The sequence below is a fragment of the Paraburkholderia sp. 40 genome, from assembly GCF_050434105.1.
Taxonomy (GTDB): domain Bacteria; phylum Pseudomonadota; class Gammaproteobacteria; order Burkholderiales; family Burkholderiaceae; genus Paraburkholderia; species Paraburkholderia tuberum.
The window spans coordinates 3,032,924-3,260,248 of sequence record NZ_JBNPVY010000004.1; the positions used below are offsets into that span (position 1 = coordinate 3,032,924).

The window sequence follows — 227,325 nt, forward strand, 5'->3', positions numbered from 1 at the left end:
TTCGAACAATGATGTGATTATGGTGGCCTGGACGTTCGAGGGTAAGCTCAAGGATTGCGTAGGCTGCGACGTTCGGCGTATTCCGGCCGAATCGGCAAACACGGCTAGCGGCGAACCACAGGGCGAGTCGCTCCCCGCCATGGCGGGATTTCCCGGCGACCCGAACGCCGGCAAGAGCCGGCGGACTACCGCGCAGGCGCCTATCCAGAAGCTCTTCTGGAAAGACCTGTCCGTGACAGACCTGGCATCGCCTGGCCCGTACATCTACCAGGTCATTCCGCTCAAAGGGACCTTCGATAACAAGGGCGTTCCCACGCTCATTCCTTACCCGGATGTGCACCCGCTCTTCTCAAATCCCGTGACGCTGACAGCAGACCATGGCCCTGCCGACGACGCTTCATCATTGAAGGCTTACTTCAATCGGGGGATTCTAGCTACCCAGTCGCTCACGCACGAGGTGCCCATCAGCAAACGTACCGGCGCGCCAGATGCGGGTGCGTTGTTAAAGCGGATAGCTGACCCGAAAGACGCATTACGCAAGTCTTTGGCGAGCGACCTCATCACCGCATTGCCGGCCCTGCTTGTTGAAGCAAACGCAGAGGGTGGGAACTGCTACGCGGCGCTCTACGAGTTGCACGACAAGGAGCTGGAGTCCCACCTCATCGGGAACAGGCGCCTGCATCTGATTCTGTCGAACACCTTCGACAGCAAGAGCGGCGACCCGGACCAGGAGAACAAGCCGGCACGGGATGACCTCCACAAATCCGGCGTGGATGTCCTCGACCGCATCCTTCCCGACGGCAGCCACATCGGGCACAACAAGTTCGTGCTCTACGTGAACAGCAAGGGCGAGCCCACCGCGGTACTGACAGGCTCCACCAACTGGACGTCTACCGGCCTTTGCGCCCAGACCAACAACAGCCTGATTGTTCGCTCGCCCACCGTCGCGCAAGCCTATTCAGACTACTGGGACAGACTGAAGCAGGACACGGACGCTGCCAATGGCGACGCTCACGCCCTGCAAGGGAAAACGTTCCGTACCGACAACCAGACACCTGTCGATGTCCAGGTGCCGGGAGCGTCCAACGCTACCGTCTGGTTCTCGCCAAACACCCCGCAAAAGAACAAGCCCAAGAACCCGGAAGCGCCGGTCGACATCGCCGACGTCGAAGGGCTTATCAAGGCCGCGAAGCACGCCGTTCTCTTCCTGTGCTTTGACCCCGGCAGTCCCAGCGTTGTGGACGCAGCGGCCGCCGCCCTGGAAGCGAACCCCAAGCTGTTCATTCGCGGCGCGCTGACCAACGTCGAGCGCGCCGGGAATTTCATTATCGACCTCCACGATAACGGGCGAGAGCCGGATGACCCCGCACAGGTTATCCCTGCAACAGCCATCGATGACACGTTCGGGATGTGGGAAAAGGAACTGCTCAACGCAGGCCACGCGGTCATTCACGACAAGATTGTCGTCATCGACCCGTTTGACCCGGTCAACTGCACGGTGGTGGTGGGCAGCCACAATCTCGGGTACAAGGCGTCCTTCACCAACGATGAGAATCTGCTTGTCATCAGGGGCAACGAAAGCCTTGCCCGCGCGTACACGGTCCATGTGCTCGACGTGTATGACCACTATCGCTGGCGCTACCTTCTGGCGCAATATGGAACCAAGGACAGCTGGCAGGGGCTTCAGCCTGACGACCATTGGCAAAACCGGTATTTCCCTGTGGCTGCAGGAGAGAAGCCCGACGCCGAGCTGACGTTCTGGCTTTCTGCATCTGCATGACGGTAGCGACCGCGCTCCGAGGCCCAAGCGCGGTCAAGCGCATTTGGTTTCCGCGCGGCCGATGTCCATCACCATCGTGCCGACGGCGCCGTCGAGCATCCCCATTCAGCCCGCTCCAGCATTACGGCCACGTCCCCTCACACGCGCCGGAGGCCCTTCAGCCGCTCGAATTCCGCGGGCCGTGTATATGACCGGTAGAGCTCGCTGACGGAGCCAAACGCCAGCGCTGGTTTGAGCGTTGCGCCGGGCAGCGCCTGGGACAACCACTCAAACGCGTTCATGTCGCGGCGTTCTTCCTGCATTGCAGAGGTCAGTGCTGCCAGCGCCTTGTCGGGCGAGTGACTGCCAAGGTCTACAAATAACTTTTCAAAGGGGTGTCTCGTACGACTTGGGGAGCGCGAGATGGTCAACATCCTTCTCCTGCACGGTTGGCTCCCTTTGCTTATACCAGCGCTATGTGACGATATGTGAAATGCGGAAAGCTCGTCTGCGGCTACGATTCGGCTAAGTCGGAATCTCGGGCCATCGGGCACAACGTGCGCTGTGCCGTAAGCACGCCCGTCCCCGAACCCTGCTGGTAAAGGCCGCCCGGTACGTGAATGCAATTTGCCACATCTACTATTGGCTAGTAGGAAACGTTACGCAAGAGCGCAAGACAACGTGCTCCGCATCACTATCCCTAATTGAATCTGGAGGACCGCGTAGAGAACGCATTCGGCGCTCCCGACCTTGTTGTCTACAACGCGAGCGGCCGCTATCGCGCAGCGGTTGAAGCCATCGACCCACAAAAGCTTGAGGATGCCATCAGAGTGATGGCTCTCGGTGGATTTCTTATTCCTCAGGCCGCCGCAGTTCGGATGGTGACTCGCGGCAGCGGCACTATCCTGTTCACCGGAGCTACGGCGAGCGTGAAGGGCCTACCCGCACCCGAGCTGAAGCTGTCGGCCCGAGCAGACGCTCGAACGGCTAAAGCTGCGTCGCCGTTTGCCGATAACTGGTTCAAATGACGCACTAAAGCGAGCCAGTTGCCAGGCCGCAAAGAGCGCATTTTCAGGAAGTGGCATGACGCTTGGTCGCGGCTTCGTGACCGGCGTCCAGACCGCGGAAAGCGGCGGCGCGCCTGAGAAGGAGAACGCTAAAAATCACACGCTCGGGGAAGGCGTCGACGGTAGGCAAACGAACGCGACGCAAAGTAAGACGAAGTAGCAGTCGGCAGTATGAAAACGGTAGTCAATAGCCTAAGTTTTCGGGCCACCTTCGGGTGGCCCCTTGTTTTCTAGCCCCACATCGCGAGAAACGCTTCGCGACCTTAGACCGTTACTGAGCCAGATAGACGTGCACGCCGTCTGGCCGAAGGTGGCTCATCTACGACCCCAGGGTGCAGCATGTTGTCGACACTTTGGTGGAACTGGCCGAACAGGGTAAACTGGATTGAATCTGCAAGTCTGCTAACCGCGAGAGAGCCTCGAATCCATGCAACATCTCCTCTCGTGTCACCGGAAGCAAACGTCTACGACAACGACAAGGTAAGCGTGTTTGCAACTTCGTCGAAGTTCCGCAAGGGGTTGTCGGAAAGAGGAACGCGAACCATGGCGCAATCGGCATTGCTACGGTTCTTTTCTCGAAGCTGTGCACAGGCAGCCAAAGGAGCGCATTGAAGCACCGGCGACTTCTAGTCGTGTGGCCGCGACTCGTGGGAGTTTGCAGGCGGCCGCGTTCGGTGGCAGAGGTAACTCGCGTGCGCTAATCGTTCGTCCTGGTTGCCAAAACTCCGCGCGCTAAGTGAACAGCATTTGAAGCAAGCACACGAGAGCTTGGCAGGAAGGCTGTCAAGTGCGAATAACGAGAGACACGTCGCTCAAGGATAGCGAATTACACAGATTAAAGATTATATGATTACCGGCGCGTTCGACCGCGAGAACACCGTGCCCACACCAGAGTTCTCAGAAGTGGATACCCATTTCCCGTGTGTGAAGGACAAGTAAAACGTGGGTGGAGGACAAGTTGCGCGTGGGTGGAGGACAAGTAAAACGTGGGTGGAGGACAAGTCGCGTCGATGAACTTCGACAGAGCGTTTGCGCCACGTGCACGATGCGGAAGCGGCAGCTGCAGCTTTGTACCTGTTCGCATCAGGCCGTCGTCCGGACATGCCGCGAGTTTCAGCATCCTCATGTACGAGTTGATTGGTCGAACGTCGTGCTCTGAAACACACGAATTGGCGGCGAAGTCCAGTTCAGCCGACGAGCCGACGATAAGCGCTGAGATGCCGGACGAGGCCTTGCTTGTCGCCACGAATCTCGCTCAATCTGGCGAGGTTGAAATGAGCGTCGGCATGCGTTGGGTCAAGTTCAATGCATCGTTGATAGGATGTTTCCGCAGCGTCGTAACGTCTTAGCTCTTCGAGAACGACTGCCCGATTGAAGTGCAGTAACGCGTCATCGGGGAAATGTTGTAACGCCCCGTCAAAAACTGACAACGCCTCGTCGCAGCGGGTTTCTGCCTCGCAGAGCAATACGCCAAGATTGGTATAAGCGTGGTAATGCGGTGATGGCGCGAGCTCCAATACTTTCCGGTAAGCCTGTTCTGCGCCGACAGCATCGGTTCCCGTCAGTTGTTCCGCGAGCGCAAACCACTCCTCCGCTTGCCGTTCGCGACTCGTCTGGTTTCGCGGTGCCGAGTCGAGGAAAGCGACCTCGCCTCTAATAGGTGCGACCTCGAAGTCGAGCAGGTGCTGGCCGGAAGCGGCGTCCCATTGGGCCTGTCCTGACCTGACAGCCACCGTCTCGCCTACCGATGTGATTCGAATTCCAGAAAGCGGAAGCTCGTCAGGAAGTTCGGCTTTCAGCTTGGCAAGCGCCCTCAGAATCTTCCGTGTTGAGACTTTGGCTGATTGCAACTGAAACGCTGTGCGCAGGACCACGACATCCTGGAAAGAGAATCGAAGCTCGTTTCTGCGACCGCGCGCCGGGTGAACGAATCCGGCTTCAATCAGCCCAGACAGCACCCGACGCGAGACCCCCAGCAGCGATTGAAGGCTGCGCAACGAATAATCGTTTGACTGATTCGGTCTGTTCACTTGCGTGCTCGAACCTTTGCCGGTGGCGCCTCCTTGATGTCGGCTTTCGGTGTGGCTCGTTTGACAGGGCGCCTTGGTTTGGCTGCCAACACTTCGACGTCAGCGGCGGTGGTCTTCTTCGTTGCCGTCGTCCTGGCCGGCGCCGTCTTCGCCGGTACGTTCCGTTTCGCCTTGTTGGCGCTGAGACTCGCCCGAAGCGCTTCCATCAGGTCAATTACCTGGCCGCCCGACTCACTCGTGGACTCCTCTGGAGACACAATCTGCTCGCCCGCGATTTTCCGGTCGATGGCCTCGAGAATCCGCTTTTTCTCCTCGTCCTCATAAGCCGACGGGTCGTACGCGTCTTCGGAGACCTGGTCGATGATTTGCAGCGCAAGCTTGAGTTCCGTGGCGGTTACGGGCGCCTGCTCGATATGCAAATCGCTCAATGCACGCACCTCATCTGCGAACAGCAGCTGCTGGAAAACCATACCGTCTTCAGCGGGCCGTATCTGGACGATGCGGGTTTTGCCTTTGTACGACCATTTGGCGAGTGCACACCGTTCGCTTTGGCGCATCGCCTGCTGCAGCAGACTGTAGGGTTTGCCACCCCGTTTGTCCGGCGCAATGAAATACGCCTTGTCGTAGTAGAGCGGGTCGACCGATTTTTCCGGCACGAAGGAGACAATTTCTACAACGTGCGTAGCACCCTCTTCAAGCGCCTTCAACTCGTCTGCAGCGAAGACGACGAACTGTCCCTTCTCAAACTCGTAACCCTTCTTCATGTCGGCGCGAGCCACCACCTCGCCTGTCGCCTCAGAGATGTACTGCTGCTTCACCCGCCCGCCTGCTGGCGTCAGGAGATTGAAGCCAACCCCTGAGGCACTCTCCGTGGCCGAGTACAGTTTGACCGGGATGGAAACCAGGCCGAAGGAAAGCGTCAACGATGCGATTGAGCGCGCTGCCATGAACTTCTCCTCGTAGCCGGCGGGCCGGAGGTCGCGCGGCTTCTGATTACGGCTGCACAAGCCACCGGTCGGAGGTCAGTCGCTATCCTCCCGGCTTTTTTTGCAAGCTTAGCACCGGAAAACCAGTTTCTGGAAAGCCGAAACAAGTGTGGCTACGGGATGCCCCTTCCCATTGAAGAACATTCGGTCAGAGGACAACTCACAACGGATACGACCGGACGGAGCGGATTTGCTCCCCTGGAGGTCCGGTTTTTTTGGAATGCCAATGCATTGACGGTTCTTCCCCGCACGGAGGGTCTGCGCTGATTTGCGCTGTTGGCGCGGCGCTACCATCGCTCGCCTTCTTGCCGCGCAGGCTGATGCCGCTTCAGGAACAGCCGTTGCGGCCTCTCGGAACACAAACCATCAGGAGTTGGAAATGGCTACCCATCCTACCGAGCAACGCGCGGCCGACGACAAATCGGAAAAGGACGTCGATACAGCTGTCGAAGATACGTTCGCTGCGAGCGACCCGCCGTCGACCGGTGGAGCGACAAAAATCGGGCCGGACGAGAATGCTGGAACGCAGACAGACAGCGACGTTCCAGGAACAGAACCGGACGAAGACGTTCCCGACGAGGAGACGCCTCCGGAGCCGTCTCCCGGCGACCAGCCGCCGGACGAAAAGGCACCGTGACGGGTATATATCCGCGTGCGCAACCAGACCCGAGGCTCGCCCGATTTGCGGTGGGCCCATCCGGGCTGGCAGTAAAGGGCATGAGCTGGATGCGTCGCGCCGAAGCAGTGTCCCGTGGGCCGCCGTCGGCGATGTGGATACACCGTGCGGAATCAACGGCCCCGAGCGGCGTTAGCTTCCCCTGACCTACTGGCCCACCCAAATGTCGGTGCGGCGGATGATTCCGCCTCCGGCTGGCTTTGAAATGCAGCGGTGGCGATGCGCGACAATCGTCCTGGTTCGTATGCCTCCGGGTGACTGGAATCTGACACCGAGCCGCACCGGCTAGAATACCGACGGTTTTCGAGCCGCACATCGGTTGAACAGGCCGACGATGAGCGACCGGTCGCCTAGCCTGCATGCTCGCGTCTCTTTGGCATTGTCCCCTCAATACGCTCGCCACACCGAAGTTATTTCTCGTTTGAAGCAACGTCAATTCTGACCTTGAAATTTCGAACGCGGATGTAGTTGAACGACTTACTCCCGGTGCATCTCGACTCCGGCGGCGTCGCACGAGCCGGCACGCGTCGCTGAACTGGCAGCAGGCGCCGCATGCCACCGGACTCGCCGGAAAGCTCTGGCGGCAACCCTGACGGCTGGAACGCGTATGGTCCTAGGGCGCTCCAGCCTCGCCCTCGGCGACAGCGTCGTCACGCTCCCGATAAAACGCCGAATGCACTGACGATAGAGCGCCGCCCTCAGCGCACGGCCGCCGAGTACGAGGAACAACAAAGCGTCTTCGAGGGCGCAGGCCGGCGGTTGTGCAAGGCGGCATGCTTAATGCGCAAAATCGATATGTCCCTGGGTTGCTGCGCTATGGCTCTCATTCTCCTGGTCGACGATGACGGTGAATCACTGTGGATGCTTCAGCTGGTTTTCGAGCGAAGTGGTCACCGCGTGCTGCTCGCGGATAGCGGTGAACCGGCGCTGGCGTTGGCGGGGCGCCATCTGCCTGATTTGATTATCACCGACTGGAACATGCCGGGAATGGACGGCATCGCCCTCTGCGAGCGGCTGAAATTTTACCCTTCACTTGCGCAGATTCCGGTGCTGATGACATCTGGCGAGTTGCCGCCCAAAGATAGGTCCGCGCTGTGGAACATGTTCTTCTGCAAGCCCGTCGACCTGAAAGCCCTTGAGTCTGCCGTCAGCTCGCTCCTGGCCCGGCGTTTGTGCTGTTCCAAAAAGCGCGTCAATGTGCCGGCTCCGGCGCCCGCGCGTTGGGCCCCGATGCCCTCAAGGTATTGGGCGTAACCGGTGAACGAACGGCATTCCGAGAGCGCCTCGCGTCTTCTCTTGAGGGCGCCATGTGCCGAAGTTCGCGTCGGCACCCGCCTGCGGAGGTATGCTGCTTGCTCGTTACGGAGGCACCATTTTCGATGGAGGTGAATCATGGGCTCAATCAACCCGCAAGGTGCTGCCCGAGGCGGAGCGAATATCGTGGGCGGTGGTGTTGGCGACGGACCGGGACCAGACGTCATGGCTGCCGCGACGCTCGACGGGACCAAGGTGATGTCTTCAGACGGCGAACACGTGGGAAAGATTTCAGACATCATGCTTGATGTCCGCAACGGACGCATCGCGTATGCGGTGCTGTCTGAAGGCGGTTTTCTTGGGATGGGGTCTAACCTGCATGCCATCCCATGGAGTGCGCTGACCCTCGATACGGACCAGAAGTGTTTCTTCGTCGACATCACCGCACAGCGCCTCAAGGACGACCCGGGCTTCGACAAGGACCACTGGCCCGCCATGGCAGATGCGAAATGGGGAGAGTCAACGTACAGCTACTACAACCGGCAGCCGTACTGGTCAGCAACACAGGAAATGATGGAAACTGACCCCAATGTCCGGCCGAGCGAGCATTGAACATTATCGGTGAGCTGTCCCGGGCGGAGGGCTTATCTGCCGCTCCATCGCCTATGCCACTATGGCTTGCTTCGGTGGCATAGGCGCATTGCTTTCCTTAACCACCAGACGCGCGCGAATAATCGGCACTTCAATCTGTATCGCGCTCGCCGCGAAGACGGCGAAAGCGCCATGGTGGGCGTACTGCCGGAACTCACCCCTAGTAGGTTTTTTCATTTCACTACTGGAGGCCGGCGAGCCCTTCGCCCCTTTTTTCTGCATCTGCTTTTTCGCGACTTGCTGCCAGAGTGACCCATCGTTTTAGAGCCGGACGCGCCAGACATCGTGTCCGCCGCGCCACTCGCGTTCGGCGTGCCGATTCCGGTGCCGCCCTAGCCGGCACTGCAGGACGGGCACACGGAATATCTCGTCGAGATGCTGAGGGCTCATGCGCTGGATTGCGTTATCGGACGTATATCGCACGAACACGCTAGCGAGCTGCGACAGGAGATTCTTTTCATCCAGCGACTGAAGCCGCCAACGGGCTCCGGACGCTCACGCCCAAACGCGGTGCCCACGCCGCCCATGCGCGACTGTTCCGATGTGAACACCGGGGCCGAAGGCATGAGAGTCAAGCCGTTTTCGGCATTGACAAGGCACGTCCATTAACACTTATTTTTTTGTGGCAGCCGTGACTTGTTCAACGGCCTGTCTGGTCGCCCTGTTTGAGGCGGAAGCTGCTGCGTCAACGTTGTTTCCGGCAATCTCCAGTGTCTGTGCAGCGGCCTTTTTTCCGGCTTCAATCGTTGCGCTCGTCGTCTCGCTGGCGGACCTAACAGCTGATTGCAACGCGTTCATAGCGGGTTCGCTTCCCACCGGTGCATTGCTTGCGACCGTATCGACAAACGCTTGCGTATTCTGCTGTTGCTGCCTGAATTGGGCCTCGGCGCTCGCGGCCAGTTCGGCCTGTGCACTGAACATGATGTTGTACACATGCCGCCAGTAGGACTGTGCTTCTTCCATGGCGGCTTGCGCGCGCTTTGCCTGCAATGCGAACAGCTCCTGCGGGTCTTTGGCTGACAACGCCGTGCTGATGATTGCCTGATTTTCGGAGAGCGTCGATTTAGCCGCCCGCAGGTTCAGCTCAGTCAGCTTTTCGATGCAGCCGAATGCCTTGGTCCATACATCGGACACGGTTTCCAAACTGGCTCTCTGCGAAGCCACCGCCTGTTTGCTGGAAAGACTGCTCATTGCAACCTCCATCTGGGTAACGTGGCGAGTGGTCCGTGAAGCCACTTCAAGGAACCTGAACGACACGCCACAGGGCAGGAATCAGCGGTGCAGCAAGGCTTGGTCCCGGGAACGCGAGCTGAAGTTGACCCGCGAAAACGGACACCTATGCTTTTGATCAGGAGGTGTCGAAAATGGGCAGGCATCGTACCCCATACCCTGTGGAATTCCGGGCTCACATGGTCGAGCTGGTTAAGGCCGGAAGAACGCCTGAGGATCTGGCGCGCGAGTTCGAGCCGACCGAACAGACGATCAACAACTGGGTCGCGCAGGCCGATCGCGATGCGGGTGTGCGTCACGACGGGCTGACCACGGCCGAGCGGCAGGAACTCACACGGTTGCGTCGCGAGAACCGGCAACTGAAGATGGAAAGGGACATTCTCTCGCAGGCCGCGGCCTGGTTCGCGAGGGAGACGGGAGCCGTTCCGCCGAAGGGCGGTACGGATTCATGAGAGCGAACCGGGCCAGGTGGCCCATTGCCACGATGGCACGGCTGCTCAGGGTCTCCGCGAGCGGCTACTACGCATGGCTGGTGCGTGAGCCATCGAAACGCTCGTGTAGCGATGCGCAACTGCTCGAGCGCATCCGCACGCTGCATGCGAATTCACGCGGCACATATGGGGCGCCACGTATCCATGCGCAGCTCGCGTGGGAAGGCGTGCATGTGGGATGCAAGCGGGTCGCACGTCTGATGCACCTGGCCGGCCTGCATGGTGCGAGCCGGCGGCGCTGGCCACACACCACGCGGCAACGCGCGGGGGCTCGGCGCGCTCCGGATCTGGTGCGTCGGCACTTCTGCGCGGAGGCGACAAACATGCTGTGGGTGGCGGACGCCACCTACATCCCGACTGGCGAGGGGTTTCTGTATCTGGCCGTAGTCCTCGACGTGTTCAGTCGCCGAATTGTAGGCTGGGCGATGTCAAGCCATCTGTACACCGAACTGATGCTGCGCGCACTCGATATGGCGTTGCTGCAGCGACGCCACGAGGGCGTAATTCTACATTCGGACCAGGGATGCCAATACACCTCTATTGCATTCGGACGGCGCTGCCGCGAAGCCGGTGTGCAACCGTCGATGGGGACGGCCGGCGACGCGTACGACAACGCGATGTGCGAATCGTTCTTCGGCACGCTTGAAGCGGAGCTACTCTCGCGAGAACTCTTTGCGACTCGTGAACAGGCCCGGCAACGCATCTTCTGGTTCCTGGAGGGCTGGTACAACGTACGCCGCTTACACAGCGGCATTGGCTATCGTTCGCCGCTTGAATTCGAAAACCTCAACGTTAAAAGGCAAACCGTATCGCCTTGCGGGTTGTCCACCGGCGGGCAGCGTCATGGTCGTGAGAGGCGACCCGCCGCCCGCCCGTGGACAACCCGCGACTCAACACTCAACGGAGGTTAGATCGCATCAAATCGCAGGCTGCAAATCCGTCCGTCGAACCGGGTCAACCTCAAGCAACGTCAGTTTGTGCTTTGCGTTGCATACAGCGGCGCGCCATACAAGGCCCCAGTTATGCACGACGATGCACGGCGAGACAGCTTCCCTTACCCACGAACGACACGTACCGACCTAGCATCCAATCTGGCGAAAGACTCAGCGCGGTACGTGATTGAGGTCGACGTGCCTGCGCACAGGAGCGCCCCCTTCTTGCAGGATGCACGTGACGGCTCGCTCGCAGTATTCTGTGCCAATTCGGACAGTGGCTGCATCGCCCAGGCCGACATGCGCGACTATCGGTTTTTCGTCGATGATGAGCGCAATCGGAGCACGCAACGACATTGCCGCCAGGCGCGTTATCGCATCAAACGACGACTCCGTTGGCGTGTCGGGGATGCCGAAGCTGTGCAGTCTACGCAAACGCTCGCACTCGTTCGCGCGAGAATGACCTTCATAAACCGTCACCCTTGTGGGTGATGGGTTCAAAATAACTTAAGGCGCAAAAGATATACCTCGTCGACATGGAGGCGATGCACGGAAAGAGTGTCGGCCTGGCGCTTCTTTTGCGCTACGGAGCATGGAGCATAGTTCGCGATGGAGGCCGACATGGGAAGGGGAACTCGTCGACGGTGTTGCGCCGGAACAGACCGTTTCCAGCCAGGCACGCAACGAGCGGAGATAGCTGCAATGGACGACCGATTTGACCGACGCGAACTGCTGCTTCACCTCGGCGACAGGCTCGAAGTTTTGAGCTGTTTAGCCAGGACAGGTCGGCCGGAGGCGCTGGTGGTGCAGCTCGCGAAGGAGCAGAACTTGTCACAGGATTTCCGCTTCCTCCAGGCGCTTGGGCCGAAGATGACGGTGGCCGAGTTCAGCGCGGGCGTCGCCAGCGCGTTCTTCCTGTGGCCAAAGGAGCTGCTTGATACGGAGCTCAACCGGAAAGCTCTGGCGTCAACCGTTCAGCACGAGCTCTTTGACGGCAACCCTGACGGCTGGAACTCGTATGTCGGTCACCTCCGGAAGAAGGTGAAGTGGTTCGGGGACGGGCTTCCCGGGATGAGGAAGGAGGCGGGGGCCGAACCGTTGCACGATGCCGTGGAGGAAGTGAATCGAGTCGGGGTCGCGTCGTCCCCTGAGCGGGATGTGCCCGGCGAGCGGAAGGGTTGGCCTTGGCCCGAGCCAAAGCCGACGACCTGACCGATGCCGTCGCGACGTTTCTGCCAGACTCAAGGTCACCAGCGCGCCCCGGCTCAGCCTTGGCGACATCATCGTCAACGACGAAGTCTGTCTCGTGAAACGAACCGGCGACAAATTTGACGACTCTTCCGTGGGACGAAGCCGTCGACTGGTCCACGCGTTCACCGAGCCTGCAGGCATGCGCTAGTTGCTTGTCGAGTGAGCCTGTCGCGATGTTAACGCCGCGTGCAGTCCGCTGTTTCCACTACTGGCTGTTTTCTTTTGGGCCGTACCGTGGTCTGTTCACGTCGCTGTTCGCGCCGCTACGGGTACCCATATTCAGACCATTGGCCTTCCCCCGGTTAGAACGTCCGGTCGGAGGGCTGCTCTGCATCGCACCGACGCCACCGCGTGTGACATCCGGCGAACCGTATCCACTGTCGTTCGGGGCTGTCATCGAACCGACCCCCGGTCTTAACGTCCCGCCAGCAGTGCCGCCAGCGTACGCGTATGTGATTGCCGCCAGCGCCATCACGAGAGCCGAAGCGCAAAACGTCCTATCGTTAAGTTTCATGGTTCACCTCCGAAGAGGGGATGTCGTGAAAGCGACTGCCGCTGACGAACGAAGTGCCGCAAGACCCGTGCCTAGGGCCGCTGATTCGTCGCTTTGCAACGGCAGGCAGGCGATAGAACAGACAACGGACGCTCATTCCGTATCCGAAAATGCCGCCCTCACAACGCCCCTTCGCATAGCTGGCGCTCCGCGGCGGCCTGCAGTGCAGCGGGCTGTCGATTTCTTTTGCTTTGCCGTGCCTACAGCAACGCTTGGTGCTCCCGGTACCTTGGCGGCGGAGGCAGAAGTCACCCTCACGAGAGCCGCCGTATGCCAAAGCGGCTTGGGTGGGGACCTCTTTTTTTTCTTGCGTTACCTACGCCTGTTTCCTATCCTCTGAACAATGGAATTAAGGAGCTTCTTGTGTCCCAGATAAGAAAAAAGATTTCCGTGATATTCACTGCTGCTCGCCTGAGTGCACTCGACGACCGTTCGGCAAGCCGGTTTCGAGGTCGGGTCGGGCAGGTCATAGCGCATGAGCCCACGGGAAAGCACGTAAGCGTCGAATTCCCGGTGGATGGTGAGCGGCGGCCTGAACGGCTTGAGCGGGTTCCGCTGGAATACCTTGAGGTCGTTCATGCGCACTCTGGCGCGGCAGCCCCCTCTCCTGCACACTCACCGCACGCTAATGCAGCTCGAATGCAGCACTCGGCAAGGTTTAAGCGAGACACCTGACGCTTTCATTAGGCCTTGGAGCCACCGCGCTTGCACTTTCAGGGGCAGCGGTGGCTCACGTCGAAGTTACCGGTGCTGCCCTCAAAGAAGGATACGGAAACTGTGCACCGGCAGCCCGTGTCGACCGGTGCGAATAATTGAGCCCATCATGCACCTCCATAACAAAACCCAAGCCTTTCGAACTCCGCGAAATCGACCCGCATCACTTCCCGGGAGAAAAACGCCGCAGTGATTTCTGGAATTCTTCTTCGGACTGCACCTTGTCCGCAAGCGCGGCCTTGATACCCTCCTCGGCATCATGCAACAGGACGAGCCGACCGTGCTCGGCTTCGAGAGCGTGGTAGTAATTCAGCTTTCGGGCGTCGACAATCGCGACGTATGCCGAACCAACCTTCGTCAAGATTTTTTCGGCACCTGCGACGACGCCTTCCGTGAGCTCAGTCAGTCACGAAGAGGTGTCGCACATCAATCTGCTCGTCGCTGGCACGAGTGGACCGATAACCTGGCATGCGAAGGCAATGGGGACAAACTACCTGTCCGCCGGAGCAGCTTGTTGGCGAGGTCCTTGACTTGAGGTGAGATTGCGAGACTGTCCGACACGACGAGCATTCGCAGAAACGAGCCAGTCTCAACAACAACAGCTTTCGTACGTTCTTGAGGGTTGTCATCTAAGTTTCTGAAAGTGGGCAGCAAAGGAAGCCCACGAGTCCCGTCGCGCGTGTCAACGCTGCGCTAGCTTCCGTCAACGCTGTGTACCTCAGCAATTCGAGGCCCCGTCGAGGGGGCGCCGCATGACATCCGTGTATGACGCTGCCGCTCTCTGAGCCATCAAGCCTCGCGGCGAAAAAGGCGGCGCACGATGTAGGCAGGTCCTTCATCGTCGAAAGCGTCGGCGAAACTCGGCCTCGCTAATTACGCGCCCAGTCTTGGCATTGCTGAGGCCAGAAACGGCGTCAGCGAGTAGTAGCTCCTTCGCGCGTTGACGACTCAGCTTGCGCTTTTGCATGCGTTGGGTCGTGATGTATTTGACGCGAGCACACACATTCATGGTTTCGGCCCACGCCCATGGAACCAGGACCCAAAAGGAGCGAGGTATGCCGCCGGCACGAGCGCAGTAAGCCACACCCCATTATCCGAACGAGTGAATTCGTGGCCGTCCGCATGCATCTGCGCGGCATCGACCACCAGTACCAATGGCGGACCGTGGCGAGCACCGACCCGCGTTGCCGTATCGGCGTCCGTGCTCAGATGAACTGCGTGCCTAGTTTGAGCCGTCAACCCTTCCACGGCGATATTCGTCCAGTTACTCCAGGCGGTGCCGTGATAGAGAACAGCTGGCGGTTCCTTTGCGGCATATCCAAGGTCCACGCCTATCGAGTGGCCCTGTGCCGCGCGTATCCGCAGGCCATCCGGAGATAGTGCAAAGCGCTGTTTGTCGTTTGTGGCCACGAGCGCCAACATGAGGTCTCGCGTGATTGCTGGCAGTGTCCTTAGTCGCTTCGAGGCACCCGCGTTACGCGCGGTACGCTCGATTGCGCGCATGAGCTCATCGACAGATAGCCGACTTGAACGTAATCCGGCTGACCCTTTGTTTCAGACCAGGCTCTACGACGCGGCTAGCTTCATCGCTGACTCGGAAGACGTGCACGGACGTCGGGTCAATTCGCCGGTCGTCGCCGTCCCGACGTCAGGTGCGCGGGGCATCTGGGTACCGCTGGTTTGAATGCCATGCATGTCGACGGACGCTAGCAGGTCCATCACATCAGCGGCCTTGCGCAAGGGAATCCAGTTGAACTGCACGTTGGTTCGTGTCGTGAAGTGCGCTGAATTTGTTCGCCATATGGCACGGCGACGCGCAACATTGGCGCGTGGCGCTGTACATACCAGCCGTTCTGCAGGCGCAGCGGACGAAAGTCGTCTTCACTCAACCGGCCGCTTTCCCAGCGTTCCAGTTGGTCCCGAAACTGCGCCGCGCGGCTCTTGACAAATGCTTTGTCGAATTCGTTGTACTGATACATGAGTAGGGAGCGTCTCGCGTCGCGGTATTACGCGACGTAATTGAAGGCAAGGGATGTTGGAGGCAACCCTCCGAAAGGCGTCAGTGGCTACGATAGGCACCTCGCCCTCCGCCGAAAAGAAGCAGAAGCCGCCGATGTTTGCGTAGCAGGCAAGTTCGGTTGGCAGCGCCCACTCAATCGCTGCTGACCCCACCGCAGTCGTCGCTGGCTCATCAACAGAAGCTGTAGTATTGCGGCACAGTCTCTCGGCAGACACATCGGGAATCGCGCGAGAAACCGTGCACTGCGAGTTCGGTCACCGAAGAACACGGTAAGGGCAATCAATGAATCGCTACGAGACTATCGCGAAGAATCTGGCAACGCAAATCCAGGAAGGCCTTCTTCCCGCCGGAGCCAAGCTTCCGTCGCTTCGCCACCTAATCGCGCAGTACGGCGTGAGCCAGTCGACGGTATTTCGCGCCTACTCGCTCCTTGAGCAGTGGGGTCTCGTGCGCGCCGAGGAGCGTGCTGGGTATTTCGTCACTCAGGGCGCCACTGTGAACGAGACGGTTCGAGCAGAAGGACTCGCAGCGGAACCAAGGAAGGTAGACATCAGCGATTTGGTGTTCTCCGTGCTCGAATCAGCCCGGCATGCGGACATTGTGCCGTTGGGTTCAGCGTTCCCCGCTCCACAGCTCTTTCCATCTGCACGGCTTCTGAAGTCACTGGTTTCCGGCACCCGGTCGCTCACCCCATGGAACACGGTGGAAGACCTGCCGCCCGGTAACGACCATCTCCGCCAGCAAATCAGTCTTCGGTACGTTGGAACGGGCATGTCCGTGTCGCCAAACGAGATTCTCGTTACAAATGGCGCCCTCGAAGCGTTGAATCTATGTCTGATGGCCGTCACCCGGCCTGGAGACCTTGTAGCCGTGGAGTCCCCGGGTTTTTACGCCGCCCTGCAAGCAATTGAGCGGCTCGACCTTCGAGCTATAGAGATACCTGTCGACCCGGTATCCGGCCTTGACCTCGAAGCGTTACAAGGTGCGCTTGACCAGCACCCCATTCGAGCGTGCTGGTTCATGCCCAACTTCCAGAATCCGACCGGCACGTCCTTGTCGGCCGACAAGAAGCGCGCTCTGGTCGAACTACTGCGTCGACGCGAAGTACCGCTCATCGAAGACGACGTCTACCAGGAGCTTCATTTCAGCCGCGACCGTCCGCTGCCGGCCAAAGCGTTCGATACACAGGGGCTTGTCATGCACTGCAGTTCATTTTCAAAAACACTCGCGCCCGGCTATCGAGTCGGGTGGACGGCGGCTGGCCGATTCGCTGACAAAGTCAGACGGCTGAAGCTGATGACAACACTTTCTGCGTGCATTCCCGCGCAAGCAGGCGTTGCCGACTATCTGCAGCACGGAGGATACGACAGACACTTGCGCTCGCTGCGTTCGTCGCTTCAGTCGCAGCTCGAGCGAATGGAGACGGCACTGCATAAGTGGCTGCCGAGTACCGTTAGGTGGGTGCGTCCGACTGGTGGCTACATGCTGTGGCTACAGCTCCCGCAGTCTGTCAAAGCAATGGAGCTTCACGCGTTGGCGAGCGCGCGCGGTATCAGCATCGCTCCGGGGCCAATTTTCTCACCGACGCACGGCTTCCAAGACTGCATCCGGCTCAATTTCGGCCATCCTTGGGACGAGCGCTTCGAAAACGCGATTCGCGGACTCGCCGAAATCCTCGACGACCCTTCCATTCACGGCTAGTGTCACCAGTGCAGCGTCAACGGCCGGGTCTACGTCGCGAGGCGCTCTGCGGCGTTTTTGCCTTGTCCAATCCGCGTGCATGAGCGCGCTTGCAATCAGAATCCTTGCATCGAACTCGTGACGTCGGCAGTCAAATGTACGGCTCCAAAGATAAGCAAGCCAATCATCAAGGCGAGTGCGATTGCGACAAACGGCAGCAGCACCATGTTGACATTTGCCAAATCCGCCTCATAAGCAGCGCGTTTGCGTACCCCAAAAAAGCCGGCCAACACCATGCAAACCATGCGGAAAAGTTCCACGATTTCTCTCCCAGAAATCCATCTCATGCTTAATAGTCTCGTATAGCTCTCGGAATAAGAAGAAGCAGTTCTCGCCGATTCGAGGTAAGCAGGAACTGAGGGTGCAGTGGAAATGTGAACAGAGTTGGACCTGCGTTGCTGCGGCGACGCTCGCGCCCGCTGCTATCGCGACTGGCACCTATTCCCAGTTTTGGAATTCGCCTGAGGCGCGTGCGACCGCCCACATCCCAGAAGCGGGCCAATCCACCCTTGGAAGATGCGGCATGTTCCCGGGAGTAATAACTCTTCGATGGGCCCCGGAGCGCTGGCTTCTTGGTTCTCAACCATCACACGGAGCAGTTGCAGGTCCTGACGAGATACCGCGCACGCCGTGCGCCGACGCTGGTAATGCCGTGTTACCAATCTCGCGCCGCCGTTTCACATGTGTCCGACATCGCTCCTTACACTCCGAACCGTAGTCACTGACATTGCACTCAATGTGCGAGGAGTAGCGAAGATGAACATCAAGATTCTCAGTGCAGCGCTCGGTCTGGCAGTGCTGGCAGCATCAACAGCCGCATCGGCACATGTCGACGTCGCCATCGGATTGGGCATCCCCGGGGCCGTCTATGCGCCTGCAGAGCCAGTGTACGCACCGCCACCTCCCGTCGTGTATGCTCCCGCACCTGTCGCCGTCGCGTACGGCGGTGGTGGCGACTGGCGAGCCCGTGAATGGCGCGAACGTCGCGAGTGGCGTGAACGTGAATGGCACCGCCAGGAATGGCGTGAGCACGAGTGGCGCGAGCATCGTGATTGGCGCGGGTATTGAAACGACGCCTGAAGGCGCCACATCCGAAAAAACCGACCTCAGAGTACTTTTGAATGAAAACTAGCCCGATAAGAACCGCCTTCATTGCAACGACGCTGGTCTTCGCGACAGCAGGCACGGCAAACGCCGCAGGTTGCATCAAGGGCGCGGTGGTAGGCGGAGTCGCCGGGCATTACGCCGGGCACCACGCTGTCGTTGGTGCAGTCGGTGGCTGCATGGTCGGCAAGCACCTTGCGAAGCAGCACGCTCAAGAGCAGGCTCAACAGCAAGCTGCCCAACATCAAGCAGTACAGGCGCAATAAAACGTCGTCGGCGTGGTGTGCCCGGTGGAACCCAAAAGTCGCTGTTCCACCGGGCACCTGACAACTACATTTAAGTCGTCAACTCGGCGCTAGGCTCGACTGTGGCCACCGGAGCGGGCACGGCCTTCCTGGCAGGCACTTTCTTCACCGCAACCTTCTTTGTCGGAGCGGTCTTTGTCGCTGCGACCTTCTTGGCAGCAGTTTTCTTCGCAGTCGCGCCCTTCTTCGTAACAGCCTTCTTGGCCGCCGGTTTCGCATCGGCCGCTCCGCCGGCTCCATCAATCAAAAACCGTGTCCGGTCTTTGGCACCAGCGAGCCACGCCGGCGCCGGACCTCGCCCACTCCATGTCGTGCCCGACTTGGGGTCACGGTACATCGCCGGTTGCGGACCTTTGGGCTGACCCGTGCCAGCAGTGACACCGACTGACAACGAAGCCTTCTTAACCGCAGTCTTGGCTTTCTTCGCACCTGCTGCACCTGCAGCGGCAACTGCATCAGCGCCGCCTGCAATCAGGAATCTGCTGCGGTCCTTCGCGTTCGCAATCCAACCCGGAGCGCGTCCGTGTCCGGACCATGTAGCCCCTGTCTTCGGGTCCTGACACTTCGCTGCGGACGCCTTCGCGACGACCGCAGATTTGGCGCCAGGCTTCGGTCCACGCTTTTTGCCACCAACATGCGCATCGATGTCGGCAGTCGTCAGGCCGTGCTTTGACATGGCGGCCTCAAATCTGAAGTGCAACACCTGTTTCGTATAAGGTGTTGCGATGCACGAAAGAACTCAGTATCAACAACTTCAGCCTGAAGAGCGCCTGATCATTGCAAGTCTGCATCTGCAGGGTTCGAGTATCCGGGCCATGGCCCGGATACTCGGGCGCTCGCCAGCCACCGTTAGCCGTGAACTGGCGCGAAACAGCTTGCCTGCTGGCTACGCGTCCGTGTCGGCTGAAGCGCTCAGTGCCGCACGCCGCAGCGCGGGTCGCCGCCCCCCAAAGCTTTGCCTGCAAAGCGTCTGCTGGCGCATCGTTCTCACTCTGCTCGAGTGGAAATGGTCACCTCAGCAGATATCGGGCACACTGAAGCGTATGTATCCGACCGACCCGACCCAGCAGGTTTCGCACGAAACCATCTACACGGCTATCTACGCCCAGCCGCGCGGCGAACTGCGCCGTCAGCTCATTGCGTGCTTGCGCCATGGCCACAGCACGCGCATGCCGCGTACACGGGGCACAGACCGGCGCGGACAGATTCCCGACATGGTCAGTATTCATGTGCGGCCGCCCGAAATCGAAGACCGACTGCTGCCTGGGCACTGGGAAGGCGACTTCATCAAGGGTGCCGGCAACCAGTCCTCGGTAGGCGTGCTGGTCGAACGGACCAGCCGTCTGGTGCTGCTTGCCAGGATGGAAGATGCCACCGCCGCTTCAGCGCTGGCCGGCTTCTCCGCCAAACTCAATTCGATTGTCGCGCCATTACGGCAGAGCTTCACCTACGACCAGGGCAAAGAAATGTCGCGGCATCAAGAACTCACCGCCGCAACCGGCGTGAAGGTGTACTTCTGCGACCCGCACAGTCCCTGGCAACGCGGCACTTGCGAAAACACCAACGGGCTGCTGCGCCAGTATCTGCCCAAAGGCACGGACCTTTCGGTCTACAGTCAGGACGAACTTGACGCTATCGCCGACAGTCTGAACAGCCGACCTCGTGCCACTCATGCCTTCCATTCGCCGTTCGAGGTCTTCGCCGCGACCCTTGCTTCAGCAAGTCAACCTCAAGGCTCTAAACATTAAACCCGCTGTTGCGCTTCACTCTTGAAACCGCCCATCAATTCCCGAATCTTCTCGATAACAGCACTCGACTTTTTCGCGGCGAGCGAGTCAGCTTGCGCCTTGAGTTTTTTGATTTTTGCTTTCAAGGATTCCAGGGTGGTCATTCCCGCCTCCGCAGTTGAGATGCCGGCACTATGACATGCCAATGATGAGGTGCGCTACTTCTGGCTCGAGGGCGGAATAGATAGTCGCTACATCACGCAGAGCCCCACGTTTCTCTTATGTCCGCCTTGAGCAGGCGAAAAAAAGGCCCGACGCGTGGTCGAGCCCGTAAAGGATGGAAGCGCCCGGCGGCGGCAGTCATTCCGTAAAACACTGATTCGCCGCTGGGACACCACCATCTGCGTGGAGGGGTGAAAGGTCGCCTGCCAGGCAGAAGTACCTGGTAAAGGGCTCGAAACAAGAACTGCAGCCACAATGAGCACGGCGGTCAGCACGACTGACTCAGCCTTAAGGACAAGTGCGAAGCGCTTCAAAGGGCGGCCCGCCGGTACAGAACGCGAACCGTTCAACGCTCCGAGCAGTTTTGGCATTTCGACGACCCGGTTATGACCTCCAACTGCAGCTGCAATGAGCACGAGTCCGAGCTTCAGTAGAAGCACCTGTCCGACGCTTCGGACAGAAGCTTACCCCAAGCGTTCTGACGCCGGGATGGCTGCAAGATGACTGATTTTTCACACTCGCGAAGACGAACAAAGTGTCATGGTGCCGTCATCTTGTGGCCGTTGACCGATGCTTACGCTGGCTAGAGTCCCAAGAGAAAGTTGGGACCCGTTGACTTATGCGCATACTCATTATTGAAAGACGAGCCTAAGATGGCCGCATACCTCAGGAAGGGATTGGCTGAGGCGAGCTTCACGGTTGATACGGCCGACAACGGGAACAATGGTCTATGCGGCGGGTGAAGCGAACAGACGTACGCATCGACCTGACGGCACAGGAGTTTTCCTTACTGCCGTTACTCACCGAACGGCAGGGCGAAGTGCTGACGCGCACATTCATCACTTCGCAAATCTGGGATATGAATTTCGAAGCGACACAAACGATGTCGATGCCGCCTTCACACGAGCCTTGGAACGCGCGTGATGACGCGGCTGACCGGATGAGCGCCGTGTGGACGCGCGGCGAACCCCGCGTCGGCTGCGGTATGTACCGGTTGCTAGAAATAACGATTGTCGAAGAAGAGTCGCGTTGAGTTCCGTCCAAGAGTATTCAAACGCATTCGAGGACTGCCAGCAACGAATCGGCTTTCCTGCTGCTCGACCGGAGCGCGACGAATTGCCGAGCTCGCCAATAGTGTTGTACCGTCGTAAGCATCCCCGGTTTGGCGGCGGCTGTTACCGACGCTTCTTATCCGGCGACCACAACCGCAACGTCAGCGCGTTACTCACAACGCTGACACTACTGAATGCCATCGCCGCGCCAGCCACTACTGGATTGAGCAGACCCAGCGCCGCCAGCGGTACGCCAACCACGTTATAGATGAACGCCCAGAACAGGTTCTGCTGAATCTTCCGGTAGGTGCGACGTGAGATGTCGATGGCGTCCGCGATGAGTGCCGGGTCACCCCGCATCAACGTAATGCCGGCCGCGTGCATCGCGACGTCGGTCCCTGTCGCCATGGCGATGCCAACGTCGGCCGCTGCAAGCGCGGGCGCATCGTTGATGCCGTCGCCAACCATGCCGACCGTTCCACCGGACGCGCGCAGGTCAGATATGACGCGAGCTTTGTCCTCAGGCAGCACCTCGGCGCGCACGTCCTCAATTCCAAGCTTGTCGGCTACAGCACGTGCCGCACCCTGGTTGTCGCCGGTGAGCAGAACCGTGCGTATTTTCATGGCACGCATGTGGTCGATGGCGGTCGCCGCAGTGTCCTTGACGGTGTCGCCAAATGCGAGCAGCGCCACCACTTTGCGGGCATTGCCCAACTCGACAAGCCACGAAACGGTCCGACCTTCCGCTTGTGCGGAGTGGCCCTGAGCGAGAACTTCCTCGGACACATCGATTTGCGTCTCCTGCAGGAAGCGGGCATTCGCAATCGCGTAGAGGCGGCCACCAACGTTACCCTGAACTCCGCGACCGGCTATGGCTCGCACATCACTCGCGTTCGGAGCGACTATGCCGTCCGCCTGTGCCGCTTGCGTCACCGCGTGTGCCAACGGATGCTCGCTGCCCTGCTGGATGGCCGCCGCGACAGCGAGCGCTTCGTTGCGTGCCACGTCAAAGGTACGAAATTCGACGAGCGTCGGCTTGCCGACGGTCAGCGTTCCGGTCTTGTCGAACGCGACGGTATTGATTCGATGCGCGACCTCCAGGGCTTCGGCATCCTTGATGAGAATCCCATGCCGCGCCGCGACCCCTGTGCCGGCCATGATGGCGGTCGGTGTTGCCAACCCCAATGCGCACGGACAGGCGATGACAAGTACGGCCACCGCATTGAGAATGGCGGTTTCCACGTTACCTGAGTAGAGCATCCAGCCAACGAGCGTCAGGAATGCAATTCCCAAAAATCGTTGGCACAAATACAGCGCTGACCTTGTCGACCAGTCGCTGAATAGGTGCTTTCTCGGCCTGGGCGGACTCGACCAGCCGGATGATTCGGGAGAGGGTCGTCTCGGACCCGACGGCTGACGTCTCGACGACAAGCAGTCCGTCGACGTTGATGGACCCGCCAGTCACTTTATCGCCCGGTTGCATTGCCACCGGCAAGCTCTCACCCGTGATGAGTGACTCGTCCACGACTTGCGCCTTCTACTATCGTCCCGTCCACCGGCACGCGCTCACCCGGGCGGACGACCACTTGCGCGCCGACACGCACGGCCGCAAGAGGCACCTCCTGCTCAGTGCCGTCGATGCGCACACGCGCTTTGTCAGGCCGCAGCGCGTTCAAGGCCCGGATAGCCTTCGTAGTCTGGCGCTTTGCCTTGGCCTCGAGCCATTTCCCGAACAGCACCAGCGTGATGACAACAGCCGACGCTTCGAAATACAGATGGCCCATGTCGCCCGGATGAGCGACGACCTCATAGACGCTCAGACCGTACGCGGCCGACGTACCGAGGGCAACGAGCAAATCCATGTTGCCCGCCTTCGCGAGCACCGCTTTGTAGGCTGATTTGTAGAAACGCAGGCCGAACCCAAATTGCACGACAGTCGCCAGCGCAAACGAAAGCCAGATGGGGAGCATGACGTGCCCGCCCAACCACTGGGCTACCATCGGGACCACAAGCGGTGCGCTAAAAATGGCTGCACCGGCGACCCTGAGCGACGCAAAGTCTCGCTTCGGCGGCTGCTCAACATCAGTTGCCGGAATGGTCGCGTCGTACCCTGCCTTCTGTACGGCGCTCACGAGGACGTCCCGAGACACACTTGCAAGGGCTTTTATCGTGGCCTGCTCGGTGGCCAGGTTCACGCTGGCCGATGACACGCCGACGACCTTGCTCAGTGACTTCTCGACCCGCGCGACGCACGATGCACAGGTCATGCCGTTGATGCTCAGCATGACCTCCTGTTCCGGTACCTCATAGCCGGCCGCTCGAACTGCGTCCGCGACAGCGGAGTGCGCCTGCACAGATTCAGCTTCAATGGACGCTTTCTCGGTCGCAAGATTGACGGAGCTGCGCGTCACACCCGGCACGCGCGCAATCGCTTTTTCCACGCGCGCGACGCACGACGCGCACGTCATGCCCTCAATGGGCAGTTCGAAGGTGGTGGTAGTACCAGCCGCCGCGCGGGTGGCATTCAGAAGTTCGGTAGCCATGGTCTTGTTTGGAGGGCCGCACCGGTGGGTGCGGCCGTCGAGGACTGCGGGACCGGCACTATGCCAGCGAGAGGGTCAGGCGCGAACAGCCGGGCTGTAGCCCGCTTCCTGGATGACCAACAAAAAGTCGTCGGCACCGTGCGCGGATTCGATGCGCACCGTCCTGGTTGCAACGTCGATGTCCACCTTCGCCTGTGCGTCGACATCCTTGACCGCTTTCGTGATAACGCCCGCGCAATGCCCGCAGGTCATGTCTTTGACTTCCAGTTCCATTTTGAAAACTCCGTTTTATTGTGAGCAAAATCAGTATCGACATTCCAACTGTTGGAAGGTCAAGCGTTGCGACTAATGTTTTTGACCGGCCAGTGCTTCCAGAATCGGGCATTCCGGACGTGAGTCGCCTCTGCAGTGCTCCGCCAGATGCCCCAGCGTGTCTCTCATCTCGGTCAGTTCCCGGATACGCAGGTCCAGTTCGACGATATGCTCTTTCGCAAGCCGTTTGACCTCGCTACTGGGCCGGCTCCGGTCTTCCCACAGGCCCAGCAATACCGAAATCTGCTTCATCGGGAAGCCGAGGTGACGGGCTTGCCTGACGAAGCGCAGCACCTCCACGTCCTTGTGCGTGTACACCCGATAGTTCGATTCCGTCCGCGTGGCAGGCTGAATCAGGCCGGCGCCCTCGTAGTGGCGAATCATCTTGGCTGAAACGCCGGACGCCTTCGCTGTTTCACCAATGTTCATCTCGAGCTCCCTCTAAGCAACGGCCCATTGGCCATCCAAGCGTATTCTTGACCTTCCCACAATGGGAAGGTCAAGCAGTGTTTGACCGGGATTTGATGGCGTGGCAATGGCTTCGGCAGTGCGTAGGTGTATGCCGGCGCAGCAATCGGCATCGCGCCGGCGTGCGTCGACATGTGCAGCCCCTGAAAAGGACTGAGGTTGACCCGGTTCGACGGACGGATTTGCAGCCTGCGATTTGATGCGATCTAACCTCCGTTGAGTGTTGAGTCGCGGGTTGTCCACGGGCGGGCGGCGGGTCGCCTCTCACGACCATGACGCTGCCCGCCGGTGGACAACCCGCAAGGCGATACGGTTTGCCTTTTAACGTTGAGGTTTTCGAATTCAAGCGGCGAACGATAGCCAATGCCGCTGTGTAAGCGGCGTACGTTGTACCAGCCCTCCAGGAACCAGAAGATGCGTTGCCGGGCCTGTTCACGAGTCGCAAAGAGTTCTCGCGAGAGTAGCTCCGCTTCAAGCGTGCCGAAGAACGATTCGCACATCGCGTTGTCGTACGCGTCGCCGGCCGTCCCCATCGACGGTTGCACACCGGCTTCGCGGCAGCGCCGTCCGAATGCAATAGAGGTGTATTGGCATCCCTGGTCCGAATGTAGAATTACGCCCTCGTGGCGTCGCTGCAGCAACGCCATATCGAGTGCGCGCAGCATCAGTTCGGTGTACAGATGGCTTGACATCGCCCAGCCTACAATTCGGCGACTGAACACGTCGAGGACTACGGCCAGATACAGAAACCCCTCGCCAGTCGGGATGTAGGTGGCGTCCGCCACCCACAGCATGTTTGTCGCCTCCGCGCAGAAGTGCCGACGCACCAGATCCGGAGCGCGCCGAGCCCCCGCGCGTTGCCGCGTGGTGTGTGGCCAGCGCCGCCGGCTCGCACCATGCAGGCCGGCCAGGTGCATCAGACGTGCGACCCGCTTGCATCCCACATGCACGCCTTCCCACGCGAGCTGCGCATGGATACGTGGCGCCCCATATGTGCCGCGTGAATTCGCATGCAGCGTGCGGATGCGCTCGAGCAGTTGCGCATCGCTACACGAGCGTTTCGATGGCTCACGCACCAGCCATGCGTAGTAGCCGCTCGCGGAGACCCTGAGCAGCCGTGCCATCGTGGCAATGGGCCACCTGGCCCGGTTCGCTCTCATGAATCCGTACCGCCCTTCGGCGGAACGGCTCCCGTCTCCCTCGCGAACCAGGCCGCGGCCTGCGAGAGAATGTCCCTTTCCATCTTCAGTTGCCGGTTCTCGCGACGCAACCGTGTGAGTTCCTGCCGCTCGGCCGTGGTCAGCCCGTCGTGACGCACACCCGCATCGCGATCGGCCTGCGCGACCCAGTTGTTGATCGTCTGTTCGGTCGGCTCGAACTCGCGCGCCAGATCCTCAGGCGTTCTTCCGGCCTTAACCAGCTCGACCATGTGAGCCCGGAATTCCACAGGGTATGGGGTACGATGCCTGCCCATTTTCGACACCTCCTGATCAAAAGCATAGGTGTCCGTTTTCGCGGGTCAACTTCAGACGGCTATTCGAGCCTGCCCTGGGCGAGCGCTAGCGCCGGCACGATGCCCAACGTCACCGCCATCGCCATGCCCATCAATTTGTTGAGAGTGTTTGCTTTCAGGTTCTCAAGAATCCAGATAGTCGATTGGACCGCTGCGGCACGGAGGCCACAGCGTGCGTTGCCCGGGCGTTATTGGTTTTGCAGCTTGGTAACCGTCACGATGTCGTTCACCTCTTCGGCAACGAAATCAATCTGGTCGCCAACCTTGACCTGCGAGAGCATCGCTGGGTCCTTGACGTTGAACACCATCGTCATGGTGTCCATGCCCAGATTCTCTATCGGACCGGCTTTGATGGTCAGTTTTCCTGCCGCAGCATCGACCTTCCTGACTTCTCCAAATGAACATGAGTAGCTCGAGCGGCGACAGCGCGAGTCGGTCAACGCAAACCTTCAAGGCAGCCGGCGAAAAAATGAGGACGGACATGAGCGGCCCGTACACGGGCGATACGGATAAAGACTTTGTGTCGCACATGATTCCCCACCACCAGGGTGCGGTCGCCATGGCAGAAGTCGAGTTGAAGCAAGGGAAGGACCCCGAGATGAAGCGGCTTGCGGCAAACATCGTTAAGGCGCAAGACGAGGAAATTGCCTACATGAAAAAGTGGCAGGCAAAGCACGGCGGCAATTGACAGGGGGACAATGCTGGCGAGCGTACTTTAGAGGGCGCGGGATTTGTATGCAGCGCGATATCACGGCTCCCCGGATGAGCGCCCTCGCGCAGGCGCGCGGCGAATCCAGCGCCGCCTGTGACATCTAAAGGGTGTCAGAAGTAACGTTCGCCGAAGAAGGGTCGCGTTGTCACCTGTCCGCGACTCCCACAGACGCTGTCGAAGACCGTCGGCAAAGAATCAGTCGTGGTCCTCATGATGGTGATGTTCCCATCCACGGTGCCGACCGTGGTCATGCCATCGGCGCTCGTCGCCGTAGTCGCCTTCATAGCGGTATCCGTAGCCATAGACCGGGGCCGGCGCGTAGACCACTGGCGGCGGCGCCTCGTACACGACCGGGGGTGGCGCGACATACACGGGACCAGGAACCCCCAGATAAACACCGATGTCCGCGTGAGCGAAAGCCGCGCTGGACGCACAGGCAGCGGAAATTCCCACCGCGAGAAAAAGGGTAGCGCGCTTCATGGAGTTCTCCAGTCCTGCCCGGTTCTGGCGGATGCCAGACAACGACGAACGACGCAGATTGTAGGAGGGCCAAGCCGCAGCAGGTACGGCCGGATTGTCAATTCTGTAACCGGCAGTAACCGTCAAGGTTCCGCCGGTTTTGGAGGCTGATTACGACGCGCTCAGGGAGTCGCCCGAGACATGAACGCGCTCACCGACCTGGACCGGCGGCTGCGTTGTGTAGTTGAAGTTCCGGTAGCTGCCATCCTTGACCTGCACCTGGTAGCTCGTCTCCTTGCGCACAGCATGCTCAATGCCATTGCCCGCAAAGCCACCGCCCACGGCGCCGGCAATCGTTGCCAGAACGCGACCGCGTCCTCCGCCGACCTGATTTCCCAACAGCCCGCCAGCGACTGCGCCGCCTACGCCTGAGCCTCAAGTTTCCCCGTGCGTGTCGTCAAGGTCAGAGGGCAAACGCTCGCAGACATGGTCGGCCATGTCGCTGATGACGTGCTTCACGTGCTCGTCCGCCGCCTCGTAGAAAATCTGCTTTCCCCGCCGCTCGGCTCGCAGTACCCGAGCAGCTCGCAGAAGGCGCAGGTGATGACTGACCAGCGGCTGTGACAGACCGAGCTTCGTGGCGATGTCGGATACGCTTATCGGCGCGTGAAGACAGGCCGCGATTATTTTCAGGCGGCTCGGGTCACCCATGAGCCGGAACATCTCGGCCAGCTCCACGACCTGGTCCTCGGTCAACTCTGTTTCTCGCATCGTGGCTCCAAGACATTAAATCAACGTATGTTTATATGTGTATATAATATCGCATTTGCAGTTTATCCGAGGCCCAGCCAATGGCTCACGACCACCAGCACAATTCGCACCTTCATGGCCGTGAGCGCGACCACAACGATGCCCACGGCCACGACCACGGCAAACGGCAGTCACATGGCGCCCATGACCACAGTAGCCATAGCCATGCAGGCCACAGTCACTCCGGCTACAACCATCTTCATGGTGTAACCGACCAACGCCGTATTGGATGGGCCTGCATCATTATTGCCGTGTTCATGATGGTCGAGACTGCGGGGGGCCTGCTGTCGGGCTCGCTCGCGCTGCTGGCAGATGCGGGGCACATGGTCAGTGACGCTGCCGCGCTCGGGTTCAGCTGGGCCGCAGTCCACTATGGCCGCCGGCCCGCAACGGCGCAGCTTTCCTATGGATTCAAGCGACTGGAAATCCTCGCAGCCTTCGTCAATGGATGTGCACTATTCGTTATAGCAGGGTGGATTGGCGTTGAAGCCATCCGCCGGTTTGCATCCCCTGTTCCCGTGGTCGGACAAACGATGCTGGTCATTGCCGTCGCTGGGCTGGTTGCTAACATCGCCGCGTTCTATGTTCTCAACGGTGGCAACCGGGAAAATCTGAACATGCGCAGCGCATGGTTTCACGTTCTCGGCGACATGCTCGGCTCGGTGGCTGCCATCGTTGCAGCAGGCGTGATTCTGCTCAGTGGCTGGACGCCAATTGACCCAATCCTGTCGATATTCGTCGCGGTCATTATCCTCAAGAGCGCCTGGGGTGAGGTTGACCCGGTTCGACGGACGGATTTGCAGCCTGCGATTTGATGCGATCTAACCTCCGTTGAGTGTTGAGTCGCGGGTTGTCCACGGGCGGGCGGCGGGTCGCCTCTCACGACCATGACGCTGCCCGCCGGTGGACAACCCGCAAGGCGATACGGTTTGCCTTTTAACGTTGAGGTTTTCGAATTCAAGCGGCGAACGATAGCCAATGCCGCTGTGTAAGCGGCGTACGTTGTACCAGCCCTCCAGGAACCAGAAGATGCGTTGCCGGGCCTGTTCACGAGTCGCAAAGAGTTCTCGCGAGAGTAGCTCCGCTTCAAGCGTGCCGAAGAACGATTCGCACATCGCGTTGTCGTACGCGTCGCCGGCCGTCCCCATCGACGGTTGCACACCGGCTTCGCGGCAGCGCCGTCCGAATGCAATAGAGGTGTATTGGCATCCCTGGTCCGAATGTAGAATTACGCCCTCGTGGCGTCGCTGCAGCAACGCCATATCGAGTGCGCGCAGCATCAGTTCGGTGTACAGATGGCTTGACATCGCCCAGCCTACAATTCGGCGACTGAACACGTCGAGGACTACGGCCAGATACAGAAACCCCTCGCCAGTCGGGATGTAGGTGGCGTCCGCCACCCACAGCATGTTTGTCGCCTCCGCGCAGAAGTGCCGACGCACCAGATCCGGAGCGCGCCGAGCCCCCGCGCGTTGCCGCGTGGTGTGTGGCCAGCGCCGCCGGCTCGCACCATGCAGGCCGGCCAGGTGCATCAGACGTGCGACCCGCTTGCATCCCACATGCACGCCTTCCCACGCGAGCTGCGCATGGATACGTGGCGCCCCATATGTGCCGCGTGAATTCGCATGCAGCGTGCGGATGCGCTCGAGCAGTTGCGCATCGCTACACGAGCGTTTCGATGGCTCACGCACCAGCCATGCGTAGTAGCCGCTCGCGGAGACCCTGAGCAGCCGTGCCATCGTGGCAATGGGCCACCTGGCCCGGTTCGCTCTCATGAATCCGTACCGCCCTTCGGCGGAACGGCTCCCGTCTCCCTCGCGAACCAGGCCGCGGCCTGCGAGAGAATGTCCCTTTCCATCTTCAGTTGCCGGTTCTCGCGACGCAACCGTGTGAGTTCCTGCCGCTCGGCCGTGGTCAGCCCGTCGTGACGCACACCCGCATCGCGATCGGCCTGCGCGACCCAGTTGTTGATCGTCTGTTCGGTCGGCTCGAACTCGCGCGCCAGATCCTCAGGCGTTCTTCCGGCCTTAACCAGCTCGACCATGTGAGCCCGGAATTCCACAGGGTATGGGGTACGATGCCTGCCCATTTTCGACACCTCCTGATCAAAAGCATAGGTGTCCGTTTTCGCGGGTCAACTTCAGGGTATCGTAAAGTCGTCCGCGCACATACTTCTCGAAGGGACTCCCGCTGGTGTTGACGTAGCGGACATCAAAGCCGACCTCGAACGGAACGTAGCGGAAGTGCGCGACGCGCATCACATCCATGCTTGGTCCATCGCTGGTGAACAACATCTTGTAACACTGCACGTGCACCCAACGGACGGTGCAGTCCACCGGGACGTCGTTGCAGCAGTCCGGCGACGTCTCTCGGAGCGTTACAGCATTGAGCATGTGACTGTTCAAGTCGAAGAAGAGGCGTGTATCGACGAGCACCAGCACGGTCCACACAGAAGCGGCGCAACGAAATGCCATTAAGCATGAAAAGGTTCGTCCTCTTCGCATTGACAGCCGTCGTCGAGCTTCTCGGCTGCTACTTGGCTTACCGCTGGCTTCGCGAAGGTCCCAGTGCATGGTGCGTATTTCGGACGAACGTGACCGGCCGTTTCGGGATGGTGACCGGCGATTCCGGCAACGTGACCGACGATTTCGGGAACGTGAGCGGTCGGACCGGAAGACAGGATCGGCGTTGCGCATGACATCAACCACGCGGGCTATGCTCGCCGGCTTTGGCCGGAGAGACCATGCCCGCGCACCGGATGAACATGCGCATGATCAAGGACGTTTTACGACTTAAATTTGACGGCGGCTTCTCGCACGACCGGATCGCCGCGTCGCTGGGCATTTCCAAGGGCGGGGTCACGAAGTACCTCGGACTGGCCGGCGCCGCCGGACTCGACTGGGCCAGCGCCAGCGATATGGACGAAGGCGAGCTCGAGAGGCGGCTGCTCGGCAAACCCACGGGGCCAGCGGCCTACGCGCAGCCCGATTACGGGCGTATCCATCAGGAACTGCGCCGCAAGGGCATGACGCTGACGCTGCTGTGGGAAGAGTACCAGGCTGAGTTCGCGGACCGGCAAACGTACCGCTACACGCAGTTCTGCGAGCATTACAGGACGTTTGCGAAACGCCTGAAGCGCTCGATGCGGCAGATTCATCGTGCCGGCGAGAAGCTGTTCGTCGACTTCGCCGGCCCCACGTTGCCGCTGACCACCGGACGCCGGGCACACATCTTCGTGGCCGCCATGGGCGCCTCGAGCTACACGTTCGCGTGCGCCACGCCGGCAGAAACGATGGAGGACTGGCTCGGCGGCATCGCACGCGCGCTGACGTTCTATGGAGGCGTGCCGCAACTGATCGTGCCGGATAACCCGCGCGCCATGATTGCCGATCCCGACCGCTATGAACCTCGGGCCGGCGACACGGTGCTGGACTTTGCGCGCCACTACGGCACCTCATTCCTGCCGGCTCGCGTTTATCGCCCACAGGACAAACCGAAAGTAGAGGTGGCAGTCCAGGTCGTCGAACGCTGGATCATGGCGCGCCTGCGTCATCACCGCTTCGCTTCGGTCCAGTCGGTCGACGACGCCATCCGTCCGCTGCTGAAGAACCTGAACGAGCGCCCGTTCCAGAAACTGCCGGGCTGTCGCGCCAGCGCGTTCGCACAACTGGACGCGCCGGCACTGTCGCCGTTGCCGGCGCAACCTTGGGAACTCGCACGCTTCAAGACGGTGACTGTTCACATCGACTATCACGTCGAGATCAACAAACACCGCTACAGCGTGCCGCATGCGCTGGTCGGCCTCAAGCTCGATGCGCGCATTACGGCCGGTGCGGTTGAACTGTTGCATCGCGGTCGCCGTGTCGCCAGCCACGCCCGTAACGATCGCGCCGGCGACTACACCACCGTCGTCGAACACATGCCGGCCGCACACCGCGCCCACCTCGAATGGACGCCGCAGCGATTGATTCACTGGGGCCAACAGATCGGCGCGGCAACCGGCGTGCTCGTCACCCGGCTACTGCAGGAGCAGCGTCATCCGGAACACGGTTATCGGGCTTGCCTCGGATTGCTCTCGCTCTCACGTCGCTACGGCCGTGTACGGCTTGAAGCGGCCTGCGCGCTGGCGCTGGAACTGGGCGTACACCGCTACCGCCATGTGCGCGACATCCTGGTCAACAACCGCGACCGCGCTGCGTCGGCCACACCTGCTGACTGGATCAGTCCAAGCCACGCGCATGTACGCGGCCCCGGCTACTACCAATAAAGAGAACCCGCCATGATGATGCAACAGACACTGACACAACTGCGCACCCTGAAGCTCGAAGGCTTCGCTGACGGACTGGAAGAGCAATTGACGCAGCCCGGCGCGGCCAGTCTGAGCTTCGAGGAACGCCTGTCCCTGCTGGTCGACCGGGAAGCCAGCTGGCGCGATGATCGCCGTCGTACCCGACTGCTCAAGCAGGCGCGCCTCAAGTATCCGCAGGCCGCCATTGAAGATCTCGATACTCGCGCCGGCCGGGGCGTGGATCCGCGCACGCTCATGAGCCTGGCGCTCGGTGACTGGGTCGAGGCCGGCTACAGCCTGCTCATCAGCGGGCCCACCGGAGCAGGCAAATCGTGGCTCGCCTGCGCCCTCGCGCAGTACGCCTGCCGGCGGGGGCATTCAGCTCTATACCTGCGTGTCCCGCGACTGAACGAGGAATTGCGAATCCTGCACGGCAACGGCGGCTTCACCAAATGGCTGCTGCAGCTTGCCCGTGTTGACGTCCTTCTACTGGACGATTGGGGCATGGCGCCGCTTGACGCGATGGTTCGAAACGACCTGCTGGAAATGATCGACGATCGCTCGGCCGGCAGAGCGACGATCGTCACCAGCCAGTTACCGATTGAGCACTGGCACGGCTGGATCGGCGACGAGACCATCGCCGATGCGATGCTCGACCGTCTCATGCAGCGTCATCACCGGATCACGCTGACCGGCGAATCGCTCAGAAAAGCCCCCCTCAAACCCAACATCATGGAGCCCGAACTCGACCAGAACTGACAAGGAAACCTACAATCGATATCGCGCAACGCTTATCCCGCCAAATCGGTCACGTTCCCGAAATCGGCGGTCACGTTCGCCGAAATGCGCACATGGTTCCTCTTTCCTGCCGCATTAAGTCTCGCGGCGTTCGCCTGGCTGCTCACGCTTCACCCCTCAGCACCAGGTCGAACCTATGCAGAGGACGGTGGGGGTCTACCTGTCAGTCGCAATGATGGTCGTCGACGACAATCGGGACGCCCTTGAGGCGCTCGGGCTCCTGCTGGAAGTGGAAGGGCATGAAGTTACAACGTCGGACAATGGCTCCGACGCAATCAGGCTGATGTCAGAACGCCGCCCAGACGTCGCACTGGTTGATATCGGGATGCCAGTGATGGACGGATTCGAGGTCGCACACCTAGTCTGGCTGGACCCCAACTTTAACGACGTCGTGCTGGTGGCACTCACCGGCTACGCAGCCGAATCAGATAAGTCGCGAGCGCTTGCCGCCGGTTTCGACTACCACCTGACAAGCCACTTTCGCTGGACAAGCTCGAGTACATACTTTCCGGCCAGTTAGTTAACGGGCTGGGCGATATGGAGTAGCTCTCCGAGCCGGGGCTGCGCCGCCATTTGCATCGGTCGCCGCACGAACTAACGCTCCCCCTCGAAGCACAAGCGCCCTCTAACTCGCGTCCTCAGAATTCCCGTTCACGGACTCGCTATCCGACAACGGTCGCGGTGATTCACGCTGGAGCTTCGCCTCGCGGCGAGACCTGTCGTTGATGACCTGATGACGCCGGTGGTCAGTCATCGTCTTCCAGCCGCGAATTTCCTCGCGAGTACGAAAGCATCCCACGCACAAACCCGATTTGCCATCAATTCGACACACGTCGATACACGGTGAGTTGACTGCCATTTCTCAAGCCGTCGCCCGGGTAGGATTCACCTCGACCGTTACATGCGACAGGTCCTTGAAGCGCTTGAGGGCCGAGTGATAGAAGCTCGGGCTACGTTGCGATTCATTGGTCGCAACCGATACCACGGCACTCATGTGACCAGGACCCACGCGCCATACGTGAAGGTCGAGCACCTTGTCACCGTTGTCCTCAATCACGTGACGCACGTTGTCAGCCATCTTCCGGTCGGGGTTCATGTCGAGCAGAATTCCCCCCGTGTCGCGCACCAGACCGTAGGACCAGTTTGCAATCACCAACGCGCCGGTGACACCCGCGAGCGGGTCCATCCAGAGCCAGCCGAACGCGCGTGCCAGCACGAGGCCGATGATAGCTAGCACCGATACCGCCGCGTCGGCCATCACGTGAATATACGCGGACCGGATGTTGTGGTCCCGCGTCGCGGCCTCATGGACGTCATCGTGACTGTGCTCATGCTCTTCGAATTCGACTTCATGCTCGCCATCCGGCAACCGGACGATGGCCTTGAACGCGTGCGGTTCGGGGATGTCCTCTTTCGATTCCAGGTAGCCACCCCGGTCAGCAAATGCGAAAGGCTGCCGCGTATCATCGGGCCGTATTGTCGTCACAGAGATAGCGGCTGCATCGAGCTTCGAATTTGAAGTCTCAGGCGAGATGCGGAATACCGGAGGCACACCATCTTCAAAGATGGACACAGCGAAAACACCAGACGGCGCGAATATGCGTTGAACCTCGTCTTCGTGCGCATGCTCATCGTGGCCATGACCATGACCATCGCTATGTCCGTGACTGTGACCATGGCTATGTCCGTGATGGTCACCGCTCAGCAACCAGACACTGGCGATGTTGACGAGCAGCCCGACCACCGCGATTGGAATCGCTTCGCCGAAGTGAATGGGCACAGGCGAGAGGAACCGCGAGACGGCTTCGTAGCCAATCAGCAGGGCAATCATCGCCAGCACGATGGCGCTGGTGAACCCTGCCAGGTCACCGAGCTTGCCGGTACCGAAAACAAACCGCGAATCAGTCGCGTGTTTGCGAGCGTATGTGTACGCCAGCGCCGCAATCAGCATCGCGCCCGCGTGCGTCGACATATGCAGGCCGTCGGCGACAAGCGCCAACGACCGGAACATGCTACCGCCGACGATTTCAACAAGCATCATCGCGCTGCACAGCGCAATCACCGCCCACGTCTTGTGCTCGTTGCTCTCGTGACCTGCGCCCAGAAAGATGTGGTCGTGGCCCGCCCCGAAAGCGGTGTTTTCAAATTCGCTCATCTCTGTCTCTACTTGAAGTAGCTGTGGACCACTTCGATTAACTGCTCTGTCGCACTACCGTCGCGGCCATCGCCGGCTTCGTCCGCGTCGACCAGATGGGTGCGGATGTGGTCCTCGAGCACTACCGCCAGCAGACCGTTCATCGCGCCCCTGCAGCTCGTGATTTGCTGAAGGATATCGTTGCATCCGCGCTCTTTCTCAAGCGCACGCTCGATGGCCTCAACCTGTCCCTTGATGCGACGGACTCGGTTCAGAAGTTTCTGTTTTTCGCGAACGGTGTGACTCATGATTGGCCTCCATATACCGTGGGGGAGTATATCTCGGAAGTTAATTCCGTATAGGGTGGAGGGGTATAGTTAGTCAGGTGTGACTATCGGGGCTTACGGGGGCAAGATTTGACCTATGATTTGTGAGAACAAGTATCCGTCGGGCGACGCTCCTCGCGACTTGGACTGGATGGGGGTGGGCGGTGCAAGAGCCGAACGCAGACCACAACACCCTGCTCGCTTCCTTGCGAGTAGTGGCGGCCCAATATGGCGACATCCACGAACGAGCGATGTTCGGATGCCCGGGGGTTTTTTGCAGGTACGGCGATGGCCGCCTGTGTATATGGCGACCTGATAGTACTCAAGCTGCCTGCAGACCGCGTCACTGCGCTACTGCAAACGCCTGGTTGCTCGTACTTCGAGCCATACGACCGGGCACCGATGAGGCAATGGCTGGCATTTGGCGCAGGCAGCCCTGCATTTGATGCCCTCGCGGACCTGTTTAACGAGGCTGTGTCATTCGCGCAGACGCCATCTCTTACCAAGAAACGGCACGTCAAGGCACCAACGAAACGATAGTTCCGTCTATCGTTCGTGGCGCCAGTTCATGAGCTCGCACCGCATATCCGTCGCACCGTTGTATCTTCCTGGTTGTTCACAGATTTTGTCGGCAAGGCTGTGGATATCCTGAGTATGCAATCGCCAACTTGTTGATGCGACGGTGATTTCTGGGGGTGCATCGTTCTTCGTGCAATAACAGTCGCCTCCATCGCGACCGTGGACTAATGGAAGCAGCGGAGCTGCCGCCGCCTGGCCTCACTTTCTATCGCGCGGGCAATAGGCAGTCAAATTTCGAGGTCCGCGCTCTTCCGCTGGCAGATAGTTCCGCTTAACTTCATACGTCAGTTGAATTGATAGTGGAGGTGTTGAAAAGACTCGTCGACATGCAATGGAGGCTGAAACTGGTCACCGCACGGTCCGGACGCTGCCGAGCGTTGGCGAGCTGCGTCCAGTTCACCCACGGCCTCAGCTGTCGGGGAACTGTTGAACACGAGCGCATCTCTGATAGCGTTCAATGCGAACGCCCGTGACCGCCGCCACCGCCCCAGTATTGGCCGCCGCCCATACCACGGCCTGGGTATCCGTGCCCACCCCAGCCGCCATGACCGCCCCAACCGCCCCGATATCCATGGCCCCAATAGCCGTGGTGGCCCCAGTAGCCGTGGTGACCCCCGCCGTAACAGCAGCCGCCCCAATAGCCGAAGCTCAGTGACACCGATGGTCCCCACCACGCGGGCCAGCCGTAGTACGGATACGCGACGGGGTAATACGCAGGCACGACGAAGAGGGGCGCGGCTGGTGCGATATAGGTGTTCGTCGATGCAGTTACATCTGACGCGGCCGCACCGGTCGCGGCTGCGTCGGTCATCGAGAAAGGATATTGCTGCTGCGGCGCTGCCGCCGGCACTTCGCCGTCCGGAACGTAGCCGTAGGGCACGTAGTAGTAGCAACCGGACAAAACTGCGGACAGGACCACCGCCGCAACGACGCCGCCCGCGCGCGCCGTTGCATCCAGCGTTTTCATGACCAGCTCCCGGGTCTGATGCGACGTAACTTTCGCCGCGCCTTTAATACAGTTAGCTTACTTTAGCAAGCAGGATGCCTAGCGTCGCGGGGTTCATGCGCATCTGGTTGCGGCCGCCGGGAGCGGTCGCGAAACGTCGGCCATTCATCAGTAGTCGTCGGCGCGGGGGCTCGGTTCGGAGAGTTACGACTGTAAAACGCTTTCGCCTACAGCGCGGAGTATGGCGCACGACACTTCTTGCCCGGGCCGAAAGCCCCACTGCCGTGCGACAGCATTCGACGGCGGCAAGCCAGGCGATGAAGAGCCTTCAGGCCAGCTCTTTAACCTGTCGCGTCGCCCGCTCCGAAGCAAGGAGACCCTCGAGCATCCGGGCCTCAGCTTTCGCGATGTCGCTGAGGGAGGCTGCGTTGAGTTGCTCACTGAATACAGCAAGAGCGGTGGATAAAGCCAGGTAATCTGCATCGCAGACACGCCACCCGCCGCCTGCGTGCTCTTCGGCGTTGATACGCATGAGCGCGGCTTGTCCCGATTCAATGTCGCCCGCCGCGCTTGCCCGATGAACGAGCCGTCCGAGTTCTTCCGCAATCAGGAGGGTTCGACCAAGCGCTGAAAACAGGTCGCGTGAGCCGTGGCCCCGTCGGAAAGCATCCAGTGCAATGTAGCACCGCAAAAGCATCGCCTGCGTCACAGGCTCAAGCGAAGCCTGGCTGTAAGTCAGCGTCCGCAGTAAAGGTGACATTGCCGGGCGGCTGTGTTTTCGAGAGCGAATTTTGCGGTTCACGTTCAGTTGTCTGGTAGCGCGGTAAACGGCCAATATGTTGAGTTAGATGGACGAAAAGCAAGATGGCTGCACGACCGCTTTTTTTGCCGAGTCTCTCAAGGTACCAAGAGCGCGGCTATGGCGCGCTTCAACCTGAGAGCAACGACTCGAATTCCTTGAGCGATAGCGGCTTCGAAAGTTGGCCATCAAAGCACGACATGTCGAAGCGCTCGCGGACGTCGTCATACGCGGTCATTGAAAAGATGCGCCGGGACGCATATTTCTCGGATGCACGGAGCCGCAGGCACAACTCGTGGCCGTTAATGTCGGGCAGTCCAATGTCCAGAAGAATGAAATCGAAAGCGCCGTCACCGCCGGCCGCAACCAATGCATCAGCACCGGAATACGCCTTCGTCACAGCATGCCCCATCGAGCATGCGACGTCGGCCAGCAGGTCAGTTGTAGCGCTGTAGTCGTCTACCAGAAGAACTTTCATCGGAAAGTACTCCAACATGCAGAACACGCGAGGTCCGTCGCTCCACCTTGCGATGTCATACAGTTCTGTGCCGCGATTAACACCCACGCTGAGTACCATTGCACCGTCCCCGCGCAAGGTGCTTACTCGTCCTGGAAGTCGCTGCACCGTCGCACGTCTCCCTCGTCGCGCGAGACTTAGATTCTATGCGCTCGGGGCATTTTCCAGCAAAAGCCTCGGCCACATAGCCGGTTAACACTACGCTTTCGCCACAACAGTCATGTCGACATGGCGGCTCAGCGCGGGACTTTGGCGTATGTTCTACACGACTGCAATTGTGGCGAGATTACGGAAAGAAAGAAGTAGGTACAAGGCACAAACCGTAAAGCCGACAAACGGTTTGACCCTTGCAGGGCAAAACCGTTCTCTACCGGAGCCTGGGTTTCGGGCCGTCGATGCTTACCCGCGCGACTGGTCCTGATGGTGAACCTGGTGATGGTGAGGCTGATAATGGTGCCGCACAGGGGCATGCCGGTCGTCGCGGTGCATGTCAGCGAACGACACTGCCGGGGCAGCGAAGGTGGTTACGATGAGAACAGCAAGAGCTTTCTTTAAAACGTGTGTCATGGAAATCCTGTTGGCAGTAAAGGAGTGTCAGGTGAGCGATGCAATCCCTGAAGCGCACGCGATGCTCGGATAGTTTAGCGCAGTGACCGTTCAAAATCGAGGGATGAGCTATGGGCAGGTACGAGCCAGCACGCACCGGCCGCCGTGCTTGATTCGCTCGAAGATGAACGCACCCAACGGGAGCGGATGAACGTAATGTTACGCACCATGATTGCGGCGTGTGTTCATGTATCCCATATCAGACGAGAAGCGAATGTGGCGGGAACGCGGCAATGCCTGCCTTAGACCACTGGAACCTTAGTCGACGAAGCGCATCTGGCCGGTTTGAAGTCGGATTTCGTCCTTTTACGAGAAGGCCTTCCGCTTGTTCCTCAAGGAGCTCGCTTCCTTATTCTTTATAGGAAAAGGGGCTCCTTTAATAACTAGAAGACTCTTTTTTGGAAGCTGTAGGTAGGGCGGTTTAAATGTCGGGGCTGGCGGTAGCCGTCTTCAGCGTGCTGAAGTGCCTTGGTCTGCGACAGTCGCAGCGCTCAGTTCAGTGCTGCGACTTCGTCGCCTATCAGACGGCTGCAGGCGGTCTGAATGTCGTACGTCGTACAGACCTTGAGTTCCTCTCTGAGCTGCTGTCCGCGCAGCTCGGCGACTGCGTCGTCCAGCGCCGTGCCACATGCTCATCCTCCCTCGATAGGACTCTGTCCATCGGTAACGGTCGAGCGGCGTTCGGTTAGCCCGTTCGCCGGCTCCATCGCAGCGACTCGCATCCAGCCGGTTACGCCACCAACCTTCATCCCGTCGTGCATCAGGTTGTCCGGCGCACCAGCGTCTATTGCGGTGGCGAAGCGGCCGGAGCAATCGAAGGCGCCGCTGGCAGTACGGTGTAGGACGGGCATGGGAAGCCGGACAGCCCGAACGTTTATACCGTGATTTCGTCCGTCGGCGTCATTTCCGTCTTCATCGTGTCTGCCGCGTTGGCGGGCGGGCAAACGCAGCCACGCTATTTCAAGGATAAAAAGCCGTGTCGAAACGTCAAGCTAAAGCGCGTCGCAGGTGACGTCCGACTGCCAGAGAGCAGGTCGGTACGATGGTTCGGCCATCATTAAGGTCCCACTCGAAGCCACGGTCCGTAGGATTTCACTGGCCGAATGTCCCTAAAGCAGAGTACAGGTCACCGCTTTATTAACTTCTACGCCAAAAATCCCTTGATTTAAGGCCTCAGACGTTGCGCCTTCATGCCTGTCTTGTTACGCTGGCGCCCAACCCGAGGTTTTGTACCTTTGCGTTAGTCGGTGACGATGCAAAGGCAAAGGTCTTGGGCAACCTTTGACTAGAAGCGAGGAACTCATGGCAACTACCACCACGCAGAAAACTGCGGCTCCGGCCACGAAGAAAGCGGCAGCTCCGGCCAGCAAGAAAGCCGCCGCTCCGGCTACGAAGAAAGCGGCAGCTCCGGCCAGCAAGAAAGCTGCTGCACCAGTTGCGAAGAAGTCTGCTGCGGCTGCTCCCCTGAAACCTATCAAGGACTCTTTCACGAAGGCATCGCTGACCATTCACCTGGCCGAGCGCTCAGGCGTCGAACCGAAGGCGGCCAAGGCGTTGATGGCGGCGCTTGAAGAAACGTTGCTCGCATCGATTCACAAGAAGGGCGCGAAAGAGTTCACGCTCCCCGGCCTGCTGAAAGTTGTCGCGCAAGACGTACCTGCCAAGAAAAAGCGCTTCGGCAAGGACCCGTTCACGGGTGAAGACAAATGGTTCGCGGCGAAGCCCGCTTCGGTGCGCCTTAAGGTGCGCCCGCTGAAGAAGCTGAAGGACGCCGCGCTGTAAGCGAAAGTGTTCTGACGTGATAGCGCCCCTCGCGACCAAAATCCGGGGGGCGTTTTTATTTGGCGGCGCACGACATCGGCGTACCAATCGGAAAGCGCGCCGTTTCGTGAGTGAACCGGCTCTGGGGGAGCGCCCGTCATTTGCTTCTCAAGGACGGGGCGCGCGCGTGAATATGCCGCACGACACTTCTCGCCCGGGCCGAAAGCCCCACTGCGCTGCGAAGGCGTTCGACGGCGGCAGGCCTGGCGATGAAAAGCCTTGCGAGCATCCCGTCAACTGGATGCTGGCGGAAGCTGACTGCACCATCTCATCTCCCTTGCCTCAGGCCTCGACGCATTCCTTTTGAGGTTCGCTGGTGACAGGCTCATGTGCGGAGGGCTCGTGACTGTTGTCGCGAGAGCTAAAGCCTGCCAGTGTTATTAGACCGAGCAGCGCGAGCGCACTGCCGAGCCAGAAGTCGGCAGGAATACCGACACGGTCGACAATCGTGCCGCCGACGGACGACCCAACAGCGATGGCAACCTGGATAATGCCGACGAACAAAGCCGAGCCCGCCTCGGGCAAGTCAGGAGTCGCGTCTTGCATCCAGACGCTGAGACAGAGTGGAATAGCGCCGAATGCGATGCCCCATGCCATCACCGCGGCAATCGCGGCCAGAGGGACGCTCTTGAGGAAAGGCAGAATCAGCAAAGCGCACAGCAGGAGAACCGTCACGGTCGCAAGCGAACGCTTGAGTCTGCGCGCCACAATTGCTGACACCGCGAAGTTGGAGACAAAGCCGACGATGCCAAAACCCAGCAGAACCAGGGTGATGGTTGACGCGCTGAAAGCCGCATCCTGCAAAAACGGGGCAATGTACGTGTAAGACGAAAAGTGGGCGCCGAAGACGAGCACAACCATCAGCAGGCTCTTTCTCGGGAAAGGACGCCGCACGACCTCGACAAGGTCGGCGAAGCGCAGCGCAGCCTTTGACGGAAGCGAAGGCAGCAACACAATCTGCAAAATCAGCGCGACTGCTACGAGCACTGCGGTCGCGATGAACGATACACGCCATGACGCCAGCCCCGCGATGAATGTTCCCAGCGGCACGCCGATGACCGTCGCGCAGGTTACACCCGCGAAGATGGCAGCTGTCGCTCGCGGAGCCTCATACGCTTGGACGAGTCGCCCTGCAGCTGCGAGGGCCAGCGTCCAGAAAGCGCCGAGCCCTGCGCCAAGGAGTGCGCGACCAACCAGCATGAGCGAAAACGTGGGAGCAAATGCTGAAAGCAGGTTCGACGCGAGGAGCATTACTGACAGCATTATCAGAATTAGACGACGGTCGACCCGCCCAGCTCCCAACATCATGCCGGGTGCAGAAATGGCTGCCATGATGCCGGGTATTGTCACCATGAGTCCTGCCGTACCCGGCAAAACGCCGAACGTGTGTGCAACCTGTGGCAACAGACCGACCGGCAGAAACTCCGTGGTCACAAATGCGAAGGCACCGATGGTTACCGCACCTACTGCCAGCCATGCTTTCAACGGCGACGGGTCACCGCTATCTGTTGTTGAGATGTCGTCCGAGGGTCTGTTCTGAATTTGCATATTTCAACTTCAAGTCGATGAATGGGTGACTTGCGCCAGCGCAGGATTTAAATTCTCCATTGCGAACTTTTGTCGCATGGCTTTCCCGCTCGAACCAAACTGCCACGGGGCGGATACACGCGGAACGTTGCGCCATGGGAAGGCGCAGCACTTAAAGCTGCTTTCAGCGCGGGTTAGCGGGCCGCCACCATATCATCGACTGTAGAAATATGCAGACAGAGTGCAATTACCGCGCGGCGTAACGCGCTCGAACAATTGCAAGATGGGCAAAGTCGCTTGTGCAAACTTCGCCGACAAATCTTGGCCACCACGACAACCCTTGCTTAGTCCGACGACATGACGCAGGCCGTGACACTCCACCCAAACAGCACCATGTGACGCAGTTTTCGTTTATATTTCAGGCCAGCCGAGACCGCCCGCCGACCCGCAGCAGGAAGAGTTGCCGCCCCCTCGGGCTGGCTACGTCAGTGGTTGTTGCTCTGTGCCGCGCGCAGTCCGGTCGAACCTCCTGCCAGCAATCTCGCAGCTGGGCCTAACAGCATGGAATCAGGGCCGTCGGAGCACGGACAGTGTACGCAAAGCCGACCAGGCGAGCAGGGCAGTGCCTCGTGCGTCCGGATAGCTCCCTGCGGCCGCACCGACGTCGACTTACCTTTTGAAAGGGTGGCGGCCGTTCGATGACCCGCCTCCAACCATCCCGCACGAACAGTCAATGGTTAGGATGGACGCCATTGCCATCATGTCAACGCCACCACGCACAGCAGGTGGCCCACCGCGCGATAACCCACTTCAGAGCTTGCCCTGTTGTGCTTGTCCTGCGTGCAGATATTCCACCTCCGGAGTAGCAGTCCCACGCGACTCGGGCAGTCACTCGGCCACCGCCCCGCAAACACATGCCAACTCGCTCTGGCTTATCCCGATTGCCCAACTTCCGAGGCCCATGTGGCGAAACGACGCACGGGCTTTCGTCCTCATCCCCGAGCGGGCGGACAAATTTGTCCCTTCATGCACGCGCCAGCGAGTTCGATGAACCAACCGCCAATGCTTTCCAGTGCCCGCCCAATGCCGTGTGCCTTGACTGTTTTCAGAAACGCTTCCCGAATTTTCGCAACCGCAGTGCCTGTCACATAGTTTCCTCTCGGCAAAGATAGGCACACACCCCAGTGAACTTGAGCACATTAGCATGTGGCGTGTAGCAAGCGACCCTGCGAACTCAACAGGTCCCGAGCCTCGCAGCCGAAAGGCCGGTTCCGTCTGCATATGCTATACAGCCTTTCCACGAACTTTTGCGTGTGTCACACCGTGAGCCTATCTTTCCTGAAGCACTGGTTGAGTAGTCCGGCTAGCGTGGGCGCTGTTGCGCCCTCTTCGCGATATCTTGCAGACGCGATGGCCGAAGACGTGAGGTCCTTCGACGCAATAGTGGAAGTCGGAGCAGGTACGGGCGCCATTACCGAAGTCCTGGTGCGGAAGCACCCCCAGGCTAGACTTGTTTTATTCGAGCTCGCCGAAGGTTTGGCCGCGAAACTTGCGCAGCGCTACCCTCGGGCGGAAGTTATCGCGGGACCGTTCCACGAAAACGCGAAGGTGCTGCAAGGGCTTCCCGAGCGGACCATCTTTATATCCGCGCTCCCGTTCCGGTCGTTGCCGGCAAGTGTTATTGCCTTGACCGTTGACACGCTTGCCCAATCGTTGCGAGTCGCTCCTGTTCGCAAGCTGGTCCAGTTTACATACCAGCCACGCGCACCTTTTACTCCACCCGCCGGTTTCTTCTGGCGTCGCTGCAGGACCATTTGGCGCAACGCGCCACCAGCCAGTGTGTGGCAGCTCATCCAGGTCTGATTCAAGCCGCCTGTTCGGGCCCAGCCCTCGCTTACCGTCTATGGACGCGAGGGAACCGAATGGAGTGTCGCCAGGGCGACGTTCCGAGCGTTCCGGGTTGTCACGGCCCGCGTTGTAAGTGCTCGGGCACTTCATGTCGTACGACGCATGCTTGCCAGCAACGCGGCACTGGTAGCGCATGGGCTTGATGACCCGTCGGGCCACCTCCTCCACGACAAGGACTCGCGCATAGTGTCCCGGAAAGATACGCGAGTCGAGTGCATTCGGCTCGGTCGGTCGGATGTCATCAAGCTTGCCAAGGTCCACTCGATTTTGTCGGTCGCGATGCGTTTGCTCTCAGTAGCGCCTCTTGTGGCCCTGCTTTGCAGGGACCGCTCGGCATCGGCCAGGCGGATGCATGCTTGTTGAGGTCTGCTCGGTGCATGGCTCGCAAGCGAGATTAGGCCAAACATCATAAATTGGGCGGTGGTCGCGTCATTCGTGGTGACGGCCGTATGGATTCTCATCACGAACAAGCTCGACGACGCTGATGCGGTCCCCACGACGCATCCAATTGGCGTCCTTGGGACCACGGCGCTGGCGTTCTTCGTTGTGGAAATAGGCGACAAGACACGAATCGTTACTAGGCGACACGCGGGGCCACAGGAGATTGCCATGTTCATCTATTCGATACGTTATCGCGATGTCTGCGGCCGCTGGTCGGTTGCCTTCGTACAGGCCGCTTCACAGTCCGACGCTGAGGCGATTGCAACCCGCCGTTATGGCGCTTTCCATTCCGCCAGCCGAGCCGGCTCACAGCAAGCATGACTAAGGCAGCGTAGATGCTGGACTTGAATCAGCTTGGGGGGAGCATCAATGGAAGCTTTGAAGACACAGGGAATTGAACTTCCACGCGTCGGATTTGGCACATTCCGCATGCCGGGTGGTGGCTGCCAGCCGGTAGTCGAGAGTGCGCTCGAGCTTGGATATCGACACATCGACACATCGACACATCGACACTGCCGAGATGTATCAGAACAAGGAAGCCGTAGGCGCCGCGATTGCCGCCTCGGGTCTCGCACGCAAGCAACTACATCTGACGACCAAGGTATGGCACGAGAACCTCGAGTCGGAGTCGCTCCATCGAGCACTGGACGTCAGCCTCGGCAAGCTTGGTGTCGACTACGTTGACCTGTACATGGGTGCATTGGCCGTCGCGTGACATGGACCTCGGCACCGTCATGGATACAATGCAAGGCTTTCTGCAGAACGGCACAGTTCGCTCAATCGGTGTGTGCAATTTCAACGTGACGATGCTGCGAGAAGCCATCGAGGAAATCGGCGCACCCATCGCCTGCCACCAGATTGAATACCACGCGTTTCTAGACCAGCCGAAAATGCTGGGCTACTTGCGCGAGAAAAGCATTCCACTCGTCGCCCATGCCCCACTTGCACAAGGCAGGGCCGCGAGCGACCCTGTACTACAAGGAATCGGGCTCAAGCATGGCGTGACCGCTGCCCAGGTTGCACTCGCGTGGCTTCTGGAACAGGACGGGGTGGCCGATATTCCTAAGGCTCAACGCCGCGAAAGTCAGAAATCCAATCTCGACGCGCTGGCGGTGAAACTCGACGATGATGACCGGCAAACTATTGCGGTGTTGCCGAAGAACCACCGTTTCGTCACTCCGCCGTTCGCGCCGCAGTGGGATACATAAGTGTTGTCTTCCTGTCGCAGAGTCCGTCCGCTTGTCATTGCCGCAGCGCTAGCGCGCAATCGACGTTGATTCATCGACATTTATCACATCGCAACCCCCCTATCTCGGAGCAGTCCATGTATTTGCTAGCCGCCTTCGTAGTCAACCTCGCCCAAGGCACGGCCCTTCATCGCTCCAAGTCGAGCGCACCGAGGGCATCCATTTTTCCGAGAATGGAGTGGGTAACCTGTGCTCCGTAATCGCACGACCGCATTGCCAATATATGAGTGCAGCGGCCGCAATCGCATACCCGGTTATTGCTTCAGTTCGTCCAGGTTATCGTAAAGTTCACCTCCTCGCACCCGACCTCAATGCGCTCGCGTTTGCCGCTCAAACCCGCTCAGATTGTCAACCTCGCACTTAAACCGTACGTTGCCCTGGATTGGATTGAACGGTGTGGACTATGTGGGGAGTCGGCAAGTGTGCGCATCAAATCGAGTAATGAGGCGACGAAATGATGTTCAAACACCTGGCATTTTCACTAGGACTTAGCGCCATTCGCACTTACCCTTTCGGGGGCAGCTATGGCCCGCGTCGATGTCGGACCAGATATCGGGGTTCCCGCGCCTGTGTATGGGCCACCGCCGCCCGCCTTATGATTCTCGAAGCTGGGGGATGTCGATGAAAGCCGGAGAATATGCATCTAGCACGCTTACCTGCATTTGCATCCTGGGAGGCGCGTGGAACGGGCTGGGGATTCATGGATTCGAGGGCGTATACGACGACTACGGCGGACTTCGAGCGTTTGACGACTTCGTCGATGCCTTCAGATGGGTCGTGGACACGTATCCGTATATTTGCTACGACTCTCTCCGCGATATGGTGGTGACTGTCACGGACGATTCTGGTTACGGCAGTGATGACCCCGATTGCGCATTGCTGACGATGCGGATGCCGGACCCCGAGACGCTTCGCGCCTGCTACGACGAGCACAGGGTCCGAATGGAGCGCGCGGCTGATTAGCGCCGCTTTACAGTGTCGCGGCGGTCAATTCTTGTGTCGGACTTCGGAATTGGTACGTTCGGAAGTCGAAGGCGAAGTCGCTTGACGTCCCTGGGCAAGTCCGGTTAGCAACGAAGCAGGCGACGCAACTCCTCGATTTCGGCCCAGCCGAGGCTCCTGTCATAGTTGACCACTACTTTGCTGATAATTGCGAAGGCGAGCTCTCCGCCTGACAACGTGCCCTGATGTCGCCGATGCCAGCTTCGCCCGCATGCCGAAATGCGGCTGACCAGTTCGATGAGCTGCAAGGCGTCGATGCTGGAGCCTTGGTTTGATGCAGGTAGGCCAATCCGATGTCGGCATGCGGGTCAAAATCATTTTGGCGTCGACAGCAAATCTGCTTGTTCCCTCCCCCTGAGGTTACCGCGTCGTTTTTGCCGAAGTGCACCGCTCGGCCGCTTAGCCTCCGGCCAGCGGGCGTCCTGTATTATCGTGAACACCGACGTTGCCCCGAAACAGGTTGTCAGCACAGGAGGGGAGGAGCCAATGGACGTATCTTTTCTCATCGACCCACTGCGCAAGACTGTGACAAGTGTCCCGGATGGCTACGCGCGAGCCGCTGAACTGATAGGCACTGATACGGCGAGCGGCTCGCCGCTATGGTCGGAGGCGACTGACCCGGATGCCTCTGTCGAGGTGATTACTGCGGACGACAGCCTGATAAACGAGCCCCTTTCGCGTGGCTTTTTCGTGGTCACCTTGACCAGGGACGGTGTACCTTATGAACGCCTATTTGCGGGCAAGGCAATTCTGAACGCCTATGGCAACCCGCCGTCGGACATCAAGGACCAAGTGAAGACGCTGAAAGCTGCACGAGAGCGCGTCAGGTTTCTCGGCTCGGAAGATGCCCTCCTTTGGTTCGAGCAGCACGCAGGTGGTGCCCCCTTCAACCTCGACGGGTCCACGGAAAACTGATTCTCAACGCCGAGCATTTTTGAGTCTGTCGGAGACAGCCCTCGCTATACCTGTAGGTCACCAGGACCCTCAGTGAGGAACTCTATGTCGGCTATTCCTCAGCGAGCGCCGAAATTCCGCGTCACACGAAGCTTGGGTATAGGCGCCTGGCTAAACTGTCGCCGCGGTTGCACGCAGCGGCAACGAAAGAATACCGCGCAAGCACCGTGCCACCGTGCAGTTCGCCAGCAAGAGGAATGTAGTGGCCTGGGTTATGGCTCGGCGACGCACTCAACGGCGTGGCGACGCCTCAGCCCCTAGCCGGTTTTCGTCACCCTGGCAGCCGGCCCTTCGGGCCGTCTCCGTTGCCGTCGGCTTCTGATTCTTCCTCATCTATCTGAAACCGCGCTTGTTCCCAATACTCGTCGGCGCGTCCCTCCGGGCTGCCGTCTTTTTCCCAGAGCTGATAGGCCCTTTCACGAATCTTCTCTTCCCGCGAATCGTTATCCATTGCATGGCTCCTGGTAGGTTCCCCACGACCTGCTACTCATCAATTTGCACAGCGACCTGTTCGGTGGCAGAAGGCGAGCAAGAGCGAACGAAAGAACAGACCAACTCAAAGTCGGTGAACATATGAAAGCGTTCCGGACGCTATCCTGCGCTCCCGGCAACCTGCCGCATAACGCTCCCTAACCGGAAGCCTGACCGTGCAGATTGCTGGGTACACGTCCAACAGCACCGCCTCGCATCCGGGTCTCCGCTTTCGCGCCCATCGTCTGCATTGTCGCGCAGCATCCCTGACCTTTTACAGACCGCATATGAAAGTTGACGGCCAGGACGGGAACGCCTCAGACCCGACCAGTGGGAGCCGGCACCGTGCTTATTGCCCCCCATACTCCGCGTTTATGCGGTCGAGTTCGCCCGATTTGCGTGCTTCCAGCAGTTCCTGCTTGACCTGGGCTCGGGTCTTTCCCGTTGGAGCGCCCGCGTCACTCCTCGTGGCGGGCACACCACCCACCGAGTCTGTCGAAGACACGGTGGGATTTGTGGGCTGCGTTGCAGGCGCCATATTTTGCGCGTGGACATATCCGAATGCGAGAACGGCGGTGATAGCTGCCGCGACTTTGAGCGGTTTCATATCCATGTACTCCACAAAGTTCGATTGGTTCGGTTTCTTGAACCGGTCAACAGAGCCGCTATTTCAAACACGGCCTCCCGGGAGTGATACTCCGCGGCCGCGCTCTGACTCAATTGCCGAAAAAACGCCGCATCGAGGCCTCGGCTGACCCACCTACCGCTTAAAACGAGACTCGAGCAACAACGACTCGCGGTCCAATCAAGGTGTGGTCATCCAAATTTCCGCATGTGGGTCAAGCTGGCATCGGCGACCTCAGGCGTGACTAGCTGCCCTCATAGATATCGCAAGACAGGCCCACCGTGCACGGGGCACCGTTTCTGGCTTTGCCGCTGCCGCTGCTTCCGCCGGGCTGGGGTCCGTACCCCAGGTCAGGGGTGCGGTCCATAGTCGTGGCCGGCTGAGCAGTTGTCATGGGCTGCTGGGCAGACGACGGGTCAGTTGTGCCCGACGGTTGCATTTGCTGCGAGTGGGCGGCGCCGGTCGCAGCGAGCAGTGATACCGCACTGATTACAGCTAAAAGTTGCACTTTCATCTCGTCACCTCTTTTTCATCAACGGGTTGCGAATAGCACGACCCCGGAATAACAAGTTCATGCGCAAGTTGCATTAGACCTTCTCTCGCTCCTTGCGGATTCCTGCTTTCGCTCCACCAAATGCGATACAGCGGCGTCGTCTGCGACGCCGTTTAGCCGAGGAAATGCGAAGTTGGCTTGTGGCACCGTTTGTGCCCAAAGCCGGACTTATTCGATGACTACCTGGGTAATGACGCGAGGCTGGTACCGGGCGGGGCAGAAGGATGCGCAATAAGTGCGCTGGCGATAGGACGTTGTAAAGTCAATTGACCAATAAGACCCTTGCTGCGTTTATTGTTATAGAACGCCGAGGTCGTGATTGACAGCGGAATCGACAATCGGCAAATCAGGGGCGACAGTCGCGCCTGGTCGCTCGCACTGCCCTCGGAAACAGCGACACACCTGTCGCCCACGTATCCAGCTACCCGAGGCCCCCTTATATGCGTCAACGCAGCGCAATCCGGCGTCGCGTCATGAGTAAACCTCTCATGAAACACACCGCTTTTCTCGTTGCTGCCGCGTTGTCAGCCGCAGGGTCCGGGTTTTCGCGGCTAGCGATATCCCGTCGTGGACATCGCGATGAATTCGACGGACCACACCACGCCCGTCGTCGCAGTTAAGGCAGTAGGCCTCGTGGGTACGCAGAAGCGTGTTGCGCGCTTTATCGTTTTCGCACCAACCAATGAAGCATTTGCAGCATTACCGCCGGCCACGGTCGACAGTCTCATCAAACCAGAAAACAAGCCGATGCCGACCTGTATCCTTCCCTGTCACGTTATCCCGGGGCGTTACGATTTTTAGAAGCTCGACCAGCCCATTAGGGAAGGTGACGGCAAGGTGGACGTTAAAACCGTTAACGGCGAGACGCTCACCTCCCCGGACGGACCACACAACATCGTGCTATTGGACACTGCGGGTGCACACGGCAGACATCTCGGCCTACGACGTCATCCAGAGTAACGGCGTAGTCGTGATGGTCGACAAGATACCGATGCCGAAGTAGCAAGACCGGCGCGCACGGTCAAATGTTCGAATCCAGCCCGGCTCTGTCATTTTCAGCGCCGAACCACGACTTACCTGCATGCCTGGCGTCCGGATAAGGCAAATGTCTGCCCTGTTCTGGCCCAAGCGGCTGCCTGCGCTTCGCCGCTGCGCAATCAGTCATCCAACGGTCAGCCGTTAGCGGTGCATGAAACTTCGACGCTGCTACAGCACGCGCCGAAATCGCAGGAGAAATGTGATGGAAAAGGTAACGCGGAAAGTCGTGCTGGCGTGCGTCGCTGTCGTCTCACTCTGCGCCTCGAGCGCGACGTTTGCGCAGGGTGGAGGGAATGGGAACGGTGGAAGTGGGGGCGGCGGTGCTCACGGTGCCGCAACAGCAGGGATGACATACCACAGCGAGCCTGTCTCGAGCCCGTGGAACGCGAGACCGGGCAAAATGACAAAGAACACTGGCTCGACCGATACGGGCATGCACAGCATGTCGCCGGACGACGATGTTATGCCGGAAAAAACAGGTCAGTAGTGCCCGCTGCCAGTAAAAGGCTGGCGCGTTTCATACAGTTCTCCTGTCCCGCTCACTGCTGGCGGGTACAGGGCAAGAGCGAGCGGTTGGGACTGTACGAGTGGCTTGCCAAACCAGGTAAAGCTGAAATACACATTCTGGCCGGCAGCCCCCCGCCGGTCATGTAGGCTTTCACGATGAATACGACGCAGTCAGAAAGTCGTCGGCGACCTGGACTCGCTCACCAATCTGCAGGGTCGCTGCCAGTCGCAGTTAGCACTGGCGTCAAGTCGTCTGCGTACCACGCCAATACTTACTCCTGCCGCGGGCACCGAGTCTGCGCGATGCGCCTCATAGGGTGCTGGCAGCAGCTTGCGCTTGGCAAGGTCGCCAGTTGCACCATACAAAACTCAAGCGAAGGAAGCCACGCGCGAACGAGGGGTTCAGCGACTGCGGCTCACAACGAGATGAGTAACGTACGCCATTCCCTTCACGAGTGACGTCTACATCGGCAACGGCGTGATGACAGCAGCAGCGTATGCTACAGGGAGTGTTCAGGAGACGACCATGAGCCTTGCCGGCAAAACCATATTCATGTCTGGTGGCAGTCGCGGCATCGGACTCGCCATTGCACTCAGAGCCGCACGCGACGGCGCGAATGTCGCGATTGCCGCAAAGACCGCCGACCCAGACCCACGTCTCGAGGGTACGATTCACACGGCGGCTGCAGCTGTTGAAGCTGCTGGCGGCAGGGCGCTCCCGCTTGTTGTGGATATTCGCGACGAAGAACGCGTGAAAGCCGCGGTTGCCGAGACCGTTGAGTTGTTCGGTGGCATCGATATCCTCGTGAACAATGCCAGCGCCATTCGACTGACTGGCACGCTAGACACACCCGTCAAACGGTACGACCTGATGCATGGGGTCAATGGCAGAGGCACGTTCGTGTGCGCGCAAGCGTGCCTGCCGCATCTCCTCAATTCGCCGAACCCGCACATCCTCACGCTGTCACCTCCGTTGGTCCACGACGCAAAATGGTTTGGCGACTTTCCGGCATACACCATTGCAAAATACACGATGAGCCTGTTCACATTAGCGCTTGCCGGGGAGTTCAAAGACCGAGGTGTCGCAGTCAATTCGCTGTGGCCTCGAACAGCTATCGCGACCGCGGCTGTGCGAAATGAGATTGGTGGTAAGGACATGATTGCAGCGTGTCGCAAGCCTGAGATAGTTGCCGACGCGGCCCACTATATCCTGACGCGCCAAGCCAGGGAGTGTTCAGGAAACTTCTTCCTCGACGACGAGGTTCTTCTGGCAGCCGGTGTGCGCGACTTTGCACAGTACGACGTGGAGGCTGGGGCTGCATTGCAGGCAGATTTCTTTGTGGAGGCCTTGCCGGGCATGTTGCCGGCGGACAATATGACGAAGCGTCCATCCCGCAATCCCCTCCGCTAAATAGTTAGGATGTGCGGAAACGGACTGACGGCACGGCATACGTAGCTACTCTAGTCCCTGTTGAATTCGGAGGAAACGTGAATCGAACCGAGACAGCGCTGATTGTGGGTGCAGGAAAGGGATTGAGCGCCTCCCTTGCTCGCCTGTTCGCGGCGGAGGGTATGCAGGTTGCGCTCGCCGCCCGCGACACGACCAAGCTCGCCGACCTAGTCGACGAGACGCGTGGAGTGGCCGTGGGCTGCGACGCCAGTCGCCCGGACGAGGTTGCAGCACTCTTTGACCAGGTAGAGCGCGTCTTTGGCGTCCCCGACCTCGTTGTCTACAACGCGAGTGGCCGCTATCGCGCGGCAGTTGAAGCTATCGAGGCAGAGAGACTTGAAGCCGCCGTTAGGGTCACCGCATTCGGCGGCTTTCTCGTCGCGCAAGCCGCAGCCGTGCGCATGCTGGCCCGCGGCCACGGCACCATCCTGCTGACCGGTGCTACGGCAAGTGTGAAAGGGCTGGCCGGTTCGACACCGTTTGCCATGGGAAAATTCGCCCTGCGGGGAATGGCCCAGTGTATGGCGCGAGAGCTTGCCCCAAGGAATATCCACGTTGCGCATTTTGTGATTGACGGCGGCATTGCCAGTAGCTGGGCACAATCAGACGATGGCAGCACGGACGACAAATGGTTGAACCCTGACGCGATAGCGCGGGAATACCTTCACGTTCATCGTCAGCACCGCAGTGCGTGGACGTGGGAGGTGGAACTCCGACCATGGGTGGAGAGGTTTTAGGAAACATCGCTCGCCTCACGACGCTGCGAATTTGGCCGCTATGCCAGCCGTGGTCTCCCTGAAGAGACAGTGAGACACACCTCGCCATTCTTTCAAGGACTTCGCATGGACGCTGACGACGAAGATGAGGCGCTTGAGACTCGGCTGGTGCAGGTGCGTGGCCAGGTGCAGGGCATCGGCTATCGGGAAGCCTGCGTACGCCAGGCCCAGGCGATTGGCGTCACCGGCTGGGTACGCAACCGCATGGACGGTTCGGTGGAGGTGATGCTGCAGGGTTCACCGGAGCAGCTTGCCAACATGTGCATGTGGCTAAGCGAGGGCATGTCCGCAGCGCTTGTGGACGAGCTTGAGGTGACCGAGGTTCAGCCGCCGTTTGCTCGCTTTGACCAGTTTGAACGATTGCCCACGCTGTAAAGGCGAGCAATTCGCCACAGCGGAAGATGTCGGGTTTTCCACCTGCAGGGCTGTCGGGCAGCGCCATCGTTGATACCCAGACGACGTCGGGAACTCTGATGCCAAAGGACCGGGTCGTCGCCGCCACCGACATGGCGGCCAGATGATGACCAGTCTGCCCGGTCAGTTGGCAAAAGACGTCCGTACGCACTATCTGGCGTCTCGCCGAGGGGCGTGAAGTCAACACCCTCTCGCCAAGCTCGTCCAACTCGTACCATTCTTTCCAGCCAGATTCCGCCCTCGTGCTCAGACGACGCCACGCGGCGACCAATCCGTCGCGTTCGGAAAGTGGGCGCGTCCATAAGAGCTTCTCTCCGGGAAGCGACTTAGGCGGTAAGCGCCTCATCTCGGCCGTTCTCTAAGCAGCCATAAATGGAGGTAATTTGGTTCCCACCAAATTTTTTGGCGGGAACCAAAGTGGCCGACATAGTAGATGGCAAGAACGAAGCGCCCGGTAGGCGCCCGAACTTTCCGCGCGAATTCAAGCGACAGCTGGTCGAACAGACCTTCGAACCGGGAGCTTCCGTATCGCTGGTCGCGCGTCGCAACGACATTAACACCAACCTGCTGTTCAGATGGCGTCGCCAATATCTTCAAGGCGTATTCGGAGCACCACATCCGGCGCATGTGCAACAGCAGTCAGAGGTTGACGTTGCACCGTTTCTTCCGGTGAGCGTTGTCGCCGAAACCGAGACATCGATGTCCATGCGCGAGGCTGTGTCGGAGAACGTCTGCGAGATCGAATTTGACCGTGCACGCCTGCGCATCCGCGGCAACGTGTCGCCTGATATGCTGCGGTTACTGGTACGAGAACTGTCCCGATGATCGGGCTGCCGGCGGGCACCCGCATCTGGATTGCGGCTGGCGTCACCGACATGCGTTCCGGATTTCAGGGCCTGGCGGCGAAGGTGCAAACTGCACTGGAGGAGAATCCGTTCGACGGGAACGTCTTCATCTTCCGGGGCAGGCGCGGTGACCTCATCAAAATCCTGTGGGCCACGGAGGACGGGCTATGGCTCCTGGCGAAGCGGCTTGAGCGAGGGCGGTTTGTCTGGCCGCAGGCCGACGGCGGTAAGGTCCATCTGACACAGGCACAACTCTCGATGCTACTCGAGGGCATTGACTGGCGGCAGCCGCGTCGAACCGCGGCGCTATCGGTGTTGTAAACGCTTCGGGGCACGCGTAAACTCCGGCGCATGACCGATGATGCCCGTCTTCCGGATGACGTCGATGCGCTTAAGGCCTTGCTGCTGGAGGCTCGTGCCCAGCTTGCCGAGCGCGATATCGAGATCGAACAGCTCAAGGCCCAGATCGACAAACTCAAACGGGTGCAGTTTGGCCGCAAGTCCGAGCAGCTGGACCGGCAGATCGAGCGGCTCGAAACGGAACTGGATGAGCTGAGCGGTGGGCGCGGTGTCGCGGATGTTCGCCGCGACCGCACATCGGGCACAAGTGTGCCCGCCGGCGCAGCAGCCTCGAAGGAGGCGTTGCCGCCCCATCTGCCGCGTGAAGAGCGCGTGCTCGAACCCGATCCGAGCTGCCCGAACTGCGGCAACACCATGCGGCCACTCGGCGAGGACGTGTCCGAGCAGCTTGCCCGTGTCGCCGCCATGTTCAAGGTGATTCGCACGATCCGCCGCAAGGCGGTCTGCACCTGCTGCAATCACATCTCGCAGCCGCCGATGCCGGGCTTGCCAATTGAGCGCAGCATCGCGCATCCGGGCCTGCTTGCTGACATCCTCGTTTCGAAGTTCGCTGATCATCAACCGCTGTACCGGCAGTCGGCAATTGCCGCGCGTGACGGCGTTAAGCTCGACCCCGCCAGCATGGGGCGCTGGGTCGGCCAGTGCGAGGCTTTGTGCGAGCCGTTGACCGAAGCGCTGCGCGTCTACACGATGGCAACGTTCAAGCTGCACGCGGACGACACGCCGATCCCGGTGCTTGCACCGGGCAACAAAAAGACGCGCACGGGTCGCCTGTGGGTGTACGTTCGCGACGACAGCCGTTCGGGCTCGACGGACCCGGCCGCAGTCTGGTTTGCCTACTCGCCCGACCGAAAGGGGATACATCCGCAGACTCATCTGGCCGGATTCAAGGGCGTCCTGCAGGCCGACGCCTACGGTGGTTTCGACGAGCTGTATGCAGGCGGCAAGATTCGTGAGGCGGCTTGCTGGGATCACGCGAGACGGTACATATACGACGTTCATGTCCGCACGCCGACTGAGTCGACAAGGCACGTACTCGAGCTGATCGGCGAACTCTACGACATTGAGGCTGATATCCGGGGCGAGCCCGCCGCCGAACGATTGCGCGTACGGCAGGAGAGAAGCCTCGCGGTGCTCGCGACCATCAAGGCGTGGATGACGGACAAGATCGCGACCCTGTCGGCAAAATCCGAGTTGGCCAAGGCGATACGCTACTCGCTCAATCAATGGAACGCACTCGTTCTGTACTGCGAAGACGGTCGTATTGAGATCAGCAACGCTCTCGCCGAAAACGCTCTGCGCTGTGTAAGTCTGGGGAGGAAAAACTTCCTGTTTGCAGGCTCCGACAGTGGAGGCGAACGGGCCGCTGCCATGTACGGTCTGATCGGCTCGTGCAAACTGAATGACATCAACCCCCGTGCATATCTGGAATACATCCTGACTCACATCGCGGACCACAAAATCAGTCGCATCGACGAACTGCTGCCCTGGAACATGGTCGGCAAGTTGCCCACGCAATCCACTCCGCCGTCAGCGACAACCTGATCGCCGCAACGTCTCCTGCCGGTATCCGCGAGGTATCGATCAACGCGTTACCGATAGCGTGCCACATGCGCGCGACACATCACGAACGGCCGACGCGAGGCGCTTACCTTAGGCGGATACCCTTCCGTGGCGATTTATCAATTATGTATGTGCGCACTGCACCATTAACACCACTTTCATAGCCTTTGCCGGGCCGGCGGCTGGAAGACTTCGGCACGGTCATTGCAGCTCCTCCGTAAACGTCCTGTGTCGCGTCTCGCCATGTCAACAGTTCTAATTGTCGACGATGAGTCGGATAACCTGTGGGTACTTCAGCTTCTTCTGGAAGAGCGTGGACATCACGTACTCTCTGCAGAAGATGGGGACGTGGCGCTGCGAAAGGCTGCCCGCCAAGTTCCGGAACTGATTGTTACCGACTGGGAGATGCCCGGGATGAGCGGGGTCGAACTGTGCGGACGTCTGAAGCTCTATCCGGCGCTTGCCCAGATTCCCGTGGCGATGGTTTCCGCCCGGGCTCCTCCGGAAGCAGAGGTGAAAATCTGGAACGCCTTTCTGCGCAAACCCATCGACCTGGATAGTTTTGACGCAACTGTAAGTTCGTTCCTGGCTAAACGGCTAAGGGATTTATCGAGACGCTCGTTCCCTTCGGACCGCGCAATGTCCCGATGGCAGCCAATCTGCTCGAAGTGTTGGCCGTAGCAGGTTTGCGGATGGCCTGGATGCGGCGGCGGCACGCAGAGAAAGCGGACAGGCTGCCAGTCTCGGCTCTGTTCCCTTGCAGTTGCACGGAGCAGGTAGCAACCTCTACCAGCTTGGACCGGACCACCTCATTCATGCACGATGGCTCCGCTCGTTGCGCACGGTTACCGCCGCGCTTCGCCGCCTGAAACGCCAGCCCCGGCGGTGTTAGCAGCGTACAGCTGTATGACACGGTCGCCTCTTACCCCGTGCAATACGTTGCATAGCGACATAAATAACCGCCCCGCAGAGTGCCTTCGCGGAGGAACCTCGTCCGTCTGCAGACCAGTTGCGCTGAACCGGGTCTGCTGGCCGACCGAAGACCCGTTTGATGCCTCTGAGCATGGCCATCTTCGGTTATTGGACGGGTGGCACGACTCCCAGCTTTTCAGCAAGCATCCGTTCGTACGCATCGAAGTGCAGGTCGACTTCTTCCTGTGTCACCGACTGAACAAACATGTCCACCTGGACCGGCAGCAAGCACATCACCGCTGCAATCGCAGCTTCCGTTTGCGGCGCACAAATGCGGTCATCGGCAAGCGTCGTCCCGATAGTAATGTCATAGGCATTCTCCTGTCTGAAGACGATTTCGACGATGCGCGCCCTGACGCTCATGTTGTTGTCAACAGCGAGCCGGGTCGCCCCCGCCACTTGCTGCATGACATCTTTTGGAAAGCCTCGTGTTGAGCGCAGCCTCATCCGACGCCTGCCAAAGGTTCTCCAGTCCGTATCGAATTGCTGGCCCGCATGCGTGCCGTGCGCATCGCCGTTAGACTGAGCCTGCAACACGGTCCTTTGACATCCTAGAAATGTCATTTAGCCCGCCCCGTGGGGCGGACTTATTTTCCGGGCAACAGAAATCCAATTCATTGACCGTCGGGATTGCCCGCGAACGTAACACTCCGAACATAACGAAGCGCTGCGACGTTTTAGACTGACACATCGCATATACCCGAGGCACGGCATGGAGTCCAAGCCAATCCATCACAAAGAACACGTCATCGTGCCTCTCGCCTCGATGTCGGTGCCAAGGTATGCGGCAAGCGCGTTTGTCACCAGCCCTACCGGAAAGCGCAGCGCATTCGGCATACTCGCCTATTTTGCCTCGGAGAAGGCCGCGCTCAAATTCGCCATCGCGTACGCCAAGGCTCGTATTGACGGGGAGGCGGTGCCGAAACCGTCGTTCACTCGGAACGAGCGACTCGAGAGACCGGCGAGCGGACCCATATTGCGTGACTATCTATGAATGCGCTAATCGTCACGAGAGGTTGCTATGCGGCGTGCATATGATTATCGGGGCTTCGAGGCGACCATTGAAGTCGGGTCGGTGCCCACCGTTATCGTCGCGGGCTCGGTAGTCGCGTCGGGAGGTCTTGTGGTGAAGGTTGCTGTGCGACACCGGCTGTCCGGACGCGAGTTTCCCCCGGCGCAGCTCTCTGACGAAGGCGAACGGACTTTCGCCACCGAAGCTGAAGGCCTGATGGCGGGGTTTAGTGCCGCCCAACGGCTTATTGATGACGCGCTTGCAGAACGATGATGCTCGAATGCTTCGCCGTGCGTCGCGAGTTTATAGCCATATGCGTAGCTGGTGATGATGTAGGTACGCGCGGAGCGGTTCAGTAGGCCCTTGTTCCGTTTGCGGTGTATATCGCGCCGCGATGGCAGCGCGGTGTGCCACGGCAATCTCGTTGCCTATATCGCAGTCTCCGTGCGCTGAGACGGGGAGGTCCGGGAAAGCATGTAGCCGCTTCCACGCACCGTTTCGATGATGCTTTCATAGCTGACTGGTTTCAGCGCCGAGCGAAGTCGTTTGATATGGACGTCGACCGTGCGCTCCTCAATAAACACATGGTTGCCCCAGACCTGGTCCAGAAGCAGGGTCCGGCTGTGGACGCGCTCCGGGTGCGTGAGAAAAAAATGCAGAAGATTGAACTCCGCCGGGCCAAGACGCACTGGAAGCTGCGCACCATCGTCTTCGACGTAGACACGCAGGGTTGAAGGGTCGAGCGTCAGGCCATTTACCGTCACTGCGTGGTTGGCAAGCTCGGGGGCGCGCCGTCGCAGGACCGCTCCGATACGAGCCATCAGTTCCTTCGGGGAGAATGGCTTGGACATGTAGTCGTCGGCACCAGCCTCCAGACCGTCCAGCAGGTCGCGTTCTTCGGTGCATGCCGTCAGCATGATGACCGGCACCTCCCTCGTACGCGAGTCTGCACGCAGCCTGCGCAGGAAGGACAGGCCAGATGTGCCGGGTAGCATCCAGTCCAGGACGATGAGGTCGGGCAACCGTTCCGATACCAGCGCGTTCGCTCCTTCGACATCCCGTGCTGGCAGCGGATGGTAGCCTGCATACTTTATGTGGACGGTCAATAGTTCGGCAATAGCGGGTTCGTCTTCAACAATCAGAATACTTTGGGACAACATTGTATTTCCTTCTGTAGTGTTCGATGTCCGGAGTTTTGTCCTCAAGTTGCTCGCGGGATACGGAAGAGAAACTCCCTTGGTCCGTAATTCCCACGAGATGCGAATCAGGCGACCTGAGGCTGCCCAGTGCAAAGCCAGTGCACATCGAGATGGAAGATGGCGCCGAGACGCATGCAAGCGTTCAGCGGAGGGACGGCAATTCCGCTTCGCCAATATTGCACGTCGTATTCCCTAACGCCCAGCCACTTTGCCGCGCGTGTCGAACTGATGCCGGCCTGTTTCAATACCCCGTCAAGGCGAGCGGCCAGCCGCCGGTCATTCTCGGCACTGCGCTCGAGATGACCGATACTTTGAGTATGGCGATTCATCTTGTCCAACTTCTCTCAGATGATTGCCCCTCGGACGGCTGTATCGCAGCCGGGCTCGAAGATAATTGCGAGCACAACTATTCCTTCGCCAGCACACCAATGTCAAATAGAAAATAATTGCTCGTATATGCGATGCAACGTTTAAGCTCTTCAAGATGGAACGAATGACATTTTCACGCCCATTTGGCCCGGAGAAATGACAAAGCTTTGAGTTCGAAGCGCGTGAACATGAACGCAAAGCGAGCGCTATAAGGGCTTTCGAATTGTGGGGTCATGCGAATGGCAAAGAGCAGGAAGACGCCATGCGCGAGCTGTACGGCAAGCGTGACGATTACCCCGGACAACAAGCTTATAGTCGCGCCGGTGTCCTTGAAATTTTCGATAGCGAGGAAGAAAGGTCAAAGCGCCCCGCGCTGATGCGCCGGGGTATTCCATTGGGACTGGCAGCGCGAGAAGCATTCTCGTCTGACGCCGGTCATTATCAATTTCTCTGTGGGATACCCGCTCGACCGCCGGCGTCGCCGCAGCAGACAGCAAGCAATGCCTAGGCGGCCAGGAGAGCGCTCGCATCGCTGTTGCAGCGAGCATGTTCGATGACTTGCATGAGTGCTTCGAGGGAGAAGGGCTTTTGCAGACACACATCGAAGAGCCGGGCAAACTCTTCGTTGCTATCGCTGTCACCCGTCATGGAGGCAACAAAGGGCCGGGGGAAGACTGGCCTGTCCAGCAGCGACAGCGCGACGGCACTGCCGTTGATGTCGGGGAGGTTTTCGTCCAGGAAAACGAGTTCGAAAGCGCCGGCATGGAGCAGTTCCAGCGCAGTCTCCCCGTCGTGCGCCATAACGGCGCGGTGACCAATGCAGTCCAGCAGGAAAGCCAGACTGTCCGCGACGAACTCATTATCGTCGACGACGAGCACATTCATTCAATATCCTTATTACGCGAAGTTCGCGGCGCTGCCAAGAATGCTTCTTATGTAATAAATATTATTAAAATGGCGTTGCCTGTACGTTTAGTTTTACAGATTAATTTGTAAGTATATATCCACAGACCCATTCAGCAGGCATTTAAATACCCCCCATACGACGCAAAGGACAAGGTCGACAATGCAACCAGGGACGAATGGAAGCAGCGGAGCCCCAAAAGCCCGGGTCTTCGCTTCAATCGCGCCGGACGTGCCGCCGCCTGGCCTCACTCTCTATCGCGCGGGCGATAGACAGCCCAGCCAGAAAGGCCTTTAGTCAAATTTCGACGGCCGCGCTCTTCCGTTGGCAGATAGTTCTGCTTAACTTCATACGTCGGTTGAATTGATAGTGGAGGTGTTGAAAAGACTCGTCGACATGCAATGGAGGCTGAAACTGGTCACCGCACGGTCCGGACGCTGCCGAGCGTTGGCGAGCTGCGTCCAGTTCACCCACGGCCTCAGCTGTCGGGGAACTGTTGAACACGAGCGCATCTCTGTTAGCGTTCAATGCGCATGCCCGCGACCGCCGCCACCGCCCCAGTAATGGCCGCCGCCGCCCATACCGCGCCCTGGGTATCCGTTGCCACCCCAGCCCCCATGACCGCCCCAACCGCCGCGATATCCGTGGCCCCAATAGCCGTGGTGGCCCCAGTAGCCGTGGTGGCCCCCGCCGTAACAGCATCCGCCCCAATAGCCGAAGCTCAGTGACACCGATGGTTCCCACCACACGGGCCAGCCGTAGTACGGGTACGCGACGGGGTAATACGCAGGCACGACGAAGACGGGCGCGGCTGGTGCGATATAGGTGTTCGTCGATGCAGTTACATCTGACGCGGCCGCACCGGTCGCGGCTGCGTCGGTCATTGAGAAAGGATATTGCTCCTGCGGCGGCGCCGCCGGCACTTCGCCGTACGGAACGTAGCCGTAGGGCACGTAGTAGTAGCAACCGGACAAAGTTGCGGACAGGACCACCACCGCAACGACGCCGCCCGCGCGCGACGTTGCATCCAGCGTTTTCATGCCCAGCTCCGGGGTCTGATGCGACGCAACATGGGACGCGTCTTCAATTAATACGGTTCGTGAGCGTAGGCGCGCAAGCAGGATGCCTATTCGCGAGTGCAAGATTCAGCTTGACCCCAACGGTCGCGAGAACTACGCGGACGCTGCTCTTCGCATCCTTGTAGACGCAACCACCTCCTGTGCCAGGGCTGGCGAGAGGCTGAATGAGAATGTTGCGCCGCCTTAACAACGACTGGGGGCCCAGATTTGCCCACCATGGGCTGCATGAATAGAACTGGAAATCGCAGACCCATCGCCCTGCCGGAAATGCATGTCATAAGGAACGGTTCGAAGGTCGCGGAAGCTTTTCCTCGCAAATACCAGACCCCGAGTCCTTAACCGCGGCGACAACATCGCCTTCAGGGTCAAGGCAGGACTGGACTATGCACGGTTCGACACCGCTCGTTAAATCTCCTAAGCGCAGTTATACGCCCGTATAACCAGGTGACGCTAACGCGTATCGACATATCCTACCGTATAGTAGATTTGCCATTCGGCAAAACCTATTCTTCTCTCATCGAGACAGCGTTGCCGTTATGACAGTGCAAAGCTCGCGGTTCGGCCCGACCACAACATCGCCTTTTGGGGTGGCCCGACCCGTTCGTTTTTTTAACGTCTTCAAGGATTCATCGTGTCAGCTGTTTTGCACAACTGGATATATATCGGCAGTAACGCGTATGCGGAGTACACGTTCGTGCCGTGGCTTGACAGGAACATCTATCGCCGTACCGTCGACCTCTCCGCAATATGCATCCAGTAGCCGCAAGTCAGGGATTATTCGACCTCTAGCCACGTACTGTGAAGCTCTGTTGTGCAGGTCGTTGCTATTTCAACGGCTCCCGGCACTGTCGCACCGCGCGGATGCACGCTACCGAAAGACCCTGGGGAGCCACCAATGGCCGCAAAGCGCAAGTCTGCATTGAGGAGCATCACCTCATCGGGAATTCCGACTCTACGCGAAGGCCTCAAAACACAGCTCGCGCCGATTGCCACCGCACTGACGGAAGAACTCGCGGCGCTGTTGGCAGCCGCTCTCGACGACGGAAGAAAAACAGACGCTCGACCGTCTGTCGCAGGCGCTAAGCGACGCGGTCCCAGAGTCTCTGCTAGGGGCGTTTGAACCGAAAATGCTCGCAGGCGGAAAGTCAGCGTCGGAATGTCGGCCATCGCTTGTCGCGGTAATGCGCGCGAGTCAGGCTGCGCCCACCGGGCAAGCATGCGCACCTGATGAAGACGGAAACACAGACTGTGCTGTTGGCGGCGTCAGCTGCCGCGAGAACGCTCCCGTCCAACGGACTGCTTTCAACGCGTGGGAGCAGCGGAATAGCTGTCGCCGGCAAACAGACGCGGTGAAAGACCACCGCTTCGGGGGCGGGTCATGGGATGGTGTTACTGGTCGATGACGACATGAGCCTGCTTCAGGCGCTTGAAACGTTGATTTGCGGAGAAGGTTACGAAGTAACGACTGCGTTGAACGGAGATGAGGCACTGCAGGCAGCACGCCGAAGGCGCCCTGACATCGTGGTTTCGGATTTCATGATGCCGGTCATGGACGGGCCCACCCTCATAGGTGCGCTCGCGGCCGAGCCGGACTTCGCAACTATTCCTGTCCTTCTAAACTCAGCGGTGGCGACACCACCGGCCCACCTGCAGGTGTCGGCGTTTCTCAGAAAGCCAGTCGCAGCCTCGCGCCTGCTCGAACTGCTTCGACTGCACAGTCACAGTAAGGCCCAATCGCCTTGACTGGTCACTTCGATATGCCGCCAATGGAGAGCCATTCCAGCCTCCATCGAGGAGTACCGCATTTTCGAAGAAAGCGCAGCCACCGGAAACAGTGCTAAAGGGAGGAACACGATGTTGAACGCTGAACCGAATACGGGCTCTGACATGCTGTCAGAGAGTGGCTCCAATCTTACGTCTATTGTCCCCGCGCTGCCTTCAGGCCCTTATCCGTCGGCGCACCGGCCGGGCCAGCTCGCCCAGTCAAAGTCCGCTTGCGGCACTTCGTCGCCGAATGGCATGGACCCCTGGGCATCGACGCTCGCAGCCATCCATCGATTTTCTTCCCCGCCAGCCCCGATGCGAACTACTCCGGACGTGTCCGGCCGCCCCCGCTCCACGGGCGAGCCGTTCCGTCCGCTGCAGACGGGCGGCGGCGACGTGCGCCCCTTCACTGTGACCGTCGTTGAGAAACTGTCCAATTATCTCTTCGTGCTGCGCTGGCATGACGCGACCCTTTGCAACTACGAAGAGCAGGTCTGGTCGGCGTATCTCGCTCGCGCGTCAGGGTGTTGCGCCCTATCCGGCAAGCATATCAATCTGGGCGACTCGGTCTACCGTCCCCGAGTCCGCGGACGAGTCATACCACTTAACAGAGACGCAATGATTCTCGCCAGCGAGCTGGTCAAAGCCCGCACAGGCGCCTGACACGCGCTGGAGTTAATGTATGTTGGACTCGGACTCGCTAAAGCATCCCCAGAACACAGGCGGTCTCAGGGTGCTCTCCACCGCCTGGCCACAGGAGGTTCAATATGAAACTTGAGGCCGCCACGTTCGTGCGACTACGCCGTCTCGCCCCGGTTCTCGACGACATACTCAGCGCAGGCGAGGTCGACCACGCAGACCAGGCCGTAGGCCTTGATTCGCTCGCCCAGCTATGCTCACAGCTCTTCGATGCATACCGCGGCCAACATCCGGGCGAGATTGCGCAAGTGCGACTCGACGCCCTTGAGTCGCTGTAACGCGCCGCTTATGGACTGGCTGGCTGCTTCAGGTGCCTCGCAGCCATAAAAAAACCGGTTCCGTCGGCATATGCTACCCAGTTTTTCTTTCGAATTTTTGCGTGTCCCACACCGTGAGGCCTGTCATGGACGAAAGAAAGCGAGATAGCATAGTTGCTTATCTCCGTCGCCGTATTAAGGCGCCTGGCATCAAGCCGGACGACCTTACGCCTGCAATTGCGAGCGACCCTGGGCCGGACCCGGTACAGCACGCTGACCCTGACGCGGTCAGTCTGCTGCGAGCAGAGTTGGTGAAATTGCTGCCTGCAGTCCCAGGTCGTATCCGTCTGCCACCTACATTGAAAGGCAGAGAGTTACTGCGGCGGTTTGGCTTGTTCACGGTTGCCAGCGGCTGCGGTGATGCCAGCGCTTCCGACGCCTTCGAAGGCTACTGAAATTCATGCCGCCGCTACCGACGGCAGAAATTCAGCCGGAATCGCAGTGGGATGGCCTGCAGTAACGCCGGTTGTTTCTAGTTTCTCCGTCCGACGAAACAACCTGTGTGCCGTCGAGCGTCGCTGCGGCCATCACCTCCGGCCCCGGACCGTCTCCGGTGCCGCTGCCGACAATGTCCGCACCGCCTTTTCCGATGCGGCGCCTTGCGGGTCCAATGTGCCCATGATGTCCTCCATGTGTAATGGTGTAAACGTTCATGCGCAACGGATATGCCCGCGCGGGGCACGGCGCGCAGATTCAGGTTGCGTTCTGTTTTTCAAGATGCGAACCGCGCAGAGCGACGCGTGGCCAGGATGTTGGGCGAACCTCCAGCTGCAACGCGATTCCATGGAGCAAGCAGCGCACGCCCGTAGGTACGCGCCTTGCGGCGTGTTTCACACCTCAGAAGTCCACCGTCAACATAGCTGTCCGCGGTGACGTTGAGGAGATAACGGCAACAAGCCGTTCCTCGACAGGAGATATCTATCTGCTTCCGAGAAGAACGGGCGCGTCGCGAATTACATATCAGAAAATCTCGCCGTACCTGTGGTACTTTTTTTGAGCGTCCACAAATCTCCCGAGATGGCAGCCACTTTTTATTGGCCGTCATGCTCATCAAATCTGGTTATACCTACTGCCGACTATCGCAGTGCTCTGAAGTCCTCAAGGACAGCAGTGTGCAGCAGTAGCCGAACGGAAGGTGCACATGAAGTGTGCTCCATTGGATTTAAGCGAATCTGGCTGGGAGATATTGATGAACGACGCGACAATGTTTGATGGAATTGACGAGCTTTTTCAGTTCGGCACTTTGCTCCCGCTCTGGACTTTCAAGCCGAGGCCAGAGCAGACGTCTGGTTTGCCCGACAGCACTCCGGTGCTGACTTGCGCGCTGACGAACAAGGAGGCTGACTGTCTAGAGACTGAGCATTCTGATTCATATATCACTTTCGAGTGGGTCGGGACTGGTGACTTTATTAGCTTAAACATCTGTCTGTATCTTGGCTACACGCGGGTGTATTGGGTCGTCGATATAAGCGACCCCGAAGTTTATGAGGCAATCGAGTTGTGGAAACGCGCTGGCAAGGTTCCTATTGCGTTTTTCGCCCGCGACGGTGAGGTCCGGCGTCAGCTTTATCACGTTACACGTATGCCGCCATTTAATCCGGAGGTTAGCACGTACTGGTCTGAACCGTGCCATGAACCGACCGCGCGCCGATGGGAGGCGATGACCGTATTGCTCAACGCATGGCTCCGATTGCCCTACATAACCGAAGTTATCGTCGGTACGCCGCTGCGGCACGCTCTCGGGAATGTTCTGCTGACGAAGCGCTGGGAACGGCTCGCAAACGAAGGCATCGTCGCCAATTCAAGGAAAGCGATGCGCGCGGAAATACCGGATTAGTCTCGCGTGTGTCTTACATCATTTGCGTTTCCGACGATAAGCCACAATCTCCCGGTACGGGCATGTCATGATGAGACGCGCAGGCCGCTGCGTTACCTAACGTTCGGTTTGGCGGATAGGTCTCTGAACAATCAGCTCCTCGGCGAAAGGATGTTGCTTACGTTGTAGCTCGGCTCGCGTTCGCGGTCGGAAGCTTCGGCGAAATTCGAACTCGCTACGTACGCACCGGCCTTTCTCGTCTCGGAGACCAGACGTAGTATCAGCGAGTAACAGTTCTTTCGCGCGCTGCAGATTTAGCCCGCACCTTCGCACTCATCGCATCTTGAGAGGTTTGAGATAAGCGCAGACATTCACGATTTTGGCTCGCTTTCGTACGGTCTGAACTGTGAGAGGTAAGCTGCCGGCACAACCTGAGTAAGCCATACGCCGTTATCCGAGCGGGAGAAGGTATTGAACCGCCCCGGGTTTCCCCTCAGGATTACCCATAAGTCGCTCGCGACTGTGCGATTGAAGGGCGATGGCTTGTAAACGGTGACGACCGATGTTAACTTTGATCCGGTTCGTGATCTGTGATGTCGGGCATTGTCGGACACATCTGACCTTGATGATTGGGCAAATGAAGAGTTTGGCGCCGCCGAGCTCGGCGACGCTCGCCTGACCAGACGGCTCGTGACGCTGGCACGCAAGCTTTCGTTGGGCCCACATTGCTCTTTTCCGCAGTCGTTCAATGGTTCGGAGCTGAAGGCGGCATATCGTTTTTTCGACAACCCGCACGTGGATGTCGATGGCGTGCTGGGTGGGCACATCGGTCAAACGCTGTGTCGTATGCAACAGGTGCCAGTCGTCCTTGCTGTTCAGGACACCACCGAGTTCAATTTGTCTCATCTGCGGGCAACCGAAGGTCTGGGATATGGCTCCGATCCACATGTGCGTGGTTTCCTGATACACAGTCTGCTTGCGCTCACGCCAGAGGGGCTGCCACTCGGGGTGATCGGGATGAAGACCTGGATACGCAGGCACGAGGAGTTGGGCAAGAAACATCTGCGTGGGCAACGAACCGTACAACAGAAAGAGAGCGCGAAATGGCTCGAAGGCATCGAGCAACTGGGCGTACTCAAGACGCACTGTCCGTGCACGCATGTCATCGGCGTGAGCGACCGTGAAGGCGATGTCTATGACGTGTTCCTGGCGCAGCGGCCTGCCGGTGTCGACTGGTTGGTGCGCGCGTCGTGGAACCGACGCGTTGCTCACCCCGATCGATATTTGTGGGAAACCGTGCTGGCCTCGCCAGTGCTTGGAGAGGCGCAACTGCAGGTGCCTGCACGCGAAAACCGCCAGGCACGCACCGCACGGCTGGTTGTGCGCTGCATGCCCGTACGCCTTCGTCCGCCGCAAAATCGTCGTCGCGAGAAGCTTCCCGAAATTGAAGTGTTTGCAATTCATGCACAGGAAACGAACTTAGACGAAGGAGCAGAGCCATTGGAATGGCTTCTACTGACTTCGGTGCCTACGCAAACACACGCAGAGGCCCTCGAGCGTCTTGCATGGTATGCGCGCCGATGGACGATTGAATCGTGGCATCGTGTGCTTAAAAGTGGCTGTCGCATTGAAGCCCGCCAATTTGGCAATCTCGATCGATTCGTCCGCGCCACCGCATTGTTCGCCGTCGTAAGCTGGAGGATCCTGTACTCCATGTTGCTTGCCAGGCTTGATGGCAACCTGCCATGCGAAGTATTGCTGCAGCCAATCGAGTGGCGAGCCCTCTACTGTCGTACGCATGGCAGTACCGAAATACCTGATAAACCGCCGTCACTCGCGCAGGTCATCTTGTGGATCGCCAGACTCGGCGGATATCTCGCTCGAAAGCATGATCGTCCACCTGGTCCTACCGTCATCTGGCGTGGATTTCTTGTCCTGCACGAAATCACGATGATGTACCGAATATTCAGGCAAAACGAATAGCACCATCACATTACTTGTGGGTAATCCTGAGGGAAATCCCGGGCCGGTTCATATACCCATCAGCGTGCATCTGCCCGGCATCCACGACCAGTATCAATGGTTGACCGTGGCGAGCACCTACCCGCGTCGCTGTGGCGACGTCCGTGCTTAGATGCACGGCGTGCCTAGTTTGAGCCGTCAACCCTTCCACGGCGATATTCGTCCAGTTACTCCAAGCGGTGCCGTGATAGAGAACAGCTGGCGGTTCCTTTGCGGCATATCCTAGGTCCACGCCTATCGAGTGGCCCTGTGCCGCGCGTATCCGCAGGCCATCCGGTGAGAGCGAAAAGCGCTGTTTGTCGTTTGTGGCCACGACCGCGAGGATGAAGTCTCTGGTCACTGTCGGCAATGTCCTCAGTCGCTTCGATGCATTCGCGTTATGCGCGGTACGTTCTATTGCGCGTATCAGCTCATCGACAGATACCCAATCCTGACGGTCGAGCCGGATGCCAATCATCTCGGGTCCGTGTCGCAAAACCTTTGAGAGAAGCCTGCTTAACACGATATGGTCAGCCGGAACTTGCGTATCAGTATTGGGCACCGTTACCTTGAAGAAGTATCCATCTCAGTGTCTCTTGCGTTGCTTCGCTTGGCACAGCTCCAGCTCTTTTCTGAGCTCATCTATCTGCACTTGCATGCTGGCTGCTCGTTGGAGGAGTTGCCCGACCTTGTACCAATATGCGTATCCCAAATCTCCGCCCTCTAAGCCGAGTTCATGGAATTTTTGTAGTGCAATGTCCAAGTCAATTTTATTTTCCGTAGGCATGTCGCTCTCTGCAGTTAGCGAAGGATAAGGCTCGCGCAAGGAAGACGCTGAGCGCCAGAAAATGTAGCCTTGGTGCACATAGCGCTTCTTTATGCGTAACAACACCAAAGCGAGGACGGCTCCGAGCGCTGGTACATACAGTAGCGGTAGATTTTGGAGGACGACTTCCAGAATCTGTTCCATTACTTCGATAGAAGCTGTGCTCAGCGCTTCGTGAATTGTTTTGCGGCTGTCAACACCGGCTTGACCTTGTTAATCGCGAGAAATTGAAGCGGCGTCGAACCACCAAGCGCCTCTATTGGTGTGGTAAAAAAAATCCACGTGTTCCAATCGGACGTATCACCGAGGCTCCGTAAGACTTTCGCAAAGTCGTTGTTAGGAATCGTGGGGGAGAGAAAAAATCCAGGGATGTACGCCTCTCCTTCGAGCTCAACGCTAAAGACTTTCCCTGAAGCGAGGGATTTGCTCAGTTTCTTCTCTGTGACACCTGCCGCTCCAATGTAGTCTTCCATACGTAGCAACTTTCCATGGTCCACGAGAGCGTGGAGCTCGGCATTTGCCGACTCACTCTGTATCGCATCCTCGTGTGTACGCAAATTCGATTGCCGACGAATGCGCTTGCGTAAATCCTCGCCCTCTTGATGCAACGCGGGAAGGTCTAGGTTGAGTATCGTAGGCACGCCGATGACTCTCCACAGCTGATTCTTAAACATACGCCCGAGCTCCTCAGCGGGGAGCTCGAGAAGTGCGTTCCAGCCTATAGGGTCACATAGGAGGGCAGCGACAACTGCACGATGAATCGCGTGGTCTATCAGTGCCAGCCGTGCTTCTTCAGGCGAAAGAGCTTCTCGTTTTTGACGAGAGGGCCGCGGTACTCCATTGGTTGTGATTGGATTCATGGCGGTAGGTGTTAGTCGGAGACCGGTGTCGTTCTTGTGATGCTAAAAAACGTCGCACTTAGCGCTTTGAAATCTGCGGCTGCAGCTAGTGCTCGCTCCACTTCCTCGCGCATCAGAAGCCTCAGTGGCGTGAGCCCTCCAAGCGACTCTGATGGCGTCGTAAAGAATTTCCATTTGCCCCAACCGGTTGAGTCACCCAAGCGCCGTACGACCTTCGCGAAATCCCTGCGGTCGACTAGATTCGATAAGGCAAAGATTGGGTAATACTGCTTGGACTCGAATTCCATAGTAAACACTCTGCACGACGCAACTTCTTCGCTTAGCTTCTGCATCAGTGATGCCTGCGGCTTTGCAAAAGTCCTCAGCGGGAAGCAGCCTTCCTTGTAGAACAAGGGAGTACCGCTCTATGTTCGCCGCAGAGACATCGGTCAACCCCGGAAGTTCTGAAGCTCGGCGGTTGGTCAGCTGCCCTTGCTTCTCGTCTTCCTCACGAGTCGAGCTTAGGTCCAAGTTCGACAACGTGGCGGTGCCAATGACTTGGATGAGGTGTGCTTTGAACAGGCGGCCAACCTCCGCATTCGACAGGAAAAGACTTGCTTCAGCGCCTGTTGGGTCCGACAGCATCGCCGCAACGGCGGCATTGCGCATGACTTGTCGCACATCGTTGCTCGTATTACTTTCGGACCTCGGCATAGCCATCCCTATGTGTTGCTACTTCATTACCTGTGGGCGCAGGACTGAGGCGACCTCCACGCCCATTTTTGACGACAGGCCACGTCCTTCCGAGATGTGCTTGCTCAGGTACCGGCCGTAGATTTCGAATCTCGCTTACTCACCCGTTCTCGAAGCTCATTACGTTTACCAACCGTGGCCTCTCAACGCGCCTACCGGATGCGACAGGCGAGCACGGTCTCGTCTCCCCGTCGGTAGTTGAATACCAATAACGCACGACGTCCGAATCTTTGGCTTGAACCTCCGTCCACAATCCGCTTACCCGGCAGAGCGTGACGGAAGCGTCATCCTCATTACGACCCAACAGGTGAACCGAAAAGGTTACATCGCCAAGATGCAATACCAGTTCAATCAGCGCCTCAGCACCGTCCACCACCCAACCGTCCGGGCTCGCGCAGTCCGCACCGCCAGAGGAGGCTACGACAAAAAAGTTCAGCGTGAGGTCCGACCATCCAACGCAGCGCCACGGAAGAAGTGGCTGCATGAGCCTCTTCTTAATGGGATGTGGCTCTTCCCAACTGCTGTCAGTAAATAGCATCAGAACGACCAGAGGAAATTCAGATTGGAACTATAACAACGCAAAACGTTGTCTACCAACATATCACGTTGTTACATCAAATGCTAGAAGAAGGGAACATGCGCGTTGACCAACGACACTGAATGTTGAGTAGTGACAGCGACTCCAGACCACACATTGAATAATCGACTCGGGCCTAGGCTCGCTCGAATTCGCATCGAACGGGGATATTCACAGGAGTATCTGGCTCGGCGGCTAGACGTTCACGTGGAGACCATCAGCCGATTCGAACGTGGCACTGCTCTCCCAACTCTGCCCCGTTTGTTTGAGCTAGCTGAAGCGTTGGCCGTGCCTGTGGCGGAACTCTTGCAAGGGGAGTCAACGCGGCCAGTCGATGTGGGGCTAGAATTCGCGGCGCGGCTCGAGCGACTTTCGATTGAAGACCAAACCTTCATGAAAAAGTGGTTCGAGGAAATGTGCGACCACCTTGGCAAATCGCGCCGCCCGCGCAAGAAAGCAGGCTAGAACGCGAGTTGACGGAGTGCAGCGACACGTCAGCTGCGAAATTGCCGAATCGAACCCACCTTCCAAAGCTAATTGTAAGCTTTGTAATTCCGCGAGCCGCGGTAGGATTTGAAAGGTAATTGACACATAAATGCCACAAACCCACCCGACGCTACCCGTTCAAAAAAAGGCCAAAAAACCACCGGCCACATATGTCTTCGACTGGGCCTGGGCCGACGCGTACAAGCGCAACGGCGTGCCCTATTACCCGAAGCTGCTGTGCGCGGTGCCCTTCACGCCGGTACAGGGCAACCGGCTACTGTCGGCGAACGAGCATGCGTTGCGCCATCTCGCGGCCACGTTGATGGCGTTCGCCGAGCAGGCCGAGGTGTCGTCGCTGCACGTGCTGTTTCCGACGCAGAGCGAAGCGAACGCGCTCACCGATATCGGCATGATGCAGCGCGAAGGCGTGCAGTTTCACTGGCTCAACGACGGCTATCGCGACTTCGAAGACTTTCTGTCGACGCTCGAACAGAAGAAGCGCAAGAACATCCGCGCCGAACGGCGCAAGGTGCACGAGGCCGGCATCACGATGCGAAGGATCCGCGGCGCAGACATCGAGGATGCCGATTGGCGCTTCTTCAGCAAGTGCTATCGGCAAACCTATCGCGAGCATTTTTCGAGTCCGTATCTGAATCTCGATTTCTTCAGGATGATCGGCGCGTCGATGCCGGAGAATCTGCTGCTCGTGATCGCCGAATATGAAGGCAAGCCGATCGCGAGCTCGCTCGTCGTCTATCAGCGCGACGAGAAAACCGGCGGCACCTTGTATGGCCGCTACTGGGGCGCGCTCGAACACGTGCCGTGCCTGCACTTCGAAACCGCGTACTATCAGCCGCTCGAATTCTGCATCGAAGAAAAGCTCGGCGCATTCGAAGGCGGCGCGCAGGGCGAACACAAGATGGCGCGCGGCTTTCTGCCGACGGTCACGCGCTCGACGCATTGGCTCGCGCATCCGGCGTTCGCCGATGCGGTCGGCCATTTCCTCGATAACGAAAAAAACAGCATCCACGCGTACGTGGACGAGCTGCGCGAACACAATCCGTTCAAAGGCTAGAAGCGCGGTTATGGCGTGGTTTCTCTATCTGCTCGAATGCTCGGACGGCAGCGTCTATACCGGCATCGCGACCGATGTCGCTGCTCGCTTCGACAAACACCTGAGCGGCACGGGCGCGCGTTATACGCGCTCGCGCAAGCCGGTGCGGGTGCTCGCGTCGTTCGAGCTGGCAGACCGGTCGAGCGCGTCGAGCGCCGAGTATTGGGTCAAGCGGCTCACGGCGGCCGATAAACGGGCGTTGGCGGCCGGGGTGTTCACGCTGCAGTCGGTGTTGCCGGTGGCAGCGGTGAATGACGTCGCGGAAGACGGTGAACGTTCCGACGGCTGAGTCGAGCTATCCCCTCGCCTCCCGCATCCTCTCCGTCAACAGCCGATGCACCCGCGCCAGCTCGCCCACCACATCTGCTTCCAGCGACGTCAACTGCTCGCGAGCGGGTAACTCGAGCCGCACCGGCCGCAACGTGCGGTTCAGCGCGGCCTCGATCGCCGCGCTGATCGCCTCGACCCATTCGTCGAGTTCGCTATGCAGGTCGCGACGGTTCGCGGTGAGGCGCAATTGCGTCGCGGTGCCGGCCATCCGTCGCAGCAGGCTCAGCACCGTCAGCGTGACCGTATCGGCCATCGAGTCCTCGAGCTTTTCGAGCCGCACGCGGCCGATCGCTTCTTCCGCGTTGTTGCTGGTGAGGCCCGCAGCGCGGCGCAATTGCTCGATCTCCTTGCCGCCATGCCGAGGCGCCTCGAGCGACGCGCGCAGATACGCGAGATTCGCGCGCACCGCGTCGCCGAGATAGACGCGCACATCGAGCTTCTCGCGCGTCGGCCATAGAAGGAACGTCGCGAGCAGCGCGAGCACACAGCCGAGCACGTTGTTGCCGAGCCGCGTCAGCGCGAACGCCAACTCGTTGGCGCCCGGCGTCGCGAAGTCGGCGACCAGCACGAAGGTCGGCGTCAGGAACAGCACGAACAGGCTGTAACTGACGGGGCGCAGCGCCATCGTCGCCATCACCAGCGGGAACACCGCAAGCGAGATGCCGAGCGGCGAATGAATCGCATAGCCGATCGCCGCCGCGAGCACACCGCCGACGATACTGCCCGTCGCGCGTTCGATGCTGCGCGGCCAGGTCGCGGCGATCGACGGCTGCAGGATCAGCAGCGTGGCCATCGTGGCCCAATAGCCGAACGGCAGACCGAGCGCGCGAATCACGACGAAGCCCGCCGTCGTCGTCACGCCGACACGCGCCGCATGGCGCAAGCCGACCGACTGCCACGACAGGTTGGCCTTCAGCGTCGACCACGCGCGCGCCGTATAACGCGCGACGCACGCGCTCCACGGCTCGTCGTGCACCTCACGCGGCGCGAAATCGACGAGCTCGAAACCGGATTGCAGCTTCACCGGTTCGAGCAACCCGCTTTCGAGCCGATGCGCGAGACGCCGCAGACGCGCCTGCAGGTCCGCGAGACGTTCCCAGCGCGCATCGCCGGTCGCGCTGCCGATGTCGCTGAGCACTTCGCCGATCGCATTGAGCGAGCGCACCGCGCGTCGCGTGCGGCGCGGATCGTCGGGCACTTTCGCGCCCGCGCCCGACACCGCGATCAGATACGCGAACAGCGCTTCGCCGTCGGTCAGCAAACCGAGCAACGTGTCGTAGACGGCCGCCCCGCCCGCCTTCGATGCGGGCACGTTCGCGAGCGCATCGCGCGAACGTTCGAGCGACGCGCGCGCATCGGCGCGAAAGCGCGCGGCATGCGTGGCCCATTCGCGCCGCGCGGCACGGCCGCCGACAAGCCGCGCGCTATCGAACGCGACATCGGCGAGGCGCAGATACACCGCGCGCAACGACGCGCGGCTCGCGCCGAATGGATGAATGCGCCACACCGTCAAGCTCAGCACGATCGCGAACAGACAGCCGATCAGATAGACGCCGAGAAACGCACCCGCGTGCGCGTCGTGCATCGGCCGATCGACCATCACGACGCAGGCGGTCGCCGCGAGGATCGTCACCTGCGACGTGGCCGCGCCCCAGATGCGGCCGAACGCGCCGAGCGTCGTGAACGCGAGCACCGCGAGCGCGGCCCACGCGGCACCCGACGCGGACGCGAACGCGGTCATGCCGCCGCACAGCGTCGACAGCAGCGCGAAGCTCATCATCGACATGAAACGCGCGCGGTTCGAGCCGGCGGCATCGGCGAGGCAGGTCCAGAACGCGCCGATCGCCGCCCACGCAAACACCGGATCGTGCAGCACGTTGCCGAGCGCGAGCATCGCCGTCGATGCGCACGCCGCCCTCAAGCCCTCCGACAGATTCGCCTCGCTCGCCGCGAACGACACCATCCAGACCGGCCGCTTGCGATAGATCGCGGTGACGACCGAATGCAGCCGGGTCGACCAGCGCGGCGATGTCGAGTGGGGCTTGCTGCGGTTCATCATCCGGACAGTGGGTTTGGTTAAATTTATGGAAACGCGCGGGGTGCCGAAGTGAGTTCGCGCGCGCAAAGGGCGTGCGACGAATGATAAGGGTTTACACCTAAATATAAAAATGCGTTCCGTTCATTGAGGCAATGCGTTCAGCTTATGTGCGCGAGACGAAAATCGTGGCGCTCTTTGCACGGTAGTCGAATGCCGCGCAAATCAGATGAAAAAACCGCGCGGTCCTTGCGGACTCGCGCGGTTTTCGTACTGCATGCAGCAAGCGGATGAACCGCGGCGCGCTTACTTCTTGTAGTTCGCCACGCCTTCGCTGATTTCCTTGTGGGCAGCATCGACGTCGGCCCAGCCTTCGACCTTGACCCACTTGCCCTTCTCGAGCGCCTTGTATTGCTCGAAGAAGTGCTTGATCTGGTCCTTCAGGTAAGCCGGCACGTCGTCGACCGACTTCAGGTTCGCCGTCATCGGGCAGATCTTGTCGTGCGGCACGGCGATCAGCTTCGCGTCGACACCGGACTCATCAGTCATCTGCAGCATGCCGAGCGCGCGGGCACGCACGACCGAGCCTGCCAGCAGCGGGAACGGCGTGATCACCAGCACGTCGACCGGGTCGCCGTCGCCCGACAGCGTCTGCGGAATGAAGCCGTAGTTGGCCGGATAGCGCATGCCGGTGCCGATGAAACGGTCGACGACGAGCAGGCCCAGGTCCTTGTCGGCTTCGTACTTCACCGGGTCGCTTTGCGCCGGGATTTCGATGATGACGTTGAAATCGTGCGGAAGGTCATTGCCTGCGGGAACGTGATTGAAGCTCATGAGCGCTCTCTGAAGGGGATGGAAATCGGAAGGCGGCGAACGGCGCGCGGGCTGCGGATGCGGTGCGAACTGTGTGCGAACCGCGAACGTCGGGCACTGAAACCCTCTCGCCCCGAACGACGGGGCCGCGCACCGGACCGTACGGAATGCGCCATTATAGCCAATCGGCAGTTGGCATCCGCGGTCGGATCGGCGCGATAATCGTCTGGCGAGTCTCGCTTCGCGTCTCTACCGTTTTGTGTCTCCCCTTCGAACCCGCGCCGCCGCACGCCGGCCGCGCGTCATCAAGGAGCATGCATGGAAGAAGCACGGCATTTCATCGGCGGCGAGTGGTGCGCCGCTTCCTGCGGCGAATCGATCGCCGTACTCGATCCCTCGGACGGCCAGCCGTTCACGCGCATCGCGCGCGGCACCGAGGCCGATATCGACACCGCCGTGCGCGCCGCACGCGCAGCGTTCGACGGCGCATGGGGTGCGCTGAGCGCCGCCGAGCGCGGCCGCGTGCTGTACCGGCTGTCGCTGCTGGTGGCAGCGCGCCAGGAAGACCTTGCACGGCTCGAAGCGCGCGACACCGGCAAACCGCTCAAGCAGGCGCGCGCCGACGCCGCCGCCCTGACCCGCTACTTCGAGTTCTACGCCGGCGCGGCCGACAAGCTGCACGGCGAAACCCTGCCCTACCAATCCGGCTACACGGTGCTGACGATCCGCGAGCCGCACGGCGTGACCGGCCACATCGTGCCGTGGAATTACCCGATGCAGATCTTCGGGCGCAGCGTCGGCGCGGCGCTCGCGACCGGCAATGCGTGCGTCGTCAAACCGGCCGAGGACGCGTGCCTTTCCGTGCTGCGGGTCGCAGAGCTCGCCGCCGAGGCCGGCTTGCCGGCCGGTGCGCTGAACATCGTGACCGGCTATGGACACGAAGCGGGCGCCGCGCTCGCGCGTCATCCGGGCATCGATCACATCTCCTTCACGGGCTCGCCCGAAACCGGCAAGCTCGTCACGCAGATGGCCGCCGAAAACCACGTGCCGGTCACGCTCGAACTCGGCGGCAAGTCGCCGCAAATCGTGTTCGCCGACGCCGATCTCGACGCCGCGCTGCCGGTGCTGATCTCCGCGATCGTGCAGAACGCCGGGCAAACCTGCTCGGCGGGCAGTCGCGTGCTGATCGAGCAGGCGATTTACGAGCCGCTGCTCGACAGACTCAGCAGCGCCTTTCAGGCGTTGCGCGTCGGGCCGTCGAATGCCGACCTCGACTGCGGACCGCTGATCAGCGCGAAACAGCAGCAACGTGTGTGGGATTTTCTGTCGGACGCGCAACACGACGGCATCGCGATGGCCGCGCACGGCGAGGTGATTCCCGAAGCGCCTGAAAGCGGCTTCTATCAGGCCCCGACCTTGCTGCGCGACGTGCCCGCGAGCCACCGCCTCGCGCGCGACGAAGTATTCGGTCCGGTGCTCGCCGCGATGTCGTTCCGCGACGAAGCCGAAGCGCTCGCGCTCGCGAACGGCACGCAGTTCGGGCTCGTCGCCGGCATCTGGACACGCGATGGCGCGCGCCAGATGCGCCTCGCCCGACGCGTGCGCTCGGGCCAGGTGTTCATCAACAACTATGGCGCGGGCGGCGGCGTCGAATTGCCGTTCGGCGGCGTCAAGCATTCGGGACATGGCCGCGAGAAAGGCTTCGAGGCGCTGTATGGCTTTACGGTGCTGAAGACGATCGCGATCCGGCACGGCTAGCGCGTGCCGGAGGGCTCGCTCGCGATCGGCGCGAGCAGCACGTTACACGCAACATCGCATCGCTCTATCCATCACAAACAACGGAGACATCATGCGGTTGACAGGTAAAACGGCCATCGTCACGGGCGGCGGTTCGGGTTTCGGCGAAGGCATCGCAAAGACCTTTGCGCGCGAAGGCGCGAACGTCGTGGTCAACGACCTCAACGGGCCGGCCGCCGAACGCGTCGCGAGTGAGATCGCGATTGCGGGCGGCAAGGCGATCGCGGTACCCGGCAACGTCGCGCAACGCGACGACTGGCGCACGCTGCGCGAGGCCGCGCTGGAAGACTTCGGCAGCGTGCAGATCGTCGTCAACAACGCGGGCACCACGCATCGCAACAAGCCGGTACTCGAAGTCACCGAGGCCGAGTTCGACCGCGTCTATGCGGTGAACGTGAAGAGCATCTACTGGAGCGTGCAGGAGTTCGTGCCGTATTTTCGCGAGCAAGGCGGCGGCAGCTTCATCAATATTGCGTCGACGGCGGGCGTGCGGCCGCGGCCCGGGCTCGTCTGGTACAACGGCAGCAAGGGCGCGGTGATCGTCGCTAGCAAGTCGCTCGCCGTTGAGCTGGGGCCGCAGCGGATTCGCGTGAACTGCGTGAATCCGGTGATCGGTGAGACCGCGCTGCTGTCCGAGTTCATGGGGGTCGAGGATACGCCGCAGAACCGGCAGAAGTTCCTGGCAGGGATTCCTCTTGGGCGGTTTTCGACGCCGCAGGATATTGCGAATGCGGCGCTGTATCTGGCTTCGGATGAGGCCGAGTTCATTACCGGCGTGTGCCTCGAAGTGGATGGGGGGCGCTGCGTGTAGCGGTAGGTGATGCGCTGCGCACGCACAGCGTGCGCAGTTAGTGTTTTCCCCCAATATCGATTCGTCCTGCAAAAGACCTGGCGCGGATAGAATCGTTCGGCGGCGGCACTTCAATTCCATAAAAAAGAGGAGACATAGTCATGGCTAGTCCTGCAGATCCGCTCCACCATCCCGGCGCTGGCGCGCCGCCTTCGACGTTCGAAGAGGCGACTTATCGCAAGGTTACCTGGCGGCTCGCGCCGCTATTGATGCTCTGCTACATCGTTGCCTATCTGGACCGTGTGAACGTCGGCTTCGCGAAGTTGGGGATGAGCACGGATCTTGGCTTGAGCGATGCCGTGTATGGCTTCGGCGCGGGGATTTTCTTCATCGGCTATTTCATCTTCGAAGTGCCGAGCAACGTGATCCTGCATAAGGTCGGCGCGCGTGTCTGGATCGCGCGGATCATGATTTCGTGGGGCGTGATATCCATGCTGACGATGTTAGTCACCACGCCGACGATGTTTTATGTGATGCGCTTTCTGCTCGGGCTTGCAGAGGCGGGCTTCTTTCCTGGGATTATTTTGTATCTCACCTACTGGTATCCGGCGCATCGGCGTGGACGGATGACGACCTGGTTTATGACGGCGATTGCGTTGTCGGGGGTGATTGGTGGGCCGGTGTCGGGGTACATCCTGAAGAACTTTAATGGCGTGAACGGGTGGCACGGGTGGCAGTGGCTGTTTCTGCTCGAAGGGGTGCCGTCGGTGCTGGTTGGGATCATCGTGTTCGTGATGCTCGATGATCGGATTTCGAAGGCTAAGTGGCTGACCCGGGAAGAGCAGCAGTTGCTTGAGAGTCAGGTGTCGGCTGAGGAAGCGACCAAGCACGATATGCCGATTCGGCAGGTACTCACTAGCGGGCGGGTGTTGATGTTGAGCCTCACCTACTTCTCGTTTGTGATGGGGCTTTATGGGGTGAGCTTCTGGTTGCCGACGATTATCAAATCTACCGGCGTTACCGATGCGTTTTTGATTGGGTTGCTATCGGCGGTGCCGTTTGCGGCGGCTGTTGCGGCGATGGTGTTTGTGGCGCGGAGTGCGGATCGGTCGAGGGAACGGAGATGGCATATTGCGTTGCCGGCGTTTCTTGGTGCTGTGGGGCTCGTGCTTTCCGTCGTTTGGACGCATAACACCTTGCTTGCTATGACTGGGTTGACGCTGGCTACCATGGGCATCCTCACTACACTGCCGTTGTTTTGGAGTTTGCCTACGGCGATTCTGGCAGGCACCGGCGCCGCTGCCGGGATTGCGATGATTAATTCGATTGGCAACCTTGCCGGTTTCCTTAGTCCTTATGCTGTGGGGTGGTTGAAGGAGGTTACCGCGGCGAACGATTCGGGGATGTATATGTTGGCGGCGTTTATGGTGCTGGGCGGTTTTCTTGCTGTTAGTGTGCCGGCGAGGATGGTTAATAAGTGAGTGGAGTCGCTGCTGCGAGAGTCTGGCGACACTCGTTACTGCCTCTCTCTTCTTCCAGGCGGAAAGCCCCGGCGGCCTCAAATCTGAAGCGCAACACCTGTTTCGTATGAAGTGTTGTGAGCACGAAAGAACTCCGTATCTACAGCTTCAACCCGAAGAGCGCCTGACCATTGCAAGCCTGCATTTGCACGGTTCGAGTGTCCAGGCCATGGCCCGGACACTCGGGCGCTCGCCTGCCACCATAAGCCGTGAGCTAGCGCGCAACAGTTCTATTACACAACCTCGTTCAACATTGCCCCTTGGTCGAACCTTGGCCGATGATGAACTGCATAGCGGCCCGGTACGAATAACCCGCCGCGCCTCGAAACCGTCGCACGGTGTTCCTTTTGCGCAAAGGTGATTTCGATGTAGGGCACTTCTGGCGCAAACGCCGCGCGCCTGAAGTCAGGTCAGCCTTCGGACGCGGGTCCTCATAAATGGACCCGGGCGAAGCCTCCTCAAAAGTCGAAAGGAGCAAAACCATGCTGACCAGAACATCCCCCGCGCTTCGCACCGAACCGAATGTCGCCACGGAAGACGCGCAATACTTCGAATACACCTCGTCCGCCAATCCGATTGGTGCGAAGCTCATCTCGCGTGTGCCGTTCCATAACTTTCCGCCTTCGCTTTATGCAGACGGCGCAACCCGGGTCGTGCCGCTCGACCTGTCTGCCGAGCTGGGTTGCCCGGGTCCCGCGACCAGTCCCGGTCTGAGCGCCAGCTTCCTGCGCATCAATGCGGGCGATGCGTTGACACTCGATCCCAATGCGACCTCGCAGGTCTGCTACGTCATTAGCGGATCGGGTAGCGTGAAGCAGTCGGAAACGAACTTCCCCTTTTCGGTAGGCGATTTCTTCACGTTCCCGGGCGGCCATGCCACGGTGCTGTCCGCTGCTGCGACGACCACGCTGTATTACGTCAATGACGCGCCACTGCTCACCTATCTTGGTACCACCGGGGTACATGCGCGTTTTGCGCCGACACGCTATCCGGCCGCCGAGGCGCAGGCAGCACTGCGCGCAGTCGGGGAACAAGCGAACGCGGGTCGTCGCAACCGCATCAGCGTACTAATGGGCAACACCAACTTTCCGCAGACACGCACGGTCACGCATGTGTTGTGGGCGATGTTCGGCATCGTGCCGCCCAACTCGGTGCAGAAGCCGCACCGGCACCAGTCGATTGCACTCGACTTCATCGCCAGCGGCAAGCCGGGTGTCTATACGCTGGTCGGAACGGAACTGGACAGGGATGGCAATATCGTGAACCCGACCCGCGTCGATTGGAAAACGGGGATGGCATTCGTCACGCCGCCGGGACACTGGCATGCGCATTTCAACGAAACGAACGAAAACGCCTATGTGATTCCGATCCAGGATGCAGGCTTGCAGACTTACCTGCGCACGCTAGACATCCGCTTCGCCCATTAAGGCTGACGCTCCAGTGCGAGTCCGTCGTCCCAGTACGGCGGCTCGCCAAACACCTCGGCATAGAAATCCACGAAGGCGCGCACCTTCGACGAGACGATCTTCTTCGGTGGGTAGACCGCCCAGACCGCGGGTTCGGCTCGTCCGGTGCGTGCTTCCCATTCCGGTAGCACGTGCTGCAAGCGTCCTCCGCGCAGGGCCGTAGAGGCGAGCCATGTCGGCAGGAGCGCCACGCCACAACCGGCCACGGCGAGCGCGAGCACGGCTTCGGAGTCGTCAGCGCGCAAGCGCCCCTGCAACTCCACCAGCACCTGTTCCTGTTCTTGCGACGCCCGCGCGTCCGCGGTGACCAGCGTGAAATACCATTTGTCGTCCGGAACCACGGACACGCGAAGCGCATCGCGCGCGGCCAGATCGCCAGGCACACGCGGTGTGCCGCTACGCGCGAAATACGCCGGGCTGCCACAGACGATACGACGATGCGGTGCCAGGCGCCTCGCCATCAATGACGAATCGGGCAGCACGCCGGTACGGATCGCCACATCAATGCCCGCATCGATCATATTGAGCGTTTCGTCCGTAGAGACGATGTCGAGGTCGATATCAGGATAGCGCGCCATGAAGGCCGGCAGATGCGGCACGATGTGCAGGCGGCCGAATGCCGGTGGCATTGTCACGCGCAGCACGCCTTGTGGCGTGCGATTTAGCGACGACGTCACTTCGCGCGCGTCATCGAGTGCTTGCAACGCTAACAAGGCGTGTTCACGAAACAGCCGGCCGCCTTCTGTCAGGACGAGGCCGCGCGTCGACCGGTTGAATAGGGCGATGCCCAGATCTCTTTCGAGTTCGCTTACGTAGCGGGAGACAGTCGAGGTCTTGACGGACAGTGCATTGGCCGTCTTGCTGAAGCTCTGCAGTTCCGCTGCGCAAACGAAGGCCCGTACTGCGGCGAAGTAGTCCATGGACTGTCTGACGTGGATGGGATTACCTGGCTTTTGCCGAGACCGGTAGTGTACTGCCCCGGCGCGGCCAGCGTGATGAGGAGTCGATCACGTCGTGAAAGCTACCGCGTTTAGATGCAATGTCCGCTTCTTGAGGCAGATCAGTCATACCTTTGCCGGGATTCAACGGCATCGGGAGCACCGTCAAAAAATGTTCATGGTCAAGCGGCCCAGATGGACTATATACAAACGAGGGGCGGCGAATGGCTGTACGTCCAACGAAAACCGCCCTTGACTCAGGTCCACGAGAGCCGCAGTCAAGCCGAACGGAGACGTACGACGCCGAATAGTCGCGACCCGTCTTTTCCCACATAGACCGGTCAGTGGATCGCAGCGTTAGCATCATTGCCGGGGGCGACGCGTTCCCGACCAATCCACCCCTGCCCGATGTTCCCTGTTCGACCTCCTTAACCACCGTGTAGTAAACGCGACAAGGGGTGAAGTAATGAAACAGATCGCGAACTGGGTAACGCTCTTGCAGGTCTGCCTGTAGCCCAATTTATCGAGGACGTAACGTACAGCTACCTGTTCTGCCCACTCGTCCATCCGACGTCACCCGTTCGCTCGTCGCCCATGCAAGGAGTACGCCATGTCATTTATCACGTGCCGTTTAGCGTTTCTATTGCGAACCATCGCGTTCGCGACGGTGTTAGGATTCGCTTCAATCAGCATTGCGCAAGCCGATTCGGAGGTTGATCCGCCAGGAGCGGTTTACGTTCTGTCAAACCAGCCGTCCGGGAACTCGGTTCTTGTCTATTCGCGCGCTGCCAACGGAATACTGAACTACGAGGCCACGTACTCAACTGGCGGTAAAGGAGCAGGCACGGGAGCCGATCCACTAGGCTCGCAGGGTTCCCTAACGTTGGCAGCGGGCTTTCTCTTCGCCGTGAATCCGGGCAGCAATGATGTTTCGCTGTTCGCGGTCGACGGCAGCAAACTGACGCTGCTCGACAGAAAACCATCAGGTGGTCAAATGCCCGTCAGCGTGACAGTCAAGGGGCCCATCGCGTATGTGCTTAATGCCGGAGGCACACCGAACATCAACGGCTTTATCGTCGACGCGTTTGGCAAGCGTCTCGTTCCATTACCAGGCTCACAACGACCACTTGCCGGCGGAAACGCCGCCCAGCCCGCGCAAGTGAAGTTTGCGCCGGAAGGCAACGAACTGCTCGTGACCGAAAAGGGCACACAACTCATTGACACGTATTATGTCGGCTTCACCGGCTACGCCTCGAAGACTCCAACCCCCCATGCGTCAAACGGCGTCACGCCGTTCGGCTTTTCCATCACGACCCGGGGTTATGCGATCGTCTCCGAGGCCGGATCTGGTTCGGTTTCCTCATATGAGGTCGAGGACAGCAAACATCTGACTTCCATCAGTGCAGCAATTCCCTTGGGCCAGAGCGCCCCTTGCTGGCTTGTCACCACGGGCGATGGACGTTATGCCTACACGGCCAATGCCGGTAGCGGCTCGATCAGCAGTCTGCGGATCGCGGCGGACGGTACAGTACGCTTGCTCAATCCGACTGCAGGCACACTCAGCGCTCCCCTTGACATGGCGCTCAGTGGTCACAGCAAATTCCTCTACGTTCGTGAAGGTAACGGCGCTGTAAGTGGCTTTCGCGTGATGCCAGACGGAACACTCGAGCCACTTGGCTCAGTCACCGGCGTACCGCCGGGGGCACAAGGGATCGCGGCGCGCTAGACACATCTCCCCCGCGCGGGGAGATGTGCACGCGGGATCATGCTTTCGTATCCCTGTATCGGCAGCCTTCGCGCAAGAACGTTGCCGGTACCGCTGAGCACCCGCCGTCCACCTTGATCCGATTGAAATCGAGGCTCCCGGTCAAGCAGGTGTTAGGTGAGTCCAAACGGGCGACGGTGAGCGAGTTGTCCACGGCCGGCCGGCGGGTCGCCTGTTATTACCATGACGCTGGCCGGCGGCGGGTAACTCGCCAGGTGGGCGCGCGACGTTTCTTCGACATACGCCGTTTCATGAATGAGCGACGCACGAGACTACAGGGTCAAGGATGTGGGCTGCACATGCCCCTGGAAAACCTTGACGGACCGCCTCAGGGCGTGGACCCTGCTACTGTGAGATTTGTAAGCGGTTGTAGCTAGCCGGGACGCGTTGGCATCACCCGCTCCAACGGGCCAGGGATGCGTCACGCGCCTGCAAGCGATCCGGGTGCGGTGCGCGCCTCCGGTAGAGTCGTGAAAAGGAAAAGTGCTTCGGCTACTGTAGACCGCACGCAAGCAAATCGACTCATAGAGAAAACAATGGCCGGTCACCGCGGCAATTATCGATTGGTCCTGCGCAAACTCCCGCATCAATCCTTTTCCGCCACCCGCCCCGGCTGCACAGCCGGCATCCTGCGATAGATAGTGTTCCGCGAGACCCCGAGCGCACGCGCCGCGGCAGACACGTTTCCGCCATAGCGCGCCAGCGTCATCGCAACCACAGAGGTGGCAACATCCTGCAGCCGAGCACCGTCGGGCAGCGACGCATCGCCAGCAGCAGGGGCATCCGCAGCCGAACCGGCCGAAAGGGCTGAAGAGCTCGAAGCGGCCGACGCAGCAGAGTCCCCCTGTCCAACCTCGCCGTCGCCGCAACCCGCGCCCCCCACATCATCCAAAAAATCATCCGGCAAATGTTCCCACCGGATCTCCCCATCCTCCTCCACCATCGCCGCCGCAGTCCGCAGCAGATTAGCCAGTTGCCGACAGTTACCCGGCCACGCATGTCGCCCGAACACCGCCATCACATCAGCCGCAACGCTGAGCGCCTGCCGCCCCCCGCTTTCGACTGATTCCCACTGCAACATCTTCTGAACGACGACCGCGAGATCGCTCCGCTCACGCAACGCCGGCAACCGAACCGCAAGCCCGTTGATCCGATAGTAAAGATCCTCACGAAACTGGTTCTGCGCAATCATCTCGCGCAAGTTGCGGTGTGTCGCGCAAATAATGGAGACATCGACAGGAACCGCCCGCGTCGCCCCAAGCGGCGTCACAACCCGCTCCTGCAAAACACGCAGCAACCGCACCTGCAACGAATGCGGCATATCCCCGATCTCATCGAGAAACAACGTGCCTCCATTCGCCTGCATCAGTTTGCCGATCGCCCCTTTACGCCGCGCGCCGGTAAACGCACCCTCTTCATACCCGAATAGCTCAGATTCGATCAGCGACTCCGGAATCGAAGCACAGTTAACCGCAACAAACGGCCCATCACCTCGCGGCGAATCGTTATGAATCGCCTGCGCGAGCAACTCCTTGCCGGTACCGGTCTCGCCGGTGATCAGAATCGGAATATCCTTGCCGAGCACCTTGCGAACCTTCGCGATCAGTGCGGACACACGAGCATCGCCAGTATCGAGATCGCCGAGCCGCGACAGTCCCGCAGCCGGTTGACGCGCATTCGCACACACCGGTCGCGGTGCGACTGCACCCTGCACATCGACGACTCCACGCCCCAGCCCAAACGACGCCCGCCTGAACTGCCCGCGCGCGCAAACCACCGCACCGTTGTGCAAATTCAGCATCAGATGCGGCGCGACGCCATGCGTCAAACGATCGATCAATTGCGCATACGAGATCTGAAATAGCGACGACAGCGTATGCGCGCGCAACGCAGCGAGCGACAAGCCCAACTGAAACTGCGCACTTCGATTCGCGGACAGAAAGCGACCATCATCGGTAAACGCAATGATCCCTTCCATCAGCGTGCCGAGAAATTCCGGCCGTCCGTGGAAAGACACTTGCAGGACGTCGCGAAACGCAGTCGAGAACAGATGGTTTTCGATCATCTGCACCGACATTTTCGCGAGCGCCATCGTGTGCTGGTGATAGCTGCGGTGGTCGCCCGTCACGTCGAGCACCCCGATCAGATCGCCGTACGGATCGAGAATCGGCACACTCGAACAGGTCAGGAAGCGGTTCGCCGCCAGATAGTGCTGATCGCCATGAACGACCATCGCACACCCCTCGGCCAGCGAGGTACCGATCGCGTTGGTCCCCTGACGATCCTCGGCCCAGTTCGCGCCAGGCCGCAGCGCCACTTTTTCCGCGCGATGCAGAAAGTCGTCGTCGCCGATCGAATGCAGAATCAACCCTTCGGCGTTGGTCAGCACGATCATGCTTTGCGTGTTGACGATCTGCTCGCGCAGCGTCTCCATGACCGGCATCGCATGCGCGCACAGCACCTGGTTCTGTTCGCGCTTGAGCGCGAGTCCCGTGTCGGACAGGATGTCGTAATCCGGCCGGATCGATGCGCGCAGACCGAACGTCTCGGAGCGTTCGTGGGCTTTCTGGATCGCCGGTGCGGGCCAACCTTTGGAGCGGATAGCCGCCGCCACGCTGAGCGGATGAACGTCGTCGCGCATTGTCTCCTCCTGAATGCGCCCAGGTCGTGCCGGACGCTTTGATGCGTGTCAACAGAATACTCCCTTTGTCAGTCCGCCCGACGCGTGCGGCGACCCCGCGCGGGCCCGCGTCCTTGATCTGCGTCAGCGTCGGCCGAATCTGCGGCGTTTCTGAACACCCGCTGCCCGCGCAACTGTTCCGAAACGGAACACTTCCGCCATACAGCTCATCGCAGTCCCTGAAATAGCCCACTTCGATGCATTGGTACGGTTCGTGCCTGATGTGGTCCCGCGCAGTCACCCGATCACCATCACAAAACGGAGACAAGTGATGAATCCATTTGACCTGAAAGCCCTCGGCATCGACATCGAGTATCCCTATCGCCAGCGTTACGAAAACTACATCGGCGGCAAGTGGGTACCGCCGGTCGGCGGCGATTATTTCGAAAACGTGTCGCCGATCAACGGGCAGCCGTTTTGTCGCGTGCCTCGCTCGAGCGCTGCCGATATCGACCTCGCCATCGACGCCGCGCACGCAGCGCGCCGCAAATGGGCGAAGACGTCGGTGACAGAGCGCGCGAACCTGCTGCTGGGGGTGGCCGAGCGGATGGAGAAGAACCTGAAGCTGCTCGCGGTCGCCGAGACGATCGACAACGGCAAGCCGCTGCGCGAAACGATGGCCGCGGACCTGCCGCTCGCCGTCGATCATTTCCGCTATTTCGCGGGCTGCATCCGCGCGCAGGAAGGCGGCATCTCGGAGATCGACGACAACACGGTCGCTTATCACTTTCACGAGCCGGCTGGGGTGGTCGGTCAGATCATCCCGTGGAATTTTCCGCTGCTGATGGCCGCATGGAAGCTCGCGCCCGCGCTCGCGGCCGGCTGCTGCGTCGTGATGAAGCCGGCCGAGCAGACGCCGGCTTCGATACTCGTGCTGATCGAACTGATCGGCGACCTGTTCCCCGCCGGGGTCATCAACATCGTCAACGGCTTCGGCAAGGAAGCGGGCGAAGCGCTCGCCACCAGCAAGCGCATCGCGAAGATCGCGTTCACCGGCTCGACGCCGGTCGGCAAGCGCATCCTGCACGCAGCCGCGGACAACCTGATCCCGTCGACGGTCGAACTCGGCGGCAAGAGCCCGAACATCTTCTTCGCCGACGTGCTCGATCGCGACGATGCGTTCCTCGACAAGGCGCTCGAAGGTCTCGCGATGTTCGCGCTGAATCAGGGCGAAGTGTGCACGTGCCCATCGCGCGTGCTGGTTCAGGAGTCGATTTACGAGCGCTTCATCGAGAAGGCGATCGCCCGGGTGGAACGCATCAAGGCTGGCCATCCGCTGAACCTCGAAACGATGATCGGTGCGCAGGCATCGCAGCAGCAGCTCGACAAGATCCTGTCGTATATCGACATCGGCCGGGACGAAGGGGCGCGGTGTCTCGTCGGCGGCGAGCGCGCAACGCCTGGCGCCGGCCTCGGCGAGGGTTTCTACGTGAAGCCGACGATGCTGTTCGGCAACAACGATATGCGTGTGTTCCAGGAGGAGATCTTCGGGCCGGTCGCCTCGGTGATGACGTTCAAGGACGAACAGCAAGCGATCGAACTCGCGAACGACACGTACTATGGCCTGGGCGCGGGCGTGTGGACTCGCGACGGTACCCGCGCTTACAAGATGGGACGCGAGATCGAGGCGGGACGCGTGTGGACCAACTGCTATCACCTGTATCCGGCGCATGCGGCCTTCGGTGGCTACAAGCAGTCGGGGATCGGGCGCGAAACACACAAGATGGCGTTGTCGAACTATCAGCAGACGAAGTGTCTGCTGGTCAGCTATCAGGCGGAGGCGCTGGGGTTCTTCTAAGCGAAGGGCGCGTCGTCGATGGACGGCGCGTGCCGAAGAATGCAGCCGTGCGGCGTGGTGGCCGCTCCGGCTGCATCAATCGATGCGAAATCACGAAGTCCCCTCAGACCTCAGTCCGCCTCGACTTCTCCCCCAAAGCCGCATTCCGTCATCAGTCTTTCTAAAACCGGAAGCATCCGCTCGCGAACCCACGAAAGCACTTCAACTAGCGACTCGCCCTTTGCGCCGTTCTCGGCGTCAATTGAATAGGAGTGCGTGTATATCGAGCAGTAATGGTCCGTCGGCGGCGTGGGCTTAACGGACTGTCCGGGTCTGGTCTCGTAGAAAGCCTTGGTGAAAATCGCGGTTTCCTTGCTCTCGTGGATCTTCGCTATCCCCATCCGTCGCCCACAGCGACGATATCTATCGCACTGTTTTCCTTCGTCTCGCCAGTGATCTCCTCGTCGTCTTCAAGGCCTGGTCTTTCGGCGTCGGATACAGCCTGTTTGAGCCTGCCCACCGGCACTTCGCGTCGAACGATGACTGTGCGATCGGCCGCCCTCTCCAGTTGTTCGGCGAGTCTCTTCTCATCCTGGTCACTCTGCAGCCGGCTGACAAACGCCCGCAGGAACGATTCCCGTAAGCCGTGATCTCGAAGAGACCAGGCGCCGCCGCAGTGACGATCGCGGCGAGCGCGCTGTTGGCAGGTTCATCCGGGGCCTCGGCGCATTGGGGGATGCTTCTTCTGGAAGCTGTGAGATCCCGTTCGCCCGACAAATAAACAAATTGCCTATATAGGCTAAAAATTCATCCAATTCCGAATGCTTCTGGTTGCCCCGCTCCCGATACTGTCGTTCGCACATAACAAGGGATGACCGATGAAGAACGGCAACGGCCAGCCGATGATCCGGCTCGCAGACAAGACGACGCACGACGGCACGGTCATCGAGGCCGCGACAGACCTCATGCACATGGGCATCCCGGTTGCACTCGATGGACACGGCGTCGAGTGTCCGAGGTGTGGCGGTGTCTATCCGATCATCGCGACCGGCCAGCGAACCCACAACGGCAGGCGGGTCAGCCATGCCGGCGACAGGACGGCCTGCGGCGCGATCCTGATCGCTTCATGATCGCTTCCCGATTGCCACGAAACACCCTTGCACGCATGGTCGAACCCGCACAGGACCGCACGCTAGGTCTTTCCAGTGACGCACTACCCACGTGGGGCAGTGAGCCTTTGCTGGCTCCGCTCCGCCTGCGCGGCACCGAATCCCTGGGCAAGCTCTATCGATACACGCTCGATGTGGCGACGATCGAAAGTCCGACGCTCGGATTGTGGCAAGCACAGGAACTGGTCGTACCCGATAACCTGATTGGCAAAGTCATCGACATTTCGATCGCGTTCGACGGGAACGGATTGTTCGGTCAACAGGTGTTGGAACCCGGTGACGTGGCACACGTGGGCGCGGGCCGCCGCACGATTTCGGGCCTCGTCACAGGAATGAAACAGACCGGCACCGACGACCGGCGCGCCCATTACCGCTTCGTCCTGCGCCCCTGGTTGTGGCTGGCCACGAAGAACCGCGAAAGCAGGATCTTTCAGGACGCGAGCGTAGTGGACATCACTGACCGGATACTCAAGGAGTGTTATCGCTTTCCGGTGGTGATGGAGTTGGGCGCGACCGGTCTGTGCGAAGGCTACCCAAAGCGGGACCATGTCCGGCAGATGTGGGAATCCGATTTCGAATTCCTCACGCGGATCTGGAGAGAATGGGGAATCTACTATCTGTTCGACGGAATGACGCTGGTACTGTGCGATTCGCCCGGCTCGCACAAACAGCACGACAACGGCTACGACACTATCCGCTATCACGCGCCTGACAGCCGGCACGTCGACGAAGAACACATTCACAGGCTCGAGGTCTCGCGTCAGATCACGACGGGCAAGGTCAGTCTGATCGACTACGACTACACGCGCCCCGGCATGCACTTCGAGGGCGAGTACGAGAGCTTCAGCGAACGGGCCTTCGACAACATCGAGCAATACGGCTGGGGCGACTACTCGCAACCGCTCGCCGGCGCGACGGGATTGTCGGGTAGGCGAAACAACTTCCGCAATGAAGCCGAACACCTCGCGAGCGTGCGCGTCGATGCAATGCGCTGCCACCGCCTGCGTCTGAAGGGCCAAGGGAATCTGCGCGGCCTGACAACCGGGAAAACATTCTGGCTCGACAACCATCCGCAATGCGACATCAACGCCGAGTACCTGGCGGTATCGACCACGCTCGACATTCGCAACGCGCCGCAGAACACACAGCCGTCCGGGAACGACACGAACGACGCGTTGCGCCAGTGCGTGACCAGCTTCGTGCTTCAGCCTGCCAATACATTCTTCAGAAACCGCCCGAAAAAAAAGCCGCGCTGCGCGGCGGAAACGGCGATCGTGGTTGGGCCCGAGCACCAGCCGATCTGGGTCGATGGATACGCGCGCGCCAAGGTGCGTTTCGTGTGGGACCGGCTTGGCCCGAAAAACGGGAGCGCCAGTTGCTGGGTGCGCGTGTCGTCGCCGTGGCAAGGCAATGGCTTCGGCGCGATCTATCCGCCGCGAGTCGGTCAGGAGGTCATGGTCAGCTACCACGAAGAGGACCCGGACAAGCCGTACGTATCGGGCCGGATGATCAATGGCTGGAACCAGCCGCCCTGGAAGCTACCGGATAACCAGGCACTTTCAGGCGTCTTGAGCAGTGAACTCAAAGGTGGCTGCGACGGCCAGACCAATCACGTCGTACTGGATGACACGCCGGGCCAACTCCAGGCACAGCTCGCCAGCGATCACGCACGCTCGCGCCTCGTGCTGGGCTACAACACGCAGGTCGTGCGCGAGGCCGGCCGACAGCAGGCACGCGGTGAAGGCTGGGAACTGGCCACCGACGCATGGGGTGTCGCGCGCGCCAACAGAGGCATGCTGATCACCACGGAGGCGCGTCGCGGCGCGACCGCGCCGGCAAAGGATCTCGGCGAGACCGTGGCGCGCCTCACGCAGGCGCGCGATATCCACGAGAACCTCGCGGGTCTCGCGCGGCAGTATGAGGCACAGGAGCAACAGACCAGTCAAAGCGACGTATCGCGGGCCATCAAGGCGCAGAACGAGGCGATACGCGGCGTCGCGGCGCGTGCGGACCTTCCCTTCCCGCAACTGAGCGCGCCCGACATGGTGCTGGCCAGCGCGGCGGGGGTCGGTCTCACCGCAGCGCAAAGCACGCACGTGGCGAGTGTCGAACACATCGCGCTCACTGCGGGCGGACACGTCAGTATGGCGGCGGCGAAATCGCTGCTGGCGTCGGCAATCAACGGCGTGCGAGTGTTCACGCAGAATCTCGGCATCAGGCTCAAGGCCGCGTCAGGCAAGGTGCGAATCGACGCGCAGAGCGATGATGTCGAGGTCATCGCGCAGCGGGTCGTCAGCATCATCAGTAGAACCGATTCGATCAATCTGATGGCCAGCAAAGAGATCGTGCTCCATGCGGGAAGCACGAAGGTGGTCATCAATTCGGAAGGGTACAGGGTCTATACGGATGGAGAGCATCGGGTCCATGCGCATGGTCATCAAACTGACAGGCCAGCGGCGCGGCCTGTCAATGTGCCCGTAACGCCCGGAAAGCCGGGCAAGCTGGCCGCGCATCACGTTCTGATCGAACACGATACGGGCTTTGCACTGCCGAACCAGCCGTACCGGATCACGCTCGACGATGGTCAGGTGATTCAGGGCGTGACCAATGCGCTTGGAGAAACGAGTCTCGTCACCAGCAATCTTCTTGCATTCGCGACGGTTGAACTGTTCGCCGCGAGTGAACCGGACAAGGTTATTGCGGTGAGCAGAGGCGCGGTGATCAGGGAAGCGAACGAGCCGTTTGCGGGCGCAGTGCCCAACGCCGAGAAGCGCACCGCCAGGGTCGCAGGAAAGGCCGTGGCCTCTCCCAATCAAAGCGCGACGACGGAAGACAAGCCGCCCGAATTCGTTTCATGCGATCCGATGAACTTCGGTCTGCGCTTTCATCACTTCATCAACGGTGCGACCGAGGCCGATGCGCCGGCTGGCATGTCGATGCGCAGGGATGTTGAATATCCGGTGACCAAGGCTTATACGGCTGCGATTAAAACCGCGTTGCAGGGAATCGATTGGGCCGGGGTGACGTGGCCGTTGACTTCCAGTTCGATAGAGACGATTCAAAACGCGGTCACGCCGCAATTGGAAATCGCGCTTAGTGACGGGCCCTTTGGATTGCCACGACGCGATGCCGCCGACTCGGAAAATGGTGGTGCCATGCCGAAGCTTGTGATTGTCGATCCACAGCGGGCAACGCAGTACGCCCTGCGGCAGGATGTCAGCGCCGCATTCATCGGGAAGTACTGGGTAATCGCCGTCAACGAGAGCGAGATCGCGCACATCGTCGAACTCAGGGACCAGCCGGCTTCGCTGGATAACCGTCTTAGGGCATTTGCCGACACGCTGTATCACGAGTCTCGCCACTGTCAGCAGTACTTCTGGATGCTTTCTTTGCTTCAGCACTTTCCGGACGACTACAGAGACCTGCCGAATGTCCAGACGTTGTATTGGTCGACGATGCTGAAAAAAGCCTACACAGCGGCTGGGAACACGTCGCTACCCGACGATCAACGCGTTCACATCGGTCTGCACAGGATGCTTGTATTCCACTACTACTGGCTGATTTCCTACATGCAGGACAAGCGGGGCTGGGAGTACGTCAGGCGAGATCTCTCGAGTGCTGAAAGGAAGGTATGTGAGCTGCTGAACGTCTCTGCTGAAACAGCACAAAAAATGGCGCAATTCGAAACCGGCTATAGGAGCCAACTTCATGAAGAAGATGCCTATGCCTGCGCGGAAGTGGTTCAGGCCTACTGGCGCAATCCTGGTGATCCTCTCGTTCGCAATCCCGGTACATGCACGGCTCAGTACGTCGACGCCCTCAGGATCGTCGGGGCCAGGAGCTGAGATGAGACCGATTGTGACCGACGCCCAGCGCGACATGGCCTTCAGAATATTGACCACGGCAATGGCGCTCCTGCGGGACGACCAGCCCTTCGATCCCGCACATACGATTTTCGGCCGCATTCTCGCGGCGCGGCCTGAGCGCGGCGTGGTAGGTGTTACGGAGTATTCCTTCGAGAATCCGGCGTTCCCACGGACGGAAATCACCGTAGTTGTGGTACCCGATCCGCTCGACCGCTCTGCCGACCGCGCGCAGGTCAAGCAAGTCATGCTGGACTTCACGATCCGTTTCAGCCCACTGTTGACAGACATTAACCGTTCGACGCTGGAAGACCTCCTCCATGTCGATCTCGGCTACTGGATCGACGGCAACGGCGAGCGGCGGCCCGGCAACGATATGGGAACGGCGCCACCGCAGATTCGGCTGCATAGCTATCGCTATCGTGCTTCGAATCTGTCAACGAGCCGGTTTCCGGTGGATGTCGAATTTGCTTTCGGCGACCCCGACCCGAACGATCCGGCGCCGGACGAACCCAAAACGCCGGTCCTGATGGACGTTCTCCTCAATCGTGACTACTCCGCGTTGAGACGGCAACACCGTGAATAGAGCCCGTCTTGAACAGCAGGTGGCAACGCGCCACGGCGCGCGGAAGTGGTTCAGGCCTACTGGCGCAATCCTGGTGATCCTCTCGTTCGCAACCCAGGTACATGCACAGCTCAGTACGCTGACGCCCTCAGGACCGTCGGGGCCAGGAACTGAGATGAGACCGACTGTGACCGACGCCCAGCGCGACATGGCATTCAGGATATTGACCACAGCAATGGCGATCCTGCGGGACGACCAGCCCTTCGATCCCGCGCATACGATATTCGGCCGCATTCTTGCGGCGCGACCTGAGCGCGGCGTGGTAGGTGTTACGAAGTATTCCTTCGAGAATCCGGCATTCCCGCGGACGGACATCATCGTAGTTGTGATCCCCGATCCGCTCGACCCCTCGGCCGACCGCACGAAGGTCAAGCAAGTCGTGCTGAACTTCACGATCCGTTTCAGTCCGCTATTGACAGACATTAGCCGCTCGACGCTGGAAGACCTCCTCCATGTCGATCTCGGCTACTGGGTCGACGGCAACGGCGAGCGGTGGCCCGGCAACGATATGGGAACGACGCCACCGCAGATTCGGCTGCATAGCTATCGCTATCGTGCTTCGAATCTGCCGACGAGCCGATTTCCGGTGGACGTCGAATTTGCTTTCGGCGACCCCGACCCGAACGATCCGGCGCCGGACGAACCCAAAACGCCGGTCCTGATGGACGTTCTCCTCAAGCGTGGCTATTCCGCATTGAAACGACAACACCGTGAATAGAGCCCGCTTGAACAGCAAGTGGCAAAGTGCCGCATGTACAGAGACGACATTCGCATTTTCAGCTTTGCATGGACTCGCTTGCCACCACCCTGTTTCGCCCACTCGCCTTCGCGGCGTACAGTCGCTGGTCCGCGACCGCAATCAACCCCTCGAGGTCAAAGCAGTTATCCGAGACACTCTCCGCCACCCCGATCGATATCGTGAACCATATCTCACGGCCCGGCGCGGTGCGGGTTAATTGCGTCTCCTGAAGGACGCAGGCATTGCGGGCGACGGCCTCGCGCACGCGCTCCGCAATTCGGGCCGCGTCGTCCGCGGTCGTATCGGGCAGCAGCACACAGAACTCCTCGCCACCCAGACGTGCCATCAGATCCCCCGGGCGCACGGCAATCCTGACCACGTTGGCCAGGTGCTTCAGGGCCTCGTCTCCGGCAGCGTGCCCCCAGTTGTCGTTGATCACCTTGAAATGGTCGACATCGATCATCAGCAGCGCGATGCGGCGCTCGTCGTTGCGCCGTGAAAGTGCGTCGAATTCCTCATTCAAACGGCGGCGGTTCGCGAGACCGGTCAGGGGGTCCGCGAGCGACAATTCCCGCAGCCGCCCGTTGAGTGCCATCTGCGTGGAAAGAAGCTGGTCGACGACAAAAAGAGTGGCCCAGAGAAGCAATGCCATCAGTATCCACACCCCGGCAAACAGCGCGCTGCTCAAGCGAACGACCGAGAAGAATACGGTCGCAGCGGATACGTAATCGGTCAATACGAGATCTGCCGTATCCAGCTTTCTGAAGAGCAGGAAGTCCTGTCCCGCACTCAACGTTCCGCTGGGTGTCCGAAACAGCGTGGAAGCAGAGAGCGTGTTCCACTGCGCCGGCAGAGTCTTCAGCCAATTCTCATCATTGACCGAGAAAGTACTTCCGCTCGTTGCAATTGGCATCCCGCTCGGGTCTATCAGAGCGTGAGTTTCATCCGCTGTGGTGTTGTTCCACAGATAGTCCTGAACGATGCGTTGCGGGACCACAAAGAATATGAGGCCGCGAACCACGTCGTTACTCATCACCGGTGTCCCAAACAGCAGGCGAGGTCCTGCCGGGTTCTTGCGCCCGCGAACCGGATCGAACGTGACGTCATAGTCGAGCGGGTTCTGGTTGGCCAGCTGTAACAGGCGCGAGCTGCCGTACATTTGCAACAGCCGGACTACCTCGTCGTCGTCAATGGTTGGGTGAGCGACCACGATACCGGTCGGCGAGACGTATACCGCGCGTTCGAGCCCCGTGCCCATCTGGAATTGCACGGCGAGCAGCCGGCTCATCAATTGGGCGAGCCGCAGGTCCTCGACAAATGCGGGCTCGTCACGGTGCAAACCAGGAGTCACCGCGAGCTGCAGTGTGCCGATACCCCGAATGGGGGCGTCGATATCGCGGACTTGAAGATCCCAGACGCGCTCGTCCTGCGCCCGGAGTACCGCCTGGAGCGAGGCATCCGGTGTTCGATCGAGCTGTGCTGTCCGGTCCGCAAGGAGCCGCTCGGCACTCTCGCGAAGAAACTGCAAGTGCTGCCTGTTATCGCGGACCGCGACATCGAGAACCCTGGCCTGAATCTCGAGCCGATGCGAACGGTTATCGAGCTCCCGGGCACGTACGAGAAAATATTGGTGTACAGCAAGAATCAACGTGACAACGAATACCACGGCGAAACACAGGATCACGGTATGCCGCGGACGTGAACTGGCGCGGTCCCAAACCGTTTTCGCAGGCGTTTTAGAAGCGGACGGCAGGCGCATGCCGGCTCTCCGGTGACCCAGCTCCAAGTCTGAATACTATTCCTTCCCAACCCCCTCGACATAGTTATCAACCGCACTGCTCACCGTCGGATGAAAGCGCGCATCGCCAATCAGATCGGTCAGCTCGAAGCGTCTGAGCTTGTCGCGAACCGGATCCTTCACCTCTGCAAAGTGCAGTGCAATCCCGCGCTCGTCGAGCGTGCGCGTCAGTTCCCGCAGCATGTCGGCGGAGGTGACGTCCACGCTCGTCACCGGTTCGGCCGCCACCACCACACGCCGCACCGGTGCCGGCGATTCGGCGACAGCTTGCAGCAGGCGCTCCTGAAACTGCTCGGCATTCGCAAAGAACAGCGGTGCATCCCAGCGAAACAGCACGAGCCCGGGGATTCGCTGGGCATGCGGATAGCGCTGCAAGTCGTGATAGCCGCGCAAACCTTCGACGCGACCCAACACCGCGTAGTGCGGTCGCCAGCCGTCCCACAGAAATTCGATGACCGCGATCACCACCGCGAAGCAGATGCCGGGAATCGCACCGAACACCGCGACGCCGGCAAAGCATGCCATCGACAGCCAGAACTCCCATTGCTGGATGCGGAAAATCCGCTTCAGGTCCGTGATCTCGAACAGACCGATCGCCGCCGCGATGACGACCGCGGCGAGCGCACTGTTGGGCAGGTAGCGCATCAGATTGGGCGCGGCCATCAGCAGCGCCGCGACCGCCAGCGCGCCGACGACGCCCGTCAGTTGCGTCTTCGCACCCGCCGCCTCGGCGACCGGCGTGCGCGACGAACTGCTGCTGATCGGGAAGCCGTGGAACAGGCCGGCCGCAAGATTGGCCGCGCCGAGCCCGACCATCTCCTGATTGGGGTCGACGCGGCTGCGAAAACGTGCCGCGAAAGTTCGCGACAGCACGCTGGTATCCGCGAACGAGATCAGCGCGACCGCGCAGCCGCCGAGCAGTATCTTGACCAGATCGGCGTCGGTGACCCACGGCAGCGCAAAGGTCGGCAGGCCTTGAGGAATCTTGCCGAGCACTTTCACACCAATGCTATCGAGGTGCAACGCGGTTACGCACAACGTCGCAACGATCACGGCGATCAGGATGCCCGGCAGCTTTTCGAAGCGCTTGAGAAACAGGATCAGCACGAGGCTTCCAGCGCCCACCGCGAAGCTATACCAGTTGGCTTTGCCATCGGCGATGGCCTGCACGAGGCTCAAGATGTCCCGCAATGGCCCGCGCTCTTCGATTGAGATGGCAAACAGTTTGGGCAGTTGACTGATCAGCACGGCGAGCGCAATGCCGTTCATATAGCCGTATCGAATGGGTTTCGACAACAATTCAGTGATGAATCCCAGCCGCAACAAGCCCATCACGATACAGAACAGGCCGGACACGATCGCCATCATGCTGGCCGCCGCAATCGCGCGCGACGGGTCGCCCGCAGCGATTTGCACCACGACCGCCAGAATCGGAGCGGCGAGCGCGGAGTCGGGACCGAGCACGAGAATCCGGCTCGGACCGAACAGCGCATACGCCAACAGCGGAACGATCGTCGCGTAGAGGCCGTACACGCCAGGGACGCCGGACGCCTCCGCGTAAGCGATCCCAACCGGCACCAGCATCGTGGTCAGTACCAGTCCCGCCGTCAGATCGTTCGGCAACCAGCTCAGCCGGTACGTCTTGAGCACCGTCAGTCCCGGTAGCCAGCGCATCCAGCGGCGCGCCCTGCTTACAGCAGTCTGTTCTTTGTGAGGAACTGGCCTGTCCGCTTCCATTTTTGGAATGTTCGTAGTCGAGGACGCCGCACCACGGTTTGTGGGCGATACCGTCATTCGAAGGATAGTCCAGACATTCCGTCGGCGACAGGGATGAGGCCCACCGGCCGCGCATCAGGGCCGCTGGCGCCTCAGCAGCCACGCGACGCCCCCCGCCAGAGCCATCACTGCCGCGCCGTACACCGCATTGCGATGCAGATCGGTGAACATCTGCCAGCAGTACGCACGCGCTTCATCATCGAAGCGACCATGCGAAGTGTAGTGGCCCGGCACCGGCTCGTAGAGATTCGCGGGCGCATCGGCGGGCAACGGTTCATCGGTCAATTGCCCGTCGTAACCCGCACGCGCGAGATAGCGGTCGAGCAGCGTCGGCGCGATCCGGTTCGCGAGGATCGCCTTGACCGTCGACCACCCGATCCACACCTGCCGCCGCCGATGGGTGGCCGCAAAGTAGATCGCCCGTGCCGCCACTTCCGGCTGAAACACCGGCGCCACCGGCCGTGCCCTGCGCCCCGTGCGATTGAGCGCCCAGTCGAATTGCGGCGTATTGACCGCGGGCAGATCGACCATCGTCAGATGGATATCGACTCCGTCGTGCAGCAACTCGGAACGCAACGAATCGGTGAAGCCGCGCACGGCAAACTTCGCGCCGCAATAGATCGACTGCAACGGCACCGACCGGTACCCGAGCGCCGAGCCGACATTGACGATCGTCCCGTGCCCGCGCGCGCGCATCACGGGGAGCGCCGCCAGCATGCCGTTGACCTGCCCCAGATAGGTCACCTGCGTGCCGCGTTCGACATCGCGCGCGCTGAGCGCCGACACCGGCGCAAACGCGGTCGCCATCGCGACGTTGACCCAGACGTCGATGCCGCCCCACTCGCGCTTCACACGCTGCGCCGCGCGCTCGATCGCGTCGGCATCGGCGACATCGGCCGGAATGGCGAGTGCGCGCACGCCATAGGTCGCGGCGATCTCCTCGGCGGCACGAGCGAGCCGTCGCGGCTCGCGCGCGATGAGCCCAACGTCGTAGCCCTGCCGCGCAAATTCGGACGCACTCGCGCGCCCCACGCCGGCACTTGCCCCTGTAATGACGACGACGCCCTTGCGCTCGACGTCGCCGCTGCGGGTCTCGGTTTGCACCGTCACAGCGTCGCTGGCCACTTTGAACACCTCCGAGGTTGCGCATCAAGTGAGGTGGTGAAGCAAAGCGCAGTCCCGACGATTCGAGCTGGGGATCTGCGAATTGCGCGCGAGTCCAGCGCACGCTCGGCCGCCGGGACGCCGGCCGCCGGATCGCCGGCCGCCGGAAAAACAAATGGCCGCAGCACGAGGCTGCGGCCGTCAGGTAGCGGTTTCCGAGGCTTGCGCGCTTCAGCGCATGGCCGAAAACGCCGAACTCACGTCACGTTCATCGCCAACGCACTCTCGCGATAGTGCTGGCTCGCCTTGTCGGTATCGCCCAACTGCTCGTGCAGACGCGCGAGCGCGCGATGCGAGCGGATCTTCAGCGTCTCGTTGTCGGCAAGCTTCAGCGCGCGTTCGAGGAACGACTGCGCCTTGCCCCACAACTGCTGATGCAGGCACAGGCGCCCCAGCGCGAACATCAGGTCCGCGTCTTCCGGCCGGTCCTTCTGCCACGCCTCGGCCTTCTGGATCAGCGGCAACGCGTCGCCGCCGGCCGTGTCCGGATAGCGGCGCAACAGGCGCGCATCCCAGTTCTGCGCGAGCGCCTCCTCGACGATCTTGCGCGCCTCCTGCGGACGGTTCAGCGCGACCAGCAGTTCGGCGGCGGTGTCGGCGAGGCGCGGCGAATGACGCTCGGTCGCCGACAGCGCGTTCCACAGTTCGAGCAGCGCGTCCGCATTGTGGCGACGATCGCGCAGCAGATTTTCCGCCGCCAGTTGACGCAGCCGCACCGCGACCGCCGGATGGATCGCCTCGCGCTTCTCCAGCGTCTTCACGAGCTTCAGCACTTCGCCCCAGTTCTTCAGCTGCTGCTGCGCGCGCAGCATGATTTGCTGCGCGTGAATGCGCCGCGCGCCCTGCGATTGCATCTCGGTCAGCGCATTGAGCGCGCCGTCGGCGTCGCGGCCGTCGGCGCGCATGTCGGCGGTGGCCATCAGGCGCGCGTCCTGCCAGTCGGCTTCGTCGATCTGCGCGAGCCATTCGTCGCGCCGCGCGTACTCATGCATGCGATGCGCGGCGGTCGCCGCGATCAAACCGGCCGCGCCCTTGTTGTCGCCATTCGTGAGCGCGTCCTTGGCGGCCTTTTCCGCGCGCGAGAAACGCCCCGCGTACAGGTTGCCAATCGCATCGCGCAACGCCGCGTGCGCCTTCGCGACACGCGCGCGTGCGCGGTACGCGGCGACGCGCTGCGGCATGCGCCAGATATTGCGGATGATGCGCAACAGCGCATAGACCAGGATGAACAGCACCACCAGCCCGACGACGAACAGGTTCAGCGACATGTCGACGCGGTACGGCGGATAGATCAGCAGCACTTGCCCCGCGTCGAAGCGCCCGCCCACCGCGAGCACGACCGCGACGGCGAACAGCGCCGCGAGCCATAGGAGTCCCCGGATCGCCATGATTAACCCCGGTTCCGGTATTGATTGACGGCCTGCAGGCTCGTATCGAGGTTCGGCAGCTCGACCGCGGCCGATCCGGCGTCCACCTGCTTGACCAGATCGATGACCGTCTGCGTGTCTTTCGACGACGCGTCGAAGTAGCGCGTCAACGCGGATTGCGCCGCCTGCAGGTCGGACTTCAGCGTGGTCTGGTTACGCGACAGCAGCGCGAGACGCGCCGACAGCAGACGCAGCTTCAGGTTCTCGCGCACGAAGTAGCCTTGATCCGGCGTGACCAGCATCGCGTCGGCGTTGTCGATACGGCGCACCTGCACGAGGCTCGTCAGCTGTTCGCCGATGCCGTGCGTGACCTCGTCGATCCACACTTCCCAGCGCGGCTTGCCGGTGGCCGCGGCCACCTTCGCGGTGTCGGCCCACGTGGCCGCGTGCGGCGTGGCACGCGGAATCGGTGCTTCACCCGACAGCGGCAGGCCGTTCACGTGATCGATCGCGTTGTCGAGCTTGATCGCGAGGCCGGTCAGATCGGTGGACGGCGCCGCCTTCAGCTTGTCGATGTCCTGCGCGATCGCCTTGCGCACCGCGATCGCCTGCGGACTGTCCGACGCCGCGAGGCGCGTATCGGCGCTTTGCAACGCGAACAGCGCGAGCTGCGTATTGCCGGTCAGCTGCAACTGCTGGCTCGCCGCCGACAGCATCTGCCCGACTTCGGCGAGCGTCCAGTCGTCGCGATTGCGCGCGAGATCCGCGTATTGCTGTTGCAGCGCCTGCTGCGCGGCCTGCGCATCGGCGAGCTTGCCTTCGAGCTGCGCGACCTGCGAGTCCGATTGATGCACGGTGGCGAGCGCCTGGTCGATCTTGATGCGCAGTTCGTTGGTCTGCGTGTCGTTGGCCTGCTGACGCTGCGCGAGTTCCTGCTCGGTGCGCACCAGCTTGCGGTTCATCGCGAAGCCGCCCACGCCCGCCGCGCACGCGATGACCACGATGACAATCCACAACAGCGGTCCGCTCGTGCTGCGGCGCTTTTGCGCTTCGTACGGCGTGAAGGGTTGGTTCGGCGGCAAGGCGGCGCTTGCGGGCGGCTGAGGTGAGGCGTTCGTGGATGCGTTCGTTTCAGTCATGCGTGGTTGAGCCGGGTTGGACGATACCGGTTGGACGACGGGAGGCACGGCGGCCGCGGCAACGAGGGCTCGGACTATGCGCTCGTCGCCCGCGCCGGACACCGTAATCCTATCAAAACCCAATGCCCGCGCGGTCTGCGCGATGCGGGGATGCGGCGTGACGAGCGGCGCGTGTTTGAGCTGCTCGATCTCGCCGGCGGTCAGATGCTCGTGCGCGAGTTCGTGCAGATTGCGTACGCCTTCGGAGCTGGTCAGAAGCCATGCGTGCGGCGTGCCCGCGAGCAGTTCGTGCACGCGCGCCCATGCGCCGATCGACGGCTCCGGCACGATGCGCCGGTAAGCGGCCACCGCGTCGACTTCGGCGCCGGCTTCGCGCAGGCGCTCGCTCAGCCATTCGCGGCCGCCGTCGCCGCGCACGATCAGCACGCGCTTGCCTTCGAGGCCCGCGGCACCGAGTTGCGCCTCGATTGCGGCAAACAGGCTCTCGGAGTCGAAGCTCGTCGATTCGTCGTCGGCGCCCGCCGCGGGGCTGATCACGCGATGCTCGGGCGCGCTGACGCCGTGGCGCGCGAGCGCTTGCACGCTGCCCGGGCCGACCACGCCGATCGGCAGCGCATGCGGCCAGATATCGTGCTGGCGCGCGAACGCGTGATCGACTGCGTTCGGCGACACGAACACGACGAGCGCGTAGCGTTCGAGCGACGCGAGCGCGGCGCACAACGGCGCGTCGTCGATGACGGGCGCGATGTCGATCAGCGGGAAGTCGAGCGACGCGAGTCCGGCTGCTTCGAGCTGTTCGACGAGTTCGCTCGACTGGCCGGCCGGCCGCGTGATCACGACCGTGAAGGGCGCCTTCTCGGGCGAGACGGCGGCCATCACTCGCTGGCCGCCGCGCCGGGCGCGGCCGCGGGACCGCTCGCCGTACTGAGCGCGCGGACGATGTCGAGGGCGCCCTGCTGCACGAGCGAGTGCGCCACTTCCTCGCCGAGCGCGAGCGCGCGTTCTACGGTGGGCGCCGGCGCCGACGCCTGCGCACTCAGCACGCGCTGGCCGTCCGGCGTCGCGACGATGGCGCGCAGATGCAGCGCGCCATCGCCCCAGGTTGCGTAGGCGGCGAGCGGCACCTCGCAGCTGCCGCCGAGCGCGCGCGATACCATGCGCTCCGCTTCGACGGCCGCCGCCGTGCGCTGATGATGCAGCGGCGCGAGCCATGCGGCGAGGTCCGCGCGATCGGCGCGAATCTCGATGCCGAGCGCGCCCTGGCCCGCCGCGGGCAGACTGTCCTCGGGATCGAGCAGCGCGCGGATGCGATCGGCGAGACCCAGCCGCTTCAGCCCGGCCGCGGCCAGAATGATCGCCGCGTAGTCGCCGCGATCGAGCTTGGCGAGTCGGGTATCGAGATTGCCGCGCAACGGCCGCACGTCGAGATGCGCATAGCGCATGCGCAGCATCGCCTCACGCCGCAGACTCGAGGTGCCGACCACGGCACCGGCCGGCAGCGCGGCGAGCGAGTCGTACTGATTGGACACGAGCGCGTCGCGTGGGTCCTCGCGCTCCATGATGGTGGACAGCGCGAAACCGGCGGGCAACTCCATCGGCACGTCTTTCAGCGAATGCACCGCGAGGTCGGCGCGGCCATCGGCGAGCGCGGCTTCGAGCTCTTTCACGAACAGTCCTTTACCACCCACCTTCGACAGCGTGCGATCGAGAATCTGATCGCCACGCGTCGTCATTCCGAGGATTTTTACGTCACAAGATGGATATAATTTGTGCAGCGCACATCGCACATGCTCGGCTTGCCACATGGCAAGGCGGCTCTCTCGCGACGCAATCACAAGCGTGTGGGGTGGCGTGGAAAACGTCTCGGTGTTCATTAGCTTGCTGCTGGATGTCGGGATGGAATAACAATCAATGTTAGCACGCGCCCTCGTTCGCGCCCTTTGGTTCCAAGGCACGGCGAAGCGCCGTGCGCAAGCGGTATCGACGGAGGAGACGGGCTTCGCGCCATGCGCGAAGGCCCCATTGCGCGTTGTCACGTACGGTCGTTCGCGCACTGCGCGGCGGCACGCGGGATGATGCAATGCGGCGAACATGCTGAGGCAATGCCTGCCGCGTGTTCGGTCCCAGCGCGGGCTGGCAGCCCGTGGCTCCTCTCTCCCTCGTCGGCGTCGCGATTCGGCAGCGCTCGTGTCGTTCCGCGTACGCGGTGCGGCACGCGCAGGCCCCGCTTCTAGTGGGTCGAGCAATCGCCGTGTACAGTCGCCGTTTCAAGTCTCCGTTGCAGTTGCACTAGCAGTCCGTCTTGTAGTCCGTTGCGTAGTCCCTGTTGCACGCAGTTCACGTTGCACTTGCTGGTTGCAGTTCCGCAGTCGCAGTTCATCAATCAACAGACCCTGGCTTCCCCGAGGAAACTCATCGTGACGTCTTCCGGATCGGCGCGCCCCGCCCGCCGCAACACTGCCTCGCTCACCGCTCGCCCGGCCGACGCCGCGGCGCCTGACGCCCTGTCCGACGTTGCCGCGCACGCCATATCGTCGAGCGTCGGTCAACATGGCGACACGCGCGCCGACCAGCGCGCCACGCGCCGCGCCCTCGCCGCTCGCGCCACCAAAGCCCCGAAGGCCGCGCAGACCTCGGTGCCCGTCAAGCAGGACAAGGCGCAAAAGGCGTCGAAAGCCGGCAAGGCCAGCAAGGCTGAACAGGCCGCGACATCGGCCACCGCGCGCAAGCCGGCCAAGGCCAAGGTCGATGGCGACGCAACACCCCCGCGCGCCGCGAAACCGTTGAAACCGAAGGTCGTACCGCCGGCTGAGTCCGCCGCCGCGACCACCGCGAAGAGCGGCGGCCGCACGCGCGAGGACAAGGACCACCCGCTGTTCCAGGACATCCGCTATCTCGGGCGTCTGCTCGGCGACGTGCTGCGCGAGCAGGAAGGCGAGGCGGTGTTCGACATCGTCGAGACGATCCGGCAGACGGCAGTGCGTTTCCGTCGCGAGGACGACAGCGCCGCCGCGCAGACGCTCGACAAGAAACTGCGCACGCTGACGCCCGAGCAGACCGTCAGCGTCGTGCGCGCGTTCAGCTACTTTTCGCATCTCGCGAACATCGCCGAGGACCGTCACCGCAACCGCCGTCACCGAATTCACGCGCTCGCGGGCTCGGCCTCGCAGCCGGGCACGATCGCCCATGCGCTCGAGCGGCTCGCCGCGGCTGGTGCCGCCGCGACACCGGTGCTGCAGCGGTTTTTCGACGACGCGCTGATCATGCCGGTGCTGACCGCGCACCCGACCGAAGTGCAGCGCAAGAGCATTCTCGACGCGCAGCACGACATCGCGCGTCTGCTCGCCGAGCGCGACCAGCCGCTGACGAACCGCGAGCGCGCGCACAACGAAGCGATGCTGCGCGCGCGCGTCACGTCGCTGTGGCAAACGCGCATGCTGCGCGACTCGCGTCTGACGGTGGCCGACGAAATCGAAAACGCGCTGTCGTACTACCGCAGCACCTTCCTCGAAGAACTGCCGGCGCTGTACGCCGACATCGAGGAGGCGCTGAAGGAGCATGGCCTCGAAGCGCGCCTGCCGCCGTTCTTCCAGATGGGCAGCTGGATCGGCGGCGATCGCGACGGCAATCCGAACGTCACCGCCGAAACGCTCGAAAACGCGATCACGCGGCAGGCCGCGGTGATCTTCGAGCACTACCTGGAGCAGGTGCACAAGCTCGGCGCGGAGCTATCGATGTCGAATGTGCTCGTCGGCGCGAGCGATGCGCTGAATGAGCTCGCGGACATCTCGCCCGACCATTCGCCGCATCGCACCGACGAGCCGTATCGTCGCGCGCTGATCGGCATCTACACGCGGCTCGCGGCAAGCGCGCGCGTGCGCCTGGGCGAAGGCAGCGTGCCGCTGCGCAGCGCCGGCCGAGGCGCGGCGCCGGTCCGCGCGATCCCCTACGACGACGCCGCCGACTTCGTGCGCGACCTCCACGTGCTGATGGATTCGCTCGCCGAGCATCACGGCGCGCCGCTCGCCGCGCCGCGTCTCGCGCCGCTCGCGCGCGCGGCCGAAGTGTTCGGCTTCCATCTCGCGAGCATCGATCTGCGGCAAAGCTCCGACATCCACGAAGCGGTGATCGCCGAGCTGCTCAAGCGCGCCGGTGTCGAGGACGATTACGCGGCGTTGCCGGAAGCCGACAAGCTGACCGTGCTGCTCGCCGAGCTCGCGCAGCCGCGCGCGCTGCGGGTGCCCTCCGCCGACTACTCCGAGCTCGTGAAAAGCGAACTCGCGGTGCTCGAGGAAGCGCGCATGACGCGCGAGAAGTTCGGCGCGCGCGCGGTGCGCAACTACATCATTTCGCACACGGAGACCGTTACCGACCTGGTCGAGGTGATGCTGCTGCAGAAGGAAACCGGCCTGTTGCGCGGACGCCTCGGCGACGAGCACGACCCCGCGCGCGCCGGCCTGATGGTGATCCCGCTGTTCGAGACGATCCCCGACCTGCGCAACGCGCCGCACATCATGCGCGATCTGATCGCGCTGCCGGGCATTAGCGCGCTGATCGAACATCAGGGCAACGAGCAGGAAGTGATGCTCGGCTACTCGGACAGCAACAAGGACGGCGGCTTCCTGACGTCGAACTGGGAGCTGTATCGCGCGGAGCTTGCGCTCGTGTCGCTGTTCAACGAACGCGGCTTGACGCTGCGTCTGTTCCATGGGCGCGGCGGCACCGTCGGGCGCGGCGGCGGCCCGACCTACCAGGCGATCCTGTCACAGCCGCCGGGCACCGTCGACGGTCAGATCCGTTTGACCGAGCAGGGCGAAGTGATCGCGAGCAAGTTCGCAAATCCGGAAATCGGCCGGCGCAATCTGGAAACCGTCGTGGCCGCGACGCTCGAAGCGTCGCTGCTGCCGCACGACCACACGTTGGCCGAGCTGCCGGTGTACGAGGAAACGATGCAGCAGCTGTCCGATACGGCGATGGCCGCGTATCGCGCGCTCGTCTACGAAACGCCGGGCTTCAAGGAGTATTTCTTCGAGTCCACACCGATCGCGGAGATCGCCGAGCTGAACATCGGCAGCCGCCCCGCGTCGCGCAAGCTGCAGGATCCGAAGCAACGCAAGATCGAGGATCTGCGCGCGATTCCGTGGGGCTTCTCGTGGGGTCAATGCCGGCTGCTGCTGACCGGCTGGTACGGCTTCGGCAGCGCGGTCGCCGAGCACTTGGACAGCGCGCCGTCCGACGCCGAACGCGCGCGCCGTCTCGCGCTGCTGCAGAAGATGCACAAGAACTGGCCGTTCTTTTCGAATCTGATGTCGAACATGGACATGGTCATCGCGAAGACCGACCTCGCGGTCGCGTCGCGTTATGCCGCGCTCGTGACCGACAAGAAGCTGCGCAAGCATGTGTTCGAGCGCATCGTCGCCGAGTGGGAGCGCACGTCGAAGGTGTTGTCGGAGATCACCGGCAAGAGCGACCGGCTCGCCGAGAATCCGCTGCTCGCGCGCTCGATCAAGAATCGCTTCCCGTACCTCGATCCGCTCAATCACCTGCAGGTCGAACTGCTCAAACGCTATCGCGCGGGCGACACGAATGCGCGCGTGCGGCGCGGCATTCATTTGAGCATCAACGGAATCGCGGCGGGGTTGCGCAATACCGGTTGAGGTTGCCGCATTGGTGGACAAAAAGCCGGGTGTGGCCGACGCAGGTCACACCCGGCTTTTCTCATTGCGCGAATCCAGCCGCTACAATGAAGCCCGCCATGTACCAGTACAAGTTGATCAATTATTCTGGTATCTCCATTACCCCCTCCACGCGCAGCCGATAGCATGACGACGCCGTCTTCCGCCGATCACCCGCCGCCGCTCGACGCCACCCCGGCCCGCGCGCTCGGCGACTTCATCCGCGCCCATCGCGAGCGGCTGTCGCCGCAGGCGGTCGGGCTGCCGCCGGGGCCGCGTCGCCGCACGCCCGGTCTGCGGCGCGAGGAAGTCGCGCAGCTGTGCGGCGTGAGCCCGACCTGGTACACGTGGATCGAGCAGGGCCGGCCAGTGTCCGCTTCCGCCGATGCGCTCGCGCGCATCGCGGTCGCGTTGCAGCTGTCGCGCGCCGAGCGCGCGTATCTGTTCGAGCTGGCCGCGCAACGCGATCCGGCCGAGCCCGACCCGGCCGCCGCCGATGCGCCCGCCACGCTGCTGCAAACCGTGCAGCTCATCGACACACCCGCCTACGTGCTCGACCGGCAGTGGAATGCGCTTGCGTGGAACGAGCGCGCGGCCGATCTGTTCGTCGGCTGGCTCGACGGCGCGCACGACCGCAACCTGCTGCGCTACACGTTCACCGAGCCGGCCGCGCGCGCGTTGATCGTCGATTGGGAAACGCGCGCGCGGCGGCTCGCCGCCGAATTCCGCGCCGACTCGATCCGCCATCTGAACGATGCGCCCACACGTGGGCTGATCGATTCGCTGTCGGCCGCTAGCGACGAGTTCGCACGCTACTGGGCCTCCCAGGACGTCGGCGGGCGCGAAGGTGGCAGGCGCGAGTTCAACCATCCGCGCGACGGGCGCATCGTTTATGACCAGATCACGTTCAAGCCCGCGCATCGCGAGGATCTGAAGCTCGTGGTGCTGGTGCGCGAGTAGGCCCGGGATGGGCGGCAGCGCTTTGGCCGCCCTCACCCGGTGTTAAAATCTTCGTCTTTCTTCGCTGCGGCGGCGCTTCTGCGCGATTCGCGCACTCGCGTTGCCAGCCTCTTCACCGCTCGTTTTTACCGCCCAACACCATGACGTCCCAACTGCACAAAAAAGGCGAAGCCTGGTCGGCTCGCTTCTCGGAGCCGATGTCGGAACTCGTCAAACGCTACACGTCGTCGGTTTTCTTCGACAAGCGTCTGGCGTTCGTCGACATCGAAGGGTCGCTCGCGCACGCGTCGATGCTCGCCGCGCAGAAGATCATTTCCGCCGACGACCTAGCTGCGATCCAGCGCGGCATGGCGCAGATCAAAGGTGAAATCGAGCGCGGCGAGTTCGAATGGCAGCTCGATCTCGAAGACGTGCACCTGAACATCGAAGCGCGCCTGACCGCGCTGATCGGCGACGCCGGCAAGCGCCTGCACACCGGCCGCTCACGCAACGACCAGGTCGCGACCGACATCCGCCTGTGGCTGCGCGGCGAGATCGACCGCATCGGCGAGCTGCTCACCGAACTGCGCGTGGCGCTGCTCGAGATCGCGGAGAAGAACGCCGCGACCATCATGCCCGGCTTCACGCACCTGCAGGTCGCGCAGCCCGTCACGTTCGGCCACCATCTGCTCGCGTACGTCGAAATGTTCTCGCGCGACGCCGAGCGCATGATCGACTGCCGCAGGCGCGTGAACCGTCTGCCGCTCGGCGCGGCCGCGCTCGCCGGCACCAGCTATCCGATCGACCGTCACGCCGTGGCGAAGACGCTCGGCTTCGACGGCATCTGCGCGAACTCGCTCGACGCAGTCTCCGACCGCGACTTCGCGATCGAATTCACGGCCGCCTCCGCACTCGTGATGACGCACGTGTCGCGCTTCTCCGAAGAACTGGTGCTGTGGATGAGCCCGCGCGTCGGCTTCATCGATCTGGCCGACCGTTTCTGCACTGGCTCGTCGATCATGCCGCAGAAGAAGAACCCGGACGTGCCCGAACTCGCGCGCGGCAAGACCGGCCGCGTGAACGGCCATCTGATGGCGCTGCTCACGCTGATGAAGGGCCAGCCGCTCGCGTACAACAAGGACAACCAGGAAGACAAGGAGCCGCTGTTCGACACCGTCGATACGGTCGCCGACACGCTGCGCATCTTCGCCGAAATGGTCGCCGGCATCACGGTCAAGCCGCAGGCGATGCGCGACGCCGCGCTGCAAGGCTTCTCGACCGCGACGGACCTCGCCGACTATCTCGTCAAGCGCGGCCTGCCGTTCCGCGACGCGCACGAAGCAGTCGCGCTCGCGGTGCGCGTGTGCGCCGATCGCGGCTGCGATCTCGCGGACCTGACGCTCGACGAAATGCGCGGCGAACTGCCGAACGTCGCGCATCTGATCGGCGACGACGTGTTCTCGTATCTGACGCTCGAGGGCTCGGTGGCGAGCCGCAATCATCCGGGCGGCACAGCGCCCGAGCAGGTGCTGGCCGCGGTGAAAGCGGCGCGTGCGACGTTGAAGTAATCGACGCCTGGGCAGCGCCGTGAGCCTCAGCTTGCGGCGTGGCTGGTTGAACCGGGATCGAAAAGGCGGACCCGTTTGGCGGGTTCGCCTTTTTTATTGCCGCGTGTGAATGGCGAATCGAAGGCAAAAGAAAGCCCGCCAGAAGCGGGCTGAAAAGACTTCCACCGATGCCTCAGCAAGAGGCCATCAGAGTGTAGGCGGGTTTCGCTCGCCGACCAATGCGCGCACATTTCCGGCGATTACAGCGGAAAGCAAAGCGCCTCAGCGGGGCACGCACGATGACATCCGGCGGGCGAACGCCAATTGAATCCCGGCGGTTTTTGACTACCATTCAATCAGGTTCTCCTCGCGGTTCGTCGACGATGCTCTCTCGCACTTCTCCCCCTCCTGTTTCTCACCGTGTGGCTCTGCGCTCCTTCACGGCCGCTCGCATGCATCGGCTATCGCTCGCCGCGCTCGGTGTTGTCGCCGTGGCCGGCTGCACGATCACACCGCTGACGCCGCACGAAACCGTCAGCACACCGGTGGCCGCGATCAACAGCGCGACGCTCGATCAATATCGCGACGCGGTCGCACGACGGATCGTCGAGCGCAATCCGTCGTATGTGCTCCAGGGCAGGCCTCAGCCGATGCTGCGCTCGCTGGTGGTGGTGTCGTTCACCGTCGATCGTTATGGACACATCGTCGAGTCGTCGGTGTATCGCACGAACGGCGACGACGAAGCCGAAAGCACCGCGCTCGCGACGCTGCGCCGCTCGGCGCCGCTGCCGCTACCGCCCGGCAAGCTGCTGAACGGCCGCGGCCAGCTCGAGCTATTCGAAGACTGGCTGTTCAACGACAACGGCAAATTCCAGCTGCGCGAGCTCGCCTCGCCGCAAGCGGAAACGTACGACTGAGCGCGGTTGGCGCGTGCGCTGACACGCACCGCCCAGCGCATCCGCGCATGGGTCGGCCACGCGCGAGCTACTCGAATCATCGCGCATAACTCATAACCCCCCCCTTGCCGCGCAAACTTACGCCGCCATTGCTGCGCGACGAGCGCGCTCGCTATAATTTTCCGATTCCCCACCGCCGGAGCCTTCCGGCATGGCTCACGCCGTCCGCACACCCGCCGGCGCGGCGCATGAGCCGACTGCAGTGCCGCGCCGCCACCCCGCGTGCGGCGCCCAAACCTATACCTCAACGAGGATGCCGCCGTTGCGCGCCGCCTGTCTGCGAAGCACGGGTCAGCGCGCCGCGGCCTCATACAATTGGAGACCCTGCATGTCCACTTCGCCGATTTCCGCCGCTCAGCCCGCAAGCGGGCAAAACAGTAGCGCGCGGATCATCTTCGCGAGCTTCATCGGCACCGCGATCGAGTTCTACGATTTCTATGTCTACGCGACCGCCGCGGCGCTCGTGATCGGACCGGTATTCTTCCCGCATGGCTCGGCCACCGCGCAGGCGCTGTCGGCGTTCGTCACGTTCGGCATCGCGTTCGTCGCGAGACCGATCGGCTCGTTCCTGTTCGGCCACTTCGGCGACCGCATCGGCCGCAAATCGACTCTGGTTGCGTCGCTGCTCGTGATGGGCCTGTCGACCACGCTGATCGGCTTCGTGCCGGGCTACGACGCGATCGGCAGCCTCGCGCCGATCCTGCTGTGCGCGCTGCGATTCGGCCAGGGTATCGGCCTCGGCGGCGAATGGGGCGGCGCCGCGCTGCTCGCCACCGAAAACGCGCCGGCCGGCAAACGCGGCTGGTTCGGCATGTTCCCGCAGCTCGGGCCCTCGATCGGCTTTCTCGCGTCCAACGGCCTGTTCTTCGCGCTCGCAATGTCGCTCTCCGACGAGCAGTTCCGCAGCTGGGGCTGGCGCGTGCCGTTCATCGTCAGCTCGGTGCTCGTCGCGCTCGGGCTGTACGTGCGGCTGAAGATTGCCGAAACGCCCGCGTTCCAGGTAGCGATCGAGCGCAAGGAGCGCGTGCGCGTGCCGATCGCGACGCTGTTCTCGCAGCACTGGCGGCCGACCGTGCTCGGCGCGCTGGCGATGGTGGTCTGCTACACGCTGTTCTACAATGCGACGACGTTCTCGCTGTCGTACGGCGTCGGTTCGCTGCATATTCCGCGGCAGACGTTCCTCGGCCTGCTATGCATCGCGGTCGTGTTCATGGCAATCGCGACGCCGCTGTCGGCCCGCGCGAGCGATCGCTTCGGGCGCAAGCCGGTGCTGATCGTCGGCATCATCGCGGCGATCCTGTCGGGCTTCACGATGGCGCCGCTGCTCGGCAGCGGCGAGCCGTTGCTCGTGCTGCTGTTTCTCGTGATCCAGCTGTTCCTGATGGGCGTGACCTTCGCGCCGATGGGCGCGCTGCTGCCGGAGCTGTTTCCGACCAACGTGCGCTATACGGGCGCCGGCGTCGCGTACAACCTCGGCGGGATTCTCGGCGCGTCGGTCGCACCGTATATCGCGCAGGTGCTCGCCGCGCACGGCGGCTTGGCGTGGGTCGGCGCGTACGTGTCGGTCGCCGCGGCCGTGAGCCTTGTCGGCGTGCTGTGCATGCGCGAGACGCGTGATGAGAGTTTGATGAAATGATGCAACGCGCATCGGCGGAACAACGCTTTCGTCGATGCGCGTTTGCCGAGGTTCGATCGATGCTGCACCCGCGCAGTTTTTACGCGTCTGCGGCGGCATGCAGCGGGCATTATTTCCTCGCTGTTTTCGCGGCCCGGCCCGGGTAAAACCCCCGCCTTGCGCGTCCTTTTGACTTGCCTATACTCCCTGACATAACCCTATAAGAAACGGGGAGATCCGCATGAACGTCCATCTTCACAATGCCGATATCGTGACGATCATCGCGCTGGCCTTGCTCGGCTCGCTGCTGCTCGCGCTGCGCTTCCGTCCGACGACATGGAAATCCATCGCGGTCGAGGCGCTAGCCGCGAACGCCGCGGCCATTGCCGCGGTGGTCGCGTTCGAAATGCTGGCCGCCTGAGGCTGGTGCTCCGGGCCTGAGCACCCCGCGCGGCTTAGCGGTAGTAGTAGCCGTGATGGTAGTAGCCACCGCCGCCGTAGTAATAGCCCGGCGCCGGCGCGATAACGCAGCCGCCGAGTGCCGATGCGAGCAGCGTGCCGGCCACGAGAGTCAGGATCAAGCGTTTCATGTTGTTCTCCATCGAGTCAGATTGATTCGAGCGCAAACCCCGAATGACCCGATTGGACACGATGCGCGCCGCAGCGAACGTTGCCATTTGTAAGGGTGCATCACCGAGCTGTTACAGGACCGGCGCGCTGGATCGGCGCGTTCGATCGACCCGCCCCGCTGCCGCCGGATCGCGCCACCATGGCGGAAAACACCGCCTATACTCAGTTGAGCGCACTGTCGCGATAGAAACCTTGCTGGCCGCGCCAGCGTCGCCGCAATCGAGCGGTTCAACGCGCGCCGTGCGAGCGCCTCGACGCACCGCGGCGTATCAGCTTGCCGCCTTGGCGTCCGCGCATCGGACGCTTCGGCGTCCAACGAAAAGCGACAGTTTTAACAGACGTGTAATCGATTCCTCTCCGCCCGCTGTTCCCCGACACGGGCGTTCTTTGAGGCGCGACGATGCAGTCCCCGCCAGCAAGGGTGGACTACGCGTCACGCCTCTTTTCTATTGCGCAAACGATTGCGCGAGCGCGCGAACGAACTCAGGCGGCGGCTGATCCGTGCTGCATCGCGAGCACCGGCTCTGCCACGTACACGTAGTCGATCGCTTCGAGCGCCGCGCTGATGGGCGGCACCGAGTGGCCGTCGCCGATCGAGGTCGAGCGATACGGCGCCTCGACGCCGCAATGCGATGGCGAGGTCGCGACGAAGATCATCACGGTGCGCTTCTGCAGCGCATGCGCGAGGTGCACGAAACCCGTATCGGTACCAACCACGAGCGCGCACGCGCCGATCATCTGCGCAACTTCGGTCACACTCAATGGCGGCAGCACGGTTGCGCCTGGCACCTGCGCGGCGATCTGCCTGGCTTCGGCAAGCTCACCGTCCGAACCCCACGGCAGCACCACACGGAAACCGCGCTCGCTCAACTCGCGTCCAAGCGCCGCCCAGTGCGTGAGCGGCCATTTCTTGTCGGCTTTCGAGGTGGCGTGAAAGAGCGCCGCGACAGGCGCGTCTTGCGTCGCGAACGGCTGCGGGACGGTTTCGGGTAGTTGCAGGTCGTAGATGGGCGGCCCTTCCACCTCGTAGCCGAGCGCCTCGCTGGCGCTGATGCGCATGCCGTGCCACGCGCTGCCTTGCGGACGTGGGCCGAAACGCCCGGTGTAGGCGAACGCGGCGCCACGCTCGCCCAGATCCTCGGATTGATAGCCGATGCGCCGCGACGAGCGCGCGAGGAAGGCGATGATCGCGCTCTTGTAGACGCCGTGAATGTCGATGATGTAGTCGTAGCGATACGCGCGCAACTCGGCGATCGATGCCCAGATCGCCTTCAGATCACTCCAGCGACGCGCCTTCTTGAAGCGGCGCAGCGGCGCGCACAGCACGCGATCGACGCCTTGGCTCCAATGCACGACTTGCGCAAATGCTTCATCCGCCGCCCAATCCACCTGAACGCCAGGAAATGCGCGTTTGATGTCGGCGACGACTGGCAACGCCTGCACGATATCGCCTAGTGAAGTGACCTTGACGATAAGGATTCGCTTCATTGAGGGTCTGTTCGTTGTTCGAAGTTGAAACTATTCTAGCTGACGCTTTTACCGATCCCCGCCAAATGGCCGTTGCGCGCGATCCGATTCTCAATACGGCACATTACAGCAAAAGGATATCCGCCTGACGATTCACTTCACTTCATTATTTCGAACATCTTTCACGTATTCTGGTCGGTCCCGCACGCTTTATACTTGGGCCTTTGCACGAATCTAATTCATGTCCCGGCCCTTCCCTTCCCGTTCGCCAACTGTCATGCGTCGCGCGAAACGCCTGTGGCGGCAATACGGCATCTTCTGGCTCGGTGCCATCGCCGTCGGCCTGGTCGCGGTGCTGTATGCGCGCCTGATCGACTGGGGGTATGACGCGTTTCTCGATGTCCGGCAGCGGTATGTGTGGGCGCCGCTCGTGATCACGCCCGCGGTCGCCGCACTCGCGGTCTGGCTCACGCGCAAGTTCTTTCGCGGCTCCGAGGGCAGCGGCATCCCGCAGGTGATCGCAACGCTGCACACGAAACAGCGCGGATACGGCGCGCGGCTGCTGTCGCTGCGAATTCTGCTCGGCAAAATCGGCGTGTCGTTTCTCGCGATTCTCGGCGGCTTTACGATCGGCCGTGAAGGACCGACCGTGCAGGTCGGCGCCGCGCTGATGTTCAATCTGCGCCGGTTCTATCCGCGCTCGAATGCGCAGATCGAACGGCAGCTCGCGTTGGCGGGCGCGGCAGCGGGTTTGTCGGCGGCGTTCAATACACCGCTCGCGGGCGTCGTATTCGCAATCGAGGAATTGACGCGCAGCTTCGAGGCGCGCACGAGTGGCGTGCTGATCACGGCGATCATCATTGCGGGTGTCGTCGCACTGGGCCTGAACGGCAACTACACGTATTTCGGCACGATCCAGATCGGCGCGCATTTTCCCGATCTGCTCGCCGTCGCGGTGGTGCTCACCGCGATCGTCACGGGAATCGCGGGCGGTGTCTTCGGCTGGCTGCTGCTCAATACCGCGCGCTGGATTCCGGAGCCGCTGCGTCAGTTGCACCGCGAGCGGCCGGTCGTGTTCGCCGCGCTGTGCGGCTTCGCGATCGCGGTGGTCGGCGTGATCTCGGGCGGCACGACGTTCGGCAGCGGCTATACGGAAGCGCGCGGCCTGCTCGAGGGACACGAGCAGTTGTCGGTGTTCTATCCGTTCCTGAAGATGATAGCGATGGTCGGCTCATACCTGCCGGGCATTCCGGGTGGCATCTTCGCGCCGTCGCTGTCGATCGGCGCGGGCTTCGGCAATCTGCTGCACATGGTGTTCGATTCGATGCAATTGCCGATGCTGATCGCGCTCGCGATGGTCGGCTATCTGGCCGCGGTCACGCAGTCGCCGATCACTTCGTTCGTGATCGTGATGGAGATGATCGACGGCCACGCGCTCGTGATTTCGCTGATGGCCACCGCGTTGATCGCGAGCCGCGTGTCCCGCCTGTTCGCGCCGCCGCTCTATGAGTCGCTCGCCGAGCGCTACGTGGCGCCGCTGCCGCAGCCCACGCCTGCGCCAGTGCCGGAAGTGCCCGAAGTCGAGGTGCCGGAAGCGGAAGGCGAGGACGGCGAGCCGCGCGCCGACGATGCCGCAGACGACATCACGACGGATACCTCCGACTCGCCGCGTCAGTAGACGACCACGCGCGGCGCATGCACATACGGCGGCCGCGCCGGCACAACGACGCAGCCGGCCAGCATCACCGCCAGGGCGGCGAGCACGAGCAGAATCTTTTTATGCGACGTAACCGGTTAAATGCGCGAGGGCGACGCGAGGCTGACGTTGCGCGGGTAACGGCCCCGCTGGAGTGCAACCGTCCATTTCGACCGGGAAATGGCGAGCGCCGTGGAGATGCGAAGAGACGGCTTCAGACAGAAGCCAGAGGACGAGCCGAACGCCGCACCGCATCACGTCGCTCCGACGCGACGCCATGCGACGTCCTGCACATGATGCGAGATGGACCGCGGTCCATCCGAAGCTCAGGCCTGGGGTATTTCGATCTTGACTTCGAGCACTTCGAGATCGTCCTGACGCTCGAGACTGACGCGAATATCGTCGTCGGAAATCTTCACGTACTTCGAGATCACGGCCACCAGTTCGCGTTGCAACGCAGGCAGATAATCGGCGGGCGCATGGCCGCCGGCGCGCTCGTGCGCGATGATCAACTGCAGGCGTTCCTTCGCTACCGACGCGGACTTCTTTTTCTCGCCCAGCAAAAACGAAAGAATCGACATTACGTGCGCTCCCCTTACTTGGTGCCGAAGAGGCGCTGCAGCAGCCCGGGCTTCTGGTAATCGACAAAGCGAAGCGATTTCTGCTCGCCGAGGAAACGCGACACGACGTCCTTATAGGCTTCGGCCACATCGGTGCCGTCCAGATGCACGGCCGGCAGACCCTGGTTCGACGCGTGCAGCACCGCTTCCGATTCCGGAATCACGCCGATCAGGTCGATGCGCAGAATTTCCTGGATGTCGGTCAGCGACAGCATTTCGCCTTCGCTGACGCGCTTCGGGTTGTAGCGGGTGATCAGCAGGTGCTCCTTGATCGGCTCCTTGCTTTCGATCGCGCGCTTGGTCTTCGACGACAGGATGCCGAGAATGCGATCGGAGTCGCGCACCGACGACACTTCCGGGTTCGTCACGATCAGCGCTTCGTCGGCGAAGTGCATCGCAAGCAGCGCGCCCGACTCGATACCGGCCGGCGAATCGCAGACGATGTATTCGAAGTCCATCGCAATCAGATCGTTGATGACCTTCTCGACACCTTCCATCGTCAGCGCGTCTTTATCGCGCGTTTGCGAGGCCGGCAGGATGAACAGGTTCTCGCATTTCTTGTCTTTGATCAGCGCCTGATTCAGATTCGCTTCGCCCTGGATCACGTTGATCAGGTCGTACACGACGCGGCGCTCGCAGCCCATGATGAGGTCGAGGTTGCGCAGGCCGACGTCGAAGTCGATCACGGCGGTCTTGCTGCCGCGCAACGCGAGGGCCGACGCAAAGCTCGCGCTCGTGGTCGTCTTGCCCACGCCACCCTTGCCCGAAGTCACCACAATGATTTTTGCCATTACCCTTACCTTGTGTTCGTCAAATGCGTCAATTGGTGCGCGGCCCGCCTCGCCGTGAAACGCCGCGTGCCGCAATCGCTCGGGGCAGCGCGCGTTTCGCGGCGCTTTACGTGAGCCGCAGCGGTTCGATCATCAGTTTTTCTTCTTCGAGCCAGATCTGCACCGGCTTGCCGAGCACGTCGGCCGGCAGCGGGTTCTCGGTCGTTCGATAGATGCCCGCAATCGAGATCAGTTCCGGTTCGAGACACGTGCAGAAGATGCGCGCGTCGTGATTGCCCTGCACGCCGGCCAACGCCCGGCCGCGCAGCGGCGCGTAAATGTGGATGTTGCCTTCCGCGATCACCTCGGCGCCGTAGCTGACCAGACCGAGCACGACCAGATCGCCTTTTGCGTAAATACGCTGACCCGAGCGCAACGGCTTGTCGACCACCATCGTTTGCGGCGACGTGGCAAGACGCACCGGCTCGGCGGCGGGCGTGGGTTCGACGGCGGCGGCGGCGGCCGTGCCCGTGGCCGCGCTGGCAGTTGCGGATGCCGAGCTGGCGGACGCGCTCGTGCCCGCGCTTGCCTCGGTGCCTGCCGCCGCGTTTGCCGCGCTCGCCGTGCTGTCCTCATCGGCCTGCTTCGCCGGCGCGCCGCGACGATCGCGCGCTTCGAGCAGCGGCAATCCCGACTCCGTCGCCCACTGTTGCTCCGCATTCGCGACCACGCCGACCGGACGCATGCGCACGCTGTCGAGCAGTTGCGCGATGTCGGCGAGCGGCACGCGTTCGTTGCCGGCGAGACGCCGCACGTCGATCGCGACGACGTCGTTAGCGAAGAATTCAGGGGTCGCCTCAAAGCGTCGCGTCAGCTCGGCACGCATCGCATCGAGGTCGGTCGTTTTGACCACGAACATCAGCGTGTCGACAGAGCCGCTGCGCAGTTCGAAAAAGGGCGATTTCTTGGGCGACATAGCGTTCGGCGAAAAATTTTGCGTATTTTACAGGCGTACACGCGCGCGGCCACTATTTTTCCCGGGAGAATCGGTGCTCGCGGGCGCAACGCGTATCGTCGATGCGATCGACGCGCGACGGTGCGAAAGAAACGCTGGCGGGAAAAAGACCGTGATGAAGGGACGGCGAAGACAAGCGGCGCGCGCGACGCGCCGCTTGGGCGATCACTGCTGTAACACCTGCGAAGTAGTCGGCACGTGCCGCACCAGCAGACTTTCGACCTGCTCGGGTGCGCGCTCGACGCGCCGGTGCTCGCCGGTCGGGCCAAAGCCGAGCGCTTCGTAAAAGCGCATCGCGTTGCGGTTCGCGTCGGCGACCCACGCGTAGATTTCCGTGGCGCCCGCATTCGCGAGCCAGCTGCTCGCGGTATCGACGAGCAGCTCGCCGCCGCGCAGATGGCGCACGGCCGGCGCCACCCACAACTCGCAGACGAACGCGCGGCGCGCCGCGGTGTCGTCGAAATGCGCCTCGATCAGCCCGGCCGGATGACCCTCGGTATAGAGCAGGAATGCACCGACGGACTGCGAAACCGCGTGATTCGCCGCGGTCGCGTCGAAACTGGCGGCATCGGCCGACAACGCGTCCTCGAGCGTCGCGCCGAAGGCGTACGGCGCCTCCCGCAGCGAGGCCGTGCGGAGTTCGCGAAAAACGGCGCCCTGATCAGCAGTGATGCGGCGAACGGTCAATGACGGACTCATGCAGACGAAAACCCCTGGAAACCCTAACGCGTAGCTTTAACCGAACCGGCCGGCGAGTCAAATTTATTATTGACCAGAATATGCGGTCCCGCTCACGGCGCGTCGTAGTCGCCCGTGCCGTCCGGCCACGGCGTCAGCAGTTCATAGCCGTCGTCGGTCACGGCGACCATGTGCTCCCATTGCGCCGACAGCGAGCGGTCCTTCGTGATCACGGTCCAGCCGTCGCGCTGTACCGACGTGCCGGCGCGGCCCGCGTTGATCATCGGCTCGATCGTGAAGACCATGCCCGGCTTCAGGCGCACCCCCTGCCCCGGCTGCCCATAGTGCAGCACCTGCGGGTCCTCGTGATAGACCTTGCCGATGCCGTGCCCGCAGTAGTCGCGCACGACCGAGAAGCCCTCGCGCTGCGCGACCTTCTGGATCGCGTGGCCGACGTCGCCGAGCGTCGCGCCCGGCTTCACCTCGCGGATGCCGGCCACCATCGCCTCGTAGGTCGTGTCGATCAGCGCACGCGCGACCGTGCTCGACTGGCCGACGCAGTACATGCGGCTCGTGTCGCCGAAATAGCCGTCCTTGATGATCGCGACGTCGATGTTGATGATGTCGCCGTCCTTCAGGATCTCGTTGCGATTCGGAATGCCGTGACACACGACATGGTTGACCGACGTGCAGACGGTCTTCGGAAAGCCCAGATAGCCGACGTTGGCCGGAATCGCTTTCTGCGTGTGGACGATGTAGTCGTTGCACAGCGCGTCGAGGTCGTCGGTGGAGACGCCTGCCTTGACGTGCTCGCCGATCATTGCCAGTACATCGGCCGCGAGGCGGCCCGCAATGCGCAGCTTCGCGATATCGTCGGGAGTCTTGTAGGTAATGGCCATGAATTCAGTCGATGTGAGTCGCGGGTCAAGCGCGAGATGACCCGCCGCGCCCGAAAGCCCGGCGCCCGCAACCGCCGGTCGATTGGGCGATTTCGGGCAATTGTACAGAGGATCGCGGATGGACCCCGCGCAAATCGGCTGAAGCGGTGCGCGAGAAGCGGCGGTGGCGCTGTCGCGGCTTGCTGCGGCGCGCGCCCGAATCAGGATGACAGATTTTGCGCGGCCCGTTGCGGGCCTGGGCGCTCGCATCGACTTAAGAGCAACGGAACTCGAAGGATCATCGAGCCGGCAACGCCAATCGTTCAGCTTTCCATACTAAATTCCAGGCCTTCCGTCACGCCGCCCGCTGCGCCCCGCTCTTCGCCAAGTCGTGCGGAGCGCCTTCTCCGATGCATCACCGACGCTCTCGGCGATTTCGATCAGCCGCCGCCGCGGAACGCGCCACGTTCACCGCCGATCTCGACGCCGAGCGCAACCGCGGGGCGCAACGATGGCATCGACAGATCGATCGACGCAATTCGCGGCGGCGACACGGATTGGATCTGCCGCAGCGCACCGGGAAGCAGGTTGCCTCGCTCGGCGAGACGGCCTCGGCGATGGAGCAGCTCACCGCGATCGTGCAGCTCAACGCGAGCATTGCCGAAGAGGCGAGTGACCTCGCGCGCGTCGCGCGTGACGAGCATCGTAGTGAAATCGCGCAGGCGTCGCGTGAACAGAGCGATGGGATTCAGCAGTTGGGCATCGCGATCACGCAAATGGACGAGGTCACGCAACAGAACGCGGCACTCGTCGAGAAAAGCGCGGCGGCGGCCGCGTCGCCCGCGGATCAGGCGCGGGCGCTGAGGGAGGTGATGGAGGGGTTCGGGGTGGATGAGGCGCCCGCACCCCCGCCTCGATACTCCGAAGGGAAGATTGGGCGCCGCCGTCAGGCCCGGCGACACGTCGCTCTTGACACCGGGCGGCATCGACTACGGACGGGCGGAACCGCTTGCGTCGACACTCGCGGCCTAGTTGTCGGGATGGGCCGCCGTGAAGCTTTGGAAAGCACTGTAAGACGGATTCAGCGGTGAACCGTTGAGCATGATGCCGAAAGTCTGGTCGCCGCTGTCGAGCACGTAATACATGACGGACTGGATATTGTGCGTCTTGCGGTTCTGATAGTACTCGCCGAGCTTCGTCGAGATGTAGTTCGAACGATAGGCCTCAGTTTGCTCCGGTCCGGTGTTCCACTCGGTGACGATGAACGGCACGCCATACCGGGCCTTGCAATAGATCGGCAGATCGAAGCCTGGCTGCGCGCCGTCCGTACCGACGTCGAACAGATCGCCATACACCTCGTAGTTGTGCCACGTGGTGATGTCCCAGCGCACCGTCGGGTAACCGCCGCTACCATCCGGCTGCATACCGTCCCACAGCGCGTCCGCCGCGCCGATGTCGTTCACGCAGAAGTTGATGCCGCATTTGGCGTTGGACTGAACCGACTTCACGCCGTCGATCATCCCGCGCATCACGCCGCGCATCACCGGCCAGTTCGCGTTGTTGAAGTCCGACGCCCTCGTGCCCGCATAAGTGAAGTTGAGCACGGTGGCGTTCGTCCGCGTCAGCTCGTTGCCGCATTCGTAGATGGTCACGCCATACGGCTTCAGTGCGTTCGCGACGGCCTGGGCTACCGCGTAACCCTGGCTGTAAGCCGCATTCTCGCCAGCCCACAGGTTGCCGCTGGAGTCGTAGACGCCCCCGCCGATCAGCACGATCAGCGTCATCCCCGCCGACTGGAAAGCCTGCGCGAGTCCGATCACCGCGTTCAACTCGGTCGACGTGTTGTTGCAGCCGACGCGATAGCTCGTGCAACCCATGCCCTTCAGGATCGACACGATCTGTTGGGGCGTGTAGTTGTAGTCGAAGTGGCCGTTCATGCCGTAGAACATGCCGGCGGACTGTGTGATCGCGGTGCGCGGATCGTTACAGGGCAGCCAATGGCCGGCGGTGTCGTTGTTCACGTAGAACTGGCCACCCGTGCCGCAATGCCAGATCTTGCCGCCGTACCACAACACGAGCGAGACGTTGTACGTGTTGCCGACCGTCGCCCCGTTGCGGTAAATGACGCCGTTAGTCAGCGTCCAGATTGCGCCGGACTTGTCGATGATGTACGGAGAAGCGGGCAGCGAGGTGCCGTCGGCCGAAGTGCCGCCGAGGCGCGGGTCGTTGCAGCCCACCCAGCCCGAGCCCGTCCATTCGTAGAACTGACCACCCGTACCTTCGTGATAAATCACGCCGCCGTAAAACAGCACGAGCGAGACGTTGTAGGTGTAGCCTGCCGCCGACCCGTTGCGGTAGACCGAACCTCCGGAAAGGGTCCAGACGTTGCCGGAGTTGTCCGTGATGGACGTGGCGGGCGGCATGGAGATGCTGTTCGGGTCGCTCGTCTTCGCAGTCGGCGTTGTATTGCTCGAGGCACCGGACGCACCCGAAGCTGCCGCAGCACCAGAAGCGCCAGTCGCAGCGGCTGCCTTGCCACTCGCGTCCGATGACCCACTGCCCCCACCACACGCGGCCAAAAGATAACTTGCGCTCAGGGCCGTCAGGCCCCCAATGAATTGACGTCGTTTTATCATCGCGGAGTAATTCCAAATGTCGGGAAAATTCCCGATAAAAAGACCAAAAGGTGGATTCGCTGTGATTCGACGGACAATGAATAAGGATTCGATGCAAATGAATTTGCAGGCCTTAAAGACTATTGTCCCGAAGTGCTTTGAACGCACGTCTGTGTTGTCCGATTGAACCGAGGCGCGCGAAGGTGCTCCTCGCGTTGGTTCAGATTGACAGGGCTGGGTGCGCGTTGGTTCGCAAACGTTTGCGTTGCAAACCTTTTACTGATTGATTGCCGAAGCTTTCATTTTCAGGAAAATTCTTCCTGTAAAAGCTTCTGACGGCGTAAATCGTACCCTGAACGAATGACCGAGCCCAGCCAAAAATCGTATTTATTTGTTAAAAAAGGCAGATCTTGCGAAGATCTGTGGGGTCGGCGAAGATTCGCACTTTCAGAAGTCGATTGGGGGGCGGGTCGCCCGCAAATTTTCTGACTTCGACCCCTTATAGCGTGCACCAGCCACACCCCGAATATGTCCGGTATATGAATTAGCGGACGGTGCAGCACGGATGACTTAAGATATTTGTATGGAAATGAGATGAAAAAGACCACGAGCAAGAAATGGCTCATGTAAAAAATTGAAACAAAGGATTTCGCCAAAATAGAAATGATGCTTGAAGAATTTCGAATTGCCTTGGCAAAGCCATTCGAGAACTCAAAGCAAAAACCCCTTGATCTCGGTGAAATCAAGGGGTTTCAGAATTTGGCGGAAAGGGTGGGATTCGAACCCACGGTACGGGGAAACCGTACGCCTGATTTCGAGTCAGGTACATTCGACCACTCTGCCACCTTTCCGGGTATTCCAACTCGCTACTGCATCGTCGGATCCAAGCGGGCCGTTGCTCGGGAGAAAAAGATTATAGAACAGCTCGAATCAGTTTTCCAAGCCCCCTCGTCGAAAAAACTTCTAAAAAATTTCGCGGGACCTCGATGCCGTTCGCGGCATCCATCGTCAGACACGCGACGACACCGCGCCTGCGCGCGCATCGGCGACGCTCAGGCCGCCGGCACTTGCAGCCGCTCGACGCCGCCGAGGTAAGGCCGCAGTGCCGTGGGCACCGTCACCGAGCCATCGGCGTTCTGGAAGTTCTCGAGCACCGCGACGAGCGTGCGGCCCACCGCGAGACCCGAGCCGTTGAGCGTATGCACGAGCTCCGGCTTGCCCTGCGCGTTGCGGAAGCGTGCCTGCATGCGTCGCGCCTGGAACGACTCGGTATTCGAGCAACTCGAAATCTCACGATAGGTGTTCTGCGCGGGCAGCCACACTTCCAGGTCGTAGGTTTTCGCTGCGGAAAAGCCCATGTCGCCGGTGCACAGCGTGATCACGCGATACGGCAGTTCGAGCTTTTGCAGAATCGCCTCCGCATGGCCGACCATCTGCTCGAGCGCGTCGTACGATGCGTCTGGCGCTACGACCTGCACCATCTCGACCTTGTCGAACTGATGCTGGCGGATCATGCCGCGCGTGTCACGGCCGTACGAGCCCGCTTCCGAGCGGAAGCACGGCGAGTGCGCGGTCAGCCTGATCGGCAGCGCGTCCGCTTCGACGATGCTCTCACGCACCGTGTTCGTCAGCGAAATTTCCGAGGTCGAGATCAGGTACTGCGTGACCGTGTGTTCACCGCCGCCCTTTTCGACGCGGAACATATCGTCCGCGAACTTCGGCAGCTGGCCCGTGCCGTACAGGATGTCGGGATTGACGATGTACGGCGTGTAGATCTCGGTATAGCCGTGCTGCTGCGTGTGCGTGTCGATCATGAACTGCGCGAGCGCGCGATGCAGCCGCGCGATCTGGCCGCGCAGCATCGTGAAGCGCGCGCCCGACAGCTTCGCGCCGGTCTCGAAGTCGAGGCCGAGCGGCGTGCCGACGTCAACGTGATCCTTGACCTCGAAGTCGAACTGACGCGGCGTGCCCCAGCGGCGCACTTCGACGTTGCCGGCTTCGTCGTTGCCGACCGGCACGCTTTCGTGCGCGAGATTCGGCACGTCGAGCAGCAGATCGGACAGACGCTTCTGGATGTGTTCGAGCTTGACCGCCGACGCCTTCATCTCGTCGCCGATGCCGCCGACTTCGGCCATCACCGCCGACGTGTCTTCGCCGCGTCCTTTCATCGCGCCGATCTGCTTCGACAGGCTGTTGCGGCGCGCCTGCAGTTCTTCGGTACGGGTCTGGGTATCGCGGCGTTCCGCTTCGAGCGCGGTGAAGGCCGCGACGTCGAGGGTATAGCCGCGGTCGGCGAGGCGCTTTGCGACGCCGTCGAGGTCTTTGCGCAGCAACTGGATGTCGAGCATGGGATGGGACGGATGTTCGTTGTATGAAACCGCGATTTTAGCGCACCGGCAAAGGTGAAACGCCTCAAGCCTTCTTCGGCTTGTTCTCGGCGCGCCACCGCGCATCGAGCTCGCCAAGGCGCGCGAGCTTCTCGCCGATCTTGCCTTCGAGACCACGCGGTGTCGGCTCGTACCAATGCGGCTCGCGCATGCCGTCGGGCAGATAGGTTTCGCCGGCCGCGTACGCATCGGGTTCGTCGTGCGCGTAGCGGTAGTCGTGGCCGTAGCCGAGTTCCTTCATCAGCTTCGTCGGCGCGTTGCGCAGATGCACCGGCACCGCGCGCGACTGGTCCTTGCCGACGAAGCGCCGCGCCTCGTTGTACGCGTTGTACCCGGCATTCGATTTCGGCGCGACCGCCAGATAGATGATCGCCTGCGCAAGCGCGAGCTCACCTTCGGGCGAACCGAGACGCTCGTAGGTTTCGGCGGCGTCGAGCGTGATGCGCGCGGCGCGCGGGTCCGCGAGGCCGATGTCTTCCCACGCCATGCGCACGATGCGACGCGCGAGATAGCGCGGGTCCGCGCCGCCGTCGAGCATGCGGCAGAACCAGTACAGAGCGCCGTCCGGGTTGCTGCCGCGCACGGATTTATGCAGCGCGCTGATCTGGTCGTAGAAGGCGTCGCCGCCCTTGTCGAAGCGGCGCAGATTCTCCGCGAGCGCGCTGCCCAATAACGCGCCGTCGATTTCGGTGGTCTTCTGCCGGGCGGCCGCGCGCGCGACGATCTCGAGGTTGTTCAGCAGCTTGCGGCCGTCGCCGTCGGCGGATCCGATCAGCGCGGCGCGCGCTTCGTCGGTGAACGTGAGGCCGCCGAGTTCCTTTCGCGCGCGCTCGAGCAGCTCGCGCTGTTCGTCGTCGGTCAGGCTCTTCAGCACGTAGACGGCGGCGCGCGACAGCAACGCGCTATTGACCTCGAACGACGGATTCTCGGTCGTCGCGCCGACGAACACGAACAGGCCCGACTCGACGTGCGGCAAGAACGCGTCTTGCTGGCTCTTGTTGAAGCGATGCACTTCGTCGACGAACACTAGCGTCTGATGGCCGTTCGCGCGATGGATCTGCGCGGTTTCGACCGCCTCGCGGATATCCTTCACACCCGACAGCACCGCCGACAACGCGATGAACTGCGCGTGAAACGCATCGGCCATCAGCCGCGCGAGCGTGGTCTTGCCGACGCCCGGCGGGCCCCACAGGATCATCGAATGGGCCTCGCCCGATTCGAACGCGACCCTGAGCGGCTTGTTCGGACCGAGCAGATGCGACTGGCCGATCACTTCGTCGATATTGCGTGGCCGCAGGCGTTCGGCGAGCGGAACATTGGCACGGGTTTCTTCAAACATGACGTTTTGGGGATAATCTCGGCTTTCCGGGGCACGCACCGCTTCGGAGCAGCGCCTCGCGGGACAGGCGCAAAGCCCGCGCCCGGCCGGAAACACAGGCACGAACGCGGGCAACGTCCTGCATTATGACAGTGACGGCGGCCAGGCGATGGCCGACCCGGGGCGCCGGCAACGCAAAGAATCACAGCACCACCAACAGGAACGAACATCAGATGGCTCAAGATTCCGTCGCCGGCGACGCCGGCTCCACCTACGCGCCGCTCACGCCGGTGCCCGACGCGCGCCGCGCGTTTCGCACCGGCGACGCGTTCGCGCTGTGGTTCTCGCTCGGCATCGGCCTGCTCGTCGCCCAGGCGGGCGCGCTGCTGGTGCCGGGGCTTTCGCTGCCGCATGCGCTCGTCGCGATCGTGCTCGGCAGCGTGATCGGCGTCGTGCTGCTCGCGCTCGCGGGCGTGATCGGCACCGACACCGGGCTCGCGGCGATGTCGTCGCTGCGTCCGACGCTCGGCGTGCGCGGCGCGTCGGTGCCGGCCGTGCTGAACATGGTGCAACTGGTCGGCTGGGGCTCGTTCGAGGTGATCGTGATGCGCGATTCCGCCGATGCGCTCGCGAAACAGGCGTTCGGCCTGTCGATGCCGCTCGTGTGGACCGTGATCTTCGGCGTGCTCGCGACGCTGCTCGCGATCAGCGGCCCGCTGTCGTTCGTGCGGCGCTTTCTGCGCAAGTGGGGGATCTGGCTGCTGCTCGCGGGCGCCGCGTGGCTCACGTGGAACCTGCTCGCGCGCCACAATCTCGCGGACCTGATGCGTCGTCCCGGCACCGGCGAGATGTCGTTCGGCGGCGCGTTCGACCTCGTGGTCGCGATGCCGCTGTCATGGCTGCCGCTGATCGCCGACTACACGCGCTTCGGCCGCCGCGCCGGCGAGACGTTCCGCGGCACGCTATACGGCTATGGCATCGCGAACATCTGGTTCTATGCGCTCGGCGCGGTCTACGGGCTCGCTGCCGGCGGCGGCGATGCATTGCTGACCGGCGCGCTCGCGCAAGCGGGCGGCGGGTTTGCGCTGCTGCTGATTCTGATCGACGAAATCGACAATGCGTTCGCCGACATCCACTCGGCCGCGGTGTCGACCGGCACGTTCTGGACGCGCGCGAGCGTGCCGTTGCTGTCGGCCGCGTTCGGTGCGCTGTGCACGCTGATCGCGCTGCTCGTGCCGATGGCGAAGTACCAGAACTTCCTGCTGCTGATCGGCTCGGTATTCGCGCCGCTGTTCGGCGTCGTGCTGATGGATCACTTCATCGTGCGCAAGCGTCGCGTCGACGCCGCGGTGCTCGCCGATGTGCGCGGCCGCTACGGCTTCTCGGGCGGCTGGCACCTGAGCGCGTTCGTCGCCTGGGCGATCGGCATCGCCTCGTACCAGGTGATCAATCAATGGCTACCGAATGTCGGCGCGACGTTGCCGTCGCTTGCGATCGGCGCGGTGTGCTATTACGCGTTCGTATCGGCGCGCAAGACCGCGTATGCGTGAGCGCGTCACCCTCAGCGCGTTGCATTAGACGCAGCTGTCACAAAATAAAAAAGACCTGCAATCCCAATTCAGGTCTTTTTTTGTGACCGTCGAACGGCCAATCACAGTGCGCGCCGCGGGCTATTTTTTCGCCGCTTTGCGCCGACGCGATTCGGCCTTGCGACACAGATCCGTGAGCAGCCAACGGGCGACGGTCTCCGGCCGATTCGGCGCGTACGAGGCGAATTTGCTCTCGTTCGCGAAATGGACGACGACGGTGCCCGTCATTACGCGATAAGTTCCGGCATGGTTTACGCCGTCCAGTTCCACGCTTAGCGCGTGGGTGGTTTCATATTCCGCAAAGGTCAAAATAAAAGCGATATCTCGAAACGAGACATTATCCCTACGATTTTTCGGAAGTCAAAAAAATATGCAATTCGTTGCATATTGAAATATTACCCGACGGTAATTGTTGCTTTCTCCGCTTGAACCCAAATAACGGGCTACCGGATACGTTAAATAATCTGACTGCCCTACTGCCGTTCAAGCCGAACCGCCGGCGTATCGGCGAAATGCTCAAGCGCGCGATTGCCTTCCCGATGGGCTTCGGCCTCATCGATAAAGGTTTTTTCACTATATGCAACGACTTTGAAACCACTTCCGGCCGAGCGCGGAACGGTTATTCCCCAATGCCACCCGCCCTCCTGCTCGAACACATGGAGGGACGGGGACACGCGTGAATCGTGTGAAGAAGACAATCTCATGACATGCCTCACCTTTCCAGACATCCGAAGCGACAACCACCTTCGATCAGTTTAGGCGTTATTTTGTTGCATTGCAGCAAGAAATTGTTAGAGATTGCGAACCCAATCCTGGAAAATGATCGGACGCGCCAACTCCGGTCCATGAGCAATGCCGGTCTTTTCAGACTCGCACTAAATCATTACGTCTGCCGGTACGACGATTTAATGTTCGTCGCGGCGCCGGGGGGCGCATCCCTAAGCAATCCAGGCGCCGCGCGAAATCAAAAGCCGCGCTCGACAAGCGCGATTTCGCGGGCGTTTGCAAAGGCGCCGCGTGTCGGCGCCTACCGCGCGGTTTATCCGTTGATCACATCCGCGCCCTTCGGCACCGCGAACTTGAATGCATCGGGCGGCAGTTGCGGATTTTTCTGGATGTTCGAGAACGTGAGCAGCGTCACGTTACCGAACACGTCGTGCAATTCCATCGCTTCGAGATTGCCGTCCTTGAAACCGATGCCGACGCGCTCGAACTGCGTGTCCTTCGCCTTCGGCGTCAGTTCGAGCCAGTCGATGCCGGCCTTCACACCCGCGTCGCGCAGCGAGAAGTTCTTGTCCAGATCGTTGCTGCCGAACAGGATCGCCGCCGGGCTTGCGCCGAGCGCGTTGCCGAGCGGGCGCACCGTCACCTGGTTCAGATCCTTGTCGTAGACGTAGAGCTTGTCGCCGTCCGCCTGCAGCAATTGCGAGTAGGGCTTCTCGTATTGCCAGATGAACTTGCCGGGCCGCGCGAACATGAACGTGCCGCTCGACGTGGTCGGCTTGGCCGGGTTCGCGGTGGACAGCGCGCCGCTCGCGCCCTGCGCCTTGCTCGGCGCGCGCACTTCCTGCTGCACGAAGGTGCCGCGCGCCGAATGGACCTGCGCGATGAATGCCTTCAGTTGCTCGGTGCCGCTCGCGAACGCGTGCGAGGCGACGAGCAGCGACGCACCGATCGCGACACTGCCCACGGCGCGCGCGATCTTGCGCATGCCGCGGGACACGCGCTCGCCGAGGCGCCCCGCTCGACGCTGTCGGGCATCCTGCTGCGCGATTGCTTGCATAGGTTTTTCTCCCTTGAATGAATTCGGTGATGGGCTGCGCCGGCTCGATGCACTCGCTGAACACAGAGTGACCGGCCCGGCGTCGAGCCGCAATGGAGCACCGGACGGTGCACGCGGCGTCGCTCGCGATGGCCGCAATGGCTCGTTGCGGCTATTCCGCCTCGCGCGCCGGCGCCAGGATCTCGCGATTGCCGTTCGACGACATCGCCGACACCACGCCCGAATTCTCCATCTGTTCGAGTAGACGCGCCGCCCGGTTGTAGCCGATGCGCAGGTGCCGCTGCACGAGTGAAATCGACGCGCGGCGATTCTTCAGCACGACGTCGACAGCCTGATCGTATAACGGGTCCGACTCGCCTTCGGTGGACGCGGTTCCCGCCGAGCCTTCGTCGCCCTCGCCGCTCGCGCCGCCTTCGAGAATGCCCTCGATATAGTTCGGCTCGCCCTGCTCCTTGAGCTTGTCGACGACGCGATGCACTTCATCATCCGACACGAACGCACCGTGCACGCGCACCGGCAAACCGCTGCCTGGCGGCAGATAGAGCATGTCGCCCATGCCGAGCAGCGACTCGGCGCCCTGCTGGTCGAGAATCGTGCGCGAGTCGATCTTCGACGACACCTGGAACGCCATACGCGTCGGCACGTTGGCCTTGATCAGGCCGGTGATCACGTCGACCGACGGACGCTGCGTGGCGAGAATCAGATGGATGCCGGCCGCGCGCGCCTTCTGCGCGATCCGCGCGATCAGCTCTTCGACCTTCTTGCCGACGACCATCATCAGGTCGGCCAGTTCGTCGATGACGATCACGATGTTCGGCAAACGCATCAGCGGTTCCGGATCGTCCGGCGTCAGGCTGAACGGATTCGGCAGCTTCTCTTCGCGCTTGGCCGCTTCGTCGATCTTGTTGTTGTAGCCGGCGAGGTTACGCACGCCGACCTTGCTCATCAGCTTGTAGCGGCGCTCCATTTCGGCGACCGCCCAGTTCAGCGCGTGGCCCGCCTGGCGCATGTCGGTGACGACCGGACACAGCAGATGCGGGATGCCTTCGTAGACGCTCATTTCAAGCATCTTCGGATCGATCAGGATCATGCGCACCTGCTCGGCGCTCGCCTTGTACAGCAGCGACAGGATCATCGCGTTGATACCCACAGACTTGCCCGAACCAGTCGTGCCGGCGACGAGCAAATGCGGCATCTTCGCGAGATCCGCGCACACGGGCTTGCCGCCGATGTCCTTGCCGAGACCCATTGTGAGCGGCGACGCGGCATCCGCATACACAGCCGAGCCGAGAATTTCGGACAGGCTCACGGTCTGACGGCGCTGGTTCGGCAGTTCCAACGCCATGTAGTTCTTGCCCGGAATCGTTTCGACGACGCGAATCGACACGAGGGACAGCGAGCGCGCGAGATCCTTCGCGAGATTAACGATCTGACTGCCCTTCACGCCCGTGGCCGGCTCGATTTCATAGCGCGTGACGACGGGCCCCGGATACGCGGCGACCACGCTCACGTCGACACCGAAGTCCTTCAGCTTCTTCTCGATCAGGCGCGACGTGAATTCGAGCGTGTCCGCGGAAATGGTTTCCTGCGCGGCTGGCGCGGGGTCGAGCAGCGAGATGGGCGGCAGCGTGGAGTCGCCGGGCAGATCGGTAAAGAGCGGCACCTGGCGTTCCTTCTCGACACGCTCCGACTTCGCCGGCGTGGCGAGCGGCGGCACGATCACTACGGGCTCGTGCTCCTCGATGCGCACGCGGCCCTTCTCGACCTTGCCTTCGCGCTTCACGGCGGCCGCTTCGCCGAGCTTGCGATCGAGCCCGGCCTCGCGGCGCAGCTTCGCGAACGTCACCGCGGAAATGATCGATTCGCCGACCTTCTCCGCGACCGACAGCCACGAAAAACGGAAGTACAGCGACAGCCCGATCCCGAGACCGAGCAGCAGCGCGAGCGTGCCACCGGTGAAGCCGAGCGCATGCGAGATGCCGCGCGCGACAGCCTCGCCGATCACGCCGCCAGGCGCGCGCGGCAACTGCACCTTCAGCGACCACATGCGCAGCGCCTCGAGGCCGTTGCACGACAGCAGCACGAGCATGAACGCGAACGCGTCTGCGAGCCAGCTGACGCCGCGCGGCGCGTCGTCGTCCTGCGGCTCTTCGTTGCGGGTGATGCGCTTGTAGTTCGCGGAGATGTGGCGGCCGAGCAGCACGATCCACCAGTAGGCGGACAGGCCGAACAGCAGCAGCAGGATGTCGGAAGTCCACGCGCCGACGCGGCCCGCCCAGTTCGAGATATGGTCGACCTGCGCGGCATGGGTCCAGCTCGGGTCGTGCCTGCTGTAGCTGACGAGCGACATCAGCAGGAACACGCCGAGGGCCACCTGCAGAATCCAGCGGATTTCGGTGAAGAGGCGCGACATGCGGTGCGGCAATGCCTGCGCGCTCGCGGTATAGGGAGCTTTTGCCATTGATCCTGTTGCCTGGGGTAGCCGGTTCAGGCTGAAACTGCCGCCGGGAACGCGGCCCGAGCCTCGCCGCGCACGGCTTCGGGCCCGATCCCGGCTACCGGAAACTTCGATCCGGGCTATTGTAAACGCTGTGTCCCGCGCGAGGCTGTAAATGACGGTAACTTGGCTGTTTGACCACAGACGGATGCGCGAGGCGCGCTGAATTCGCCGTATCGCGCCGCGGGCTCGCCCCGAGCGCCCACGCCGCCACGCTATCGCGGCGATCAGAAAGCTTGATGGCGCAGCGGCACGCCCCGCCCTTTATAATGCCCGACTGATACCCATCTATAGTTTCAGCTCAAAAACGCACGGCTACGCAGCGGCGAGCCGCGCGCCGTACAAGGATTCGATCATGCCCGCAACTGCAACGAAACACGCCAAGGTTCTGATTCTCGGTTCCGGTCCCGCCGGCTACACGGCGGCGGTTTACGCGGCGCGCGCCAACCTCGCGCCGGTGCTCGTCACCGGCCTCGCGCAAGGCGGCCAGCTGATGACCACGACCGACGTCGAAAACTGGCCCGCCGACGCCACCGGCGTGCAAGGCCCGGAACTGATGGCGCGCTTCCTCGAGCACGCCGAGCGCTTCAATACCGAGATCATCTTCGACCACATCCACACGGCGAAGCTCGATGAAAAGCCGATTCGCCTGATCGGCGATTCGGGCGAGTACACGTGCGATTCGCTGATCATCTCGACGGGCGCATCGGCGCAGTATCTCGGCCTGCCGTCGGAAGAGGCGTTCATGGGCAAGGGCGTGTCGGCCTGCGCGACCTGCGACGGCTTCTTCTACAAGCAGCAGCACGTCGCCGTGATCGGCGGCGGCAATACGGCCGTCGAAGAGGCGCTGTACCTCGCCGGCATCGCGAAGAAGGTGACCGTGATCCATCGCCGCGACAGGTTCCGCGCCGAGCCGATCCTGATCGACCGTCTGCTCGCGAAGGAGAAGGAAGGCGTCGTCGAGATCAAGTGGAACCATGTGCTCGAAGAAGTAACCGGCGACAACTCCGGCGTGACCGGCCTGCGCATCAAGCACTCGCAGACTGGCGAGACCACCGACATCGCGCTGCAGGGCCTGTTCGTCGCGATCGGCCACAAGCCGAACACGGACATCTTCGAAGGCCAGCTCGAGATGAAGAACGGCTACATCATCACGAAGGGCGGCCTGAACGGTTTCGCGACCGCGACCAGCGTGCCGGGCGTGTTCGCCGCGGGCGACGTGCAGGACCACATCTATCGCCAGGCGATCACGAGCGCGGGCACCGGCTGTATGGCCGCGCTCGACGCGCAGCGCTATCTCGAGACCATCAACGAGATGGCCGGCGAGCACGCGATGAGCGCGGAAGCGGACCGCTGATCCGCAGCGCGCTGCCGTATGGCGAGACGAAGTCCCGACAAACGGGCGCGACAGTAAAATGGCGGTGGCGCAGCGCTGCTGTCATTGGCTCACGAAGGCCGCGGCTGAAATGCCGGCGGCCTTTGTCGTTTTTGCCGCCTTGTCAATGTGCGTCGAGCGCGTTGGCAGCACCACCGACCGACCTTTCCGCCTGTATTGCCGACATGCCGAAGAATCAGCCCCATCCGAACGAACCGAAACGCCCGCAAGCCGCCACGCGTCCCGCGCCCGCAACGCCTGCGCCCGCCGTCGCCCCGAAGCTCGATCGCGCATCGGGGCTCGCCGGACTCGGTGCATTGCGTGAAGCGTTGAAGGGCGAAGCCGAGCGGCGCGAGCGCGAACAGGCGGCGACGCGAGCGGCGCGGCGCGAAGCGGCCGCCGACGCCGATCTGTTCCGCCGCGAGATCGGCGAAGTCGCGCCGCTCGCGATTCCGCCGCGCGCGACGCTCACGCGCAATCCCCCGCCGCCGCTGCCGGTGCAGACGCTGCTCGACGAGGAGGCGGTGCTGCACGAAGCGATCTCCGACGAATTCGACCCCGAAGTGCTGCTCGAAACCGACGAAACGCTGTCGTATTGCCGCCCCGGCGTGAGCCGCGACGTAGTGCGCAAGCTTCGGCGCGGCGACTGGATCGTGCAGGCGCAGATCGACCTGCACGGCATGCGGCGCGAAGAGGCACGCGAGGCGCTCGCGGAATTCATCCGCGAATCGGCCAAACGCGGCCTGCGCTGCCTGCGTGTGATTCACGGCAAGGGTCTGGGGTCGATCGGCAAGGAGCCGGTGCTGAAGGGCAAAGTCCGCGCCTGGCTCGTGCAGAAATCCGAAGTGATCGCGTTCTGTCAGGCGCGCCCGCATGACGGCGGCGCCGGCGCGGTGGTCGTGCTGTTGCAGCCGGGGTCGTTGCCGCCGCATGGGGCGAGCGCGAAGGTCTGAGGTCGATTTTTTCGGCCGTCGTTCGTCGTGGGGTAAACGGCCAGCCTGGCCGTCGCGCGGTGGCTCTCGTCGTCACCGCGTACTCGTGCCGTGCAACCGTCAAAGGTGATCGCGATGCCCCTGCAGCTTTATGCCCATCCGTTCTCGTCCTACTGCCAGAAGGCCCTGACCGCGCTGTACGAAAACGGTACGCCGTTCGAGATGCGCGTGCTCGCGCACGACGATCCAAAGGTCATGGCCGAATTGGCCGCGCTGTGGCCGATCAGGCGCTTCCCGGTGCTCGTCGACGGCGGGCGCACGGTGGTCGAGGCGAGCATCATCATCGAATATCTGGGCCTGCATTATCCGGGACCTGTCACGCTGTTGCCGGCCGATCCGCGCGTAGCGCTCGAGGTGCGCACGATGGACCGCTTCTTCGACAACTACATTTCGACTCCACAGCAAAAGGTCGTGTTCGATAGCCTGCGTCCCGAAGCCGAGCGCGACCGGCGTGGCGTCGCCGATGCGCGCGCGCTGCTCGACACTTCGTACGCATGGCTCGACCGTCACATGGCCGAGCGCGAATGGGCCGCCGGCGACAGCTTCAGCCTCGCCGACTGCGGCGCCGCCCCGTTCCTGTTCTACGCCGACTGGACGCACCCGATCGACCCCGCGTTCGCGCACGTGCGCGCGTACCGGCAGCGGCTGCTCGCGCGGCCCTCGTTCGCACGCGCGGTCGACGAGGCGCGGCCCTACCGGCCGCTATTTCCGCTGGGGGCGCCGGAGCGGGATTGAGCCACGAGCGGCGGTGGCAGATGCGCGCGAACGAGGCGCGGCAGACAACCAGTTTTGCTGGCTGTAGACTTCCTGTCGTGTCGCAAACCTGTCCCGCCCTTCTTCTGGCTCACCACTCACAAGGCACACCATGGACCGTTTCGAAGCGATGGAGATCTTCACGCGCGTGGTCGAAGCGAACAGCTTCACCAAGGTTTCGGAATCGCTCGATCTGCCGCGCGCGAAGGTCAGCCGCACGATCCAGGCGCTCGAGGAACACGTCGGCGTGCGGCTCCTGAACCGCTCGACGCGCCAGGTCAGCGTGACCGAAGAGGGCGCATCGTTCTATGAGCGCTGCGTGCGCATTCTCGCCGACGTCGCCGATGCCGAGTCGTCGCTGTCGAGCAAGCGCGAGAATCCGGCCGGGACGATCCGCGTCGACACCTCCGGCACGCTCGCGCGCTCGCTGCTGCTGCCCGCGCTCGACGACTTCTACGCGCAATACCCCGCGATCGACGTGCGCCTCGGTCTCGCGGACCGCAACATCGATCTGATCCAGGACGGTGTCGATTGCGTGATCCGCATGGGCACGCTCGACGAGTCGAGCCTCGTTGCGAAGCGCATCGGGCTTGCGCGCATCGTCACGTGCGCATCGCCCGCGTATCTGCGGAAGTTCGGCACGCCGACCACGTTGGCGGAGCTCGGCGAGCATCGCGCGGTCAACTACGTGTCCGCACGCAGTGGCAGGACCTTCCCGTTCGAATACGAAGTGGACGGCGAAATCGAGCGCGTCGCAATGGATAGCACGCTCGCCGTCAATGACGGCTCGGTGTACATCACGGCGGCTGTGTTGGGCCACGGCATCATCCAGCCGTCGCGCTTCATGGTCGCCGAGCTGATCGAGCAAGGCGCGCTCACGGAGATTCTCGGCAACTACACGAGCCCCGGTACACCGCTGTCGATTCTGTATGCGCATCGCCGCAACCTGAGTTCGCGGCTGCGCGCGTTTATCGACTGGGCCAGCGAGCTCGCGCGCAACAATCCGGACTTGCGTTTGCCCGAGGCGGCGTAACGGCTGTTAAAGAACAAAAGCCCCATGCGCAACTCAACGCATGGGGCTTTTCTGTAGCGACGGATTCAGCGGCTTACGCGACGACTTACGCAATCCGCTCTTCATTCGCCGGATCGAACAACACCGCCTTCGACGTATCGAACAGCAGCGTCGTATTCTTCTCCGGTTGCGGGTTCGACGCCGGGTGCACGCGGCTCACCGCGCGCTTGCCGTTGATCTGCGCGAACACCAGCGTGTCCGGACCAGTCGGCTCGATCACGTCGACCTTCACTTCGACCGGCTGCAGCTTCGAGTCGTCGCCGTGCGCGCCGCGCGCATCCGTGATGCGTTCCGGACGCAGGCCGAGAACCACGTTGTTGCCGACGTGCGAGCGCACCTTCCCCGAATCGAACGGCAGCACCAGCACCTTGCGCGCGACGCCCGTATCGAGTTCGATACCGACGCCCGAGCCCTGCTCGACCAGCTTGCCTTCGATGAAGTTCATCGGCGGTGCGCCGATGAAGCCCGCGACGAACAGGTTCGACGGCGAGTCGTAGATTTCCTGCGGCGCGCCGAACTGCTGAACGATGCCGTCCTTCATCACCGCGATGCGGTCGCCGAGCGTCATCGCTTCGATCTGGTCGTGCGTCACGTAGACGATCGTCGTGCCGAGGCGTTGATGCAGCAGCTTGATTTCCGAGCGCATCTCGATGCGCAGCTTCGCGTCGAGGTTCGACAGCGGCTCGTCGAACAGGAACATCACCGGATCGCGCGCGAGCGCGCGGCCCATCGCGACGCGCTGACGCTGGCCGCCCGACAGCTGACCCGGCTTGCGATCGAGCAGATGCTTGATCTGCAGCGTGTTCGACACACGCTCGACAATCTGCGTCTGCTCCTGCTTCGGCACCTTGCGGATGTTCAGGCCGAACGAGATGTTGTCGCGCACCGTCATCGACGGATACAGCGCGTACGACTGGAACACCATCGCGATGTCGCGATCTTTCGGCGACAGGTTGTTGACCGTCTTGCCGTCGATCTGTATCTCGCCCTTGGTCACGGTTTCGAGACCGGCAATCATGTTGAGCAGCGTCGACTTACCGCAGCCTGAGCCGCCGACCAGAATCAGGAACTGGCCGTCTTCGATGTCGATGTTGACACCCTTCAGAACCGGCACCCCGTTCGGGTAGGTCTTGTACACGTCACGGATGGAAAGGCTTGCCATGCTGTGGATCCTCTAGTCTCTGGTACTGCTTGAAAACGTCTTGTCAGGCGACGACGGCACGCGTTCGGTGAAACGCCGTCGCTCCAGGGTGATTTAGCCCTTCACCGCGCCCGCGGTCAGGCCGCGCACGAAGTAACGTCCGGCGATGATATAGACGAGCAGCGTGGGCAGCGCCGCGATGATCGCGCCGGCCATATCCACGTTGTATTCCTTCACGCCGGTCGAGGTGTTGACGAGGTTGTTCAGCGCCACGGTGATCGGCATCGAATCGACGCCGGAGAACACGATACCGAACAGGAAGTCGTTCCAGATCTGCGTGAATTGCCAGATCAGGCACACCATGAAGATCGGCAGCGACACCGGCAGCAGAATCTTCGTGAAGATCGTGAAGAAACCCGCGCCGTCGATACGCGCGGCCTTCACGAGTTCAGCCGGCACGCTCACGTAGAAGTTGCGGAAGAACATCGTCGTGAACGCGATACCGTAGATCACGTGCACGAGCACGAGGCCGCTCACCGTGTTCGCCAGGCCGAGGATGCCTTCGAGGCGCGCCATCGGCAGCAGGATCGCCTGGAACGGAATGAAGCAGCCGACCAGCAGCATCGTGAAGATCGGATCGGCGCCGCGGAAACGCCAGTGCGTGAGCACATAGCCGTTGAACGCGCCGATGATCGACGAGATCAGCACGGCCGGAATCACCATGCGCACCGAGTTCATGAAGAACGGCTGCATGCCGTCGCAACGCACCCCCGTACAGGCGCCGCTCCACGCCTTGAGCCACGGCGCGAAGGTCCAGCTCGTCGGCGGCGTCAGCAGGTTGCCGGTGCGCAGCTGGTCGATGTCCTTGAACGACGTCGACAGCATCACATACAGCGGGAACAGGAAGTACAGCGCGAACAGAACCAGGGCCGCGTAAATGACGGCACGGCTAATCGTCATCTTAGGCTGCATTGCGGGTGCTCCTCGATTCCAGATACATCAGCGGCACGAGCACGGCCACTACGGTAGCGAGCATCATGATCGACGATGCCGCGCCGACGCCGAGCTGCCCACGGTTGAACGAAAACGTGTACATGAAAATGGCCGGCAGCGACGACGACGTGCCCGGACCGCCGGCGGTCAGCGCGACGACCAGGTCGAACGTCTTGATGGTGATGTGACAAAGGATCAGCAGCACGGAGAAGAACACCGGCCGCATGCTCGGAATCACGATCTTGCGGTAGATGGTCGGCAGGTTCGCGCCGTCCATCTGCGCGGCCTTGAAGATCTCGCTGTCGACGCCGCGCAAACCGGCGAGGAACAGCGCCATCACGAAGCCGGTGGACTGCCAGACCGCCGCGATCACGATACAGAAGATCGCCCTGTCCGGGTCGCCGAGCCAGTTGAACGAGAAGCTCGTCCAGCCCCAGTCGTGAAACACCTTCTCGATGCCGATGCTCGGCGTCAGAATCCATTGCCACGCGGTGCCGGTCACGATGAACGACAGCGCCATCGGATACAGGAACACGGCGCGCAGCGCGCCTTCGTTGCGGATCTGCTGATCGAGCAGGATCGCGAGCAACAGACCCAGACCGATGCAGATACCGATGAACGGGATGCCGAACCAGCCGAGGTTCGCGGCCGAAGTCCAGAACACGTCGTTCTGGAACAGTTCGCGATAGCGGTCGAGACCCGCGAACTCCCAACGAGGCATCAGCCGCGAAGTAGACAGCGACAGATAGCCGGTGATTGCGATAAAGCCATACACGAAGATCAGGCTGATCACGACGCTGGGTGCGAGCACCAGCTTCGGAATATAGCGATCGGCAAGGGCCGCCATGGGCGACGTGCGGCGGGTGACGGTGGCCGTTTTCCCGTTCCCGCTGATGGAAGCAGTCACTACTCGACTCCTGCTGAAACTGTACCCCCGGGCTGCCCGTGCACGCATGGCGCGGAACCGCGACGGCCTGGGTGTGACTCCATGAAACCAGGGTGAGCCGCGTGGCGCCAGACTGCGCTGCGAACGAAAGCAGCTCGAGGTCCGACTCGACACGGCCCGAAGGGCGCGCCCGGTGCTTCGGATGCAAGCCGCCGGGCGCAACGCTTCGTACTTACGCTTACTTGGTCTTCGCTGCCTTCGCGAGAGCCTGAACCGCGGTCTTCGAATCTTCCTGCGAGTTCATGAACTTCGTGACGACGTCGGAGATCGCGCCTGCCGCGGCATCCGGCTGAGCCATGCCGTGAGCGAGCGACGGCACATAACCGCCGGCCTTGATCGCAATCTGCTCATCCGCGTACGACTTCTTCGCGCAGTCGTCGAACTTGTCCATCGGCACGCCGAGACGCACGGGGATCGAGCCCTTGTACAGGCTGAACTGCTCCTGGAACGCCGGCGACATGATCGTCTTCGCGAGCGCGAGCTGGCCCGGCGTCGCGGCCTTCTGGCCCTTCTGCTGGAAGAACACGAACGAGTCGACGTTGAACGTATAAGCCTTGTCGGTGTTCGGCACCACCGCGCAGATGTAGTCCGTGCCCGACTTCTTGCCAGCGTTGGTGAACTCGCCCTTCGCCCAGTCGCCCATGAACTGCATGCCGGCCTTGCCGTTGATGACCATGGCCGTGGCGAGGTTCCAGTCACGGCCCGTACGGCCCGCGTCGAAGTAGCCCTGGATCTTGCGGACCGTGTCGAACACCTGAACCATCTTTTCCGAGGTCAGCGTCTTCTCGTCGAGGTCGACGAGCGCCTTCCTGTAGAAGTCCGCGCCTTCCGACAGCACGACGTCTTCCCACAGCGTCAGGTCTTGCCACGGCTGGCCGCCCATTGCGATCGGCTGAATGCCCGCGGCCTTCATCTTGTCGGCTACCGCGAAGAACTCAGGCCACGTGGTCGGCACCTTGCCGCCTGCCTTGTCCAGCGCTGCCTTGTTGATGTACAGCCAGTTCACGCGATGCACCGAGAACGGCGCGCCGACATAGTGGCCGTCCGCTTGCATGATCTTGTCGATTTGCGGCGGCAGGTTCTTCTTCCAGTCGCCCGCGACCGAGTCGATCGGCACCAGCACACCCTGCGAAGCCCAGTCCTGGATCAGCGGACCCTTGATCTGCGCGGCGCTCGGTGCGTTGCCCGAGATCACCTGCGTCTTCAGTGCCGTCATGGCAGCCGCGCCAGCGCCGCCCGCGACCGCGAAGTCCTTCCACGTGTAACCCTGCTTCGTCATGTCGTCCTTGAGGACGCCGACGGCCTTGGATTCGCCGCCCGAAGTCCACCAGTGCAGCACTTCGACCGACTCCGCGGCCTGCACGGCCGACACGCCACACATCAGACCCGCAGCGCACAGAGCGCCAATGATCGCGCGAAATTTCATTGCTTATCTCCTCCAGACACCTGAACAAAAAAACGAATGGCCCCTGATGTCGCCAGGGTGCTGTGGTTGGTTCAAACAGGCAAAACACTGGGCGATCGGGCACGGTCGGGCGCATGCGCGAGGGCATGTGCCGGCGGACCGATGTCCGGCCGCTGGACGCTCAAGAGGTGAGTGGTTCGGGATGCAACTGACTGTCTCCTCTTTTGATTTTTGCCTGCCCGCATCGCGCTGCAGACTCGAGGTACCTCATACGCCAATTCGACGCCAGCCTGACGTCGGCTGCGGGCAACGACCCCGCAAGCCCGTCGACTCCCCGGCTTTCCGTAAGGTCCGCCGGCACCCTGCTGGCGCGTACCGGAAGGCGTTGTCCCATTGTCCGTTAGCGTGCCGGGGACGTCCGCCGATTCGCAAAAAGCGTGCATTCCGTCTGTACAGCGCACGCTTTTTTCATCGAATTAACGCTACCTCTTGATTTGGATTGTAGTTAAACTACAATTCAGTGTCAAAAAATATTTTATCGCACTACGGTCGCTTTCCGGGGCGCTGCGCGTGCAGTGTCCGATCAGCGCGGCGGCCCTTCAGGACATCGACGGAGACTCATGCATACCGACACAAGCTTCACCTTCGTTCTCTTCGGCGGAACCGGCGATCTGTCGATGCGCAAGATCCTGCCCGCGCTGTTCGAGGCGCACCGCGCGGGCGGCATGCTCGCCGACAGCGGCAAGATCGTCGCGGTCGCGCGGCACGTCGAGGATCGCGGCGAGTATCTGCAGTGGGTCGACGGGCACGTCAAGCCGCATGTGTCGAAGAACGGCCTCGACGAAGCCGCGTGGACGAGCTTCCTCGCGCGCATCGAGTTCGTGAAGATCGATCTCGGCAATCCGGATGACTTCGCGCAACTGCGCGACGCGATCCAGGAGATGCCCGGCATCCGCGTGTTCTATCTGGCGACGGGTCCGTCGCTGTTCGTGCCGATCTGCCATGCGCTCGCCGCGGTGGGCCTGAACCACAACGCTCGCATCGTGCTCGAGAAGCCGCTCGGCTACGACCTGAAGTCGTCGAACGCAATTAATGATGCGGTCGGCGAAATCTTCGCGGAAGAACAGATCTACCGGATCGACCATTACCTCGGCAAGGAGCCGGTGCAGAACCTGCTCGCGCTGCGCTTCGGCAATGCGCTGTTCGAGCCGCTGTGGCGCCGCGAGTGGGTCGAAAGCATCCAGATCACGATCGCCGAGGAACTCGGCGTCGAAGCGCGCGGCGATTTCTACGACAATACCGGCGCGCTGCGCGACATGGTGCAGAACCACCTGTTGCAGTTGCTGTCGATCGTCGCGATGGAGCCGCCCCACTCGATGGATTCCGACTCGGTGCGCGACGAAAAGCTGCGCGTGCTGCGCGCGCTCAAACCGGTCGAGCCGCAGGAAATCGGCAAGGTCGCGGTGCGCGGCCAGTATCATTCGGGCGTGATCCGTGGCAACACGGTCCCGGCCTACGCGACCGAGCACGGCGTGAAGCCCGATAGCTCGACCGAGACGTTCGTCGCGCTGAAGGTCGAGATCGAGAACTGGCGCTGGGCCGGCGTGCCGTTTTTCCTGCGCACGGGCAAGCGGCTCGCCGATCGCGTCGCCGAGATCGTCGTGAATTTCCGTGCGGTGCCGCATTCGGCGCTTGGCGCGTCGGCGCTGCGCGCGGGCGCGAACCGCCTCGTGATCCGTCTGCAGCCGAACGAGACGATTCGTCTGTACTGTCTCGCGAAGCAGCCCGGCGAGGGTATGAACCTCGCGAGCGTATACCTCGATCTCGCGTTCGACCGGTTCTTCCGCGAAGGCCAGATGGAGGCCTATCAGCGGCTGCTGCTCGACGTGATCCACGGGCGCCTCGCGCTGTTCGTGCGGCGCGACGAACAGGAAGCCGCGTGGCGTTGGGTCGAGCCGATCCTGAACGAGTGGAAGGCCTCCACCAAGCCGCCCAAGCCGTACGCGGCGGGCACGTGGGGACCGGCCGCGGCGAGCGCGATGCTCGCCCAGCACGGCACCTGCTGGCTCGAGGAAGAGAATTGAGTTTGATGAATTGATGGACGGCGCCGCGCGCGATGAACACCTCGGCGCGCGGCTCCGGCAACACCACCGACGAACTGAACGGAGTCGCGCCGGTATCGCGTCATGCGTCCGCAGGCCACCCGCCTTGCAAGCATCGTGCGAGAGCAGTCAGGCTGATTCCGCAGACCTAACAAGAAAGCAGCACGGAGGAGAAGTGATCGAGCTTCACGCTTTCGACGACCAGCGCGCCCAATCCGACGCGCTGGCGAAAGCGGTGGGCGACGCGTTGCATGCGTCGCTTGCCGCACAGGCGGCCGGCACCGGCACGTCAACCCCGCTCGCGCGCCCGGCCATGCTGGCCGTGTCCGGCGGCAGCAGCCCGCGTCCGTTCCTGCAAACGTTGTCGACGCAGACGTTCGACTGGCCCCGCATCGCGATCACGCTGGTCGACGACCGCTGGGTGCCGGAGACCGATAGCGCGAGCAACGCGCAGCTCGCGCGCGCCACGTTGCTGCAGAACGCGGCGCAACACGCGACCTTCTGGCCGCTCGTCGACACCACCCAGGATCTGCATTCGCACGTCGCCGCGCTGAACGCGGACGCGCGCTTTGCCACGGCGCCCGACGTCGCGGTGCTGGGCATGGGCGAAGACGGCCACACCGCGTCGATCTTCGCCGACGCGCCCGAATGGGATCACGCGATCAACACGACCGAGCGTTTCGTCGCCGTGCATCCGGGCGCGGCGCCGCACGCGCGCGTGAGCTGGTCGCTGTCCGCGCTGAAGGACGTGAAGCATCTGTTTCTGCTGATCGCAGGGCCGCGCAAGATGGACGTGCTCAACGCCGCGTCCGCCGCGCCACAAAAAAATGCCATCTCGCAGCTGGCAAACGACAAGGGAGTGAGACTCGATGTCTACTGGTGTGCAAACTAAAGCTGTGCCGGGCGCGGTCCAGCACGCCGATGGACCGAGGCTCCTGGCCGACATCGGCGGTACCAATGCGCGTTTCGCGCTCGAGACGGGCCCCGGCGAAATCGGCTCGGTGCAGATCTATCCTTGCGCCGACTACCCGAGCGTCGCCGACGTCATCAAGAAGTATCTGAAGGACACGAAGATCGGCCGCGTCAATCACGCGGCGATCGCGATTGCGAACCCGGTCGACGGCGACCAGGTCAGCATGACCAATCACGACTGGACCTTTTCGATCGAAGCGACGCGCCGCGCGCTCGGCTTCGACACGCTGCTCGTCGTCAACGACTTCACCGCGCTCGCGATGGCGCTGCCCGGCCTCACCGACACGCAGCGCGTGCAGGTGGGCGGCGGCCAGCGCCGGCCGAACAGCGTGATCGGCCTGCTCGGCCCCGGCACCGGCATGGGGGTGTCGGGCCTGATCCCCGCCGACGACCGCTGGATCGCGCTCGGCAGCGAAGGCGGCCACGCCACCTTCGCGCCCGCCGACGAGCGTGAAGATATCGTGCTGCAGTACGCGCGCAAGAAGTGGTCGCACGTGTCGTTCGAACGCGTGGCCGCGGGTCCCGGCATCGAGGTGATCTATCGCGCGCTCGCGGGCCGCGACAAGAAGCGCGTGCCGGCCAGCGTCAATACGGCCGATGTGGTCAAGCGCGCGCTCGAAGGCGAGCCGCTCGCGGCCGAATCGGTCGACGTGTTCTGCGGCATTCTCGGCACCTTCGCCGGCAATATCGCGGTGACGCTCGGCGCGCTCGGCGGCATCTATATCGGCGGCGGCGTCGTGCCACGCCTCGGCGAGTTCTTCGCGCGTTCGTCGTTTCGCCAGCGCTTCGAGGCGAAGGGCCGCTTCGAGGCATATCTGCAGAACGTGCCGACCTATGTGATTACCGCCGAATACCCGGCGTTCCTCGGCGTATCGGCGATTCTGGCGGAGCAGCTGTCGAACCGCGCGGGCGGCAGCTCGTCGGCGGTGTTCGAGCGGATTCGCCAGATGCGCGACGCGCTGACGCCGGCCGAGCGCCGCGTCGCCGATCTCGCGCTGAACCACCCGCGTTCGATCATCAACGATCCGATCGTCGATATCGCGCGCAAGGCCGACGTCAGTCAGCCGACCGTGATCCGCTTCTGCCGCTCGCTCGGCTGCCAGGGGCTGTCGGACTTCAAGCTCAAGCTCGCGACCGGTTTGACCGGCACGATTCCGGTCAGCCACAGCCAGGTGCATCTCGGCGACACCGCGACCGACTTCGGCGCGAAGGTGCTCGACAATACCGTGTCCGCGATTCTGCAATTGCGCGAGCATCTGAACTTCGAGCACGTGGAACGCGCCATCGACCTGCTGAACGGCGCGCGGCGCATCGAGTTCTACGGACTCGGCAATTCGAACATCGTCGCGCAGGACGCGCACTACAAGTTCTTCCGCTTCGGCATTCCGACCATCGCGTACGGTGACCTGTACATGCAGGCGGCCTCGGCCGCGCTGCTCGGCAAGGGCGACGTGATCGTCGCGGTGTCGAAGTCGGGGCGCGCGCCCGAGCTGCTGCGCGTGCTCGACGTCGCGATGCAGGCCGGCGCGCGGGTGATCGCGATCACGTCGAGCAACACACCGCTCGCGAAGCGTGCGACGGTCGCGCTGGAAACCGATCACATCGAGATTCGCGAGTCGCAACTGTCGATGATCTCGCGCATCCTGCACCTCGTGATGATCGACATTCTCGCGGTCGGTGTGGCGATTCGGCGCGCGGTGCCGAGCGACGACGTCGCCGAGACGGTCGAGAAAGCGCGCGAAGGCGCCGACGACGACGCGACGGCCGTGCTCGACTGGCTCAGCCACGGCGCTGCGTCGTCAGCGCGCGACTGAGCCTCCGCTCACGGCTGTCCCGATCCGCTTGCGGTGAACGAACCCGCGGCGTGTGCATCGTCTTCGATGCGCCCGCCGCGGGTTTTCCTGTTTGGGGGCGCGAAAAGCGACCGATAATAGGCGCTCTATCTCCTGGCCGAAGCGCTTTGCCATGATCATCCGCCCGCATCTCCACTGGTTTCACATGCTGCTCGCGTGGCGCGGCTCGGTGCTGCCGCAGCTGCTGCCGCGGCTCCTGCTGATCTTCTTCATCTCGATCATTGCGCTCGCCGCACACGATCATCTGCTGCCCGTCAGCCTGAACCTGAACTCGATCGCGCCGTTCTCGCTGGTCGGCATTGCGCTCGCGGTGTTTCTCGGCTTTCGCAACAACGCGAGCTACGACCGCTGGTGGGAGGCGCGCAAGCTGTGGGGGCAGTTGCTCAATGAGTCGCGCTCGCTGACGCGCCAGGCGCTGACGCTGCCGTCGCGCGAGTTGCCCAAAGAAGAAGCCGCCGCGTTTCTGGCGATACTGAGCGCGCTCCCGCATGCGCTGCGTCATCAGTTGCGCAATACCGAACCGCGCGACGACCTTGCCGCGCGGCTGCCCCGCGCACTGTTTGAACGTGTGATTGGATCGCGCTACAAGCCAGCCGCGCTGTTGCTGTGCCTCGGCGAGTGGGTGCAGCGCGCGGCACGCGCGGGGGCGCTCGATCCGATGGCGGTGCTCGCGTTCGACCGCAATCTGAGCGGGCTGTCGGATGTGATCGGCGGGTGCGAGCGCATCGCGTCGACGCCACTGCCGTTCGCGTATTCGGTGATGATCCACCGCACCGTGTACTTCTTCTGCGCGTCGCTGCCATTCGGACTCGTCAATAGCATCGGTATTTTCACGCCGGTGTTCGCGGTGTTCGTCGCGTACACGTTCATGGCGCACGAAGCGATCGCGTCGCAGCTCGAAGAACCGTTCGGCACCGACGACAATGACCTCGCGCTCAACACGATGTCCGCGATGATCGAGGATGCGATGCGCGATCTGCGCGGCGAGCCGGCGCTCGCGCCGCCGCAGCCGCGCGAAGACCGTTATCAATGGGATTGAATGCGCGGTGGGCCACGCCGGTCGGCGGCCGTCAGTGGTTGCCGGCCGTTTCGGAGAGCCGTTTGATCGTCGCGACGCGCGCGCCGATGATGTCGATACGCCCGTGCTCGTCGACGAGCCGCGTCGACGCCGTCAGATACGCGCTCCACGCGCGTTGCGCGTGCACGAGCGTCGGCCGCGATTGCGCCGGCATCTTCGCTTCGAGCACACGATAGTAGCGGTTCAGATCGAACATCGCGTGTTCGCAACGCGCGTCGGCGTTGCAGGCGCGCGGCCGCCGCGGCGCCGGTCCGTTCGCATCGGCGAGCGCGCTGCGCAGCGCGAGCGCGCGGTCGCGCACCGGCTGCAGCTGCATGTCGGCTTCGGAAAGCACGTACATCGAACCTTGGGTCGTGGCGAAGACCGCGGCAAGCAACTGCTTCTCGGCATCGCGCGACGCGAGCCAGCTCGACTGGCTCCTTTCCCACAGCCTGCGCCGCGCGGGCGGCAGCTTCGCGAGCAACTGCTGGTACGCGTTGTCGACCGCGATCTTCCAGCCGATGCGCGCAGCGTCCATGCACTGCACCTGCCCCATCGTCGTCGACATGTCGGCGCGCGCGAGACATGCGCGCATCGACGCGTCGAGCGGATCGGCGGCGGCCACCTCGGCATGCGCCGCCGGACTCGCGATGCCGCCGAACACCACCGTGCCGGCCGCCAGCGCGAAGGCCAGCACGCCGGCCCCGCGCCGCCAGCGGCCGATCGCTGCGAGGCCCGGCAGAAACGTCACCCGCCCCATCGTCAGATGCGCACGCAATCGACGAAGTATTCGATGCGCCCGTTGACCATTTCGCCGACGAGCCCGTGGATATCCGTATGGAAGCCCGGGAAGCGCTCGTTGAACTCGCGCGCGAAACGCAGATAGTTGACGATGGTCCTGTTGAAACGCTCGCCCGGAATCAGCAGCGGAATGCCCGGCGGATACGGCGTCAACAGGATCGACGTGACACGGCCTTCGAGCTCGTCGATCGGTACCCGATCGATCTCGCGGTGCGCGAGCTTCGCGAACGCGTCGGACGGCTTCATCGCCGGCTCCATGCTCGACAGGTACATCTCGGTCGTCAGACGCGCGATGTCGTTCGCGCGATACACGCTGTGGATCTGCTGGCACAGGTCGCGCAGGCCGACACGCTCGTACATCGGATGATGCTGCACGAACTCGGGCAGCACACGCCACAGCGGCTGGTTGTTGTCGTAGTCGTCCTTGAACTGCTGCAGCTCGGTCACCATCGAGTTCCAGCGGCCCTTCGTGATGCCGATCGTAAACATGATGAAGAACGAGTACAGGCCCGTCTTCTCGACGATGATGCCGTGCTCGGCCAGGTACTTCGTGACGATCGCGGCCGGAATGCCGGTTTCGCCGAAGCCGCCGTCCATGTCGAGACCCGGCGTGACGATCGTCGCCTTGATCGGGTCGAGCATGTTGAAGCCTTCGGCGAGCGGGCCAAAGCCGTGCCACGCGTCGTTGGGACGCAGCATCCAGTCGTCACGCGAGCCGATGCCTTCCTCGGCGAACTGGTCCGGGCCCCACACCTTGAAGAACCAGTCGTCGCCGTATTCGGTGTCGACCTTGGTCATCGCGCGGCGGAAGTCGAGCGCTTCAGCGATCGACTCCTCGACGAGCGCGGTGCCGCCCGGCGCTTCCATCATCGCCGCGGCCACGTCGCACGACGCGATGATCGCGTACTGGGGGCTCGTCGACGTATGCATCAGATACGCCTCGTTGAAGCGATGCCTGTCGAAGCGGCTGTTCTTCGAATCCTGCACGACGATCTGCGACGCCTGCGAGATGCCGGCGAGCAGCTTGTGCGTGGAGTGCGTCGCGTACACCATCGCGCCGATGCGCGGACGGCCCGCGCCGATGGCGTGCATGTCCTGATAGAACTCGTGGAATTCGGCGTGCGGCAGCCACGCTTCGTCGAAGTGCAGCGTGTCGAGCCATTCGCCCAACATCTCCTTGATCATCTCGACGTTGTAGATCACGCCGTCGTAGGTGCTTTGCGTGATCGTCAGAATGCGCGGCTTCAGGTTCGGGTTCTTCGCGAGCGCTTCGCGCGCGAACGGGTTCGCCTCGATCTTCTTGCGGATGTTCTCCGGTTCGAACTCGCTGCGCGGAATCGGGCCGATGATGCCGAAGTTGTTGCGGGTCGGCGTCAGGAACACCGGTATCGCGCCGGTCATCGTGATCGCGTGCAGGATCGACTTGTGGCAGTTGCGGTCGACCAGCACGATGTCTCCCGGCGCCACCGTGCCGTGCCAGACGATCTTGTTCGAGGTGGAGGTGCCGTTGGTCACGAAGAACACGTGGTCGGCGCTGAAGATGCGCGCGGAGTTGCGCTCCGAGGCCGCGACCGGACCGGTATGGTCGAGCAGCTGGCCCAGTTCGTCGACCGCGTTGCAGACGTCGGCGCGCAGCATGTTCTCGCCGAAGAACTGGTGGAACATCTGGCCGAGCGGGCTCTTCAGGAACGCGACGCCGCCCGAGTGACCCGGGCAGTGCCACGAGTACGAACCTTCTTCCGCGTACTGCACCAGTTCCTTGAAGAACGGCGGCGCCAGCGAGTCGAGATACACCTTCGCCTCGCGGATGATATGGCGCGCGACGAACTCCGGCGTGTCCTCGAACATATGGATGAAGCCGTGCAGCTCGCGCAGGATGTCGTTCGGCAGATGGCGCGAAGTGCGCGTTTCGCCGTACAGGAAGATCGGAATATCGGCGTTGCGGCGGCGCACTTCGGTCACGAACGCGCGCAGTGCGACGATCGCGGCGGCAAGCTCGGGCGTCTCGCCTTCGACAACCACGTTATCGACGTATGGCAGCAGCTCGTCGTCGTCGATCGACAGGATGAAGCACGACGCGCGGCTCGACTGCTGCGCGAACGAGGTCAGATCGCCGTAGCTCGTCAACCCGAGCACTTCCGCGCCTTCTTTCTCGATGGCTTCGGCCAAAGCCCGGATGCCGGAACCCGAGATGTTCTCGGAGCGGAAATCTTCGTCGATGATGACGACGGGGAAACGGAACTTCATGGGCGATTCTCCAAAAAGAAAACGACCGCTGCGTTACGTAAAAAGCGCAGCGGTCACCCGAATAACTGGTGGGTCAAGACGCTGCCGACGTCACGTTTTCGGCAATGTGACGCCGTGCTGACCTTGATACTTGCCGCCGCGATCCGCGTACGACGTTTCACAAATCTCGTCGCTTTCGAAAAACAGCACCTGCGCGACGCCTTCGTTCGCGTAAATTTTCGCAGGCAAAGGTGTCGTATTCGAGAATTCGAGCGTGACGTGGCCTTCCCATTCCGGCTCGAACGGCGTCACGTTGACGATGATTCCGCAGCGCGCGTAGGTCGATTTGCCGAGGCACACGGTCAGCACGCTGCGCGGAATACGGAAATACTCGACCGTGCGCGCGAGCGCGAACGAGTTCGGCGGGATGATGCAGACGTCGCCCTTGAAATCGACAAACGACTTCTCGTCGAAGTTCTTCGGATCGACGATCGTCGAGTTGATGTTGGTGAAGATCTTGAATTCGTCGGCGCAGCGGATGTCGTAGCCGTAGCTCGAGGTGCCGTAGCTGACAATCTTCCGGCCGTCTTCGGAGACGCGAACCTGATCGGGCGCAAACGGCTCGATCATCTTGTGCGACTCGGCCATGCGCCGGATCCACTTGTCAGATTTGATGGTCATAGGTGAGAGCTGCTCGACGTGAATATCAGGTGTGACGAAAGATAGATGAAAACGACCGGCGGCGCTTCGGCGCCCAGCCGGCAAAGGCCGCTTATTTTACGCGATCACGGAGACGCTGCCGCAGATGGCGCGAGGCGCGCCCGATGAAGGGGGTCCGCCGACTGGCACGACGCCGTTGCGGGGCGGGCGCGGCGATAGCGCGCTCGCGCTTCACTGCTGGCGAATCACGCCGCAGGCGATCGCCGCGCCCGCGCCATGCTGAGGGTAAGCGTAGGGATCGGTCGCATCGCGGTGGAGCAGTACCGCGCGCTGCAGCACCGAGCGGATGCCGTCGAGCGACACGTCCGGCGCGACGATGAAGCCGGTGGCCACGCCGTTCGCGTCCGCATGGATGTTGCCGAGATCGCCCTCGACGCGCGCGCCGGCCTTGAGCCGTTCGGCCGCCGGCGAAAACACCGGACCGGCGCTGGAGCCGTCGGCGGCGTTGCAGTCGCCGCGCTCGTGCACCTGCAGCGCGTGGTCGCTATTGGGCGGCAAGCCCGTGAGATTGTAGGTGACCTGGACGCCGTCCGAGCGCTCGATAAAGGTCACGAGACCGTGCGCCTGATTGCCCACGGTGGGCAGCAGTTGCGCGTCGGCGCGCTTTTCCTGTGGTCTCAGGAATACGCCACAGCCGCTCAACAGCACACAGCCGGCAGTCAGGACGATGAACGCATGTACCGCGTGCCCGTCGATTCGTTTTCCCATGCGATCCTCTCGTCGGCCTGGCGGCCGCCCCTGCGGCCGCCGAGCCGAACTCGTGAAGTCGACATGATACCGCGAGAGCTCGTGAAAATAGGGATCGAGATCGCCCCTAATCCCTTGCCCGAACGGCCGCTCAGGTGTTCTGCACGACGATGTTCGGAAACTTCGAGCTCATGTCGCGTGCGCGCTCGGCGATATGCACCGCGACCTTGCGCGCGATCGAGCGATAGATCTCCGCAACGCGCCCGTTCGGGTCCGCGACGACCGTCGGACGGCCCGAGTCGGCCTGCTCGCGGATCGTGATGTCGAGCGGCAGGCTGCCGAGCACGTCGACGCCATACTCCTTGCCCATGCGCTCGCCGCCGCCGGCGCCGAAGATGTGCTCCTCGTGCCCGCAATTCGAACAGATGTGCAGGCCCATGTTCTCGACGATGCCGAGAATCGGGATGCCGACCTTTTCGAACATCTTGAGGCCCTTCTTCGCGTCGAGCAGCGCAATGTCCTGCGGCGTCGTGACGATCACGGCGCCCGTAACCGGCACGCGCTGCGCGAGCGTCAGCTGGATGTCGCCGGTGCCCGGCGGCATGTCGACGATCAGATAGTCGAGTTCGTGCCAGTTGGTCTGGCGCAGCAGCTGTTCGAGCGCCGAGGTCGCCATCGGGCCGCGCCACACCATCGGGTTGTCCGCCTCGATCAGGAAACCTATCGAGCTGGCCTGCACGCCGTGGCCGGTCATCGGGTTCATCGATTTGTCGTCGGGCGATTCGGGGCGACCCTCGATGCCGAGCATGGTGGGCAGCGACGGGCCGTAGATGTCGGCGTCGAGAATGCCGACCGCCGCGCCCTCGCTCGCGAGCGCGAGCGCGAGATTCACGGCGGTCGTGCTCTTGCCGACGCCGCCCTTGCCCGAGGCAACCGCGACGATGTTCTTCACGCCGGGCAGCAGTTTCACGCCGCGCTGCACGGTGTGTGCGGCAATCTGTTGCGAAACCTCGACGCGCACGTTCGCGACGCCGGGCACCGCGCGCAACGCGTCGGCGAACCGCTGGCGGATCGCGTCGAACTGGCGTTTCGCCGGGTAGCCGAGCGTCACCTGAAGGTTGACCGCGTCGCCTTCCACAACCACGTTGCGGATGCTCTTCGCGGCCGCGTACGGCGCGCCGGTGTTGGGGTCAGTGACGGCCGCGACGGCGGCGTCGACCAAAGCCCGATCGATACTCATTGATACTCCGTGGGGAAGAGGTGCGGCGCGGCGAGATGGACCGATCGGCCACGCGGCGGAATTTGCAAGAAATTGTTATGCGGCATTGCGAAAATCGAACGTGCCGGGCACCCTTCGGGGCACGCGGGACGCCGTAGGGTCGCATCGCTGTGTGTTTCAGGCACTATTGTAGTGTCTGACGGCAGACGGTGCCCGAAGACCCTTCTTCGCTGTAGGACCGCGCGAAGCAAGGCGCAGGAATCGTTCCCGAACTTTCTGAGTGGTCGCTGCATTGCCGTAATGTTCGCTGCATAGACTGACCGCTACCCGCTGGCTTATTCGCACTCGAAAGGAAACCAAAATGAATGCAAGAATCATGACTCGCGTGGCCGTATTCGCCGTGGCCGGCTCGCTGGTGGCAGGCTGCGCAACCCAACAGGGCACCAACACAGCAGTCGGCACCGGCGTGGGCGCTGGTGCCGGCGCGGCGATCGGCGCGATCTTCGGCGGCGGCAAGGGCGCGGCGATCGGCGCGGCCACCGGCGCCGCGGTGGGCGGCATCACCGGCTACAACTGGGACAACATCCGCAACCGCATGTCGGGCGCGACCAAGGGCACCGGCACGCAGATCACCGAGCAACCTGACGGCTCGCTCAAGCTGAACATCCCGAGTTCGGTCACGTTCGACACCAGCAGCTTCGCGATCAAGCCGTCGTTCGCACCGGTGCTCGACCAGCTCGCGCAGACGCTGCAGCAGAATCCGGAAGTCGTTGCGTCGGTCGTCGGCCATACGGACAGCACCGGCTCGCTGCAATACAACGAGACGCTGTCGGTCAATCGCGCGCAGAGCGTGACCGGCTATCTGGCGCAACGCGGCATCGCGCCGCAGCGCCTGTCGGCCACCGGCATGGGCCCGAACCAGCCGATCGCCGACAACAACACCGAAGCCGGCCGTGCGGCCAACCGTCGCGTCGAGATCTATCTGCGCGCCACGGCCCAGCACGCGACCCAATAAGGGCAAGTCTCAAGGAGAAGGCGCCGCCGGGCCGGCCGACGTTTCAGCCGCATGCGCCCGGCTTGCGGGCGGGACGAGGCGCCGGACCGTTTTGTCGACGGATCGAAAAAAATTTCGAACTCTGCGGAAAATCCGCGGTCTGTCTTTACGGTACGTGGCTGGCGAAGCCATCACGTCACCATTCTCCTCTTGTCGTTGTTGCTCCGGGGTTTATCGACCCCGGTTTTTTTTTGCCCGCGCGGTTTTGCACTTCGCTTCGCCAGGCGTCGTTCCTGGCTGTCCCCCACCGCAGCGCCCGCCCCCATCCCCCTCTGTTCCGCGCGTCCAGCCCGCCGCGCCCGGTCCGCGTGCAGCGTGCGCCCTGCTAAAATCACCGTTTCGTCCCACCGCAGGCACCCCGATCCTTATGTCAGCACCCGCCACCGACCTCCCAGCAGGCGCGCCGTCCGGCCGCCGTCAGATTCTCGTCACGTCGGCCCTTCCTTATGCGAACGGGCAGATTCATATCGGCCATCTGGTCGAATATATCCAGACGGACATCTGGGTCCGGGCGCTGCGAATGCACGGCCACGAGGTCTACTACGTCGGCGCAGACGACACGCACGGCACGCCGGTGATGCTGCGCGCGGAACAGGAAGGTCTGACGCCGAAACAGCTGATCGATCGCGTCTGGCTGGAACACAAGCGCGACTTCGACTGCTTCGGCATTTCGTTCGACAACTACTACTCGACGGACTCCGACGAAAACCGCGTGCTCAGCGAAAACGTCTACCTCGCGCTGAAGGAAGCGGGGCTGATCGACGCGCGCGAGATCGAACAGGCGTACGACCCGGTCAAGGAAATGTTCCTGCCGGACCGCTTCATCAAGGGCGAGTGCCCCAAATGCGGCGCCAAAGACCAATACGGCGACAGCTGCGAAGTCTGCGGCTCGACCTACCAGCCCACCGAGCTCGTCAATCCGTACTCGGTCGTCTCGGGCGCGACGCCGATTCGCAAGACCTCGACGCACTACTTCTTCCGCCTGTCCGATCCGCGCTGCGAGAACTTCCTGCGCGCCTGGGTCGGCGGCCTCGCGCAGCCGGAAGCGACCAACAAGATGCGCGAATGGCTCGGCGACGCTGGCGAAGCCAAGCTCGCCGACTGGGACATCTCGCGCGACGCGCCGTACTTCGGCTTCGAGATTCCGGGCGCGCCCGGTAAGTATTTCTACGTGTGGCTCGACGCGCCGGTCGGCTACTACGCAAGCTTCAAGAACCTCGCCGAAAAGCGCGGCCTCGACTTCGACGCGTGGGTCCGCAAGGGCTCGACGGCCGAGCAGTACCACTTCATCGGCAAGGACATCCTCTATTTCCACACGCTGTTCTGGCCCGCGATGCTCGAGTTCTCGGACCATCGCACGCCGACCAACGTGTTCGCGCACGGCTTTTTGACCGTCGACGGCGCGAAGATGTCGAAGTCGCGCGGCACCTTCATCACCGCGCAAAGCGTGATCGACACCGGCCTGAATCCGGAATGGCTGCGCTACTACTTCGCGGCCAAGCTGAACAGCACGATGGAAGACCTCGACCTGAACCTCGACGACTTCCAGGCGCGCGTGAACAGCGATCTGGTCGGCAAATACGTGAACATCGCGAGCCGCGCGGCCGGCTTCCTGATCAAGCGCTTCGACGGCCGCGTGCAGGACAGCGCGATGCATCATCCGCTGCTCGGCACGCTGCGCGCGGCGCTGCCGCAGATCGCCGCGCACTACGAGGCGCGCGAGTACAGCCGCGCGCTGCGTCAGACCATGGAGCTCGCCGACTCGGTCAACGCCTACGTCGATACCGCGAAGCCCTGGGATCAGGCGAAAGACCCGGCCAATGCGGTCGCGCTGCACGAGACCTGCAGCGTCAGCATCGAGGCGTTCCGTCTGCTGTCGCTGGCCCTGAAGCCGGTGCTGCCGAAGCTCGCCGAAGCGGTCGAGGCTTTCCTCGGCATCGAGCCGCTCGTGTGGGCCGACGCCACCGTGCCGCTCAGCTCGGCGCGCCCGATCAACGCGTACAAGCATCTGATGACGCGCGTCGACCCGAAGCAGATCGAGGCGCTGCTCGCGGCCAATCGCGACTCGCTGCAGGCCACGCCGGAAGCGGCGCCGGCCGACGCGAAGGCGAAGGCGAAGGCCCACGCCAAGGCCGTCGCCGCGAAGGAAGAAGAGGCCGGCATCATCACGATCGACGACTTCGCGAAGGTCGATCTGCGCATCGCGAAGATCGTCGACTGCAAGGCGGTGGAAGGCTCGGACAAGCTGCTGCAACTGACGCTCGACGTCGGCGAAGAGAAGACCCGCAACGTGTTCTCGGGCATCAAGTCCGCGTATCAGCCGGAGCAGCTGATCGGCAAGCTGACCGTGATGGTCGCGAACCTGGCGCCGCGCAAGATGAAGTTCGGCATGTCCGAGGGCATGGTGCTGGCGGCATCGGCGGCGGACGAGAAGGCCGAACCGGGCCTCTACGTGCTCGAGCCGCACAGCGGCGCGAAGCCCGGCATGCGCGTGAAGTAACGCGCGGCGCCTTTGGGCGCCTCGCCCCACCTCGCCGCAGGCAGGTATGACGAAAACGGCACGCTTCCAGGCGTGCCGTTTTTTTATGTTGCCCGCGTCACCACGAGATCCGATCGAAGCGCCGCGTGTACAGCACGTCGGCGCCATAGAACGTGCCGCCATACACGACCAGCGACCAGTATCGCGTCAGATTGATCGTCGCCTTGATCGCATTGCTCGCCGACTGCAACCCCTGCTCGTAGCCGATCACGAGCCGCTCGTTGATCGCCTTCGACACCATCACGACTTGCGGATCGGTCAGGCCCACGTCGCTGCGGCCGATCGAAAACTCGTCGAGCCCGACGGTCTGCGCGATCCGCTGACCCGTTGCGCTGCCCAGCAGCGCGAGCGCGGTCGTCATCGTGCTCTGCTGGCCGAGGTTGTTGCCCTGGTCGGTGCCGTGGCCGAACAGCAGCCACGACAGTTTTTCGTTGTCCGGCACGCTTGGCTCCGACACGAGCCGCGCGACCGGCGCCTGCAGCGTGCCCGTTACCTGTACGCCGGCCTCGACCTGCTGGTTGCGGCGCATCGCGAGAATGTTGATGCCCGGATTCGTGACTGGCCCGTTGAACGTGAAGAAGCCGTTCTCGATAGCGAGCTTGCGGCCGAATGAGGTGTAGGTCGAACCCGGCGTGACGCGCACGTTGCCGACCGCGCGCAGCGGCGTATTCGGCGCGCTCGTCGCGGTGATCGTGCCGGCGAGGCCGAGATCGGCGCCCTTCCCACGGAAGCGGAAGTCGTTGCCGAGGCCGATCTCGATGTTGGCGCGTGGCGCGAACGGGCTCGCCGGCCGCTCGCCGCCTTCGGACGGACGCGGCCGGCCGCCCGAGCGCGTGCCGTCCGGGCGGATGATCACGACGTCGTCGCCGAGGCTCGGCGCGGCCTGCTCGGGCAGATCGAACCGCGCGCTGTCGACCACGAACTTGCCGTCGATCACAGGGCCGCGCTCCACGCCGCCGTTCGAGATGTTCGCACTGCCCGACAGCGACAGATGGCGATCCGGCGACGCGAACACATCGAGCTTGTCCGCGACGATGCTCGCGGTCATGTCGGGCTCCGAGCTGTCGAGACGCACGCGGCCGGTCGCGCGCAGCGTGCCGCTCGCGCCGTGGAACTCGACCTGCTGGAAGTCCACCATGTTCTGCGACAGCGCGATGCGCACGACCCCGTCCTTCAGTTGCACGCCCTGGCTCACGACCGTCGCGGACAGACCGTCGCCGGTCAGCGAGCCGGTCACGTTCGGTTTCGCGACCGTGCCGCCGAGCGCGAGCTTCAGCGCGAGATGGCCGTCGAGCAGATAGCTGGGGCCGAGCAGGCCGCCCGTCGTGCGCAGCGACGGCACGTTCGCGTTCACGTTGCCCGACAGCGCGCTTTGCGGATCGACGCTCAACATGCCGTCGCGCAGCACGAGCGGCGTGTGCGCGTCGGCATCGATCGCGCCGACGCGGCTCGCCTGCGCATGCACGGTCGCGTTGAGCCGGTTGCCGCCGGTGAATTCGGCGCGCGCTCGGATGTCGCCAATGCCCATCGACGCGAGCCCGCGGCCGATCTCGACCGTCACGTCGCCGCTGCGCCGGCGCAGCTCGATGTGGCCGCTCGCCGTCGCGCCGAGCGAGAAGTCCCAGTCGCCGTCGAACACGAGGTCGGTGCGCACGGCGGGCGGCTCGCCGGTGATCTGGTGACGCAGCTCCTGCAAGTGCGCGAGCGACACGTCGGTCAGGCTGCCGGCCGACTGGATGCGGCCGTGATCGAACGCGAATGACTTCAGGGTCAGCACCGAGCCTTCGATCGTCAGGCGCGTTGCGCCGAGCGTAAGGTGCCCCGGCCCGGCGCTGAGCGCGAGCGGCGATTCAAGATTGAGTTCCGGCGTGCCGCGATTCTGCAGTCGCGTGACGGTGCCGTCCCAGCGCGAGCCGTCGCGCGTGTCGGTCAGCTTGCCGTTGGCGGCGAGCGTCAGATCGAGCGGTCGGTCCTGCAGCTTGCCAGTCGCGGCGGCTTCGAGCGTGTGGTTCGCGCGTGTGCCGGACAGGCGGGCGGTCAGCGTGGCGAGGTCGACGCCGCCCGCGTTGACATTGCGCGCGTCGGTCGTGAACGCGAGCGCGCCGTTCGCGCCGTCGCGCAACTCAGCGTGGCCTTCCGCATGGCCGATGCGGTTGCTCGCGAACACGACGCTGTCGGCCTTGTAATTCAGCGTGACGTTCGGATGCGCGAACGAGCCGGTAACGTCGCCGTCCGCGGCGACCTCGCCCGCGAGGCCGAAGCCCAGCCGATCGAGCTGCGGCGCGTCGATGCCGAAGCGCAGCCGGTCGCCGGCCGCGCCGAAGCTGCCTTGCAGATTCACCCGGTTGCCCGCCACCGAAAGATTCGCGTGGCTCGGCAGGATTCGCGAGCCGGCCAGCTGGATCATGCCGCCGCCCGTGAGCGGCAGGTCGTTGTAGACGCTCGGACCGAGCGTGAATTCGGCGCGCGTCGTGAAGACCGGCGCGAGCACACCTGCTGCCGTGACCGTGGCGTTCACGCGCGCCTCGATCCTGCGCGCTGGCGGACCTGCATGCGCGGCTGCGCGTGGCGCAAGGCCCGCGCGATGCGCGGGCGGTTGCGTCCTGCGCTCGAGCACTTCGGTCTGCACCGCGGCCTGCGCGGTGTTCTTCGCGATGGCGGCGGCCTGATCGCCGGACGCCGCGCTCTTCGTGCCGGCGGTGCTGCCCACGAGCGCCGCGGCTTGCGCTTGCCGCTCGCGTTGCGCGCCGCTCGCGGCGGACGCGCCGGATGTCGTGACAGGCGTGCGGGCGGGCATCTGCGAGGTCAGCGACAGCGGATCGAAATCGGTCAGTTGCGCCTTCAGGTTGTAGGTCGAGTTCTCATCGTGCTTCAGCGCGCCCGATAGATCGATGCGGCCACGGCCCGACGTGACGCGCACGTCGTTGAAGCTGATGCGTGCGGGGTCGAACGTAATCTTGCCCTGGGCGCGCAGCGCGGCGGCGGGGTCGGCGAGATCGAGCGTCAGGGTCTGGATGTCGTCGTTCAGGCGGATGCCGATCGGGCCGGACAGCTGCGTCGGCCGCACGGTCGCCTGCAGCGCGTTCAGGTCGAGCCGCGCGACGCTCAGATCGAGCCGGCCGTGCCGGCCGCTCAGCGCGCCGCCGCCGGTGAGCGTCGCGTTGCGCACGAGCCGCACGTTCAGGTTCGAGATGCTCTGCGTGTGGGCGTCGAGGCGCACGTCGGCGTTCGCATCGATCAGCGGCAGCAGTTTCTGGTCGATTGCGCCGGGTTTCGCGTTGACGATCGAGACATGGCCGGCGACGGCGAAACCCGCCGCCGGTTTGGCCGGCGCGTGGTGGTCGCCGAAGATGTGGTGCGGATGGCTACCCGCCGCCGGTTTGGCCGGCGCGTGGTGGTCGCCGAAGATGTGGTGCGGATGGCTCGCGGCCGACAGTTTCGCCGCGCTGGCTGTGCCAGGCGCGCTCGCCGCGCCCTGCTCCACCGGCTGCAGCTCCGCGCGCACCGCCAGATCGGCCAGCGGCGCACCCGGCGCGAAAGCCTGCGGATTCACATGATCGAAGCTCAGCGTCGCGCGCTGCAACGGCACCGCGGCGAACGGCGCCGCTTCGACCCGCGCGTGGCCGGCGAGCTTCATGCCGCTCGCATCGAGCTCGGCGACGAGCTGCTCGAGCGTGCCGCTCAGGTGGCCGGCCACCTGCACCGCTTCATCGTTGACCTTGCCTGCATAACCGACTTCGCCGGTGAGCGGAAACGGCCGCACGCCATCGAGTTTCGCCGCTGCCGTCAGCGCCCCGAACGGCGTATCGAGCCGATCGATCGCGGCCTCGTGATGACGTCCGTCGCTGCGTCCATGAAACGCGAAGCTGGACAGCTCCGTCGTCGACCCGCCCTGGTGCAGCAGCAGCCGCTCGACCTGCACGTCGCGGATCTCCAGCTGCATCGGTAGCTGCAGATCCTGCGGCAAGCTCAGCGGCTCGCTGGTGCTCGCCGACGACGGGCCGACGCGCGCCTCGATCGTGCCGACGTGCAGGTAGTCGATCGTGAACCGCCACGGCTCGCGCGCGAGCGCCCAGCTGCCCGCGACGCGGTCGATCTCGATGTCGGTGCCGCTGCCGTCGAGGCTGCGCCAGCGCACGTCGCGCAGTTGCACGCCGCGCGCGAGCGTGCCGCCGTCGAGCGTGCCGGCGAGCCGGCCGCCGAGCAGCTTCACCGCCGCGTGCCACGCGTACGCGGTGCCGCGCTCGGTCGTCAGCGCCCCGTACAGCAGACCGACCGCGAGTGCGCAGAGCAGTACCAGCATGACCACCGTGCCCGCGACCGACTTCAGCAGCAGCCGGCCCCAGCGCCGCTTCGGCGGCGGCGTGTCGGGCGGCTGCTGCCCATCCGGCGGTCCTGGCGGCGTGGCGCCGGGCGGCTGCGCGGGGGGCGGGTCGGTGACGTCGGTGGTCATGCGTGAATACGGTGGCAAATAAGGTAGTGGGTTGTCGTCAAAACGTCAGAACGCGATGCCGAGCGTGATATACGGCCGCACCCTGTTATCGCGGATCCCGTAAGCGACATCGAGATTGACCGGGCCGACCGGGCTGCGCCAGCGCGCGCCGACGCCGGCGCCCGGATAGAAAACTTTTTCGCCCCAGGTGTCGGTCGCGGTGCCGATGTCGAAGAACACGGCCGCGCCCCAGTTGTGCGAGAACCAGTGCTGGTATTCGGCCGCGCTCGTCACCAGGTACTTGGTCGGCAGGATCGAGCCGGCGACGTTGTTACCGATGCTCTGGAAGCCGTAGCCGCGCACCGAGTTCGAGCCGCCCGCGCGGAACAGCAGCGACGCCGGAATGCCGCTCGAGCTGCCGCTCGTGAATACGCCGCCGAGTTCGGCGCGGATCAGCACGATGTCGTTGACGCCGATCGGGAAATACTGCTGGCCGCGCGCGTAGCCGCGGATGAACGACTGGTCGGCGAGCAGACCTTTCACCGCGAAGCCCGCCTCGACGTGGATCAGGTTGCCGCGGCGCGGGAACAGCGGGTCGTCGGTGTCGCGCCGCGTCCACGACCACCCCGGCACCAGCGCGTGCGCGCGGGTCGGCGGCGCCGCGTTCTGGTCGAGCTGATCGTCATAGAACAGCAGCGAATAGCTGTAGTCGAGGAACTGCGACGTGCGCGAACGCTGCACGCCGCCGCGGATGCTGTAGATGCGCGTGTCGGAGACGTCGGTGGTCGTGTACGACGCGAGCACGCTATTGGTCCACCCGTGCTGGCCCGGCGGCATCGACAGCTGGATCTGCCCGTATTGCTGCGTGTTGTCGGCGCGGCCCTCGACGGTGAACGGCCACGCCGCGCCGAACGTGTTCAGATACGTGTAGCCGCCCTGCACGAGCGGGCCGTTGTCGGTCGAATAGCCGACGCCGCCGCGGAAGCTGTGATACGGAAACTCCGACACCTTCACGTGCACCGGCGTGTCGAGCGGCTTGGCGGGGTCGTTGTCGAGGTCGATCGCGACGCTCGCGAAGTACGGCGTGTTCTGCAGTTGCCGCTGCAGTTCGGCGACAGTGCGCGTGTCGTAGATGTCGCCCGGCGAGATCGGATTGACGTTGTGGACGATGCGCTCCGGATAGCGCTTCGTGCCCTGCACGTCGAGTTGGCCCATCGTGAAGGTCGGCCCGCTGTCGTAGATCACCGACAGCTTCGCCGTGTTCGTGCGCGGATCGATCAGCGCCTCGGAGTGGTAGATCTTCGCGGCAAGGTAGCGGCGCGATTGCAGCTCGCGCAGCGACGCGTTCTTCGCGTCGTCCCAGGCGCCCTGCGAGAACGGCTGGCCCTCCTGCAGCGAGAACGCGAAGCGCGTCGCGTTTTCGCGCGATGGGTCTTCGGTCAGCACCGCGCCGCGAAACGACAGATCGACCGACGTGACTTTGGTCTGCGGGCCCGGCTCCACGCGCACGGTGACCTGCCGCAGGTTGTCGACGGTGCGCACGTCGGTGCTGACGAGCGGCGAGAAATAGCCCTGCGTCGCGGCGAGATCGCGCACCTGCTGTGGCGTCGCGGTGATCAGGAACGAGAACTGGTCGTCGGTGACGTCGGGCCGCTTCGCGAAACGCGAGATATCGAGGTGCTGTTCGAGCAGCCGGCGCAGCGCGCGCGGCTCGGCGACCACCTCGACCTTGTAGCTCGGTGCCTTGCTCGCCGCGTGAGCCTTGCCCAAGGCGAGCAGCAACATCAGGAGGCCGAGGCCGATGGCGAGCGACACACGCAGCCAGCACCCCGCGAGCGCCTCGCGCTCACACGCGCGCCCGCGCGCCTGGCCGGTCTCGCCGCGCAACGCACGCGGCATGTCGATCGTACCTCCCGCCAAACAGGACCTCCGGCCTCAATGAGTGAATTCTCGCGCCCCGGACGCGCATGCGATCGAGGCATGCTATTTGACCACAACGCGACCCCGATCGGCCTCTCTCGTGCCCCTGGCGGAGCTCCGCGCTTCATCTCAAAAATGGGCGGCCCGCGGCGATTTTCGACCGCCCGCGACGCATGCGGTAAAATCGCGGACGACGGCGCCCTCCGCGGCACCGCGCAGCGGCCAGCCCGAGAGCCGCCACCCTACCCACCACGGACGTCGAGCCATGTATCAATCGGACATCACCCAGTTCCTGAACCAGCTCAAGCAACAGAAGCCCAATCTGGAGGCCGAGCAACGCAAAGGCCGCGCACTGCTGTGGGACAAACAGCCGATCGATCTGGAAGAGCGCGCCGAGCAGAAAGCTTCGCGCGTGCAGCAGACGCCTTACTCGTACTACCAGAACTTCTAAGCTCCCCAGTCACGCCGACGATGAGTCACGCTGACGAGGTGCATGGTCCGCTTCACGGCCCGATTCACGGCCCGATACACGGCCCGATACACGGCCCGGTTCACGGCCCAGCGCCGGCACCGTCCGACACCGCGCTTTCCACGCCCGCCACCGATTCGACGCCCGACACGGTCGACGGCGTCGCGTTCGCGCGTCTGTACGGCGAGCCGCTGTTCAAGCTGCCGAACGACCTGTACATCCCTCCGGACGCGCTCGAGGTATTCCTCGAGACCTTCGAGGGGCCGCTCGACCTGCTGCTGTACCTGATCCGCAAGCAGAACTTCAACGTGCTCGACATCCCGATGGCGGATGTCACCGTGCAATATCTCGGCTACGTCGAGCAACTGCGCAAGACCAATCTCGAACTCGCGTCCGAGTATCTGCTGATGGCCGCGATGCTGATCGAAATCAAGTCGCGCATGCTGCTGCCGGTCAAGAAGGCCGACACCGGCGAGGAAGCCGAAGACCCGCGCGCCGAACTGGTGCGCCGCCTGCTCGAATACGAGCAGATGAAGCTCGCCGCGCAACGCATCGACCAGTTGCCGCAGCTTGGGCGCGATTTCCTGCGCGCCGAGGTCTACATCGAGCAGAGTGTCGCCCCGCGCTTCCCGGACGTGAACAGCGACGACCTGCGCGCCGCGTGGGCCGACGTGATCAAGCGCGCGAAGCTGGTCCAGCATCACAAGATTTCGCGCGAGGAGTTGTCGGTGCGCGAGCACATGAGCCTGATCCTGCGGCAGTTGCAGAATGCGCGCTTTATCGAGTTTTCCGATCTGTTCGACACGAGCCGCGGCGTGCCGGTCGTCATCGTGAATTTCATCGCCGTGCTCGAACTGTGCCGTGAATCGCTCGTCGAAATCACCCAGGCGGAGCCGTTCGCGCCGATTTACGTGCGGCTGGCGTATCTACCGGCCTGAGCGCTGAATGACGGCCGCTTGACGGCCGGACCGCGGCCGGACCGTGGAAATCTCGCTACGAACACCGTCGCAGCGAAGCCTGGCGGGCCTCAGCGGGGAGTGCGCGGCAAGCTCGTCGCCCGCCGCTCGGAAGTGCCGCCGCGTTTCGGTGCGTCCGCTGTCCAAATCCACTACAATCCGCGCTCCGAACCCGTCATTTGCCGGTGAGGCGATGACCCGCGCGATTCCGCCAGGTGTCGCGCCAACTGGATCGCGCGCCGCGCGAGCCTATCCCTGTCCGATCATGAAAGTCATCAGCTCGATCCATGAATTGCGCGACCAGTTGCGCGGCCAGAATCGCACGGCCTTCGTGCCGACGATGGGCAACCTGCACGAGGGCCATCTGTCGCTGATGCGCCTCGCGCGCCAGCACGGCGACCCGGTCGTGGCGAGCATCTTCGTCAACCGCCTGCAGTTCGGCCCGAACGAGGATTTCGACAAATATCCGCGCACGCTCGAAGCCGACATCGAGAAGCTGCAAAAGGAAGGTGTCTACGTGCTGTTCGCGCCGACCGAAAGGGACATGTATCCGGAGCCGCAGGAATACCGCGTGCATCCGCCGCACGATCTCGGCGACATCCTCGAGGGCGAATTCCGCCCCGGCTTCTTCCACGGTGTGTGCACGGTCGTGATGAAGCTGATGTCGTGCGTGCAGCCGCGCGTCGCGGTGTTCGGCAAGAAGGATTACCAGCAGCTGATGATCGTGCGCCAGATGTGCCACCAGTTCGCGCTGCCGACCGACATCGTCGCCGCCGAAACCGTGCGCGACACCGACGGCCTCGCGCTCAGCTCGCGCAACCGGTTCCTTTCGGCCGCCGAACGCGCCGAGGCGCCGATGCTGGCCGCCGAACTCAATCGGGTGCGCGACGCGGTGCTCGCGGGCGAGCGCGACTTCGCGAAACTCGAAGAGTCGGCCAAAGCGACGCTCGCGGCGCGCGGCTGGAATCCCGATTACATCGCGATCCGCAAGCGCTCGAACCTGATCGCGCCCGGCGCGCAGGACGCCAGCGCACCGCTCGTGGTGCTGGCCGCCGCGAAGCTCGGCGCGACCCGGCTCATCGACAACCTCGAAATCTGACGCCGCAACCGCCCGCGCGAACACAGTTACACTGCGCAGTCACACAGGATTGGATTGATCATGCAACGCAATATGCTGAAGTCGAAGATTCACCGCGTCGCGGTCACGCACTGCGAGCTCCACTACGAGGGCTCGTGCGCGATCGACGAAGTTCTGCTCGAAGCGGCGAACATCGTCGAAAACGAGCGTATCGACATCTGGAACATCAACAACGGCGAGCGCTTCTCGACGTACGCGATCAAGGGCGAGCGCGGCAGCGGCATGATTTCGCTGAACGGCTCGGCCGCGCGTCGCGCGCAGCTCGGCGATCTGGTCATCATCGCGGCGTTCGCGGTGGTCGACGAGGCGGAGTTGAAGGCGGGCTGGAAGCCGGACCTCGTGTTCGTCGATGAAAACAACAAGATCAAGGGCAGCCGCGACCACGTGCCAACGCAGGCCTGGAGCTGAGCGAAGCTCAGCTTGACGCTTGACTGATGGCGGGCGGCCCCCGCCTCAGCCCTTCTTCCCCGCGCCGTTCGTCCACTCGACGATCGGCTGCCACTGCTCCAGATCCTTCTCTACACGGCTTTTCGCGACGTCCCACAGCGTCAGGCCGTGCGCCGCGAGCTGCACGTAGTTCTGCGTGTCGCGCAGAAAACCGAGCACCGGCAGCTTCAATCCCTCGACGAAGCGATGCAGTTGCTCGGCCGAGCGCGTGCGCGCATCGACGCGCATGCCGACCACGCCGACCTCGATCGCGCCCTTCCTGACCGCCTTTTCTTTCGCCAGCCGCTCGAGAAATTCCTGGGTCGCGAGAATATCGAACAGCGACGGCTGCAACGGCACGATCACCTTGTCGGCGAGATCGAGCGCGATGTTCAGGCGATTGCCGTGCAGGCCGGCCGGCGTGTCGACGACCGCGTGCTCGAGGCCTTTCGGCGGCTTGGCCGGCGTGTCGGGATTGACCTCCCAGGTTTCGATGTTCGGCAGCGTGGCGGGCCGTAATTCGAGCCACGCATGCGCGGAGTGCTGCTTGTCGAGGTCGGCCAGCGCGACCCATTCGCCCGCCGCGGCGAAATAGCCGGCCAGATTGGTCGATAGCGTGCTCTTGCCCACGCCGCCCTTCGGATTCGCCACCACGATCACCGACATGAAATCTCCCGGAAAGAAGGCTGGACGCTGCCAGCCGGTTTGCCGCGCTATTGCTCCGTTCCCGCCGATCCGTTGTGACCGGCGCCGGCGGGCCCCACGATCGCTGCCGTTCGAAGTTCGGTTCCCACGGACGCCCACCGGTACAGCCGTTGATAATATCGACAAATTCAGCGCGGCCGAAGCCCCCACATCGCGAATCGGCCGCTCCAACCCGCCGTTTTTTCGACAAGGACCTGAATCTCATGAGCAAACTACGCCCGGAATACACCGTCGAACGCCTGCTGGAGCGCCAGAAGGGCACGCTGCCGGACCTGCTGGGCCTGCGCGTGCTGACCGTGGACCAGGGCACGCTGGTCGCCGAACTGACCGTGCGCGACGCGCTGCTCGCGCCGAACGGCTTCCTGCACGCGGCCACGGTGATCGGCCTCGCCGACACCGCGTGCGGCTACGCGTGCATCGCGCATCTGCCCGAAAACTCGCGCAACTTCACGACGATCGAGCTGAAGAGCAACTTCCTCGGCACCGCGACGCAGGGCACGATCCGCGCGGTCGCGAAGGGTGTGCACCTTGGGCGCAGCACGCAGGTCTGGGACGCGACGGTCACCGGTCCGGATGGTAAGACCATCGCACTGTTTCGTTGCACACAGATGGTGTTGTACTGAGCGAACCGCGCGAGCAGCAATTGCGTTCGATCCGATGAAGGAGGCCAGCGCAATGCGTCACCCCAGCGCCGCGAACAGCCTGCGCATATCGACGTGCCCGGCCAGCGTATCGGCCAGCCGCTCCAGCGACGCCTCGCGCAAGGCCGGATAGTCGAGCGCTTCGGCATCGCTCAAACCCGCCCATGCGAGCAGCGCCGCGCACGCGGCCGGCGTGTCGAACAGGCCATGCACGTAGGTCGTGAGAATCTGGCCATCGGCGGACATCGCGCCATCGGGACGGCCAAAGTCCGCGCCGCCCTCGTGCGGGCCAGCGTGGTCGAGTCGCAGCGCCGGCGTGTCCAAGGCCGGCCCGCGCGTCTCGCCCATATGAATCTCGTAGCCGGCGACGTCCGGCGTGCCGGGCAGCGCCAGGCGCCCGGTCACATTCTTCAGCGTCTTGTCGCGCGTGAGCACCGTCGCATAGTCGAGCCAGCCGAAGCCCGCGAAGGTGCCGGGTGCGCCCTCGACGCCATGCGGATCGGCGATCTCGCGGCCCAGCATCTGCATGCCGCCGCAGATGCCGATCACGCGGCCGCCGTAGCGCAGATGCCGCGCGAGCACGTCGTCCCAGCCCCGTGCGCGCAGAAACGCGAGGTCGTCCGGCACGTTCTTCGAGCCCGGCAGGATGATCAGATCGGCGGCCGGCGGCGGCGTACCCGCGCGCGCATAGTGAAAATCGACCTGCGGATGCGCGCGCAACGCGTCGAAGTCAGTGTGATTGCTGATGTGCGGCAGCACCGGCACGACCACGCGCAGCAGACGGCGCGAATCAACGCTCGCCGCCGCGCGCAGCTCGGGCGGCAGCATGTCCTCGGCGTCGAGCGTCAGGCCATGCAGATACGGCACGACGCCGAGCACCGGCTTGCCGGTCTTCGCTTCCAGCCAGTCGAGCCCGGGCTTCAGCAGACCGATGTCGCCGCGAAAGCGGTTGATGATGAAGCCGCGCACGCGCGCCTGCTCGCTGTCGGACAGACACGCGAGCGTGCCGGTCAGGTGCGCGAACACGCCACCGCGATCGATGTCGGCGACCAGCACGACCGGGCAGTCGACCGCCTCCGCGAAACCCATGTTCGCGATGTCGCGCTCGCGCAGATTGATCTCGGCCGGACTGCCCGCGCCTTCGACGAAAATCGTGTCGTACGACGCGCGCAGCCGCGCATACGACTCCAGCACCGCCTCGAACGCGACTGGCTTGTAGTCGTGATACCCGCGCGCGTCGAGATTGATGCGCGCCTTGCCGTGGATGATCACCTGCGCGCCGCGATCGCTGGTCGGCTTCAGCAGCACCGGGTTCAGATCGGTGTGCGCGTCGATGCCCGCGGCGAGCGCCTGCAATGCCTGCGCGCGGCCGATCTCGCCGCCGTCGACGGTCACCGCGCTGTTCAACGCCATGTTCTGCGGCTTGAACGGCGCGACCCGCGCACCCGCGCGCCGCGCGAGGCGGCACAGTCCCGCAACCAGCGTGCTCTTGCCCGCGTCGGAAGTGGTGCCCTGGATCATCAGCGTGCCGCGCGGCACGGGCAGGGTGTCGGGAGAAATGGGCATTCGGGTCACGGCGGTGCGGGTGGAAGATGGACAGTGGCGTTGCAATGCAATCGAGCGGCATTATCCCATCGCGCCGGTACAATCATAAGATGACTCCCCGCGACCTCACCTTCGTCCTCGGCGGCGCCCGCTCGGGCAAGAGCGCGCATGCCGAGCGGCTCGCCAGCGACAGCGCCTTCCCCGTCACCTACATCGCCACCGCCCGCGTCACCGACGACGCCGAATTCAACGCGCGCATTGCGCATCATCGCGAGCGGCGGCCCGCGCATTGGGGGCTCGTCGAAGCGGACGACGACCTCGCCGGCGCGCTCGCGCAACACGACGCGCCGGGCCAGTGTCTGCTGATCGACTGCCTGACGCTGTGGCTCGCAAACCTGCTATGTCCCGCCGACGGCGCGGCGGCGCCGCTGTCGCACTACTACGAGCAGGCCGCCGCGTTCGAAGCGGCGCTCGCCGGCGCGCGCGGCAAGATCATCGTCGTCAGCAACGAGATCGGCCTCGGCGTCGTGCCGCTCGGCGAAGCCACGCGTCTTTACGTCGACGAACTCGGGCGCTTGAATCAGCGCATCGCCGCGTTGAGCAGCGCGGCCACGCTGATGGTCGCGGGACTGCCGCTCGCGCTGAAAAGCGCGAGCGGCGTGTGATGCCGCCGCTGACCATGCCGCTGGTCGCGACGCTCGCGGTCGCGGGCGTCGCCGTCGATCGCTGGTTCGGCGAGCCGAGCCGCCGGCATCCGCTGGTCGGCTTCGGCAACTGGGCGGCGCGCATCGAGGCGCGCTTCAATCACGACCGGCGTCTGCGGCTCAGGGGCCTGCTCGCATGGGCGCTCGCGGTTCTGCCGCCGATGTTGATCGCGTGGTGGCTCGTCGCCGTGCTGCCGTTGTTCGCGGCCTGCGCGCTGCATGTCGCGCTGCTGTGGTTCGCGCTCGGCGCGCGCAGCCTGCGCGATCACATCGCGCCGATCGCGCGGGCGCTCGGCCAACGCGATCTGGCCACGGCACGTGAGTTGACCGCACGGATCGTCTCGCGCGACACCGCGCAGTCGGACGAGGCCGCGCTCGCGCGCGCCGCGATCGAATCGGCGCTCGAAAACGGCAACGACGCGATCTTCGGCGCGCTGTTCTGGTTCGCGCTCGCGGGCGGGCCTGGCGCGCTCGGCTTTCGCCTCGCCAATACGCTCGACGCGATGTGGGGTTATCGCACGCCGCGCTATCTGCGCTTCGGCTGGGCCGCCGCGCGCATCGACGACGTGCTGAACTGGATTCCCGCGCGGCTGACTGCCACGAGCTACGCGCTGCTCGGCGACACGCTGACCGCCTGGCGCTGCTGGCGCGAGCAGGCGCCGCGCTGGGACAGCCCGAACGCGGGCCCGGTGATGGCCGCCGGCGCCGGCAGCCTGAACGTGCTGATCGGCGGGCCGGCCGTGTATCACGGCACGCTCGAGCACCGGCCGACGCTGGGCTTCGGGAGTCCCGCCGAGGCGCGTCATGTGGGCGCCGCGTTGATGCTGGTCGAACGCACCGTGATTCTCTGGCTGGCCGTGCTGATCGTGCTGGCATTGTTGAGCGTGCCGTTTCATGGCTGAGCGGAACGACGCGCGTAGCGATGGGATGAGCGCATGACCGACTGGACGCAACCGCGCGAGCACGCCGCAAGCGGCCCGATCGCGCACGGCGGCAACCTGCACGAAGCGGCGGCGCGCTACGGCATTGCGTACGCGCAGTGGCTCGATCTGTCGACGGGCATCAATCCGCACGGCTATCCGGTGCCGCCGCTGCCCGCCGACGCGTGGCGCCGTTTGCCCGACGAAGGCGACGGCTTCGCCGAGCGGGCCGCGCGCTACTACGGCGCGCCCGATGCCGCGCACGTGCTGCCCGTCGCCGGCAGCCAGGCGGCGATTCGCGCGCTGCCCGCGTTGCTGTCGCCCGCGACGGTCGGCATCGCGCCGCTGACCTACGGCGAGTACGCGCCCGCGTTCGCGCGCGCCGGACACGCGGTCGCGCCGCTCGACGTGCATCGCGACACGCTGCCCGCCGCGCTCACGCACGTCGCTATCGTCAACCCAGACAATCCGACCGCCACGCATATCGATGCCGCCAGGCTGCTGTACTGGCACGCGCAGTTGCGCGAACGCGGCGGCACGCTGCTCGTCGACGAAGCGTTCGCCGATGCGCTGCCGGCCGCGCGGGTCGCGTCGCTGGCGGCGCATACGCATCGGGACGGGCTCGTCGTGTTGCGCTCGCCCGGCAAGTTCTTCGGGCTCGCGGGTGTGCGCGCCGGCTTCGTGCTGGGCGCGCCCACATTGCTCGCCGCGTTGCGCGACAGGCTGGGGGCGTGGACCGTCAGCGGTCCCGCGCGTCATGCGGTGAGCGCCGCGTTCGACGATGCCGCGTGGCAAACGCGGATGCGTGAGCGGCTCATCGGCGACAGCGCGCGGCTTGCCGGGCTGTTGCATGCGCACGGTTTCGCGACACGGGGCACGCCGCTTTTCGCATGGACCGACGATGCGCGCGCCGCCGCGTTGCATGAAGCGCTCGCGCGGCGCGGCGTGTGGACGCGTCTTTTTCCGCCATCGCTTCGGGTGCCATCGGCCAGCGTGCGCTTCGGGCTGCCGGGCGACGAAGCCGAATGGACCCGCTTCGAGCAACAGTTGCAACAGGCGGTTGACTCGATCGATACCGCGCGGTCGAGTTAGCGCAGTGACCTTCGCACCCAAGCCGCTCAACGCTTCGTGATCCGCCCTCGTCCGATGATCCGCTTTGCTCGTTCCATCCGCTTTGCCCCGCCCGCGCACCGCTTCATCCATTGGTTCGGCGCCGCAGCGCTCGCGCTGACCGCACTGAGCGCGCACGCCGCGATCACCGTCACCGACGACAGCGGCGCGACCGTCACGCTCGCCGCGCCCGCGCAGCGCGTGATCAGCCTCGCCCCGCACGTGACCGAATTGCTGTACGCCGCGGGCGGCGGCCCGAAGATGGTCGGCGCGGTGTCGTACAGCGACTATCCGCCCGAAGCGAAGCAACTCCCGCGCGTCGGCGACAACAAGGCGCTCGACCTCGAGCGCATCGTCGCGCTGAAACCGGACCTGATCGTCGTGTGGCGGCACGGCAACGCGCAGCGTCAGCTCGAACGCTTGCGCGAGCTACATGTGCCGCTCTTTTTCAGCGAGCCGCGCCGTCTCGACGAGATCGCCGTGTCGCTGACCAAGCTCGGCCGGCTGCTCGGCACATCGGCGAGCGCGGATGCGGCGGCGGCCGCCTATCGCGACGACATCGCCCGTCTGCGCGCGCGGTATGCGAACCGCCCGGCCGTCAGCGTCTTTTATCAGGTATGGGACCGGCCGCTGATGACGCTCAACGGCGAGCACATGATCAGCGACGTGATCACGCTATGCGGCGGCCGCAATGTGTTCGCGGACCTGCAGCCGCTCGTGCCGACCGTGTCGACCGAAGCGGTGCTCGCGGCGAATCCTCAGGCGATCGTCACCGCCGCGCCCGGCGCGACGCGGCCCGACACGATGCTGCCGCAACTCGACACATGGCGCGCATGGCCGGGTCTCGCGGCCGTCGCGAACGACAACCTGTTTGCGATCGACGGCGATCTGATCAATCGCCCCGCGCCGCGCATCGCGCAAGGCGCGCGGCAACTGTGCGAGGACCTCGAACTGGCGCGCTCGCGCAGAAAGCAGCCCGCGCCATGACGGCGCCGCGTGTGGCGAGAAAAAGGGATCAGTTTTCCCGATGACCACGCGGGTCACGCATTCCATCGCACGAGCGACCACTGCAGCGTCTCGTCGTTACGTCGCAACCAGACGATCCCCGTCATATCTAGCGACCACTGCAGGCAATGCGCGAGCGGCACCTCCAGCACCCACGACGCGATCGCGCGCATCACGCCCGCGTGCGTGACCACGTATGCGGGCGACAGCTCGCGCGTCAGCGCGAACGCATCGAACCACGCTCGCACACGCGCGACGAATTGCTCGACGCTCTCGCCGCCATGCGCGCGCGCATGTTCGAAATTGGCGGCCCAGTCGTCGAGCAGCGCGCGATCGATCGTATCCCAGCGCTGCGCTTCCCACTCGCCGAAATCCATTTCCTTCAAGCGCTCGTCGTGGCTGACCACGCAGCCGAAGTCGTTCGCGATCTCGGTCGCTAGCGCGGCGCAGCGCGTAAGCGGACTCGTGATCAGCACACGCGGCGCCGGCACCTGCAAGCTCGCGAGCTTCACCGCCAACGCATTGGACGTGACCTCGGCGCTTTCCGCCAACGCGACATCACTATGGCCGTAACAAACCCCCGCCTCGAGCGCGACAGCGGGATGTCGAATCAGGACGATATCCATGCAAGCCCCACCAGGTAGATGCTCAATTCGAAGATCTGCTGCGCGAAGCCGAGGCAGTCGCCGGTATAGCCGCCGATGCGTCTGACGAAATAACGGCCCATCGCAAAGCGCAGCGCGAACAGCACAGCACACGTGAGCGCGGCGAAACGCCAGTCGGGCATGCCGGGGCCGTTCGGCCACAGGAGCCACGGCAGCCCGAACAGCGCGGCGCACAACAGCGCCGGCCCGCTCAAACGCTGCGCGACCGGCTTGGCTTTGCCGGCCGCGCGCACATAGTCGAGCGTGGCCAGGTAACTGATCGCGCACGCGCGGCTCGCACCATGCGCCGCAAGCATCAGGCTTGCGGCGCGCGGCGGTGGCAACGCCGCGAGCGTTTGCCACTTGATCGCCAGAGCGATCACGAGCGCGATGGCGCCGAAAGCACCGATGCGCGAGTCGTGCATGATGCGCAGCGCATCGTCGCGCGTATAGGCGCCACCGAACGCATCGATGCAATCGGCGAGACCGTCCTCGTGAAATGCGCCCGTGACCACGAGCGACGCGGCCATCGACAGCAGCACCGCGACACTCGCCGGAAACACGCGCAGCGCGGCCAGATAGACGAGCGCGCTGAAGCCGCCGACCAACACGCCGACGAGCGGAAAATAGCGCGCCGCGGCGTTCAGATAATGCGGCTCGAAACCGACCCAGCGCGGCACGGGCACGCGCGTGAAGTAACCGAGCGCCGTGAAGAAATAGCGCAGTTCCGCGAGCGGGTTCATGAACTTGGCGAGTGCAGTTTCACGGTGCTGCGGGCCGAGCTTCGCGTTATCGCGAAGCGCGTGCTCACGCGCTTCACGGTTCGCGATCGGCGACGCCCGCCGAATCGAAGCTGGCCATCTCGTTGACGAAGGCCACCGCCGCGCGCAGCAACGGCACCGCGAGCGCGGCGCCCGTGCCTTCGCCGAGCCGCATGTCGAGCGACAGCAGCGGCTGCGCGCCGAAATGATCGAGCATGCGCCGATGCCCGGCCTCGTTCGACGCATGCGCGAACACGCAGTACTCGCGCACGTCGGGCGAGAACGCATCGGCGACCAGCAGCGCGGACGTCGCGATGAAGCCATCGACGAGGACGGTCATGCGCGCCTCGGCGGCCGCCAGATACGCACCCGCCATCATCGCGATTTCGAAGCCGCCGAAGGTCGCGAGCACGTCGAGCGGCGCGCGTGCATCCGCATGGCGTGCGAGCGCCGCCGCGAGCACGTTGCGCTTCTTCGCGAGTCCGGCATTGTCGAGACCCGTGCCGCGGCCGACGCAGTCGTCGATCGGCACACCGCACAGGCGGCTCATCAGACACGCGGCCGCCGAGGTGTTCGCGATGCCCATCTCGCCGAAGCCGATCACGTTCGTGCCGAGCGCCGCGTGATGACGCACGCGCGCGGCGCCCGCCTGCATCGCGGCGAGCGCTTCGGCGCACGTCATCGCGGCTTCGTGTGCGAAGTTGCGCGTGCCGGGCCCGACCGGAATGTCGACGAGTCGGTCCGTGGACGGCAGCGGCGTCGCGATGCCCGCGTTGACCACTTCGAGTTCGAGACCCGCGACGCGACTGAGCGCGTTGATCGCCGCGCCGCCCGCGATGAAGTTCGCGACCATCTGCGCGGTCACCGCTTGAGGATAGGGGCTCACGCCTTCGGCGGCGATGCCGTGGTCGCCCGCGAAAACGATCATCGCGGGACGCTGCACGGTGGGACGCGTACTACGCTGGATCAGGCCCATCTGGCGCGCGAGCGTTTCGAGCCGGCCGAGGCTGCCGGGCGGTTTGGTGCGCGTATCGATGATCCGCTGCAGTTCGGCGCGTAGCGTCTGATCGAGCGGCGCGACTTCGGGCAAACCGGCTGGGTGTGGGATGCGAGTCATAGGTGTGATCGAAACAAGGGATAGGAATAAATATCAGCCTGACTGTGCGTCATGGCCGGCAGCCGATTCGTGACGCGCGCGCGGCGCGGGTATCAGCGCCTCGTGCTCGCCGTCGCGAATCAGAATCAGCGGATAGCCGAACGCGCGGCTCGTCAACGCGGGCGTCAGCACGTCGCGCACTGGGCCCGCATACGCGCCGCCCGCGCCGTCGAGCAGCAACGCGTGCGTCGCGAAGCGGCGCGCGAGGTTCAGGTCGTGGCACGAGAACAGCACACTACGGCGCGGTTCGCGCGTCCATGCGACGAGCGCGTCGAGACAGTCGACCTGATGATGCAGGTCGAGATGCGACAACGGTTCATCGAGCAGCAACAGCGGCGCGTCCTGGCACAGCACCGCCGCGAGGGCAACGCGCTGACGCTCGCCGCCCGACAGCGACAGCACGTCGCGCGCCGCAAAGTCCGCGAGGCCGAGCCGTTCGAGCGCCGCCCGCGCGGCCGCGCGATCCTCGTCGCGCTCCCAGCCCCTGCCGCCCAGATGCGGGAAGCGGTTCAGCAGCACGATGTCGAGCACGCTTGCGTTGAACGCATCGGCCGCGCTTTGCGGCATCAGCGCGCGGCGCCGTGCGAGCGGCAGCGGCTGCCAGTCGGCCACGCGCACGCCATCGAGTTCGACATGGCCCGCCGCCGGATGCAACAGCCCCGCCAGCGTCGATAGCAAGGTGGTCTTGCCCGCGCCGTTCGGCCCGGCGATGCACCAGATTTCGCCCGCATGGAACGTGTGCGTGAACGCGTCGAGCAAGGTGCGCGCGCCGGCGCGCAACGTCAGGCGCTGCGTGCTCAGCATCGAACAGGTGGGGCTGGGTTTGGCTCGTATCATCGGCGGCGTTTGAGCAGCATCCACAGGAACACCGGCACGCCGACCAGCGACGTGATCACGCCGACCGGCAATTGCGCGGGCGCGATCACGGTCCGCGCGATCAGATCCGCGCCCATCACCGCGACACCGCCGCCGAGCGCGGCCGCCGGCAGCAGCATGCGCTGATCGTTGCCGAACGCGAGCCGCAGCATGTGCGGCACGACGAGACCGACGAAGCCGATCGTGCCCGCGGTCGTCACCGCCGCAGCCGCCGCCAGCGACGCGACCAGGTACACACGCAAACGCAGCGGCATCACGGCGACGCCCAACGCCTGCGCGGCCGCGTCGCCGCGCAGCAACACGTTCAGACGCGGCGCGGCCGGCACGATCGCAAGCAACACGAGCGCGAGCGCCATCAGCGCGGTCCACGGCACCGCGCCGCCATTCAGGTCGCCGGTGAGCCAGAACAGCATGCCGCGCAGACGGCTGTCGGGCGCGAGATTGAGCAGCAGCGTGATCAGCGCGCCCCACCCGGCCGCGATCACCGCGCCGGTCAATAGCAAACGGGGCGACGTGTCCTGCGGCTCGCCGCGCCATAGCTCGCGACGCGCGAGGCCGAGCACCAGCAGGATCGACACGAACGCACCCGCGAACGCGCTCGCATCGACGAGCCACCATGCGCCGCCCGCGATCATCGCAACGAGCGCGAACGTCGCCGCGCCGCCCGACACGCCGAGCACGTATGGCTCGGCCAGCGGATTGCGCAGCAGCACCTGCAGCAGCGCGCCGGCGAGCGCGAGCAACGCGCCGCACGCGAAGCCCGCGAGCGCGCGCGGCAAACGCAACGTACGCACGATTTCGCCGGCGAGATCGTCGCTGCCCGTGCCGCGGAACGTGTGCGTCGGCACGAGCGCCAAAAGCACGCGCGACGGCGCGAGCGGCACGCTGCCGAGCACCAGCGACGCGCCGAGCACCGCGATGGCGGCGAGCGCGAGGCCGAGCCAGATCGCGGCCGCGCGTTTCGCGTTCATCGGGCGCGGCGTCGCCATCGCGGCGCGCAGCGAAGTGGACGCGCGACTCATCCGCGTGCGCTCACGCATGCGGCCAACCCGGCGCGCGCGTCACTGCTGCTGCCAGCCGAGCGTGAGATACGCACCACGTCGCGGCGAGTTATACGAGTAGGCCGTTTCATAATCCTTGTTGAACAGATTGTCGATTTGCGCACTGACGTACCACGCTTTGGTGACGTTGTAGCGCGCCGACAGATTCACGATGCCATAACCGCCGAGGTTGCCCGTGCTATCGGTGCGCGGACCGCTGACGATCCACTCGCCGCCAACCCGCCAGCCACCGATGCTGCGATTCACCGCGAACGACCCGAACCGACGCGCGCGCCGCACGAGGTCGGTACCGTTGTCGAGATCGACCGGGTTCTGCAGCGTCACCGTTGCGCGCACGTCGGTCTTGCCGACATGACCGCTCCACGATCCCTCGAGTCCCTGCACCTTCGCATGGCCGACGTTCTCCGCGAGGTAGATGCCGGGGATCGTCTGCACGTAGTCGATCAGATTCGTATAACGCGTCTGGAAGGCGTTCAACCGCATCACGCCGAGCGCATCGGTCGCGTACTGCAAACCGGCTTCGACCGAATGACTGCGCTCGGGCTGGATCGACGGGTTGCCGCTGATCGGATAGTACAGATCGTCGAAGCTCGGCGCGCGGAACGCATCCGAATAGCTTGCGGTTACCTTCCAGCGCGACGTGATGTCGAATCCGTAGCCGAGATAGTAACTGTTCGCCCCACCGAAATCGGAGTACTGGTCGCGTCGCACGTTGGCCTGAATCTGGTTGCGGCCGAAGCGCGCGCTGTAGCCCGCGAAGACCGAATCGACGTGACGGTCGGGCGCGGCGAACGTGTCGGAGTCGAGCGTCTGGTCGAGATGCTCGTAGCCGAGTTGCAGCTTCTGGTTCGCGGCGAGCGCGAAATCGTTCTGCCACGTGTACTGACGATTGTCGGTATCGAAGCGGCCGTTGTAGATGCCATTGGTGTTCGACACGCTGCGGTCGTCGCCCTCGGCGAGCGTGACGTGGGTGGTCCACCAGTCGGTCAGCTTGCCGTTCGCGAATACCGACACCTGACGCACCTTGCTATAGAGATTGTTCAGATCGGTGGGCTCGCCGTACGCATTGTCGTAGCTGTTGTCGTTGTTCGACTGGAAGTAGCTGACGCCCGCGTCCCACCTGTCGGTGAACATGTGACGCAGCGACGCGCTGATGCTCTCGTTCAGATTGCCGTTTGCGTTCGGATTCGCGTTCGGCGCCTCGAGCGGATTGAGCGACGAAAAGCCGTCGTCCTTCGTGCGTGCGAGCGAAATATTGAAAGTCGTGCGGCCGTCCTGATCGAGCGCGCCGTTCACGCCGGCCGTTTGCGTCTGCGTGCGATAGCTGCCGTAGCCGACCGAAAAATTGAAACGCGGCGGATGATCGCCGCCGTCTTTCGTGAACACCTGCACGACGCCGCCGATCGCGCCCGAGCCATACAACGCCGACACGTTGCCGTTCACCACTTCGACGTGATCGACCTGATCGAGCGGAATCTGCGCGAGCTGAGCTGAGCCGAGACTCACCGAATCGACGCGCACGCCGTCGATCAGCAGCAGCGATTGCGTCGACGATGCGCCGCGCAGAAAGAGGCTCGTGGTCGAACCGGGGCCACCCGTGCGCGAGATTTGCGCGCCTGGCGCGAGTTGCAACAGGCCGGGCAGATCGGTCGCGGTCGTGTCGGCGACGTCCTGCTGATCGAACTGCGTAGTCTGCGGGATCGCATCGCGCAACGCTTGCGGTCCGCGTTGCGCGGTCACGACGATCGGCGACAGCACGTTGCCCGACGCATCGGTGGAAGTGAGATTGGCCGCGTCGGCAACGTTTGCGGCGCTCGCAGCGGTTGCATCCGTCGCGGACGATGAAGACGCGGGCTCGGCGCTTTGCGCATGCACGACGAGCGGCAGGCTCGCGAACGCGAGCAGCGTTGCGCGGGCGATGGGGGACAGCATGGGATGACATTCCTGTGGATAGCGTGCGCGGCCTGCTTCCCCGCGGGCCGACGCGTCACGAGCGCCCCCTTGTTTAGCGTTTTCGCGGGGGGACGTCCCTCTTTTCTGGCCGGTATCCGGGCTACGACACATCGATCCGCCTTCCCACGCGTGACGCGCAGTGGCACACTCGCACGTTGAACTTCCAACCTTGCGACCAGGACCGACCTGCATGAGCACATCACATGCGGTCGCTTACCGTTGCGGGGGCAGCGCAGGTTCGCGCATCCGGTTTTGGCACCGCGCGCGCCCTGCTTCCCGTTTAACTGCGCGCGCCGAAAAGCGCGCGCGGGCACCAGAGTGCGGGAAGTTTAGGAGCGGCCTCGCGGGGCGTCAAGAAAGGTCGACCGGAGCGCAATCGGTTCTGTTGAATGCAGGTTATTGTCGGATGGATTGCCGGTTTTTATCTTATGGTCGACGACGCGACACCCAACGAACGTGCACGAAGCGATGCTGTTACGTCTCGAAACGAGACAATTGTCGGAACCTGTAATATTCCGCGCTAAAATGCGATGTCTTTAGAGGACGCAGCACATGCTCACCGAACTCGAATCACTCTCCCAGAACATCGGCAAGCTGATTGCGATCAGCCAGCGCCACAACGAAGCGCGGCTCGCGCTCGAAGAGCAGCTCGCGCAAACGCGTGCCGAAGTGCAAGCCACGCATGCGGAACTCGCGCAATTGCGCGAAGAGCGCGACGCACTGCAGGCGGAACGCGACGCGCTGTCCGCCAAGATCGACGACGCTCAGGTGCGCCTGAATGCGATTCTCGAAAAATTGCCGCGCGCACGCGCGAGCAGCGAACCGGATAACCAGCTCGATCTGCTCGAGTCCGCCCAGCCCGAACATGAGGAAGCGGAAAGCGACGTGAGCCGACACGGAGAAAGCGCATGACCACCAAGCAGATCGAAGTATCGATTCTCGAAGTACCCTATCGTCTCGCCTGTTCGCCGGAAACCGAAGGCGCGCTGCTCGAGGCGGTCGCGCGCGTCGACGCCGAGATGAAGAAAATCCGCAGCGGCAGCAACGTGCGCGGCACCGATCGCATCGCCGTGATGGCTGCGCTGTCGCTGGCATCGGAACTGCTTAAGCTGCAAAGCAGCGTGCGACACGGAGAAGCATTTCCTGCTGAAGAAATCCGGCGTACAATGCAGCAAATGAACGAACAGCTAGGTACTGTGATCGAGCAGTACAGCTTGCAGTAAGCAGTAGTGGGCCGGTTTCGAATCGGTCACGTGTTCAACGGTTTGGGTTGTAGCATCATCGGTTAGCTTCCCTGCCTGGTTCGCCAAGGTCATACATTCCTTGAACCAATGCCATGTGCACGGTTGCGGAAATTTGTAGCACGGGTGTGCGCGTCACTCAGTCTGATGTACCCGAAGTGTTGCTAACTGCGACCAATTCTGAACCCTCGGTTCAGGATGCCGGCCTAGCGGCTAAGGCGGGGACCTTATCTGGAACGGCATCGGACTTCGGTTCGATGCCGTTTTTCTTTGGTCGTCGTTTTTTCGTTTGAGCGCCTTTTTCAGGGGCTTTTCCGTACGCGCCTGCTGTTGTTGCGCTTCGTTCAATCTCACACGCTCACTCCGATTCATGCGCTACTGGCTGATGAAGTCCGAACCGGACGAAGCAAGCATCGACGACCTCGCCAACGCACCTCATCGCACCTTGCCGTGGACCGGCGTACGCAACTATCAGGCGCGCAACTTCATGCGCGACGTGATGCAGGTCGGCGACGGCGTGCTCTTCTATCATTCGAGCTGTCCGGAGCCCGGCATCGCGGGCATCGCGGAGGTCTCGTCGACCGCGTATCCGGACCCGACCCAGTTCGATAAAAAGAGTCCGTACTACGACGCGAAATCGTCGCCGGAAACGCCGCGCTGGATGCTCGTCGACGTCGTGTTCAGGAAGAAAATCGCGCTGATTCCGCTTGCCGCGCTGCGCGAGCATGCCGAATTGCAGGACATGCGCGTGCTCGCCAAAGGCAACCGCCTGTCGATCACGCCGGTGACCGAAGCCGAATGGCGCTTCATCACTAAACAGCTGGTTTAAGGGCGAACGCGCGACGCGGCACCTGTCATGATCGCATCCAGGTCATCGTTTCCGATGCGGCGGCGAAGCACTAATTGGGGAACCAAGCGTCGGTAAAACGCGCCTAATCGGTCGACGAAAGCGTGAGCTCGAACCGGCCGCTCGACGGCAAGCCGATGCATTCGCCAGCGCATCCGTCAAACCGCGCGCCACCGCCCGGCGCTCGCGTCGAACGTGCACAACCTGTTCAAACAAGGATTCCAGTCATGACGACAAAAACCGCACGGTCCCTCGCACTTGCGCTCGCCTTGGGCGCGCCTGTGGCACTCGCACTGAACCCTGCGCCCGCTCGAGCGCAGACCATGATGCCGCAGCCTTCGGGCGTGCTGTCGCTGAATGCGCAGGCGAGCGCGGAAGTCCCGCAGGACGAAGTCGAAATCACGCTGTTTTACGAGCAGGAAGCGAGCGAGCCGTCGTCGCTGACGTCGACGCTGAACGAACGCGCCGACGCGGCATTGCAGAAAGCGCGCGGCGTCAGCGGCGTGACCGCGCGCTCGGGCGCGTTCTCGATCTTCCCGTCGACGGACCGCGACGGACGCATCTCGACGTGGCGCGGCCGCACGGAAGTCGTGCTCGAATCGCGCGACTTCGCCGCGGCATCGAAGCTCGCCGGACAGATGGCATCGATCATGCAGGTTGGCAACGTGCGTTTCTCGCTGTCGCCGGAAGCGCAGCGCGCGGCCGAACAGCGGCTCAGCGGCGAGGCGATCAAATCGTTTCGCGAGCAGGCCGCGGCGTCCTCGCAGGCGTTCGGCTTTAGCGGCTATTCGATCCGCGAGGTCAACGTGAATCACAGCGGCGTGATGCCGCGTCCGATGATGATGATGAGCGCACGCGCGATGGGCGCCGACGCGAAGAGCGCGCCGCTGTCGCTCGAAGGCGGCACGTCGACGGTGACGGTCAACGTGTCGGGGTCGGTGCAGATGAAGTGACGCGCAAGCGCAAGCCCCAACAGAAAACGCCACGGCATCCATCGATGCCGTGGCGTTTTTTCATGCAACACTCGCTACGCTAGCCGAGCGCCGCTCAGTTCGCGCCAACCGCCTGCGCCGGCTCGCGACGCCCACGGCGATACGCCCACACCATCAGGCCGATGCCCGCGAGAATCATGGGCAGCGACAGCCATTGACCCATCGACAGCCCCATCGCGAGCAGGCCGAGGAAATCGTCCGGCTCGCGCGCGAATTCGACCGTGAAGCGCGCAAGGCCGTAGCCGATCAGGAACATCGCGGAAATCGCGCCGAGCGGCTTCGGTTTGCGCGAGAAAAAGATCAGCACAAAGAACAGCGCCACGCCTTCGAGCGCGATCTCGTACAGCTCCGACGGATGTCGCGGCAGCATGTGATATTGCGCGAACACTTCGTTCAGATGCCATTGCGCGGCCAGTTGCGGATGCGCGGCGAGCCATGTGGCGTCGTCAGGCGCGGCGCCGGGAAACAGCATCGCCCACGGCGCCGACGGATCGGTCACGCGGCCCCACAGCTCGCCGTTGATGAAATTGCCGAGGCGCCCCGCCGCGAGGCCCGTGGGCACCATCGGCGCGACGAAGTCGGTGACTTGCAGCCACGAGCGCTTGCGCTGATAAGCGAACAGCATCATCGCGATCGTCACGCCGAGAAAGCCGCCGTGAAACGACATGCCGCCTTCCCACACCTTGAAGATGTCGAGCGGATGCGCGAAATAAAAGCTCGCCTTGTAGAACAGCACATAGCCGAGCCGGCCGCCGAGGATCGTACCTAGCACGCCGTAGAACAGCATGTCGTCGATATCCTTCGCGGTCCAGCCTTGCGCGGCGACGTACGGCAGCCGCAGCCGCAGCCGGGCAACGACGATCGCCGCGACGAACGCGACGAGGTACATCAAGCCATACCAGCGCACGGCGAGCGGCCCCAGATGGATGGCGACAGGGTCGAAATTGGGGTGAATGAGCATCGTGTAGTTATGGGCAGTTCAGGTTCGAAAGCAGTTTTTACAGGGAATCAGAAGCGGGATCTAGACACGCGACGCGACGCTCGCCGCATGCGCGCGCACGATGTCGATGAAGCCCGCCAGCACCGGGCTGACCTCGTCGGTGCGCCAGACGAGGCCCGTCTCGATCGCGGGCACCGACTCGGACAGCGGCCGGTACACGACGCCCGTGCGCCGCAGGTTACGCAACGATTGCGGCACCAGCGCGACGCCCATGCCGGCCGACACGAGACTCACGATGGTCTGCATCTGGATCGCCTCCTGGCCGATCCGTGGCGCGAGGCCCGCAACGCCGTAGCAATCCATAATGATGTCATAAAAGCCTGGCGCGAGACGCCTTGGGAAGATCACGAGCGGCGCGTCGGCGACATCGCGCAGGCTGACGGGCATGTCGAGCCATTCGGCGGCGGGGTCTTCGGCGGCGCTGCCCTTGCCGTTTGCGTTCACGCTGCCCCGCAAGCCTTGCGCCATCTCCGTCGACATCGCGATCACGAGCGGCTCGCGCGCGATCGGCAGCCACGACAGCTGCGCCGCATGCCGCGACGGCAGCGGCGCGATCACCAGACCCGCGTCGATACGCCCGGCCACCAGTTCCTCGACCTGCACGTCGCTGGTCGCCTCGGTCAGTTCGAGCCGCACGCGCGGATGCCGCGCGCCGAAATCGCGCAGCAGCAGCGGCAGCAGGCCGTAATCCGCAGTCGACACGAACGCGAGCGACAGCACGCCCGCCTCGCCGCGCGCGAGGCTCTGCGCGAGCGGCCTGAGCCCTTCCGCGGCCGCGAGCAGCCGCTGCACCTCCGGCAACAGATCAGCGCCGACCGCCGTCAACTCGACCGAGCGCTTGGTGCGCGCGAACAGCTCGACGCCGAGCGTCTCCTCGAGCGCGCGGATCGCCTGCGACAGCGGCGGCTGCGTCATCGACAGACGCGCGGCCGCGCGCCCGAAGTGCTTTTCCTCGGCGACGGTGACGAAATAGCGCAACTGGCGCAGGTCGGGGATCGTCGGCAGCATGATTAATATATTTTACGACCTGAACAACCGCGAATAATACACACGACGCGTGTCACGCAAAACCGCCGGTTTGCACGGTCTGGCGGAACTACACTGAACGGATGCGCGCGCGGACGCCGCCGCGCGCTTTCATCAGAACAGCCAGACTGGAGCTCCCCATGGCCTACAACCGTCGTTCGAAGAACATCACGCAAGGCATCGCGCGTTCACCGAATCGCTCGATGTACTACGCGCTCGGCTACCAGAAGGAGGATTTCGACAAACCGATGATCGGCGTCGCCAACGGCCACTCGACGATTACGCCGTGCAACGCCGGCCTGCAGCGTCTCGCCGACGCGGCCGTCACCGCGATCAGGCGCGCCGACGCGAACCCGCAGACCTTCGGCACGCCGACGATCTCGGACGGCATGTCGATGGGCACCGAGGGCATGAAGTACTCGCTCGTGTCGCGCGAGGTGATCGCCGATTGCATCGAGACCTGCGTGCAGGGGCAATGGATGGACGGCGTGGTCGTGATCGGCGGCTGCGACAAGAACATGCCGGGCGGCATGATCGGCCTCGCGCGCATGAACGTGCCGGGCATCTACGTGTACGGCGGCACGATCCGGCCGGGCAACTGGAAAGGCACCGATCTGACGATCGTGTCGTCGTTCGAGGCGGTCGGCGAATTCACGGCGGGCCGCATGTCGCAGGAGGATTTCGAGGGCATCGAGAAAAATGCGTGTCCGTCGACCGGTTCGTGCGGCGGCATGTACACGGCCAATACGATGAGCTCGTCGTTCGAGGCGCTCGGCATGTCGCTCATGTATTCGTCGACGATGGCGAATCCCGACCAGGAGAAGGTCGACTCGGCCGCCGAATCGGCGCGTGTGCTCGTCGAAGCCGTCAAGAAGGATCTGAAGCCGCGCGACATCATCACGAAGCAGTCGATCGAAAACGCGGTTGCCTTGATCATGGCGACCGGCGGCTCGACCAACGCGGTGCTGCACTACCTGGCGATCGCGCACGCGGCCGAGATCGAATGGACGATCGAGGACTTCGAGCGCATGCGCAAAAAAGTGCCGGTGATCTGCAACCTGAAGCCGTCGGGCCAGTACGTCGCCACCGATCTGCACAAGGCGGGCGGCATTCCGCAGGTGCTGAAGATCCTGCTCGACGCCGGGCTTCTGCACGGCGATTGCATGACGATCACCGGCAAAACGATCGCCGAGGAGTTGAAGGACGTACCAGCCAAGCCACGCAGCGATCAGCAGGTGATCTTCCCGATCGACAAGGCGCTCTACGCCGAAGGCCATCTCGCGATCCTGAAGGGCAATCTGGCCGAAGACGGCGCGGTCGCCAAGATCACCGGGCTCAAGAACCCGGTCATCACGGGCCCGGCGCGCGTGTTCGACGACGAGCAGAGCGCGCTCGAAGCGATCCTCGCCGACAAGATCGTCGCCGGCGACGTCGTCGTGCTGCGCTATCTTGGCCCGAAGGGCGGCCCCGGCATGCCGGAAATGCTCGCGCCGACTTCGGCGATCATCGGCAAGGGGCTCGGCGAATCGGTCGGGCTCATCACCGACGGCCGCTTCTCGGGCGGCACCTGGGGCATGGTGGTTGGGCACGTCGCGCCGGAGGCGTTCGTCGGCGGCACGATCGCGCTCGTGCAGGAAGGCGATTCGATCACGATCGACGCGCACCAGTTGCTGCTGCAACTGAACATCGACGATGCCGAGCTGCAGCGCCGCCGCGCCGCATGGCAGGCGCCGAAGCCGCGCTACACACGCGGCGTGATGGCCAAGTATTTCGCGCTCGCGCAGCCGGCGAATCGAGGGGCGGTGACGGGGTAATGACCACGGCCGGCGTGGCCCGCCCCGACAGGGATAACCCGCCGCCACGTTACGCGAAAACGCAAGGGGCGCACAAAAATCCGTGCGCCCCTTTGCTCTTATAATGCGTCCACCACGAGCCGGGCATCTGCACTGGCGGAGACCATAATGAAATCGATGTCGTACGCAGCCGTAGCAGCCACTGTTGCGCTCGCCGCCGCATTGAGCGCCGCCAGTCCCGCAGCCCGTGCCGAAGCAGCCGGGCTCGCGCTCGCCCAGCAGAAGAACTGCATGAGCTGCCACTCGGTCACTCGCCCGTTCATGGGGCCGGCGCTGCACGACGTTGCAGCCCGCTATGCGGGACGCAACGACGCCGCCTCCTATCTGAAGCGCAAGATCCTCGATGGCGGCACCGGCGTATGGGGAACCGTGCCGATGCCCGCGAACACGCAACTGACGCCCGATCAGGCGGCCACGCTGGCGGCTTGGGTGCTGACGCTCAAATAACGGCGCTCTCAGATCACCGCGGCGTCAACGCGAGCGCCGCGCGATTTCTTCTTCCACCGCTTCACGTACCCAATCGGTCATCTCGGCTTCGAGCGTCTGCGCGACCTCGCGCGTGATCTGGCTCACGAGCAGACTCGTGTGCTGCTGCACTGCATCGCGGCAGCGCGCCTCGATGATGCCGCGCCCCTCGCCCGTCAGAAAACGCTGGAAGCGTCCGTGCAATCGTGCGGCGAGTGCGTCGGCATCGAGTGTGGGCTGAGCGGGAGCGGCTTCGTGCGCGCCTTCATGGTCGATATCCGGCGGCACTGTCGCGCCGGCTTCGAGCGGTATGAAGGGTTCGGTACGATCGAACACGCCGGGCGACACCTCCACGTCCTCATGCAAGTCGTCATGCCCATGTCGCACATGAATGCCGTGATGCGGCCGTGCGTGTTTTCTCGGGTGCGTGTGATCAGCCACGCGCGGCTGATGAAGCTCGGTCTGCGCGAGAGGCTCATGCTCCGCCGCATGCGGGGCTTCTCGCGTCGGCATCGGCTCCGGCACGAGCACGGGCTCCGGCGAACTCAGTTGCTCGGGCGTGGGCACCGGTTGGGGCGCGAGTACCGGCTCGGGCGCCAGCCTCGGGTCGGCTCGATGCGCGGGCGGTGGCACGAACGCGGGCTCCGTGCGGGAAACGGGCTCGGGCACCGCCGCCGGTCGCGCGGCGGCTGGGGTTGCGGCCTCGGCGCCCGGCTGGGATGCAGGCGCGGCGGCATCGGTCGACGCCTCGCGCGTCTCGCGCGCGCGGCCCGGCACGAGGACCTCGTTCAGGATCGGAATCGAATTGTCGTGGGGATCGGACACGTGCGCTCTCCGTGTTTGAGTCGAAGTCAGGGCAGGCGGTCCGCATGCCGCGTTCCTCGCGGTCATGACGCGAAGCGCAACGAACTAGCCGCCCTGCTTGTAGTTGTTCAAAGCATAGCCGCGATCGCGATAGAAGCGATAGCGCTCGCGGCCCGCAGCGAGTTCCTCGTGTGCGTTACCGACCACTTCGAGCAATCTTTCGAAGCGCGCAAACTGCGCCGGCACCGTTGCGCCCAGATTGAGCAGCACCTGATGATGCGGCACGTCGTCGAGATTCGTGGCCAGCACGACGGGCGTGTCGGCGGCAAGCGGCGTGCCCGCCATGCAGTGCGGCACGAAGTCGAGCGGCGAGAAGGTCCACAGCATTTCGTCGAAGGCGCGCAGGCGCGCGGGCTCGGCCAGCACGACGAGCGGCTGGTCCGCCAGATACGCCTTGCGCACGAGGCGACACGCGTACAGCAGCGAATCGCCGACGTTCGAGTGAAAGTCGATTCTCGTCATCGGCCGCTCCGCCCCGCTTGCCGCGCGCCGTGCGCGCGCTTACCGCACTGCGTCATTGGCCGGCGCGGTCGATCAGGAACTGCGCGAGCAGCGGCACCGGACGGCCCGTCGCGCCCTTCGCGGTGCCGCTCTTCCACGCGGTGCCGGCGATGTCGAGATGCGCCCACGGGTACGAATCCGTGAAACGCGACAGGAAGCACGCGGCCGTCACGCTGCCCGCCGGACGCCCGCCGATATTCGCGACGTCCGCGAAGTTCGACTTCAGCTGGTCCTGGTACTCGTCGTCGAGCGGCAGGCGCCAGGCCGGGTCGGCCGCTTCGCGCGACGCGTCGAGCAGTTCGCCCGCGAGCGCGTCGTCCTTCGAGAACAGGCCGCTGTTGTGATGGCCGAGCGCAATGATGCAGGCGCCCGTCAGCGTCGCGATGTCGATCACCGCGGCCGGCTTGAAGCGCTCCGCGTAGGTGAGCGCGTCGCACAGAATCAGGCGGCCCTCGGCGTCGGTGTTCAGCACCTCGATCGTGAGGCCCTTCATGCTGGTGACGATGTCGCCCGGCTTGGTGGCCGTGCCCGACGGCATGTTCTCGACGGCCGGAATGATGCCGACCACGTTGATCTTCAGGCCCATCTCGGCGACCGCGCGCAGCGTGCCGAGCACCGAGCCCGCGCCGCACATGTCGTACTTCATCTCGTCCATGCTCTCGCCCGGCTTCAGCGAGATGCCGCCCGTGTCGAACGTGACGCCCTTGCCGACCAGCACGACCGGCGCGGCCTTCGCGGCGGCGCCCTGGTACTGCAGCACGATGAACTGCGCCGGCTCGACCGCGCCCGCGGTGACCGACAGGAACGAGCCCATCTTCAGCGCTTCACACTGTTTCTCGCCGAGCACCTCGACCTTCAGCTTCCAGTCTTTCGCGAGCTTCTTCGCGGTGTTCGCCAGATAGGTCGGCGTGCAGACGTTGCTCGGCAGATTGCCGAGCTCGCGCGTCAGGTCCATGCCGTTGGCGAGCGCGGCGCCCTGCCTGGCGGCGAGCTTGGCGGCCTTCTCGTCACCGGTGTTGACGCTGAACACGATGCGCTTCAACGCGCGCGGCGTGTTGTCCGGCTTGCTCTTCATTTGCGTGAAGCGGTAGGTCAGCTCGCGCAGCGCGAGGATCGCGGCGCGCACACACCAGTCGGCCGTGCGTTCGAGCACCGGCAGTTGCGCGAGCGTGAACGTGACCTGCACGATCTTCGTGCCGAGCAGCGCGCGCCATGCGGCGCGGACCGCCTCGCCGTAGGCTTTCTGACTGAAAGCGTCCTGCTTGCCGAGCCCGACGAGCAGCACGCGCGACGCGCCGATGCCCGACACCTCGTGCAGGAACAGCGTGGTACCCGCCTTGCCGTCCATGTCGCCCGCCTTGATGATGCGCGTGAGCAGGCCCTTGGTGGCCGCGTCGATCTCCAGCGCGGCGCCCGACAGCGTTTGCGACTCGAACACACCGATCACGATGCAATCGGATTTCCCGGTCAGGAAACCGTTCGTCGAGCCTTTGGTCCAATCACAGGCTTTTATGCTAAAGTCCATCGCGCTTGTCCTCGGATAAAATCTGGGCTTAGGATGAAAGCCGCAATTATCCGCTATTTTTCCCGCGGCGGCTGCACCGGAGGCGTGACGGGAACGAACCCCCGCGTCGCCGTGAGCGCCCCCTCTCGTCATCAACAATGATCTTTGAACGCTCCCTCCAGCGCGAGCTCGCGTACACGGCTGGCGCCGTGTTCATGGTTCTCCTCACGCTCGTGCTGACGACGATGATGATCCGCATCGTCGGCTTCGCGGCCTCGGGCGAGGTCGACCCGCGCGACGTGCTGGTCCTGATCGGCCTCACCGTGATCGGCTATCTGGCCATCATGCTCGTCGCGACGCTGTTCGTGTCGATCCTGTTCGTGCTCACGCGCTGGTACAAGGACTCCGAGATGGTCGTGTGGCTGTCCTCGGGTGTCAGTCTCACGCAATTCATCAAGCCGATCGGCATTTTCGCCACGCCGATCATCATCCTGATCATGTTCTTCGTGTTCGTCGGCTGGCCGTGGTCGAACCAGCAGAGCAAGCTGATCCGCGCGCGCTTCCAGCAGCGCGACGAAGTCTCGCTGCTCGCGCCGGGGCAGTTCCGCGAATCGCCGACCACGCACCGCGTGTTCTTCATCGAGAAGATGTCGCCCGACCAGGGGCATGTGGAAAACGTGTTCGTGACGAGCACCGAGGGCGGCAAGGTCAACGTCGTGGTGTCGAAGAACGGCCACATCGAGACGCACAAGAACGGCGACCGCTTCGTCGTGCTGGAAAACGGCCGCCGCTACGACGGCGAACCGGGCCACCCCGATTTCCGCATCATGGAGTTCGAGCGCTACGGCGTGAAGATCCAGAGCCAGCCGGTCGTCAATACGCCGACCACCACCGGCTTGCCGACGCTCACGCTGCTGCGCAATCCCACTAAAGAGAACCTCGCCGAATTCGCGTGGCGCGCGGGTCTGCCGTTGATCGCGATCAACCTGGTGCTGCTCGCCATTCCGCTCGCGCACCAGAACCCGCGGCGCAGCCGCACGATCAACCTCGTGATGGCCGTGTTGATCTACCTCACTTATTCGAATCTGCTGAACGTCGTGCAGGCGTGGATCGAGCAGGGCAAGATGTCGTTCGGCGTCGGGCTCGTGATCCTGCACGTGATCGTGCTCGGGATCGTCGCGTTCATCTTCTGGATGCGGGTGCGCAACCGGCCGCTATTTACGCGCGCCATGTTCAGCCGTTCGCAGGGAGCCTGACCGATGCGCATTTATGAAAGGTATTTCGCGCGTCAGATCTATCTCACGTTCGTCTTCATCCTGTTTGCATTTTCAGGTCTGTTCTTCTTCTTCGACCTGATCAACGAACTGAACTCGGTCGGCCACGGCAACTACAAGTTTCAGTACGCGGTGCTGCGCGTCGCGCTGCAAACGCCGTCGCGTTTCTACGAAATCATTCCGGTCGCGGCGCTGATCAGCGCGATCTACGTGTTCGCGCAGATGGCGGCGAACTCCGAATACACGATCTTCCGCGTATCAGGACTCGCGACGAATCAGGCGCTGCGCTCGCTGCTGAAGATCGGCATTCCGCTCGTGATCGTCACCTATCTGATCGGCGAAGTGGTCGGCCCGTATACGGATCAGCTCTCCGAGCGCGTGCGGCTCGAGGCGCTCGGCTCGTCGGTGTCGAGCAACTTCCAGTCGGGCGTGTGGGTCAAGGACACGCTGACCGAGCGCGCCGACGGCGAGCAGGTCACGCGCTTCGTCAACGTCGGCGAGCTGAAGCCCGACGCGACGATCAGCAACGTGCGCATCTACGAATTCGATTCGAAGTTCCGCCTGTCGAACATTCGCATCGCGCAGAGCGGCCGCTATCAGCCGCCGGGCCACTGGCTGCTGACCGGCGTGACCGATACGCAACTGCTCGACGTGGCCCGCGCTCCGGGTACGCCGGCAGATGCGCTCAATCCGGTCTATCGCGCGAATCAGGTCACGCTGCCCGAGTATTCGCTGCGCTCGGAGCTGACGCCGCAGATCCTGTCGGTGCTGCTGGTCTCGCCGGACCGGATGTCGATGTTCAATCTGTTCCGCTATATCCAGCATCTGACCGAAAACCATCAGGACACGCAGCCCTATGAAATCGCGCTGTGGCGCAAGGTGCTGTATCCGTTCGCGGTGTTCGTGATGCTGGTGCTGTCGCTGCCGTTCGCGTATCTTCATACGCGCGCGGGCGTGGTCGGCGTGAAGGTGTTCGGCGGCATCATGCTCGGCATGAGCTTCCAGCTGTTCAACACGCTGTTCTCGCATATCGGCACGCTCAATACGTGGCCCGCGCCGTTGACCGCGGCAACACCTGGGCTCGTCTACCTGGTGCTGGGGCTCGTAGGGTTGAAGTGGGTCGACCGGCACTAACGCCAGTGCGTTGAGGGGCATCGTCAGGAGCTGATGCGATGGCTATGCACGGACTGATTCTGTTTGGCCACGGCGCGCGCGATGCGCGCTGGCGCGAGCCGTTCGAGCGGCTCGCCGACAAGCTGCGCGCCGCGCGCGCGGCGACGGGCGAAGCTCCTGCGGTTACGCTCGCCTTTCTCGAACTGATGGAACCCGACCTGCCGACGGCCGTCGCGCAACTCGTCACGCAAGGCTGCGATGCGATCACCGTGGTGCCGGTGTTCTTCGGGCAAGGCGGTCATGTCCGCACGGATTTGCCCGCGATCGTCGATCATTGCCGCGCCGCCCATCCCGGTGTCGAGATTCGCTGCGCGGTGGCAGTCGGCGAGGATGATTCGGTGCTGGATGCGCTCGCGCAGTATTGCCTGCGGCAGCTCTGATTTTTTCGTTCTGGTTGCTCAGATTCGCCGCTCTCGGGTCGGCCCTGCCGAGGATATTCAGGCCGCGACCAGCATCCCGTTCGACGAGCGCTTCGCCTCGGTCTGCCGCGCCGCGAACGCCTCGCCGATCATCAACAGACTCGGCTGCGACGCATCGACCCAGCGCTGCGCTTCGCCGGCCGCAAGGTCTTCCAGCGTCAACGTCAGCATGCGTTCGCGCGGCGTGCTGCACGCCTCGACGATCGCCACGGGCGTCGTCGCGGGCTTGCCAGCATCGATCAGTTGCTGCGCGATTTCGACGCCGCTGTCGCGCCCCATGTAGAACACCAGCGAATCGGCGTTGACCTGCTCGCGGATCTCATCGGAACCTGGCGCGCGGCTGAACGTCGCGAGCGCGACGCTGCGCGACACGCCGCGCAGCGTCAGCGAACGCTTCAGCGTGGCCGCGCTCGCCAGCGCGGCGGTGATGCCCGGCACGACTTCATACTCGATGCCCGCGGCTTCGAGCGCACGCATCTCTTCGTCGGCGCGGCCGAACAGCATCGGATCGCCGCCCTTCAACCGCACGACCACGTCGTGCTCCAAAGCCGCATCGACAATCTGCTTGTTGATGAACTGTTGGGCCGTCGATAGCTGGCCGCAGCGCTTGCCGACCGCAATGCGCTTCGCGCGCGCGGGCGCGTAGTCGAGCATCGCCGGCTCGACCAGCGCGTCGTGCAGCACGACGTCGGCGGCGCCGAGCAGCCGCGCGCCGCGCACCGTAATCAGGTCCGCGGCACCGGGTCCCGCGCCGATCAGATAAACCTTACCCATTGACATCAACCTGTTCGTTGGAGCGTAACGCGGCGGCGCGTTGCGCCGCCTGTGTGGCCCATCCGTCGCCTGCTAGCCTTGCCGTGCTCAGGCGGAAAACGCGCGGATCATGCCGGCGGCGACCGTGTGGTTCGTCGCCTCGTCGATCAGCACGAACGCACCGGTGCCCTGATGCGAGTCGTACGCGTCGCACACGAGCGGCTTCTGCAAGGTCAGCGCGACACGACCGATATCGTTCATCGCCAGTTCCTTGCGATCGGTCGCCTGCGACAGCGTATGCACGTCGAGCACTTCCTTGATCGCGCCGATCTTCGCGAACACCGTGCTGGTGGTCTGCTTCAGCAGATACTTGCGCTGCGTCGACAGCGGCGCGTCGTCGAACCAGCAGAGGTCCGCTTCGAGCTTCTTCGCCGGCTCCGGCGCCGCTTCGCGCAGCACGAAGGTGTCGCCGCGCGACACGTCGACGTCTTCCGCGAGACGGATCGTCACCGTCTGACCGGCGAACGCACGGTCCACCTGCGCGGTGCCGCCGACCACCGGCGCGATGATCTCCGCCACGGTCGCTTCGCGATTGGCCGGCAGCACGACGATCGTGTCGCCGAGCTTCACTTCGCCCGATTCGACCCGGCCCATGTAGCCGCGGAAATCGTCGGCCCGGCTGCCGTCCTGGCGCGCGACCCACTGCACTGGAAAGCGCAGCGCCTCGCCGTTCTCGGTTTCGACCGGCAGCGCTTCGAGCACGTCGAGTAGCGGCTCGCCCGCGTACCACGGCATGCGCTCGCTCGCCGTGACGATGTTGTCGCCCTTCAGCGCCGACACCGGCACGAAGCGCACGTCCTGCAGACCGAGGTGACGCGCGAGTTCGACGTAGGCGTCGCGGATCTCGTTGAAGCGCGCTTCGCTGTAGTCGACGAGGTCCATCTTGTTGATCGCGACGATCACGTGCTGCAGACCGAGCAGCTTGACGATCGCGCTATGACGCTTGGTTTGCGGCAGCAGTTGCGCGACACCGTTTTCGAACGTCACGCGCGTCGCGTCGACGAGAATGATCGCCGCATGCGCGGTCGACGCGCCCGTCACCATGTTGCGCGTGTACTGCTCATGGCCCGGCGTATCGGCGATGATGAACTTACGCTTGGCGGTGGCGAAGTAGCGGTAGGCGACGTCGATCGTGATGCCCTGCTCGCGCTCGGCTTCGAGGCCGTCGGTCAACAGCGACAGATCGATTTCATCGCCGACGGTGCGCTTGTTCTTCGCGCGCGACAGCGCCGAGAGCTGGTCGCTCAATACAGCCTTGCTGTCGTACAGCAGGCGGCCGATCAGCGTGCTCTTGCCGTCGTCGACGCTGCCCGCGGTGATGAAACGCAGCACGCCGAGGTCTTCTGGTTGATGAATACTGCTCATGGTTGCATTGCCCTCGTCGTGTGCTTAGAAATAACCCTGCTTCTTGCGCTGCTCCATCGCCGCTTCCGAGACCTGGTCGTCCATCCGCGTCGCGCCGCGTTCCGTGATTTCGGTGACGGCCGTCTCGGCGATGATCTTCTCGATGACGTCCGCGTCGCTTTCGACCGGGCACGTGCAGCTGATGTCGCCGACCGTGCGGAAACGCACGAGCGCCTGTTCGCTCGTCTCACCCTCGCGCATCGGCGTGAGCGGCGTGACCGGCACGAGCAGGCCGTTGCGGCGCACGATCTCGCGCTGGTGCGCGTAGTAGATCGACGGCAGTTCGAGCTGTTCACGCGCGATGTACTGCCACACGTCGAGCTCGGTCCAGTTCGAGATCGGGAACACGCGCATGTGTTCGCCGTTGTGCAGACGCGCGTTGTACAGGCTCCACAGTTCCGGGCGCTGCGCCTTCGGGTCCCACTGGCCGAATTCGTCACGGAACGAGAAGATGCGCTCTTTCGCGCGGGCTTTTTCCTCGTCGCGGCGCGCGCCGCCGATCATCGCGGTGTAACCGTACTGCTCGATGGTTTCGAGCAGCGTCACCGCCTGCGCGGCATTGCGCGAATCCGTTTCGCGACGAAGACGCACGGTGCCGCGCTTGATCGAATCTTCAACATGGCCGACCACGAGTTCCGCGCCGATCTGTTGCGCGCGACGATCGCGGAAGTCGATCACTTCGTCGTAGTTGTGGCCCGTGTCGATATGCACGAGCGGGAACGGTAGCTGCGTTTTGCGGTTCGCACCGAGGCCGAACGCCTTCAGTGCGAGCGCGAGCACCACGACGGAATCCTTGCCGCCCGAAAACAGCAGCGCCGGCTTGCTGCATTCGGCGACCAGTTCGCGCAGGATGTGAATCGACTCGGCTTCGAGCCAATCGAGGTGATCCATCCGGTTGACCGTGTTGGCAAGCGGAGCGTTGACAGTGGAATCGAGCGTGGTGCTCATAGCGGGTCCTTCGTTGGTTCGCCCGGCAAGCGCTTCTCGCACGGGCGAAAGTATTCAGATCGGTTTCGGCGGTAGTGCGCCGCAAGCACGGTACGCGGCGCTCAGGCCGACGCGTTTTCGTTGCGCTCGACCGCAATCGGAGTAATCGCTGTGATATGCAAGCCGCATTCCTTCGTATCGCGCGACTCCCACCACCAGCGCCCCGCCCGGCTGTCTTCGCCGGGGCGGATCGCACGCGTACACGGCTCGCAGCCGATGCTCGGATAACCGCGCGCATGCAGCGGATTGACCGGCACGTCGAACGCACCAAGATAATCCCAGACTTCGGCTTCGGTCCAGTCCGCGAGTGGATTGAACTTGGCGATGTTGCGCGCGCCGTCGTGCTCTTCCTCGTGCAGCTCGGCACGGGTGACCGATTGCTCGCGACGCTGCCCGGTCACCCAGGCGCTGACCTCGGCAAGCGCGCGATTGAGCGGCTCGACCTTGCGGATCTCGCAGCAGCGCTTGCGCAGCTCGACGCTTTCATAGAATGCGTTCAGGCCGTGCCCGTTCACATACTGCTCGACCGCGGCCGCCTGCGGATGAAACTGCTCGATGTCGTAGCCGTAGCGCTCTTTCACGCGGTCGAGCATGCCGAGCGTTTCCGCATGCAGACGCCCCGTGTTCAGCGAAAAGATGCCGATCTTCACGCCGCGCGACAGGATCGCATGCGTTAGCAGCATGTCTTCGGCCGCGAGGCTGCTCGCGAGCTTCACGTTCGCGTGACGCGCGGCGATCGAGTCGAGCAGCGCGTCGAGACGCTCGACCTTCGCTGCGAGCTCCGGACTCAACGATTGGGCGGCGCTCATGCCGGCACCTTGGCGGCGCCACTCTGCGCGGCACGGCGGCGGAACAGCGGCGACGTGTCCACGGCGCCCTGATACTGCACGCTAAAGTCGTCGAACGCTTTCAACGCGTCGTTGATGTCCTTGTCGGCGCGCAGTGCATACGCGTCGAAGCCGCAGCGGAACATGAACGTGATCTGGTCGCGCAGCACGTCGCCGATCGCGCGCAGTTCGCCCTTGTAGCCATAGCGCTCGCGCAGCAGACGGCCGATGCTGTAGCCGCGGCCGTCGCGGAACACCGGGAAGTCCACAGCGATCAGCGCGAGCTTGTCGAAGTCGCTGACGATGTCCGCCGGTTCGTTATCCGGCGCGAGCCACACGCCGATGTCGGCGGCTTGACGCGCGGCAACGAGCGCGTCGCGCTCGGCCTGCCACAGCGCCAGCGGCACGATCACCTTGCCGGCCGGCAGTTCGCTCACCGCGGGCAAAGCGCCGTCTTCCGCGGCACGCACGACGCTCCAGTCGTCGTTGACGATCGCGCGGTTCTTGATGATTGAAGCCATCTGTTCAGTATCCTTTCGCGGTTACGCGTGAGCCGGTTGACGCGCGGCGTACACGCGCTCCTTGAACGGCGCGATGCCGATGCGGGTGTAAGTATCGATGAAACGCTCGCCTTCCTGGCGGTTTTCCACGAACGTATCGATCACCTTCGTCATCACGTCGGGCATTTCCTCGGCCGAGAACGACGGGCCGATCACACGGCCAAGGTGAGCGCCGGTCGCGCCGGTGCCCTGCTCGCCGCCGAGCGTCACCTGGTACCACTCGGAGCCGTCCTTGTCGACGCCCAGAATGCCGATGTTGCCGACGTGATGGTGACCGCACGCGTTGATGCAGCCCGAGATGTTCAGCGACACGTCGCCGAGGTCGTACACATAGTCGAGATCGTTGAAACGTTCCTGGATCGCGAGCGCGATCGGAATCGACTTCGCATTCGCGAGCGAGCAGAAGTCACCGCCCGGGCACGAGATGATGTCGGTCAACAAGCCGATGTTCGGCGTCGCGAAACCCTGCGCCTTGGCCTTTTCCCACAGCGCGAACAGGTCGCGCTTCTTGACGTCGGCGAGGATCAGGTTCTGTTCGTGCGACACGCGGACCTTGCCGAACGAGTATTCGTCGGCCCAGTCGGCGACCGCGTCCATCTGCACGTCCGTCGCGTCGCCCGGCGCAACCGTGGTCGGCTTCAGCGACAGCGTGACCGACGCGTAGCCCGCCACCTTGTGCGGACGCACGTTACGCTCGACCCAGCGCGCGAACGCGCGGTTTTCCAGCAGATGCTTTTCGAACGGCGTATCGGTGTCCGGCAACTTGTCGTAAGCGGGCGGCGCGAAGTATTGCGTCACGCGATCGACTTCGGCCTGCGTGAGCGTCGACGGGCCGTCCTTCAGGTGCTGCCACTCTTCTTCGACCTGCGCGGCGAACTTCTCCGGCGACAGCGCCTTCACCAGAATCTTGATACGCGCCTTGTACATGTTGTCACGGCGGCCGTAGCGGTTGTACACCCGCAACACGGCTTCGCTATAGGTCAGCAGGTGCTGCCACGGCAGATCGCGGCGGATCACCGCGCCGACGATCGGCGTGCGGCCCAGACCACCACCGGCGAGGATGTCGGCCACCAGTTCGCCCTGTTCGTTCTTGCGCAGATACACGCCCATGTCGTGGATCTGCACAGCCGCGCGGTCTTCCTTCGAACCCGACACGGCGATCTTGAACTTGCGCGGCAGCCACGCGAATTCGGGGTGGAACGTCGACCATTGACGCAGGATTTCGGCCCACGGACGCGGATCGACGACTTCGTCGGGCGCGACGCCGGCGAATTGATCGGCGGTGATGTTGCGAATGCAGTTGCCCGAGGTCTGAATGCCGTGCATCTGCACCGAGGCGAGCTTGCGCAGAATCTCCGGCGTTTCTTCGAGCTTGATCCAGTTGTACTGGATGTTCGAACGCGTCGAGAAATGGCCGTAGCCGCGGTCGTGTTCGCGCGCGATCTGCGCGAGCACGCGCATCTGGTCGCTGCGCAAGTTGCCGTACGGAATCGCGATGCGGTGCATGTACGCGTGGCGCTGGTAATACAGACCGTTCTGCAGGCGCAGCGGACGGAATTCCTCTTCGCTCAATTCGCCCGACAAGCGGCGGCGAACCTGATCGGCGTACTGCGCGACCCGTTCATCGACGATGGTCTGGTCGTACTGATCGTATTGGTACATTCAGGGGCCCCAATTTTTTCGAAACTTGCGTGACACGCGACCTCCGGCTCGGCCGCGGCTTGAATACCGACTTTGTCAGCTATCGCAAGCGAGCGTTTAGACCCATCGCTCATTTGCTTATAACAAATACAGATATCCATATTGAAAAAGATGGACAGATCGTAATAAACTCGCCTTATATTTCAAACGACTAAAAAATTCTTTTTATATGCGGCGAGGTTATATATGAACCTGCACCAATTCCGCTTCGTCCGCGAGGCTGTGCGGCAGAACTTCAACCTCACCGAAGCGGCCAAGGCGTTGTTTACGAGCCAGCCGGGCGTCTCGAAAGCGATCATCGAGCTGGAGGACGAACTTGGCGTCGAGATCTTCACGCGCCACGGCAAGCGCGTGCGCTCACTCACCGAGCCGGGCCGCATCATATTGCAATCGGTCGAAAAAATCCTGCAGGAAGTGGAAAGCCTGAAGCGGGTCGGCAAGGACTTCGCGGCGCAGGATCAGGGCAACCTGACGATCGCCGCGACCCACACGCAGGCGCGCTACTCGCTGCCCGCGGCGATCGCGGAGTTCAAGAAGCGCTTTCCGAAGGTTCACCTTTCAATTCTGCAAGGCAGTCCCACCCAGGTCGCCGAAATGGTGCTGCACGACCAGGCCGACCTCGCGATCGCGACCGAGGCGATCTCGAACTACAAGGATCTGGTGTCGCTGCCCTGCTTCCAGTGGCACCACGTCGCGGTGATGCAGCCCGACCATCCGCTGCTCGAGCGCAAGCTGCTGTCGCTCGACGACCTGACCCAGTACCCGCTGATTACGTACGACAACGCGTTCGCCGGCCGCACCAAGATCAACGAAGCGTTCCGCCTGCGCGGGCTGCATCCGGACATCGTGCTCGAGGCGATCGACGCCGACGTGATCAAGACCTACGTCGAGCTGGGCCTCGGCGTCGGCATCATGGCCGACATCGCGTTCAACGCCGAGCGCGACCGCCATTTGCGCGCGATGCCGGTCGGCCATCTGTTCGGCAGCAACGTGACGCGCGTCGCGCTGAAACAGGGCGCGTATCTGCGCAGTTACGTGTACACGCTCGTCGAGCTGCTGTCGCCGAGCCTGAACCGCAAGCTGATCGAGCAGGCGCTGAAGGGCGAACACGAAACCTATGAGCTTTGAACCGCTTCCATACCGCTCTCTCGCTACGGAGACCTTCCGATGAAGTTGCATAACAATAAAGTACGCAACACCCTGCGCGGCCTCGCGGCAGCGGCGCTGCTCGTCGCCTGCGCGGCGCACGCCGACCTGAAAGTCGGCATCGATCTGTCGTACACCGGACCGGCCGCCGTGATCGGCATCACGAGCAAGAACGCGATGCTGATGTGGCCGCAGACGATCGCCGGCCAGAAAGCTGACTACATCTTCCTCGACGACGCGTCCGACCCCGGCAACGCCGTGCGCAACATCCGCAAGCTGATCAACGAGGACCACGTCGACGTGATCGTCGGCCCGAACATCACGCCGGCCGCGATGGCCGCGCTCGATCCGGTCGCCGACAGCCAGACGCCGATGATCACGCTGATCGGCTCGGCCATCGTCGTCGAGCCGCAGGAAGGCAAAAAGATCTGGGCCTACAAGATGGCGCAGACCGATAGCGCGATGGCCGACGTGATGACGCGCTACATGTCGAACCACGACGTGAAGACGGTCGGCTTCATCGGTTTCGCGGATGGCTACGGCGAAAGCTGGCTCAACGAGTTCAGCAAGTTCGCGGCGCTGCGCCATATCAAGCTGGTCGCGACAGAGCGCTACAACCGCACCGACGCGAGCGTGACCGGCCAGATCCTGAAGCTGATGGCCGCGAAGCCCGACGCAATCCTGATCGCCGGCGCGGGCACCCCAACGGTACTGCCGCAGCGCACGCTGATCGAGCGCGGCTACAAGGGCCCGATCTATCAGACGCATGGCATCGCGACGCCGGAGTTCATCAAGCTCGGCGGTAAAGACGTGGAAGGCACGCTGTTCCCGACGCAACCGGTCGTTGTCGCGCGCACGCTGCCGGCCGATCATCCGTCGAAGAAGGCGGCGCTCGCGTTCGTCGACGCGTACGAGGCGAAGTACGGCCCCGGCAGCGTCACGCAGTTCGCGGGCGACGCGGCCGGCGTGTACCCGCGCCTGCAGGACGCCGTCGCGCGCGCGTTGAAGACCGCGCAGCCGGGTACGCCGGCGTTTCGCGTCGCGTTGCGCGACGAGCTCGAACACGCGCATGAACTGGTGGTGCCGAACGGGGTCGTCAATACGAGCCCGAAGGATCACGTCGGTCTCGATCAGCGGGCGAGCGTGATGGGCACCATCAAGAATGGCAAGTTTGTTTACCTGAGCCAGTAATCTGGCATCGGGGCGCCGATCAGGCGCCCCTAACGGCGGCTTCGCGAATGTGGAAGCCGCCGTTCGTGCAGCGAGCAGCCCATCCGCTTCCATCAGCCTTTCGGTAGAACTTCCCTCACGGCACGTCCGCACGATCGGCCACACCGCGCCAGCGAACGCCTACACTGCATGGATCCGCTTCTCCGTTGGCGCATTGCGCGCACGCGACGCATGCTGCGTCACGGTCAACGCGTTGCCCGTCCGGCAGACCTGATCACGCGAACGCTGCCGGAGCACAACATCCGCACGGGAGGCATGATGGCCACCGCTTCGATCGCAGAGAACGCCAGCGCTGGCATCGTCACCGTTGCAAGCACCCATGCGGGCGACGCGACCGCCGAGCGTCTTCGAACCTTGATTCTGGAGCGAGGGCTGACGGTTTTCGCGTGCATCGATTTCAGCGGTGACGCTGGGCGCGAGGGACTGGCGATGCCGTTCAGCCGGCTCCTGATCTTCGGCAATCCCAAAGCCGGTACACCGTTGATGCAACTCGCGCCGACCGCCGCGCTCGATCTTCCTTTGAAGGTGCTCGTCTGGGAGGACGCGGACGGCCGTGCGTGGCTATCGTTCAACTCGACGGCCTATCTTCGTGAGCGGCATGGTCTGCCGGACGACTTGATGAAGCCGGTGAGCGGTGTGGCCGCCCTCGTCGATGCGGCCGCGCGGTAACGCGTCGAACGAAGAAGACCGCCATGTCCATGCACGCTCTGGTCCTCAGCCAATACAACGGCCCGCTCGAATACACGACGCTGCCCCGCCCGGAACCCGCTGCCGGCCAGGTCCTGGTGCGCGTCGCCGCGAGCGGCCTCAATCCGCTCGACATCAAGATTCGCGTGGGCGAGGCCGCGCACGCGCAACACCCGTTGCCGCTCGTCCTCGGTATCGACCTCGCGGGCACGGTGGAGGCGCTCGGCGATGGCGTCGGCGGGTTCGCTGTCGGCGACAACGTGTATGGCATGACCGGCGGCGTCGGCGGCATCCAGGGGTCACTCGCCGAGTACGCTGCGGTCGATGCCGCCCTGCTCGCCCATGCGCCGCGCAATCTGTCGATGCGCGAGGCCGCCGCGTTGCCGCTCGCGTTCATCACGTCGTATGCGGGTATCGTCGATCGCGCGCATCTGCAAGGCGGAACCAAGGTGCTGGTCCAGGGTGGCGCCGGAGGGGTCGGCCACAGCGCCGTGCAACTGGCGCGCGCGCTCGGCGCCGACGTCCATGCAACCGCGAGCGCACACAATGCCGAGCTGGTGCGGCGGCTCGGCGCGACACCGATCGACTACCGCGCGCAGACGGTCGAACAGTATGTGGCGAGTTTGACCGATGGCGAAGGATTCGATCTGGTCGTCGATACGGTAGGGGGGGCCTCGCTCGACGCGTCGTTCGCCGCGGTCCGGCATTTTGGGCACGTGGTCAGTGCGCTTGGCTGGGGGACGCATGCGCTTGCGCCGCTGTCGTTTCGTGAAGCCAGCTATTCTGGGATCTTCATGCTGTATCCGTTGCTGACCGGTCGATATCGCGCGCACCTCGGCGAGATGATGCGCGAAGCGACGCGGCTCGTGGAAAGCGGCGCGCTCGCGCCCGTGGTCGATCAGACACGGTTCGATTTGCGCAGCGCGGACGAGGCCTATCAGCTCGTTGCCAGTGGGACTGGACGTGTGAAGGTGGTGGTCGACGTGGATACCGCGCAACGCTGAGCCGGTCACGAACGACCCATCGAAATCAGCGCCGTCACCCGACTCAGGTATGCTGGGCCCTTTGTAACCGCTTCCGTTCAAGGGGAGACCATGCGGCGCGTTGTATTCAATCAGAAAGGTGGCGTAGGCAAATCGACCATCGTCTGCAACCTGGCGGCCATCAGCGCGAGCGAAGGGCTGCGCACGCTGGTGATCGACCTCGATGCCCAGGCGAATTCGACCCAGTACCTGCTCGGCGCCCAGGCGAGCGAGGTCAACCCCACCGTCGCAGGCTTCTTCGAAACCGCGCTCGGCTTCAGCTTCAGGCCCGTGGAAGCGACCTCGTTTATCCATCCGACGCGCTTCGAGAATCTCGACGTGATGCCCGCCCATCCCGACCTCGACACGCTGCACGGCAAGCTCGAATCGCGCTACAAGATCTACAAGCTGCGCGACGCGCTGAACGAACTCGACATGTACGACGCGATTTACATCGACACGCCGCCCGCGCTGAACTTCTACACGCGCTCGGCGCTGATCGCCGTCGAGCGTTGCCTGATTCCGTTCGACTGCGACGACTTCTCGCGTCGCGCGCTCTACACGCTGCTCGAAAACGTCAAGGAGATCCAGCAGGATCACAACGACGCGCTGCAGGTGGAAGGCATCGTCATCAACCAGTTCCAGCCTCGCGCGAGCCTGCCGCAGAAGCTCGTCGACGAACTCATCGGCGAAGGCTTGCCGGTGCTGGGGTCGCGCTTGTCATCGTCGGTGAAGATCCGTGAGTCGCATCAGCTGGCGACACCCGTCATTCATCTCGATCCGGGACATAAGCTCGCGCAGGAGTATCGGGCGTTGCATCGGGAGTTGAGCGAGCAAGCCGGAGCGTCGCCTCGCTAACCTGTCGCCTGCGCGCGAGCCCGCGCGCCGCGATCTCTTCATACGACAGCGTCCTCGCGTCGACGACGCTGGCATCGGTCGCGGCACGCACCGGTTCGGCGATCACGTCCACCGCCGTCACATGGATGCCGTGGCGCTGAAGCGCGAGCGCGAGCCACCCTTCTCCGCACCCCAGATCGAGGACCGTGGCCGGATTGCAAGCGAGGACCGCATCGAGCACGGCACGATCGGTGACCAGTCGCCGGCTGTCGATCTCACCCGCGCGCACCGCGTTCGTCCACGGCGACGCGTTGCGCTGCCAGCAAGCGATGATCTTGCCGTCGCTGAGCGGGTCGTGGTTCATCGCGTGTTTTCGTGCTTAGTCCCCAACCGCATACCGTCGGCAAAATTGTTAAAGTAACGCTCTCGTCAATCAGCCGCCGCGGTCCCCATCATGCGCACCACCCGAGCCATCCACGCCGTCGAGCGCCTGAAAACGCGCAGCGGCAACCCGCGCTTCGCCGCGATCAGTCTGTCCGGCGGCCTGTTCTATCTGGTCGATAAATCGAGTGGGGTCGACAAGAAAGTGTCCGACCTGCTGACGCTCGACGACTTCGTCAAGTTCGTCGACGCGTACGGCCCGCAGAAGCCGCGCAAGGCCAGCAAGCTCGATATCGCGTTCGAAGCGCAGATCAAGAAAAGCAAGGGCGGTTGACGCTTCGGCAGCTTCGCCGACCTGGCGTTTTGTTGCAACGCTTCATGCCCCTTCCATCTGCACCCACCGCCCATCCGCCGCACTGCTTTTCAGCACCGCGTCGATAAACCGCAAACCGTCGACGCCATCATCGACCGTCGTCAACAGCAGGCTCTCGGCTGGTGGCGCGCGACCATCGTTCAACGCATCGATCTGCAACGCCGCATCCTGGTACAACTGCGCGAACGCTTCCAGATAGCCTTCCGGATGCCCGGCCGGCACGCGGGTCGCATGCGCGGCAACCTGACTATTCACCCGTGCGCGCGTCAATCGTTCGGCAGCGCCGCCCAACGGCGTGAACCACAAGGCGTTCGGCTCCTCCTGATCGAACGCGAGTCCTGCTTTCGTGCCATACACGCGCAAGCGCAGCGCATTTTCCGCGCCGCACGCCACCTGGCTCGCCCACAACATGCCGCGCGCGCCGTTCGCATAACGCAGCATCGCCTGCACGTGATCGTCGACACGACGCCCCGGTACGAACGTGTGCAACTCGGCCGACAGCGCGCGCGGCATCATCCCCGTCACGAAAGCGGCCAGTTGATACGCGTGCGTGCCGATATCGCCGAGGCACCCGGCCGGCCCCGCCAACGCCGGATCGGTGCGCCAGCCCGCCTGCCTGTTCGCGCCGCCTGTTTCGACCGGCTCGGCGAGCCAGTCCTGCGCATACTCGACCTGCACGACGCGAATCTCGCCCAGTTCGCCACGTTCGACCAGCTCGCGCGCATGCCGCACGAGCGGGTAGCCCGAATAGGTATGCGTCAATGCAAACAGCCGCTTTTTTGACTGCGCGAGCTTTGCGAGCGCCTCACCTTCGGCGAGCGAAACCGCGAGCGGCTTGTCGCAGATAACATGGATGCCGGCTTCGAGAAACGCCGTCGCGACCGGCGCGTGCAGATGATTCGGCGTGACGATCGCGACCGCGTCGATGCCGTCCTCGCGCGCGGCCTCGGCGCGCGCCATCTCGCGCCAACCCGCGTAGCTGCGCGCGATGCCCGCTTCGACGGCGCTCGCCCGCGCCCGCTCGGAATCGGACGACAACGCGCCCGCCACCAGTTCGAAACGATCGTCGAGCCGCGCGGCGATCCGGTGCACGGCGCCGATGAACGCGCCCTGCCCGCCGCCGACCATCCCCAGCCTGAGCCTTCTTCGCTGCATTGTTTGCGCTCCCATGTGTTGCGTCGGCTGTCACCGCCCGGCTGTCAGATGCCGAGCACGCCTTTTAACTGCGCGGTACCGACACCGCTTCCCGCGAAGTCATCGAACGCACGCTCGGCCACGCGGATGATGTGCCGGCGAATGAACTCCGCGCCTTCGCGCGCGCCGTCGTGCGGATGCTTCAATGCGCATTCCCATTCGAGCACGGCCCAGCCCGGAAAATCGAACTGCGCCATCTTCGAGAAGATCGCGCCGAAGTCGATCTGCCCATCGCCGAGCGAGCGAAACCGCCCCGCGCGTTCGACCCAGCCGCTGTACCCGCCGTACACGCCCTGCTTGCCGGTCGGACGAAACTCCGCGTCCTTCACATGAAACGCCTTGATGCGCTCGTGGTAGATATCGATGAACGCGAGATAGTCGAGCTGTTGCAGCACGAAGTGGCTCGGGTCGTACAGGATGTTCGCGCGCGGATGCTGATTGACCGCCGCGAGAAAGCGCTCGAACGTCACGCCGTCGTGCAGGTCTTCGCCCGGATGCAGTTCGTAGCAGACATCGACGCCGGCCGCGTCGAACGCATCGAGAATCGGCGTCCAGCGGCGCGCGAGCTCTTCGAACGCGGCTTCGACGAGACCGGCCGGCCGCTGCGGCCACGGGTACAGATACGGCCACGCGAGCGCGCCCGAAAACGACACGTGCGTGCTCAGGCCCAAACGACGCGACGCCTGCGCCGCGAGCTTCATCTGCGCGATCGCCCATTCGGTGCGCGCCGCCGGATTGCCGCGCACCTGCGGCGCGGCGAAGCCGTCGAACAGCGTGTCGTAAGCCGGATGCACGGCGACCAGTTGCCCTTGCAGATGGGTCGATAGTTCGGTGATCGCGACGCCCGCGTTGTCGACGGTCTCGCGCAGTTCGTCGCAATACGCGTCGCTCGCGGCCGCCTTGTCGAGATCGATCAGGCGCGGGTCGCACGGCACCTGGATGCCCTTGAAGCCGAGACCCGCGGCCCAATCCGCGAGATGCGCGAGGTTGTCGAACGGCACGTCGTCGCCCATGAACTGCGCGAGAAAAATCGCCGGCCCTTTGATGGTTTTCATCGTACGGTTCCTCGAACTTTGCGCGCGGGCCGCGCCCGCGCGTGCTAGACGATGCTCGGCGCGCCGCTCAGAACGGCGAGTCGGGGAAATAGAACTGCTGGGCGTTTTCCTTCGTGATCAGCACCGACGGAATGATCGTGGTGGCCGGCAGCTTGTCGCCCTTCAGCCGCGCTTCGGCCGTCAGCTTGATCGCGTCGTAGATGAATTTCGGCGAGTACGACACGTCGGCCTTGATCATCGGCGCGCCGTCCATCACGTTCTTCACCATGCCCTTCGAGCCCGCGCCGCCGAACACGATCTTGATGTCGTTGCGCTTCGCCTGATCGATCGCCTTCAGCACGCCGACCGCCATGTCGTCGTCGGCGGCCCATACGGCGTCGATGTGCTTGAAGCGCGTCAGGTAGTCCTGCATCACCTTGAACGCGTCGTCGCGATTCCAGTTCGCGTACTTGGCGTCGAGAATCTTGATGTCCGGATAGTTTTTCATCACGCCGGTGAAGGCGGTCCAGCGTTCGTTGTCGAGCGTGGTCGGAATACCGCGCAGCGCGACGACGTTGCCCTTGCCATCAAGTGCCTTCGCCAGGTACTCGGCCGGAATCTTGCCGAACGCGGTGTTGTCGCCGGCCACGTAGGCGTCCTGCGCGCTCGTGTTCGTCAGGCCGCGATCGACCACCGTCACGTACACGCCTTTCTTCTTCACCTGCTCGACCGGCTGTGTCAGCGTCGCCGATTCGTACGGGAAGATCACGAGCGCGTTGATCTTGTTGACCGTCACGAGATCCTGCAACTGGTTCGCCTGCTCGGGCGCGTTGGCGGCCGTTTTCACGATCACTTTCAGATCGGGATGCGCCTTCTCGAGATCCGCCTTCGCCTTGTTCGCCCACCAGACGATGCCGCCGGTGAAGCCGTGATCGGCCGTCGGAATCGCGACGCCCAGCGTGACCTTGTCGTCGGCGCGCGCCGCGCCGCTCGTGCCCAATATCCCCAACGCCAGCACGCCGGCGCCGATCGCTCGAATGACTTGCTTCATGGTGTGTGTCTCCAATCATGAGGCGTTCGCTCGCCCCGATTTTTCGGACCTGCCGTTGGTTTACCGCGCCTGCTTTGCTACGCCTGCTTCGCTGCGATTTGTTCAGCGCGCTTTTTTCACTGCGCTCGCGCCGCCTGGAAGTGCGCGGCTAGCGCCGCCCACGCTGCACGAACGCGACGAAAATAATCACGACGCCCTGCACCGCCGCGTTCAGATACACGCTGATGATGCTGGTCAGGTTCAGGATGTTCGCGATCACCGACAGCAGGATCGCGCCGATCACGGTGCCGATCACGCGCCCCTCGCCGCCCTTGAGCGCGGTGCCGCCGACCACCACCGACGCGATCGCTTCGAGCTCCCACAACAGGCCCGTGGTCGGCGTGGCGGAGCCGAGGCGCGGCACGTAGAGCACGGTGGCCACGCCCACGCAAATCCCCAGCAGCACATAAGTGACGATCTTCACCGTATCGACGCGAATCGCCGCATAACGCGCGACCTGTTCGTTCGAACCGATCGCCTGCACGTGCCGGCCGAACGCGGTGCGATTGAGGATCAGCGCGCCGCCGGCCGCGACCACGAGAAACACCCAGATCGGCACCGGCACGCCGAACAGGCTCGCGTAATAGACGGGACCGTAGAGGTCCGATAGCGAATCATTGAGCGTCAGCGCGCCGCCATCGGCGAGCCATGTCAGTACCGCGCGAAAAATCCCGAGCGTGCCCAGGGTGACGATGAACGGCTCGATGCGCCCTTTGGTGATCAACAGCCCATGCGCGCAGCCGAACAGCGCGCCGAGCACGAACGCTGCGACGATGCCGATCGTCACGATCACGAGCGGCGGCAACGCATGACCGGTAGCACCGGCCGCGAGCCCGTTCATCAGCCAGATCATGACGCCCGCGATCAGCGCGGCCATCGAGCCGACCGACAGATCGATGCCGCCCGAGATGATCACGAAGGTCATGCCGACCGCGATGATGCCGATGAACGACGTGCGCGTGAGCACGTTCATCAGGTTGTCGAGCGTCGCAAAGTCGCGATTGAGCAGCGTGCCGACGATGCACAGCACGATCAGCCCGGCGAGCGGCCCGAGCGTGTAGAGCCGCTGCGCGACGCGCAGCGCGCGCCGTGATTGCACGGCTTCAGTGGGTGCCGGTCGCATGCGCGATCAACTCCTCTTCGGTCAGATGCTCGAGCGTCAGCGTCGCTTGCAGATGTCCCGCGCGCATTACGGCGACGCGATGGCACAAGCCGATCAGCTCGACCAGTTCGGATGAAATGACGATCATCGCGCGGCCCTGCGCGGCGAGACGATGAATCAGGAAGTAGATGTCGCGCTTCGCGCCGACGTCGACGCCGCGCGTCGGCTCGTCGAGCACGATTACGTTCGGGTCGGGCTGCAGGAACTTCGCGAGCGCGAGCTTCTGCTGGTTGCCGCCCGACAGCATGCGCGCGCGGCTCGACAGGTCGCCGGTACGAATGCCGAATTCGCCGACGGCCTTCTGCAAGGCCGCGCGCCCCGCTTTGATGTCGAGCAGCGGATGCGCGTAGCGTTCGAGCGTCATCAGCGTGACGTTGTCCTGCAGGCTCAAGTCGACGTGCAGACCCTTGCCCTTACGGTCCTCGCTCAGATACGTGAGACCGTGGCGCATCGCGTCGCGCGGGTTCTTCAGATCGACTGCCCGGCCGGCGATTTCAATCGTGCCGCCCGTGCGTTTGCGCAAGCCGATGATCGCCTCGAACGCCTCGGTGCGGCCCGCGCCGACGAGGCCCGCGAAGCCGAGCACTTCGCCCGCGCGCACCTCGAAGCTTAGATCCTCGACCCAGTCGGGCACCGTCAGGCCGTTCACACGCAACGCGATCGGCGTGTCGGCGGGCACCGTCTGCTTGTCGGGGAACATGTCGGACACGTCGCGCCCGACCATCAGGTTCGCCATCTGCTGACGCGCGAGCCCCGCGGTTTCACCGCGCGCGACGAAGCGGCCATCGCGCATCACGATCACTTCGTCGGTGATGCGCTCCACTTCATCGAGCTTGTGCGAGATGTAGACGATCGTCACGCCATCGGCCTTGAGCTTCAGCATCAGCGCGAAGAGCCGTTCGGTCTCGGCGGGCGTCAGCGTCGCGGTCGGTTCGTCCATGATCAGGAGACGCGCACGGCGCGACAGCGCCTTCGCGATCTCGACCATCTGCTTTTCCGCGACGATCAGCTCGCGCACCTTCGTGTCCGGCGCGCGCTCGAGCCCGACCTGCGCGAGATAGCGCGCGGCGTCGCTGCGCATCGCGGCATCGTCGACTAACCAGCCGCGGCGCTTCTCGTGACCGAGGTACATGTTCTGCGCGATCGTCAGATGCTCGGCGAGGTTGAACTCCTGGTGGATCAGCACGATGCCCTGCGCCTCGGCGTCGCGTGAGCCGGCGAAGCGCTGCGCGTGGCCATCGACCAGCACGCTGCCTGAAGTTGCCGTTTCATAACCGGCGAGGATTTTCATCAGCGTCGACTTGCCCGCGCCGTTCTCGCCGAGCAGACCGTAGATGCGGCCGGGTGCGAGTTCGAAGCTCACGCCGTGCAGCACGCGCACGGGCCCGAAGTCCTTGCGGATGTCGTCGAAACGGATCGCGAGGCTCATGGCTCACGCACTCCCACGGATCACGAGACGATGCGGCAGCAGCACGCCCGGCACGTTGGCCTGCGGATTCGCGAGGCGTTGCAGCAACAGACGCGCGGCGGTCTCGCCGAGCTCGCGCATTGGCTGCGCGATCGTCGTGAGCGGCGGATCGATCTGCGCGGCGAGCGAGATGTCGTCGAAGCCGGCCACGGCGACGTCGTCGGGCACGCGCTTGCCGACGCTGCGCAAGCCGTGGATCACGCCGATCGCGAGCGTGTCCGACACCGCGAAGATCGCGCTCGGCGCATCGCGCTGCCGCATCAACGCAGCCGCGGCCGACGCACCCGCTTCGTAATCGAGGCTGTTCAGATTCATGCGCCAGCGCGGGTCGGGCGCGATGCCCGCGTCGCTCAAGGCGTCGAGGTAGCCCTGCTGACGCTGGCGCGCATACAGATAGTCGACGTCGGAATTGATCAAGCCGATGCGCCGGTGGCCGCGCGTGAGCAGGTGGCGCACCGCGTCGCCGGCCGCGCGGTAGTTGTCGATGCCGACGTACGGCACGCCCATCTGCGGATCGAACTCGCAGCACGCGACCCACGGCAGCGCCTGCGACGCTTCGCCGAGCGCCTGCTGGATCGTCGCCGGATCGAGGCAGATCGCGCCGTCCGCGCGGCGCCGCCGCAGCATGTCGAAGTAGCTGCGCTCACGCCCCGGGTCCGCGCCGGTGTCGCATAGCAGCATGAAATAGCCGTGCCGACGCGCGACGCTGTCGATGCCGCGCACGATCTCCGCGTAAAACGGATTGCCGAAGTCCGGCACCATCGTCAGCAGCAGGCGGCTTTCGGCGGTGCGCAGATTGCGCGCGAGTTCGTTGACGCGGTAGCTGCTCGCGTCGATCGCGGCGAGCACCCTGTCGCGGGTGGCGGGCCGCACGTTCTCGTGGCCGTTCAGCACGCGCGACACCGTCGCGACCGACACGCCCGCCTGCTCGGCCACGCCAGCGATCGACGGCCCGTCGGCCGCGCGCGGCGAGCGCCTCTGCGGCTGAGGTTGCGGTTGACTGCTCGCGCCTGACACCACGGCCGGCGACGATCGGGACGGCGTTCGGGACACACGACCTCGCAGCAAAAATGTAATCGATTACATTTTGTGGCGATGGCGATGCGAATCGCAAGGACGGATCGCTAGGGATTAACACGGGGGCCGCCCGGCCCGGCGCTTGCCCGCGAGCGGCCGGCGCGAGTCCGCCATTTGGTACAATCCCGCAGTTCCCCTGACGCGGCTTGCGATGCGAATATCTTGCTCCGGAGCCGCGGCCGCCGGCAATCCGTCGGGGCCGGGTCAGGACAAAAGTCTGCGGCAGCCGCCGCCCGCTCGCCAAACCAAAACCGCCGAATCCACCATGAACATCGAGCAAGCGCGTTTCAACATGATCGAACAGCAGATCCGCCCCTGGGAAGTGCTCGACCAGGACGTGCTGAATCTGCTGTCGATCGTCAAACGTGAGAATTTCGTCCCCGCCGCTTACCGCGACCTGGCTTTTGCCGACTTCGAAGTGCCGCTGCCGGCCGGCCAGCACATGCTGGCGCCGCGCGTCGAGGCGCGCGTGCTGCAGGAGCTCGCGGTGAAGAAACACGAAAGCGTGCTGGAAATCGGCGCGGGCTCGGGTTACATGGCGGCGCTGCTCGCGCATCGCGCGCAACACGTGTTGACCGTCGACATCGAACCGGAACTGGCCGAGCTCGCGAAGAGCAACCTGATCGCCAACGGCGTGCTGAACGTCGAAGTCGCGACCGGCGACGCCGCGCGCGGCTGGAGCGGCGCGGCACCGTACGACGTGATCTGCGTGTCGGGCGGTCTGCCGGTGCTGCCGCAGGAAATCCTCGAACAGTTGAAGGTCGGCGGCCGTCTCGCGGCGTTCGTCGGCAGCGCGCCGGTGATGAAGGCGCAAATCATCACGCGCATCGACGAGAAGCAATACCGCATCTCCGACGTGTTCGAAACCTATGTCGAGCCGCTCTCCAACGCGGTGCAGCCGGCGCGGTTCAGGTTCTAAGCGGCTCTCTTTCGCTGCGCTTCGCGCTGTATTGTTGATCTGGACGGGCGGCGAGTAAGCCGCCGTCCCACGAACTGGATGTCTCGCTGATGCAAAACCTGACCGCTCCCGCACTCGCCGAATGGCTCGCCGATACCTCGCGCCCCGCACCCGTGCTGCTCGACGTACGCGAGCCGTGGGAACTGCAAACGGCGTCGATCGCCGGCATCGTGTCGATCCCGATGCGCGAGATTCCCGCGCGCAGCGAAGAACTCGATGACGACGCGCAGATCGTCTGCATCTGCCATCACGGTGCGCGCAGCGCGCAGGTCGCAATGTTCCTCGAATCGCGCGGACACACCAACGTGTTCAATCTGCAAGGCGGGATCGACGCGTGGTCGCGTCAGGTCGATCCGTCGGTTCCGACTTACTGAGATTTACCGCGCGGTAGCGCATTGAAGCGGCGCAAGGGCTGATGGTCCTTGCGCCGTTTGTCTTTGGTGCTGCGCACGCTCGCTAGAGCAGCCAAAAATTTTGGGCCGTCGCCCATGTACGGACAACCTGTCGCACGGTGATTATCTGATCGCTGCCGATCCGGGCAGCGACTTCATATAGATCGTCGACATACCTATGTCCTTGTCCGTGTTTGAGATGCACTCCGTGGAGCTGCGCTGTCAGAGGCCCTTGGGTGTTTGTTATGTAATCTGTGACGAGTGGTATTTCAAGGCGTGCCTGAGGAAGGCCGCCGACCTCGAGAGGGCCAAAGCAGATACTGGGGAATTTCTCGGTATCGCCGGACTGAACCATAGCGAGTGGGAACGGGACCAGGATCTGATCAAAAGCATTGGGCGGCGTCTGTCCCTACCGTTTCAAGCTTTCCGAGACCGTGACCCTGACACCGATGGCTGGTGGGTCACCAATGCGCTTCTCGCAGAGGTGCGGCGGGGAGGCCTGCTTGCCGTCAAAGGCCGTCGTGCTGACCTGTTTCCGCAAACCCATAGCACGCCGCTGAGGAATTTTGCGGTGAGGGCAGCCGATCTCCCGAACGACAGACTCATGCGGTCCGGCCCGTACGATCAGGTCACGCGGCAAGTCCGGTTGTTCGCCGCACCCGCCGCCGCGTCTGGTCGCAGCAGCGACGGCAGTCTGCTCGATTTCGCTGTCGCCGTGATCGGTGCGCGAGCCGGCGATGGAGACGCATCGACGCTGCCTGGTGACGCGCAGCCGTTCGAATACCAGTCGGGTATCGCTGATGTTGACTCATTCGACATTGCCAAAACTCCAAACGAGGGCGAGCCGGGAACGTGGTACACGAATCCGGGCAGTGGGCAGATGCGGCTATTCGGAGATGATGGGAAACCTGTTGTAGACCTGGATTTCGACCATTTTCACAATGGCATGAAACCGCACCCACATAACTGGAATGGCAGCGCGCGAGACGGTGGGGGCTTGGTTGTACCCTTCAGTCCTTGGAACCCCTGATTGATGGATGACCCAAGATGAAAATCATTGAACAGTACGTATCATTTCACGACTGGTACCTGCTCGGTATAGCAGCGGACATGGACAAGGAGGTTGTCGAACTTCGTCTGATGTTCGATAACAAGAAAGACCGAGTACGGCTGTTGTTCAGCGGGGCCACCCGATGTTGGGCCAACGACTTTCTGATACAGAACATCGTCTACTCAATCAAGGTGCTAACCGATTTCAGTTCGGATGAGTACCGGAAGGCACTAGCCTCGCTGGACAAAGCTTACTCGTGGGGTAAAGGGAAGCCGTTGAAAAACATTGCGGTTCTTGAGGCCACACTAGGCGCTGAATTACTTATAGAGTTTGATTCCTTGAAGTAGAACCCGAATCATCGGTTTAGGATACTGGCACGATAGCAATGCCCCATCCACTGTATGACCTGCGACAGACTTGATGATGCCAGGATTCACTATTCCCTAAGCCGCCAATGACCTGATAGCGTGCTGGTTTTAGTAACCGTCGTCGGACAGCGCATCGAAATTGACGTGTTCGGCGATGGGCACATGGAAGTGTCTGGTTTTACCGGGCATGAAGATATCGAGGATGGCGCGGAATTGATCGAGTCACTGGATCTCGTTCTCACCAATCAGGCTTGCGCAACAGAACTGGCGTGCTTGCCATCAATTTCAGTCAATGAGTCATTGAGTCAGCCGATATCCGAGGAATGGACTCCCCAGATGGATATGTCGCCTCGCTTTTTGCAGGGGATAACATTCTTCGATGCCGATCCCAAAAGGAACGCAAGCATCGCCCCGACTAGCGACACAGCATTGCCGGCCCACGAGCGAATAGCCCGCTGGCGTTTTCGATCAAGCGGCGTCCCGATCTGGCTCGGGTGTCGATACGAAGGCACTGGCATCGTGCTTACAAGGCAACTATCCGCTTCCTATAAAGAATGCCGGCTTGTCTATGGCCGCGGTGGAATCGTCAAGCAGATTAGCTGCGACTAGCAAGTCCCCTGAAGGCTGACATATCGGATGGGCTGTCGGGGGCGCGTTCTGTCGTGTCGGCTCTCCCTGTTCGGCATCGGCGGTCTTTCAGTCCACCCAAACCCCACGTCATGCACAAAGACGCGGCGTACCGATGCCGCCCATGCACCGCCAATGCCCAGCGCGCGCCAGCGGCGCTTCGCTGGCGGCGAACTGCGCTTCGTCGCGGCGCGACACGCACCCGAACGAGGCGCGGCGCGCGCGACTGCACCACTTTCGCGCCGCGGCATCGATGGCTCGACGCGCCGCCCTCGCGCCGATAGCCGCGCCGCAACGGGCATCGCACGCGCATCGCATCGAATGTGTCACATGGCATGTGCCTTGCAGTAGACGATCGGCTAGTCGTGCGAGCTCAGCCAGGTTGGCTGAAATCGACGCTCATAAACAGTGACCATCAATGGCAAGGGGATAGCACATGAAACGTCGCAGTCTGTTGAAGTTCGGCTCCATGTCCGGCGCGCTCGCGCTCGCCGGCCGCGTGCCGTTCGCGCACGCGCAGTCCGATAGCGGCCCGATCAAGGTGGGCATCCTGCATTCGCTGTCCGGCACGATGGCGATCTCCGAAACGTCGCTGAAAGACACCGCGTTGATGACGATCGCCGACATCAACAAGAACGGCGGCGTGATGGGCCGTCAGATCCAGCCGGTGGTCGTCGACCCGGCGTCGAACTGGCCGCTGTTCGCCGAGAAGGCGCGCCAGCTTCTGACGCAGGACAAGTGCGCGGTCGTGTTCGGCTGCTGGACCTCGGTGTCGCGCAAGTCGGTGCTGCCGGTGTTCGAGGAACTGAACGGCCTGCTGTTCTATCCGGTGCAGTATGAAGGCGAGGAAATGTCGCGCAACGTGTTCTATACGGGCGCCGCGCCGAACCAGCAGGCGATTCCCGCGACCGAATACCTGATGAGCGCCGAAGGCGGCGGCGCGAAGCGCTTCTTCCTGCTCGGCACCGACTATGTGTATCCGCGCACGACCAACAAGATTCTGCGCGCGTTCCTCAAATCGAAAGGCGTGCAGGAAGCCGACATTCAGGAGGTCTATACACCGTTCGGCCACAGCGACTATCAGACCATCGTCGCGAACATCAAGACCTTCTCGCAAGGCGGCAAGACCGCCGTGATCTCGACCGTGAACGGCGACTCGAACGTGCCGTTCTACAAGGAGCTCGGCAACCAGGGGCTGAAGGCGTCGGATGTGCCGGTCGTCGCGTTCTCGGTCGGCGAAGAGGAGCTGCGCGGCATCGATACGAAGCCGCTCGTCGGCAATCTCGCGGCCTGGAACTACTTCATGTCGTTGCGCAATCCGTCCAACGAGAAGTTCAAGAAGCAATGGGCCACGTGGGTCAAGGACAACAACCTGGCGGGCGGCACGAAGCGCGTGACCAACGATCCGATGGAAGCGACCTTCGTCGGCATTCATATGTGGAAGCAGGCGGTCGAGAAAGCAAAGAGCACCGAGGTCGACAAGGTGCGCGTCGCGATGGTCGGCCAGACTTTCGCCGCACCGTCGGGCTTCACGCTGGAGATGGACGGCAACCACCATCTGCACAAGCCGGTGATGATCGGCGAGGTACGCGCGGATGGCCAGTTCAACGTCGTGTGGCGCACCAAGGGACCGATTCGCGCGCAACCGTGGAGCCCGTTCATCGCCGGCAATGCTGGCAAGCCGGATGTGGTCAGCTCGATTCCGGCGTTCCTGCGGCGCTCGCGCGTCGCATGACGTGTCGGCGTGAGCCTCGTCGCGGCTCGCGGCGGCGATGGGGCGCGCTGGTCACCGCGCGTGTATCGCCGCTTCGGTCGCGACGCGCGACCTGCGTGCCGACGCGCGCGCGGCTCGCGCGTGACCCAGACGCCCTGCGCTTCGCGCCGCCGCCGCGCGTTCGCTGCGTCGCGCGGCGTGACCGCGCACGCCAATGCGCGGCAACGTCCCGCTGAAGCGGCGGCGCGACGTCTGACGCGACGCCCTCGCGCGCTCGAGCGGCTCATCGATTCAACCCAGTGCAAAAGGCCATCATGGCGTTTTCATTTCCGACTTCCGTACGACGACGCGGCGCGACGCTCCTGCTGCCGCTCGCGGTCCTTCTCGCCGCCGCGCCCGGCGCTGCATTCGCGCTGACCCAGGCCGACGTCGCGCCGCTCGCGGGCGACGACTTCGAGGCGAAGTCCGCCGCGATCGACAAGCTGATCTCGACGCACGATGCCGCGTCGCTCGCGGTGCTCAAGGCGCTCGCCGACGACAACGCGCTCGCCACCGACGCAGGCGCGGTACTGCTGCAGGACGGCGACGCCACCCGCGATGCCGTCACCGGCCAGCCCGTCGCCACGAGCGACGCGCAACCGGTCACGCTGAACAACCTGCTGCGCTCCAAAGTGGCGGGCGCGCTGTCAGGTCTGCAACTCGCCTCGCCCGATCGGGCGATACGCGCAGCCGCCGTCGATGCGCTGCTGCACAACCCCGATCCGTCGATCAAGCCGCTCGTCGACGCGGCGCGCGCAAAAGAAACCGATCCCGCTCTGAAGAAACGTCTCGACACGCTGTGGGCGATGAGCGCATTGCACGACCCGGATCCGGCCAAGCGCCTCGAAGCGGTGCAACTGGTCGCCGCGCGCCACGACCTCGAAATGAACGAACTGCTGCGCCCGCTGGTCGCGAAGAAAGCCGACGGCACGTTTGCCGAAGCCGACGAACGCGTGCGCGCGGCAGCGCAAAGCGGCATCGATGAGCTCGATGCGATCCAGCGCCGCAGCCAGATCGCGGGCACGCTGTTCGCGGGGCTGTCGCTCGGCAGCGTGCTGCTGCTCGCCGCGCTCGGCCTCGCCATCACGTACGGCCTGATCGGCGTGATCAACATGGCGCACGGCGAATTCCTGATGATCGGCGCGTACGCGACCTACGTCGTGCAGAACCTCGTTCAGCGTTTCGCGCCTAACGCGTTCGACTGGTATCCGCTGCTTGCGATACCGGCCGCGTTCGTCGCGGCGGCGCTGGTCGGTATCGTGCTCGAACGGCTCGTGCTGAAGCACCTGTACGGCCGCCCGCTCGAAACGCTGCTGACCACCTTCGGCGTGAGCCTGATCCTGATTCAGGCCACCCGCATGCTGTTCGGCGCGCAGAACGTCCAGGTCGTCAATCCGTCGTGGATGAGCGGCGGCGTGACCGTGCTGCCGAATCTGATCCTGCCGTACAACCGGCTCGCGATTCTCGCGTTCTCGCTGATCGTCGTCGCGATCGCGTGGGCCGTGCTCACGCGCACGCGGCTGGGTCTGTTCGTGCGTGCGGTCACGCAGAACCGTCGCATGGCCGCGTGCGTCGGCGTGAAGACCGCGCGCGTCGATTCGTATGCGTTCGCGTTCGGCGCGGGCATCGCGGGGCTCGGCGGCTGCGCGCTGTCGCAGATCGGCAATGTCGGGCCGGACCTCGGCCAGAGCTACATCATCGATTCGTTCATGGCGGTCGTGCTCGGCGGCGTCGGCCAGCTCGCGGGCACCGTGCTCGGCGGCTTCGGGCTGGGACTCGTCAGCAAGGCGATCGAACCGTTCTGGGGCGCGGTGCTCGCGAAGATCGCGGTGCTCGTGCTGATCGTGCTGTTCATCCAGAAGCGTCCGCAGGGCATGTTCGCCTTGAAGGGCCGTAGCGCGGAGGCATGAGATGACATCGGCTACTTCATCGGCAGACCCCGCTTCCGCTTCGTCGTCGCGCGCCAGTGCCGCTGGCGCCGACGGCGCGCGCGAGTCCAACACCGGCTTCGCGCTCGGCCTGCCACCGCGGCCCGCGCTGTTGTCGCGTCGCGCGTGGCTCGCGCTGATCGCGCTGATCATCGTGTTCGGCCTCGGCGTGCCGTTCGCCGCGCTGGTGATTCCGGAGACGAGCGCCTTTCATCTGTCCGCGTATGCGATGACGCTGACCGGCAAGTTCATGTGCTATGCGATCGCCGCGCTCGCACTCGATCTGGTGTGGGGCTACTGCGGCATCCTGAGTTTGGGTCACGCTTTGTTCTTCGCGCTCGGCGGCTACGCGATCGGCATGTACCTGATGCGCGCGATCGGCCACGACGGCAAGTACGGCAGCGATCTGCCCGACTTCATGGTGTTTCTCGACTGGCACCAGTTGCCGTGGTACTGGCATGGCACGCAACATCTCGGCTACGCGCTCTTGCTGGTCGTGCTGGTACCCGCCGTGGTCGCGTGGGTGTTCGGCTTCTTCACGTTCCGCTCGCGCGTGAAGGGTGTCTATCTGTCGATCATCACGCAGGCCATGACCTTCGCCGCGATGCTGCTGTTCTATCGCAACGAGACGGGCTTCGGCGGCAATAACGGCTTCACCGACTTCAAGCGCATCGGCGGTTTTCCGATCACGCATCAGGGCACGCGCGCCGCATTGCTGCTCATTACGTTCGCGGTGCTGATCGCCGCGTTCATCGGCGCGCGCGCGATCGTCACGTCGAAGCTCGGCCGCGTGGTGACCGCGGTGCGCGACGGCGAAACGCGGCTGATGTTCCTCGGCTACAGCCCGCTGGCGTACAAGCTGTTCGTGTGGACCGTGTCGGCGGTGCTGTGCGGCATCGCGGGCGCGTTGTACGTGCCGCAGGTCGGCATCATCAATCCGGGCGAGATGTCGCCGGGCAACTCGATCGAAATGGCGATCTGGGTGGCGGTCGGCGGACGCGGCACGCTGATCGGCCCCATCATCGGCGCGTTCGCCGTGAACGGTGCGAAGAGCTTCTTCACGGCGAACTTCCCCGAATACTGGCTGTTCTTTCTCGGCCTGATCTTCGTGCTGGTGCCGCTGCTGCTGCCGAACGGCATCATGGGGCTCGCCGATCTGCTGACGCGTAAAAGGAACCGCTGATGAACGAAAACCCGATGGTTCCCGATCTGGATTTACCCGAAGCACCACCGGAACGCTCGCTGAGCGGCGTCGCGAGCATGGGACACGCGGTCGTGCCCGGCGAGATCGACATATCGCACGGCACGATCCTCTACCTCGAGGACGTAACGGTCAGCTTCGACGGCTTTCGCGCGCTGAACGCGCTGTCGCTCGCGATCGACGCGGGCGAACTGCGCTGCATCATCGGCCCGAACGGCGCTGGCAAGACGACGATGATGGACGTGATCACGGGCAAGACCGCGCCCGATCACGGCAAGGTGTTTCTCGGCCAGTCGATCGATCTCACGCGCATGAACGAACCGGCGATCGCGCGCGCCGGCATCGGCCGCAAGTTCCAGAAGCCGACCGTGTTCGAGCAGCATCCGGTGTGGGAAAACCTCGAACTCGCAATGAAGACCGACAAGGGCTGGTGGGCGTCGCTGCGCGCGCGGCTCGATAGCGACGCGCAGGCCCGCATCGAGGAAACGCTCGCGCTGATCGGGCTGGAAAGCGAAGCGCGAAGGCTCGCCGGCGAGCTATCGCACGGCCAGAAGCAGCGCCTCGAAATCGGCATGCTGCTGATGCAGCAACCGGCGCTGCTGCTGCTCGACGAACCCGCAGCCGGCATGACCGACGACGAAACGATGCAACTCGCCGAATTGCTCAACCACCTGCGTGGCACCTGCTCGATGATGGTCGTCGAGCACGACATGGAGTTTGTCGCGGCGCTCGCGGGCGACACAGGCAAGGTGACGGTGATGGCCGAAGGCCGCGTGCTCGCGCACGGCACGCTCGACGAAGTCAAGCGCGACGAGACGGTGATCGAGTCTTATCTAGGCCGCTGATTGCTGCTGAAAGCGGCACCGCATCGTCAACCCGACAGGACGACTGAACAATGCTCGAAGTAGACCGACTGAACCAATACTACGGCGGCAGCCATATTCTGCGCGACGTGAAGCTCACGGTGCCCGACGCCAAGCTGACGGTGCTGCTCGGGCGCAACGGCGTCGGCAAAACCACGCTGCTGCGCTGCCTGATGGGCGTCGTGCCCGCGAAAAGCGGCGCGATCGCATGGCGCGGCGAACAGTTGATGAAACTGCCGACCCATGCCCGCGTTGCCCAGGGGCTCGCCTACGTACCGCAGGGCCGCGATATCTTTCCGCGCCTCACCGTCGAGGAAAATCTGCTGGTCGGCGCCGCGAGCAGAAAGGCGCCGAAGAAAATCCCCGAGCGCATCTACGAGCTTTTCCCGGTACTGAAGGACATGCGCAACCGGCGCGGCGGCGATCTCTCCGGCGGTCAGCAGCAACAGCTCGCGATCGGCCGCGCGCTGATGAGCGAGCCGCAACTGCTGATCCTCGATGAGCCGACCGAGGGCATCCAGCCGTCGATCATTCAGGACATCGGCCGCACGCTGCGGCAGCTCGTCGAGGACATGGGCATGACGGTGCTGCTGGTCGAGCAGTACTACGACTTCGCCAAAGCGATCGCCGATCGTTACTGGGTGATGAGTCGCGGCGAGATCGTCGCGGGCGGCGAGGGGGCGAACATGGATGCGGATGGGGTAAGAGGGTTGATTGCCGTGTAAGCGAGCTCAAGTTATCCGCCGCGCAACCGTTACACAGGCTAGGCAACGCCGCAACGGTTCGACGAGGTGGACACTATGGACGACAACAAGCAGGTCAGACGCGAGTTTTACAGAAACCCAGCCTCCTATTGCAGGGTGATGAACGTCGTGTCGGCGGTCACTTTTGGTCTATTCGAAGTGGACAGCGGCGGTACGGTCGGCATGCTGTCGGTGCGCTGGGAGAAGCTCGGCAACGAACTCGCGCCCCAGCTGCACGCGTATTACGACAGCTGGCACGTGCTCGCGTCGTTCCCCGACGTTCTCGCGAGAATGGCCGGGACGACCGGGCCGTCGTGTTCGCCGGAAGCTTTCTGTCAGCTGTTGCTCGACTGCGGATTCATGAATCGCGCGGAACGGGGCGTGGACGATCACGCCGAGCCGACACTCGTACGCTAGACGCCGCCGCGATACGGCCTGGGTCGGCGACACAAAATCGATATAGAGGGAGAAAGGCATGTCCGTGACGGTTCACGTCGAATATCAGTATTGCCAACATGGCAAGAAAGCAATCCAGACAGGCAGCGACTCGTTGACCGTCCAGGAAAACACCCCCCGCGCGATCCTTGCGTTGCTGCGACTGTTGCATCCGCAGTGGGAGGGCATCAAGGTGCTGTCGGTGACCGAGGCCTCGCCCGAGGGGGCCGCATCGTAGCCGCTGCCGCGGCTTCCGCGCTTCGACACGCGTGCTATCCTCGTCGCACGCCGATTCCCCCATCCATCCGCATGTCGCTTCACGAAAATCACGCCACGCTCGCCGCCGCGCACACGCCGTGGCGCGCGCGACTCGAACTCGGCTTCGTCGGCGGCGACGCTCGCACGACGCTCGCGCACCGGCTGCACGACGGACCGCTGCGCGTGCAACGGCCGCTCTATCCGGAAGGCCCGGCGATCTGTCACGCGGTGATCGTGCATCCGCCCGGCGGCGTCGCGGGTGGCGATCAGCTCGACATCGACATCACGCTCGCCGCGCACACGCACGCGGTGCTGACGACGCCGGGCGCAACCAAGTGGTACAAGTCGAACGGCCGCGCGGCGCGGCAGCGCATCGCGCTGCGTGTCGGTGAGCACGCGAAGCTCGACTGGCTGCCGCAGAACAACATCGTGTTCGATCACGCGAACGCGCATCTCGATTTTTCGCTGACGCTCGCCGACGGCGCGAGCGCACTCGGCTGGGACGCGACCCAGCTCGGACGCCAGGCGGCCGGCGAACGCTGGTCGGCGGGTAGCTTGCGCGCGGTGTCGCGCATCGTCGGCGCGAATGGCGAGCTGCTGTGGTTCGAACGCGCGAGCCTCACCGCCGACGATCCGCTGCGCGACGCGCCGCAGGGGCTCGCCGGCTTTCCGGCCTACGGCACGCTGTGGGCCGTAGGCGCCGCTTGCGACGACGCGCTCGCCGAATCGCTGAGCGCGCAACTGCCGTTCGACGACACGTTGCGAGCAGCCGCCTCGTGCGTGACGAACGGCGTGCTGCTCGTGCGCGCGGTGTCGCGCTCGATGGAAACGCTGCAGCACGCGCTCACGCGCTGTTGGCTGCAATTGCGGCCGGTCGTGCATGGTGTCGCGGCGGTGCCGTTGCGGATCTGGTCGACCTGAGAGCGCGGCTTCCCGCTTTCGTCTTCATCACGCTCTTTGCGCACCAAGGCGGCGCACGCGCACGCCCCAACCATGTGCGCGAACTGGCGTCGCACGCCGCCCCGCCACGCCACAGGGGGGATGGCACACAGCTTGCGTTGCACTCGCCACTTCGCGGCCGGCCACGATGAAGCCAGCGAGGACCCGACACCGACACCACCACTGCTCACGCCCATGACCCGCACTCTCTCCCGCTCCGCGCGCCGCGCCCTGCTGGCCGCATTGCTCGCCCTGCCCATCGTCGCCGATCTCGCGTTTCATGCGGGCTCCGCGCACGCCGACACGCTCGACGACATCGCCAAGGCCGGCGTGCTGAAGGTCGCCGTGCCCGAGGACTATCCGCCGTTCGGCTCGGTCGGCCTCGACATGAAGCCGCAGGGCTATGACATCGACACGGCCGCGCTGCTCGCCAAAGCGATGAACGTGAAGCTCGAACTCGTGCCGGTCAACAGCGCGAACCGCATTCCGTATCTGCAAACGGGCAAGGTCGACCTCGTGATCTCGTCGCTCGGCAAAACGCCGGAGCGCGAGAAGGTGATCGACTTTTCGAACGCGTACGCGCCGTACTACCAGGGCGTGTTCGGTCCCGCCGACATCAAGGTGAGCGGTCCCGCCGATCTCACCGGCAAGACCGTCGGCGCGACGCGCGGCGCGCTCGAGGAAATCGGTCTCACGCAGATGGCGCCGAACGCGACGATCAAGCGGTTCGAGGACAACAACGCGACGATCGCCGCGTTCCTGTCCGGCCAGGTGCAGCTGATCGCGGCCGGCAACATCGTCGCGGCCGCGATCCTCGCGAAGAATCCGCCGCGCCGTCCGGAGCCGAAGTTCGTGATCAAGAACTCGCCGTGCTTCGTCGGCATGAACAAGAACGAGCCGCGCCTGCAACAGAAGGTCGATGCCGCGATCGCCCAGGCCAAACACGACGGCACGCTCGGTGCGATGTCGAAGAAGTGGTTCGGCGCACCGCTCCCCGCCGATCTGTAATTTTGCAGACGCGGTGGCATGCGCGGTCGCAAACGTAGTTGTAAGCGCGCCGTTAGCCGGACTTGATACCGTGACCGGATGATCGCGCGACGCCAGGCCCCCGTCACCGCGACGCGACCACGACGCCGCCACGACACATCAAACGCCGAGACCCACACCCGATGAAGCTGACACCTCGCGAGAAGGACAAGCTGCTGATCTTCACCGCCGCGCTGCTCGCCGAACGGCGCCGCGCGCGCGGCCTCAAGCTGAACTATCCGGAGGCGGTCGCCTTCATCACCGCCGCGCTGATGGAAGCCGCGCGCGACGGCAAGAGCGTCGCCGAGGTGATGCACTATGGCACCACGCTGCTCACGCGCGCCGACGTGATGGAGGGCGTGCCCGAGATGATCCCCGACATCCAGGTCGAAGCGACGTTTCCCGACGGCACCAAGCTTGTCACCGTCCATCACCCGATTCCCTGAACTCCTCTTCGTCAAGGCAGGCCCCATGATTCCCGGCGAACTCCTCATCGACGACGGCGAGCACGAACTGAACGCGGGCCGCGCGACGGTCACGGTGGTCGTGTCGAATACCGGCGACCGTCCCGTGCAGATCGGCTCGCATTATCATTTCTACGAGGTGAACGACGCGCTGTCGTTCGATCGCGAAGCGGCGCGCGGCTTTCGCCTGAACATCGCGGCGGGCACCGCGGTGCGCTTCGAGCCCGGTCAGGAGCGCACGGTCGAACTCGTCGCGCTGGCCGGCGAGCGCATCGTCTACGGCTTCAACGGCAAGGTGATGGGCAAGCTGTGATGCGCTGCCCGCGCCCTGGCGTTTCGACCGCCCTGCTCCGCCTTGCCTTGCCTGTCGCTCATTTCGGACCCACACCATGACACTACGCATTGGCCGCCGCGCGTACGCGGAGATGTTCGGCCCCACCACCGGCGATCGCGTGCGCCTCGCCGACACCGAACTGCTGATCGAGATCGAGCGCGACTTCACGACCTACGGCGAAGAGGTCAAGTTCGGCGGCGGCAAGGTGATTCGCGACGGCATGGGCCAGTCGCAGCGTGTGCATGCCGAGGTCGTCGATACCGTCGTGACGAACGCGGTGATCCTCGATCACTGGGGCATCGTGAAGGCCGACATCGGCATCAAGGACGGCCGCATCGCGGCGATCGGCAAGGCTGGCAATCCCGACATCCAGCCGAATGTGACGATCGCGATTGGAGCCTCCACCGAAGTGATCGCGGGCGAAGGGCTGATCGTGACCGCGGGCGGCATCGATACGCACATCCACTTCATCAGCCCGCAGCAGATCGAGGAAGCGCTCGCGAGCGGCGTGACGACGATGCTCGGCGGCGGCACCGGCCCCGCGACCGGCACGAATGCGACCACCTGCACGCCGGGGCCGTGGCATCTCGAACGCATGCTGCAAGCGGCCGACGGCTATCCGATGAACCTCGGCTTTCTCGGCAAGGGCAACGTGAGCCAACCGGCCCCGCTGACCGAACAGATCGCCGCGGGCGCGATCGGCCTGAAGCTGCACGAGGACTGGGGCACGACGCCCGCGGCGATCGACAACTGCCTTGGCGTCGCCGACGATACCGACACGCAGGTCGCGATCCACACCGATACGCTAAACGAAGCGGGCTTCGTCGAAGCGACCGTCGCCGCGTTCAAGGGCCGCACGATCCACACGTATCACACCGAAGGCGCGGGCGGCGGCCACGCCCCGGACATCATCAAGGTGTGCGGCGAAGCGAACGTGCTGCCGTCGTCGACGAATCCGACGCGGCCCTACACGGTCAACACGCTCGACGAGCATCTCGACATGCTGATGGTGTGCCATCACCTCGATCCGTCGATTGCCGAAGACATCGCGTTCGCCGAATCGCGGATTCGCCGCGAGACGATCGCCGCCGAGGACATCCTGCACGATCTCGGCGCGCTGTCGATGCTTTCTTCGGATTCGCAGGCGATGGGCCGCGTCGGCGAAGTGATCATCCGCACGTGGCAGACCGCGCACAAGATGAAGGTGCAACGCGGCGCGCTGCCCGAGGACAACGCGCGCCACGACAATTTCCGCGCGAAACGCTATGTCGCGAAGTACACGATCAATCCGGCGATCACGCACGGCATCGCGCATGAAGTTGGTTCGATCGAACCGGGCAAGTGGGCCGACCTCGTGTTCTGGGAGCCGGCGTTCTTTGGCATCAAGCCGTCGCTGATCCTGAAGGGCGGCATGATCGCGATGGCGCAGATGGGCGATCCGAATGCATCGATTCCGACGCCGCAGCCCGTGCACT

207 protein-coding genes, 1 tRNA gene, 1 other RNA gene, 14 pseudogenes and 1 riboswitch (2 of these 224 only partly in view) are annotated in these 227,325 nt (G+C 62.9%); of the genes and pseudogenes, 115 read left to right on the forward strand and 108 right to left on the reverse strand.

The window, feature by feature from the left end:
- On the forward strand, positions 1 to 1,780 hold the 3' portion of the coding sequence (locus OKW28_RS35965) for a phospholipase D-like domain-containing protein (protein WP_429452511.1). The gene continues 23 nt to the left of window position 1, outside the view; 1,780 of the gene's 1,803 nt are visible here — the last part of the coding sequence; the start codon falls outside the window, past its left edge; it ends in the stop codon at positions 1,778 to 1,780.
- A 137-nt stretch (positions 1,781 to 1,917) separates the two neighbouring features.
- Here the strand turns inward: OKW28_RS35965 and OKW28_RS35970 are convergent, their stop codons facing one another.
- A complete protein-coding gene (locus tag OKW28_RS35970) occupies positions 1,918 to 2,193 on the reverse strand; it encodes a hypothetical protein (RefSeq protein ID WP_429452513.1) in 276 nt (91 codons plus the stop codon).
- 270 nt (positions 2,194 to 2,463) lie between these two features.
- Between OKW28_RS35970 and OKW28_RS35975 the strand changes: the two genes are divergently transcribed.
- Both OKW28_RS35975 and OKW28_RS35980 read left to right on the forward strand, forming a co-directional pair.
- Positions 2,464 to 2,787: an SDR family NAD(P)-dependent oxidoreductase gene (locus OKW28_RS35975; protein WP_429452515.1), complete on the forward strand. Its 324-nt coding sequence runs from the start codon at positions 2,464 to 2,466 to the stop codon at positions 2,785 to 2,787.
- A gap of 55 nt (positions 2,788 to 2,842) precedes the next feature.
- A complete protein-coding gene (locus tag OKW28_RS35980) occupies positions 2,843 to 2,986 on the forward strand; it encodes a hypothetical protein (protein WP_429452517.1) in 144 nt (47 codons plus the stop codon).
- A gap of 1,027 nt (positions 2,987 to 4,013) precedes the next feature.
- On the opposite strand, the gene OKW28_RS35985 is transcribed toward OKW28_RS35980, so the two are convergent.
- The gene (locus OKW28_RS35985) at positions 4,014 to 4,856 is read right to left on the reverse strand and encodes a tetratricopeptide repeat protein (protein WP_429452519.1); all 843 of its coding nucleotides are present in this window, start codon (positions 4,854 to 4,856) and stop codon (positions 4,014 to 4,016) included.
- The gene (locus OKW28_RS35990) at positions 4,853 to 5,803 is read right to left on the reverse strand and encodes a Ku protein (protein ID WP_429452521.1); all 951 of its coding nucleotides are present in this window, start codon (positions 5,801 to 5,803) and stop codon (positions 4,853 to 4,855) included. The genes OKW28_RS35985 and OKW28_RS35990 overlap by 4 nt, the downstream gene beginning before the upstream one ends.
- A 418-nt stretch (positions 5,804 to 6,221) precedes the next feature.
- On the opposite strand from OKW28_RS35990, the gene OKW28_RS35995 reads away from it, so the two are divergent.
- The 3 genes from OKW28_RS35995 to OKW28_RS36005 all read left to right on the forward strand — a co-directional run bounded on the left by OKW28_RS35995 (position 6,222) and on the right by OKW28_RS36005 (position 8,384).
- Complete coding sequence (locus tag OKW28_RS35995) at positions 6,222 to 6,479, forward strand: hypothetical protein (protein WP_429452523.1); 258 nt, start codon at positions 6,222 to 6,224, stop codon at positions 6,477 to 6,479.
- 819 nt (positions 6,480 to 7,298) lie between these two features.
- Entirely contained in the window at positions 7,299 to 7,772 is a 474-nt protein-coding gene (locus OKW28_RS36000) for a response regulator (protein WP_429452525.1), read from the forward strand.
- A 138-nt stretch (positions 7,773 to 7,910) separates the two neighbouring features.
- Positions 7,911 to 8,384 (forward strand): PRC-barrel domain-containing protein, encoded by a 474-nt coding sequence (locus OKW28_RS36005; RefSeq protein ID WP_429452527.1) that lies wholly within the window; start codon positions 7,911 to 7,913, stop codon positions 8,382 to 8,384.
- Positions 8,385 to 8,435: 51 nt separating this feature from the next.
- Here OKW28_RS36005 and OKW28_RS36010 read toward each other — a convergent pair whose 3' ends face one another.
- Together OKW28_RS36010 and OKW28_RS36015 are read right to left on the reverse strand one after the other, a co-directional pair.
- Complete coding sequence (locus tag OKW28_RS36010) at positions 8,436 to 8,645, reverse strand: hypothetical protein (protein ID WP_429452529.1); 210 nt, start codon at positions 8,643 to 8,645, stop codon at positions 8,436 to 8,438.
- Positions 8,646 to 9,035: 390 nt separating this feature from the next.
- A complete protein-coding gene (locus OKW28_RS36015) occupies positions 9,036 to 9,614 on the reverse strand; it encodes a phasin family protein (RefSeq protein ID WP_429452531.1) in 579 nt (192 codons plus the stop codon).
- Between the two features lie 173 nt (positions 9,615 to 9,787).
- Between OKW28_RS36015 and OKW28_RS36020 the strand changes: the two are divergent.
- Together OKW28_RS36020 and OKW28_RS36025 are read left to right on the forward strand one after the other, a co-directional pair.
- A pseudogene (locus OKW28_RS36020) lies at positions 9,788 to 10,926 on the forward strand (IS3 family transposase); the annotation flags it as partial.
- An 852-nt stretch (positions 10,927 to 11,778) separates the two neighbouring features.
- A complete protein-coding gene (locus tag OKW28_RS36025; RefSeq protein ID WP_429452533.1) occupies positions 11,779 to 12,288 on the forward strand; it encodes a hypothetical protein in 510 nt (169 codons plus the stop codon).
- A 904-nt stretch (positions 12,289 to 13,192) separates the two neighbouring features.
- Here the strand turns inward: OKW28_RS36025 and OKW28_RS36030 are convergent.
- From OKW28_RS36030 to OKW28_RS36045, 4 genes and pseudogenes are all read right to left on the reverse strand, one after another.
- Entirely contained in the window at positions 13,193 to 13,459 is a 267-nt protein-coding gene (locus OKW28_RS36030) for a hypothetical protein (protein WP_429448844.1), read from the reverse strand.
- A gap of 298 nt (positions 13,460 to 13,757) precedes the next feature.
- A complete protein-coding gene (locus OKW28_RS36035; protein WP_429452535.1) occupies positions 13,758 to 13,955 on the reverse strand; it encodes a hypothetical protein in 198 nt (65 codons plus the stop codon).
- Positions 13,956 to 14,599: 644 nt separating this feature from the next.
- On the reverse strand, positions 14,600 to 15,097 hold the full coding sequence (locus tag OKW28_RS36040) for an RNA 2'-phosphotransferase (RefSeq protein ID WP_429452537.1): 498 nt from the start codon (positions 15,095 to 15,097) through the stop codon (positions 14,600 to 14,602).
- Between the two features lie 168 nt (positions 15,098 to 15,265).
- Positions 15,266 to 15,573 (reverse strand): annotated as a pseudogene (locus tag OKW28_RS36045) (nitrite reductase); the annotation flags it as partial.
- A gap of 323 nt (positions 15,574 to 15,896) precedes the next feature.
- On the opposite strand from OKW28_RS36045, the gene OKW28_RS36050 reads away from it, so the two are divergent.
- The gene (locus OKW28_RS36050; RefSeq protein WP_429452538.1) at positions 15,897 to 17,315 is read left to right on the forward strand and encodes a PLP-dependent aminotransferase family protein; all 1,419 of its coding nucleotides are present in this window, start codon (positions 15,897 to 15,899) and stop codon (positions 17,313 to 17,315) included.
- Between the two features lie 95 nt (positions 17,316 to 17,410).
- Here OKW28_RS36050 and OKW28_RS36055 read toward each other — a convergent pair whose 3' ends face one another.
- A complete protein-coding gene (locus OKW28_RS36055; protein ID WP_429452539.1) occupies positions 17,411 to 17,614 on the reverse strand; it encodes a DUF2970 domain-containing protein in 204 nt (67 codons plus the stop codon).
- A 496-nt stretch (positions 17,615 to 18,110) separates the two neighbouring features.
- On the opposite strand from OKW28_RS36055, the gene OKW28_RS36060 reads away from it, so the two are divergent.
- Together OKW28_RS36060 and OKW28_RS36065 are read left to right on the forward strand one after the other, a co-directional pair.
- Positions 18,111 to 18,422, forward strand: a complete 312-nt coding sequence (locus OKW28_RS36060; RefSeq protein WP_429452541.1) for a hypothetical protein — start codon at positions 18,111 to 18,113, stop codon at positions 18,420 to 18,422.
- 53 nt (positions 18,423 to 18,475) lie between these two features.
- A complete protein-coding gene (locus OKW28_RS36065) occupies positions 18,476 to 18,724 on the forward strand; it encodes a hypothetical protein (RefSeq protein WP_429452542.1) in 249 nt (82 codons plus the stop codon).
- Between the two features lie 70 nt (positions 18,725 to 18,794).
- Here OKW28_RS36065 and OKW28_RS36070 read toward each other — a convergent pair whose 3' ends face one another.
- Positions 18,795 to 19,439 (reverse strand): H-NS family nucleoid-associated regulatory protein, encoded by a 645-nt coding sequence (locus OKW28_RS36070; protein ID WP_429452544.1) that lies wholly within the window; start codon positions 19,437 to 19,439, stop codon positions 18,795 to 18,797.
- 49 nt (positions 19,440 to 19,488) lie between these two features.
- On the opposite strand from OKW28_RS36070, the gene OKW28_RS36075 reads away from it, so the two are divergent.
- On the forward strand, positions 19,489 to 20,511 hold the full coding sequence (locus OKW28_RS36075; RefSeq protein ID WP_429448106.1) for an IS30 family transposase: 1,023 nt from the start codon (positions 19,489 to 19,491) through the stop codon (positions 20,509 to 20,511).
- Here the strand turns inward: OKW28_RS36075 and OKW28_RS36080 are convergent.
- Positions 20,508 to 20,654, reverse strand: coding sequence for a hypothetical protein (locus OKW28_RS36080; protein WP_429452546.1), 147 nt, complete (start codon positions 20,652 to 20,654; stop codon positions 20,508 to 20,510). The genes OKW28_RS36075 and OKW28_RS36080 overlap by 4 nt on opposite strands.
- A gap of 270 nt (positions 20,655 to 20,924) precedes the next feature.
- Positions 20,925 to 21,158: pseudogene (locus OKW28_RS36085) on the reverse strand (CopD family protein); the annotation flags it as partial.
- Positions 21,159 to 21,445: 287 nt separating this feature from the next.
- Here OKW28_RS36085 and OKW28_RS36090 point away from each other — a divergent pair.
- A pseudogene (locus OKW28_RS36090) lies at positions 21,446 to 21,618 on the forward strand (winged helix-turn-helix domain-containing protein); the annotation flags it as partial.
- A gap of 269 nt (positions 21,619 to 21,887) precedes the next feature.
- On the opposite strand, the pseudogene OKW28_RS36095 reads toward OKW28_RS36090, so the two are convergent.
- The 5 genes and pseudogenes from OKW28_RS36095 to OKW28_RS36115 all read right to left on the reverse strand — a co-directional run.
- A pseudogene (locus OKW28_RS36095) lies at positions 21,888 to 24,307 on the reverse strand (heavy metal translocating P-type ATPase).
- Positions 24,308 to 24,382: 75 nt separating this feature from the next.
- The gene (locus OKW28_RS36100; protein ID WP_429452548.1) at positions 24,383 to 24,580 is read right to left on the reverse strand and encodes a heavy-metal-associated domain-containing protein; all 198 of its coding nucleotides are present in this window, start codon (positions 24,578 to 24,580) and stop codon (positions 24,383 to 24,385) included.
- Between the two features lie 72 nt (positions 24,581 to 24,652).
- Positions 24,653 to 25,048 carry a Cu(I)-responsive transcriptional regulator gene (cueR, locus tag OKW28_RS36105; protein ID WP_429452550.1) on the reverse strand — a complete coding sequence of 132 codons (396 nt, stop codon included), beginning with the start codon at positions 25,046 to 25,048 and terminating at the stop codon, positions 24,653 to 24,655.
- 374 nt (positions 25,049 to 25,422) lie between these two features.
- Positions 25,423 to 26,561 (reverse strand): annotated as a pseudogene (locus tag OKW28_RS36110) (IS3 family transposase); the annotation flags it as partial.
- Positions 26,562 to 26,788: 227 nt separating this feature from the next.
- Positions 26,789 to 27,001 (reverse strand): annotated as a pseudogene (locus OKW28_RS36115) (copper-binding protein); the annotation flags it as partial.
- Here OKW28_RS36115 and copM point away from each other — a divergent pair.
- Positions 26,998 to 27,288: pseudogene (gene copM / locus OKW28_RS36120) on the forward strand (CopM family metallochaperone); the annotation flags it as partial. The pseudogenes OKW28_RS36115 and copM sit on opposite strands and share 4 nt — an antisense overlap.
- 219 nt (positions 27,289 to 27,507) lie before the next feature.
- Here copM and OKW28_RS36125 read toward each other — a convergent pair.
- From OKW28_RS36125 to OKW28_RS36135, 3 genes and pseudogenes are all read right to left on the reverse strand, one after another.
- Positions 27,508 to 27,792: a hypothetical protein gene (locus OKW28_RS36125; RefSeq protein WP_429452552.1), complete on the reverse strand. Its 285-nt coding sequence runs from the start codon at positions 27,790 to 27,792 to the stop codon at positions 27,508 to 27,510.
- 150 nt (positions 27,793 to 27,942) lie between these two features.
- Positions 27,943 to 28,197: pseudogene (locus tag OKW28_RS36130) on the reverse strand (glycine zipper 2TM domain-containing protein); the annotation flags it as partial.
- A 9-nt stretch (positions 28,198 to 28,206) separates the two neighbouring features.
- Positions 28,207 to 28,542 (reverse strand): ArsR/SmtB family transcription factor, encoded by a 336-nt coding sequence (locus OKW28_RS36135; protein WP_429452554.1) that lies wholly within the window; start codon positions 28,540 to 28,542, stop codon positions 28,207 to 28,209.
- An 80-nt stretch (positions 28,543 to 28,622) separates the two neighbouring features.
- On the opposite strand from OKW28_RS36135, the gene OKW28_RS36140 reads away from it, so the two are divergent.
- A complete protein-coding gene (locus tag OKW28_RS36140; RefSeq protein WP_429452556.1) occupies positions 28,623 to 29,396 on the forward strand; it encodes a cation diffusion facilitator family transporter in 774 nt (257 codons plus the stop codon).
- A 135-nt stretch (positions 29,397 to 29,531) separates the two neighbouring features.
- On the opposite strand, the pseudogene OKW28_RS36145 reads toward OKW28_RS36140, so the two are convergent.
- Together OKW28_RS36145 and OKW28_RS36150 are read right to left on the reverse strand one after the other, a co-directional pair.
- Positions 29,532 to 30,670: pseudogene (locus OKW28_RS36145) on the reverse strand (IS3 family transposase); the annotation flags it as partial.
- Between the two features lie 16 nt (positions 30,671 to 30,686).
- Entirely contained in the window at positions 30,687 to 31,022 is a 336-nt protein-coding gene (locus tag OKW28_RS36150) for a hypothetical protein (RefSeq protein ID WP_429452558.1), read from the reverse strand.
- Positions 31,023 to 31,060: 38 nt separating this feature from the next.
- Here OKW28_RS36150 and OKW28_RS36155 point away from each other — a divergent pair, with 38 nt between their 5' ends.
- From OKW28_RS36155 to OKW28_RS36170, 4 genes and pseudogenes are all read left to right on the forward strand, one after another.
- The gene (locus OKW28_RS36155; protein WP_429454566.1) at positions 31,061 to 31,279 is read left to right on the forward strand and encodes a hypothetical protein; all 219 of its coding nucleotides are present in this window, start codon (positions 31,061 to 31,063) and stop codon (positions 31,277 to 31,279) included.
- Between the two features lie 45 nt (positions 31,280 to 31,324).
- Entirely contained in the window at positions 31,325 to 32,848 is a 1,524-nt protein-coding gene (istA, locus tag OKW28_RS36160) for an IS21 family transposase (RefSeq protein WP_429446574.1), read from the forward strand.
- Positions 32,849 to 32,860: 12 nt separating this feature from the next.
- The gene (gene istB, locus OKW28_RS36165; RefSeq protein ID WP_429446572.1) at positions 32,861 to 33,628 is read left to right on the forward strand and encodes an IS21-like element helper ATPase IstB; all 768 of its coding nucleotides are present in this window, start codon (positions 32,861 to 32,863) and stop codon (positions 33,626 to 33,628) included.
- Positions 33,629 to 33,721: 93 nt separating this feature from the next.
- A pseudogene (locus tag OKW28_RS36170) lies at positions 33,722 to 34,187 on the forward strand (response regulator); the annotation flags it as partial.
- Between the two features lie 105 nt (positions 34,188 to 34,292).
- Here the strand turns inward: OKW28_RS36170 and OKW28_RS36175 are convergent.
- The 6 genes from OKW28_RS36175 to OKW28_RS36200 all read right to left on the reverse strand — a co-directional run bounded on the left by OKW28_RS36175 (position 34,293) and on the right by OKW28_RS36200 (position 38,929).
- Positions 34,293 to 34,526, reverse strand: coding sequence for a DUF1289 domain-containing protein (locus tag OKW28_RS36175; RefSeq protein ID WP_429452560.1), 234 nt, complete (start codon positions 34,524 to 34,526; stop codon positions 34,293 to 34,295).
- A 3-nt stretch (positions 34,527 to 34,529) separates the two neighbouring features.
- Positions 34,530 to 35,822, reverse strand: coding sequence for a CDF family Co(II)/Ni(II) efflux transporter DmeF (dmeF, locus tag OKW28_RS36180; RefSeq protein ID WP_429452562.1), 1,293 nt, complete (start codon positions 35,820 to 35,822; stop codon positions 34,530 to 34,532).
- Between the two features lie 8 nt (positions 35,823 to 35,830).
- On the reverse strand, positions 35,831 to 36,109 hold the full coding sequence (locus OKW28_RS36185) for a metal/formaldehyde-sensitive transcriptional repressor (protein ID WP_429452564.1): 279 nt from the start codon (positions 36,107 to 36,109) through the stop codon (positions 35,831 to 35,833).
- A gap of 1,051 nt (positions 36,110 to 37,160) precedes the next feature.
- A complete protein-coding gene (locus OKW28_RS36190) occupies positions 37,161 to 37,673 on the reverse strand; it encodes a hypothetical protein (protein ID WP_429452566.1) in 513 nt (170 codons plus the stop codon).
- Positions 37,674 to 37,980: 307 nt separating this feature from the next.
- Positions 37,981 to 38,454: a hypothetical protein gene (locus tag OKW28_RS36195; protein ID WP_429452568.1), complete on the reverse strand. Its 474-nt coding sequence runs from the start codon at positions 38,452 to 38,454 to the stop codon at positions 37,981 to 37,983.
- A 127-nt stretch (positions 38,455 to 38,581) separates the two neighbouring features.
- The gene (locus tag OKW28_RS36200; protein ID WP_429452570.1) at positions 38,582 to 38,929 is read right to left on the reverse strand and encodes a response regulator; all 348 of its coding nucleotides are present in this window, start codon (positions 38,927 to 38,929) and stop codon (positions 38,582 to 38,584) included.
- A 1,947-nt stretch (positions 38,930 to 40,876) separates the two neighbouring features.
- Between OKW28_RS36200 and OKW28_RS36205 the strand changes: the two genes are divergently transcribed.
- Positions 40,877 to 41,356 (forward strand): HU family DNA-binding protein, encoded by a 480-nt coding sequence (locus tag OKW28_RS36205; RefSeq protein ID WP_429452572.1) that lies wholly within the window; start codon positions 40,877 to 40,879, stop codon positions 41,354 to 41,356.
- Positions 41,357 to 41,677: 321 nt separating this feature from the next.
- On the opposite strand, the gene OKW28_RS36210 is transcribed toward OKW28_RS36205, so the two are convergent.
- Together OKW28_RS36210 and OKW28_RS36215 are read right to left on the reverse strand one after the other, a co-directional pair.
- Entirely contained in the window at positions 41,678 to 42,943 is a 1,266-nt protein-coding gene (locus OKW28_RS36210; RefSeq protein ID WP_429452574.1) for an MFS transporter, read from the reverse strand.
- Between the two features lie 1,932 nt (positions 42,944 to 44,875).
- Positions 44,876 to 45,177 (reverse strand): annotated as a pseudogene (locus OKW28_RS36215) (SOS response-associated peptidase family protein); the annotation flags it as partial.
- A gap of 262 nt (positions 45,178 to 45,439) precedes the next feature.
- Here OKW28_RS36215 and OKW28_RS36220 point away from each other — a divergent pair.
- From OKW28_RS36220 to OKW28_RS36235, 4 genes are all read left to right on the forward strand, one after another.
- Positions 45,440 to 45,592 (forward strand): hypothetical protein, encoded by a 153-nt coding sequence (locus OKW28_RS36220; RefSeq protein WP_164862532.1) that lies wholly within the window; start codon positions 45,440 to 45,442, stop codon positions 45,590 to 45,592.
- Positions 45,593 to 45,791: 199 nt separating this feature from the next.
- A complete protein-coding gene (locus OKW28_RS36225; protein ID WP_429452577.1) occupies positions 45,792 to 45,986 on the forward strand; it encodes an aldo/keto reductase in 195 nt (64 codons plus the stop codon).
- A 1-nt stretch (position 45,987) separates the two neighbouring features.
- Complete coding sequence (locus OKW28_RS36230; RefSeq protein ID WP_429452579.1) at positions 45,988 to 46,479, forward strand: aldo/keto reductase; 492 nt, start codon at positions 45,988 to 45,990, stop codon at positions 46,477 to 46,479.
- A 654-nt stretch (positions 46,480 to 47,133) separates the two neighbouring features.
- Positions 47,134 to 47,481 (forward strand): hypothetical protein, encoded by a 348-nt coding sequence (locus tag OKW28_RS36235; protein WP_429448135.1) that lies wholly within the window; start codon positions 47,134 to 47,136, stop codon positions 47,479 to 47,481.
- A gap of 104 nt (positions 47,482 to 47,585) precedes the next feature.
- Here OKW28_RS36235 and OKW28_RS36240 read toward each other — a convergent pair whose 3' ends face one another.
- Positions 47,586 to 47,768: a hypothetical protein gene (locus OKW28_RS36240; protein WP_429452581.1), complete on the reverse strand. Its 183-nt coding sequence runs from the start codon at positions 47,766 to 47,768 to the stop codon at positions 47,586 to 47,588.
- A 238-nt stretch (positions 47,769 to 48,006) separates the two neighbouring features.
- Between OKW28_RS36240 and OKW28_RS36245 the strand changes: the two genes are divergently transcribed.
- Positions 48,007 to 48,435, forward strand: coding sequence for a hypothetical protein (locus OKW28_RS36245; protein WP_429452582.1), 429 nt, complete (start codon positions 48,007 to 48,009; stop codon positions 48,433 to 48,435).
- A 310-nt stretch (positions 48,436 to 48,745) separates the two neighbouring features.
- Here the strand turns inward: OKW28_RS36245 and OKW28_RS36250 are convergent, their stop codons facing one another.
- Positions 48,746 to 48,925 (reverse strand): DUF2934 domain-containing protein, encoded by a 180-nt coding sequence (locus OKW28_RS36250; protein ID WP_429452583.1) that lies wholly within the window; start codon positions 48,923 to 48,925, stop codon positions 48,746 to 48,748.
- A 369-nt stretch (positions 48,926 to 49,294) separates the two neighbouring features.
- Positions 49,295 to 49,552: a DUF4148 domain-containing protein gene (locus OKW28_RS36255; protein WP_429452585.1), complete on the reverse strand. Its 258-nt coding sequence runs from the start codon at positions 49,550 to 49,552 to the stop codon at positions 49,295 to 49,297.
- A 1,138-nt stretch (positions 49,553 to 50,690) separates the two neighbouring features.
- Between OKW28_RS36255 and OKW28_RS36260 the strand changes: the two genes are divergently transcribed.
- Positions 50,691 to 50,924, forward strand: a complete 234-nt coding sequence (locus OKW28_RS36260) for a fasciclin domain-containing protein (protein ID WP_429452587.1) — start codon at positions 50,691 to 50,693, stop codon at positions 50,922 to 50,924.
- Between the two features lie 915 nt (positions 50,925 to 51,839).
- Here the strand turns inward: OKW28_RS36260 and OKW28_RS36265 are convergent.
- On the reverse strand, positions 51,840 to 52,034 hold the full coding sequence (locus tag OKW28_RS36265) for a hypothetical protein (RefSeq protein WP_429452589.1): 195 nt from the start codon (positions 52,032 to 52,034) through the stop codon (positions 51,840 to 51,842).
- A gap of 160 nt (positions 52,035 to 52,194) precedes the next feature.
- On the opposite strand from OKW28_RS36265, the gene OKW28_RS36270 reads away from it, so the two are divergent.
- The 7 genes from OKW28_RS36270 to OKW28_RS36300 all read left to right on the forward strand — a co-directional run bounded on the left by OKW28_RS36270 (position 52,195) and on the right by OKW28_RS36300 (position 57,757).
- Positions 52,195 to 53,079 carry an SDR family oxidoreductase gene (locus tag OKW28_RS36270; RefSeq protein WP_429452591.1) on the forward strand — a complete coding sequence of 295 codons (885 nt, stop codon included), beginning with the start codon at positions 52,195 to 52,197 and terminating at the stop codon, positions 53,077 to 53,079.
- A gap of 77 nt (positions 53,080 to 53,156) precedes the next feature.
- The gene (locus OKW28_RS36275) at positions 53,157 to 53,855 is read left to right on the forward strand and encodes an SDR family NAD(P)-dependent oxidoreductase (RefSeq protein WP_429452593.1); all 699 of its coding nucleotides are present in this window, start codon (positions 53,157 to 53,159) and stop codon (positions 53,853 to 53,855) included.
- 105 nt (positions 53,856 to 53,960) lie between these two features.
- On the forward strand, positions 53,961 to 54,269 hold the full coding sequence (locus OKW28_RS36280; protein ID WP_429452595.1) for an acylphosphatase: 309 nt from the start codon (positions 53,961 to 53,963) through the stop codon (positions 54,267 to 54,269).
- Positions 54,270 to 54,725: 456 nt separating this feature from the next.
- Positions 54,726 to 55,133 (forward strand): IS66-like element accessory protein TnpA, encoded by a 408-nt coding sequence (gene tnpA, locus OKW28_RS36285; protein WP_429444462.1) that lies wholly within the window; start codon positions 54,726 to 54,728, stop codon positions 55,131 to 55,133.
- Positions 55,130 to 55,474: an IS66 family insertion sequence element accessory protein TnpB gene (tnpB, locus tag OKW28_RS36290; RefSeq protein ID WP_429444458.1), complete on the forward strand. Its 345-nt coding sequence runs from the start codon at positions 55,130 to 55,132 to the stop codon at positions 55,472 to 55,474. Before tnpA ends, tnpB begins: the two co-directional genes overlap by 4 nt.
- A gap of 30 nt (positions 55,475 to 55,504) precedes the next feature.
- Complete coding sequence (gene tnpC, locus OKW28_RS36295; protein WP_429444456.1) at positions 55,505 to 57,058, forward strand: IS66 family transposase; 1,554 nt, start codon at positions 55,505 to 55,507, stop codon at positions 57,056 to 57,058.
- 261 nt (positions 57,059 to 57,319) lie between these two features.
- On the forward strand, positions 57,320 to 57,757 hold the full coding sequence (locus OKW28_RS36300; protein ID WP_429452597.1) for a response regulator: 438 nt from the start codon (positions 57,320 to 57,322) through the stop codon (positions 57,755 to 57,757).
- Between the two features lie 396 nt (positions 57,758 to 58,153).
- On the opposite strand, the gene OKW28_RS36305 is transcribed toward OKW28_RS36300, so the two are convergent.
- Complete coding sequence (locus OKW28_RS36305) at positions 58,154 to 58,495, reverse strand: hypothetical protein (RefSeq protein WP_429454568.1); 342 nt, start codon at positions 58,493 to 58,495, stop codon at positions 58,154 to 58,156.
- A 265-nt stretch (positions 58,496 to 58,760) separates the two neighbouring features.
- Between OKW28_RS36305 and OKW28_RS36310 the strand changes: the two genes are divergently transcribed.
- Entirely contained in the window at positions 58,761 to 59,042 is a 282-nt protein-coding gene (locus OKW28_RS36310) for a hypothetical protein (protein WP_429452599.1), read from the forward strand.
- Positions 59,043 to 59,069: 27 nt separating this feature from the next.
- Positions 59,070 to 59,333: a hypothetical protein gene (locus OKW28_RS36315; protein ID WP_429452601.1), complete on the forward strand. Its 264-nt coding sequence runs from the start codon at positions 59,070 to 59,072 to the stop codon at positions 59,331 to 59,333.
- A 155-nt stretch (positions 59,334 to 59,488) separates the two neighbouring features.
- Here the strand turns inward: OKW28_RS36315 and phoB are convergent, their stop codons facing one another.
- Positions 59,489 to 60,217: a phosphate regulon transcriptional regulator PhoB gene (gene phoB / locus OKW28_RS36320; RefSeq protein WP_429454570.1), complete on the reverse strand. Its 729-nt coding sequence runs from the start codon at positions 60,215 to 60,217 to the stop codon at positions 59,489 to 59,491.
- Positions 60,218 to 60,324: 107 nt separating this feature from the next.
- Positions 60,325 to 60,588, reverse strand: a complete 264-nt coding sequence (locus OKW28_RS36325; protein WP_429454572.1) for an XRE family transcriptional regulator — start codon at positions 60,586 to 60,588, stop codon at positions 60,325 to 60,327.
- A 302-nt stretch (positions 60,589 to 60,890) separates the two neighbouring features.
- Between OKW28_RS36325 and OKW28_RS36330 the strand changes: the two genes are divergently transcribed.
- Positions 60,891 to 61,136: a hypothetical protein gene (locus tag OKW28_RS36330; protein ID WP_429452603.1), complete on the forward strand. Its 246-nt coding sequence runs from the start codon at positions 60,891 to 60,893 to the stop codon at positions 61,134 to 61,136.
- Here the strand turns inward: OKW28_RS36330 and OKW28_RS36335 are convergent.
- Positions 61,133 to 61,513 carry a response regulator gene (locus OKW28_RS36335; protein ID WP_429452605.1) on the reverse strand — a complete coding sequence of 127 codons (381 nt, stop codon included), beginning with the start codon at positions 61,511 to 61,513 and terminating at the stop codon, positions 61,133 to 61,135. The two genes, OKW28_RS36330 and OKW28_RS36335, sit on opposite strands and share 4 nt — an antisense overlap.
- Positions 61,514 to 62,056: 543 nt before the next feature.
- Positions 62,057 to 62,572, reverse strand: coding sequence for a hypothetical protein (locus tag OKW28_RS36340; RefSeq protein ID WP_429452607.1), 516 nt, complete (start codon positions 62,570 to 62,572; stop codon positions 62,057 to 62,059).
- A gap of 1,422 nt (positions 62,573 to 63,994) precedes the next feature.
- Between OKW28_RS36340 and OKW28_RS36345 the strand changes: the two genes are divergently transcribed.
- The 3 genes from OKW28_RS36345 (at position 63,995) to OKW28_RS36355 (ending at position 65,352) form a co-directional block, all read left to right on the forward strand.
- Positions 63,995 to 64,354 (forward strand): response regulator, encoded by a 360-nt coding sequence (locus OKW28_RS36345; protein ID WP_429452609.1) that lies wholly within the window; start codon positions 63,995 to 63,997, stop codon positions 64,352 to 64,354.
- 336 nt (positions 64,355 to 64,690) lie between these two features.
- Positions 64,691 to 65,038: a DUF3331 domain-containing protein gene (locus OKW28_RS36350; RefSeq protein WP_429454574.1), complete on the forward strand. Its 348-nt coding sequence runs from the start codon at positions 64,691 to 64,693 to the stop codon at positions 65,036 to 65,038.
- 104 nt (positions 65,039 to 65,142) lie between these two features.
- A complete protein-coding gene (locus tag OKW28_RS36355; protein ID WP_429452611.1) occupies positions 65,143 to 65,352 on the forward strand; it encodes a hypothetical protein in 210 nt (69 codons plus the stop codon).
- Positions 65,353 to 65,868: 516 nt separating this feature from the next.
- Here the strand turns inward: OKW28_RS36355 and OKW28_RS36360 are convergent.
- Positions 65,869 to 66,011: pseudogene (locus tag OKW28_RS36360) on the reverse strand (PRC-barrel domain-containing protein); the annotation flags it as partial.
- 569 nt (positions 66,012 to 66,580) lie between these two features.
- On the opposite strand from OKW28_RS36360, the gene OKW28_RS36365 reads away from it, so the two are divergent.
- Positions 66,581 to 67,228, forward strand: coding sequence for a hypothetical protein (locus OKW28_RS36365; protein ID WP_429452613.1), 648 nt, complete (start codon positions 66,581 to 66,583; stop codon positions 67,226 to 67,228).
- Positions 67,229 to 67,810: 582 nt separating this feature from the next.
- Positions 67,811 to 69,190 (forward strand): IS4 family transposase, encoded by a 1,380-nt coding sequence (locus OKW28_RS36370; protein ID WP_429443705.1) that lies wholly within the window; start codon positions 67,811 to 67,813, stop codon positions 69,188 to 69,190.
- A gap of 10 nt (positions 69,191 to 69,200) precedes the next feature.
- On the opposite strand, the gene OKW28_RS36375 is transcribed toward OKW28_RS36370, so the two are convergent.
- From OKW28_RS36375 to OKW28_RS36390, 4 genes are all read right to left on the reverse strand, one after another.
- Positions 69,201 to 69,770 (reverse strand): RNA 2'-phosphotransferase, encoded by a 570-nt coding sequence (locus tag OKW28_RS36375; protein ID WP_429452614.1) that lies wholly within the window; start codon positions 69,768 to 69,770, stop codon positions 69,201 to 69,203.
- A gap of 24 nt (positions 69,771 to 69,794) precedes the next feature.
- Positions 69,795 to 70,178: a hypothetical protein gene (locus OKW28_RS36380; protein ID WP_429452616.1), complete on the reverse strand. Its 384-nt coding sequence runs from the start codon at positions 70,176 to 70,178 to the stop codon at positions 69,795 to 69,797.
- Between the two features lie 20 nt (positions 70,179 to 70,198).
- On the reverse strand, positions 70,199 to 70,708 hold the full coding sequence (locus tag OKW28_RS36385) for a hypothetical protein (protein ID WP_429452618.1): 510 nt from the start codon (positions 70,706 to 70,708) through the stop codon (positions 70,199 to 70,201).
- A 378-nt stretch (positions 70,709 to 71,086) separates the two neighbouring features.
- Positions 71,087 to 71,542, reverse strand: coding sequence for a hypothetical protein (locus OKW28_RS36390; protein WP_429452619.1), 456 nt, complete (start codon positions 71,540 to 71,542; stop codon positions 71,087 to 71,089).
- Between the two features lie 754 nt (positions 71,543 to 72,296).
- On the opposite strand from OKW28_RS36390, the gene OKW28_RS36395 reads away from it, so the two are divergent.
- The 3 genes from OKW28_RS36395 to OKW28_RS36405 all read left to right on the forward strand — a co-directional run bounded on the left by OKW28_RS36395 (position 72,297) and on the right by OKW28_RS36405 (position 74,092).
- Positions 72,297 to 72,668, forward strand: a complete 372-nt coding sequence (locus OKW28_RS36395) for a helix-turn-helix domain-containing protein (protein WP_429452621.1) — start codon at positions 72,297 to 72,299, stop codon at positions 72,666 to 72,668.
- 130 nt (positions 72,669 to 72,798) lie between these two features.
- Positions 72,799 to 73,764, forward strand: a complete 966-nt coding sequence (locus OKW28_RS36400; protein WP_429452623.1) for a GNAT family N-acetyltransferase — start codon at positions 72,799 to 72,801, stop codon at positions 73,762 to 73,764.
- 10 nt (positions 73,765 to 73,774) lie between these two features.
- Positions 73,775 to 74,092: a GIY-YIG nuclease family protein gene (locus OKW28_RS36405; protein WP_090803545.1), complete on the forward strand. Its 318-nt coding sequence runs from the start codon at positions 73,775 to 73,777 to the stop codon at positions 74,090 to 74,092.
- A gap of 6 nt (positions 74,093 to 74,098) precedes the next feature.
- Here the strand turns inward: OKW28_RS36405 and OKW28_RS36410 are convergent, their stop codons facing one another.
- Positions 74,099 to 76,192 (reverse strand): FUSC family protein, encoded by a 2,094-nt coding sequence (locus OKW28_RS36410; RefSeq protein ID WP_429452625.1) that lies wholly within the window; start codon positions 76,190 to 76,192, stop codon positions 74,099 to 74,101.
- A 282-nt stretch (positions 76,193 to 76,474) separates the two neighbouring features.
- On the reverse strand, positions 76,475 to 77,002 hold the full coding sequence (gene ppa / locus OKW28_RS36415) for an inorganic diphosphatase (protein ID WP_090803541.1): 528 nt from the start codon (positions 77,000 to 77,002) through the stop codon (positions 76,475 to 76,477).
- Between the two features lie 297 nt (positions 77,003 to 77,299).
- On the opposite strand from ppa, the gene OKW28_RS36420 reads away from it, so the two are divergent.
- The 5 genes and pseudogenes from OKW28_RS36420 (at position 77,300) to OKW28_RS36440 (ending at position 82,515) form a co-directional block, all read left to right on the forward strand.
- Positions 77,300 to 78,739 (forward strand): aldehyde dehydrogenase family protein, encoded by a 1,440-nt coding sequence (locus tag OKW28_RS36420; RefSeq protein ID WP_429452627.1) that lies wholly within the window; start codon positions 77,300 to 77,302, stop codon positions 78,737 to 78,739.
- Between the two features lie 91 nt (positions 78,740 to 78,830).
- Complete coding sequence (locus OKW28_RS36425) at positions 78,831 to 79,589, forward strand: SDR family oxidoreductase (RefSeq protein ID WP_429452629.1); 759 nt, start codon at positions 78,831 to 78,833, stop codon at positions 79,587 to 79,589.
- Between the two features lie 140 nt (positions 79,590 to 79,729).
- The gene (locus OKW28_RS36430; protein WP_429452631.1) at positions 79,730 to 81,049 is read left to right on the forward strand and encodes an MFS transporter; all 1,320 of its coding nucleotides are present in this window, start codon (positions 79,730 to 79,732) and stop codon (positions 81,047 to 81,049) included.
- 106 nt (positions 81,050 to 81,155) lie between these two features.
- Positions 81,156 to 81,320, forward strand: a pseudogene (locus OKW28_RS36435) (helix-turn-helix domain-containing protein); the annotation flags it as partial.
- A gap of 250 nt (positions 81,321 to 81,570) precedes the next feature.
- Positions 81,571 to 82,515, forward strand: coding sequence for a cupin domain-containing protein (locus tag OKW28_RS36440; RefSeq protein WP_429452633.1), 945 nt, complete (start codon positions 81,571 to 81,573; stop codon positions 82,513 to 82,515).
- On the opposite strand, the gene OKW28_RS36445 is transcribed toward OKW28_RS36440, so the two are convergent.
- On the reverse strand, positions 82,512 to 83,474 hold the full coding sequence (locus OKW28_RS36445) for a LysR substrate-binding domain-containing protein (protein WP_429452635.1): 963 nt from the start codon (positions 83,472 to 83,474) through the stop codon (positions 82,512 to 82,514). The two genes, OKW28_RS36440 and OKW28_RS36445, sit on opposite strands and share 4 nt — an antisense overlap.
- A 628-nt stretch (positions 83,475 to 84,102) precedes the next feature.
- On the opposite strand from OKW28_RS36445, the gene OKW28_RS36450 reads away from it, so the two are divergent.
- Positions 84,103 to 85,218: a lactonase family protein gene (locus OKW28_RS36450; RefSeq protein WP_429452636.1), complete on the forward strand. Its 1,116-nt coding sequence runs from the start codon at positions 84,103 to 84,105 to the stop codon at positions 85,216 to 85,218.
- A gap of 625 nt (positions 85,219 to 85,843) precedes the next feature.
- On the opposite strand, the gene OKW28_RS36455 is transcribed toward OKW28_RS36450, so the two are convergent.
- Positions 85,844 to 87,898 carry a sigma-54-dependent Fis family transcriptional regulator gene (locus OKW28_RS36455; RefSeq protein WP_429452638.1) on the reverse strand — a complete coding sequence of 685 codons (2,055 nt, stop codon included), beginning with the start codon at positions 87,896 to 87,898 and terminating at the stop codon, positions 85,844 to 85,846.
- Between the two features lie 310 nt (positions 87,899 to 88,208).
- On the opposite strand from OKW28_RS36455, the gene OKW28_RS36460 reads away from it, so the two are divergent.
- The 5 genes from OKW28_RS36460 (at position 88,209) to OKW28_RS36480 (ending at position 96,089) form a co-directional block, all read left to right on the forward strand.
- Positions 88,209 to 89,735, forward strand: a complete 1,527-nt coding sequence (locus OKW28_RS36460) for an aldehyde dehydrogenase family protein (RefSeq protein WP_429452640.1) — start codon at positions 88,209 to 88,211, stop codon at positions 89,733 to 89,735.
- Between the two features lie 857 nt (positions 89,736 to 90,592).
- Complete coding sequence (locus OKW28_RS36465; protein WP_429452642.1) at positions 90,593 to 90,844, forward strand: PAAR domain-containing protein; 252 nt, start codon at positions 90,593 to 90,595, stop codon at positions 90,842 to 90,844.
- A gap of 35 nt (positions 90,845 to 90,879) precedes the next feature.
- Entirely contained in the window at positions 90,880 to 94,728 is a 3,849-nt protein-coding gene (locus tag OKW28_RS36470) for a type VI secretion system Vgr family protein (RefSeq protein ID WP_429452644.1), read from the forward strand.
- A 1-nt stretch (position 94,729) separates the two neighbouring features.
- On the forward strand, positions 94,730 to 95,332 hold the full coding sequence (locus OKW28_RS36475; RefSeq protein WP_429452646.1) for a hypothetical protein: 603 nt from the start codon (positions 94,730 to 94,732) through the stop codon (positions 95,330 to 95,332).
- Positions 95,333 to 95,486: 154 nt separating this feature from the next.
- On the forward strand, positions 95,487 to 96,089 hold the full coding sequence (locus tag OKW28_RS36480; RefSeq protein WP_429452648.1) for a hypothetical protein: 603 nt from the start codon (positions 95,487 to 95,489) through the stop codon (positions 96,087 to 96,089).
- Between the two features lie 58 nt (positions 96,090 to 96,147).
- On the opposite strand, the gene OKW28_RS36485 is transcribed toward OKW28_RS36480, so the two are convergent.
- The 6 genes from OKW28_RS36485 to hemC all read right to left on the reverse strand — a co-directional run bounded on the left by OKW28_RS36485 (position 96,148) and on the right by hemC (position 105,228).
- Positions 96,148 to 97,869: a diguanylate cyclase gene (locus OKW28_RS36485; RefSeq protein ID WP_429452650.1), complete on the reverse strand. Its 1,722-nt coding sequence runs from the start codon at positions 97,867 to 97,869 to the stop codon at positions 96,148 to 96,150.
- A gap of 36 nt (positions 97,870 to 97,905) precedes the next feature.
- Positions 97,906 to 99,645 carry a SulP family inorganic anion transporter gene (locus OKW28_RS36490; RefSeq protein ID WP_429452652.1) on the reverse strand — a complete coding sequence of 580 codons (1,740 nt, stop codon included), beginning with the start codon at positions 99,643 to 99,645 and terminating at the stop codon, positions 97,906 to 97,908.
- 114 nt (positions 99,646 to 99,759) lie between these two features.
- Positions 99,760 to 100,788, reverse strand: a complete 1,029-nt coding sequence (locus tag OKW28_RS36495; protein WP_429454576.1) for an SDR family oxidoreductase — start codon at positions 100,786 to 100,788, stop codon at positions 99,760 to 99,762.
- Between the two features lie 257 nt (positions 100,789 to 101,045).
- A complete protein-coding gene (locus OKW28_RS36500) occupies positions 101,046 to 102,236 on the reverse strand; it encodes a heme biosynthesis protein HemY (protein ID WP_429452653.1) in 1,191 nt (396 codons plus the stop codon).
- Positions 102,237 to 102,238: 2 nt separating this feature from the next.
- Positions 102,239 to 104,230 (reverse strand): fused uroporphyrinogen-III synthase HemD/membrane protein HemX, encoded by a 1,992-nt coding sequence (gene hemDX / locus OKW28_RS36505; RefSeq protein WP_429452655.1) that lies wholly within the window; start codon positions 104,228 to 104,230, stop codon positions 102,239 to 102,241.
- The gene (gene hemC / locus OKW28_RS36510) at positions 104,230 to 105,228 is read right to left on the reverse strand and encodes a hydroxymethylbilane synthase (protein ID WP_429452657.1); all 999 of its coding nucleotides are present in this window, start codon (positions 105,226 to 105,228) and stop codon (positions 104,230 to 104,232) included. The genes hemDX and hemC overlap by 1 nt, the downstream gene beginning before the upstream one ends.
- Positions 105,229 to 105,771: 543 nt before the next feature.
- Here hemC and ppc point away from each other — a divergent pair.
- The 6 genes from ppc to OKW28_RS36540 all read left to right on the forward strand — a co-directional run bounded on the left by ppc (position 105,772) and on the right by OKW28_RS36540 (position 114,507).
- Positions 105,772 to 109,011: a phosphoenolpyruvate carboxylase gene (ppc, locus tag OKW28_RS36515; protein WP_429452659.1), complete on the forward strand. Its 3,240-nt coding sequence runs from the start codon at positions 105,772 to 105,774 to the stop codon at positions 109,009 to 109,011.
- A gap of 165 nt (positions 109,012 to 109,176) precedes the next feature.
- On the forward strand, positions 109,177 to 109,989 hold the full coding sequence (locus tag OKW28_RS36520) for a helix-turn-helix transcriptional regulator (protein WP_429407085.1): 813 nt from the start codon (positions 109,177 to 109,179) through the stop codon (positions 109,987 to 109,989).
- 140 nt (positions 109,990 to 110,129) lie between these two features.
- On the forward strand, positions 110,130 to 111,536 hold the full coding sequence (gene argH, locus OKW28_RS36525) for an argininosuccinate lyase (protein WP_429452662.1): 1,407 nt from the start codon (positions 110,130 to 110,132) through the stop codon (positions 111,534 to 111,536).
- 362 nt (positions 111,537 to 111,898) lie between these two features.
- Positions 111,899 to 112,432, forward strand: a complete 534-nt coding sequence (locus tag OKW28_RS36530; protein ID WP_184021206.1) for a TonB C-terminal domain-containing protein — start codon at positions 111,899 to 111,901, stop codon at positions 112,430 to 112,432.
- Positions 112,433 to 112,799: 367 nt separating this feature from the next.
- Positions 112,800 to 114,107, forward strand: coding sequence for an MFS transporter (locus tag OKW28_RS36535; RefSeq protein ID WP_429452664.1), 1,308 nt, complete (start codon positions 112,800 to 112,802; stop codon positions 114,105 to 114,107).
- A 220-nt stretch (positions 114,108 to 114,327) separates the two neighbouring features.
- Positions 114,328 to 114,507, forward strand: coding sequence for a hypothetical protein (locus tag OKW28_RS36540; RefSeq protein WP_429452665.1), 180 nt, complete (start codon positions 114,328 to 114,330; stop codon positions 114,505 to 114,507).
- Positions 114,508 to 114,541: 34 nt separating this feature from the next.
- Here the strand turns inward: OKW28_RS36540 and OKW28_RS36545 are convergent, their stop codons facing one another.
- Together OKW28_RS36545 and waaC are read right to left on the reverse strand one after the other, a co-directional pair.
- Complete coding sequence (locus OKW28_RS36545) at positions 114,542 to 114,676, reverse strand: hypothetical protein (RefSeq protein WP_260321106.1); 135 nt, start codon at positions 114,674 to 114,676, stop codon at positions 114,542 to 114,544.
- Positions 114,677 to 115,199: 523 nt separating this feature from the next.
- Positions 115,200 to 116,204 (reverse strand): lipopolysaccharide heptosyltransferase I, encoded by a 1,005-nt coding sequence (waaC, locus tag OKW28_RS36550; RefSeq protein WP_429452666.1) that lies wholly within the window; start codon positions 116,202 to 116,204, stop codon positions 115,200 to 115,202.
- A gap of 220 nt (positions 116,205 to 116,424) precedes the next feature.
- Here waaC and OKW28_RS36555 point away from each other — a divergent pair, with 220 nt between their 5' ends.
- Positions 116,425 to 117,861, forward strand: coding sequence for a chloride channel protein (locus tag OKW28_RS36555; protein ID WP_429452668.1), 1,437 nt, complete (start codon positions 116,425 to 116,427; stop codon positions 117,859 to 117,861).
- 344 nt (positions 117,862 to 118,205) lie between these two features.
- On the opposite strand, the gene minE is transcribed toward OKW28_RS36555, so the two are convergent.
- From minE to OKW28_RS36605, 10 genes are all read right to left on the reverse strand, one after another.
- Positions 118,206 to 118,460, reverse strand: a complete 255-nt coding sequence (minE, locus tag OKW28_RS36560; RefSeq protein ID WP_008922443.1) for a cell division topological specificity factor MinE — start codon at positions 118,458 to 118,460, stop codon at positions 118,206 to 118,208.
- 14 nt (positions 118,461 to 118,474) lie between these two features.
- Entirely contained in the window at positions 118,475 to 119,290 is an 816-nt protein-coding gene (minD, locus tag OKW28_RS36565) for a septum site-determining protein MinD (RefSeq protein WP_184065409.1), read from the reverse strand.
- A gap of 106 nt (positions 119,291 to 119,396) precedes the next feature.
- Positions 119,397 to 120,245, reverse strand: coding sequence for a septum site-determining protein MinC (gene minC, locus OKW28_RS36570; RefSeq protein ID WP_184045634.1), 849 nt, complete (start codon positions 120,243 to 120,245; stop codon positions 119,397 to 119,399).
- 204 nt (positions 120,246 to 120,449) lie between these two features.
- Positions 120,450 to 120,983, reverse strand: a complete 534-nt coding sequence (locus OKW28_RS36575; protein WP_090803490.1) for a GNAT family N-acetyltransferase — start codon at positions 120,981 to 120,983, stop codon at positions 120,450 to 120,452.
- Positions 120,984 to 121,075: 92 nt separating this feature from the next.
- Complete coding sequence (gene map / locus OKW28_RS36580) at positions 121,076 to 121,861, reverse strand: type I methionyl aminopeptidase (RefSeq protein ID WP_429452670.1); 786 nt, start codon at positions 121,859 to 121,861, stop codon at positions 121,076 to 121,078.
- A gap of 419 nt (positions 121,862 to 122,280) precedes the next feature.
- Positions 122,281 to 122,826, reverse strand: coding sequence for a hypothetical protein (locus OKW28_RS36585; protein WP_429452671.1), 546 nt, complete (start codon positions 122,824 to 122,826; stop codon positions 122,281 to 122,283).
- A gap of 42 nt (positions 122,827 to 122,868) precedes the next feature.
- Positions 122,869 to 124,476, reverse strand: a complete 1,608-nt coding sequence (locus OKW28_RS36590; RefSeq protein WP_429452673.1) for a hypothetical protein — start codon at positions 124,474 to 124,476, stop codon at positions 122,869 to 122,871.
- A 739-nt stretch (positions 124,477 to 125,215) separates the two neighbouring features.
- Positions 125,216 to 125,306, reverse strand: a tRNA-Ser gene (locus tag OKW28_RS36595).
- Between the two features lie 201 nt (positions 125,307 to 125,507).
- Positions 125,508 to 126,803: a serine--tRNA ligase gene (serS, locus tag OKW28_RS36600; protein ID WP_429452675.1), complete on the reverse strand. Its 1,296-nt coding sequence runs from the start codon at positions 126,801 to 126,803 to the stop codon at positions 125,508 to 125,510.
- Positions 126,804 to 126,867: 64 nt separating this feature from the next.
- Complete coding sequence (locus OKW28_RS36605) at positions 126,868 to 128,181, reverse strand: replication-associated recombination protein A (RefSeq protein WP_184021180.1); 1,314 nt, start codon at positions 128,179 to 128,181, stop codon at positions 126,868 to 126,870.
- A gap of 212 nt (positions 128,182 to 128,393) precedes the next feature.
- Here OKW28_RS36605 and cytX point away from each other — a divergent pair, with 212 nt between their 5' ends.
- Positions 128,394 to 129,710 carry a putative hydroxymethylpyrimidine transporter CytX gene (cytX, locus tag OKW28_RS36610; RefSeq protein ID WP_429452677.1) on the forward strand — a complete coding sequence of 439 codons (1,317 nt, stop codon included), beginning with the start codon at positions 128,394 to 128,396 and terminating at the stop codon, positions 129,708 to 129,710.
- Between the two features lie 120 nt (positions 129,711 to 129,830).
- Here the strand turns inward: cytX and OKW28_RS36615 are convergent, their stop codons facing one another.
- The 4 genes from OKW28_RS36615 to OKW28_RS36630 form a co-directional block, all read right to left on the reverse strand.
- Positions 129,831 to 130,019, reverse strand: a complete 189-nt coding sequence (locus OKW28_RS36615; protein ID WP_429452679.1) for a hypothetical protein — start codon at positions 130,017 to 130,019, stop codon at positions 129,831 to 129,833.
- A 203-nt stretch (positions 130,020 to 130,222) separates the two neighbouring features.
- Complete coding sequence (locus OKW28_RS36620) at positions 130,223 to 130,453, reverse strand: hypothetical protein (protein ID WP_429452681.1); 231 nt, start codon at positions 130,451 to 130,453, stop codon at positions 130,223 to 130,225.
- 335 nt (positions 130,454 to 130,788) lie between these two features.
- The gene (gene lolA, locus OKW28_RS36625) at positions 130,789 to 131,532 is read right to left on the reverse strand and encodes an outer membrane lipoprotein chaperone LolA (protein WP_429452683.1); all 744 of its coding nucleotides are present in this window, start codon (positions 131,530 to 131,532) and stop codon (positions 130,789 to 130,791) included.
- Positions 131,533 to 131,683: 151 nt separating this feature from the next.
- The gene (locus tag OKW28_RS36630) at positions 131,684 to 133,993 is read right to left on the reverse strand and encodes a DNA translocase FtsK (RefSeq protein ID WP_429452685.1); all 2,310 of its coding nucleotides are present in this window, start codon (positions 133,991 to 133,993) and stop codon (positions 131,684 to 131,686) included.
- A 391-nt stretch (positions 133,994 to 134,384) separates the two neighbouring features.
- On the opposite strand from OKW28_RS36630, the gene trxB reads away from it, so the two are divergent.
- The 4 genes from trxB (at position 134,385) to OKW28_RS36650 (ending at position 138,182) form a co-directional block, all read left to right on the forward strand.
- Positions 134,385 to 135,386 carry a thioredoxin-disulfide reductase gene (gene trxB / locus OKW28_RS36635; RefSeq protein ID WP_429452687.1) on the forward strand — a complete coding sequence of 334 codons (1,002 nt, stop codon included), beginning with the start codon at positions 134,385 to 134,387 and terminating at the stop codon, positions 135,384 to 135,386.
- 203 nt (positions 135,387 to 135,589) lie between these two features.
- Complete coding sequence (locus OKW28_RS36640) at positions 135,590 to 136,357, forward strand: Smr/MutS family protein (protein WP_429452689.1); 768 nt, start codon at positions 135,590 to 135,592, stop codon at positions 136,355 to 136,357.
- A gap of 114 nt (positions 136,358 to 136,471) precedes the next feature.
- On the forward strand, positions 136,472 to 137,131 hold the full coding sequence (locus OKW28_RS36645; RefSeq protein WP_184059602.1) for a glutathione S-transferase family protein: 660 nt from the start codon (positions 136,472 to 136,474) through the stop codon (positions 137,129 to 137,131).
- Positions 137,132 to 137,261: 130 nt separating this feature from the next.
- A complete protein-coding gene (locus OKW28_RS36650) occupies positions 137,262 to 138,182 on the forward strand; it encodes a LysR family transcriptional regulator (protein ID WP_429452691.1) in 921 nt (306 codons plus the stop codon).
- A gap of 85 nt (positions 138,183 to 138,267) precedes the next feature.
- On the opposite strand, the gene OKW28_RS36655 is transcribed toward OKW28_RS36650, so the two are convergent.
- The 4 genes from OKW28_RS36655 to OKW28_RS36670 all read right to left on the reverse strand — a co-directional run bounded on the left by OKW28_RS36655 (position 138,268) and on the right by OKW28_RS36670 (position 142,727).
- Positions 138,268 to 139,383 carry an ABC transporter ATP-binding protein gene (locus tag OKW28_RS36655; RefSeq protein ID WP_429452692.1) on the reverse strand — a complete coding sequence of 372 codons (1,116 nt, stop codon included), beginning with the start codon at positions 139,381 to 139,383 and terminating at the stop codon, positions 138,268 to 138,270.
- A 93-nt stretch (positions 139,384 to 139,476) separates the two neighbouring features.
- Positions 139,477 to 140,334, reverse strand: a complete 858-nt coding sequence (locus tag OKW28_RS36660; protein WP_184059608.1) for a carbohydrate ABC transporter permease — start codon at positions 140,332 to 140,334, stop codon at positions 139,477 to 139,479.
- Positions 140,324 to 141,262, reverse strand: coding sequence for a carbohydrate ABC transporter permease (locus tag OKW28_RS36665; protein ID WP_184059610.1), 939 nt, complete (start codon positions 141,260 to 141,262; stop codon positions 140,324 to 140,326). Before OKW28_RS36665 ends, OKW28_RS36660 begins: the two co-directional genes overlap by 11 nt.
- A 217-nt stretch (positions 141,263 to 141,479) precedes the next feature.
- Positions 141,480 to 142,727 (reverse strand): ABC transporter substrate-binding protein, encoded by a 1,248-nt coding sequence (locus OKW28_RS36670; RefSeq protein ID WP_429452694.1) that lies wholly within the window; start codon positions 142,725 to 142,727, stop codon positions 141,480 to 141,482.
- Between the two features lie 599 nt (positions 142,728 to 143,326).
- Between OKW28_RS36670 and zwf the strand changes: the two genes are divergently transcribed.
- The 4 genes from zwf (at position 143,327) to OKW28_RS36690 (ending at position 148,672) form a co-directional block, all read left to right on the forward strand.
- Entirely contained in the window at positions 143,327 to 144,790 is a 1,464-nt protein-coding gene (gene zwf / locus OKW28_RS36675; protein WP_429452696.1) for a glucose-6-phosphate dehydrogenase, read from the forward strand.
- Positions 144,791 to 144,983: 193 nt separating this feature from the next.
- Positions 144,984 to 145,700, forward strand: coding sequence for a 6-phosphogluconolactonase (gene pgl, locus OKW28_RS36680; RefSeq protein ID WP_429452698.1), 717 nt, complete (start codon positions 144,984 to 144,986; stop codon positions 145,698 to 145,700).
- Complete coding sequence (locus OKW28_RS36685; protein ID WP_429452700.1) at positions 145,678 to 147,594, forward strand: bifunctional transcriptional regulator/glucokinase; 1,917 nt, start codon at positions 145,678 to 145,680, stop codon at positions 147,592 to 147,594. The genes pgl and OKW28_RS36685 overlap by 23 nt, the downstream gene beginning before the upstream one ends.
- 151 nt (positions 147,595 to 147,745) lie before the next feature.
- Positions 147,746 to 148,672 (forward strand): bestrophin family protein, encoded by a 927-nt coding sequence (locus OKW28_RS36690; protein ID WP_429452702.1) that lies wholly within the window; start codon positions 147,746 to 147,748, stop codon positions 148,670 to 148,672.
- 31 nt (positions 148,673 to 148,703) lie between these two features.
- On the opposite strand, the gene OKW28_RS36695 is transcribed toward OKW28_RS36690, so the two are convergent.
- The 5 genes from OKW28_RS36695 to apbC form a co-directional block, all read right to left on the reverse strand.
- On the reverse strand, positions 148,704 to 149,468 hold the full coding sequence (locus OKW28_RS36695; protein WP_429452704.1) for a lysozyme inhibitor LprI family protein: 765 nt from the start codon (positions 149,466 to 149,468) through the stop codon (positions 148,704 to 148,706).
- Positions 149,453 to 151,738, reverse strand: coding sequence for an Orn/Lys/Arg decarboxylase N-terminal domain-containing protein (locus OKW28_RS36700; protein ID WP_429452706.1), 2,286 nt, complete (start codon positions 151,736 to 151,738; stop codon positions 149,453 to 149,455). Before OKW28_RS36700 ends, OKW28_RS36695 begins: the two co-directional genes overlap by 16 nt.
- A 90-nt stretch (positions 151,739 to 151,828) precedes the next feature.
- Positions 151,829 to 152,398, reverse strand: coding sequence for a dCTP deaminase (gene dcd / locus OKW28_RS36705; protein WP_008924193.1), 570 nt, complete (start codon positions 152,396 to 152,398; stop codon positions 151,829 to 151,831).
- A gap of 210 nt (positions 152,399 to 152,608) precedes the next feature.
- Positions 152,609 to 153,145: a superoxide dismutase family protein gene (locus OKW28_RS36710; RefSeq protein WP_090803451.1), complete on the reverse strand. Its 537-nt coding sequence runs from the start codon at positions 153,143 to 153,145 to the stop codon at positions 152,609 to 152,611.
- A gap of 130 nt (positions 153,146 to 153,275) precedes the next feature.
- On the reverse strand, positions 153,276 to 154,364 hold the full coding sequence (apbC, locus tag OKW28_RS36715; RefSeq protein ID WP_429452708.1) for an iron-sulfur cluster carrier protein ApbC: 1,089 nt from the start codon (positions 154,362 to 154,364) through the stop codon (positions 153,276 to 153,278).
- Between the two features lie 340 nt (positions 154,365 to 154,704).
- Between apbC and OKW28_RS36720 the strand changes: the two genes are divergently transcribed.
- Together OKW28_RS36720 and metG are read left to right on the forward strand one after the other, a co-directional pair.
- Positions 154,705 to 155,358, forward strand: a complete 654-nt coding sequence (locus tag OKW28_RS36720; RefSeq protein ID WP_429452710.1) for an OmpA family protein — start codon at positions 154,705 to 154,707, stop codon at positions 155,356 to 155,358.
- Positions 155,359 to 155,764: 406 nt separating this feature from the next.
- Complete coding sequence (gene metG, locus OKW28_RS36725) at positions 155,765 to 157,897, forward strand: methionine--tRNA ligase (protein WP_429452712.1); 2,133 nt, start codon at positions 155,765 to 155,767, stop codon at positions 157,895 to 157,897.
- Positions 157,898 to 157,994: 97 nt separating this feature from the next.
- Here the strand turns inward: metG and OKW28_RS36730 are convergent, their stop codons facing one another.
- Entirely contained in the window at positions 157,995 to 162,389 is a 4,395-nt protein-coding gene (locus OKW28_RS36730) for a translocation/assembly module TamB domain-containing protein (RefSeq protein ID WP_429452714.1), read from the reverse strand.
- Between the two features lie 45 nt (positions 162,390 to 162,434).
- A complete protein-coding gene (locus OKW28_RS36735; protein WP_429454578.1) occupies positions 162,435 to 164,267 on the reverse strand; it encodes an autotransporter assembly complex protein TamA in 1,833 nt (610 codons plus the stop codon).
- Positions 164,268 to 164,553: 286 nt separating this feature from the next.
- Here OKW28_RS36735 and OKW28_RS36740 point away from each other — a divergent pair, with 286 nt between their 5' ends.
- From OKW28_RS36740 to panD, 4 genes are all read left to right on the forward strand, one after another.
- A complete protein-coding gene (locus tag OKW28_RS36740) occupies positions 164,554 to 164,739 on the forward strand; it encodes a DUF3460 family protein (protein ID WP_013088716.1) in 186 nt (61 codons plus the stop codon).
- 20 nt (positions 164,740 to 164,759) lie between these two features.
- A complete protein-coding gene (locus OKW28_RS36745; RefSeq protein ID WP_429452716.1) occupies positions 164,760 to 165,695 on the forward strand; it encodes a segregation and condensation protein A in 936 nt (311 codons plus the stop codon).
- Positions 165,696 to 165,978: 283 nt separating this feature from the next.
- Positions 165,979 to 166,812, forward strand: coding sequence for a pantoate--beta-alanine ligase (panC, locus tag OKW28_RS36750; RefSeq protein WP_184022806.1), 834 nt, complete (start codon positions 165,979 to 165,981; stop codon positions 166,810 to 166,812).
- 60 nt (positions 166,813 to 166,872) lie between these two features.
- Positions 166,873 to 167,259, forward strand: coding sequence for an aspartate 1-decarboxylase (gene panD, locus OKW28_RS36755; RefSeq protein WP_429452718.1), 387 nt, complete (start codon positions 166,873 to 166,875; stop codon positions 167,257 to 167,259).
- Between the two features lie 45 nt (positions 167,260 to 167,304).
- Here the strand turns inward: panD and OKW28_RS36760 are convergent, their stop codons facing one another.
- The gene (locus OKW28_RS36760) at positions 167,305 to 167,943 is read right to left on the reverse strand and encodes a ParA family protein (protein WP_184059634.1); all 639 of its coding nucleotides are present in this window, start codon (positions 167,941 to 167,943) and stop codon (positions 167,305 to 167,307) included.
- A gap of 242 nt (positions 167,944 to 168,185) precedes the next feature.
- On the opposite strand from OKW28_RS36760, the gene OKW28_RS36765 reads away from it, so the two are divergent.
- Entirely contained in the window at positions 168,186 to 168,605 is a 420-nt protein-coding gene (locus OKW28_RS36765) for a PaaI family thioesterase (protein ID WP_429452720.1), read from the forward strand.
- A gap of 57 nt (positions 168,606 to 168,662) precedes the next feature.
- Here the strand turns inward: OKW28_RS36765 and OKW28_RS36770 are convergent, their stop codons facing one another.
- The gene (locus tag OKW28_RS36770; protein ID WP_429452721.1) at positions 168,663 to 170,189 is read right to left on the reverse strand and encodes a cobyric acid synthase; all 1,527 of its coding nucleotides are present in this window, start codon (positions 170,187 to 170,189) and stop codon (positions 168,663 to 168,665) included.
- An 89-nt stretch (positions 170,190 to 170,278) separates the two neighbouring features.
- Here OKW28_RS36770 and cobU point away from each other — a divergent pair, with 89 nt between their 5' ends.
- The 4 genes from cobU to OKW28_RS36790 are packed head-to-tail and all read left to right on the forward strand — an operon-like array spanning position 170,279 to position 173,889.
- Positions 170,279 to 170,833, forward strand: a complete 555-nt coding sequence (gene cobU, locus OKW28_RS36775; protein ID WP_429452723.1) for a bifunctional adenosylcobinamide kinase/adenosylcobinamide-phosphate guanylyltransferase — start codon at positions 170,279 to 170,281, stop codon at positions 170,831 to 170,833.
- Positions 170,833 to 171,774 (forward strand): adenosylcobinamide-phosphate synthase CbiB, encoded by a 942-nt coding sequence (gene cbiB / locus OKW28_RS36780; protein ID WP_429452725.1) that lies wholly within the window; start codon positions 170,833 to 170,835, stop codon positions 171,772 to 171,774. The genes cobU and cbiB overlap by 1 nt, the downstream gene beginning before the upstream one ends.
- Before the next feature lie 33 nt (positions 171,775 to 171,807).
- Complete coding sequence (gene cobD / locus OKW28_RS36785; RefSeq protein ID WP_429452727.1) at positions 171,808 to 172,884, forward strand: threonine-phosphate decarboxylase CobD; 1,077 nt, start codon at positions 171,808 to 171,810, stop codon at positions 172,882 to 172,884.
- 54 nt (positions 172,885 to 172,938) lie between these two features.
- Positions 172,939 to 173,889, forward strand: a complete 951-nt coding sequence (locus tag OKW28_RS36790; protein ID WP_429452729.1) for a cobalamin-binding protein — start codon at positions 172,939 to 172,941, stop codon at positions 173,887 to 173,889.
- Positions 173,890 to 173,942: 53 nt separating this feature from the next.
- Here the strand turns inward: OKW28_RS36790 and cobC are convergent, their stop codons facing one another.
- The 6 genes from cobC to OKW28_RS36820 form a co-directional block, all read right to left on the reverse strand.
- Positions 173,943 to 174,533: an alpha-ribazole phosphatase gene (cobC, locus tag OKW28_RS36795; protein WP_429452730.1), complete on the reverse strand. Its 591-nt coding sequence runs from the start codon at positions 174,531 to 174,533 to the stop codon at positions 173,943 to 173,945.
- A complete protein-coding gene (locus OKW28_RS36800) occupies positions 174,518 to 175,294 on the reverse strand; it encodes an adenosylcobinamide-GDP ribazoletransferase (protein WP_429452732.1) in 777 nt (258 codons plus the stop codon). Before OKW28_RS36800 ends, cobC begins: the two co-directional genes overlap by 16 nt.
- Before the next feature lie 73 nt (positions 175,295 to 175,367).
- Entirely contained in the window at positions 175,368 to 176,429 is a 1,062-nt protein-coding gene (gene cobT, locus OKW28_RS36805; RefSeq protein WP_429452734.1) for a nicotinate-nucleotide--dimethylbenzimidazole phosphoribosyltransferase, read from the reverse strand.
- Between the two features lie 33 nt (positions 176,430 to 176,462).
- Entirely contained in the window at positions 176,463 to 177,272 is an 810-nt protein-coding gene (locus tag OKW28_RS36810) for an ABC transporter ATP-binding protein (protein ID WP_429452736.1), read from the reverse strand.
- A 29-nt stretch (positions 177,273 to 177,301) separates the two neighbouring features.
- Entirely contained in the window at positions 177,302 to 178,366 is a 1,065-nt protein-coding gene (locus tag OKW28_RS36815) for a FecCD family ABC transporter permease (RefSeq protein WP_429452738.1), read from the reverse strand.
- Between the two features lie 39 nt (positions 178,367 to 178,405).
- On the reverse strand, positions 178,406 to 180,337 hold the full coding sequence (locus tag OKW28_RS36820; protein WP_429452740.1) for a TonB-dependent receptor domain-containing protein: 1,932 nt from the start codon (positions 180,335 to 180,337) through the stop codon (positions 178,406 to 178,408).
- 90 nt (positions 180,338 to 180,427) lie between these two features.
- Positions 180,428 to 180,691: riboswitch (cobalamin riboswitch) on the reverse strand.
- A 219-nt stretch (positions 180,692 to 180,910) separates the two neighbouring features.
- Between OKW28_RS36820 and OKW28_RS36825 the strand changes: the two genes are divergently transcribed.
- The 5 genes from OKW28_RS36825 to OKW28_RS36845 all read left to right on the forward strand — a co-directional run bounded on the left by OKW28_RS36825 (position 180,911) and on the right by OKW28_RS36845 (position 183,399).
- The gene (locus OKW28_RS36825) at positions 180,911 to 181,270 is read left to right on the forward strand and encodes an ATPase (protein WP_184007785.1); all 360 of its coding nucleotides are present in this window, start codon (positions 180,911 to 180,913) and stop codon (positions 181,268 to 181,270) included.
- Positions 181,267 to 181,581: a cell division protein ZapA gene (locus OKW28_RS36830; protein WP_018419691.1), complete on the forward strand. Its 315-nt coding sequence runs from the start codon at positions 181,267 to 181,269 to the stop codon at positions 181,579 to 181,581. The genes OKW28_RS36825 and OKW28_RS36830 overlap by 4 nt, the downstream gene beginning before the upstream one ends.
- A 65-nt stretch (positions 181,582 to 181,646) precedes the next feature.
- Positions 181,647 to 181,828: non-coding RNA, 6S RNA (gene ssrS, locus OKW28_RS36835), on the forward strand.
- Between the two features lie 141 nt (positions 181,829 to 181,969).
- Positions 181,970 to 182,428: an EVE domain-containing protein gene (locus OKW28_RS36840; RefSeq protein WP_429452742.1), complete on the forward strand. Its 459-nt coding sequence runs from the start codon at positions 181,970 to 181,972 to the stop codon at positions 182,426 to 182,428.
- Between the two features lie 245 nt (positions 182,429 to 182,673).
- Entirely contained in the window at positions 182,674 to 183,399 is a 726-nt protein-coding gene (locus OKW28_RS36845; protein ID WP_184007783.1) for an SIMPL domain-containing protein, read from the forward strand.
- 94 nt (positions 183,400 to 183,493) lie between these two features.
- Here the strand turns inward: OKW28_RS36845 and lgt are convergent, their stop codons facing one another.
- A complete protein-coding gene (gene lgt, locus OKW28_RS36850; protein ID WP_187611785.1) occupies positions 183,494 to 184,399 on the reverse strand; it encodes a prolipoprotein diacylglyceryl transferase in 906 nt (301 codons plus the stop codon).
- Positions 184,400 to 184,459: 60 nt separating this feature from the next.
- Positions 184,460 to 185,446, reverse strand: coding sequence for a LysR family transcriptional regulator (locus OKW28_RS36855; protein ID WP_184065300.1), 987 nt, complete (start codon positions 185,444 to 185,446; stop codon positions 184,460 to 184,462).
- A 158-nt stretch (positions 185,447 to 185,604) separates the two neighbouring features.
- On the opposite strand from OKW28_RS36855, the gene ilvD reads away from it, so the two are divergent.
- A complete protein-coding gene (ilvD, locus tag OKW28_RS36860; protein ID WP_018419686.1) occupies positions 185,605 to 187,278 on the forward strand; it encodes a dihydroxy-acid dehydratase in 1,674 nt (557 codons plus the stop codon).
- 147 nt (positions 187,279 to 187,425) lie between these two features.
- On the forward strand, positions 187,426 to 187,764 hold the full coding sequence (locus OKW28_RS36865) for a c-type cytochrome (RefSeq protein WP_429452745.1): 339 nt from the start codon (positions 187,426 to 187,428) through the stop codon (positions 187,762 to 187,764).
- Between the two features lie 24 nt (positions 187,765 to 187,788).
- Here the strand turns inward: OKW28_RS36865 and OKW28_RS36870 are convergent, their stop codons facing one another.
- The 3 genes from OKW28_RS36870 to OKW28_RS36880 all read right to left on the reverse strand — a co-directional run bounded on the left by OKW28_RS36870 (position 187,789) and on the right by OKW28_RS36880 (position 190,672).
- Complete coding sequence (locus OKW28_RS36870; protein WP_429452747.1) at positions 187,789 to 188,607, reverse strand: DUF2486 family protein; 819 nt, start codon at positions 188,605 to 188,607, stop codon at positions 187,789 to 187,791.
- An 84-nt stretch (positions 188,608 to 188,691) separates the two neighbouring features.
- A complete protein-coding gene (locus tag OKW28_RS36875; protein WP_429452749.1) occupies positions 188,692 to 189,108 on the reverse strand; it encodes a DNA polymerase III subunit chi in 417 nt (138 codons plus the stop codon).
- A 52-nt stretch (positions 189,109 to 189,160) separates the two neighbouring features.
- Entirely contained in the window at positions 189,161 to 190,672 is a 1,512-nt protein-coding gene (locus tag OKW28_RS36880; RefSeq protein ID WP_429452750.1) for a leucyl aminopeptidase, read from the reverse strand.
- 137 nt (positions 190,673 to 190,809) lie between these two features.
- On the opposite strand from OKW28_RS36880, the gene lptF reads away from it, so the two are divergent.
- The 3 genes from lptF to OKW28_RS36895 are packed head-to-tail and all read left to right on the forward strand — an operon-like array spanning position 190,810 to position 193,478.
- Positions 190,810 to 191,907: an LPS export ABC transporter permease LptF gene (gene lptF, locus OKW28_RS36885; protein ID WP_429452752.1), complete on the forward strand. Its 1,098-nt coding sequence runs from the start codon at positions 190,810 to 190,812 to the stop codon at positions 191,905 to 191,907.
- A 3-nt stretch (positions 191,908 to 191,910) separates the two neighbouring features.
- Positions 191,911 to 193,059, forward strand: a complete 1,149-nt coding sequence (gene lptG / locus OKW28_RS36890; protein WP_429452754.1) for an LPS export ABC transporter permease LptG — start codon at positions 191,911 to 191,913, stop codon at positions 193,057 to 193,059.
- A gap of 38 nt (positions 193,060 to 193,097) precedes the next feature.
- Positions 193,098 to 193,478, forward strand: a complete 381-nt coding sequence (locus OKW28_RS36895) for a sirohydrochlorin chelatase (RefSeq protein WP_184007767.1) — start codon at positions 193,098 to 193,100, stop codon at positions 193,476 to 193,478.
- Positions 193,479 to 193,535: 57 nt separating this feature from the next.
- Here the strand turns inward: OKW28_RS36895 and cobA are convergent, their stop codons facing one another.
- From cobA to OKW28_RS36925, 6 genes are all read right to left on the reverse strand, one after another.
- Positions 193,536 to 194,291 carry a uroporphyrinogen-III C-methyltransferase gene (gene cobA / locus OKW28_RS36900; protein WP_090803404.1) on the reverse strand — a complete coding sequence of 252 codons (756 nt, stop codon included), beginning with the start codon at positions 194,289 to 194,291 and terminating at the stop codon, positions 193,536 to 193,538.
- 87 nt (positions 194,292 to 194,378) lie between these two features.
- Positions 194,379 to 195,695, reverse strand: coding sequence for a sulfate adenylyltransferase subunit 1 (locus OKW28_RS36905; RefSeq protein WP_429452756.1), 1,317 nt, complete (start codon positions 195,693 to 195,695; stop codon positions 194,379 to 194,381).
- Between the two features lie 24 nt (positions 195,696 to 195,719).
- Positions 195,720 to 196,682 carry a sulfate adenylyltransferase subunit CysD gene (gene cysD, locus OKW28_RS36910; RefSeq protein ID WP_090803401.1) on the reverse strand — a complete coding sequence of 321 codons (963 nt, stop codon included), beginning with the start codon at positions 196,680 to 196,682 and terminating at the stop codon, positions 195,720 to 195,722.
- A gap of 101 nt (positions 196,683 to 196,783) precedes the next feature.
- Positions 196,784 to 197,530: a phosphoadenylyl-sulfate reductase gene (locus OKW28_RS36915; RefSeq protein ID WP_429452758.1), complete on the reverse strand. Its 747-nt coding sequence runs from the start codon at positions 197,528 to 197,530 to the stop codon at positions 196,784 to 196,786.
- Positions 197,527 to 198,069, reverse strand: coding sequence for a DUF934 domain-containing protein (locus tag OKW28_RS36920; RefSeq protein WP_429452760.1), 543 nt, complete (start codon positions 198,067 to 198,069; stop codon positions 197,527 to 197,529). The genes OKW28_RS36915 and OKW28_RS36920 overlap by 4 nt, the downstream gene beginning before the upstream one ends.
- 21 nt (positions 198,070 to 198,090) lie before the next feature.
- Entirely contained in the window at positions 198,091 to 199,770 is a 1,680-nt protein-coding gene (locus OKW28_RS36925) for a nitrite/sulfite reductase (protein WP_429452762.1), read from the reverse strand.
- A 225-nt stretch (positions 199,771 to 199,995) separates the two neighbouring features.
- Here OKW28_RS36925 and OKW28_RS36930 point away from each other — a divergent pair, with 225 nt between their 5' ends.
- The 5 genes from OKW28_RS36930 to OKW28_RS36950 all read left to right on the forward strand — a co-directional run bounded on the left by OKW28_RS36930 (position 199,996) and on the right by OKW28_RS36950 (position 204,752).
- Positions 199,996 to 200,937, forward strand: coding sequence for a CysB family HTH-type transcriptional regulator (locus OKW28_RS36930; RefSeq protein ID WP_429452764.1), 942 nt, complete (start codon positions 199,996 to 199,998; stop codon positions 200,935 to 200,937).
- A 39-nt stretch (positions 200,938 to 200,976) separates the two neighbouring features.
- On the forward strand, positions 200,977 to 202,146 hold the full coding sequence (locus OKW28_RS36935) for an ABC transporter substrate-binding protein (RefSeq protein WP_429452766.1): 1,170 nt from the start codon (positions 200,977 to 200,979) through the stop codon (positions 202,144 to 202,146).
- Between the two features lie 168 nt (positions 202,147 to 202,314).
- The gene (locus tag OKW28_RS36940; RefSeq protein ID WP_429452768.1) at positions 202,315 to 202,854 is read left to right on the forward strand and encodes a DUF302 domain-containing protein; all 540 of its coding nucleotides are present in this window, start codon (positions 202,315 to 202,317) and stop codon (positions 202,852 to 202,854) included.
- Between the two features lie 23 nt (positions 202,855 to 202,877).
- Positions 202,878 to 203,876 (forward strand): zinc-dependent alcohol dehydrogenase family protein, encoded by a 999-nt coding sequence (locus OKW28_RS36945; RefSeq protein WP_429452771.1) that lies wholly within the window; start codon positions 202,878 to 202,880, stop codon positions 203,874 to 203,876.
- Between the two features lie 90 nt (positions 203,877 to 203,966).
- Entirely contained in the window at positions 203,967 to 204,752 is a 786-nt protein-coding gene (locus OKW28_RS36950) for a ParA family protein (RefSeq protein WP_429452772.1), read from the forward strand.
- Here OKW28_RS36950 and OKW28_RS36955 read toward each other — a convergent pair.
- Positions 204,661 to 205,095 carry a class I SAM-dependent methyltransferase gene (locus OKW28_RS36955; RefSeq protein ID WP_429452773.1) on the reverse strand — a complete coding sequence of 145 codons (435 nt, stop codon included), beginning with the start codon at positions 205,093 to 205,095 and terminating at the stop codon, positions 204,661 to 204,663. The two genes, OKW28_RS36950 and OKW28_RS36955, sit on opposite strands and share 92 nt — an antisense overlap.
- Positions 205,096 to 205,185: 90 nt before the next feature.
- Between OKW28_RS36955 and OKW28_RS36960 the strand changes: the two genes are divergently transcribed.
- Positions 205,186 to 205,446 carry a hypothetical protein gene (locus tag OKW28_RS36960; protein ID WP_429452775.1) on the forward strand — a complete coding sequence of 87 codons (261 nt, stop codon included), beginning with the start codon at positions 205,186 to 205,188 and terminating at the stop codon, positions 205,444 to 205,446.
- Positions 205,447 to 205,488: 42 nt separating this feature from the next.
- Here OKW28_RS36960 and OKW28_RS36965 read toward each other — a convergent pair whose 3' ends face one another.
- From OKW28_RS36965 to OKW28_RS36990, 6 genes are all read right to left on the reverse strand, one after another.
- On the reverse strand, positions 205,489 to 206,640 hold the full coding sequence (locus OKW28_RS36965; protein WP_429452777.1) for a Gfo/Idh/MocA family protein: 1,152 nt from the start codon (positions 206,638 to 206,640) through the stop codon (positions 205,489 to 205,491).
- A 44-nt stretch (positions 206,641 to 206,684) separates the two neighbouring features.
- Positions 206,685 to 207,734, reverse strand: a complete 1,050-nt coding sequence (locus tag OKW28_RS36970) for a sugar phosphate isomerase/epimerase family protein (protein WP_429452779.1) — start codon at positions 207,732 to 207,734, stop codon at positions 206,685 to 206,687.
- Positions 207,735 to 207,801: 67 nt separating this feature from the next.
- Positions 207,802 to 208,764 (reverse strand): substrate-binding domain-containing protein, encoded by a 963-nt coding sequence (locus tag OKW28_RS36975; protein ID WP_018419664.1) that lies wholly within the window; start codon positions 208,762 to 208,764, stop codon positions 207,802 to 207,804.
- Between the two features lie 148 nt (positions 208,765 to 208,912).
- Positions 208,913 to 209,926, reverse strand: coding sequence for an ABC transporter permease (locus tag OKW28_RS36980; RefSeq protein ID WP_429452781.1), 1,014 nt, complete (start codon positions 209,924 to 209,926; stop codon positions 208,913 to 208,915).
- Positions 209,907 to 211,394 carry a sugar ABC transporter ATP-binding protein gene (locus OKW28_RS36985; RefSeq protein WP_429452783.1) on the reverse strand — a complete coding sequence of 496 codons (1,488 nt, stop codon included), beginning with the start codon at positions 211,392 to 211,394 and terminating at the stop codon, positions 209,907 to 209,909. Before OKW28_RS36985 ends, OKW28_RS36980 begins: the two co-directional genes overlap by 20 nt.
- A gap of 3 nt (positions 211,395 to 211,397) precedes the next feature.
- A complete protein-coding gene (locus OKW28_RS36990) occupies positions 211,398 to 212,486 on the reverse strand; it encodes a LacI family DNA-binding transcriptional regulator (protein WP_429452785.1) in 1,089 nt (362 codons plus the stop codon).
- A 289-nt stretch (positions 212,487 to 212,775) separates the two neighbouring features.
- Here OKW28_RS36990 and OKW28_RS36995 point away from each other — a divergent pair, with 289 nt between their 5' ends.
- From OKW28_RS36995 to ureC, 17 genes are all read left to right on the forward strand, one after another.
- Positions 212,776 to 213,429 (forward strand): protein-L-isoaspartate O-methyltransferase family protein, encoded by a 654-nt coding sequence (locus tag OKW28_RS36995; protein ID WP_429452787.1) that lies wholly within the window; start codon positions 212,776 to 212,778, stop codon positions 213,427 to 213,429.
- Between the two features lie 89 nt (positions 213,430 to 213,518).
- The gene (locus OKW28_RS37000) at positions 213,519 to 213,842 is read left to right on the forward strand and encodes a rhodanese-like domain-containing protein (RefSeq protein WP_018419659.1); all 324 of its coding nucleotides are present in this window, start codon (positions 213,519 to 213,521) and stop codon (positions 213,840 to 213,842) included.
- A 196-nt stretch (positions 213,843 to 214,038) separates the two neighbouring features.
- The gene (locus OKW28_RS37005; protein WP_429452789.1) at positions 214,039 to 214,890 is read left to right on the forward strand and encodes a hypothetical protein; all 852 of its coding nucleotides are present in this window, start codon (positions 214,039 to 214,041) and stop codon (positions 214,888 to 214,890) included.
- A gap of 17 nt (positions 214,891 to 214,907) precedes the next feature.
- Positions 214,908 to 215,258, forward strand: coding sequence for a hypothetical protein (locus tag OKW28_RS37010; protein WP_429452791.1), 351 nt, complete (start codon positions 214,908 to 214,910; stop codon positions 215,256 to 215,258).
- Between the two features lie 120 nt (positions 215,259 to 215,378).
- On the forward strand, positions 215,379 to 215,888 hold the full coding sequence (locus OKW28_RS37015; RefSeq protein WP_429452793.1) for an STY0301 family protein: 510 nt from the start codon (positions 215,379 to 215,381) through the stop codon (positions 215,886 to 215,888).
- Between the two features lie 454 nt (positions 215,889 to 216,342).
- Positions 216,343 to 217,641, forward strand: a complete 1,299-nt coding sequence (gene urtA, locus OKW28_RS37020; protein ID WP_429452795.1) for an urea ABC transporter substrate-binding protein — start codon at positions 216,343 to 216,345, stop codon at positions 217,639 to 217,641.
- A 293-nt stretch (positions 217,642 to 217,934) separates the two neighbouring features.
- On the forward strand, positions 217,935 to 219,569 hold the full coding sequence (gene urtB, locus OKW28_RS37025) for an urea ABC transporter permease subunit UrtB (RefSeq protein WP_429452796.1): 1,635 nt from the start codon (positions 217,935 to 217,937) through the stop codon (positions 219,567 to 219,569).
- Position 219,570: 1 nt separating this feature from the next.
- On the forward strand, positions 219,571 to 220,770 hold the full coding sequence (urtC, locus tag OKW28_RS37030) for an urea ABC transporter permease subunit UrtC (protein ID WP_429452798.1): 1,200 nt from the start codon (positions 219,571 to 219,573) through the stop codon (positions 220,768 to 220,770).
- A complete protein-coding gene (gene urtD, locus OKW28_RS37035; protein ID WP_429452800.1) occupies positions 220,770 to 221,633 on the forward strand; it encodes an urea ABC transporter ATP-binding protein UrtD in 864 nt (287 codons plus the stop codon). Before urtC ends, urtD begins: the two co-directional genes overlap by 1 nt.
- Positions 221,634 to 221,683: 50 nt before the next feature.
- The gene (gene urtE / locus OKW28_RS37040; RefSeq protein WP_429452802.1) at positions 221,684 to 222,376 is read left to right on the forward strand and encodes an urea ABC transporter ATP-binding subunit UrtE; all 693 of its coding nucleotides are present in this window, start codon (positions 221,684 to 221,686) and stop codon (positions 222,374 to 222,376) included.
- 75 nt (positions 222,377 to 222,451) lie between these two features.
- Entirely contained in the window at positions 222,452 to 222,811 is a 360-nt protein-coding gene (locus tag OKW28_RS37045) for a hypothetical protein (RefSeq protein WP_429452803.1), read from the forward strand.
- Between the two features lie 58 nt (positions 222,812 to 222,869).
- Positions 222,870 to 223,067: a hypothetical protein gene (locus OKW28_RS37050; protein WP_018419651.1), complete on the forward strand. Its 198-nt coding sequence runs from the start codon at positions 222,870 to 222,872 to the stop codon at positions 223,065 to 223,067.
- 71 nt (positions 223,068 to 223,138) lie between these two features.
- Positions 223,139 to 224,008 (forward strand): urease accessory protein UreD, encoded by an 870-nt coding sequence (locus OKW28_RS37055; protein WP_429452805.1) that lies wholly within the window; start codon positions 223,139 to 223,141, stop codon positions 224,006 to 224,008.
- Between the two features lie 213 nt (positions 224,009 to 224,221).
- Positions 224,222 to 225,034 (forward strand): transporter substrate-binding domain-containing protein, encoded by an 813-nt coding sequence (locus OKW28_RS37060; protein ID WP_429452807.1) that lies wholly within the window; start codon positions 224,222 to 224,224, stop codon positions 225,032 to 225,034.
- 161 nt (positions 225,035 to 225,195) lie between these two features.
- On the forward strand, positions 225,196 to 225,498 hold the full coding sequence (gene ureA / locus OKW28_RS37065) for an urease subunit gamma (RefSeq protein WP_008923043.1): 303 nt from the start codon (positions 225,196 to 225,198) through the stop codon (positions 225,496 to 225,498).
- Between the two features lie 25 nt (positions 225,499 to 225,523).
- The gene (locus OKW28_RS37070; protein WP_018419648.1) at positions 225,524 to 225,829 is read left to right on the forward strand and encodes an urease subunit beta; all 306 of its coding nucleotides are present in this window, start codon (positions 225,524 to 225,526) and stop codon (positions 225,827 to 225,829) included.
- A gap of 76 nt (positions 225,830 to 225,905) precedes the next feature.
- A protein-coding gene (gene ureC, locus OKW28_RS37075; protein ID WP_429452809.1) for an urease subunit alpha crosses the window boundary here: on the forward strand, positions 225,906 to 227,325 show its 5' portion. 287 nt of this gene lie beyond the right edge of the window; the window shows 1,420 of its 1,707 coding nt (coding positions 1-1,420); it begins with the start codon at positions 225,906 to 225,908; its stop codon lies off the right edge, out of view.

Coding starts and splice junctions, on each gene's coding strand:
- OKW28_RS36535 (WP_429452664.1), top strand. CDS start 112,800: ATGTCCACTTCGCCGATTTCCGCCGCTCAGCCCGCAAGCGGGCAAAAC.
- OKW28_RS36875 (WP_429452749.1), bottom strand. CDS start 189,108: ATGACGAGAATCGACTTTCACTCGAACGTCGGCGATTCGCTGCTGTAC.
- OKW28_RS36800 (WP_429452732.1), bottom strand. CDS start 175,294: ATGAACCCGCTCGCGGAACTGCGCTATTTCTTCACGGCGCTCGGTTAC.
- OKW28_RS36100 (WP_429452548.1), bottom strand. CDS start 24,580: ATGGAACTGGAAGTCAAAGACATGACCTGCGGGCATTGCGCGGGCGTT.
- OKW28_RS36175 (WP_429452560.1), bottom strand. CDS start 34,526: ATGGCAGTCAACTCACCGTGTATCGACGTGTGTCGAATTGATGGCAAA.
- OKW28_RS36410 (WP_429452625.1), bottom strand. CDS start 76,192: ATGATGAACCGCAGCAAGCCCCACTCGACATCGCCGCGCTGGTCGACC.
- OKW28_RS37010 (WP_429452791.1), top strand. CDS start 214,908: ATGAAAATCATTGAACAGTACGTATCATTTCACGACTGGTACCTGCTC.
- OKW28_RS36040 (WP_429452537.1), bottom strand. CDS start 15,097: ATGCGCGCAATCGAGCGTACCGCGCGTAACGCGGGTGCCTCGAAGCGA.
- OKW28_RS36810 (WP_429452736.1), bottom strand. CDS start 177,272: ATGCTGAGCACGCAGCGCCTGACGTTGCGCGCCGGCGCGCGCACCTTG.
- OKW28_RS36530 (WP_184021206.1), top strand. CDS start 111,899: ATGCTCTCTCGCACTTCTCCCCCTCCTGTTTCTCACCGTGTGGCTCTG.
- panD (WP_429452718.1), top strand. CDS start 166,873: ATGCAACGCAATATGCTGAAGTCGAAGATTCACCGCGTCGCGGTCACG.
- OKW28_RS37055 (WP_429452805.1), top strand. CDS start 223,139: ATGTCGCTTCACGAAAATCACGCCACGCTCGCCGCCGCGCACACGCCG.
- OKW28_RS36200 (WP_429452570.1), bottom strand. CDS start 38,929: ATGAAAGTTCTTCTGGTAGACGACTACAGCGCTACAACTGACCTGCTG.
- OKW28_RS36520 (WP_429407085.1), top strand. CDS start 109,177: ATGACGACGCCGTCTTCCGCCGATCACCCGCCGCCGCTCGACGCCACC.
- OKW28_RS36060 (WP_429452541.1), top strand. CDS start 18,111: ATGAACATCAAGATTCTCAGTGCAGCGCTCGGTCTGGCAGTGCTGGCA.
- OKW28_RS36430 (WP_429452631.1), top strand. CDS start 79,730: ATGGCTAGTCCTGCAGATCCGCTCCACCATCCCGGCGCTGGCGCGCCG.
- OKW28_RS36585 (WP_429452671.1), bottom strand. CDS start 122,826: ATGCCGCCCGGTGTCAAGAGCGACGTGTCGCCGGGCCTGACGGCGGCG.
- OKW28_RS36080 (WP_429452546.1), bottom strand. CDS start 20,654: ATGACCACCCTGGAATCCTTGAAAGCAAAAATCAAAAAACTCAAGGCG.
- OKW28_RS36630 (WP_429452685.1), bottom strand. CDS start 133,993: ATGGCAAAAGCTCCCTATACCGCGAGCGCGCAGGCATTGCCGCACCGC.
- cobC (WP_429452730.1), bottom strand. CDS start 174,533: ATGGATATCGTCCTGATTCGACATCCCGCTGTCGCGCTCGAGGCGGGG.
- OKW28_RS36425 (WP_429452629.1), top strand. CDS start 78,831: ATGCGGTTGACAGGTAAAACGGCCATCGTCACGGGCGGCGGTTCGGGT.
- OKW28_RS36545 (WP_260321106.1), bottom strand. CDS start 114,676: ATGAAACGCTTGATCCTGACTCTCGTGGCCGGCACGCTGCTCGCATCG.
- OKW28_RS36385 (WP_429452618.1), bottom strand. CDS start 70,708: ATGTTTAAGAATCAGCTGTGGAGAGTCATCGGCGTGCCTACGATACTC.
- OKW28_RS36185 (WP_429452564.1), bottom strand. CDS start 36,109: ATGAGTCACACCGTTCGCGAAAAACAGAAACTTCTGAACCGAGTCCGT.
- OKW28_RS36140 (WP_429452556.1), top strand. CDS start 28,623: ATGGCTCACGACCACCAGCACAATTCGCACCTTCATGGCCGTGAGCGC.
- OKW28_RS36855 (WP_184065300.1), bottom strand. CDS start 185,446: ATGCTGCCGACGATCCCCGACCTGCGCCAGTTGCGCTATTTCGTCACC.
- OKW28_RS36455 (WP_429452638.1), bottom strand. CDS start 87,898: ATGCGCGACGACGTTCATCCGCTCAGCGTGGCGGCGGCTATCCGCTCC.
- OKW28_RS36950 (WP_429452772.1), top strand. CDS start 203,967: ATGCGGCGCGTTGTATTCAATCAGAAAGGTGGCGTAGGCAAATCGACC.
- OKW28_RS36905 (WP_429452756.1), bottom strand. CDS start 195,695: ATGAGCAGTATTCATCAACCAGAAGACCTCGGCGTGCTGCGTTTCATC.
- OKW28_RS36590 (WP_429452673.1), bottom strand. CDS start 124,476: ATGATAAAACGACGTCAATTCATTGGGGGCCTGACGGCCCTGAGCGCA.
- OKW28_RS36955 (WP_429452773.1), bottom strand. CDS start 205,095: ATGAACCACGACCCGCTCAGCGACGGCAAGATCATCGCTTGCTGGCAG.
- argH (WP_429452662.1), top strand. CDS start 110,130: ATGACGTCCCAACTGCACAAAAAAGGCGAAGCCTGGTCGGCTCGCTTC.
- OKW28_RS36735 (WP_429454578.1), bottom strand. CDS start 164,267: ATGCCGCGTGCGTTGCGCGGCGAGACCGGCCAGGCGCGCGGGCGCGCG.
- tnpB (WP_429444458.1), top strand. CDS start 55,130: ATGATCGGGCTGCCGGCGGGCACCCGCATCTGGATTGCGGCTGGCGTC.
- istA (WP_429446574.1), top strand. CDS start 31,325: ATGCCCGCGCACCGGATGAACATGCGCATGATCAAGGACGTTTTACGA.
- OKW28_RS36405 (WP_090803545.1), top strand. CDS start 73,775: ATGGCGTGGTTTCTCTATCTGCTCGAATGCTCGGACGGCAGCGTCTAT.
- OKW28_RS36075 (WP_429448106.1), top strand. CDS start 19,489: ATGCACGAAAGAACTCAGTATCAACAACTTCAGCCTGAAGAGCGCCTG.
- OKW28_RS36670 (WP_429452694.1), bottom strand. CDS start 142,727: ATGAAATTTCGCGCGATCATTGGCGCTCTGTGCGCTGCGGGTCTGATG.
- OKW28_RS36840 (WP_429452742.1), top strand. CDS start 181,970: ATGCGCTACTGGCTGATGAAGTCCGAACCGGACGAAGCAAGCATCGAC.
- OKW28_RS36025 (WP_429452533.1), top strand. CDS start 11,779: ATGGACGACCGATTTGACCGACGCGAACTGCTGCTTCACCTCGGCGAC.
- OKW28_RS36000 (WP_429452525.1), top strand. CDS start 7,299: ATGCGCAAAATCGATATGTCCCTGGGTTGCTGCGCTATGGCTCTCATT.
- cobD (WP_429452727.1), top strand. CDS start 171,808: ATGACCGACTGGACGCAACCGCGCGAGCACGCCGCAAGCGGCCCGATC.
- cytX (WP_429452677.1), top strand. CDS start 128,394: ATGGCTCAAGATTCCGTCGCCGGCGACGCCGGCTCCACCTACGCGCCG.
- OKW28_RS36190 (WP_429452566.1), bottom strand. CDS start 37,673: ATGAAAACGCTGGATGCAACGGCGCGCGCGGGCGGCGTCGTTGCGGCG.
- OKW28_RS35995 (WP_429452523.1), top strand. CDS start 6,222: ATGGCTACCCATCCTACCGAGCAACGCGCGGCCGACGACAAATCGGAA.
- OKW28_RS36325 (WP_429454572.1), bottom strand. CDS start 60,588: ATGAATCGCCATACTCAAAGTATCGGTCATCTCGAGCGCAGTGCCGAG.
- OKW28_RS37050 (WP_018419651.1), top strand. CDS start 222,870: ATGTCCGTGACGGTTCACGTCGAATATCAGTATTGCCAACATGGCAAG.
- OKW28_RS36255 (WP_429452585.1), bottom strand. CDS start 49,552: ATGAAACCGCTCAAAGTCGCGGCAGCTATCACCGCCGTTCTCGCATTC.
- OKW28_RS36400 (WP_429452623.1), top strand. CDS start 72,799: ATGCCACAAACCCACCCGACGCTACCCGTTCAAAAAAAGGCCAAAAAA.
- OKW28_RS36820 (WP_429452740.1), bottom strand. CDS start 180,337: ATGCTGTCCCCCATCGCCCGCGCAACGCTGCTCGCGTTCGCGAGCCTG.
- dmeF (WP_429452562.1), bottom strand. CDS start 35,822: ATGAGCGAATTTGAAAACACCGCTTTCGGGGCGGGCCACGACCACATC.
- OKW28_RS36690 (WP_429452702.1), top strand. CDS start 147,746: ATGATCATCCGCCCGCATCTCCACTGGTTTCACATGCTGCTCGCGTGG.
- OKW28_RS35980 (WP_429452517.1), top strand. CDS start 2,843: ATGACGCTTGGTCGCGGCTTCGTGACCGGCGTCCAGACCGCGGAAAGC.
- OKW28_RS36660 (WP_184059608.1), bottom strand. CDS start 140,334: ATGCAGCCTAAGATGACGATTAGCCGTGCCGTCATTTACGCGGCCCTG.
- ureA (WP_008923043.1), top strand. CDS start 225,196: ATGAAGCTGACACCTCGCGAGAAGGACAAGCTGCTGATCTTCACCGCC.
- OKW28_RS36380 (WP_429452616.1), bottom strand. CDS start 70,178: ATGGAACAGATTCTGGAAGTCGTCCTCCAAAATCTACCGCTACTGTAT.
- OKW28_RS36390 (WP_429452619.1), bottom strand. CDS start 71,542: ATGCGCAATGCCGCCGTTGCGGCGATGCTGTCGGACCCAACAGGCGCT.
- map (WP_429452670.1), bottom strand. CDS start 121,861: ATGGCCATTACCTACAAGACTCCCGACGATATCGCGAAGCTGCGCATT.
- OKW28_RS36460 (WP_429452640.1), top strand. CDS start 88,209: ATGAATCCATTTGACCTGAAAGCCCTCGGCATCGACATCGAGTATCCC.
- urtE (WP_429452802.1), top strand. CDS start 221,684: ATGCTCGAAGTAGACCGACTGAACCAATACTACGGCGGCAGCCATATT.
- cueR (WP_429452550.1), bottom strand. CDS start 25,048: ATGAACATTGGTGAAACAGCGAAGGCGTCCGGCGTTTCAGCCAAGATG.
- OKW28_RS36450 (WP_429452636.1), top strand. CDS start 84,103: ATGTCATTTATCACGTGCCGTTTAGCGTTTCTATTGCGAACCATCGCG.
- OKW28_RS36760 (WP_184059634.1), bottom strand. CDS start 167,943: ATGTCGGTGATCGTGGTGGCGAATCCGAAGGGCGGCGTGGGCAAGAGC.
- apbC (WP_429452708.1), bottom strand. CDS start 154,364: ATGAGTATCGATCGGGCTTTGGTCGACGCCGCCGTCGCGGCCGTCACT.
- cysD (WP_090803401.1), bottom strand. CDS start 196,682: ATGAGCACCACGCTCGATTCCACTGTCAACGCTCCGCTTGCCAACACG.
- cobU (WP_429452723.1), top strand. CDS start 170,279: ATGACTCCCCGCGACCTCACCTTCGTCCTCGGCGGCGCCCGCTCGGGC.
- urtC (WP_429452798.1), top strand. CDS start 219,571: ATGACATCGGCTACTTCATCGGCAGACCCCGCTTCCGCTTCGTCGTCG.
- OKW28_RS36270 (WP_429452591.1), top strand. CDS start 52,195: ATGAGCCTTGCCGGCAAAACCATATTCATGTCTGGTGGCAGTCGCGGC.
- OKW28_RS36030 (WP_429448844.1), bottom strand. CDS start 13,459: ATGAACGACCTCAAGGTATTCCAGCGGAACCCGCTCAAGCCGTTCAGG.
- OKW28_RS36830 (WP_018419691.1), top strand. CDS start 181,267: ATGACCACCAAGCAGATCGAAGTATCGATTCTCGAAGTACCCTATCGT.
- lolA (WP_429452683.1), bottom strand. CDS start 131,532: ATGCAAGCAATCGCGCAGCAGGATGCCCGACAGCGTCGAGCGGGGCGC.
- OKW28_RS36475 (WP_429452646.1), top strand. CDS start 94,730: ATGAGACCGATTGTGACCGACGCCCAGCGCGACATGGCCTTCAGAATA.
- minE (WP_008922443.1), bottom strand. CDS start 118,460: ATGTCGATTCTTTCGTTTTTGCTGGGCGAGAAAAAGAAGTCCGCGTCG.
- cobA (WP_090803404.1), bottom strand. CDS start 194,291: ATGGGTAAGGTTTATCTGATCGGCGCGGGACCCGGTGCCGCGGACCTG.
- OKW28_RS36155 (WP_429454566.1), top strand. CDS start 31,061: ATGAAAAGGTTCGTCCTCTTCGCATTGACAGCCGTCGTCGAGCTTCTC.
- OKW28_RS36700 (WP_429452706.1), bottom strand. CDS start 151,738: ATGAAGTTCCGTTTCCCCGTCGTCATCATCGACGAAGATTTCCGCTCC.
- OKW28_RS36230 (WP_429452579.1), top strand. CDS start 45,988: ATGGACCTCGGCACCGTCATGGATACAATGCAAGGCTTTCTGCAGAAC.
- OKW28_RS36765 (WP_429452720.1), top strand. CDS start 168,186: ATGAGCAAACTACGCCCGGAATACACCGTCGAACGCCTGCTGGAGCGC.
- OKW28_RS36305 (WP_429454568.1), bottom strand. CDS start 58,495: ATGAGGCTGCGCTCAACACGAGGCTTTCCAAAAGATGTCATGCAGCAA.
- OKW28_RS36720 (WP_429452710.1), top strand. CDS start 154,705: ATGAATGCAAGAATCATGACTCGCGTGGCCGTATTCGCCGTGGCCGGC.
- OKW28_RS36710 (WP_090803451.1), bottom strand. CDS start 153,145: ATGGGAAAACGAATCGACGGGCACGCGGTACATGCGTTCATCGTCCTG.
- OKW28_RS36845 (WP_184007783.1), top strand. CDS start 182,674: ATGACGACAAAAACCGCACGGTCCCTCGCACTTGCGCTCGCCTTGGGC.
- OKW28_RS36970 (WP_429452779.1), bottom strand. CDS start 207,734: ATGAAAACCATCAAAGGGCCGGCGATTTTTCTCGCGCAGTTCATGGGC.
- lptF (WP_429452752.1), top strand. CDS start 190,810: ATGATCTTTGAACGCTCCCTCCAGCGCGAGCTCGCGTACACGGCTGGC.
- OKW28_RS35970 (WP_429452513.1), bottom strand. CDS start 2,193: ATGTTGACCATCTCGCGCTCCCCAAGTCGTACGAGACACCCCTTTGAA.
- OKW28_RS36995 (WP_429452787.1), top strand. CDS start 212,776: ATGAACATCGAGCAAGCGCGTTTCAACATGATCGAACAGCAGATCCGC.
- OKW28_RS36235 (WP_429448135.1), top strand. CDS start 47,134: ATGTCGATGAAAGCCGGAGAATATGCATCTAGCACGCTTACCTGCATT.
- OKW28_RS36245 (WP_429452582.1), top strand. CDS start 48,007: ATGGACGTATCTTTTCTCATCGACCCACTGCGCAAGACTGTGACAAGT.
- OKW28_RS36770 (WP_429452721.1), bottom strand. CDS start 170,189: ATGCCCATTTCTCCCGACACCCTGCCCGTGCCGCGCGGCACGCTGATG.
- OKW28_RS36300 (WP_429452597.1), top strand. CDS start 57,320: ATGTCAACAGTTCTAATTGTCGACGATGAGTCGGATAACCTGTGGGTA.
- OKW28_RS36745 (WP_429452716.1), top strand. CDS start 164,760: ATGAGTCACGCTGACGAGGTGCATGGTCCGCTTCACGGCCCGATTCAC.
- OKW28_RS36940 (WP_429452768.1), top strand. CDS start 202,315: ATGGATCCGCTTCTCCGTTGGCGCATTGCGCGCACGCGACGCATGCTG.
- OKW28_RS36330 (WP_429452603.1), top strand. CDS start 60,891: ATGCGCGAGCTGTACGGCAAGCGTGACGATTACCCCGGACAACAAGCT.
- OKW28_RS36640 (WP_429452689.1), top strand. CDS start 135,590: ATGCCGAAGAATCAGCCCCATCCGAACGAACCGAAACGCCCGCAAGCC.
- istB (WP_429446572.1), top strand. CDS start 32,861: ATGATGATGCAACAGACACTGACACAACTGCGCACCCTGAAGCTCGAA.
- OKW28_RS36280 (WP_429452595.1), top strand. CDS start 53,961: ATGGACGCTGACGACGAAGATGAGGCGCTTGAGACTCGGCTGGTGCAG.
- OKW28_RS37060 (WP_429452807.1), top strand. CDS start 224,222: ATGACCCGCACTCTCTCCCGCTCCGCGCGCCGCGCCCTGCTGGCCGCA.
- OKW28_RS36895 (WP_184007767.1), top strand. CDS start 193,098: ATGGCTATGCACGGACTGATTCTGTTTGGCCACGGCGCGCGCGATGCG.
- cbiB (WP_429452725.1), top strand. CDS start 170,833: ATGCCGCCGCTGACCATGCCGCTGGTCGCGACGCTCGCGGTCGCGGGC.
- OKW28_RS36440 (WP_429452633.1), top strand. CDS start 81,571: ATGCTGACCAGAACATCCCCCGCGCTTCGCACCGAACCGAATGTCGCC.
- OKW28_RS36070 (WP_429452544.1), bottom strand. CDS start 19,439: ATGTCAAAGCACGGCCTGACGACTGCCGACATCGATGCGCATGTTGGT.
- OKW28_RS36540 (WP_429452665.1), top strand. CDS start 114,328: ATGAACGTCCATCTTCACAATGCCGATATCGTGACGATCATCGCGCTG.
- OKW28_RS36335 (WP_429452605.1), bottom strand. CDS start 61,513: ATGAATGTGCTCGTCGTCGACGATAATGAGTTCGTCGCGGACAGTCTG.
- OKW28_RS36960 (WP_429452775.1), top strand. CDS start 205,186: ATGCGCACCACCCGAGCCATCCACGCCGTCGAGCGCCTGAAAACGCGC.
- OKW28_RS36965 (WP_429452777.1), bottom strand. CDS start 206,640: ATGCAGCGAAGAAGGCTCAGGCTGGGGATGGTCGGCGGCGGGCAGGGC.
- OKW28_RS36945 (WP_429452771.1), top strand. CDS start 202,878: ATGTCCATGCACGCTCTGGTCCTCAGCCAATACAACGGCCCGCTCGAA.
- OKW28_RS36880 (WP_429452750.1), bottom strand. CDS start 190,672: ATGGACTTTAGCATAAAAGCCTGTGATTGGACCAAAGGCTCGACGAAC.
- minC (WP_184045634.1), bottom strand. CDS start 120,245: ATGTCGCCCAAGAAATCGCCCTTTTTCGAACTGCGCAGCGGCTCTGTC.
- dcd (WP_008924193.1), bottom strand. CDS start 152,398: ATGACCATCAAATCTGACAAGTGGATCCGGCGCATGGCCGAGTCGCAC.
- OKW28_RS36815 (WP_429452738.1), bottom strand. CDS start 178,366: ATGAGTCGCGCGTCCACTTCGCTGCGCGCCGCGATGGCGACGCCGCGC.
- zwf (WP_429452696.1), top strand. CDS start 143,327: ATGCATACCGACACAAGCTTCACCTTCGTTCTCTTCGGCGGAACCGGC.
- OKW28_RS36470 (WP_429452644.1), top strand. CDS start 90,880: ATGGTCGAACCCGCACAGGACCGCACGCTAGGTCTTTCCAGTGACGCA.
- OKW28_RS36420 (WP_429452627.1), top strand. CDS start 77,300: ATGGAAGAAGCACGGCATTTCATCGGCGGCGAGTGGTGCGCCGCTTCC.
- OKW28_RS35990 (WP_429452521.1), bottom strand. CDS start 5,803: ATGGCAGCGCGCTCAATCGCATCGTTGACGCTTTCCTTCGGCCTGGTT.
- OKW28_RS36825 (WP_184007785.1), top strand. CDS start 180,911: ATGCTCACCGAACTCGAATCACTCTCCCAGAACATCGGCAAGCTGATT.
- OKW28_RS36685 (WP_429452700.1), top strand. CDS start 145,678: ATGTCTACTGGTGTGCAAACTAAAGCTGTGCCGGGCGCGGTCCAGCAC.
- OKW28_RS36310 (WP_429452599.1), top strand. CDS start 58,761: ATGGAGTCCAAGCCAATCCATCACAAAGAACACGTCATCGTGCCTCTC.
- OKW28_RS36315 (WP_429452601.1), top strand. CDS start 59,070: ATGCGGCGTGCATATGATTATCGGGGCTTCGAGGCGACCATTGAAGTC.
- OKW28_RS36225 (WP_429452577.1), top strand. CDS start 45,792: ATGTATCAGAACAAGGAAGCCGTAGGCGCCGCGATTGCCGCCTCGGGT.
- OKW28_RS36350 (WP_429454574.1), top strand. CDS start 64,691: ATGCGAACTACTCCGGACGTGTCCGGCCGCCCCCGCTCCACGGGCGAG.
- OKW28_RS36015 (WP_429452531.1), bottom strand. CDS start 9,614: ATGAGCAGTCTTTCCAGCAAACAGGCGGTGGCTTCGCAGAGAGCCAGT.
- OKW28_RS36930 (WP_429452764.1), top strand. CDS start 199,996: ATGAACCTGCACCAATTCCGCTTCGTCCGCGAGGCTGTGCGGCAGAAC.
- OKW28_RS36605 (WP_184021180.1), bottom strand. CDS start 128,181: ATGTTTGAAGAAACCCGTGCCAATGTTCCGCTCGCCGAACGCCTGCGG.
- OKW28_RS36340 (WP_429452607.1), bottom strand. CDS start 62,572: ATGAAAACGCTGGATGCAACGTCGCGCGCGGGCGGCGTCGTTGCGGTG.
- OKW28_RS36210 (WP_429452574.1), bottom strand. CDS start 42,943: ATGCAAATTCAGAACAGACCCTCGGACGACATCTCAACAACAGATAGC.
- OKW28_RS36730 (WP_429452714.1), bottom strand. CDS start 162,389: ATGACCACCGACGTCACCGACCCGCCCCCCGCGCAGCCGCCCGGCGCC.
- OKW28_RS36005 (WP_429452527.1), top strand. CDS start 7,911: ATGGGCTCAATCAACCCGCAAGGTGCTGCCCGAGGCGGAGCGAATATC.
- OKW28_RS36740 (WP_013088716.1), top strand. CDS start 164,554: ATGTATCAATCGGACATCACCCAGTTCCTGAACCAGCTCAAGCAACAG.
- OKW28_RS36250 (WP_429452583.1), bottom strand. CDS start 48,925: ATGGATAACGATTCGCGGGAAGAGAAGATTCGTGAAAGGGCCTATCAG.
- lgt (WP_187611785.1), bottom strand. CDS start 184,399: ATGCTCATTCACCCCAATTTCGACCCTGTCGCCATCCATCTGGGGCCG.
- OKW28_RS36650 (WP_429452691.1), top strand. CDS start 137,262: ATGGACCGTTTCGAAGCGATGGAGATCTTCACGCGCGTGGTCGAAGCG.
- OKW28_RS36125 (WP_429452552.1), bottom strand. CDS start 27,792: ATGAAGCGCGCTACCCTTTTTCTCGCGGTGGGAATTTCCGCTGCCTGT.
- hemDX (WP_429452655.1), bottom strand. CDS start 104,230: ATGGCCGCCGTCTCGCCCGAGAAGGCGCCCTTCACGGTCGTGATCACG.
- OKW28_RS36010 (WP_429452529.1), bottom strand. CDS start 8,645: ATGCAGAAAAAAGGGGCGAAGGGCTCGCCGGCCTCCAGTAGTGAAATG.
- OKW28_RS36655 (WP_429452692.1), bottom strand. CDS start 139,383: ATGGCAAGCCTTTCCATCCGTGACGTGTACAAGACCTACCCGAACGGG.
- OKW28_RS37000 (WP_018419659.1), top strand. CDS start 213,519: ATGCAAAACCTGACCGCTCCCGCACTCGCCGAATGGCTCGCCGATACC.
- OKW28_RS36050 (WP_429452538.1), top strand. CDS start 15,897: ATGAATCGCTACGAGACTATCGCGAAGAATCTGGCAACGCAAATCCAG.
- OKW28_RS36135 (WP_429452554.1), bottom strand. CDS start 28,542: ATGCGAGAAACAGAGTTGACCGAGGACCAGGTCGTGGAGCTGGCCGAG.
- OKW28_RS37045 (WP_429452803.1), top strand. CDS start 222,452: ATGGACGACAACAAGCAGGTCAGACGCGAGTTTTACAGAAACCCAGCC.
- minD (WP_184065409.1), bottom strand. CDS start 119,290: ATGGCAAAAATCATTGTGGTGACTTCGGGCAAGGGTGGCGTGGGCAAG.
- OKW28_RS37070 (WP_018419648.1), top strand. CDS start 225,524: ATGATTCCCGGCGAACTCCTCATCGACGACGGCGAGCACGAACTGAAC.
- ppa (WP_090803541.1), bottom strand. CDS start 77,002: ATGAGCTTCAATCACGTTCCCGCAGGCAATGACCTTCCGCACGATTTC.
- OKW28_RS36620 (WP_429452681.1), bottom strand. CDS start 130,453: ATGAGATTGTCTTCTTCACACGATTCACGCGTGTCCCCGTCCCTCCAT.
- metG (WP_429452712.1), top strand. CDS start 155,765: ATGTCAGCACCCGCCACCGACCTCCCAGCAGGCGCGCCGTCCGGCCGC.
- serS (WP_429452675.1), bottom strand. CDS start 126,803: ATGCTCGACATCCAGTTGCTGCGCAAAGACCTCGACGGCGTCGCAAAG.
- OKW28_RS36980 (WP_429452781.1), bottom strand. CDS start 209,926: ATGCGACCGGCACCCACTGAAGCCGTGCAATCACGGCGCGCGCTGCGC.
- OKW28_RS36500 (WP_429452653.1), bottom strand. CDS start 102,236: ATGGCGATCCGGGGACTCCTATGGCTCGCGGCGCTGTTCGCCGTCGCG.
- OKW28_RS36975 (WP_018419664.1), bottom strand. CDS start 208,764: ATGAAGCAAGTCATTCGAGCGATCGGCGCCGGCGTGCTGGCGTTGGGG.
- lptG (WP_429452754.1), top strand. CDS start 191,911: ATGCGCATTTATGAAAGGTATTTCGCGCGTCAGATCTATCTCACGTTC.
- OKW28_RS36205 (WP_429452572.1), top strand. CDS start 40,877: ATGGCAACTACCACCACGCAGAAAACTGCGGCTCCGGCCACGAAGAAA.
- OKW28_RS36920 (WP_429452760.1), bottom strand. CDS start 198,069: ATGGCTTCAATCATCAAGAACCGCGCGATCGTCAACGACGACTGGAGC.
- waaC (WP_429452666.1), bottom strand. CDS start 116,204: ATGAAGCGAATCCTTATCGTCAAGGTCACTTCACTAGGCGATATCGTG.
- OKW28_RS36790 (WP_429452729.1), top strand. CDS start 172,939: ATGATCCGCTTTGCTCGTTCCATCCGCTTTGCCCCGCCCGCGCACCGC.
- OKW28_RS36935 (WP_429452766.1), top strand. CDS start 200,977: ATGAAGTTGCATAACAATAAAGTACGCAACACCCTGCGCGGCCTCGCG.
- OKW28_RS36555 (WP_429452668.1), top strand. CDS start 116,425: ATGTCCCGGCCCTTCCCTTCCCGTTCGCCAACTGTCATGCGTCGCGCG.
- OKW28_RS36575 (WP_090803490.1), bottom strand. CDS start 120,983: ATGAGTCCGTCATTGACCGTTCGCCGCATCACTGCTGATCAGGGCGCC.
- hemC (WP_429452657.1), bottom strand. CDS start 105,228: ATGAACACCGAGACGTTTTCCACGCCACCCCACACGCTTGTGATTGCG.
- OKW28_RS36365 (WP_429452613.1), top strand. CDS start 66,581: ATGAACGACGCGACAATGTTTGATGGAATTGACGAGCTTTTTCAGTTC.
- OKW28_RS36345 (WP_429452609.1), top strand. CDS start 63,995: ATGGTGTTACTGGTCGATGACGACATGAGCCTGCTTCAGGCGCTTGAA.
- OKW28_RS36645 (WP_184059602.1), top strand. CDS start 136,472: ATGCCCCTGCAGCTTTATGCCCATCCGTTCTCGTCCTACTGCCAGAAG.
- OKW28_RS36480 (WP_429452648.1), top strand. CDS start 95,487: ATGAGACCGACTGTGACCGACGCCCAGCGCGACATGGCATTCAGGATA.
- OKW28_RS37005 (WP_429452789.1), top strand. CDS start 214,039: ATGTCCTTGTCCGTGTTTGAGATGCACTCCGTGGAGCTGCGCTGTCAG.
- OKW28_RS36985 (WP_429452783.1), bottom strand. CDS start 211,394: ATGAGCCTCGCGATCCGTTTCGACGACATCCGCAAGGACTTCGGGCCC.
- trxB (WP_429452687.1), top strand. CDS start 134,385: ATGCCCGCAACTGCAACGAAACACGCCAAGGTTCTGATTCTCGGTTCC.
- OKW28_RS36445 (WP_429452635.1), bottom strand. CDS start 83,474: ATGGACTACTTCGCCGCAGTACGGGCCTTCGTTTGCGCAGCGGAACTG.
- urtB (WP_429452796.1), top strand. CDS start 217,935: ATGGCGTTTTCATTTCCGACTTCCGTACGACGACGCGGCGCGACGCTC.
- OKW28_RS36065 (WP_429452542.1), top strand. CDS start 18,476: ATGAAAACTAGCCCGATAAGAACCGCCTTCATTGCAACGACGCTGGTC.
- OKW28_RS36220 (WP_164862532.1), top strand. CDS start 45,440: ATGTTCATCTATTCGATACGTTATCGCGATGTCTGCGGCCGCTGGTCG.
- cobT (WP_429452734.1), bottom strand. CDS start 176,429: ATGACTCGCATCCCACACCCAGCCGGTTTGCCCGAAGTCGCGCCGCTC.
- urtD (WP_429452800.1), top strand. CDS start 220,770: ATGAACGAAAACCCGATGGTTCCCGATCTGGATTTACCCGAAGCACCA.
- OKW28_RS36485 (WP_429452650.1), bottom strand. CDS start 97,869: ATGCGCCTGCCGTCCGCTTCTAAAACGCCTGCGAAAACGGTTTGGGAC.
- OKW28_RS36490 (WP_429452652.1), bottom strand. CDS start 99,645: ATGGAAGCGGACAGGCCAGTTCCTCACAAAGAACAGACTGCTGTAAGC.
- OKW28_RS36465 (WP_429452642.1), top strand. CDS start 90,593: ATGAAGAACGGCAACGGCCAGCCGATGATCCGGCTCGCAGACAAGACG.
- panC (WP_184022806.1), top strand. CDS start 165,979: ATGAAAGTCATCAGCTCGATCCATGAATTGCGCGACCAGTTGCGCGGC.
- OKW28_RS36355 (WP_429452611.1), top strand. CDS start 65,143: ATGAAACTTGAGGCCGCCACGTTCGTGCGACTACGCCGTCTCGCCCCG.
- tnpC (WP_429444456.1), top strand. CDS start 55,505: ATGACCGATGATGCCCGTCTTCCGGATGACGTCGATGCGCTTAAGGCC.
- ilvD (WP_018419686.1), top strand. CDS start 185,605: ATGGCCTACAACCGTCGTTCGAAGAACATCACGCAAGGCATCGCGCGT.
- OKW28_RS36925 (WP_429452762.1), bottom strand. CDS start 199,770: ATGTACCAATACGATCAGTACGACCAGACCATCGTCGATGAACGGGTC.
- OKW28_RS36865 (WP_429452745.1), top strand. CDS start 187,426: ATGAAATCGATGTCGTACGCAGCCGTAGCAGCCACTGTTGCGCTCGCC.
- urtA (WP_429452795.1), top strand. CDS start 216,343: ATGAAACGTCGCAGTCTGTTGAAGTTCGGCTCCATGTCCGGCGCGCTC.
- OKW28_RS36915 (WP_429452758.1), bottom strand. CDS start 197,530: ATGAGCGCCGCCCAATCGTTGAGTCCGGAGCTCGCAGCGAAGGTCGAG.